Source organism: Ochrobactrum sp. XJ1, from assembly GCF_024701725.1.
Taxonomy (GTDB): Bacteria; Pseudomonadota; Alphaproteobacteria; order Rhizobiales; family Rhizobiaceae; genus Brucella; species Brucella anthropi.
Map to the genome: position 1 here is coordinate 182,920 of NZ_VDGD01000002.1, position 230,000 is coordinate 412,919.

The window sequence follows — 230,000 nt, forward strand, 5'->3', positions numbered from 1 at the left end:
CAGCCGGCAGCGCTTTCGGTGTAATTTCAATCGTGGGCGCGGCAGCAATGACCAGCGTATAGGTCATATGGCCCTCGTAGCCTTCCTTGTCGGTCGCGGTGACCTTCACGTCAAAACTGCGCGCCTCGGTGGGCGTGCCTGCGATCTTGTCTCCGGTGAGGCTCAAGCCTTCCGGCAGACCTTCAACCTTATAGGTGTAAGGTGCGGTGCCGCCGCTGACGGTCAAGGTGGTCTCGGCATAGACCTGATTGATCTTGCCAGCCGGCAGCGCTTTCGGTGTAATTTCAATCGTGGGCGCGGCAGCAATGACCAGCGTATAGGTCATATGGCCCTCGTGGCCTTCCTTGTCGGTCGCGGTGACCTTCACGTCAAAACTGCCCGCCTCGGTGGGCGTGCCTGTGATGATACCGCTCGTTGCGTCAAGCGTCAGATCGGCCGGCAGCTTGTTCGCAGACCACGTGTAAGCTCCGCTGCCACCTGTGGCTGCAAGCGTGGTTGCAGGATAGGTGACACCGATCCGGCCCGGCGAAAGGCTCGCTGTCGTGATGACCACATCGGCTGGGTCAACATGAACGCCAACATATGCATATTCATTACCAAATACTTTATTTTGGAAGAAGGAAAAAAGGTAATCTCCAGCTTTTGTTGGAGTTCCTTCAATATAACCTAATTTGGAATTATCTGTGCGGTATTTCAAACCCGGAATTTCATCGCAATCATTTTTATAATTACAAGGATACCAAGTAGCACTTCCGTGCTCGCCGGGAAGTATTACTTTAGTATCAACTGGTTTCCCAACCTGGAACTTGTAATCATAGTGCTCACTTTGAGCAAAAGAATTTCCAGTTGGAAACTGCAATGCCATGAAAGTTAATGAAATACCAAAAACTGAATGTATTATTTTCCGAAAATATAATTTTTATTATAAAAAATATGTGTTTTTTTAATTCTCTCATAAAAATAATATAAAATTCAAAATTAAAATATCTTTAAAGACCATTTATTCCTCAGTAATAGTAAATTATAATAGAGAAATTTTCTATCTGATCGAATCAGATCGACACTCTAGCTATTTTTTTAACGCACATCTTTCCAGAAAACCGTTTCACAATTTTTGTTATGCTCTCTAATTATAAAAAAATAGAAATACTATATGTTAGTATATGAATACGGTATTTATTCGATAAAACTACATTACTAAAATTCATTATATATACCAAAAGGTATTTCTCAAACTCCAATAAATTGGATAAGCCACACACATATTTGATCGGACAGCTGGCATAAACAGAAGGACCTAAGCACGGGCCTTTGTCTATCGATGTACTAGGAGCCTGAATCAAAAACGACATGTGTGAAAATGGAGATATTCGGGTACTGGAGCGGAGTGTACTTAAAGGTGCGCGAGCACCAGAAAGCAGACAAATCGCCCTTGCAACATAGCCTGGGTGAGCCTTAAGGCTCACCCAGTGCAGAGTGAATTCTTGCAACGGTGCTCCCCCGGAATGGTATTTTTGGGTGCATTTGCAGTGATAATGCTTGCGCACTGCGGCTTTTTGCGTTGTATCCCGAAAACGATATGACAAGAACAACCGTAGTCATTGCGGCAAATGAAATTGAGGGTGCATTTGCGGTCGGCAGGAGCAAGTTCACTCTGTGGGCATAAACCGGGGAAATGTTTCAGGTGACAGTTTCACCGGAAGCGAACTCAGAACAAAACCGGTCGTGACTGAAGCTGGCCGCGCTGAAGCGGCGATCTTTCGTTTTGGTCACGGCGAGAAACAAGGAATGACATTGTGAGTCAGATCGCCTTCTGGGGTGCGGTCGAATTGGGCCTCGTCTTCGCATTTGTAGCCATCGGCGTCTATCTGGCGTTCCGCGTCCTCGATTTCCCCGATCTGACGGTTGACGGTTCGTTTCCGCTGGGCGCTGCCGTAACCGGTGTACTGATTCTGGCGGGAATGAATGCCTGGCTGGCGGCAGCCATCGCCATGGTTGCGGGTGCTGCTGCCGGGCTTGTGACCGCGACGCTGAACGTGCGTTTCAAGATTCTCAATCTTCTCGCCTCCATTCTGACCATGATCGCGCTGTTCTCCGTCAATCTGCGCGTCATGGGGCGTCCGAACATCGCGCTCATCAATCAGGACACCATGCTGACGCCGTTCTTCGGACACGGCATTCCCGAATATTATGTACGTCCGCTGTTCCTTTTCGTGCTGGTCGCCATTGCGGTATTTGTCGTCTGGCGCTTTCTGGAAAGCGATATGGGTCTTGCCATGCGCGCAACCGGCGCCAATCCGAGAATGGCGCGTGCACAGGGCGTTCGCACCGACAGGCAGATCTATCTCGGCATGGCGCTGTCGAACGCACTGGTGGCGCTCGGTGGCTCGCTCTTCGCACAGACCAACGGCTTTGCCGATGTGACCTCCGGCGTCGGCACCATCGTGGTCGGCCTTGCAGCGGTCATCATCGGTGAAACGCTGTTGCGCAGCCGTTTCATTCTGGTGATCCTGATTGGCTGTGTGCTCGGCTCGATCATCTATCGTATCGCCATCCAGTTTGCGCTTTCGAATGGTGACGTTCTTGGCCTGCAGGCATCCGATCTCAACATTGCGACCGCCCTTCTCGTTACCTTCGCCCTGATATTGCCGCGCCTGCGTCGCGGAGGAGCATCGGCATGATCGAACTTTCCAATCTCGATGTCGTGTTCGGTCGCGGCACTCCGCTCGAAAAGCAGGTCTTGAACAAGATCAACCTGACCATGGATCAGGGTTCCTTCGTCACGGTCATCGGATCGAACGGCGCAGGCAAATCCACGATGCTGGGTGTTCTTGCAGGCGATGTGATCCCCACCGCTGGCAAAGTGGTCATCAGTGGCAAGGATGTGACCCGCAAGCCCACTGCCGAGCGGGCCGGTCTTGTCGCCCGCGTGTTCCAGGACCCGCTGGCAGGCAGCTGCGGTACGCTGTCAATCGAGGAAAACCTCGCGCTGGCTGCTTCGCGCGGCAAGACGCGCGGCCTCACCCACGCGCTCAATTCCAAGCGTCGCGCATGGTTTCGCGAGCGTGTGGCGAGCCTCAATCTGGGGCTGGAAAACCGTATGCAGGACCGCATGGAACTTCTCTCCGGCGGCCAGCGTCAGGCCCTGTCACTGATCATGGCGACGCTTTCCGGTTCGGAAGTACTGCTGCTCGATGAGCATACAGCAGCGCTTGATCCCGGCATGGCCGAATTCGTCATGGAACTGACCCGGACGCTGATTGCCGAGAATAAGCTGACCGCGCTGATGGTCACCCATTCCATGCGGCAGGCGCTCGATTATGGCGACCGCACGATCATGCTGCATGGCGGCAAGATCCTGCTCGACGTGACCGGCGACAAGCGCAAGACGCTGGGTGTGGAAGACCTCATCGAAATGTTCCGCAAGGTGCGCGGCCAGACGCTCGATGACGATGCGCTGCTGATCGAATAGGAACCTCGTGTTGACGGCGCGCAGCGCAGTATTGCAACCGCTGTTCCGCTGTGCGTCGCCGACTTTTCATTCTACATAGGCATCTGGTGCAAAGATGCCTTGCTGCCAGCCATTATATGAATGGACTCGACGCCGGAAAGCATAAGGCTGGCGGCGGCTTCGGACTTGAAGCCGGACATGGAGCAGATGCCCCATTTGATACGGCTGAGCTCTTATTTTCTATCTTATCTTGGTGATAGTCATGACGCCGGTCGTAAAACCGTTTCTCTGTACACCATTTTGAAAACTGTGATTAAATTGACTGCTATTGCCGACGTAAACGGGCTTTCCGTTAACGGAAAACGTCTTTCTGCTATCCAAGAGAGTTAACATGAATGCGTTAGCGTCAGGCATATCAATAGCAATAGTCCCTCTGGAGCTTGCACCAAAATCCAGAATTGCTTCTGGATACGGTGCCGCTTCATTCTGGGTCTGAAGAGGATCTCCTCCACTTGTCTGAGCCAGAACATTTAACTGCGGCGAACCATCGGCAAGAGAAATTCGCCATTCCCTCTCGGGTGAGTTGCTTGCATAAATCCTATTCGTAGAGAGATTGAATTCCGATGTGTCATACAGTTTCGTTAGGCCAGTGTAAGGCGTTACGTGTTCTTCGAAGAAATTTAGTCTGGCATTGTCATAGACAGAAAACTCTCCCCCCCAGAAAATATTGAGCCCTGAGAAAGTCAGCTGTGAAGCATCATACATTTCAACCCGCACACTACCATACTCGCCGCGCGATCTCGTCTCCATTTGAACACCAGGGTGTTCCAAAACCATCGAACCTTCACGCTGTAGAGTTAAGCTGAAAGAACGCTCATTTCCCAGGCATAATGCGCCACTCGTGCGCTGGGTTAACGCAAAGTGGCCAGACAAAATGCCAAACTCTGTGACTGTGTCGATGAAAGTATCAGGATCGCTTTCGGAGTCAGGCCAGTAAACGTCAGAATTGGTACTCAGAGTTAATGATTTTCCTTCAGCATCCATGATAAATCCAGCGCCGACATTTTTACTGAAATCAGTATCTATTTCTTGATCATCTCCACACGATTGGTCATAAACTTGGGTTTCGAATGGGCTCCACTTGGTATATATTTTCATTATTTCTCTTTCTTTGAAGAAGAATTCATAATTCTTGCTTTTTTACATTAGCCATCAGATAAAAATGTTCGGCTTGGAATAGGTCACCCGACCGGAATATGATATTGTTCTTAATCTGTCCTAGGCTTCGATAACCATGCAGCACCAAGTCATCCGGCTTATGAGGCGGATGAAAACTATTGCTCAATTTGATCATGGTTTCGAGCTGCTAAGCGTAGCAGCTCGAAATTGGGATGTGGCAAACCCGCAATCGAGGCCGATCTCGGCCTACATTAATCGCAACAGAACTTCGAACAGACTTTAACGCCGAGCGTTTCGAAGTGACTCGACGCTGATTGCCAGCAGACATTGGCGGATGATGGGGATAGCGAGCGCCGCATTTTGGCGGCTTTCGAGAACGGCACGCTGCAGGCGCTCCATAACGCGCGCGAGGCTTTCGCCGGTCCAGCGGCTTACTGAATTCTCGACCAGTTTCTTACGGTTGAAGAAGATTGGCGGACGAGCCGCAGCCACAACGACGGACGCGCTTTTACGCTCGGTATCGGCAATGTGGCGCAAGGTCTGTACCTGCTGAAACTGGCGCATCGCCGTGTTGAGCAGGAGAAACGGCGCGGTGCCGGATTTCACGACACGGTCGAAGGAGACTTCGAAACGCGGAAGATCGCCAGCCAAAACCGCATCGATCACCTCGTCGGTGGAAAGACCGGCAACATCGCCCACCGCTTCACGCACATCGTCTATATCGATCCGCTCCTTGCCGCGCGCATAGAGGCAGAGCTTTTCGAGTTCACCCCGCGTGGCGAGACGATCACCGCCCAGACTTGCCCGCAGCAGCTGCCGCCCGTCGAGTGTGATCTGCATCTTCCATTCCGCCAGAACGTCATCAATGACACCATCAATACCCCGGCTGTCGTCGGAATAGCAGGGCAAGGCCATACCTGCGGAAGCATTCTCGACAGCGCTGCGCAGACCCGCGCCTTTCTTGAGATCTCCGGCTTCGACCAGAACGAATGTCTCAAGTGGCGGTTCGGTCGCAAGCAGCTTGATCGCTTCCGCCAGCTTCTTCTGGCCTGCGGCATTCTTGATCCAGATCAGGCGCTGGCCACCGAACATAGAGATGGTGCGAGCTTCATCGGCGAGTTTCGCCGGGTCGGCTTCGATCTCATCCGCTTCCATGCGAATGACGGCGAACGGGTCGTCCAGCGGAAGTTTGCTTGCTTCGGCAAAACGGCGCGCACGCTCGCTCACCAGCCCCTTGTCGGGGCCGTAAAGCAGCACGACCGGAAACGAACTCGTCGGCCTTGCCAGAAAACTATCGACTTCGTTTGCTTTCTTCTGCGCCATTGCCACTCACTAGCGCAATTCGCTTCCAAACGAAACAGCCACCGGTCGAACTGACGAGCGGCTGCGAAACAAAATGGTTCATAAAGTTACGAGTTATGCTGTGGGAGCGCTGTTTGACTGCGGCCTCTAACTTGAAGCGATGACAGATCATAATTGCCTTTTGACGCGGCGGTGATCATATCTATTCATGTACTTGTTGGAACAAATAGCGGTGGGCTTTGCAGCCTGACTAAGCCAGTTCTCCGCATCGCGTTACAATATAGGTGTTGTGTTGGTTTGGCTGCTGTAAATGAAAAAGCTCGCCGCAATGAAATGCAACGAGCTTTTATGTTCAACTATTCAGATAAAAGATCAGCTCTGAAGCCGGCGGCAAATCTCGTCGAGTTGCTCAAGAGAACTATATCGAATCTTGACCTCACCGCCGCGATCACGATGATTGATCTCAACCTTCATGCCAGTAACATCAGAAAGCAGCTTTTCGAGTGCTTTGGTGTCGGCATCTTTCTCAACAGGTCCTGCTTTACCGGGCTTGGCTTCCGCACCACCGCGTGCTTCCGCCTGCGCAAGCGCTTCCACCTGGCGTACCGACAGACCATCTTTGACAATCCGCTCAGCCAGTGCGGTCGGGTTTTCCATCGTGATCAGACTTCGAGCATGACCTGCCGAAAGCGCACCATCGACAATGAAATCCTGCACGGGTTGCGGCAATTTCAGCAGGCGCAACGTATTGGCGACATGGCTGCGGCTCTTGCCGATCACCTGTGCCAGATCATTCTGCGTATAGTCGTGATTATCGATAAGCTGTTGATATCCCAACGCTTCTTCGACCGCATTCAGGTCGGCGCGCTGCACGTTTTCGATGATCGCGATCTCAAGTGCGACACGATCGTCGACGTCACGAACAATAACCGGGATCGTATCGACACCGGCCCGCTGCGAAGCGCGCCAGCGACGCTCACCAGCAATCAATTCGAACCGGTCCGGCTGCCCTGGTGCCGGTCGCACGACGATCGGCTGTACGACGCCATGTTCCTTGATCGACTGCGCCAGATCCTCCAAGTCACCTTCTGAGAACATGCGACGCGGATTGCGCGGATTGCGCGTAACGAATTCAATCGGAACATTCCGTTCGATGGGAACAGGTGCCTTACGCTCTTCGGCAGGGCGGTCGATTTCACCGATCAGCGCCGCTAATCCGCGGCCAAGGCGCTTTTTTGAAGGATCATCATTCATCGTTCGGCTTATTCCTGAATTGTTTCGTCGTCGAATCGATTGGTTTAAGCGGCCTGCAATTGTCGCTCGCGCTGGATAACTTCCGATGCGAGTTGCAAATAGGCCTGACTGCCGGCGCATTTCAAATCGTAGAGAATTGCCGGTTTACCGTGTGATGGTGCTTCCGAGACGCGCACATTACGCGGAATGACAGTACGATAGACCTTCTCACCCATGAAAGCGCGAACATCATCCACCACTTGCGCAGCGAGATTGTTGCGGCTGTCGAACATGGTCAGCACAATACCCTGGATCGAAAGCTCGGCATTGATCGACGACCGCACCTGATCGACCGTCTGCAAAAGCTGGCTCAAGCCTTCCAGAGCAAAGAACTCGCATTGCAGCGGCACCAGAACGGAATCGGCTGCAGCCATGGCGTTCAACGTCAGAAGATTGAGCGACGGTGGGCAATCGACAAGCACATAGGAGAATCGCTCCGACACGGAGGAATCGAACCGCAAAGCATCACGCAAGCGCCGTGTACGATCGGCCGACTGCGCAATTTCCATTTCAATGCCAAGAAGATCCAGCGTCGATGGTACGATATGCAGATTGGGAACATCGGTTGGCATTGCAGCATCAGGAACCGACGATTCCTGCGTCAGCACGTCATAGGAAGACAAAGGCCGGTTGCGGCGATCAATACCCAAACCGGTGCTGGCGTTGCCCTGCGGATCGAGATCGACAATCAGTACCGTCTCGCCGATAGCCGCCAATGCCGTAGCCAGATTGATGGCGGTGGTAGTTTTACCCACGCCGCCTTTCTGGTTTGCAATGGTTATGATTCTGGACATTTTGTTCATCACCGTCGCCTTGCTGCTGCCCGCCCCTTCGAAATTTCCAGCCATCAAGCGATTTTGCGCCGAAGATTGGTGATTTCGAGTATGACCGAAGCCTGATCGATAGCACTTTGATGTTGTACCAGATCGAAACTCCAACCGACACGGCTTTCGTCTATCTCGCGCTGATAATCCCGACCTTTTTGGAAGAGAGCTTTGGCGCCATTGGTCAGCCACAGCTCCGTCAGACCGAAAAGATCGTTCAGCGACGCCAATGCGCGTGCCGTAACCACTTGTGGTGTTTCAATTTTCTCCCACATCGCTTCAATGCGGGCGGAATGGACCCGCGCCGGTACGTGCAAATGTCCCGCTGCAGTGCGCAGGAACGCCGCCTTTTTCCCTGCGCTCTCAATAAGATCGATAGCGCCGCCTGGTTGCTCGGCGAGGAAACAGGCCGTCACAATGCCCGGAAATCCGCCGCCAGAACCAATATCCAGCCAGTGTTTGGCGTCACTCGCCAAGGGAAATAGCTGTGCACTATCCAGAATATGACGGGTCCACAACTCGTTCAGAGTAGAGGGGGACGCAAGATTGATCGCCTTCGACCATTTGCGGAACAAGTCTTCAAAGGCGGTCAGGCGGTTCGCTGTTTCACGTGAAACAGCGGGAACGATTGCTTTCAGACTTTCAAAGCGAGTATCGGCGCTCATGCAGCGCCCTGCCCTTCAGACAATTCCGATGCAGCCCGTTGGCGATATCCGAATTTCTTGATCTGTGCGATAAGGAGCGCCAGTGCTGCCGGTGTCATCCCGTCAACGCGCTGCGCCTCGGCAATTGTTTCCGGCTTGCGCTGCTTGAGCTTATGCTTCAACTCATTGGAAAGACCGGATATTCCATCAATGTCCAACCCTGCTGGAATGAGCAGTTGCTCCTCGCGCTCCATCACTGCAATGTCGCTCTTCTGCCGATCCATATAGACGGCATATTGAGCCTCGATCTCCAGCGCTTCCCGCGTTGCCGGATCGACAGCTCCGAGTTCAGGCCAGATCGACTTCAACCGATCCAGATCAATCTCCGGGTAGGACAGAAGATCATAGGCCGAACGGCGCACGCCATCCTGATTGAGACGCAGATCGTAACGGCTGGCCAGATTGGGCGTAATGGTCAGTGACTGTGTCAATGACCGCGCCTCATCCAACGCCGTTTCCCGCGCTTCAAATCGTTCCTTACGTGCGTGCCCCAATATACCGAGCTTGTCCGCCAGTGGCGTCAGGCGCTGATCGGCATTATCCGCGCGAAGCGACAGACGAAATTCTGCACGTGATGTAAACATGCGATAAGGTTCGCTGACCCCGCGTGACGTCAGATCATCAACCATGACGCCGATATAGGCTTCCGTGCGCTGGATAATGACAGGATCGCCACCAGAAGCTCGACGCGCGGCATTGATGCCCGCGAGCAAGCCTTGTGCGCCCGCTTCTTCATAGCCAGTCGTGCCGTTGATCTGCCCCGCCAGAAACAGACCGGTAACTTTCCGGGTTTCAAGGCTGCGCTTCAACTCACGCGGATCAATGAAATCATATTCAATCGCATATCCGGGCTGCAGCATAGCGGCTTTCTCAAGCCCCGGTATGGTCTTCAATATGTCGAGCTGCACATCCTCCGGAAGCGATGTCGAAATACCGTTTGGATAAACGGTATCGTCGTCCAGCCCTTCCGGCTCGAGGAATATCTGGTGGCCGTCACGGTCGCCGAACTTGACGATCTTATCTTCAACTGAGGGGCAGTAACGGGGACCAATGCCCTCGATCGAACCAGAATACATAGCCGAACGATGCAGATTGGCCCGAATGACAGCGTGGGTTTCCGGCGTTGTGCGGGTAATGCCACAATCAATCTGCGGTGTGGTGATCCGATCCGTCATGAGAGAGAACGGCACAGGCTCCTCATCGGCGGACTGCATGTCAAGGCTTTGCCAATCAATAGTACGCCCATCCAGTCGTGGCGGCGTGCCTGTCTTGAGACGCCCAAGCGCAAAGCCGAACGAGGTCAGGCGTTCGGAAAGACCAAGCGCTGGCTTTTCGCCCATGCGGCCAGCTGGAATCTTCTTTTCCCCAATATGGATCAACCCATTCAGGAACGTGCCGGTTGTCAGAACGACAGCGCCACATGACAGGGTCCGCCCATCGGACAAAACAACCCCGGTGATGCGTCCGTGTTCTTCCCGAAGGTCGTGCGCGCCGCCTTCGACAACAAATAGATTGTCCTGGGCCGCGATCATCTTCTGCATGGCAAGCCGATAAAGCTTGCGGTCAGCCTGGGTTCGAGGTCCGCGAACAGCAGGCCCTTTTCGGCGATTCAGTAGACGAAACTGGATACCAGCTTCATCCGCGACACGCCCCATCAAGCCATCGAGTGCATCGATCTCACGCACAAGATGCCCTTTTCCCAGCCCGCCAATGGCAGGATTGCAAGACATAACGCCAATAGTATCAAAGCGATGTGTTACAAGCGCAGTTCTGGCGCCGGCGCGCGCAGCCGCTGAAGCGGCCTCGCATCCTGCGTGGCCGCCGCCGATCACAATGACATCAAAGACTGTGGCTTCGGTCGAACTCATTTGGTTCATCCTGACGCAACTCGAATCCGTTTCTGAAAGATGTCTCTTTGACACGAATAGGCTTGAAACGGAAGATCAAATTGGTCGTCGACTTGATCAAATCTCGGCGACGAGCCGACTCACGGATGAAGGAGTGAGTCAATCACCTTGGCGAGATTCCACAGATGTTTCACGTGAAACAATTTTCAGGATCAATCGGCCCGTGTTTCACGTGAATCATTTTCCGATGCAGAACTGAGAGAAAATAACGTCCAAAATCTCCTCCACATCGACGTCACCAGTAATACGTCCGAGATATTGGGATGCAAGGCGCATGTTCTCTGCGCGGAGTTCAAGCGGAAGGTTTGTACCGTTTATTGCTCTATCGATCTCGGTGACGGTAGATCGCAGAAGGTTGATATGTCTCTGCCGCGTGGGCACGGCATCCTCAATCTGGCCTATCTGTTCTTCCGCGAAATTCTGCAGATTCGTGAGTAATTGGTCCAGTCCTTCGCCAGTTTTTGTTGAAATGCGGTAGGTCCAGCGATCGGCAGATTCAGCATTCAGATCAGCTTTTGTACCGATTTTCCATAAAGCTTCCGGTATTTCGTCGGAAGCGACGGCTATAGGATCGTTCATATCTTCAAGCAGCAGAACCAGATCGGCATCAACCATACGCGCGCGGGCCCGTTCAATCCCGATCTTCTCGACGGAACTATCAGTCTCCCGCAAACCTGCCGTGTCTGTCACGTATACCGGGATGCCGCCCAGATCGAGTTTGACTTCCAGAAGATCGCGGGTCGTTCCCGCCTCTTCCGAGATGATCGCTACTTCCCGCCCGGCCAGAAAGTTCAGCAGGCTGGATTTACCGGCATTCGGCGCACCAACAATCACGACATGCAGTCCGTCGCGCAACATCGAAGCACGCTTCCCGCTCGCTATATGGTTCTCGATCTCACTCTTTAACAGTGTCAGTGACTGCCAGACCTGCTCCGATACGGAACCTGGAACATCGCTTTCATCTGCAAAGTCGAGTTCCGCTTCAATAAAGGCGCGCGCGCGCAACAAACGTTGACGCCATTCCGTGTAAAGCTCACGCTGCGTGCCCGATGCAACCTGCAAAGCAAGCCGCCTCTGTCCCTCGGTTTCTGCGGCGATCAGATCCGCGAGACCTTCGGCGATCGTCAAGTCCATCTTGCCATTGGAAAAAGCACGTCGCGTAAACTCTCCAGCTTCCGCTATACGGCAACCATGCAGCTCTCCCATTTCCGACAAGAGCTTCTCAACGACTGCTTTGCCGCCATGCAAATGAAATTCGGCGCAATCTTCGCCGGTAAAACTGTTCGGTCCAGGGAAGAAAAGCGCCAGTCCACGGTCGATTGGGTCACCATTTCGGCTACGGAATAGCTTGTAGGCTGCATATCGTGGTGTCGGTATCGAGCCGACTATAGTTTCGAGTACGAATCGAACTTTTGGGCCGGAAATGCGTACCACAGCAACGCCGGATGGCAGACGCCCGCTCGATAAAGCAAAAATCGTATCTTGAAGGGAAGCGATCTCGCTCATTTCATTTCCTGACCTATAATCAATAAGGACGAAAGCAACCAAACGGATGCTGATGGAATGGCATATTCATTCGTGCAGTGAAAGAAAAGCCTTATGACAGAGTTAGACCGCAATCGCCTTGCTGGCAGTAACCGCCTTGCCGAAGAACCGAGTGCCTATCTGCGCCAGCACGCCAATAATCCTGTTCACTGGCAGCCGTGGGGTAAAGAGGCGTTGGATGCTGCGAAGGAGCTCGACCGGCCCATTCTGCTTTCGGTTGGCTATGCGGCCTGCCACTGGTGTCACGTCATGGCGCATGAGTCCTTTGAAAATCCCGATGTGGCGGAAGTAATGAATGCCTTGTTCGTCAATGTGAAAGTGGACCGCGAGGAACGGCCCGACATAGACCAGATATATATGGCTGCGCTAGGAGCGATGGGGCAACAGGGCGGCTGGCCGCTCACCATGTTTTTGAGGCCAGATGGCAAGCCCTTCTGGGGAGGAACCTACTTTCCCCCGCACAAGCGCCACAACATGCCCGGCTTTGTCGATGTGCTGCATGCGGTTAATAACCTTTGGAATAAGGATAAAGAAAAAATTAACCATAATGCGCAGGCTGTGTTCGATCATCTCGAAGGCAGGCTGGCAGCGCAGATCGCGCCGGTGGTGAACGAAGCCGAACGATTTGACGAGATTGCGACACGCATCAACAGCCTGATTGATCCGGTCCGGGGCGGAATAGAAGGAGCACCGAAATTCCCCAACGCGCCTTTCATGGACAATCTGTGGCTCTCTTGGCTCTACGAGCGTAATGAGACGCATCGGGACAATTTCCTCCTGTCTCTCAAGGTGATGCTGCAGGGCGGGATTTACGACCATCTGGGTGGTGGGCTTTGCCGCTATTCCACCGATGCCAATTGGCTGGTCCCGCATTTTGAAAAAATGCTCTACGACAATGCTCAATTCATTCGACATGCGAATTACGCTTTCGCCGAAACCGGAAATGATTTGTTTCGTTTACGAATCGAAGAAACTATCGATTGGTTGATCCGTGAAATGCGTTTGTCCGACGGAAGTTTTGCATCCAGCCTCGATGCCGACAGCGAAGGCGAAGAAGGACGGTTTTACGTCTGGAGCGAGCAGGAAATCGATCAGGCGCTTGGCAACGATAGCGAAGCCTTCAAGGACTATTACGGCGTCACAGCGGGTGGAAACTGGGAAGGCCAGAACATTCTGAACCGCCTTGATGCCGTCGATGGTGATGCAATCCTGCCGCCATTGATCGAAACATCGCGGCAAAAACTGCTGGCACGTCGTGAATTGCGGGTACGGCCCGGATGCGATGAAAAAGCACTGACCGACTGGAACGGACTTGCTATCCGGGCATTGGCCGAAGCAGGTCGGAGTTTTGGAAGACAGGACTGGATCGACCTCGCGGTTGATGCCTATCGCTCCATAGCGAGCAGTTTTCGTGATGGCCGCATCGCACATTGCCGCATGGAAAACTCTCTTCTCTACCCTGCCCTTTCGACCGATTATGCATCGATGATCAACGCAGCTATAGCCCTCTATGAGGCAACGGGCGAATGGGTTTATATCGATGACGCATTGAAACTCAAAAAGGCGCTCGATGACAGCCATCGCGATGGTGCCGGTAATTATCGCCTGTCGGCGCTGGACGCTGATGACGTCATCCTGCACACTTATGGCGATTATGATGAAGCAATACCGAGCGCGACCAGCCAGATCATCGAAGCACTGACAAGACTGTTTCTGGCGACGGGCAATATCGATCTCTATCAAAGCAATGAGAAGCTGATCGAACAGGCGCTTGGCCGAGCCTTCGCACAGCAGTATGGGCAAATTGGAATATTGAATGCGGCCCGTTTTGCAGCTGAACCACTTTCTCTTGTTGTGGCCACAGACGATAACGCCGGAGAACTTGTTTCGACAGCGAATCGAAATCCAGACCCAAGACGCGTAGACAAGTTCGTGCGGTTCGAGATTGGCAAGACAGTAGAGCTACCGACCGGGGGAACTGCAGAGCCTGAGCATCCATCAGCCTGGTTCTGCAAGGGACATGTCTGTCTGCCGCCTGTCCAGAATGCTGATGCTTTGCGACTGCTCCTCGGCAAGGCATCCTGAAATAAGAAGCGCCGCAACGGTTTCCCGTGCGGCGCTTCTCAAACGGTTTGAACCGAGTAATTTTTACGTATTCATCGAATCGAAGAATTCGGAATTGCTCTTGGTCTGCTTGAGCTTGTCGATAAGGAATTCGATCGCATCGGTCGTGCCCATCGGCGCGAGAATACGGCGCAGAACAAAGATCTTCTGGAGATCGGCGCGCGGTACGAGCAGGTCTTCCTTGCGGGTGCCGGACTTGAGAATGTCCATGGCCGGGAAGATGCGCTTGTCGGCAACCTTGCGGTCAAGCACGATTTCCGAGTTACCGGTGCCCTTGAATTCTTCAAAGATCACTTCGTCCATACGGCTGCCCGTATCGATCAGCGCGGTTGCGATGATGGTCAGCGAACCGCCTTCTTCGATATTGCGCGCAGCACCGAAGAAACGCTTCGGGCGCTGCAATGCATTGGCGTCCACACCGCCGGTCAGAACCTTGCCGGAAGACGGCACAACCGTGTTGTAAGCGCGGCCCAGACGGGTGATCGAGTCGAGCAGGATCACAACATCACGACCATGTTCGACAAGGCGCTTGGCCTTTTCGATGACCATTTCAGCCACCTGAACGTGACGCGCTGCCGGTTCGTCGAAGGTCGAGGAAATCACTTCGCCCTTCACCGAGCGCTGCATGTCGGTCACTTCTTCCGGACGTTCGTCGATCAGAAGAACGATCAGATAGCATTCCGGATGATTTGCGGTGATCGAATGGGCGATGTTCTGGAGAAGAACAGTCTTACCGGTACGTGGCGGAGCGACGATCAGGCCGCGCTGGCCCTTGCCGAGTGGTGCCACCAGATCGATGACACGCGGCGAAAGATCCTTGGAAGTTGGAACTTCCAGTTCCATCTTGAAGCGCTCATTCGGGTAGAGCGGCGTCAGATTGTCGAAGTGAACCTTGTGCCGGATTTTTTCCGGATCCTCGAAATTGATCGAATTGACCTTGAGCAGCGCGAAATAACGTTCGCCTTCCTTGGGACCGCGGATCGGACCTTCGACCGTGTCACCGGTCTTGAGAGAAAAACGACGCAGCTGCGAGGGTGAAATATAAATATCGTCTGGGCCCGGCAGGTAGTTGGCATCAGCAGAGCGCAGGAAGCCAAACCCATCCTGCAGCACCTCGACGACGCCCTCGCCGATAATTTCGACGTCCTGGGCCGCCAGCTTCTTGAGGATCGCGAACATCAGTTCCTGCTTGCGCATGGCGCTCGCGTTTTCGACCTCAAGTGTTTCGGCAAAAGCCAGCAGCTCCACCGGTGTCTTGTTCTTTAGTTCTTGTAGTTTCATTTCCTGCATGGATGAGGAACTCTTTTTAAAATGTAAGGAGAAAATGCAGTTGTTCGGAAAGGTGGCCACCTGAACGTCGTGACCGGCATCGAAGGCCTGCTGTCTTGAAGGGAAGAGGCTTCCTACATACTGACTTGCAGCATGCAGAGCAAGCCTCATGTAGGGATAGCGCGAAATTTCTGCAACAGAAAAATGGCAGAAACCCGACGAGCGGGTTTCTTTCTCGACACTGTATTCCGATTAAAACGGCTTAACGATCACCAGTATGACGATCAGAATCATCAGAATCGTCGGCACTTCATTGATGATTCGCCAGTGTTTGGCCGAGCGCATATTGCGGTCTTCAGCAAAAAGTCGTGTCGACTTGGCGAGGTAGCCGTGCAGGCCGGACATCAGCACGACCAGCAGCAGTTTTGCATGCAGCCAGCCACCCTGGAAACCGAAGATTTCCCAAGCCATCCAGAGACCGGCGATCCAGGTCACGATCATGGCCGGATTGATGATGAAGCGCAGCAACCGTTTCTCCATCACCTTGAAGGTCTCCGATGTTTCGGAACCAGGCTTTGCGGCACAGTGATAGACGAAGAGGCGCGGCAGATAGAGCATCCCCGCCATCCATGCGATGACGGCAATCACATGCAGCGACTTGATCCAGAGATAGGCGTCGGCTGGATTCACGTGAAACAATGCCCAGACGCCAAGCGCGACCACAACCAGCGAAACAACAGTGCGAATGGCGACTGCCGAGCCGCGATTTTCCGGAGCTGTCTGGCTCATGATTTTCCTCCGCGAATACGGTCGATCATGCGCTGAACATTTTCAATCGGCGCCTGCGGTGTGATTCCGTGACCGAGATTGAAGATCAGCGGACCCTGGCCGAGGCGTTCGAGAATGGTGTCCACGCCTTCATCCAGCGCATTGCCGCCTGCTACAACGCGCAGCGGATCGAGATTGCCCTGTATCGCGCCTTCTTCCTGAAGGGCGGCAGCAAAGGAAAAGGGAACAGACCAGTCAAGACCGAGCGCATCCACACCGGTCTTTTCACGATAGCCTGCATAAAGCATTCCTGCCCCTTTCGGGAAGCCGATGATGCGCGCCTCCGGATAAACCGCCCTCACCTTCTGGACGATCCGGGCAACGGGCCGGATGCAGAAACGCTCAAAGCAGTCCTCATCCAAAACGCCCGACCATGAATCGAAAATCTGAACCGCATCAGCACCGGCATCCAGCTGCTCGATAAGATATTCGGCAGAAACATCGGCAAGATCGTTCAGGAGCTTTTCAAAAGCTTCGGGGAAGCGATAGGCGAAAAGACGGGCGGGTGCCTGATCCGGCGTGCCGTGACCGGCAATCATATAGGTCGCAACGGTCCAGGGAGCGCCACAGAAGCCCAGCAGCGTGGTTTCGTCGGGCAACTGCTCGCGCAGCAGCCGAACCGTCTCGTAGACCGGCTCCAGCCTTTTGGCGACACCTTCCGTCTCGAGCCAGAAAATCTCGTCCGCATCAATCGGTGTCATCAAAGGTCCCTTGCCTTCTTCAAAGCGAAGGTCACGTCCAAGGGCGTGGGGAATGACAAGAATATCTGAAAAGAGAATGGCTGCATCAAAGCCAAACCGGCGGATCGGCTGAAGGGTCACTTCGACAGCAAGATCGGGCGAATAGCAGAGATCGAGAAAGCTCCCCGCCTTTTTCCGCGTCTCGCGATATTCGGGAAGATAGCGTCCGGCCTGGCGCATCATCCAGATGGGAGGTGGAAAGACCGTTTCACCGTCAATCACTCTCAAGACTTTGCGCTTCATCTGATTTTTATCCGCCCTGTTGGTTACCCGATCCGGTTTGGTCTGAAGTTATCCAGTCCGGCTCTCATAAAGAAAGGATGATTCAGGAATCTTTTGATTCTTAGAGTCTGTTGGAATCGGGGATTAAGGTCTGTCCCTGTTTTCCCCACAGTTTCGAATTTGCCATGTCATCCTGTGCAATCATTCACCGATAGTCTGACCAAATACAATGAAAACTCAATTCCCTCTTTTAATATAAAGGGTTACCAATTGACGCAGTTCATGAGGATTTGTGGAAAAGCTGGGAATTACGATGGGATTTCGCGTTTTCATGAGTCTTGTCCACACATGTTGATGACCACTCGCCACATGTTCGCCCGCTGTGGATGACTTGCCAAGTTTCCCACGGCCTGCCATGGCTTGTGGAAGACGTTCGGCCTTTACGCACAGCCGTCAACAGGAGGGCAACAAAACTGTGACCAGACCGCTTTCCTACTTTCATCTTCATCTTATTTCTGATGCGACGGGAGAGACTCTCCTCGCGGCGGGCCGTGCGGCAGCGGCGCAATATGCCAATGCGCGTGCCATCGAGCACATCTATCCGCTGATCCGTACCGAAAAGCAGCTGCGCAAGGTTCTTGAGGGCATCGATGCGGAACCCGGCATCGTTCTCTATACGATTGTCGACCAGAAGCTGGCGGCGATCATCGATGAATCCTGCGCGGAAATGGGTGTGCCGAGCGTTTCCGTGCTGGAGCCGGTGCTGAACACGTTTCAATCCTATCTCGGTGCGCCCGCGCATCGCCGCGCCAGCGCACAGCATGTTCTCAATGCCGATTATTTCCGGCGCATCGACGCGCTCAATTTCACAATGGAACATGATGACGGGCAATTGCCTTATGACATTGAGGAAGCCGACGTCATTCTTGTTGGCATTTCACGCACATCCAAGACACCGACAAGCATCTATCTCGCCAATCGTGGCATCAAGGCCACCAATGTTCCGATTGTGCTGGGGATTCCTTTGCCCGAAGTCCTTTTCACGGCGAAGCGTCCATTGATCGTGGGACTGGTCGCGACGGCTGAACGGATTTCGCAAATCCGCCAGAACCGGCCGCTCGGCAATGTGCCGTCGCTGGATACGGGTCTTTATACGGATCGCGTATCGATCTCGGAAGAACTGGCCTATGCGCGTAATATATGCAACCGAAACGGCTGGCCAATCATTGATGTATCGCGCCGGTCGATCGAGGAAACCGCAGCTGCCATACTGGCGCTGCTCCGCGCGCATAACGAAAAGGGATAAACAAGGATTCCTGTCATGACGGACAAACTCGTTCTTGCCTCTAAAAGCCCCTTCCGTTCGGCGTTGCTGAAGAATGCCGGCATAGAGTTTTCAACAGCAAGCGCGGATATCGACGAGCGCGCGGTCGAAGCCCCACTTTATGAAACGGGCGCTACGCCGGAAGAAGTCGCACAGGTTCTGGCCGAGGCGAAGGCGCTCGACGTAAGCGAGAAGAACCCCGGCGCGGTGGTGATCGGCTGCGATCAGACTCTGTCACTCGGTGACGAGATTTTCCACAAGCCCGCCGATATGGAAGCGGCGCGCCGCCAGCTTCTGAAATTTTCCGGAAAGACCCATCAGCTCAACAGTGCGGTTGTGCTTGTGAAGGACGGCAAAACCCTGTGGCGCCACGTTTCGATTGCCCGCATGACCATGCGCGATCTGGATCCCGGTTTTGTCGGGCGTTATCTCGGTCGTGTGGGGGACGTCGCGCTTTCGAGCGTCGGCGCCTATCAGGTCGAAGGACCGGGCATCCAGCTTTTCGACAAGATCGAAGGCGATTATTTCACGATTGTCGGTCTGCCGCTGCTGCCGCTGCTGGCTGAACTGCGGAAGGAAAAACTGATCGATGGCTAAGAAGGCGTTTGTCACCGGCTTTCCGATAAAACATTCGCGGTCGCCGCTGATCCATGGTTTCTGGCTTGATGAACTTGGGATCGACGGTTCTTATGAGGCGATAGAAGTGAAGCCGGAGGATTTCGGCTTCTTTGCTTCGTCGCTTGCCGAAAACGGTTTTGCCGGTGGCAATGTCACCATTCCCCACAAGGAAGCAGCCTATGCTGCGGTGCAAAGTCTGGATGAGGCCGCGAAGGCCATCGGCGCGGTCAACACGCTTTGGCTTGAAAATGGCAGGCTCAATGGCGGCAATACCGATGCCTATGGTTTTGCCGCCAATCTCGATGCATCGGCTTCCGGCTGGGATAATGCCGACAGTGCCCTCGTTCTGGGCGCTGGTGGCGCAAGCCGGGCAATCGTCCACGCGCTGTTGTCGCGCGGCTTTAAGAAAGTCGCCATCGTCAATCGCACGGTGAGTCGGGCGCAAGATCTCGCAACCCATTTCGGACCACGTGTCTCGGCGTATGGCTGGGATGCGGCGCAAAAACTGGTCTCCGACGCCGGATTGATCGTCAACACGACATCGCTTGGCATGAGCGGTCATGACGAGCAAGAGGTATTCCCGCTCGATCTTGGCAAGGCGTCGCGAAAGGCAGTCGCCACCGATATTGTTTATGTACCGCTCAAGACGCCCTTTCTGAAAAAGGCCGAAGAAGCAGGTCTGGTGACAGTGGATGGTCTTGGCATGTTGCTGCATCAGGCCGTTCCAGGTTTTGAGCGCTGGTTCGGCAAAAGGCCGCTAGTGACGAAAGCGCTGCGTGAGCATATTCTGGCAGATATGGCAAAGGCTGGCGCTCTGGTATCTGGATCAAAAAGCGTCAAGCCGCAGTGAAAATGGTGATTTTCGAGAACCGGAGCAGAGTGTACTTAAGTGAATGAGCACCGGAAGCGCAGAAAAACGCCATTTGCAGCAAGGCATGGCGACTTTTGGAACAGATACTATGATCGTGCTCGGATTAACTGGCTCCATCGGAATGGGGAAAACAACGGCGGCGAACATGTTCGCCGAAGCCGGTGTGCCGATCTATAGCGCCGACGACACCGTGCACCAGCTCTATTCCGGTCGCGCGGCCCCGCTGATCGAGGCTGCGTTTCCGGGCACTGTGGAAAACGGTGCGGTCAATCGGGAAAAACTTTCCGCTGCCGTCATCGGAAAGCCCGAAGCCCTGAAGAAACTGGAAGCCATCGTTCATCCGCTTGTGCGTGAGGAAGAAGAAGCCTTTCGCCGCAATGCGGAGCAAGCTGGCGCCGCTCTGGCACTGATCGATATTCCGCTGCTTTTTGAAACCGGCGGCGACAAGCGTGTGGACAAGATAGTGGTTGTCTCAGCCCCTGCCGAGATACAGCACATTCGCGTGCTTGCGCGACCGGGCATGACGGAAGAAAAACTCGATGCCATTCTCGCCCGTCAGACGCCGGATGCGGAAAAGCGTGCGAGAGCCGATTTCATTATCGATACGAGCGGTAGTTTCGACAATCTGCGCCGTCAGATTACCGAAATTGTTGCGGAATTGAGTGGAAAGCCGGCGGTCGCGACAGAATAATCGCGGGCGCTGTGTTACAGCTGTTCGAGATATTTTCCGAGAGGTTCTTCAATGCGTGAAATCGTTTTCGATACGGAAACCACCGGTCTGGAAAGGCTCGAGGACCGTGTGATCGAAATCGGCGGCGTGGAACTGATCAACAAGTTTCCCACAGGCCGCACTTTCCATAAATACATCAACCCGCAGGGGCGTCAGGTTCATCCCGAAGCGCTCGCGGTCCACGGCATCAGCAATGAACAATTGCTGGACAAGCCGACATTCGCGGAAGTTCTGGACGAGTTTCTCGAATTTTTCGACGGGGCCAAGCTCGTGGCACACAATGCCATGTTCGACCTTGGCTTCATCAATGCTGAACTGGCAAGGCTCGGACAGGCTGAAATCCAGTCGGAGCGCATCATCGATACATTGGCGCTTGCCCGCCGCAAGCATCCGATGGGTCCGAATTCACTCGACGCCTTGTGCAAGCGCTACGGCATCGAGAATGGACACCGTACCCTGCACGGGGCATTGCTCGATTCCGAGATTTTGGCCGAAGTCTATATAGAACTGATCGGCGGCAAGCAGACAGCGCTTGGGCTCAGCATGGGCGGTGCTGTCAGCGGCAACAATGCCGGAGAGAGCGGCGCTGCCATCGTTCTTGCCGCGCGCCCGAGGCCGCTTGCCCCACGCATTTCCGATGCGGAGCGCGCTGCTCACGCCGCACTTGTGGACAAGCTGGGCGAAAAAGCCATCTGGAAGAAATACTGAACACGTCTTGGACGTGGATATGAAAAAGCCCCGGATCATCCGGGGCTTTTTTGCGATCATTGTTTGAAATGATCAGCTCTTTACAGCGGACTTGGCCTGTTCTTCGGCCATCCGCTGCTGGAACATCTGCGCGAAATCGATCGGGTCGATCATCAGCGGCGGGTAGCCACCGTTGCGCGTTGCGTCGGCAATGATCTGGCGAGCGAACGGGAACAGAAGACGCGGGCATTCGATGAACAGAAGCGGAAGCATGTGCTCCTGCGGGATGCCCTGAATGCGGAACACGCCGCCATAGACGAGCTCGGTGTTGAAAAGGACGTCCTTGCCGTCAACAGCCTTGGCTTCCAGCGTCAGCACAACGTCGAAATCCGTTTCGGAAAGCGGATTGGCGTTTACGTTCACGTTGATGTTGATGGACGGTGCCTTCTCGCGCGGACGCAGCGACAGCGGCGCGCCCGGGCTTTCGAAGGACAGGTCCTTCACATACTGCGCCAGAATGTTGAGGGACGGCTCGGCCGTCGCGCCATTGCCGTTCTTTACTTCGCCCGCGGCCTTATCGCTCATTATCGGTATGCCTTCTATCGGTGATTAAAACTTTTGCGCTTCCAGCGCAGTCTACGCAGACTGCCCCGAAAGGTCGGAATGTTTGGCTAGCATGTGCGCGGGCATGAGGCAAGAAAGGCTTTTTAGGTTAGTATTTGCGTATTCATTGATCTTTACGGTCGTCTTTCCACGGCGAGTTTTCATTCGGCCTGGTGGTATAATCCTCTGGATCGAGATCGATGACATGGTCCTGACGTGGATTTGAACCGGGGCGCTGTTGCCCGTAGCCGTCCGAATAGCGCGCGGATGTCGCAACGACCATGCGGCCGCGCATGAATTTTTCCCACATGAAATCACGGATGAACGGAATGAACAGCAGAATGCCGATGGTGCTGCTGACAAAGCCGGGCACGATCAGCAGGATCGCTGCCAGAACCAGCATGGCGCCATGCACCATTTCGCGATCCGGCACGCGTCCGGCAGCCGTTTCGGTACGGATACGCTGCAAAAGCCCGATGCCCTGCACGCGCAGCAGAAAGAAACCCAGCATTGCGCTCAGAATAACGAGGCCCAAAGTCGCGAAAACGCCGATCTTGCTGCCGATAATGACGAAACCGGCAATTTCGATGAAAGGCATCGCCAGCATGACGAGAGGGGCGAGAGAGGAGGACACGTAAGTTACGACCTTTGTTGTTTGGTTTCAGCGTTTCAATTTAACCTGAATTGTAACTTTTTCAGGTTCGGAACGAAATTGAAACTGTCTGTCATGCAATATCAAATAGGTATGCATGATCGGGATTTGAATGATGACGTAAGCCGATCTATATGTATGAGATACAAACTAGGGATAAGGAAAGGCGAAATGCCTGATCCTTCAATCAGCGGCAGGCGGCATGGAATTTTTTGATTTTGGCACGATATTCTTCTTCATCGCAGCGGTGATCATCTTTCTCCAGCTGAGGAATGTTCTTGGCCGTCGTACCGGAAGTGAAAAACCGCCCTTCGATCCTTACACATCAGCCCGCAGTGCCGATGCTGCACCGGCAAGCGGTGAGACGGATAATGTCGTCTCTCTGCCACGTCGTCCGGGCGAAAAAGATTTCACCGCCATCGACAAGGCCGCTCCGGTCGGCACGCCGGTCAATGATGGCATGCGCGCGATTTACGCTGCCGATCCTTCGTTCGATCCGGCCGGTTTCGTGGAAGGCGTGAAGATCGCCTATGAAATGATTGTGATGTCCTTTGCCGATGGCGATCGCAAGGTTCTGAAAAATCTGCTTTCCAAGGATGTCTTCGAGGGCTTTGTTTCAGCTATCGACGACCGCGAAACCCGTGGCGAAAGCGTGCGTTCGTCCTTTGTGGGGATCGACAAGGCGGAAATCGCCGGTGCTGAGATGAAGGGGTCGGAAGCGCACGTAACGGTCAATATCGTTAGCCAGATGATTTCATCCACCTTTGACAAGGACGGCAAGCTGATCGACGGCGATCCGGAAAACGTGCTCGAGATCAAGGATCTCTGGACCTTTGCCCGCGACACACGATCGCGCGATCCAAATTGGAAGCTTGTCGCAACCGAAGCGGAAGATTAAGAGAAAACATGTGAATCCGGCCGCGATAGCGCATCCCGAAAAGTGTGAAACGCCTACGCAGGGAAATCAGTCCACTGGACTGATTTCTGATCCTGCTTCGATCGGAAAAGATGCGCGTTTCAAAAAATCAGCGGCCTTTTTGTTTGTGCATAGTTAGACGGATGCGGCGATGAACGACTTGGCGAGGATTTTGCGCCCGGTGGCTTTTTCCGATTGTCCGGGCTGGAACCGGGACGATCAGTCCGCGGCATTCGCTGCGTTTCGCCGTTCTGCCGACTATGCGGCCCACCAGACTTACAAAAGCGGCAGTCTCGGCATCTGTTTCGAAGCGTTGGGGCCGATCTTTGCGGCTGCACGCAGCCTCGACAATCCGGGTGTGGAAGAAGCGCGCGCTTTCTTCGAACAGAATTTTATCCCCTGCCGGATCGTTCCCGATCAGAGCAAAGGCTTTGTGACCGCTTTCTATGAACCGGAGATCGAAGCCTCCCTTGAGGCCGACACCCGGTTCAAGGTGCCCTTCCTGCGCCAGCCCGATGACCTCGTGAAAGTGACAGATGAAAGCCGTCCAATCGGACTTGATCCGTCCTTTGCCTTTGCGCGCCGGACGGAAAACGGCCTTGCCGAATATGACGACCGCCAGACAATCGAGCAGGGAAGTCTTTCCGGGCGTGGGTTGGAAATCGCTTTTGTCGCCGACCGGGTCGATGCCTTTTTCGCGCATGTGCAAGGTGCAGCACGCCTGAAACTGCGCGATGGCGGGTTGCTGCGCATTACATATGCAGCCAAATCCGGCCATCCGTTTACAGGCATCGGCCGCATTCTGGTTGCCAATGGCGAAATCCCGGCTTCAGAAATTTCCATGCAGTCGATCCGACGCTGGCTGGCCGAGCATCCGGATAAGGCCGACGATCTCATCTGGCAGAACCGGTCCTACATTTTCTTCCGGGAAGCTTCTGTGGACGACCCGGATGCCGGACCTATTGCGGCTGCAAAAGTCCCGCTGACTGCCGGGCGTTCGCTTGCTGTCGATAAATTGCTTCACACATTCGGGACGCCGATCCATGTCAGTGCTCCCAATGTCACGGTCTTTGACGGTGAACCTTTTGCACGCCTGATGATCGCGCAGGATACGGGAACGGCCATTGTCGGCCCTGCCCGCGGCGATCTGTTCGCGGGCTCTGGCGACACGGCAGGCGAGATCGCCGGTGGTGTGAAGGACGATGCTGACTTTTATGCGCTGGTGCCGCGCAGGCTTCTGGAGGCGTGAACGGGATGGCGCGTAACACCGACAAGCCGGAAAAGGATTATCTGCGGCCCGAAGACCGCATCCTGTGGGAAACGGTCGCGAAGACCGCAAAGCCGCTGATAAAGCCAAAGGCGAGTGAGGACGAACTTCCCGATTTCAAATCCCTGATGGCGGAAGAAGAAAAGCGCCCTGCCAAGGCGAAGGTTCAGCCTGCGGTGGAAGCGAGCAAACCGAAGAAGGGCTTGTCGGCGCTCAGCGAAATGCAGATTCAATCACTCGACAAGCCGACGCATCGAAAGATCGCCAAAGGTCGTGTCGATATTGAAGCCCGCATCGATCTGCACGGTCTCACGCAGGGAGAGGCGCACGGCCTGCTCTACGGATTTCTGGTCAGCGCACATGCACGTGGCCTGCGTCACGTCATGGTTATTACCGGCAAAGGCCGTTCATTCGGCAGCGAAGGGATTTTGCGACAGGCGGTGCCGCACTGGTTTTCCACACCGCTGTTCCGGCTTCTGGTGAGTGCCTATGAGGATGCGGCGCGTCATCATGGCGGGCATGGCGCCCTCTATGTAAGGCTTCGCCGCCAGACGCAAACCATGGCACAGCAAACCGTATTGCCCGGGGGGAGCAGACCGCGATGACGCCATTTGGAATACGCTTGCGCGAGTTGCGGGAAGAACGCAGCGTAACGCAGAAGGATATGGCGGCAGCGCTTCGCGTTTCACCGGCCTATCTGTCAGCGCTGGAACATGGCCGGCGCGGCCAGCCGACCTGGGACCTGCTTCAGCGCATCATCACCTATTTCAATATCATCTGGGACGAAGCGGAAGAGTTGCAGAACCTCGCCGCCGTGTCGCATCCGCGCGTGGTGATCGATACGTCGGGCCTGTCGCCGCAGGCAACAGAACTCGCCAATCTTCTGGCGCGCAATATCCGCATCATCGACCGCGAGACGATCAGGCATCTGAGTGAGGAAATAGAGGCGGCGCGAAAGCGCCGCCGCGGTATCAAGCCTGTTCAAGTTGATTAAAGCGCATCCCGAAAAGTGTGAAACGCCTACGCAGGGAAATCAGTCCACTGGACTGATTTCTGATCCTGCTTCGATCGGAAAAGATGCGCGTAGAAACAAATGATCAGAGCGCCGATCTGATCCAATCAGATCGAAACGCGCTCTAGTGGATTGAATTTGACGTTTGATACCCATCCGATATTAATCCCGTTTCAAACGTCAAATTCGAAAAATCCACTAGAAAAGCGCTTTCAGCTCATCAAGCTTCGAATTGACCAGCCATCCATAGTAGTTTTCCTGCGGTAGCAAAGGTTCCTGACCGTCCGCCTTTCGCTTGGCGTTTTCGTTGGCAAGCGCTCGTGCGCGTGCTTCGGCACCGCCCGTATTATAGAGCGTGGCGGTCAGGCCGGGATTCTTCGAAATGTCGAAATCGGCGATCTGGCGGTAGGAGTTGATCGACTGTTTCAGCGTCGCCGCAATGTAGGGCAGCGTCAGATCGGGGTCCATGATCGTCTTGTAGACGACATTGCCGTCTTCTGCGTTGAGCTTGGGCAGACCGGAAACGCGGTTCACCATGTCGGACATCTGCAATGCTGTCAGCGGATTGATCTGGCCAAGACCGAATGTCTGCCCGGCATAGAAGGGCTGGAAGAAGACCGCGCTGAAACGATTGTTGGGATAAGCGTTGCCACCGACAGATTTGCCGCGGAAGTTCTTATTCCAGACATTCTCGCGGCAGGACCATAGCGAATAGCTGTCCTTGTGTTTCAGGCAGTCGGCAAATTCCGGCCTCTTGATGAACTGGCCGATGCTTTCACCATTGTAGCCGAAGCTCACGCCCTGGTTCACATAGGACATGGCCTTGACGTAATAGGTCTGCAGCCGGTCATAGACGTCGACATTATAGGTGTGCTCGCCCACAATCGCGCCGACAATGTGAATTGGATCAATGCCATAGGCGGCTGCCGTTGAGCGGATCTTGGAACGCAGCGAGGCATCCTTTTTCAGGAGATTGTAGATCTTCTGATACTTCTTCTCGTACGTGGTGCTCAGCTCACGCGTGCGCTTGGCGGATGCGCCGGGAATTGGCGGCTGTTCCGCACTGCGATTACCCGGAGGCACGACCGTCGCTGCATAGGCGCTCTGGCTGGCAAGGCTGAGGGCCAGGACAAATCCAACAAAAATGCGTCGCGGCTTTGCGCCCATTATTCTGATCATTGTGTGGAAACGGTCCTGATATGGTGAATATTCGGTAAAAGTTGCGGGGAAAATAAAAAACCCCCCGATGCAAGTCGAGGGGTTTTTGCAGTATTTGCGAAAGTGAACTCGCGCCGTGGCTTTATGGCCACTTTTACAAGATGAAGCGCGACAGATCGGTGTTCTTGGCAAGGCTGCCGATCTTGTCCTTTACATAGGCCGCGTCGATGACGAAAGTTGCACCTGTCTTGTCGGGCGCGGTGTATGAAATCTCATCGAGAACACGTTCCATCACCGTCTGCAACCGTCGCGCACCGATGTTTTCAACCGTCGCATTGAGATCGACAGCGATATCGGCCAGAGCGTCGATGGCGTCATCGGTGATCTCCAGCTTCACCTCTTCCGTTTCCATCAGTGCGATATACTGCTTGATCAGGCTTGCCTCGGTCTCCGTCAGGATGCGGCGGAAATCTTCGCGTGTCAGCGCATTAAGCTCGACACGGATCGGCAGACGGCCCTGTAGTTCCGGCAGAAGATCGGACGGCTTGGATACGTGAAACGCACCGGATGCGATGAACAGCACGTGGTCGGTCTTCACCGGCCCGTATTTGGTCGCAACGGTCGTGCCTTCGACCAGCGGCAGCAGATCGCGTTGCACGCCTTCGCGCGACACACCGGCACCCATACCGCCTTCCCGCGATGCGATCTTGTCGATCTCGTCGATGAACACGATGCCTTCGTCTTCGGTGACGCGAAGCGCTTCTTGAACGATCTGGTCCTGATCCAGAAGCTTGTCGGATTCATCGTTGATCAGGATCGGATAGGAATCCTTCACCGTGGTCTTGCGCGTCTTGGTGCGCCCGCCCATGGCCTTGCCCAGCATGTCGGACAGGTTCATGACACCAATATTGGCGCCCGGCATGCCCGGAATTTCAAAGCTTGGGCCGGAACCGGTGTCGGCGACCTCGATTTCGATTTCCTTGTCGTCCATTTCGCCATTGCGCAGTTTCTTGCGGAAGCTGTCACGCGTGGCGGGGCTGGCGGTCTTGCCGACCAGTGCATCCAGCACGCGTTCTTCCGCATTGAGATGCGCCTTGGCCTTCACATCGTCGCGACGCTTTTCACGGACGAGCGTGATGGCAACTTCGACGAGATCGCGGACGATCTGCTCGACGTCACGGCCGACATAGCCGACTTCGGTGAACTTGGTCGCTTCCACCTTGACGAAAGGCGCACCGGCCAGCTTTGCGAGGCGGCGGGAAATTTCCGTCTTGCCGACGCCGGTCGGTCCGATCATCAGGATGTTTTTCGGCATGACCTCTTCGCGCATCTGGCCTTCGAGCTGCTGGCGGCGCCAGCGATTGCGAAGGGCGATAGCGACCGCGCGCTTGGCGTCGTTCTGGCCGATGATGAAGCGGTCGAGTTCGGAGACGATTTCACGGGGAGAGAAATTACTCATAATTATAACCCACTTTGCCACTGCTTGATGAACTCGAACGGATGCAGCAGCATGATCACGTTGAGCGTAAGATTGTCGCGAATGACGATCAGCGCCAGAACTTCAAAGAACAGCGCGATGGCGACGGTTATTTTCGTTGGCAGTTTGGCTGCGATCAGAAAGCCGATCAGGGCGGCAACCGTGTCGGCAACCGAATTCACGATGCTGTCGCCGAAATAGTCCACCGAGGACGTATTGGCGCGATAGCGTTCGATGATGAAGTTCGAATTCTCGACCAGTTCCCATACGGCTTCGATGCCGACCGCAGCCGCAAGTCTCAAGCCGAGCGGGGCTTTGGGTGCGATGACCGTGAACAGCCAGTAGAACAGAAAGCCATGGATGATATGCGACAGCGTATACCAGTCGGATATATGCTGCGAATTTTCGGTCATCAGCGAACCCGACCATAATTTTATGGTCCCGCATTCGCACATGGCGATCCGCCCGTCGAAGTAAAGCCAGGAGGCTTGCACTGCGAGTATGGCGAGAACGATTAGGGCGCCCAGGCCCCAGCGTTGCGCACTCGGTTTTGAGGCCTGCGCGAGCGAACTCATTCTGCGTCCAGGCTTTCCACGATGATATTGTGGTTGGTGTAGATGCAGATATCGGCGGCGATATCCATCGCCTTGCGGGCGATTTCTTCGGCTGACTTGTCCGTATCGACCAGCGCGCGGGCAGCGGCCAGCGCATAATTGCCGCCCGAACCGATGGCCATGACGCCGTGTTCGGGTTCAAGCACGTCGCCGGTGCCCGTCAGCGCCAGCGTTACCTTGCTGTCGGCAACCAGCATCATGGCTTCCAGCTTGCGCAGATAGCGGTCGGTGCGCCAGTCCTTGGCGAGTTCGACCGAAGCGCGCATGAGCTGGTCGGGATATTGTTCCAGCTTCGCTTCGAGGCGTTCCAGAAGGGTGAAGGCGTCTGCGGTGGCTCCGGCAAAACCGGCAATCACATTGCCCTTGCCGATGCGGCGAACCTTTCGCGCATTGCCCTTCATGACGGTATTGCCGAGCGAAACCTGTCCGTCGCCGGCGATAACGACCTTGTTACCCTTGCGCACGGTGACGATGGTCGTGCCGTAAATTGTCGTGGGATGATGTTCGATCATGGATGCTCCTTTGGCGGCACATGCAATCCCGGAAGGCAATTGCAGGTGCCCCTTCATCTATTGAAGAAACAGGTTCCGTCAGCCATTGGCGGATGAATCGTGCTTCGCTGAGAATATTTAAGAACGTACGGACGAATTGCAAATGCCGAATTGCAGCTTGCCAAACCGGCAAAAGGAATTGGCAAACTGGGCAAGCTGTTCTAGAACGCCTCCAAGCTATTGAATGAGGAAAGCTTATGACTGCAGAAAGCACCCGCAAGGCAAGCATCGAGCGCTCGACCAAGGAAACGAGCATTGCCGTTTCCGTCGATCTGGACGGCGTTGGCAAGTTCGACATCACCACCGGTGTCGGCTTCTTCGATCACATGCTGGAGCAGCTTTCCCGACATTCGCTCATCGATATGCGTGTCATGGCCAAGGGCGACCTGCATATCGATGATCACCACACGGTCGAGGACACCGGCATTGCGCTCGGTCAGGCCATTGCTAAAGCATTGGGCGAGCGCCGCGGTATCGTGCGCTATGCCTCGATGGACCTGGCGATGGACGATACGCTGACCGGCGCTGCCGTCGATGTATCCGGGCGCGCCTTTCTGGTCTGGAACGTCAATTTCACGACATCCAAGATCGGCACGTTCGATACCGAGCTGGTGCGCGAATTCTTCCAGGCTTTCGCGATGAATGCAGGCATCACACTCCACATCAACAATCATTATGGTGCCAACAACCACCATATTGCGGAATCGATCTTCAAGGCGGTGGCCAGGGTTCTGCGCACGGCGCTCGAAACCGATCCGCGCCAGAAGGATGCAATTCCCTCCACCAAGGGTTCGTTAAAGGGATAGGTCCCGAACGGAAGGACAGGTCATGGCGCAATATGTCGTGCTGGAACCGAGGGATAGTAAAGCAATTTCAGGAAAAGTGGACACCGGTTTTCCGTCCGAAATTGCGACTGAAAAAAGCGCTGAAAAGGCCGTCTTCGTGCGCGACGGATTCCATGTACTGGCGCTGGTCTTGCCCTTCGTCTGGCTTCTGACCCAGCGCCTGTGGTTCGAAGCTTTTGCTGTTCTGGGCATCAAAATCCTGCTCGGACTTGCCGGAGCTTACTTCGGCATCGCCGATGCGGTTCCGCTTCTGACCCTGCTGGTATCGCTGTTTGTGGCGCTGGAAGGCGTCAACTGGAAGATCGCCAAGCTCAGGCGTCAGGGTTTTGTCGAAAAAGCGGTCATTGATGCCTCCGATCTGGAAGAAGCAGAGATCCGCTATTTCTACAGCCTCGAAGATGCGGCCCGGCCAGCAATCTCTCTTGCGGACAAGCCTGCTCCGGAATGGGCGCAGCAGCCCCCTCGTCCCACCTATTCCTCATTTGGCTCGACGATCGGGTTTGTCGGCCATCGCGGAGAAAACTGAAAATGCGTGTTGCAATCATCGATTACGGCTCCGGCAATCTGCGCTCGGCCACCAAGGCTTTTGAGCGCGCGGCGCATGAGAGCGGTATCGCGGCAGAAATAGAACTGACGGCGGATGCCGATCGCGTGGCGACGGCTGACCGTATCGTGCTTCCGGGCGTTGGCGCCTACGCCGATTGCCGTCGCGGCCTCCATGCCGTTCCGGGCATGGTGGAAGCACTGGAAGATGTGGTTCTGAAGAAGGCGCACCCCTTCCTTGGCATTTGCGTCGGCATGCAGCTCATGTCGGAGCGCGGCCTTGAAAAGGAAGTGACCAAGGGTCTTGGCTGGATTGCGGGCGATGTGCGTGAAATGACGCCGTCCGATCCTTCGCTGAAAATTCCGCAGATCGGCTGGAACAGGATTCACGTGAAACATTCTCACCCGGTCTTCGAAGGTATCGAGACCGGCGAGAACGGGTTGCACGCCTATTTCGTGCATTCCTATATGTTCGATGCGAAGAACAAGGCTGACGTGCTGGCCGTTACTGAATATGGCGGCGATGTCACTGCAACGGTTGGCCGCGACAATATGGTGGGAACCCAGTTCCATCCTGAAAAGAGCCAGCTGCTCGGCCTTTCGCTCATTGCCAATTTCCTGAAATGGAAGCCCTGACATTATGATCCTTTTTCCCGCCATCGATTTGAAAGACGGTCAATGCGTGCGCCTGAAGCTCGGCGACATGGATCAGGCCACCGTCTATAATGAAGACCCGGCTGCACAGGCCAAAGCCTTTGAGGATCAGGGCTTTGAATGGCTGCATGTGGTTGATCTCAACGGTGCCTTTGCTGGCGAAAGCGTCAACGGCAAGGCTGTGGAAGCGATCCTGAAAGCCACGAAAAATCCGGTGCAGCTCGGGGGCGGTATCCGCACGCTCCAGCATATCGAGAACTGGCTTTCCAAGGGATTGCGCCGCGTCATTCTTGGTACGGTCGCCGTGCGCGATCCAGCATTGGTGATAGAGGCCTGCAAGGCATTTCCGGGTCAGGTTGCTGTCGGCATCGATGCCAAGGGCGGCTATGTCGCCGTTGAAGGCTGGGCAGAAGCGTCTGAACTGGGCGTGATCGAACTCGCGAAAAAGTTTGAAGGCGCAGGCGTTGCCGCCATCATCTATACCGACATCGACCGCGACGGCGTTCTGGCTGGCATCAACTGGGATTCGACGCTCGGCCTCGCAGATAGCGTTTCCATCCCGGTGATCGCATCGGGCGGCCTCGCCTCGATGGATGACATTAAACGTCTTGCCGCTCCTGATGCCCGCAAGCTGGAAGGCGCGATTTCCGGTCGCGCGCTTTACGATGGTCGCATCGATCCGGCAGAAGCTTTATCCCTATTGAGGGCCGCAGCATGACACTCAAAGCACGCGTAATTCCTTGTCTGGACGTTAAAGACGGCCGCTCCCGCCTGCCCGCAGCGAACAGTCCGGCAAAGGCCGGACCGCGAGGACAGGCAAAACTGAAAAGAGACGCAGCAGATCGAGGACAACCATGCTGAAAGCAAGAGTGATACCGTGCCTCGATGTGAAGGACGGACGCGTCGTCAAGGGCGTAAACTTTGTCGATTTGATTGATGCCGGTGATCCGGTGGAAGCGGCTCGCGCCTATGATGCGGCAGGCGCAGACGAACTGTGCTTCCTCGACATCACGGCGTCTTCGGACAATCGCGAGACAATTTTCGATGTCATCGCCCGTACAGCGGAACAGTGCTTCATGCCGCTCACTGTTGGCGGTGGCGTGCGTCAGGTTGCCGATATTCGCAAGCTGCTTCTGGCCGGTGCAGACAAGGTTTCGATCAACACGGCTGCGGTGAAGAACCCGGAATTTGTTGCAGAAGCTGCTGACAAATTCGGTGACCAGTGCATCGTGGTCGCCATCGACGCCAAGAAGGTTTCGGGCGAAGGTGAAGCCGACCGTTGGGAAATCTTCACCCATGGCGGACGCCAGACAACCGGCATCGACGCGGTGGAGTTTGCGCAGAAGGTGGTGAGCCTCGGCGCTGGTGAAATCCTGCTAACCTCGATGGATCGCGACGGAACCAAGGCCGGTTACGACGTGGCACTGACGCGAGCCGTGGCTGACAGCGTGCGCGTTCCGGTAATCGCTTCGGGTGGTGTCGGCAATCTCGATCACATGGTTGCGGGCATTCGTGACGGTCATGCGACGGCAGTTCTCGCAGCATCCATCTTCCACTTCGGCACCTATACGATTGGCGAGGCCAAACGCTATATGGCCGAAGCTGGCATCCCGATGCGGCTCGATCCGATCCGTTGAGAATACAGCATGTCGCGGAAAAGTGGGAACCGTCTTCGCGGGGAAATCAGTCCACTGGACTGTTTTCTGATCCCGCTACGATCCGATAACGACATGCACAGAAATCTGAAGGAAATCCGATGACTGAGTTCACACTTTCCGACCTTGAACGCATCGTCGCGGAGCGTGCCGGCATGACGGACGGCTCGTCTTATACTGCAAGCCTTGTTGCCAAGGGACAGACACGGGCCGCGAAAAAGCTCGGTGAAGAAGCCGTGGAAACGGTCATTGCCGCTGTTGAGGGCAACCGCGCGGAAGTGGTCACCGAAAGCGCTGACCTGCTTTATCATCTGCTGGTGGTTCTCAAGATTGCGGACGTACCGCTCAATGAGGTTCTTGCAGAATTGCAACGCCGCACGGCGCAGACTGGTCTTGAGGAAAAGGCCGGTCGTCCGAAAGCATAAATGCAAAGCGAATTGAAAGCTGCTAGTGCAGAATTGGCGTTGAGGGAGAGCAGCGACAATATGTGGGAAAAAGTGGACCAGCTAACGCCGTCGCGTTACTCGCCTTACCGTTTCTTTTCGGCTGAGGAATGGGCGGGCTTTCGCGCCGACACGCCGCTCACCCTGACCTATGACGAGGTCAAACGGCTGCGCTCGCTGGGCGATCCTATCGATCTTGACGAGGTACGGCGCATCTATCTGTCGCTGTCGCGATTGCTGTCGGCGCATGTGGAGGCAAGCCAGCTTCTGTTTGAGCAGCGCAAGCAGTTCCTCAATATGGAAGAGTCGTTCAAGACACCGTTCATCATCGGCATTGCAGGCTCTGTTGCGGTTGGGAAATCCACGACCGCGCGTATCCTGAAAGAGCTTCTGGCACGCTGGCCGTCGAGCCCGAAGGTCGATCTGGTGACGACCGACGGTTTTCTCTACCCCAATGCGGTCCTGCGCGAGCAGAACATGATGGAGCGCAAGGGTTTTCCCGAAAGTTACGATGTGGGTGCGGTCTTGCGCTTTCTGTCAGCGATCAAGGCAGGCATGAGCCAGGTGCGTGCGCCGCTCTATTCGCATCTGAGCTACGACGTATTGCCGGGCGAATATCAGATCGTCGACAAGCCGGATATTCTGATCTTTGAAGGCATCAATGTGCTGCAGGTGCGCGATCTGCCGGAAGACGGCAAGATGGTGCCCTTCGTCTCCGATTTCTTCGACTTCTCGATCTATATCGATGCGGAATCGCAGCTGATTCACAAATGGTATATCGACCGCTTCATGCGGCTGCGGGAGACTGCTTTCGTCAATCCGGAATCCTTCTTCCATCGCTATTCGCAGCTTTCGGAAGATGCGGCGCGTTCGATTGGCGAAGGACTGTGGAACAATATCAACCTGAAGAACCTCAAGGATAATATCCTGCCGACGCGCCCGCGCGCCGATCTGATCCTGCGCAAGGGCAGCGATCACCTGATCGAGGAAGTGGCGCTGAGAAAAATATAAAAGCGGAAGATATAGTAACGACAATGCCGCAAACGTTGCGCATGTATCAAGTGGATGCCTTCACCGACTGCCTGTTTGGTGGCAATCCGGCAGCCGTTCTCATTCTCGACGCGTGGCTGTCCGACCATCTGATGCAGGCAATCGCCAGCGAGAACAATCTGGCGGAAACGGCTTTTGCCTGCCGCGACGGGGATAGCTGGCGTTTGCGCTGGTTCACCCCAACGACGGAAGTCGATTTCTGCGGCCATGCCACGCTGGCGACGGCGCATGTCCTTGCTGCACATTATGATGTTGAAGGGGATATGGATTTTGAAACCCGCGTCGGCCCGATCCGGGTTTCTCGTTCGGGCAGCGGTTATGTCCTCGACATTCCGTGTTTTCCGCCGCAACCATTGGCGGAACTGCCGACCTCCATCGCTCCGCTTTTTGACAGATCGGACGGGAGCCGGTTCTTCCGCAATTTTGAAAACATCTTCGTTGAGCTTGCAGACGAGGCGTCCGTACGCGTTTTCGTCCCTGACTTGCCGCAGATTGCGAAACTGGGACCCGTCGGTCTAGTTGTCACGGCAAAGGGCGTGTCGCATGATTTTGTCTCGCGCTATTTTGTACCTGGCGCGGGCATTCCTGAAGATCCCGTCACCGGGTCGATTCACGCTACGCTTGTACCCTATTGGAGCCGGAAATTGGGAAAGAACCGACTGCATGCACAGCAGGTGTCGGCACGTGGCGGACATCTTCTTTGCGAACTGAAAGACGACCGCGTCCTGCTTGCGGGCAAGGCCGTCACCTTCATGGCGGCGGAAATCTATCTGCCGGATGTTGATGGCGGAGAGTTTCCGCCCCGTGGTTCCTTTTAATCGTAAGAAACCTTGCCGCGGCCCTTCTTGATGTCGGATCGTCCGGACTTGGCCTTGAGGCGGCGTTCGACGGAGCCTTTTGTGGGCCTGGTCTTCTTGCGTGGCGGCGGCGGTGGTTCGGCAGCTTTGGCAATAAGCGCGATCAGCCGTTCGCGCGCGTCCTCGCGGTTGCGCTCCTGGGTGCGGAAACGATTGGCCTCGATCAGAATATCGCCGTCCTTGGTACCTTTCTGTCCGGCAAGCTTGAAGAGCCGTGACAGGATATCTTCCGGCAGGCCTGCTCTCACGGCATGAAAGCGCAGCTGCACGGCAGTCGAAACCTTGTTGACGTTCTGACCGCCCGGCCCGGAGGCACGAATGAAGCTCTCCTCCAGATCGTCTTCACGGATCGTCAGGCGATTGGTGATGCGGATGATGTTCCGGTTCTCTTCCATGACGGGGAGATATACCGCTTTGTATCCCTTATACAAAAGAAAAACCCGGCCTTTCAGCCGGGCTCTCCCTCCTCCTCAGGATGCTAAAAGCATGTCTCCAAAAAGTGGGAACCGGTTTTTGGATAAAGACATGCGTAGAAAAAGCTATTCCGCAGCGATACGGATCGCTGGCGCCGCGTCCTTTACCTCGTGATCGACATGGCTTTCGAATTTCTCGAAATTCGTGACGAACATGTCGACAAGCTTCTTGGCCTGCGCGTCATAGGCAGCCTTGTCGGCCCAGGTCGAGCGCGGATCGAGAATGGACGTGTCCACACCCGGTACGTCGACCGGAACCGCGAAGCCGAAATTCGGATCGATGCGGAATTCGGCGTCGTTCAGCGAACCGTCAAGCGCGGCGGCGAGCAGAGCGCGGGTTGCCTTGATTGGCATGCGCTTGCCGACGCCGTAAGCACCACCGGTCCAGCCGGTATTGACCAGCCAGCAATCGACCTTGTGCTCGGCGATCAGCTTGCGCAGAAGATTGCCATATTCCGACGGATGGCGCGGCATGAACGGTGCGCCGAAGCAGGTCGAGAAGGTCGCTTCCGGTTCGGTCACGCCCTTTTCGGTACCGGCGACCTTGGCCGTGTAACCGGACAGGAAGTGGTACATGGCCTGTGCTGGCGTCAGCTTGGCAATCGGAGGCATTACGCCGAAGGCATCGGCGGTGAGCATGATGATGTTCTTCGGCTGGCCGCCCTTGCCCGACTTCGATGCATTCGGGATGAAATCGAGCGGATAGGCGCAGCGGGTGTTTTCCGTCAGCGAGCCGTCATCGAAATCCGGCTGGCGGTTCTCATCGAGAACGACATTTTCCAGCACCGTGCCGAAACGCTGCGTCGTCGCGTAGATTTCCGGCTCCGCTTCGGCGGACAGACGGATGGTTTTGGCGTAGCAGCCGCCTTCGAAGTTGAAGATGCCATGTTCGCCCCAGCCATGCTCGTCATCGCCGATCAGCGTACGGGTCGGATCTGCCGAAAGCGTGGTCTTGCCGGTGCCGGACAGGCCGAAGAAGACGGCGGTGTCGCCGTTCGGGCCTTCATTGGCCGAGCAGTGCATCGGCATCACACCCTTCGCAGGCAGGATGTAGTTGAGTGCGGTGAAAACCGACTTCTTCATCTCGCCGGCATAGGACGTGCCGCCGATCAGTACGATCTTGCGGGTCAGGTCGACCGCGATGACGGTTTCAGTGCGCACGCCATAGCGTTCCGGATCCGCCTTGAAGGATGGCAGGTCGATAATCGTCATTTCCGGCACGTAGGAAGCAAGCGCTTCCTGTTCCGGACGGATCAGAAGATTGCGAATGAACAGCGAATGCCAGGCATATTCGGTGATGACGCGGGCATTGATCTTGTTGTCGGCATCGGCGCCGCCGATGAGATCCTGAACGAAAAGCTCCTTACCCTTCGCATGGTCGATGAAATCGGCATAAAGAAGCTCGAAGGCCTCGCGGCTCATCGGCTTGTTGTTGTCCCACCAGACATGATCTTCCGTGTCGGCATCGCGCACGACGAACTTGTCTTTCGGCGAACGGCCCGTGTGCTGTCCGGTGCGTGCGACAAGTGCACCCTGCGCCGACAGTTCGGCTTCGCCCCGGCGAACGGTTTCCTCATAAAGCCGGGCGGCCCCAAGGTTGTAAAAGACTGCGGAGATTTCCTTCAGTCCTGAAGTGGCAATGGAAGCGGCCGTGTTGTGAATGCCGGTCTCTCTCATGATGTCTCCGCCATATGGTTTGACAATTGATCGGTCTCGTTTCGCGCCTACCAGATTGATCGCGAAACTGAGGATGGCAGTCAGAAACAGATTAATCGTGGCAATTCAAATATTTAATCGATTTAAAATTTTTGAAATTTTTTTAAATCGTTTAATCTATGCGTTATGAGCTGTGAGTTTCGGGGAATGAAGGTCGGGCTGGCATTAACCAAAGCGCGATTCGGAGAGCGTCGTTTCGCGGCTTCTTCCGGTGCCGCCACATTTTGTACCTAATTTGTACTGCACAAGCAGGCACATTATACTAGTATCGATGTGTAATAAGGCGCTCGATCTATAACCCGCCAGTCTCTGGCGGCTGAAAGACGTCACCAGCCGGATATTCCGGTTGGCTTAGTTGAAGGAGAAAGGTTCGCATGAAGGAAGCTTCGGCAACGCAGACAATTGCGCTGGTCGACGACGACCGCAACATCCTGACCTCCGTGTCCATAGCGCTGGAATCGGAAGGCTATCGGGTCGAAACCTACACCGATGGCGCGTCCGCGCTGGACGGTCTGATGGCGCGTCCGCCCAATCTTGCGATCTTCGATATCAAGATGCCGCGCATGGACGGTATGGAGCTTCTGCGTCGTCTGCGCCAGAAATCCGACCTCCCCGTCATCTTCCTCACGTCCAAGGACGACGAGATCGACGAGCTTTTCGGCCTCAAGATGGGCGCGGATGATTTCATCACCAAGCCGTTCTCGCAGCGCCTTCTGGTCGAGCGCGTCAAGGCGGTACTTCGCCGGGTTGCCGCACGCGATGGCACGGCCAAGCCGACCGGGCAGCAGGCCAAATCGCTTGAGCGCGGCCAGCTGGTCATGGATCAGGAGCGTCACACCTGCACCTGGAAGGGCGAGCCGGTAACGCTGACGGTCACTGAGTTCCTGATTCTTCATTCGTTGGCACAGCGTCCGGGCGTCGTGAAAAGCCGTGACGCCCTCATGGATGCGGCTTATGATGAGCAGGTCTATGTGGATGACCGTACCATCGACAGCCATATCAAGCGCCTGCGCAAGAAGTTCAAGGCGGTTGACGACGATTTCGAAATGATCGAAACGCTCTATGGCGTCGGCTATCGCTTCCGCGAGGCTTGATAGATAATTACATATCGCCAGTCCGTAAGGTCTGGCGGTAGTTTAATGAGAGCAGACAGAGCGACATGGTCGCAGAAACCGGGAACGACGGCCTTATCGGCCAGAAATCGGATTTGCGCGAACGCAGGGCCCGGCGGCAGCGCTCGGTGTTCTGGCGTCGCTTCTTTGCGCCCCTGCGCAAGTTTCTTGGCCAATATCTGTTCTCGAGTCTGACGCGCCGTATCCTGTTTCTCAATCTGGCGGCGCTGGCGGTTCTTGTTTCCGGCATTCTCTACATGAATCAGTTCCGTGAGGGGCTGATTGATGCAAAGATCGAAAGCCTGCTGACGCAAGGCAAGATCATTGCAGGCGCAATCTCGGCTTCGGCGACCATCGATACCAATTCTTTGATGATCGACCCGGAAAAGCTTCTGGAGCTTCAGGCCGGGCAAAGCCTGACGCCATCACCGGATTCGCCCGACAATTGGGAATTTCCGATCAATCCGGAAAAAGTTTCTCCCTTGCTGCGCCGGTTGATTTCGCCGACGAGCACGCGGGCGCGCATCTATGATCGCTACGCCAATATGTTGCTCGATTCGCGCGCACTCTATTCACCAAGCTTCCCTTCGGCGGGGCCTGTACTTCGCTACGACCTGCCGCCGATCGAGGAAGAGACGCCGACCATCTGGGAACGGGCCGGGACGTGGATTTCGCATCTGTTCTATGGTGGAGGCCTGCCGGTCTATCAGGAGCAGCCGGGCGGTAACGGCCTTGCCTATCCGGAAATCGTCAAGGCGCTGGCCGGTTCGCCGCAAACAGCGCAGCGACGCAATGAAAAGGGCGAGCTGGTCGTCTCGGTTGCCGTCCCGATCCAGCGCTCGCGTGCAATATTGGGTGTACTCCTGCTCTCCACCGAAGGCGACGACATCGACAAGATCGTGCAGGGTGAACGCATGGCGGTTTTCCGCGTGTTCGGCGTCGTTTCTCTGGTCATGGTCATTCTGTCGCTTTTCCTCGCATCGACGATTGCAAGCCCGCTGCGCAAGCTTTCTGCTGCGGCAGACCGCGTTCGCCATGGTGTGAAGAGCCGTGTGGAAATTCCCGATTTCTCCGAACGTCAGGATGAGGTCGGCCATCTTTCCACGTCGATCCGCGAAATGACCGATTCGCTCTACACCCGTATCGAGGCCATCGAAAGCTTTGCCGCCGATGTCAGCCATGAGTTGAAGAACCCCCTCACCTCGCTGCGCAGCGCTGTCGAAACCCTGCCGCTCGCCAAGACCGAAGAATCGCGCAAGCGGCTTCTCGATATCATCCAGCATGACGTTCGCCGCCTCGACCGCCTGATTACCGATATTTCCGACGCTTCGCGTCTCGATGCGGAACTTGCGCGCGAACATATCGACCGCGTCGACATGAAGACGCTTCTGACCAATCTCGTAACGGCAGCGCGCGAAGTGCGCCGCAACAAGGTCGGAACGGAAATCGTCTTCGATACCGGCAAACTGCCTGCCGGAAAGAAGGGTTTCTATGTTGCCGGTCATGATCTGCGTCTTGGTCAGGTGGTGAGCAATCTGATTGAAAATGCCCGTTCTTTCGTGCCGGACGATACAGGCCGCATCGTCGTGTCGCTGAGTGGCGAAGGCAGTCGCTTGCGCGTGCTTGTCGAGGATAATGGTCCAGGCATTCCGATCGAGAATATCGAGCGCATTTTCGAGCGATTCTATACGGACCGTCCGGCCTCGGAGGCTTTCGGCCAGAATTCCGGTCTCGGCCTTTCGATCAGCCGCCAGATCATAGAAGCGCATGGCGGCACGCTGACTGCAGAGAATACTGTCGATCCGGCAAAGCCCGACCAGTTCAAGGGTGCGCGCTTCATCGTCGACCTGCCTGCAAGCCCATGACACCTGAAGAGGAAAAAAGCGGGCTTCATGCAACCACGCTTCAGGTTCAAGGCCGTGGTGTCATGATCATGGGGCGTTCCGGCGCGGGCAAGACCGAACTTGCGCTGACACTTGTGGAAAGAGCCCTCCTTCGTGGAGAGGTCGCTTCACTGGTCGCTGACGACCGCACATTGCTTCACGTGGAGAGCGGCAGGCTGATCGCCAGCGTTCCAGCCGCCCTTGCTGGTGGCGTGGAGATTCGCGGCGCGGGGCTTTTCAAGGTCGCTTTTGCGGAGGCCGCTCCGCTTTATCTCGTCGTCCGGCTTGTGGATCGTGACGAGGCCGAACGCTATCCAAGTGGTGAAATGTGGGAATTCGAGGGCATCTCACTGTCCCGACTTCTTTTGCCGGCTTTGTCGTCGAATGGCGATTCCAACGCGCTTTCGCGGGCCATCGAAGCCACCTTGTTCTATGAAAAATGGCCCTCCTCCGAGGGCTGAAACAGGCTTCGTTACGAATCGGCTAATATTTCACAGCGCTGCGGCATTTTGCTTTTTTAGTGGCAGCGTGGAAATTTTTCACTTGCTATCAAGATTTGCGCTGCCAAGATGCACAACTCGCCGGCGCTTTTCCGGCGTGGTTTCAGTGCCATCTGACACTCTGGCGGGGTGATGCGGCGGGCACGCGACGGGAGCTTTTATAGTATGATCGGACTCGTGCTTGTCACGCACGGAAGGTTGGCCGAAGAGTTTTTGCATGCTGTTGAGCATGTAGTCGGGCCGCAAGACAATTTCGAGACCGTTTGCATCGGTGCCGAAGACGATATGGAACAGCGTCGGCGGGATATCGTTGATGCGGTGGAACGCGCCGATAATGGCAGCGGGGTCATCATCCTGACCGATATGTTCGGTGGTACACCGTCCAATCTCGCCATTTCCGTCATGAAGGAAGGCAAGGTCGAAGTCATCGCAGGTGTCAATCTGCCGATGCTTATCAAGCTGTCGAGCGTCCGCATCGGGGGCGACATCAAGACAGCCCTGCGTGAGGCGCAGGATGCGGGGCGCAAATATATTAATGTTGCGAGCCAGGTCCTGACAGGAAAGTAATTCATGCACTCCAGCGTGCCCGTTACCGGTGAATACGAACCCGAAACTGCAGTTTCCCGATCCTTCGAGATCGTCAACAAGCGCGGACTTCATGCCCGCGCTTCGGCCAAGTTCGTGCAACTGGTCGATGGTTACAATGCGCATGTCCGCGTGAGCAAGGACGGCATGACCGTTGGCGGCACGTCGATCATGGGGCTGATGATGCTCGCCGCGTCACCCGGCTGCTGCATCGACGTTAGTGCCTCCGGTGAACAGGCCGATGCCGTGTTGGAAGCCTTGCAGACACTCATCGCCGACAAGTTCGGCGAAGAATGCTGAAGAACAAGACTGTGGCCGCCGTGGGTGATCTCAACGATCCGGTGGCCGTTTTTGATGCAGGGATCGGCAGTTATGCTCTGGTTGAACTGATCAGGCGCAGCCAGCCGCAGCGCGACATCATCTATTTTGCTGATCGGGCCAGTTTCCCCTATGGCGCCAAAAGCCGCGATCAGCTGCTTTCCATCATGCGCAGCACGATCCAATACCTCACAAGCCTTGGCGCTCAAACAATTGTCCTTGCTTCCAACGCGCCCTCGGTCATGGTCCTCGACACATTGAAAAGCGAGTTCGCCGTACCGGTTTACGGTGTGGCGCCGCCGGTACGCACTGCCCTTGCGATGAGCCACAGCGGCAAGGTTGCCGTTTTGGGGGTGCGTTCGATGATCGAGAGCGAAGAACTTGCATGTTTTGTCCGAACACAGGCCGATAACCCAGGCGATGTCGCTCTGATCAATGCGTCTGCGATGGTGGAGCTGGTGGAAAACGGCGCTTTTCTTCGGCAACCGGACGAGACCGCGCAAAAGGTCGCCGCATTCTGCGATGACATTGCTGCGAGCCACCCTCATATCGACACGCTGACACTTTCCAGCACCCATCTGCCATGGCTCAGACCGTTTTTCGAAACGGCCCGTCCCGGCTGGCAGTTTCTTGATCCGGCGGATGACGTGATCGCTGCACTCCCGCTACCCGAAGGCGGCTCCGGTCGCACAGTTGCCCTTGTCACGGAAAGCGAAACCTATCCCGTTGCCGAGTTTCGCCACATGCTCGAAATATTGCAGGCCGATCTTCCTTTGACGGTCATCGACCCCGTATTCGACAAACTTGTCTGATATGCACGTATAAAGATTTCTTTATATTGCGTTGTGCTTCTGGCGGCGATCTGCTAGTCAAGGCGGCAGCCGGAGCGCTTTCCCGTGTGGAAAGCCGCCCCATATTGGAATGCAATCCCGGCCGCTGATTACATCTTTATCGAGCTGGAACTGCCTTTTATTGGAGCAAGCGATGACCGCAAGCCAAGATTTTGTCGTCAAGGATCTTAGCCTGGCCGATTGGGGCCGCAAGGAACTCGATATCGCAGAAACCGAAATGCCGGGCCTGATGGCTGCCCGCGAGGAATTCGGCAAGTCGCAGCCGCTGAAGGGCGCACGCATTTCCGGATCGCTGCATATGACGATCCAGACCGCCGTCCTGATCGAAACCCTGCAGGCGCTGGGCGCTGAGGTCCGCTGGGCCTCCTGCAACATTTTCTCGACGCAGGATCATGCGGCTGCCGCGATTGCCGCAACCGGCACGCCGGTTTTCGCCATCAAGGGCGAAACGCTTGAAGAATACTGGACCTATACCGACCAGATCTTCCAGTGGCCGGACGGCGAACCGTCCAACATGATCCTCGACGATGGTGGTGACGCCACCATGTATATCCTCATCGGCGCGCGCGCCGAAGCAGGCGAGGACGTTCTGTCGAACCCCGGTTCGGAAGAAGAGGAAGTGCTTTTCGCGCAGATCAAGAAGCGTATGGCTGCAACGCCGGGCTTCTTCACGCGCCAGCGCGACGCCATCAAGGGCGTGACGGAAGAAACCACCACCGGCGTCAACCGTCTTTACCAGCTGCAGAAGAAGGGCCTCCTGCCCTTCCCGGCCATCAACGTCAATGACAGCGTCACCAAGTCGAAATTCGACAACAAGTACGGCTGCAAGGAATCGCTCGTTGACGGCATTCGTCGCGGCACCGATGTCATGATGGCTGGCAAGGTTGCCGTCGTGTGCGGTTATGGCGATGTCGGCAAAGGCTCTGCCCAGTCGCTCGCCGGCGCAGGCGCACGCGTGAAGGTTACCGAAGTCGATCCGATCTGCGCACTTCAGGCTGCAATGGATGGTTTCGAAGTCGTAACCCTCGACGATGCCGCTTCTACAGCCGATATCATCGTGACCACGACCGGCAACAAGGACGTGATCACCATCGACCATATGCGCAAGTTCAAGGACATGGCGATCGTCGGTAATATCGGTCACTTCGACAACGAAATTCAGGTGGCGGCACTCCGCAACCTGAAATGGACCAATGTGAAGCCGCAGGTCGATCTGATCGAATTCCCGGACGGCAAGCGCATCATCCTGCTTTCCGAAGGCCGCCTGCTCAATCTGGGCAATGCAACTGGCCATCCGAGCTTCGTCATGTCGGCTTCGTTCACCAATCAGGTTCTGGGCCAGATCGAGCTCTTTACCCGCACCGACGCCTACAAGAATGAAGTCTATGTGCTGCCGAAACATCTCGACGAGAAGGTCGCGCGCCTGCATCTCGACAAGCTCGGCGCCAAGCTGACTGTGCTTTCCGAGGAACAGGCTGCCTATATCGGCGTCACTCCACAGGGCCCGTTCAAGTCGGAACACTACAGGTATTAACCATACGTTAAGCATTGCACTACATGTTGAGGCCGGGCGGTTGACAAACTGCCCGGTCTTTCTTTTTGCGTGCAAGATGCTTCACGTGGATTCGCCGGAAGGGTATTGTGTAGGCGAATCAAGGTGTTTGAGCGGGTGTTTGCGTTGTGCGTTTTTTGCCGGTTGTGGCGGGAAGCGACAGGACGATTCATCCCCAGAATACCTCAAAACGCGATGACCATCGTGCACTGTGGCGGCGTGCGTATGGTCAGGCTTTGATGTGTATTGAAGTGTTTTAATACGGCCGGTCTGCCTTCGTGGCGGTTTTCATGGCCGGGTGGCGGAGAAAAGGACAACATGCCAGATTTCGGCGCAACGGGGATTTTGCGGAATGTTTCCGCAATCGTTACTGGCAGGCAATGGCTTCCTGCCGCCCATGTTGCAAAGCCGTTCGCATGGCTTGCTCCGAAAAAAGCCCTGATGAAGGCTTCTGTTTCTCTTTCGACGCTTTTCGCCGCCATGCCTGCCTTCGCACAGGGCGCGGAATCGGCGCGTATCGCCCTGCCCTTCGGCGGTGGCAGTATCGGCGCTTTCGAAGTCATCCAGTTTTCCATGTTCCTAGGTGTGATGGGCGCAGCGCTTCTTTCTGCGGGCTGGCTGATCCGCGAACGATCGCGCGTTGCCGCAGAAAACAAGGAACTGCGTTCCAAATTCGCCGACCTCAATCTGGTCGCCCAGCGCAATGAAGCGCTGCTTAACCTCAAGGATCAGCGCATCGTGGTCTGGGATGGCCATAGCACACGCGCTGAAGTCGTCGGACTGTTGCCAGACGATAGTGCGGCCCCGCAGGATCGCTCCACCTTTCTGGCATTTGGCCGCTGGTTGCGCCCGCAATCGGTCGTGGCGCTTGAGCGCGCCATTGGAATGCTGCGTGAACAGGCACGGTCTTTCGATCTCACGGTTGAAACTGTCAACGGCACTCTGCTCGACGTGCGCGGACGCACATCGGGCGGCTTTGCTGTTGCCCGGTTCCTCAGCCTGCAGGGCGTGCAGGCGGAACGCGCGGCACTGCAGGCGCAGAACCGTGAATTTTCCGAGCGTATCGAGCTTTTCCGGCGTCTTCTCGACCGGATCGACCAGCCGGTATGGACCCGCGACGCCGGTGGTCGCGTCGAATGGGTCAACGCCGCCTATGCGCAGGCAGTCGATATGGCGGATGCGAGCCAGGTCATTTCAGAAGGGCGCGAGCTTTTCGGCGCACAGGCGCGTCAGCGACTGGAGCGTGATCGCTTTGCCGAGCCTGTCCTGCAGGAACAGCTGACGGCTGTGGTGCATGGTGATCGCCGTTTGTTCAACGTGACGGATGTGAGTGCTGAAACGGGTTCTGTCGGCCTCGGTTTCGACCAGACCGAAGTACAGGCGGTGCGGGAAGAACTGAACCGCACCATGAAGAGCCATGCCGAAACGCTCGACCAGCTTTCGACCGCTGTGGCGATTTTCGATCCCGAGATGAAGCTGCAATTCTTCAATCAGGCTTTTGCCAAGCTTTGGTCACTTGATACGGCTTGGCTGGAATCGCAGCCGAGCAATACGCTGATCCTCGACCGCCTGCGTTCGGAAGGTAAACTTCCAGAGCAGCCGGAATGGCGCAAATGGAAGGATTCGGTGCTTTCTGCCTATCGCGCAGTCGAGCCGCAGGAACATATGTGGCATCTGCCGGATACGCGGACGATGCGCGTCGTCGCCAATCCGCATCCGCAAGGCGGTGTGACCTGGTTCTTCGAGAACATGACCGAAAAGTTCGAACTCGAAGGCCGTTACAACACGCTCATCAAGGTGCAGGGTGAAACGCTCGACCATCTGGCGGAAGCCGTGGCGGTGTTCGGCTCTGATGGCCGCATCCGGCTTTCCAACCCGTCCTTCGCCGATCTTTGGGCGCTGCCGATGCCGCTCATTGTCGAAGGCACGCATATTTCGTCGATTGCCAGGATTTGCGGCGAGCGCGGCGGCAACGGATTGTGGGATGATTTCGTCTCCACCGTCACTGGCTTTCTCGATACGCGTGACGGGCGCATGGGACAGGTGGAACTGGACGACGGCACCATTCTTTCCTTCGCCGTGGTGCCGCTGCCGAAGGGCCAGACCATGCTGACCTTCATCGACGTCACCGACACCGTGCGCGTCGAACGAGCGCTCAAGGAAAAGAACGAGGCGCTGGAACTGGCCGACCAGATCAAGAACGATTTCGTCCAGCACGTTTCCTACGAACTGCGTTCGCCACTCACAAACATCATCGGCTTTACCGAGCTGTTGCAGACACCGGCTTTCGGGTCGCTCAACGAGCGCCAGATCGAATATCTCGACCATATCAGCACGTCGTCATCGGTATTGCTGACCATCGTCAATGATATTCTTGATCTCGCAACGGTCGATGCAGGCATCATGGAATTGGAGGTCGGTGAGGTTTCCGTCGTGGAAGCGATTTCCGCTGCCGCCTCCCGTGTCGGCGAGCGTATGCGCGACCACGATATCGGGCTCGACATCGACATTGCCGACGACGTGGATGTATTCAAGGCCGATGCAAACCGCGTCCGTCAGGTGCTTTTCAACCTCCTGTCCAACGCCACCAACTATGCGCCGGAAGGCTCCAGCATCCATCTGCAGGTGGCGCGCGAGGGGTCGGAAGTGGTCTTTGCCGTCCACGATGACGGTCCCGGCATGCCCGGAGAAGTGCTCGACACGGTTTTCAAACGCTTCCAGTCCTATCCGAATGGAGGTCGCCGTCGTGGTGCCGGCCTCGGACTTGCCATCGTCAAGAGCTTTGTCGAGCTGCATGGCGGGTCGGTCGATATCGATACGGGTTCCGGTCGTGGAACAACGGTCATTTGCCGTTTTCCGTCGGAAACACGTAGCTTCCGCGTCGCTGCCGAATAAGGTAAAGGGTGCCCATGAGCGCCTCACAATCCAGTATCAGCTATTTCTTGCCCGACGAAGCTGCAACACAGCGTTTCGGCGAGGATTTCGCCCTCGCCCTGCAGAAGGGCGATCTTGTCACGCTTTCCGGCGATCTGGGGGCGGGAAAATCCTCGCTTGCCCGCGCTATCATCCGGGCAATTGCTGATGATGAGGGGCTGGATGTCCCAAGCCCGACTTTCACGCTGGTACAAAGTTACGAGACTTTGCGCATTCCTGTTGCCCATGCCGATCTTTACCGTATTTCACACGGCGAAGAACTGGATGAGTTGGGGTTGCCGGAGTTCCTGGAAGATGGCGTGGTGCTGGCCGAATGGCCGGAGCAGGGCGACAGTTTCCTGCCCGAACCGTCGTTTGCCGTCACGCTGAGCCATGAAGGAGCAGGGCGGCGTATTACCGTGTCGGGACCAGCGGCTGCGATCCAGCGGCTGGAACGCTGTCGGATGATCCGCGCATTTCTTGAAAAAAACGACCGGGGAGAGTCCACGCGTCGTTATTTCCAGGGAGATGCTGGTCCACGTAGATATGAACTCATCACAAGTGCCTCTGATGGTGTGGAAGTTCTCATGAACGCGCCAGCGATGCCCTATGATCCGCCACTACGTAATGGCAAGTCCTATCGCCAGCTTGCCCATATTGCAGAGAATATTCAGGCTTTTGTGGCAATTGATGGCTTGCTTGCAAAACATGGTTTTCGCGTGCCGCAAATGCGTGCGGTAGATATTGATGCAGGGCTTTTGATCCTTGAGAACCTCGGGACCGAGGGTGTGCGGGCATCGTCCGGTGAACCTGTCGCCGAACGCTATGAGGCCGCCGGACGCTTTCTGGCGCATCTGCATGGCGTTGCCTGGCCTGACCATGCACCTGTGGCGAGGCATCCCGACCACATCATCGCCGGTTTCGACCGTGATGCGATGATGATCGAGGTTAGCCTCATCGGCCAGTGGTACGCGCCGCGCATGATGGGAAGGCAACTTACAGACGCAGAAAAGCAAGCTTACGAAGCCGCATGGGATCACGTGATCGCCGACATTGCCGATGTTGAGAAGAGCCTGCTCTTGCGCGACTATCATTCGCCGAACCTGTTCTGGTTTCCAGAAGCGGAAGGCAAGGACAAGATCGGTGTCATCGATTTTCAGGATGCGATGATTGGACCGGCGGCCTATGACGTGGCTTCGCTGGCCCTTGATGCGCGCGTGACGATTTCGCCGGAGCTGGAACAGGCTGTGGTCGCTGCCTATTGCGATGAGCGTTGTGCGCTCGGACATGCGTTCGACGAGGCTTTGTTCCGCAAGGCCTATGCGGCCATGGGCGCACAGCGTAACGCCAAGCTTCTCGGTCTTTTCGTGCGGCTCGATGAGCGTGATGGTAAGCCGGATTATCTAAAACATCTGCCACGCATTCATGACTATCTCGGGCGTGTGCTGAAGCATTCGGTCATGGCGCCAGTGGCGGCGTGGTTTGAGGAATTGGGATTGATGCAGCAGGAAGAGGCCGCGCAATGAGAATGCCTGAAATGGTCCCGACGACGGCTATGGTTCTTGCCGCCGGACTTGGCAAGCGCATGCGTCCCATCACCGAAACCATTCCTAAACCGCTGGTCAAGGTGGCGGGCAAGCCCTTGATCGACTGGGGGCTTGATGCGGCGGCGCAGGCGGGCATTGGCACCGCAATCGTCAATGTGCACTATTTAGCCGGCCAACTGGAAGCGCATCTTCGTGACCGCAACGATCTTGAGATCGTGATTTCGGACGAACGCGAAATGCTGCTCGATTCCGCTGGCGGCATCGTGAAGGCGCTGCCGATACTCGGAACAGAACCGTTTGTCATATTGAATGCCGACACATTCTGGGTCGGCGACGAGAAAGCTCCTAATCTGTTGGCGCTCGCTGACGCTTGGGATGCCGACCGAATGGATATTCTCCTGATGACGGCACGTCTCGATCAGGAAACGGGTTATGAAGGCAAGGGTGATTTCGTTGCCGACGAAAACGGGCATCTGCGCCGCGCACGGGACATCTCCGGCGAGCCGGTGATCTATGCGGGAGCAGGGATCATCCATCCTCGTATCTTCGCTGGCGCGGAGCCCGGTGTGTCCTCACTCAACCGCTATTTCGACGAAGCGATTGCAGCCGGTCGCCTTTATGGTATGCCAATGACCGGGCACTGGCTGACCGTTGGAACGCCGGATGCAATCGGCGAGGCGGAGGCAGCGCTTACCGCATTTGCATAAGGAGGTAAAACGCATGAGCGCAAGACGGCCCAGAGATGGGAAACAGCGCCTGTTTTCAATTCCTCCCGGCACGCCGTTTTTGCCCGTCTTTGCCAAGGTGCTTCTGGAGGGACGGTTAGTAGAAGGTTTTCCCGGCAAACCGTCCGATCCACTGGCGTTGGCCAACGCGACCATCTATGTGCCGACACGCCGTGCGGCGCGCGCGTTGAGATCGATACTCGTCGATAGGAATTCGACAAAAAGCGCTATTTTGCCGACGATAAAGCCGCTTGGCGATGTGGATGAAGATGCCGCTTTCTTCAATGCCGGTTCATCGGGTGTCTTCGATATAAATCCACCGATTGGTACAGCAGAGCGGCTTCTGCTTCTGGCACGATTGATCCGCCCGTGGCGGGAATCGCTGCCTTCGCATGTGCGCGCCCTTTTCGGTGTTGACGATGTTTCGGTTCCGGCAACGACTGCCGATGCAATCTGGCTTGCCCGCGATCTTGCGGGGCTGATGGATCAGGTCGAAACCGATGGGGCTAAATGGAGCGAGCTTGCGGGAATTGCTCCGGAAGACCTCGCCGACTGGTGGCAGGTCACGCTCGGCTTTCTTAACATCGTCACCAATCTGTGGCCGGATATTCTGGCAGAACGCCGGCTTTCGAATCCCGCCGCGCATCGCAATGATCTCATCTGGAGCGAAGTGAAGCGCCTGCGGGATCATCCGCCCGCCGGACCGGTTATCGTTGCCGGTTCCACCGGTTCCATACCGGCGACGGCGGAATTGATTTCCGCCATTGCGGATTTGCCGAATGGCGCGGTGGTGCTGCCCGGGCTGGATCGCGATCTGGACGATGCAGCCTGGCAGATGCTGGCATCGGCAACCGATAATCCTTCGACCTTCGGTCATCCCCAGTTCGGTTTGCGCAAGCTTCTCGATGCAATGCAGACATTGCGTGCGGATGTGGAACATCTGGACGATATGCCTGCCTCGAAACGCCTGCGCGAACGGGTGGTCAGTGAAGCGCTTCGTCCGGCGGAAACGACCGATGCGTGGGGACAGCTTGCACGCGATCCCGATATGCAGCCGAAAGCCTTGCAGGAAGCAGCGCAGACGATCGATCTGATTGAAACCGCGAATGAGCGGGAAGAAGCGCTTACTGTGGCTCTCGTCCTGCGCGACGCGATCAATGATGAAGGCAGAACAGCCGCGCTTGTTACGGCAGACCGCAATCTGGCGCGGCGCGTGGTGGGTGAACTTGCCCGTTTCGGCATCGACGCCGATGATTCCGGCGGGCGGCATCTGCGTGATGTCGAGACCACGACATTGCTACGGCTGCTGGTCGAGACCGTCTTCAACCCGGGCGACCCGGTTGCGTTGCTGGCGCTGGTCAAGCATCCGCTGCTACGGCTGGAAGCTCCCCGCATCGAGCGACGCCTTGCTGCCGAAACCCTGGAACTCATCGCCTTTCGCGGTGGCACGGGCCGCGCATCCGTGCTCGATCTTCCTGCATTTTTCGACCGGCGGTTGGAGGAAAGTGCCGGCCAGCCATGGCAACCGGCATGGCACGACACGGTCACACCGGACATGATCGCCGCTGCCCGAAATCTTTGCGAAAGCCTATCGAACGCGGTGGCACCATTGGCGCCTTTCGTTATCGCTGGACGCAGGACCGAGATCGGTGAAATCGCGCGGGCCACGGTGGAGGCGCTGGAAAATCTTGCTCGGAATGAAAAGGCCAGCATCGCGCCTTTCTATTCCGGTGAACGTGGCGAGCAGCTTGCCATCTTTTTGCGTGGTCTGGTTTCGAGCGAAGCCGGGCTCGATTTTGAAGCGTCGGAATGGCCAGCCGTACTGGATGCCCTGATGGCGGGTGAGACGGTGAAGCCGCATCCGGGCGGTCATCCGCGCCTCTTCATCTGGGGTGCGCTGGAAGCGCGCCTGCAAACCATGGACACGGTGGTTATCGGTGGCCTCAACGAGGGGAGCTGGCCCGCACGCACCCGCAACGACCCATTCATGTCACGCCCCATGAAGTCGATGATCGCGCTCGATCCGCCCGAACGCCGCACCGGCCTTGCCGCCCACGATTTCCAGATGGCGCTCGGCATGGACCATGTCGTGCTGACGCGCTCGCAGCGTTCCGACAATGCCCCGACCGTGCCATCGCGCTGGCTTCAACGACTTGAAACAGTGCTGGGTGCGGATGTGACCGCCGAAATGCGCAAGCGCGGGGCTCGATTCATCCAGTGGTCGCGCGAAATCGATCGTGACGAAGATGTGCCTTTCGTGAAGAGACCGCAGCCTGCGCCGCCGGTCCTTGCGCGCCCGAAGCATTTTTCGGTAACGGAAATCGAAACGTTGCGCCGCGATCCCTATGCGATCTTCGCCAAGAAGATATTGAAGCTGCGGCCGCTGGAACCCTTGATCCGCGACCCGGCTGCCGCCGAACGCGGCACTTTGTTCCACGATATTCTGGGCCATTTTACGCAGGAGGCAATCGATCCGCTGGCGCCCGACGCTGCAGAGCGGTTGATGGAGTTGGGGCGCATCCTCTTTGCCGATATGGATCTGCCGACGGAAATAGAGGCCGTTTGGTGGCCACGCTTCACCGCGCTCATTCCGCAGTTTCTGGCTTGGGAACGCGAGCGCGCCTACAATGTCCAGACCCGCTTTGCGGAGATTTCATCCGATAAACGTGAAGTCGAAGGGCTTGGCATTACGCTTTCCGGTCGTGCTGACCGCATCGATCTGATGCGTGACGGGACAGCGGAAATCATCGATTACAAGACCGGATCGACACCATCGCCCAAACAGGCGCATGTGCTGCTGTCGCCGCAGCTGGCGCTGGAAGCCGCACTTCTGGTGCGCGGCGCGTTTCGGGAACTTGGTTCGGTCCGTGCATCCGATCTTACCTATGTGCGTCTCAAGGCGGGCGGCGAGGTGAAGCCGGAATCGATCCTCAAGATCGGACGACCGCCATCGGAAAAAACTGCACCGGCTCTTGGCGAGGAATCCTGGCAGCGGCTGGCGCAATTGCTCGTCGAATATCAAAAACCGGAAAAAGGCTATCTGTCGCGCGCATTGCCATTTCGCGAGACGGACCTGACAGGCGATTACGATCATCTGGCGCGGGTGCTGGAATGGTCTGCCGGGGGCGATGCTGGCGGGGAGGGCGGTGAATGAAAAAGGCACCCATTATCCCCGAAGAAACGCTACGGGCACAGAGCAACGCGGCAAATCCGGCGGCTTCTGTCTGGGTGTCCGCCAATGCGGGTTCCGGCAAGACCCATGTTCTGACTGAACGCGTTATTCGCCTGTTGCTGGAGGGTACTGATCCTTCCAAGATTCTCTGCCTTACCTACACCAAGGCGGCTGCGGCGGTGATGCAGAACCGCGTGTTCATGCGGCTTTCAGAATGGGCTGTCCTGCCTGACGAAGAACTCGTCGAACGTCTGAAGTCGCTGGAAGGCCGCAGACCGAACGATGCTCGTCTTGCAGCAGCGCGACGGCTGTTCGCGCGTGCGCTCGAAACACCGGGCGGACTTAAAATCCAGACCATCCATGCTTTCTGCGAAGCGATCCTGCACCAGTTCCCGCTTGAGGCGAACATTGCCGGTCATTTCGAGATGATGGATGATTTGATGCAGGCAGCCCTTGTCGGCGAAGCACGGCGCCAACTGCTCGAAACCGCGCATGGCGGCGGCGATATTGATCTCGCAGCGGCCTTTGCTGATGTTCTGCAGGCATCGGGCGAGATGGGGCTTCAATCGCTTCTGGATGAGGCCGTAAGCAGGCGCAATGGCCTGCAGACCTATATCGCCGAACTGGGCGTAACGGCGCATCGCAGCGAAGCTCTGCACCGGGCTTTCCGCTTCGACCCGCGAACCAGCGAAGATGACCTCGTCGCAGATCTCTGGCCGATACCGGAGTTTTCCGACGATGCGCTCGACCTCATCATGTCGATCCAGAAAGGCGCGTCGCGCGCGCAGGATTTTGCGCTGCAGCTTCGGCGTTTCGAAAAGGTGACGAGCCAGCGTGACCGCGAGGCCGTGTTGCGCGCAGCTTTCCTGAAAAGTACGGGCGAGCCGAAATCCGGTTCCTATGTTGGCTCGGCGGCGGTCAAGAAACTTCTGCCGGATTTCGAAGAGGATTTTGACGCGGCAGCCGCGCGTGTCGAACAGGGTCTCGACCGGCTGAAGGAATTGCGTCTGGTGCGGCTCAATCTGGCCGCGCTGACGCTGATCGACAATCTGCTGCAACGCTATCACGACCTGAAGCGTCAGCGCGGCCTGCTCGATTTCGAGGATCTCATTACCCGGACCGTGGCGCTGCTCGCCCGCAACGGGGCAGGGCAGTGGGTTCAGTACAAGCTCGATCGCGGCATCGACCATATTCTGGTCGACGAGGCGCAAGACACCAGCCCCGACCAGTGGCAGGTGATCCGCATGCTGTCGGAAGAGTTTTTCTCCGGCGTCGGCCAACGCAATATCAGCCGCACGCTTTTTGCTGTCGGCGATGAAAAACAGTCGATCTATTCGTTCCAGGGCGCGGTGCCGGCGGATTTCGCGGCGCAGGGGCGGTCCGTCAGTCTTCGCGCCGGAGATGCGGAGCTGAAATTCGAGCGCGTCAGCCTCAATTTCTCGTTCCGATCCGCGCCCGACGTCCTGCAGGCTGTAGACGAGGTTTTTGCGAGAGCCGAGGCCAATCGAGGCCTTGCAGGCGCAACGGTACATGAAGCCATTCGCTCCGATGCGCCGGGCGAGGTGGAAATCTGGGATATGCTGACGCCGGAAGTGGTGGAAGAGCCGGACGACTGGCGCGAGCCGGTCGATCATCTGGCAGCACCTGCTGTCCGGCTGGCGGATCAGATCGCAGCCACTATTCGCCACTGGCTGGATCGCGGCGAACCTATTCCGGGCCAGAACCGGCGGATCATGCCGCGTGACATCATGGTTCTGGTGCGAAAGCGCGACCAGTTCATGCCTGCTTTGTCGCGGGCGCTGAAAAACCTGTCCGTTCCGGTAGCAGGTGCAGACCGCTTGCGGCTCACCAGCCATATCGCCATTCAAGACCTGATGGCACTCGGTCGTTTCGTGCTTCAGCCTTCGGACGATCTTTCGCTGGCATCGGTATTGAAAAGCCCGTTATTCGGCTGGGATGACGACCGGCTGTTCGAGCTTGCCTATCCGCGCGGTTCAAGCCTCACGCTGTTCGAGCGGCTTTATCAGGTCTCGCGCGGCGATGCTGCACTGGCCGAGGTGCACAAGACCTTGAGCCGCTGGCGCAATATGGCCGACACGATGCCGGTGTTCGAATTCTATGCACGGATATTGAGTGCGGACGGTGCGCGGCGAAAACTACTGGCGAGGTTGGGGCCGGAGGCGGGCGATATCATCGACGAATTCCAGAATTATGCGCTTTCCGCCGAGCGTGCCGGTCTGCCCGGCCTGCAAGCCTTCCTTGAAACGCTGGAAGCGGCATCGCCGGAAATCAAGCGTGAACTCGATCAGGGGCGCAATGAAGTGCGCATCATGACTGTCCATGCCGCCAAGGGGCTGGAAGGGGCGGTGGTGTTTCTTGTTGATCCGGGAAGCGCGGTCTGGACTGGCAGTCGTGCGCCAAAGCTCATTCCTTTTGACTTTTCGAATGATAGTCCGTCGGTGAAAGGCTATCTCTGGCAACCGAATGCCGGATACCAGACCGGCTTCACGACCGCTCAGATCGAGGAGCTGAAAACGCGGGCGGAGGAAGAATATCGCCGCCTGCTCTATGTCGGCATGACGCGTGCCGAAGACCGGCTCATCATCTGCGGCTATCGCGGCACGCGTGAAAGCGGCGAAACATGGCATCGCCTTGTCGAGGATGCGTTGGCCACCAAGGCCGAGACATTCGTGCACCCCGTGCTGAATGTTGCCGCAAGACGTTATCGCAACACACCGCGCGGCATGGTCGAGATTGCCGAGCAGGATAGAACCGAAGATCATGCACTGCCATCATTTCCAGATGAATATAGAGAGCCGATAAAGCCGGAAATCGGACTGCCGCGACCGCTGGCGCCGTCCGGCGCTTCTGCGCTGATCGAAGCGGATGAAGAACCGCCGCTCGATACGTTTTCGCCCGTTCTGGGACCGGGCAATGGGACGCCAGCCTTTGCGTTGCGACGCGGCACGGCGATCCATATGCTGCTGCAATATCTGCCGGATGTCCCACAGGATGGGCGTGAAACGCTGGCACGCGACTATCTTGGGCGGATTGCTGCCGACTGGCCGGAAACGGAGCGCCAGATTGCCTGGCAAAGCGTCAGGACCATTCTGGACGATGCCACCTATGCACCGGTCTTTGCGGAAGGCTCGCGCGGGGAAGTTGCCATCATGGGCACGATTGAGCTTGGCGGGCGCGATCATGCCGTGTCCGGTCAGATCGACCGCATCAGTGTTGGCGAGGATCGTGTCCTGATCGTCGACTACAAGACCAATCGACCGCCACCGAAAACCATCGAGGCGGTTCCTTTCGCCTATCGGGCGCAGCTTGCGCTTTATCGCGAGTTGCTGGCCCCGCTCTATCCGGGGCGGATTGTCGAAACGGCGCTTCTGTTCACCGAAGGTCCGTTTTTGATGCCGCTGCCGGATGTGGTTCTGGACGAAGCGCTGCAGTCTCTGAAAGACTCTCAAGGAAAGGTGACGAACCAGAACTTGACGGATGGCAGCAGACGCGCCACATGATATAGCGAATGAAGAGCGGATCGTGTTGTGAGTCTGAAAAGATGTCTGCCGTTCTTGGTGAGAAAAGAGGATAGCCCTATGGCAACCGTTAAGGTCGATAACAGCAATTTTCAGTCGGACGTTCTTCAGTCGAGCGAGCCTGTCGTGGTAGATTTCTGGGCGGAATGGTGCGGTCCCTGCAAGATGATCGCGCCGGCTCTGGACGAAATCGCGACCGAAATGGCCGGTCAGGTCAAGATCGCCAAGGTTAATATCGACGAAAACCCGGAACTGGCTGCCCAGTTCGGCGTGCGTTCGATTCCGACGCTTCTGATGTTCAAGGACGGCGAACTCGCCGCCAATATGGTCGGTGCTGCTCCGAAGAGCCGCCTTGCCGACTGGATCAAGGCTTCAGCTGCATAATAACAGCATCATAAAAATGCAAAACCCGGCCTTCGAGCCGGGTTTTTGTTTGGAGCATTTCCAGCAAAAGTGTGAAGCGGTTTTTGCGCAGGATAATGCGACGAAATAAATACTTGGAGCGGTTCCGGCGACTCTGTTTTACTGGAACCGCTCTAGAATTTGCCGTTAGGCGGGTGGTGTGCCGTTCTCTCTCAAAACTTCACCCGCAAGGTAAAGCGAACCGCCAATCAGGATACGCGGTGGCGCTTCATCCGGGGGCCACGTGCCACGCAGAAGTTTCAACGCGTTGGCAACCGAATGCACAGGCTCTGCCGACAGGTTGGCTTTCTGGGCCGCGACCGCCAGCTCATCATTGGGGATACCCGCATCGCTGGACGGAACAGGCACGGTGAAAACATGCCGCGCCATACCGGCAAAAGCCTCGAAATAGCCGACCGGGTCCTTGGTGTTGATCATGCCGGTGATGAGGAACAGCGGGCGTTCATTGCGTTCTTCCAGATCGCCAAGCGCCTCGGCGATGACTGCGCCCGCACCGGGATTATGACCGCCATCAAGCCAGATTTCGGAGGCCGCCGGGGCCATATCCACGAGCGCACCATGGGTCAGGCGCTGCATACGTGCTGGCCAGTCCACCACCATCAAGGCCTTTTCGACGGCTTTGTCGGTCAGGCTGAAACCAGCCATCTGCACCGCCTCGATTGCCGCTGCGGCATTGGAAATCTGATGGCGTCCGGGCAAGCGCGGCAATGGCAGGTCGATCAGACCGTCCTCGTTCTGGAACACCATGCGACCATGCTCCTCGAAGGCGAGGAAATCCTGCCCGTAAACCGAAACCGGACAGCCAAGCCGGTCGGCAGTCGAGACGAGAACTTCCCGCGCTGCATCGAAAGGCTGGAAACCGACAACGACCGGACAATCCTTCTTGATGATACCGGCTTTCTCGGCGGCAATCAGCTCCACGCGGTCGCCAAGATAGGCCTGATGGTCGATGGAAACCGGCATGATGAGCGAGACGGCAGGCTCGGCAATGACATTGGTGGCGTCGAAACGTCCACCAAGGCCGACTTCCATAACGACGACATCTGCCGGGTGCTCGGAAAAGAGCACGAAAGCCACAGCGGTCAGGATTTCGAAAACGGTGATGTGCTGGCCGCCATTGGCTGCCGCAACGCGCTCTATGGCGTCGGCCAGAACTTCGTCACTGACCAGCCTGCCGCCGCCGGGCGCCGCCAGACGGTAGCGCTCATGCCAATTGACGAGGTGCGGCGAAGTGTGGACGTGAACATCAAAGCCGCCCGCTTCCAGAAGCGCGCGGCAGAAAGCTGTCGCGGATCCCTTGCCGTTGGTTCCGGCAATGTGGATGACCGGCGGCAATTTCAGATGCGGATTGCCGAGCTTTTCCAGAAGACCGCGGATGCGGTCTAATGAAAGATCGAAGCCCTTTGGATGCAACTGCATAAGCCGCTCGATTGCGGCGGCGGCTTTTTCTGTCACGATCAGGCTGCCTTGTCGGTTGCTTCCGTTTTTTCGTGTTCCGGCGCGTCGCTATTGCCCGGCTGCCTGGTCATGATCTTGAGAAGGCGCGCAATCGTGTCCTTCAGCTCGAGACGCGAGACGACCATGTCGACCATGCCGTGTTCCATGAGATAATCTGCGCTTTGGAAGCCTTCCGGCAGCTTTTCACGGATCGTCTGTTCGATGACGCGCGGTCCGGCGAAGCCGATCAGTGCGCCGGGTTCGGCAATGTGGATATCGCCCAGCATGGCGTAGGAAGCCGTCACGCCGCCCGTAGTCGGATTGGTCAGAACGACGATATAGGGCAGGCCAGCTTCTTTCAGCATTTCCACAGCAACCGTGGTGCGCGGGAGCTGCATGAGCGACAGGATGCCCTCCTGCATGCGTGCACCGCCCGAGGCGGCGAACAGAACCAGCGGACGCTTCAGCTCGATGGCCTTTTCAAAGCCCTGGATGATCGCTTCGCCGGCACCCATGCCGAGCGAACCGCCCATGAAGCCGAAATCCTGAACGGTGGCGACAATCGGCAGGCCGTCAATGGTGCCGAGGCCGTTGACGATAGCGTCATCCATGCCCGTGCGCGTGCGATAATCCTTGAGACGATCGATATATTTCTTCTCGTCGCGGAATTTCAGCGGATCGACCGGCACTTTCGGAGCTTCAAGCGTGGTGTATTCGCCATTGTCGAAGAAGAAACGCAGACGATCCTTCGCCTTGATGCGCATGTGATGACCCGAGGACGGGATCACAAACTGGTTGCTCTCAAGGTCCTTGTGAAACACCATTTCACCGGTCGACGGATCCTTGATCCAGAGGTTTTCCGGCATTTCACGACGGCCGAGCATCGAATTGATCTTCGGACGGACGTAGTTGGTGATCCAGTTCATGACGTTTGCTTCCGTTTCTTGTTCTTCGGCAAAGAGCTTCAGCCGCTTAGCACTTTTAAGATGTGCACTAAATGGACGATTTATTGGGCGGCTTCAAGGCGTGTGGCACGCACACTCTCCGCAAGGGCGTGGACAAGTCTGGTTGCAGCGGCGACAGGATCGCCCTTCGCCTTGCCGTTTTCGTCCAGTTCACCGGCAATCGCGTTGACAATCGCCGTGCCGACGACGACGCCATCGGCATGGGTGGCGATGGCTGCTGCCTGCTCCGGCGTCTTGACGCCGAAACCGACACAGATCGGCAGATCGGTGCTCTTCTTGATGTGACGCACAGCTTCACCGACCTTTGCCGTATCGGCAATGGCCGAACCGGTGATGCCGTTCATCGAGACGTAATAGACGAAGCCCGATGAATTATGCAGCACCTTCGGCAAGCGCTTGTCGTCCGTGGTCGGCGTGGTGAGGCGGATAAAATTGATACCCGCCTTCATGGCCGGAATGCAGAGTTCGGCATCCATTTCGGAGGGAAGATCGACGATGATCAGCCCGTCCACGCCGGAAGCCTTGGCATCGGCCAGAAAGCGTTCCACGCCGTAAATATAGATCGGGTTGTAATAGCCCATCATGACGATCGGGGTCGTGTTGTCTTCCTTGCGGAATTCTGCTGCCATGTGCAACGTCTTGGCAAGCGTCTGACCGGCGTTGAGGGCGCGCAGACCAGCGGCCTGAATGGCGGGTCCGTCTGCCATCGGATCGGAGAAGGGCATACCGAGTTCGATCACGTCGGCACCGGCCTTTGGCAAGGCCTTCATCACCTTGAGCGAGGTTTCCAGATCGGGATCGCCACCCATGAAATAGGTAACGAGCGCCGGACGGCTCTCGGCCTTCAGTTCAGCGAATTTGGTGTCGATGCGAGTAGTCATACCGTGCCCCGTGGCAAAGTGCGTGCCAGATAGTCGGCAACGGGCTTGCCCGCCATTGCCGTTTCCATCCATGCACGCCGTTCAAAGTCTATAATTCCGAGTTCCCACACGCAGGCCATCAGCAGCGGCTGTGCGGGCATGAAGTCCACCTCGTCGCCGAGTTCCGACTGCCAGAGGATTTCCGTAGCGATGCCGCCCTCCAGCCACCAGTGCAGCAGCAGCCAGAGGCCCTCCTCGCCCTGATGAAGAACGGCGAAACCGACGCCCAGATGCGGCAATGCGGTGAGCTTTTCAGCGGCAGTTTCGATCTGTCTGCGGGCGAGGCCGACAGCAGCCTCCGCGACAGGATTGGCCGGATCGGCTTCGATGATGTTGAGCTTGATCGTCGCCGGACCGCACGTCGTCAGGCCGTCGAACCATGCGGCACGCGGCTTGTAGGCGGAGATTTCGGCGACGTCATTACCCATGTCAGATGTCCATGCCGAGAAGCTTGCCGACCGTGTGGACATCCTTGTCGCCACGACCGGACAGATTGACGATCATGACCTGATCCTTGCCCATGGTCGGTGCCATTTTCACGGCCTGCGCGATGGCATGGGCGGATTCGAGGGCAGGGATGATGCCTTCGGTGCGGGTGCAAAGCTGAAAAGCATCCAGCGCCTCATCATCGAGGATCGGCACATAATCGACGCGCCCGCTGTCTTTCAGCCATGAATGTTCAGGACCGACGCCCGGATAGTCGAGACCGGCAGAAACGGAATGACCTTCGAGAATCTGACCGTCATCGTTCTGGAGGAGATAGGTGCGGTTGCCATGCAGAACGCCGGGACGACCTGCGCTCATCGAAGCGCAATGTTCTTCACCGTCGAGACCGCGTCCGCCCGCTTCGACACCGACGATCTTCACCGAGGCGTCGTCAAGGAACGGATGGAACAGACCGATGGCATTGGAACCGCCGCCGACCGCTGCCACGATCACATCCGGCAGGCGCCCTTCCTGCTCCAGAATCTGCTGGCGCGCTTCGTTGCCAATCACCGACTGGAAGTCGCGCACCAGTTCCGGATAGGGATGCGGACCGGCAGCAGTGCCGATCAGGTAATAGGTGTCTTCGACATTCGTCACCCAGTCACGCAGGGCTTCGTTCATCGCATCCTTGAGCGTGCCGTTGCCTGCAGAAACCGGGATCACTTCGGCACCAAGCAGCTTCATGCGGAACACATTCGGCTTCTGACGTTCGACGTCGGTTGCGCCCATATAGACCACGCAGGGCAGGCCGAAACGCGCGGCAACGGTGGCCGAAGCGACGCCATGCTGTCCGGCGCCGGTCTCAGCGATGATACGGGTCTTGCCCATGCGCTTGGCAAGCAGAATCTGGCCGAGGCAATTGTTGATCTTGTGACTGCCGGTGTGATTGAGGTCTTCGCGCTTGAAGTAGATTTTCGCGCCGCCCAAATGCTTGGTCAGGCCTTCGGCATAATAGAGCTTGGAAGGACGACCTGCATAATAGGTGGAAAGCGCGTTCAGCTCCGCCTTGAACTCAGGGTCGTTCTTCGCCGTTTCATAGGCTTCCTGCAATTCAAGGATCAGCGGCATCAGCGTTTCGGCGACGAAGCGTCCGCCGAAAATACCGAACATGCCCTCTTCATCGGGGCCTGTCTTATAGGAATTGGGTGCAACCGGCTTGTTCAACGCTTCCGCTCCGTCAGTTCAGGCTGTCTACAGGGCAACGGCGCGCATCGGCGACAGCCCGGAAAAAATTCTCGATGAGACGCACATCCTTTTGGCCAGGCGCGCGCTCGACGCCGGACGATATATCGATGCCCGGCGCCTGGGTCTTGTGCAGCGCCTCGGCGATATTGTCCGCATTCAATCCACCGGAAAGCATGTAATCGATATCCGCGTCAAGCGCCGCCAGAAGTTCCCAGTCGAATGACACGCCATTGCCGCCTGGCAGCTCAGAGCCCCTTGGCGGTTTGGCATCGAACAGGAAACGGTCGGCTATGCCTTTATAGGCTGCAATCGCGGTAAGATCGCTGGCTTCGCGCACCGAAAAAGCCTTCATGACCGGCAGGCCATAACGCGCCTTGATGAAGGCCACGCGTTCCGGCGTCTCATGGCCGTGAAGCTGCAGAATATCTGGCTTCACGGTTTTCACGATATCATCCAGCGTTTCATCGTCCGCATCGACTGTAACGGCAACGACAAGCGCACGTTCCTTGACCGCATCGCGCAGGCCTGCCGCTGCCTGCGGGGTTATATGGCGCGGGCTTTTTGGAAAGAAGATGAAACCGATATGCGTCGCACCGCCGTCGAGAGCGGCGGCAACAGCATCGGGGGTTTTAAGCCCGCATATCTTGATATCGAGAACCATGGTTTTCCGTCGCATAAATCCGGGGTCTACTCAAGTTATTCCGTCCATTGTCGACCTATTCGGAGACCGGATGGCCGTCAAAACCCTGTGCGATCAGAAAATCATACGCCTCCATGACCTCAAGGGGAACAGCCTGCGCGATCTGATAGCCCCTGGCGGGATATTCCAGAATGCGTTGAAGATCGCCGGTCATCTCGCTGATAAGCATTTCGACCGGATGATCTGCCGTTGGCTGGTCCTCGAAGGATACGAGCGGCGCGGTGATGCTTGCGCGTGCTTCCGGCCATTGCCGGGCCACGGTCGCCAGAACGCGGCGCTGGGTCTGCGGCTTGGTCACAAGGATGGTGCTGATTGCACCGGGTGCAAGCCGTTCGCGACTGAACCTTATATTTTCGCCGATATTGGTGGCATTGGGTTCGATGGTGATCGCTTCTTCGGGCACGCCGCGCCTGATTGCGATTTCAGCAAAAGCTTCTGCTTCACTTGCCTTGTAGAGCTTGTCCGTCCAGTGACCGCTTTTGCCGGTGAACACCAGCCACGTTGCCATGCCGGCCAGAAACAGATCGGCTGCTCTCTCGGCAACGCGTGGATCGTAGCTGCCAAGCCCGATAATGACATCGGCAGTTTCCAGCGGATCATAGATGCAGTGATAATCCCACAGCACCTTGGCGGCGGTCAGTATGGATGCGGTCATGTGAAGTCGATAGCCTGTAATGCGCTGCCATTGCGCTTCAGCCAAGCCTTGCAGCGCTCCGTATCGGGGCAAAGCTCATGGCAGAGTTTCCAGAATTTCGGCCCATGGTTCATCTCGATGAGATGGGCCACCTCATGGGCAACGAGATAATTGATCACCGGGGCAGGGGCCATGCCGATGCGCCAGGAGAAAGAAAGGATGCCGTCCGAGGTACACGACCCCCAGCGGCTCTTCGTATCCTTGAAACGCACTGCCTTGGCCTTGCGGCCGACAGCTGCGGTGTGACGGACGACAAGCGCCTCGATCTCGCGCTTCACTTCGCGCTTGATGTGATCGGCAACGCGGCGTGGCAGATGTGCCGGGTCGCCATGGACGAGCAGAATATTGCCTTCGAGAAGCTGTGTGGTGCCGCGCCCGGGCTGATGCACGATCTTGTGTGGCACGCCACGCAAGGGGATTTTGATACCGGCGCGCACGCCTGGCTGGTCGGGTAGTTTTGCAATGCGGCTTTCGATCCAGCCTTCATGGCGGTTGAGGAAGCTCAGCACCTCGCGCTCGGGAAGGCCGGGCGGAACCGTAATGCGCAGTCCCCTGCCGCCTGCTTCGATACGCAGGGTCAGTCGTTTGGCACGCGGATTCTCGAAAACACGTAAAGGAAGTTCGCGTCCGGCGACCGCATGGATACGTTCGCTGCGAACGGTTGTCGTTCCAGCGGATGCCCCTTTACCGCTGATTTGCCGAAGAAAGGATAAGCCCATCGCTTAAGAATAAGCGATTCGCTTAAAAAGCCAGAAAAAATTGCTGTTTTGACCGAAACGGCGCAGCCAAACCGCGCCGTTTCGAGAGATTTCAGGGTGTTATACCTTATCAAAGATCGGTGATGTCGTCCTTGCCGCCTTTCGCGCGCGGGGCAGGCGTCTTCTTCGAGGCCGCACGGCGTTCAGCCATGAAGCGGTCGAATTCTTCCTTGTCGCGAGCGCGGCGAAGTTCTGCAGCATAGGCCTCGAATTCGGCGCGTGCTTCTTCAAGCTTGCGGCGTTCTTCGGCCAGTCGTTCCAGCTCGGCGCGGCGCCAGTCGTCAAAAGCCTCGTTGCCGGTGGTGCTACCGAAGTTGAAGCTTTCGCCCTTGCGGCAGTTGCGAAACGATCCGAACATGGAATCGGTCTTCTCGTTCACGCCGCGCTTGAATCCTTCGAGGCGGTCGCCCCAGAGGATATAGGCCAGCATGGCAAGGCCAAGCGGCCAGAACAGGATAAAGCCGAGCACCATCAGCGCAATCGTGGCTGGCGTCCATGCCGGGCGGATCAATGCAGTATTGGTCATGGTCTGCTCCGTCGAAAAGCGCATGCCATTCAACCGTTCGACATCGTCCGGCAACATGCGCAAAACCAAGGCCTGCCAGCCCGCCCTGTGCGGGCATTTTGTTCTGGCGGCTTGACTTCGACGTGGTGAAAAGATTGCGGCTTTTCAAGAATGCAACTTGCGGATTCAGGCCACGCTTCTGCTAACCAATGTGATTAATTCGAAATTTTTTTGCGAAAATGTTCGAGAAAAGTGACGGCAAGCCCGGCGATCAGTGCCCAGAAGGCAGAGCCGACGCCGAAAAATGCCATGCCGGAGGCCGTCACGGCAAAGGTTATGGTCGCCGCAAGACGCTCATGTTCATCCTTCAGCGCCAATGACATGGCGTTGATGAACGGGCCTGTCAGGGCAAGCCCGGCAACAAGGGCGATGAGCGTTACCGGCAATACGGCAAAGATCGCGACCAATGACGCCCCGAAGAGGGCAAACACCACATAGATTGCTGCATAGACCGGACCGGTAAGCCAGCGTTTGGTGTGATCGGGATGTGCATCGGGATTGGTGCAGAGCGCCGCCGAAATCGCCGCCAGATTGGTGGTCGATGCGCCGAAAGGAGCCGTCAGCAGTGAAAACAGGCCGGTTACGCGCAGGCAGGCGCTGGTTGGCGGCTCATAGCCTGAAGCACGCAGCACGGCGAAACCCGGCAGGTTCTGCGAGGCCATGGTCACCAGATAAAGCGGGATCGCGATGCCGATCATCGCACCCATGTGGAACTCTGGCCAGATGAGGGTGAGTGTGGAGATTTCAGGCGCGGGCAGTGCGGGTGAGCGCCCAGTGGCGAGCGCGAAGATCATCCCGATCACCAGAACGGCAATGACGGCGAGCGACGGGTTGAACAGGCGGATAATAAAGAACAGCGCTACCAGCGGCAGGACGAAAACCGGATCGCCAGGCACTGTTTTGGCGGCGGCAATGACGAAACTCAGCAGCACGCCTGCAAGCATACCTGATGCGACGGAGGCTGGAATGCGGGAAACAAGCACCGACAATCGGCGGATCAGTCCGGTGGCGACCAGTGCGAGCGCCGTCACGATGAATGCGCCAACCGCTTCCGGCATGGTGAAACCGGCACTGGCGCCGATCAGCGCCAGCCCCGGTGTAGACCAGGCCGCGATGATCGGCATCTTGTAGCGAATGCTGAGCCAGGCGGATGAAGCGGCAATCGCAAGGCAAATCGCCGTCACCCAGCTTGCAGTTTCGGCCTGTGTGGCGCCCAGCACCTGCGCTGCGGCAATGATGAGTGCCAGCGTGCCGCCGAAACCGACAATGGCCGCAACCGCCGAGGAAGCGAAAACCGAAAACCGCATGATTTCGCTCCGTTATGATTTTTCGCCGATGCGTTCCGCCAGACCGGATACGGTGCGGATCAGAAGATCGAGATCCTGCGGTCGCGACAGGCGATGATCCCCGTCGCGCACCAGTGTCAGGGTCACGTCATCGACGGGCAGGTGTTCCACCAGCGTCAGCGCATGCTTGTAGGGAACATCGGGGTCCTGCATGCCTTGCAGGATATGAACTGGACAGCCGGTCTCGATGATACCCTTGAGAACCAGGTTCTTCCGTCCGTCCTCGATCAGCGCACGGGTATAGACATAAGGATTGGGCGAATATTCGGAAGGTTCTTCGAAATAACCCTTTTCCTGAAGGTCGTTTTTCTGCGCGTCGGAAAGTGTGGGCTCCACAAGCACAGCCGTAAAATCCGGAGCAGGTGCGATCAGGACGATCCCGGCAGGCGGGTTCCCTTCCTTCTTGAGCTCCTGCGCCATGCGCAGCGCGATCCAGCCACCCATGGAGGAGCCGACCAGAATCTGCGGACCTTTGGCATATTTGCGACAGACGGCGAGGCTTTCGTTCAGCCAGCGCGAGATGGTGCCTTGATTGAAGTCGCCGCCGGATTCGCCGTGGCCGGAATAATCGAGCCTGAGTGCGCTGTGCCCCGTCTCAGCCGCCCATTCATCGAGGACGACCGCCTTGGTGCCCAGCATGTCGGACCGATAGCCGCCGAGCCAGACCACACCGGGAGATTTGCTTCCGGCTCTGTAACGCAGGGCGATTTTCGCTCCGTCCACGTCGATGAATTCCGGCCCCGCAACGCTCATGACAAATCTCCTCATTTTCCGGGAGTGTTTTTGCATGTTCGCAAAAGAGAGAAAACCCGCATGTGGGGCGAGGCCCTTGAAATGACGGCAAATGTGACCGATATGCCGCTTGTCCGCCGCGAAATGACAACAAAAAGAACGTTTATCACGCGGGGGTGATTTTTCCTGTCAAAGATGCTATTGACTTCGCCGCCCGCTTGACGACATTTCCGCGATCAACTGCGGTTTGATTGGGGATATGCCGTCTGGCAGCGAGTATCCGACCGCATGAGACGTAACAATTCAGGAGATAACGACCATTCGCCGACCCTTCAGAGCGACGCCGGTTCAGAAAGACGGACCGCGCTCCAACCGTGATATCCGGGTTCCCCGGGTTCAGCTTATCGATGCCGAAGGCCAGAACCACGGTGATGTTTCCATTCAGGAAGCTATCGCCATGGCTGAAGAAGCAGGTCTCGATCTCGTCGAGATCGTGCCGAACGCAGAGCCTCCGGTTTGCAAGATCGTCGACCTCGGCAAGCTGAAGTATCAGAATCAGAAAAAGGCCGCCGAAGCGCGCAAGAAGCAGAAAACGGTTGAAATCAAGGAAATCAAGATGCGACCGAACATCGACACCCATGACTATGAGGTGAAGATGAAGGCTGCTCTGCGTTTCTTTGAGGAAGGCGACAAGGTCAAGGTTACCTTGCGTTTCCGTGGACGTGAAATGGCGCACCAGGAACTTGGCATGAAGCTTTTGCAGCGCGTCAAGGAAGACACTGTCGAAATCGCCAAGGTTGAGTCCGAGCCGAAGCTTGAAGGCCGTCAGATGATGATGGTTCTCGCTCCGCGCTGAGCATTTCGAAATGCCTTGGAAAAGCCGCCTTCGGGCGGCTTTTCTTTTGGCCAGGCAAATTGGATCATGGAATCGCAATGAAGACTTTGGGCGAATTGGGTAAATATCAGCAGCGTCGGCGTCTTGCGATCGGCGCCGTCGTGGTGCTTCTGGTCGTGGCGCTGCTTTTTGTCAGCTCGCAATCGACCGGCCATTTTCATGAATATATCGAGGCGTTCGGTCTCAGTCTGATCGTCGCGGCCATCATCGGACGCATGTGGTGTACGCTCTATATCGGCGGGCGCAAGAGCGCGGAAATCGTGCAGAGCGGACCGTATTCGGTCACGCGCAATCCACTTTACGTCTTCAGCAGCATAGGCGCGATGGGTATCGGCGCGCAGACCGGCAGCATCATCATTGCGATCGCCTTCGGCGTGCTTTGCTATCTCGCTTTCTCGGTTGTCATCCGGACGGAAGAGAAATTTCTCAAGCAGAATTTCGGCAAGCCTTATGAAGCCTATTGTGCGAGCGTTCCGCGTTTCTTTCCGAAGTTTTCGCTGTTTCGCGACGACAAGGAACTGATCGTCCGGCCTGACCGGATTTATCGCACTTTTCAGGACGGCCTGGTGTTCTTCGTGGCCTATCCGTTTTTCGAGTTCGTGGAATATCTGCAGGACATTCACGTCCTGCCGGTACTTCTGCGGCTTTATTGACGTTCCGGTTGCGATTCAGTCCAATTCGGGCATTGCGTTTTGCAGTCTTTGAGCCTATAAGGCCGCGTTCGAACCGCCCGGCAGGGCATGCCGTGGCGGTTTCGTATGCTTTTCGGGCTTGGTCAGTCCGGAAGTAAAACTAGGTTCCCATCCGCATCAGGCATGACCGGACGCCACGCAAGAGGCGTCGAGTGCCGGAGGCACGAGGGGGATCGCAAAGAAGGAGTAGCAAAATGCCCAAGATGAAGACCAAATCGGCCGCCAAGAAGCGGTTCAAGATCACCGGCACCGGCAAAATCAAGGCCGCAGCTGCTGGTAAGCGTCATGGCATGATCAAGCGTTCGAACAAGTTCATTCGCGATGCACGCGGCACCATGGTTCTCGCCGATGCCGATGCAAAGATCGTGAAGCAGTTCCTGCCGAACGGCCTCTAAGATTAGTCTGAGAAGGAGATCATAACATGGCACGCGTAAAACGCGGCGTTACCGCCCACGCAAAGCACAAGAAGGTTCTGGATCAGGCTGCTGGTTTCCGTGGCCGTCGCAAGAACACCATCCGCACCGCCAAGGCTGCAGTTGACCGTTCGAAGCAGTATGCTTACCGCGACCGCAAGAACCGCAAGCGCTCGTTCCGCGCTCTCTGGATCCAGCGCATCAACGCTGCCGTCCGCGAGCAGGGCCTGACCTATGGCCGTTTCATCGACGGTCTTGCCAAGGCTGGCATCGAGATCGACCGCAAGGTTCTGTCCGATATCGCAATCCACGAACCGGATGCATTCGGTGCGCTGGTTGCATCGGCAAAGAAGGCTCTCGAGTACCTCAAGAACACCGAGACGCCGAACGCTTTTGAAGGCGCTGTCCGCTAAGCCAGCCGCCTTTCCCAAGCAGTATTGATAATTTGGGGACCCGCGCTGGCTCGGCTGGCGCGGGTTTTCTCGTTTTAAGGATTCAAAGCGGGCATGAAGGATGAACCGGGCAAGTTGAGACTGGATCTGGATGCGGATGATCTCCGCAGCCTGCTGGTTCTGCTTGTCCAGAGCCGGGGCAAGCGCATTTCCAGCGCCGTCATCGGTGGTCATCGTGTCTGGATCAAGCGCTACGATGCAGAAAGGCGCCCATTTCCGAAGCGTCTGCACAGCCTCATCTCGCCGCTTCTTCCCTATCCGTTCCTGCGCAGCCCGAAGGATGTTGGAGAAGCAGACATGGCCGACCGCGAAGAGCGCAAGATGAGTGCTTTTCTGCAGGCAGGCTTTCAGGTTCCCAGGATCGTGTACCACCAAGGGGCGGTGATGGTTCTGAGCGATGTCGCGCCGATTATCCAGGACCAGCTTGACCATTTGCGTCGCAATGATCCGCAGGGCCATGATGCACTTCTCGTGCATTGCGCCCGCGCGTTGGGTGAAGCCCATGCTGCCGGGCTCTGCCATGGGCGTCCGCACCCGCGCGATTTCTTCGAGAAAAACGGCGTTGCCGGTTTTCTGGATTTCGAGGAGGAACCGGAAACGGTCATGCCGCTTGCTGCTGCACAGGCGCGAGACGTGTGGCTCCTGTTTTTCCAGATCACGGCGCAGGCGCGTCTTGCCGGGACACCGCAGCAGACATTCGCAGCCTATCGTGCGGTCGCGCCCGCTGACGTGATTCCGGAATTGAAGAAAATTGTCGGCTTCTTCCGATTTACCATCGCGCCGCTGAGGCTGTTCCGCCGCATTTTTCTCGGCGGCGATGGAAGACGGCTTTTGCAGGCGATGGAATTTTTTGACGCCAATCTTGATGCGTCTCACCAATCAGGCCAAAGAGAGTAACGACAACGCTTCTTTGGCTGCAAAGCGAAATATGTGGAGCGCTGCAGGCGCAACAGGTAACTCAAAACAAGAGGCGTGGAGTGCCGCAGGCACGACAGGGATTTAAACAATGAGTGATCTAGAACAACTTGAACGGCAGATTCTCGAAGACATCGCGGCGGCGGCTGACGAGCCTGCCATTGAAGCCGTGCGTGTCGCCGCTCTTGGCAAGAAGGGCTCAGTTTCGGAAAAGCTGAAGACACTGGGCAGCATGACGCCGGAAGAGCGCCAGGCGCAGGGACCGGCGATCAACGGCTTGAAGAACCGGGTTACCGAAGCGCTGACCGAGCGCAAGACGGAACTGCGCAAGCAAGCGATTGCCGCTCGCCTTGAGCGCGAAAAGGTCGATGTGACGCTGCCGGTGCGTGAAAGCGCTGCATCGCGCGGCCGCATTCATCCGATTTCACAGGTCATCGATGAGATCACCGCAATCTTCGCCGATATGGGTTTCTCGATTGCCGAAGGTCCGGATATCGAAACCGATTATTACAATTTCACGGCTCTGAACTTTCCTGAAGGCCATCCGGCGCGCGAAATGCACGACACCTTCTTCTTCAATGCAGACGAGAAGGGCGAGCGCAAGTTGCTGCGCACGCATACCTCGCCGGTGCAGGTGCACACGATGGAGAAGTTCGCGGCCATCCGTGACAAGGAAGGCCGCGACGAGCCGATCCGCATTGTCATTCCGGGCAAGACCTATCGCATGGACTCTGACGCCACCCATTCGCCGATGTTCCATCAGGTCGAAGGTCTGGTTGTCGATAAGTCGGCCAATGTCGCCAATATGAAGTGGGTGCTGGAAGAGTTCTGCAAATCCTTCTTTGAAGTTCCTTCGGTCAAGATGCGCATGCGTCCGAGCTTCTTCCCGTTCACCGAGCCATCGGTCGAGGTTGATATTCAGTGCGACCGTTCCGGTCCGCATGTGAAGTTCGGCGAGGGCAATGACTGGCTCGAAATTCTGGGCTGCGGCATGGTGCATCCGAATGTGCTGCGCGCTTCCGGCTACGACCCAGACGTCTATCAGGGCTTTGCATGGGGCATGGGCATCGACCGCATCGCCATGCTGAAATATGGCATGCCTGATCTGCGCGCTTTCTTCGACGCCGATGTGCGCTGGATCGAACATTACGGTTTCCGTCCGCTCGACATTCCGACGCTTTTCGGCGGACTGAGCGCGTAAGGACAGGAAGGGACAAGACAAATGAAATTCACGCTTTCCTGGCTCAAGGATCACCTTGAAACCGATGCGACGCTGGAACAGATCGTCGAGAAGCTGACCGATATTGGTCTGGAAGTGGAATCGGTCGACGACCGCGCTGCTTTCAAAGCCTTCAAGATTGCCAAGGTCCTGACAGCTGTTCAACATCCGGATGCCGACAAGCTGCGCGTGCTTTCCGTCGATACGGGCGATGGCAAACCGGTTCAGGTCGTTTGCGGCGCACCGAACGCCCGCGCTGGTCTGGTCGGTGTTCTGGGCCGTCCGGGCGATTATGTGCCGGGCCTCGATGTCACGCTTTCCGTTGGCAAGATTCGCGGTGTCGAAAGCTTCGGCATGATGTGCTCCGAGCGCGAGCTGGAGCTTTCTGACGAACATAATGGCATTATTGATCTGCCCGACGATGTTCCGGTCGGCACAAGTTTTGCGGCCTATATGGGCCTCGATGATCCGATTATCGAAATCGGTCTGACGCCAAACCGCGCAGATTGCACCGGTATTCGTGGCATCGCACGCGATCTCGCTGCAGCTGGTCTTGGCACGCTCAAGAACACTTTGCCGGAAGCGGTGAAGGGTGAAGGCGAAACGCCGGTTAAGGTCATTCTCGATCAGGATACCGAAAACCCGTTCTGCAACGGTTTTGCGCTTCGCTTGGTCAAGGGTGTGAAGAACGGTCCAAGCCCGAAATGGATGCAGCAACGCCTCAAGGCCATTGGTCTGCGTCCGATCAATACGCTGGTCGACATCACCAATTACGTGACGTTTGATCAGGGCCGTCCGCTGCACGTCTTCGATGCAGCCAAGGTCAAGGGTAATCTCACGGTGCGATTGGCAAAGGATGGCGAAACCATTCTCGGCCTCGACCAGCGCGAATATAAGTTCAAGCCGGGCATGTATGTGATCGCCGATGAAAACGGCCCCGAATCGATTGCCGGTATCATGGGCGGCGAGCATTCGGGCTGCGACGAAAACACGGTCGATGTGCTGATCGAATCGGCTCTCTGGGACCCGCGCATGATTGCACGCACGGGCCGTGAACTCGGTATCGTCACCGATGCACGCTATCGCTTTGAGCGCGGCGTCGATCCGGAAATGATGATCCCGGGTGCGGAAATTGCGACCAAGCTGGTACTGGAATTTTGCGGCGGTCAGCCGACAGTTCTCGACGTGGTCGGATATAGCAAGCTTGAGCCGCGCGTGATCGATTTCCCGGTATCGGAAGTTAAGCGCCTGACGGGCATCGAGGTGGCCTATGATGCTTCGCTTGATATTCTGAAGCGACTTGGCTTCGGCGTTGAAGGCGACGGCAAGGTTATAAAGGCCACCGTTCCGACGTGGCGTGGCGACGTGGAAGGCAAGGCCGACCTCGTTGAAGAAGTCATGCGCATTCATGGCATCAACCAGATCGACCCGCAGCCGCTGCCGGGGCTTGGCACGGTCAATGGTCGTATTCTGACAACCTTGCAAATCAGAACCCGCCATGCCCGCCGCATGCTCGCTTCGCGCGGCATGATGGAAGCCGTGACCTATTCCTTCATTTCCGACGCGCAAGCCAAAGCTTTTGGCGGTGGCAAGCCGGAACTCAAGCTGGCGAACCCGATTGCAGCAGACATGTCGGACATGCGTCCGTCGCTTTTGCCGGGACTTCTTGCCGCCGCACAGCGCAACGCGGATCGTGGTTTTGGCGATACGGCTTTGTTCGAGGTTTCCGGCATCTATGAAGGCGACAAGCCTGAGCAGCAGCGTCGTGTGGCTGGCGGTATTCGTCGCGGCACCGCTGGCGTTGAAGGTTCGGGCCGTTTCTGGTCTGGCAATGCAGCAACCGTCGGCGTCTTCGATGCCAAGGCTGATGCATTGGCAGCACTTGAAGCTGCTGGCGCTCCGGTTGACCGCATTCAGATCGAAGCCGGTGGCCCGGAATGGTTCCATCCGGGTCGTTCGGGCACGTTGAAGCTCGGACCGAAGGTGGTTTTGGGCACTTTCGGCGAATTCCATCCGGATACGCTGGAAGCACTTGATGTTTCGGGCGCGCTTTGCGGCTTTGAAGTCTATATTGATGCGGTCCCTGAGCCGAAGGCAAAGTCCACGCGCACCAAGCCGGCTTTGAACCTCTCGCAGTTCCAGAGCCTCAAGCGCGATTTTGCGTTTGTGGTGGATGCAGATGTGGAAGCTGGAAATGTCGTGAAGGCAGTTTCGTCGGCTGACAAGAAGCTAATTGTTGGCGTTCAGGTCTTCGATATCTTCACCGGCGCATCGCTGGGTGAAGGCAAGAAGTCGATCGCGGTTGAAGTGCTGCTGCAGCCGCAGGACCGCACATTGACAGATGAAGATCTGGAAGCACTATCGAAGCAGGTAGTGGCCAGTGTGGCCAAGCAGACCGGCGGCATGCTGCGCGGATAAGCATGAAATGAAAAGCCCGCCATCTGGCGGGCTTTTTTAGAGCATAATCCGACCGGAGTAAAACGAGGATCGATAAGATTATGCTTGAAATAGAAGAAGTTAGAGCGTCGATCTGATCCAGTCAGATCGACGCTCTAATGCAGCTATTCAGCGGCCTGTCTCGTCCTTGCTGGCAGAGCCATCATCGCCATATCGATGATCTTTTGTACCGCGGCGCGCGAATTGCCATCGCGGGCTTCAAAAGAAATGCTCTGCTGGATCATGTGATAGAATTCGGTCATCTGTGCAGTATCGGCATTGGAGGGTAGATCACCTGCCCCTACCGCCTGCTGCAAGCGCTTGGAAAGCCGCTCATGATTTGCGTGTCGGATAGCCTGGAGAAACTCCTTCACAGGCACATTTTCCGGTTTGCACTGGATTGAGCTGACACTGATCATACAGCCGCCCGCCGGGCAGGCGAAAGCGCTGTCTGCGCTCAGTTCCAGCCATTGGCGTAAGCCATCCTGTATGGTGGTCGCATTTTCCAATACATCGAAAGGAGCGGCGCCGATGGTGCGGCGATAATAGTCGACGGCTTCACGAAACGCCTGCTCCTTGTTGCCGAAGGCGGCATAGAAGCTTGGCGGCGTAATGCCGATGGCGGTCGTGAAGTCGTTGATCTGGGCGCACTCATAGCCTTTGGCCCAGAAAACCTTCATCACCTTGTCCAGCGCTGTATCGCGGTCGAAGCTGCGCGGGCGTCCGCGTGGAACCATTTTTCTCCCTTTCTGTAATCATCCTTATATAATTCTCTTGACCCTTTCGGGCAAGGCGATATTAATTATGTAATCTACACTATATAAATAGGATTCGTCCCATGAACGATACGTGCGAATCCGCCCTTGCGGCGGAAGAGGTTTCTGCGTCTTCGCAAAAGGCGCGAGCGATCCCGCTGGTTGTCTATTGCCTCAGCTTAGGCGTGTTCGCGCTCACGACTTCCGAACTCATGATCTCGGGCATGCTGCCTTCACTTCAGGTGGCGTTCGACCGTTCCATCGCCGATATCGGCAATCTCATTTCGCTTTATGCGCTTGGCATGATGATCGGCGGACCGCTGGTCACGATCCTGTATCTGGCGTTGAAGATCGAGAACAAGCGGGGACTTCTGATTCTGCTTGTATTTTATGCAGCGGCGCAAAGCGTGGCCGCGTCCACAAGCAGTTTTCAAATTCTGCTGATCGCCCGTGTTTTGACCGGTATGGCGGCGGCAACGAGCTTCGGGCTGATGCTTGCCATCACGGCACAGCTCGTCGGACCGGAACTGCGCGGGCGAGCTTCATCGCTGGTCTTTGCCGGTCTTATGCTCTGCACCGTCTTCGGCGTGCCGATAGCGACGGCGATCACCAATGCGTTCGGCTGGCGGGCGAGCTTCTGGGCCATTGTGGTTCTGGTCCTGATCTGCGCCCTTGTCATCGCCTTCAAGATCGAATCGTCGCCCGATACGCCGCAGGCCGATCTGCGCTCTGAACTGAAGGAAATGCGCAAGCCGAAACTCTGGGCCGCCTATGCCACGAGCGCGCTCGTCATCGGTTCGTCTTTCGCGGTCTATAGCTATCTGTCGCCGATCACGGTGGAGCTTGCCGGCTTCTCCGCGATGCAGGTGCCACTGCTGCTTGCCGTCTATGGTGGCGCCAATATCGTCGGCAACTATGTCACCGGTCGCTTTGCCGACCGTCACACGATCCCGACTATCGCCATCGGTCTTGTGTTGATGCTGTCGGCCATGCTGATTTTCGCGCTTTTCGCCGAGCTGAAACTGGCTACGATCCTTGCCATCGTGATGATCGGTCTGACAGGCATAGCACTTAATCCTGCCTTTATCGCGAGGGTGATGCGGATCGCGCATCCGGGCGCGCTGGTGAACGCCATGCATGCATCGGTCATCAATATCGGTCTCGGACTTGGGCCGTGGGTTGGTGGACAGGCAATGGAGGCGGGCTATGGCCTGCATGCACCTCTATGGGTCGGCTTTGCCATGACACTGGCCGGGCTTCTGACGCTTGCACCGCCAGCTCTGCGCAGGATGTAAAAAAGGGAGCCCGACGGGCTCCCCTTTTATTTGGAGCATTTATCAAAGACCGGTCAAAGCAAGCTGCTGTTCGTTGTAACGCTTGCCTGCGATCAGGGCGGGTGCGGATACCTCATCCAGACGCTTGAGATCTTGCTCCGTCAGCACGATGTCCACGGCTTTCACATTGTCTTCCAGATGATGGATCTTGCGGACACCGGGGATCGGCACGATGAAATCGCCCCGGCTCAGCACCCATGCCAGCGCCAATTGCGCGGGCGTGACCTGCTTTTCCTGTGCGATCTCGACGATACGATCCACCTGCCGGTTGTTGGCTTCCAGATTGCCCGGCTGGAAACGTGGCAGCGTCTTGCGGAAATCGTCTTCGGCAAGGTCTGACTGTGAGCGCAATGTGCCGGTCAGCATACCGCGCCCAAGCGGGCTATAGGGTACGAAACCGATACCAAGTTCACGGCAGACTGGCAGCACATTGTCTTCCGGATCGCGTGCCCATAGCGAATACTCGCTTTGCAACGCGGCGATCGGATGGACCGCATGCGCGCGGCGCAAGGTGGTGCTACCTGCTTCCGAAAGACCGATGGCGCGTATCTTTCCCTCATCGATCAGGTCCTTCAAAGTGCCAACCACATCTTCGATCGGCACGGATGGATCGACGCGGTGCTGGTAGAACAGATCGATCACATCGATGCCAAGCCGCTTCAGGGAGGCCTCGGCTACGTCGCGAATATGTTCAGGGCGGCTATCGACACCCTTCATCTGGCCGTCTTCGATCTTGAAGCCGAACTTCGTTGCAATCGTCACCCGTTCACGGAATGGCTTGAGCGCCTTGCCGACGAGTTTCTCATTCTCGAACGGGCCATAGACCTCCGCGGTATCGAAAAATGTCACGCCAAGGTCGACGGCGCGGTGCAGCGTGCGGATTGCATCCTGTTCGTCCTGCCCCCCATAGGCGTGTGTCATTCCCATGCAGCCGAAACCAAGGGCGGAAACGCTCAATTGCTGGCCGAGTTTGCGCTGTTGCATTGTAGTTCCTTTCGAATGGCTGATTGAAAGTACTGAAAATTGTGCGGGAGGATCGGGAGGAGATTCTGGGTGGACGCGCCTTCAAGCTGCCTGCGCCCAAGCCCGGGATCATGTTGCGAACCATAAAACAGGGTGATCAGTTCGAGAATACCGATTTATTTTCACGGCTTGTTCTGTAATTTGTAACAATGAATCGAAGTCAACTGTCACAGCTTGCCGTTCTAGCCGCCGTTGCCGCGCATGGAAGTTTCCGTGGCGCAGCACGGGAACTGGCGATCGCACCTTCAGCCGTCAGCCACGCAGTGGCAACACTGGAGGACAGTCTGGGTGTGCGTCTTCTTGCACGCACAACGCGCAGCGTTGCCCCGACGGAGGCCGGGAGGCAATTGCTGGAGAGGCTGGCACCGGCGCTTGAGGAGATCAATGCGGCTTTGGGCGCCGCCGTCGATTCGCGGGATCGTCCGTCGGGGGTGCTGCGTATCACGGCGCCTTATGTGGCGGCGCAGCTTGTCATTGCACCGCGTCTGGGCGAGTTCGCCAGAGCTTATCCCGATATTACACTCGACCTGCGGGTGGAAAATGGCTTCACCGATATCGTGGCGGCGGGCTTCGACGCAGGTGTGCGTCTTGGTGAAAGCCTCGAAGCGGACATGATTGCAACGCGGCTGACCGGGCATGTTCGTGCGGCAATCGTCGCGGCACCGGCTTATTTCAATAACCGTCCAGCTCCCGTCGAACCGCGCGATCTTTTGCAGCACGCATGTATTCGCCATCGCTTTCCGAGCGGGCGAACCTATCGCTGGGAGTTCGAAAAAGCGGGCGAAGTGCAGGAAATCGCCATTGAGGGACCTCTGATTGTCAATGACGACAGGGTTATTCTGGAAGCGGCCCTGAACGGTACGGGGCTTGCTTATCTGTTCGAAGCCTATGTTCACGATGCATTGGCGAATGGACGTCTTGTCCGGGTCCTGGAAGACTGGTGCCAGCCTTTCGCCGGGCTTTATCTCTATTATCCAAGCCGCCGCCAGATGCGCCCGGCCTTGCGCGCATTCATCGACTTTTATCGCCATGGGTCGGGGAGCGGTCAATGAAGGCAACGTCGAACCATTTGCGTCATGCCGGTCTGCCACTCGCACGGCAGCGGGATATCTTTTCACAGATGATTCTGGAAAGTCCGCTGCTGACGGATGCGCTGCATCGGCTGCATGAACTCGGCGGGGAATCATCCAAATTCTGGCTCGTCTCCGGTGCCCTCTACAACACCATCTGGAATCGGCTGACTAGGCGACAGGCTCTGCATGGGATCAAGGATCTCGATATTATCTATTTCGACAGCAGCGATCTCTCCTGGGAGGCAGAGGATGCGGTTATCACCCGCGGGGCTGACGTCTTCCGCGACTTTCCGCTTCCGGTGCAAGTTCGCAATCAGGCGCGGGTGCATCTGTGGTTCGAAAAGCGCTTTGGACAGCCCTATGCACCGCTTCGCTCTGCGACCGAATCGATAGAACGCTATTCGACGATTGCCCATTGTGTGGGTGCGCGGCTGGCAAAAGACGGCGAGGTGACGGAAGATGGGCTGCTCATCCACGCTCCATTCGGCTTTGACGATATTTTTTCATTTCGCATTCGGCCCAATCGTGCCATCGATAACCGCGAAACGCATGAGATCAAGGCAACCCGCGCGCTGAAATTCTGGCCGGAACTGAGAGTTCAGGACTGGGACACGCCGGAATGAGTCCGGTTCTTGCTTTGAATGAAAGAGGGAACAGCATGTTTCGTTGGGGTATCCTTTCAACTGCCAAGATTGGCGTCACGCAGGTAATTCCAGCGCTTTGCGCGTCCGAAAATGGCATTGTTCATGCCATTGCAAGCCGCGACCTGTCGCGGGCACGCGCCGTCGCCGACCGTTTCGGTGCACCGCTGGCATTCGGTTCCTATGAAGAACTTTTGGCCAGCGACGCTATCGACGGCGTCTATATACCGCTGCCGACCTCGCAGCATATCGAATGGAGCCTCAAGGCGGCTGAAGCAGGCAAGCATGTCCTGTGCGAAAAGCCGATTGCACTCAAGGCCGACGATATCGACCAGCTTATTGCCGCGCGTGACAGGCATAAGGTTACGATGGCTGAAGCCTTCATGGTCTATTACCATCCGCAGTGGATCAAGCTGCAGGAACTTCTGGCCGAAGGCGCTATCGGCAGGCTCCGCCATGTGCAGGGCGCTTTTTCCTATTTCAATGTCGATCCGGGCAATATGCGCAACCAGCCGGAACTGGGTGGCGGCGCCCTGCCGGATATTGGCGTCTATCCGACCGTGGTAACCCGTATGGTTACCGGTCAGGAACCGGTGTCGGTTCAGGCGTCGGTCGAATATGATCCGGCCTTCGGCACCGACCGTTATGCCAATGTTTCGGCGCGCTTCGACGGTTTTGACCTGACTTTCTATGTCGCCACGCAACTTGGCGCTCGACAAACGATGGTTTTCCATGGCGACAAGGGCTTCATCGAAGTCTATGCGCCGTTCAATACCGGCAAATATGGTCATGGCAGCATCGCGCTTTTCGATGCCGGTCACACGAAGGCGACGGAATGGTCGTTCGGTGACGCCAATCATTATCAGCTTCAGGCCGAGAGTTTTGTGCGTGCTGCGCGTGGCGATAAGGATGCGCGGCTTTTCTCGCTTGAAAACTCGAAGGCGAACCAGAAATTCATCGATGCGATCTACCGAGCGGCAAAAGACGGCAAATCGGCTATGGTATGATGGTCGGCGCGCACTATGTAGTGCAGCGGCGACCCCTATTTCGTACGTCGATAGGTCCCTGTCAGTATTTCCGGGTGCGGAATCTGCCTCAGCTTGGCTGTTGTGACTTGCAGTAAAAAACCGCGTTTCTTATATACGCCTCGCACAGGGCATTGATGTGCGTCTGGAAACCGGTCCGGTATCTGGACAAGCATCGTGAAAAGCGCATTGTGAAACCGATAGGAACCGCCCATGGAACGCTCGGTAGAGGTCTTGGCGGTTTGCTGAATGGAGAGAAATATGGCTAAAGTAATTGGTATCGATCTAGGAACGACCAACTCCTGCGTATCCGTCATGGACGGCAAAAACGCGAAGGTCATCGAAAATGCCGAAGGTGCGCGTACAACCCCTTCGATCGTTGCATTCACGGATAGTGACGAACGTCTTATCGGCCAGCCTGCAAAGCGTCAGGCCGTCACCAATCCGGAAGGTACCATTTTTGCGGTCAAGCGCCTGATCGGCCGCCGCTTTGACGACCCGATGGTTACCAAGGACAAGGACCTTGTCCCATACCAGATCGTCAAGGGCGACAATGGCGATGCCTGGGTTGAAGTCCACGGCAAGAAATATTCCCCGTCGCAGGTTTCTGCGATGATCCTTCAGAAGATGAAGGAAACCGCTGAGTCTTATCTCGGCGAAACGGTTACGCAGGCGGTTATCACCGTCCCGGCCTACTTCAACGACGCTCAGCGCCAGGCAACCAAGGATGCCGGCAAGATCGCCGGTCTTGAAGTGCTGCGTATCATCAACGAGCCGACGGCTGCTGCGCTCGCTTACGGTCTGGACAAGAACGAAGGCAAGACCATTGCTGTTTATGACCTTGGCGGCGGTACCTTCGACGTGTCGATCCTCGAAATCGGTGACGGCGTCTTTGAAGTGAAGTCGACCAATGGCGACACCTTCCTCGGCGGTGAAGACTTTGACATGCGTCTGGTCGAATACCTCGTGGCCGAGTTCAAGAAGGAAAGCGGCATCGACCTCAAGAACGACAAGCTCGCTCTGCAGCGCCTCAAGGAAGCTGCCGAAAAAGCCAAGATCGAACTGTCGTCCGCGCAGCAGACCGAAGTCAATCTGCCGTTCATCACGGCCGACCAGACCGGTCCGAAGCATCTTGCCATCAAGCTGTCGCGCGCCAAGTTCGAAAGCCTGGTCGACGATCTCGTCCAGCGCACCATCGAGCCTTGCAAGGCAGCGCTGAAGGATGCCGGTCTCAAGGCTGGCGAAATCGACGAAGTGATTCTGGTCGGCGGCATGACTCGCATGCCGAAGATTCAGGAAGTCGTGAAGGCCTTCTTCGGCAAGGAGCCGCACAAGGGCGTTAATCCTGATGAAGTCGTCGCCATGGGCGCGGCAATTCAGGCAGGCGTTCTGCAGGGCGACGTCAAGGACGTTCTGCTGCTCGACGTGACCCCGCTTTCGCTGGGTATCGAAACGCTGGGCGGCGTGTTCACCCGTCTGATCGAACGCAACACCACGATCCCGACCAAGAAGTCGCAGACCTTCTCCACCGCCGAAGACAACCAGTCGGCCGTGACGATCCGCGTCTTCCAGGGCGAGCGTGAAATGGCTGCCGACAACAAGATGCTCGGCCAGTTCGACCTCGTCGGCATTCCGCCCGCACCGCGTGGCGTGCCGCAGATCGAAGTGACCTTCGACATCGACGCCAACGGTATTGTCAACGTGACGGCCAAGGACAAGGGCACGGGCAAGGAACACCAGATCCGCATCCAGGCATCCGGCGGTCTGAGCGATGCCGACATCGAAAAGATGGTCAAGGACGCCGAGGCGAATGCCGAAGCGGACAAGAAGCGCCGCGATGCCGTGGAAGCCAAGAACCAGGGCGAAAGCCTCGTTCATTCGACCGAAAAGTCGCTGAGCGAATATGGTGACAAGGTTTCGGCTGATGACAAGAAGGCCATTGAGGATGCTCTCGCAAGCCTCAAGACTTCGCTTGAAGGCGACGATGCCGAGGACATCAAAGCCAAGACGCAGACGCTCGCCGAAGCTTCCATGAAGCTTGGTCAGGCCATGTATGAGGCCGCTCAGGCTGCTGAAACCGGTTCTGCCGGCGGTAGCGAAGAAGCTGCTTCGAACGACGATGTTGTCGACGCCGATTACGAAGAAATCGACGACGACAAGAAGAAGTCGTAATTTCAGGCTCTATACGCTCAAGCCCGGGGCTCTGCCCCGGGCTTTTGCCAATTTTCGAGATGTTCATATTCGCAGGTTTTGTATAAGCCTGCATATTGGCCGGTATCGGTAGAAAGTACCGATGGAAATATCAGGCAGATCAGCCTCTATTTGAAAAATCGCGCTGGCCTGCATACATCTTGAAAAGCATGAGACGGTTTCGGGCAAAGTGGTGTTGACGCTGAAACCCGGAGTGCTGCTCTGACACATTGAGTCGGAAGGCGCTTCGATAGATGAACAATTGGAAACGCTGGCCCCTGACAAGTGTTGAACGCTTTTGGGGCGTGTCGCACGAATCTGGGGACCGGTTTCGGGATACGATGTCCGTGAAAGCAAAAGGCGCGTTCCTGCCGCCGGGATAACGAACTGATGAAGATCGACTACTACGAAGCTCTGGGTGTTGAAAGAACGGCAGACGATAAGGTGCTGAAAACCGCCTTTCGCAAGCTCGCGATGGAGTACCATCCGGATCGCAATCCGAACAATCCGGAAGCTGAACGCAAGTTCAAGGAAATCGGCGAAGCTTACGAAACGCTGAAGGATCCGCAGAAGCGTGCCGCTTATGACCGGTTCGGTCACGCAGCCTTTGAAAATGGTGGCATGGGCGGCGGCTTCGGTAACGGTTTTGGCGGTTCTGGTGGTTTTGCCGATATCTTCGAAGACATTTTTGGCGAGATGATGGGTGGCGGTCGTCGTCGCTCCAATGGCGGACGCGAACGCGGCGCCGATCTTCGCTACAATATGGAAGTGACGCTGGAAGAAGCCTATGCGGGCAAGACCGCGCAGATTCGCGTTCCGACTTCCATCACCTGCGACGAATGTTCCGGTTCCGGGGCAAAGGCCGGTTCCCAGCCGACCACCTGTACCATGTGTTCGGGTTCGGGCCGCGTTCGCGCTGCCCAGGGCTTTTTCTCGGTGGAACGCACCTGCCCGACCTGTAACGGTCGCGGACAGATGATCAAGGACCCTTGCGGCAAGTGCCATGGTCAAGGCCGCGTCACCCAGGAACGTTCATTGTCGGTCAATATTCCTGCTGGCATTGAGGATGGCACCCGTATCCGTCTTTCCGGTGAAGGCGAGGCCGGTATGCGCGGTGGCCCATCGGGCGATCTCTACATTTTCCTTTCGGTCAAGCCGCATGAGTTCTTCCAGCGCGACGGTTCCGACCTTTATTGCAAGGTGCCGATCTCGATGACGACTGCGGCGCTTGGCGGCCAGTTCGAAGTTTCGACACTCGATGGCACGCAGACAAGGGTCAAGGTTCCGGACGGCACACAGAACGGCAAGCAGTTCCGCCTCAAGGGCAAGGGCATGCCGGTTCTGCGTCAGGCCGCCGTTGGCGATCTTTATATACAGATCGACATTGAGACGCCGCAGAACCTGTCCAAACGCCAGCGTGAACTGCTGGAAGAGTTCGAAAAGCTTTCCTCGCAAGAGAACAGCCCGAAATCAGCGGGGTTCTTCTCAAGGATGAAAGAATTCTTTGAAGGTATCGGTGAATAATAAAGGGAGCCTTTTGGCTCCCTTTTTTGTTCTTTTCCTTATTCACGCCTTGCTTAGGGAATTCAAAGCGGCATAAACTTGTCCAATAACGACAATGGGAGCAGCAAGAATGGCAGGACAGCTCGGCAGGAAACTGGCCGCTAAGTTCGATGAGGAGATCCGTTTTTTCAAGGGATGGATAGACGGGCCGAAAGCGGTCGGCGCTATTTTGCCGACGAGTTCCATTACCGCGCGCCGTATGGCGAGCGTCATCGATACCGGTTCCGGTCTTCCGGTTCTGGAACTCGGACCGGGCACGGGCGTGATTACCAAGGCGATCTTGAAACAGGGCGTGAAACCTGCTGACCTCTATTCCATCGAATATTCGCAGGATTTCGTGGATCACTTGAATACGATCTTTCCGGAGGTCAACATCATTCAGGGCGATGCCTTCGATCTCGATAGCGCGTTGGGTGAGAAGAAAGACCAGAAATTCGACTGCATCATCTCTGCGGTGCCGATGCTCAATTTCCCGATGGACAAGCGCATCCAGCTCGTGGAAAGCCTGCTTTCACGCATTCCACACGGACGGCCTCTGATGCAGATCACCTATGGTCCCTTGCCACCGGTTCCAGCCGGTCGCGGCAATTATACGGTCCAGCACTATGATTTCGTGGTGCGCAATGTGCCACCGGCGCAGCTTTGGGTTTATCGCAGCCCTTTGGTCTAGTGGTCTGATTCCGACATTTGCGTCCCTCTGATACAAGCGTCGAGCAAATGTCGGAATCGTAATGACCACTAGTAACTTTATGTATCTAGTGGATTTTTCGAATTTGACGTTTGAAACAGCATCTCATTCAGTCGGGATTCAAACGTCAAATTCAATCCACTAGTTTTGCACGAGGCTTTTCATGACTGCACGTATTCTCGTCTTCGCGGGTTCAGTTCGCATTGGCGCGTTTTCCGGCCATATGGCAGATGCCGCCGAGAAGGAACTACGGGCGCAGGGTGCTGAAGTCACGCGCATCACGCTTGCCGACTATCCGCTGCCGATCATGGATCAGAATCTGGAAAACGAGCATGGCGTTCCCGAGAACGCCATGCGACTCGGTCGCCTGTTTGCCGAACAGGACGGTCTGATGATCTGCTCGCCGGAATATAATGCATCGATCCCGCCGCTTCTGAAAAACACCATCGATTGGGTCAGTCGCATTTCAAGAGACGGAGACAGGCCGTTCAGGCCTTATGCCGGTCTGACTGTCGGCCTCTGTTCCAGCTCCGACGGTATGTTTGCCGGTATGCGTGGACTCTACCACCTGCGCGCCGTTCTGATGAATGTCGGCGTACAGATCGTCACCGAGCAATGCTCGGTCGGTCATGCATCGGTGGCGTTCAATGACGATGGTACGCTGAAAGAAGAACGCAGCGCGAGAATGCTCTCCGCTGTCTGCCGCAGCCTCATCGCACGGGTGGAAGAAGCAAAAAGCTGATTCCGTCTCTTTCGTAACGAGTCTTGTTGTGCGAAGAGAATAAAAATCACCACGGAGACTCTCATGACGACGACAGATTTGCGCGATCAAGCATCCGGGCGCTTGATCGTGGGCCTCGACGTGCCGACCATCGCCGATGCTGAGAAGGCGGTCGAAGAGCTGGGCGACACTGTTTCCTTCTACAAGATCGGCTATCAGCTGGTTTTTGCGGGTGGTCTCGATTTCGCAAAAAGCCTTGTGGCGGCGAAGAAGAAAGTCTTCCTCGACATGAAGCTGCTTGATATCGACAACACCATCGCGAAGGGTGTTGAGAATGTCGCGAAGATGGGTGTTTCCATGCTCACGCTTCATGCCTATCCGAAAGCGATGCGGGCAGCGGTGGAAGCCGCCAAGGGATCAGACCTCTGCCTGCTCGGCGTGACAGTTCTAACCTCAATGGACAATGCCGATCTGCGGGAAGCAGGTTATTCTGACGATGCCGAAACGCTGGTGCTGAAACGCGCCGTTCAGGCGCGTGAGGCTGGTATGGGCGGCATTGTTGCTTCCGCGGTCGAAGCGGCAGCCATCCGTCAGGCGGTCGGCCCGGATATGGCCATCGTTACGCCGGGCATTCGTCCCGCCGGTTCGGAAAAGGGCGACCAGAAACGGGTCATGACCCCCGCGGATGCCTTGAAGGCCGGAGCCAGCCATCTGGTCGTTGCCCGTCCGATTGTTGGTGCCGTTGATCGCAAAGCCGCAGCCCTTGCCATTCTCGACGAAATGCGTTCCGTTGCCTAGAGCATTTCCAGCGAAAGTGCGAAGCGGTTTTGCGCGGGATAATGCGGTGGAAAAGATTGCGAGCTAGTGGAGGAAACAGCATGACTAAAGCCTACTGGATTGCCCGTGTGGATGTCCGTGATCCCGAGCGATACAAGGATTATGTTTCAACGGCGAAACCGGCATTTGAACGTTATGGTGCAAATTTCATCGCTCGTGGCGGCACGGCTGATGCAGTTGAGGGACAAGGTCGCGCCCGCAACGTGATCATCGAATTCGAAACCATGCAGCACGCGCTCGATTGCTATAATTCGCCGGAATATCAGGCGGCGAAGGCGATCCGCCAGACGGTTGCGGATGGTGAAATCGTCATCGTCGAAGGCGTTTAGAGTTCCGATCAGATAGGATCTGATCGGAACTCTAACCTATTATATTTTAAGCATAATCTTATCGATCCTCGTTTCACTTCGGTCGGATTATGCTCTAAATCAAAGGGCCCGCAGGGGCTCTTTTTTTATTTGCTGTTTAGAGCCGGACCGGCGGATCGTGCCGTCCGGCAAGCGTCAGATCGAGCAGCAGAACCTTTCCGGCATGGGGATCGGAACGGCGAGCCTCTTCGTCGAGTCCTTCATTGGCACTGGTCACGATCATCACCGTTGCATCCGGTCCGACAAAAGCAGGGCATGATGGCTGGCGGACCGGCAGTGAAATCGAGCGGATCAGGCGGCCTTGCGATGAATAGGCATTGAGCGAACTGCCGCCCCAGCAGGCATTCCACAGCGTGCCGTCCGCATCAACGACCGAGCCATCGACACCGCCTTCTTCGGCCCGGTGGTGGAAGACGCTTTTGTCGGATATCGGTAGGCCGGTCTCAGGATCCGTATCGACCCGCCAGATGATGTTGCGATCCGTGTCGGCGAAATAGGCGATCTTTCCATCGGAAGAAAAGCAGATTGAATTGGTGATCGTGATACCGGAGAAAAGCTTTTTCACCTGGCCTTCGCGATACCACCAGATCGAGCCTGCATCGGTCTCGGCCTTTTTGCCCATCGTGCCAATCCAGAACGATCCTGATGGATGCACGCGCGCATCATTGGAACGGGTAATTTCATTGTCGGCTTCAAGCGGGTGATGAAGGGTCAGTCGCCCATTGGCGCGTTCGCGGATGAACAGCCCATGCTCACTGACGATCAACTGCCGGTCACGGTCGATAACGGCGAGGGCGCTGGCCTTCATGCCAAGCGCATGGACGTGGATTTCACCGCTGTCCCAGTTCTTCTCGATCAGTTTCTGACCGAGAATATCGAACCACCAGACATTTCCGCTCAGTGGATCGTAGCCGGGGCCTTCGCCCAGTTCTGCTACATGGTCGGCAAACAGGGTAGTTTTAACGACGGTCACTTTTTCCTCCCGAGACGCCCGAAGCGATTGCATCCAACATAATCAACGGATGAAAGCTGATCCAGTTCAACTTCAAGCATTGTGAGTGCACAGCCAACGCCCGAGAACGGATTGAGAGAAAGGACTATGTTGCCCAGTCATTCCGTTTTAGATTTCCCGCAACTTCGAATCGCGAGGAAATCATGGCTCTCAAAGTCGCGGTCCAGATGGACCATATCAGCACGGTGAACATTGCGGGCGATACCACATTCGCCCTTTCGCTCGAGGCGCAGAAGCGCGGTCATGAGCTTTACCATTATACGCCAGACCGGCTTTCGATGCGCGATGGTGTCGTTTCCGCCCGCTTGGAAAAGATGGAAGTGCGCGACGTCAAGGGCGATCACTATACGCTGGGTGAGCCGATCCGCCGCGACCTGTCGGAAATGGATGTGGTGCTTCTGCGTCAGGACCCGCCCTTCGACATGAACTATATCACCACCACCCATCTTCTGGAGCGGATTCACCCGAAAACACTGGTTGTCAACGATCCGGCATGGGTGCGCAACAGCCCCGAAAAAATCTTTGTGACAGAGTTTCCCGACCTGATGCCGGAAACGCTCATCACCAAGGACCCGCAGGAAGTCATGGATTTCCGTCGCGAGTTCGGCGACATCATTTTGAAGCCGCTTTACGGTAATGGCGGTGCGGGCGTCTTCCATCTGGCCGATGGTGACCGCAACCTGACCTCGCTTCTGGAAATGTTCGGTCAGCTCTTCAAGGAGCCGTTCATTGCACAACGTTATCTGAAGGACGTACGCGCCGGCGACAAGCGCATCATCCTGATTGATGGGGAACCTGTCGGCGCAATCAATCGCGTGCCGTCGGAAACCGATGCCCGTTCCAACATGCATGTCGGCGGGCGTGCGGAACAAAGCAAGCTTACGCCACGTGAACGCGAGATTTGCGAGCGCATTGGCCCATCACTGAAAGAACGTGGTTTCATTCTGGTCGGCATTGATGTGATCGGCGACTACATGACCGAAATCAACGTTACCTCTCCAACTGGTATCCGCGAAATCCAGCGTTTCGACGGGACTAATATAGCAGCCCTGTTCTGGGATGCGGTCGAAGCCAAGCGTTAATTTGTTCTCTTAACGTTCTTGAGTTTACCGCTCGCTCGTGCTTAACTCTCTAAGTTGTATTTGAGTCTTTACTCACTTAAGAGATGTGGTGCGTGGCGAGCGGGGGCACATGGTCGCGCGGGTTGGAACAGTTGCTTTTCAAGGCATAGAAGCTGTGCCTGTCGACGTGCAGGTGATGGTCGCGCCGGGCAAGATGGGCATGTCCATTGTCGGCTTGCCGGACAAAGCCGTGGCAGAAAGCCGGGAGCGGGTGCAAGCGGCGTTGCACGCCTCGGGCCTTTCCATGCCGACCAAACGGGTGACGGTTAATCTGGCACCTGCCGACCTGCCGAAAGAAGGGTCGCATTATGACTTGCCCATTGCTGTCGGGCTTATGGCGGCGATCGGCGCTATCCCGGCGGATGCAATCCAGTCCTATCTCGTTCTGGGTGAATTGTCGCTCGATGGTTCGATAACGCCGGTGGCAGGCGTGCTGCCTGCTGCAATCGGTGCGAACCGGGATGAGAAAGGGCTTATCTGCCCGTATTCCTGCGGGCCAGAAGCAGCCTGGGCAGGTGCCGATATCGATATCCTGGCTCCGCGCAGTCTCATCGCCCTTGCCAACCATTTTCGCGGCACGCAGGTTCTGACCCGACCGGAACCATCCATGCGGCTTTCCGGTGAAACGGAACTCGATCTTGCCGATATCAAAGGGCAGGAGACCGCCAAGCGAGCGCTTGAGATCGCTGCTGCGGGCAATCACAATCTGTTGCTTGTCGGGCCACCGGGATCCGGCAAATCCATGCTTGCTCAGCGATTGCCATCCATTCTGCCTCGCCTTTCTCCGCGCGAATTGCTGGACGTATCGATGATCGCCTCGATTGCGGGTGAGCTTTCGGGTGGAAAACTGTCAGATCGCCGTCCGTTCCGCGCGCCGCATCATTCGGCGTCGATGGCGGCAATGGTCGGCGGTGGACTGCGTGCGCGTCCGGGCGAGGTATCGCTTGCGCATAACGGCGTGCTGTTTCTGGACGAGTTTCCGGAATTCTCGCCACAGGTGCTGGATTCCTTGCGTCAGCCACTCGAAACCGGCGAATGTCTCATTGCACGCGTCAATCATCGCACCAGCTATCCGGCGCGCTTTCAACTGATCGCCGCCATGAATCCCTGCCGTTGTGGTATGGCGGGCGAACCCGGTCATGTCTGCGCGCGGGGGCCCCGTTGTCAGGCCGATTATCAGGCGCGTATTTCAGGCCCGCTTCTCGACCGTATAGACTTGCGGGTGGATATGCCTGCCGTCTCTGCCTTCGATCTCATCAAGCCATCCCGGTCGGAAACGAGCGAGACGGTCGCGCAACGCGTCTCCCGCGCTCGTGCGATTCAGACCCAGCGTTATTCAGCGCTCGGTCTGGAACCGTCCCTGACCAATGCCTATTGCTCGGCCAAACTGATCGAACAGGTTGCTGAGCCGGATGCGGCAGGCTTCAAGCTTTTGCGTGACGCAAGCGAGCAGATGCGTTTTTCTGCCCGCGCTTATCATCGCATTCTGAAGGTCGCCCGGACGCTGGCCGATCTGGACGGGAGCGACAAAGTCGGTCGCATTCATTTGGCCAGCGCCATATCCTATCGCATGGGTGCGGAAAGGCTGGTTTCCGTAGCCTGAACATCTTCTACGACGTCATGTTTTCAAGCGTCTTCATCCGATCACGCGATTGCACGCGAATCTCGCCATTGTTGAGAAAGAGGCATGTATCGAACAATGTGAGATCAAGCGGGTTGGGAAGCCGAACATCCTCGATCCCTGGGCACGGCTTTGCCGCTGGATCAAAGGAACGGTCGATTTGCGATATACACAGAATGGTGAGCCTTCGCTTTGAAGCAAATGACCTGAGCGCCGCAATCTGGGTCGACAGGTCGGGTTTTTCCCGCTTCTGATCGAGAATCTGCAGATAATCGACGATCACGACGGTTCCAGTCGAAGCAGCGTCGAGTTTGGCGATCATATAATCCGCGCAGATGGCATCCGAGCAATCGAAACGGAATAGATGCCGGAAGTTATCGCGATCGACGCCGAGTGCCTTGAAGCGTCCGGCGATATCCGTCTCAGTGTATTCAAGCGAAAAGAAAAGGCCGTAATTGCCATCTCGCATGGCCTCAATCATTATATCAAGACTCAACAGGGTTTTCCCATGGCCCGGTCTGGCGCCAATCAGCACCATGCTGCCGGACTTGAGATAGCCATAGATTTCGCGAGCAGAAACGGGAGCGGATGTGTTGTTAACGAGCAGGCTCCAGCTTCTGTAACCCTCCTGCGCGGCAACGCGATCAAGCGCTTCGTGAAGTGGAATATCAGCATCATTTGCCAAACGCTTGGCAAGCCGCTTCAGGTGATAGATAGGTGACGATAACCGCATCGATAAACCTCCTGTGACGAGCTGTCATTGCAGTCCCTCCTTGTGCATGTGCCCGAACAGTTGGTTCGATGATTTCATCTTCCTGCATGAAAAATGCTTTCCCGGACGGAGGGGGGAGGCTTGGAAGCAACCAGAATCGGAGAATAACGCAAATGGTCAGTCTGCGGAACTGCTATGTAGCTTAGACAGTATGACGAGGAAATTTCAGCGTGGCGCTATCGGCTTCCAGTGATGGAGGACGGACCTGTCTTCGCAAGAATAACACCAGTAATGGCCCTGAAAGGGCTGATCATACTGGCGGCTGATTGGACGTCCGGCCAGAAAACAGAGCAGCAGCGTACCGGCACCACCGTGGCCGACAATCGCGATGTCTCCGGAGGCCGGAAATGATTTCACCGCTTCAAAACCTTCCACGATGCGTTGTTGCACATCGATGGCCCGCTCCCAGCCGTGAATATTTGCTTCGGGTGCGGAAAAGAACTGGTCGGCTACAGTCTCGTGTTGTTCGGCGGGCAGGAAGCCAGTGGCGCTTCGGTCGATCTCGTTAAAGCGGCTGTCGGGCAACGGACTGGCTCTTAAAATATCCGCCAGAATTTCAGCAGCTTCAATTGCCTTTGCTTCCGTGCTGGACCAGATCGATGTGATCGATTGCAGTTCAGGCTGGTTGGCAAAGGAGCGCATCCGTTCAATTCCGCGCTCCGACAGGTTCCACGACGGAACAGGCTTTGCGGGATCGATCACGACTTCCGGATGCGAGATAAAGTAGATTTTCTTCATACGCCCCCCAATAGCCGTATCATTGTAAACAACAGGGCGCATTTCGCGCCCTGTTGCCAACCCATCGAGTTCATATTCCGAACGTTACAAGGCCATTCTCATCGATGGCCCAGGTCGGGTTCCATGCAATTTCCCAGGCGTGATCGTCAGGATCGGCGACATAGCCGCGAAAACCACCATGGCTCGGCGCGTCAGCCGAACGCACCAGTTTGCCACCAGCCCCAACCAACCGGTCCATCAGTGGCACGACATCCGTTTCCAGTTCCACATTATGTGCAAGAGAAAATGCGCCGGGCTGCTGGAGGCCTTTGCGGTTCATATCGGTTTCGAGCGAAGCTTTCAGGAAGGTTCCGAGAACGAAACCGTTCATCTGATAGAAGATGATTTCTTCATTCTCGAAAACAGGTGCCCAGCCGAAACCCTGCGTGTAAAAACGACGTGAGCACTCGAGGTCGGCGATACCAATTGTAATGACGGAGATTTGCTGTTTCATGACCAAGACCTTTTGTTCTCCAATACACCATTGCATCGGAGTGTAAGGTCAAGGGACTCAACGCATCTGCCGAAATGAAAACAATTGCGAAGGCCAGGACCCGCTTTGCAACGGGGATCGGGCTAACCGCACCGACCTCTCCTTTTTAGACCCGGAATGAATAGCACATTCCGGGACGCTTTCAAAAACATATGGGAAAGGTTTTGTGTCAGCGTACCGAGCCGACGAGGAGATTGTCCGGGCCTTCGATGGTAACCCAGCGACCGGTATCGTTGGCTGCCTGACGCTTCAGATAAGTATAATCGGTCTCGTTCCAACGCATGACTTCATCGGTCAGATTGTCGAGAACGAAATCACCGCGATCCGTGCGAACGGTGAGGACTGCATGACCTTCGCCGTCCGGCTTGCGAACGACAGTGATCAGAAGATCGGTGATCGGAATGCCGGCCTTCTGCAATTCACGCTGCTTCAGCAGGACGTAATCTTCGCAGTCACCGACGGTTGTCGGGTAAGCCCAGTATTCCTCGACGCCATAGATTTCCATGTCGGTCATCGGCTTGATACGTTCATTGACCGAAAGATTGATCTCGACGATGCGCTGCCAGTTTGAATGGTCGAGCTGCAGTGCGCGGGTGTCGCGGCTGGTGATGCCGCATTCCTTGGCTTCGCGCTTGCAGAATTCATAATGTCCAATCGGCTGCGAGGTCAGCTTGCCGGTCTGCATGAAGTCGCCGGAGGCGGCTTCCGCACCAAAGCTTGCCATCAGCAGCGAAACTGCAAAACCGGCGACTGCCATAATCTTTGTGGTCGAGCGAACAACGCAAAACATACTCAACGCCCTTTGGCTTTCGCCAGTTACTCATTTGTTAACGAAACGTTAATGTCTGAAATACTCCAGAGTCAATTCAGTTCGCCTTGGGCACGCCGGACTTCTTAATTAATGGTTAACGCGGGTGGTGCCAAAAATTGCAATTATTGATTGAGTTTTTGCGGCTGTGCGGAACCGATCTGGCGGTAAAAATCACTCATAATTTTGCCACGGTCCGGGCGCTTGTCTTTTGCCTCGAATAAGCCAATGTTGGTGTCGACCGGATCGTAACGATCCCTTTGCAAAGGCCAAAAGATGACAGGCGCAACGACGCGCAAGGCCACGGCAGACGACATAGATGCGCTCCTGCGCATCGAGGAGCGCTGTTTCGAGACAGACCGGATTTCTCGCCGTTCATTTCGCGCCCTCATCGCACGACCAACCGCAGAAACCATTGTTGCAACAATGGACGGCACGGTCATCGGCTATGCGATGATTCTTTTCCGTCATGGCACCGCGCTTGCGCGACTTTACTCGATAGCCGTCGACCCGGAGGCCAAGGTCAAGGGCGTCGGCTCTCTTCTGTTGCAGGCGGCGGAAACGGCAGCTTACGACCACGACCGTCCGTTGCTGCGGCTGGAAGTGCGCGAGGATAATGAACGCGCCATCGCGCTTTACAAGCGGCATGGCTACCGCCCCATTGGACGCTATCTCGATTACTACGCTGACCATTCGGATGCGCTGCGTTTCGAAAAGACGGTTCGCGGTGACATTTCACCCGTCACGGCCTTTCCCTATTACGAGCAGACGACTGATTTTACCTGCGGTGCAGCCTGCCTGATGATGGTGCTTGCCCGGCACAATCGGGAGACGCAGCTCGACCCCGTGCTGGAAGTCCGCCTTTGGCGCGATGCGACGACGATCTACATGATGTCGGGGCCGGGCGGTTGTGAGCCGTTTGGGCTTGCGGTCGCTGCGCATGAGCGCGGTCTGAAAGCTTCGATCATCGTTTCCATCGAAGACATGCTTTTCCTGCAATCGGTGCGTTCGGAAGAAAAGCGCAAGGTGATGCAACTGGCGCAGACCGATTTCCGCCAGCGTACAGAAGCCTATGCAATTCCGGTGGACTATCGCGGTTTCACGCTGCACGACATTCTGGCTGCCTTGCGCCGTGGGGCGGCAGTGATCGTGCTGATCAGCGGTTATCATATGTTCGGCAAGAAAGTGCCGCACTGGGTGCTCGCCCATGGCGAAGATGGGCGGCATATTCTTATTCATGACCCCTGGGTGGAGGAAGAGCTCGGCGAAACCATTGCCGATGCTGCAAATGTCCCTGTTCCCTTCCACATTTTCGACCGCATCGCACGGTTCGGCAGTGATGGGCTCAGGGCGGCCGTTATTCTGGAAAAAAGGACGGACTGATGACGATCTGCGTCATTCTGGTAGGGCGCCTCTCGGATATCGACAATGGGGCGACGCCGCACAAGGTCATGACCACGCGTGACTATCTCGCGCATCCTGCTCTCTTCAACGGGCAGCTGCGCCCGCGCATCATCAACCTGTCGCGCTCCTACGCTTATCAAAGCCGTGGCTATTACGCTTCGCTTCTGGCTGAAGCGCGGGGGCATCGCATCATCCCCTCTGTGGAAACGATGATCGATCTGTCGGAACGGCGACTTTATGAAAACGCTATTCCCGAACTCGAAGACATGCTGAACAAGGCGCTCGGCAAGCATCCGGAAAGGGCGCCCGAAACAATCCACGTGCATTTCGGTCTTGCCGATAATCCCGAATTTGAGCGCTTCGGACGGCTGCTCTTCGACTGGTTTCGCGCGCCGTCGCTGGAAGTCACGGTCAAGCCCGGTGAATGGGCGCGAATCCAGAAGATTGGCTTTGCGAATATCACCAAGTTTACCAAAGCACAGAAGGAACGCTTCGAGGACGCGCTTGATCGCTATACCCAGCGTGAATGGCGCGCCGCGCGCCCAAAGGTGCCAGCGCGCTATTCCTTCGCAACGCTGTGCGATCCGAAGGAAGCTATGCCGCCCTCGACCGTTTCAACGCTGAAGCATTGGGCAAGAATCGCAGCCCGGCTCGGGGTGGAAGTAGAGCCGATCGGCAAGCGCGATCTGCCGCGGCTTGCCAACTATGACGCACTGTTCATCCGTGAGACGACATCGATCTCCAATCACACCTACCGTTTCGCCCGGCGGGCGCAGCAGGAAAACATGCCAGTCATCGACGATCCGATTTCCATGATCCGCTGCACCAACAAGGTTTATCTACACGAATTGATGCAGGCGAACGACGTGGCGGTTCCGCCGACGGTGATGATTGCAGGTGAGGAGGATCTGGAACGCGCTGCCGACATGCTCGGCTTTCCGATGGTCATCAAGATACCGGATTCGTCATTTTCGCGCGGCGTGAAGAAGGTGAAGGATTTTGCCGAACTGAAAGCGCTCGCCACTTTATGGCTGGAGGATAGTGATCTTCTGCTGGCGCAGAAATACATGCCGACGAAGTTCGACTGGCGTGTTGGCGTTCTCGACGGAAAGCCGCTTTTCATCTGCCAGTACATGATGGCCAAGAACCATTGGCAGATCGTCAAGCACGATACGGGCGGCAAGCCTCTGGAAGGCGGGTTTCGTTCCTATGCGCTGGGTGATGCGCCGCCATCGGTTCTGGAAACCGGGCTACGCGCGGCACGCTGCATCGGCGACGGACTCTATGGCGTCGATCTGAAGGAAACGGACGATGGCGTGGTGGTGATCGAGGTCAACGACAATCCCAATCTTGAACACGGGATCGAGGATGCCGCCGAAAAGGACGAGGTCTGGATCAAGTTGACCCGCTGGTTCACCGACCGGCTGGACCGGAAATAGGCATGTCACCCAAAAGTGGGAACCGGTTTTGGGGCAAGGAAATGCCGAAAACAATTCGATGGAGCATTTCTAACGATCGAACTTAGATCGGAAATGCTCCATATCCAGCAGTCGGACGAAATGTCGCCGAAATCAAAGCGGCGTAAAGCAGACCTTGGTGTGTCCAGCGCCGATGAAGCCAAGGCGGCCTGCGGCACCCTTCGACAGGTCGAGGACGCGTCCCTTGATGAACGGGCCGCGATCGTTGATGCGCACGACGAGTGACTTGCCGTTTCTCTGATTGGTAACCTTGACCTTGCTGCCAAGCGGCAGGGTGCGGTGTGCTGCGGTCAGGCCGGCCGGGTTCATACGTTCACCCGAAGCCGTACGGGAAGTGAGGGCGTACCAGGAGGCACCGCCGCATTGCTGTGCTGAAGCCTCGATTGCGGTGGTCGCGAGAAGACCGGTTGCCGCAACGGCGAGCATAGCCATACGGGTCTTGAAAGTCATGCCAGATCCACTAGTTGTTAACGGGGTGTCCCACAGTTGTCGCTGAGAAAGACAATCGCGAACTGGAATCTAAATGTGGCGCTGACGTGGTTCGAATGAGAACATTATGCGATAATTGAATCTATATCGCATCGGGAAAATCATCCTATACTACACGTTGTTTATTTAATCAGATAAACATAACCAAGGAATATTAGGAAAGATTCTGTTTGGTTGCTGTAATACCGTTTACGATTCGTTAGGAATCTGCGGCAGCCTATGCTGCGCCTTGTTTTCGCGCATTGATTGCAAGAAGAACTGCTTACCCGGACGGAGGTTCGGTGCGATTGCGTTGCAATTTTTATTTGTAGAACAAGTTTTCATCCTGAGTGGCGAAGTTAAGGAAATAAGGCATTTCGGGGGCAAAGCTGCAATTTATGACTGTGTTTTACAATTCCTTACCGGTCTCAAAAAAGTTATCCACAGGGGCTGAAAGGCAGTGGGATGACATTTCTTTGACCGCTGTGAACCTGCACGAAAGCGCCAGAATCCTGTTATAAGCGTCCAGATCAGACGATGGAACGCCATGCAGGACCACCCGGAAAAAGACAGGATCGAGACCGCTTCGCCAGCAATTTCGGCGGGTAAGCGGATACTCTATCTTTGCCTCGGCTTCCTTATGCTGGCGCTTGGCATCATCGGTGCTTTCCTGCCGGTCATGCCAACAACGATCTTCATCATTTTTGCCGCGTGGTTCTTTGCACGATCATCGCCGAAGCTTGAGGCTCGCCTGCTTGCCGATCAGCGTTTTGGTCCTCTGGTCATAAAATGGCGCGAGCGTGGAGCCATTCCGCCACGTGCAAAGCTTTATGCCTGTCTTGGTATGACGGTCGGTTATGGCCTGTTCTGGTGGGGCGCGAAACCCGGCTGGGTGCTGGCAACAGCAGTAACGATCTTCATGCTCGGTTCCGCTGCTTACGTGCTTTCGCGTCCGAGCGAATAATGGCTTCAACCACACCAGCGATCGCGATAAGAGTGGCCGAAACCACCATGGGAGCCGCCAATGTCCTTGCCTGCCGTCAATCCGCTGATTAATCGCCTTTCCGCGCCGCCCATTCCAGCGGTGCAGGCCTGGGCGCGGGACTATGACGGGTCGCGTGGTGCTCTGATTGATTTGTCGCAAGCTGTTCCCGGCTATCCTCCGCATCCCGATATGTTGCGCTTTCTGGGCGAGGCAGCGGGATCGGTGGCTTCCGCCGGTTACGGTCCGATCGAGGGTGAAAAGATTTTGCGCGGGGCTTATGCGGCGTATGTCGGTCAGCTTTATCGCGCACAGATAGATGTTGCCAACGTCCATATCACATCCGGCTGTAATCAGGCCTTCATCGCTGCCATCATGTGCGTAGCGCAAAGCGGCGATACGGTACTGACCACTGATCCCTTCTATTTCAACCATCGTTCATCGCTTGAAATGCTCGGCATCGCATCCGGTTCGGTGCCCTGCCATGCCCGGAATGGCTTCATCCCCAGCGTGGAAGATGTCCGGGCTGCGCTTCGTCCGGGTATTGCGGCGCTGGCGCTTGTCACTCCGAACAATCCAACGGGGGCAATTTATCCGGATGGGCTCCTTGCAGAAATTTATGCGCTCTGTCGCGACAATGGAACATGGCTCATTCTGGACGAGACCTATCGCGATTTTATGGCCGATGCCAATGAACCGCCGCATCGGCTTTTTGACGAGGCGGACTGGCCGTCGCATCTGATCCAGCTTTACAGCTTCTCAAAATCGTTCTGCATTCCGGGGCACCGGCTTGGTGCGATTGTCGCGGGCAAGGCGATGGTCGAGAACGTTGCAAAAGTCATGGACAATCTGCAGATATGCGCAAGCCGCGCGCCACAGGTCGCAGTCGCACGCGCCATCGAGCCCTTGACCGGCTGGCGTGACGATAATCGCGGCGAGATTGCAAGGCGTGCCTCTGCATTGCGGTCGGTCATGGCCAATATCGAAGGCTGGCATGTGGAGGCGGTTGGGGCCTACTTCGCCTTCGTCCGTCACCCTTATCCTGATGCCTCATCGGTCGAGGTTGCCGAGCGCCTTGCGAAGTCACTTGGCATCCTCACCTTGCCAGGCCGGTTCTTCGGTGATGGGCAGGAAGCATTTCTGCGCTTTGCCTTCGCCAATGTCGATGTTTCGGGGATTGAAGATCTCGGTGCGCGTTTGCCGCATTTCTAAGAGCATTTCCAGCAAAAGTGCGAAGTGGTTTTGCGTCGGATAATGCATACAAACAAAGAGATAGGTCGGTTCCACGATTCTGTGTTAACCGGAACCGCTCAAGCGCTGAAATCTTTGCCGGTTCAGGGACCGGCAGAACCCCACAAAATCACTGGCAAGCGGCTCTGATACAAACCTGTAACAATAGTGTCATATGAATGTAATATAGAGCGCGTAGAGGGCTAACGACGCCACATCGTCATATGTCTTTTACAACAGGAGCCGCAGCTCATGAACAAGATGATTTCCTCGACCGCAGCGATTGCTATTGCTGCTGTTATGTCGGTTTCCGCCGCTCAGGCGCGCGATCAGATTCAGGTTGCCGGTTCCTCGACCGTTCTGCCTTATGCAAAAATCGTCGCCGAAACGTTCGGCGAAACCTTTCCGAACTTCAAGACACCGGTTGTTGAATCGGGCGGTTCGGGTGCAGGCATCAAGGAATTTTGCAAGGGCGTCGGTGAAAACACCATCGATATCGCCAATGCATCGCGCGCCATGAAGGACTCGGAACTGAAGTCGTGCATCGACGCTGGCGTCAAGGATGTTCAGGAAGTGCGCTTCGGCTATGACGGCATCGTCTTCGCGACCGACGCCAAGGGTCCGGATTGGAAGCTGAAGCCGGAAGATGTCTACAAGGCTCTCGCAGCCAAGCTCGTCGTCGACGGCAAGCTGGTCGACAATCCAAACACCAAGTGGAACCAGGTCAACCCGAACCTTCCGGACTGGGACATTGCTGCCTATATCCCAGGCGAAAAGCATGGCACCCGCGAAGTGTTTGAAGAAAAGGTTCTTGCCGACGGCTGCAAGCACTCCGGCGCTCTGGACGAAATCAAGAAGACCGGTCTTGACGACAAGGCTGCCGCTTCCGCCTGTATCGCAGTGCGCAAGGACGGCAAAGCTGTCGACATCGACGGCGATTATGCCGAAACGCTCGCCCGCATCGACTCTAACAAGACCGGCGTTGGCGTTTTCGGCCTCTACTTCTTCGAAAACAACGCTGACAAGCTGAAGGTTGCGACTGTCAACGACATCACCCCTTCGGCTGAAACCGTCGCTTCGGGCGAATATCCGGTGTCGCGCCCGCTGTTCTTCTACGTGAAGAAGGCTCACCTCGGCGTTATCCCGGGTCTGAAGGAATATGTTGAGTTCTTCCTGAATGACCAGATGATCGGTCCTGACGGCCCGCTCGCCGAATATGGTCTGGTTCCGGCTCCGGACGCAGAACGTGAAGCACAGCGCGCCGCCTTCACCGAAGGCAAGACGCTGGCTGCGAAGTAAGTTTTAATCTGTGGAACGCGGGGATGACGAATCTCCGCGTTCTTCTCCTTTCGCGCCTTTGCACTATGACAGGCGCATCCGCGTGGAACGGCATGGGTGGAAGCTGCACCTCAAAACCGTCCGCATTCATCAGGGCAACCGGGGAAATTGAATGTCCTTCTTTCTGGTTCTCGTCAGTATCGTTGCAATCGGGCTGATCGGATTCTTCATAGGCCGCCAGCGTGCCGTTGCACTGGACAAGGCGCAGTCTGCTTCCGCAAAAGCCTCGCCGACCGAGAAAATGCATTCCCGCCCGCATTATCATGGCTGGTGGGTTTTCCTCGTTTCTGCATTGCCTGCGATTCTGTTTCTCGCTGTATGGGCCGTTGGAACGTCGGTCTATCTCGATCACAGCGCGACCGCCCGTCTGCCGGATGCTATCGAGGACGGCTCCTTCACCAATCGCAGCCTGCAGCTTGGCATGGTGCGTGGTCTGGCCAACGGGCTTGACCGGCTGACGCCTGCCGAACTGGAAAGCTTCCCGGCAAACTATCAGGATGCTCGCGCCGTTCTTGCATCCAAGGGCGTGGCGCTCGCGACTGAAGGCCAGGATTACATGGTGCCTATCGCGCTTTACCTGAAAAAGGCAACGGCGCTGACGCACACCATCGGTTCGGCTGTTTCCTTGGTGATAGCCATCGCAGGCCTGATCTTCGGCCTTTCCACGATCAGTCGTCGCATGCGTGCACGCAATAATGTCGAGCGTATCGTTCTCTGGGGACTGATCGCCGCATCCGGTATCGCCATTCTGACGACCGTCGGCATCATCTGCTCGATGTTGTTCCAGACGATCAGTTTCTTCCAGTCCGTCTCGCCGTGGGAGTTCTTCTTCGGAACCGTATGGGATCCGCGCTTTGCCGCCGCCGGCTCGGGTGGTGAGACAGGCCAGTTCGGTCTCATTCCGCTGCTGGCTGGTACACTTTACATTGCCCTTGTGGCCATGCTGTTCGCCGTTCCGGTGGGGCTGTTCTCGGCAATCTATATGGCTGAATATGCTTCGCCCCGAGTACGCACGATCGTCAAGCCGGTCCTTGAGCTTCTGGCCGGTATTCCCAGCATCGTCTACGGTTTCTTCGCCCTTGTGACAGTCGGACCTTTCCTGCGCGATCTCTCGATTGCCATTGCAGGCGGTCAGGGCTTCATCATGGCGCAGAGCGTTCTGACCGCTGGTCTCGTCATGGGCGTGATGCTGATCCCCTTCGTGTCCTCGCTCTCCGATGACATCATCACAGCCGTGCCGCGGACATTGCGCGACGGTTCGCTTGGTCTTGGCGCAACCCGCTCCGAAACCGTCAAACGTGTTGTCCTTCCTGCCGCTTTGCCGGGAATTGTCGGCGCGCTTCTGATGACCGCATCCCGCGCCATCGGCGAAACCATGATCGTGGTTCTTGCTGCCGGTGTTGCGGCACGCATCAACATCAATCCTTTCGAGGCGATGACCACCATCACGGTGAAAATCGTCAACCAGCTCACCGGCGACCTTGAGTTCAACTCGCCGCAAACGCTGGTGGCCTTTGCACTCGGCATCACGCTTTTCGTCCTGACGCTGATCATGAACATCTTTGCGCTGCATATCGTGCGCAAGTACCGGGAGCAGTACGAATAATGACCGATACGACCTTCAACGCCAGTGGCGCCACGGCACAGCCGACGCGCCGCGATATCGGACTGAAACGCCGCTACGCTGCCGAACGTCGCTTCCGCTATTACGGTATTGCTGCGATCGCCATCGGCGTGTTCTTTCTGTGCGCGCTCCTCTTCTCGGTCTTTTCCAAGGGCTATACAGCCTTCTGGCAGACGACGCTTTATCTGCCGGTCAAGCTTGAAGAAAAGGTGATTGACCCGGGCAACAAGCGCGCGACCGATCCGAATGTGCTGATCACGGCCAATTATCCGCTGCTGGTGCGCAATGCATTGGCCGAAAAACTGGGTGTTGCTGCGACAGACCGTCCGGCAATGCGTGATCTGGGCCGCTTCTATTCCGACGGCGTGCGCATTCAGCTACGCAAGATGGTGATGGACAATCCATCGCTCATCGGCACGACGCAGACCGTTCCTGTTCTGGCCGGCGCCGACATCGATTCTGCCTTCAAAGGTCAGATTGACCTTTCCGTGCCGGAGACGAGCCGTAAGGTTTCTGACCGTCAGGTGGGCTGGATGAAGATGCTTTCGGAAGAAGGCGTCATGAAGGAGGCCTTCAATACAGGTCTCTTCACCTTCGGTGCCTCCAGCCGTCCGGAAACCTCCGGTCTTGGTGTTGCGCTTGTCGGTTCGCTCTACATGATGCTGATCGTTCTCGGTCTGTCGCTGCCTATCGGCGTCGCCGCTTCGATCTATCTGGAAGAGTTCGCCAAGAAGAACCGTTTCACCGACATGATCGAGGTGAACATCAACAACCTGGCAGCGGTTCCGTCCATCGTGTTCGGTCTGCTCGGGCTTGCGGTTTTCATCAACTTCTTCGGCCTGCCGCGTTCGGCGTCACTGGTCGGTGGTCTGGTGCTGACGCTGATGACGCTTCCCACCATCATCATCGCGACCCGCGCCGCCCTTCGCGCGGTGCCGCCGTCGATCCGCGCTGCGGCCCTCGGTCTTGGTGCATCGAAAACACAGATGGTGTTCCACCACGTCCTGCCGCTTGCCGCACCCGGCATCCTGACGGGAACGATCATCGGCCTTGCCCATGCGCTTGGTGAAACCGCACCGCTTCTTCTTATCGGCATGGTGGCTTTCGTCGCCGACGTGCCGTCCACGCCAATGGATCCAGCGACGGCATTGCCTGTACAAATCTACATGTGGGCGAATGAAGCAGAACGCGCCTTTGTGGAACGCACGTCAGGCGCTATCATCGTCCTGCTTCTGTTCCTTGCCGTGATGAATATTGCAGCAATCATTCTGCGCCGCCGCTTCGAGCGCCGCTGGTAAACGGGAGTCGAAAGCTATGAACCTGATGACTGAACGATCTCTCGAGAAAGCCGTAGGAGAAAAGATGAACGCCAACGCCAATTCCATAAAGATGCGCGGCGACAAGGTTTGCGTATTTTATGGCGAGAAGCAGGCGCTGTTTGACGTCGATCTGGAAATCCAGGAAAAGATGGTCACGGCGCTGATCGGCCCTTCGGGTTGCGGCAAGTCTACCTTCCTGCGTTCGCTTAACCGCATGAACGATACGATCGAAGGCTGTAAGGTCGGTGGCAAGATCACGCTCGACAATGAAGACATCTACGATCCGAAGATCGATGTCGTCGAACTGCGCGCCCGCGTCGGCATGGTGTTCCAGAAGCCGAATCCGTTTCCGAAGTCGATTTATGAAAATGTCGCCTACGGCCCACGCATTCACGGTCTCGCCCGCACCAAGGCCGATCTTGAAGAAATCGTCGTGACGAGCTTGCAGAAGGCGAGCTTGTTCGAGGAAGTGAAGGATCGTCTGCACGATGCGGGCACCGGTCTTTCGGGCGGCCAGCAGCAACGTCTTTGCATCGCACGCGCGATTGCGGTGAGCCCGGAAGTCATTCTCATGGACGAACCGTGCTCGGCGCTCGACCCGATTGCGACCGCGAAGGTGGAAGAGCTGATCGACGAACTGCGCCAGAACTATACGATTGTCATCGTCACGCACTCCATGCAGCAGGCCGCGCGTGTTTCGCAGCGCACCGCCATGTTCCACCTCGGCAATCTGGTCGAAGTGGGTGACACGGAAACCATGTTCACCGCGCCGACCGAAAAGCGCACGCAGGACTACATTACCGGACGCTTCGGCTGATCCGGAACTGCGCTTCAACAGATAGACAGTGCGGCTTCCCCGCAATTTATATTACGAGGTCTACTATGCCGTCTCAGCATACCGTTCGCTCCTACGACGAGGAATTGAAGTTTCTCTCCCATAAGATCGCCGAAATGGGCGGACATGCGGAACGTATGGTCGAGCAGTCGGTCGCCGCTATCGTCAATGCGGACAATGCGCTCGCACAGCGCGTCATATCCGACGATCTCATTCTCGATGCCAGCGAGCGCGAGATTGACGACAAGGCTGTGATGATTATCGCCAAGCGTCAGCCCATGGCTGTGGACCTGCGCGAGATCATCGGCTCGATCCGCATCTCTGCCGATCTGGAACGCGTGGGCGATCTGGGCAAGAACATCGCCAAGCGCGTTGCCGCCGTTTCGGAATCGCGTCAACCGGTAAAGCTTTATCGTGGGCTCGAAACACTCGCTGAGCTGGCGCTGACCCAGCTCAAGGATGTTCTCGACGCCTATGCGTCGCGCTCGGTGCAGCAGATCAATGTCGTTCGCGACCGCGACGACGAGATTGATGCCATGTACACGTCACTGTTCCGCGAGCTGCTGACCTACATGATGGAAGACCCGCGCAATATTTCCGCCTGCACGCATCTTCTATTCTGCGCAAAGAATATCGAGCGTATCGGCGATCACGCGACCAATATTGCGGAGACCGTCTACTACATCGTGACCGGCCTGCAAATGCCGGCCGAACGACCGAAGGAAGACCTGAGCCACGGTATTGTCGTGGATGAGGCGCGTAAACCCTGAACTACAGCCGACCGGACCACGGTCCGGCGGTTGAGAATGAGTGAATAGCGCGGCGGCACGCGGTCGATTGGGGGGATTGTATCCACCGCCCGCCGAATTTGGATAGGGAAATACTGGATGTCACAGGCACCCAAAATCGCTGTGGTAGAAGACGAAGAGGCGCTGAGCGTTCTTCTTCGCTATAATCTTGAGGCAGAGGGCTACCAGGTCGATACAATGCTGCGCGGCGACGAAGCCGAGATCGCCTTGCGCGAGAACGTACCGGATCTGCTCATTCTGGACTGGATGTTGCCGGGCGTATCGGGCATCGAGCTTTGCCGTCGCTTGCGCCAATGGCCGGAAACCGAACGCCTGCCCATCATCATGCTGACGGCACGTGGCGAGGAAAGCGAACGTGTTCGCGGCCTGAGCGTCGGTGCGGACGACTATGTCGTGAAGCCATTTTCGACGCCGGAACTGCTTGCGCGCGTCAAGGCGATGTTGCGCCGGTCGAATCCGAGCATTCTTTCGCACGTGCTGAAAGTGGGCGATCTGGTTCTCGACCGCCAACAGCATCGTGTCTATCGCAAGGAAAAGGAAGTTCGTCTCGGACCAACGGAATTCCGCCTGCTCGAATATTTCATGATGTCGCCCGGTCGTGTCTTCTCGCGTAGCCAGCTTCTGGATGGCGTTTGGGGACCGGATATCTATGTCGACGACCGCACGGTGGACGTCCATGTCGGACGGCTGCGCAAGGCGATCAATGTCGGTCGTGCGCTCGATCCGATCCGCACCGTTCGGGGTGCGGGTTATTCTTTCGGGTGACCGCTGCGGTCATCTCGGCGTCAGGAATTGAACTTGTCCGACCCGCCACGGTATCCGTGGCGGGTCGTTTTTGTTCAAGACCCAGCTTTGCAAGGTGCGGATCGTGCTCGCCCGATTCGCATTGCAACAACCCGAAACGGGTCTCAAAAGCATAATCTCACGCGATGTTACAAATCTGTTGTCAAAGTTGACAAAGAGCAATGGAACCGGCCTGGAAGCAGAAATTCTGCAGAAGATTTGAAACACCACGAATGTGTATGCAAAAAATGTACAAGCAAAAGCGAATTAAGGCAGCGATATGGCGTGTATTGCGAGACTTTGAATCTCGTTAAATCAATATCTTACCTGAATCGCTAATTCTCGTTAAGGAATTGTTAATATATTTAAAGGGCTTGTAGGCACATTCGCAATCTCGATTCGGAATTGTTTTAGGACTTTTCAGCGGTCTCCAGCATTGTTGGGATTTGACCCGTCGCCTTTTTTTGGCCTAAAAATTCCAAAACCTTGAATTCGATTGAGCGACTGTAGGACGTGTGATTTTGATCTTCGTCCTCTTTGACTTGCACCGCAGTCAGACGTTCGCGCGCATCGTTCCAGATGTGTTCGCCTGAATGGATGACTGGATCAGTTAAGGGTCCTAACATGAGACTGAGCCATTGACGCGCGCCGCGAAGTGGAAATTGCCCGCTCTTATCGGGCTGGTGATTGCGCCTTTCGTGGTGACCGGTTGCACGACAACCGGAACCTCGGGAAAAGCCAATTCGGAAAAGACGGCGGCAAGCCACGTCAAATCCGTCAATGGCGTGAAGACCTACACCTACACCGCACGGGACAAGAATTGCCTTGAACGTGCGATGTTCTTCGAATCCAATCGTTCGAGTTCCGACGGTCTTCTGGCTGTTGGTACGGTCGTCATGAACCGTCTCGCGTCGGGACGTTATCCGGATACGATTTGCGGTGTCGTCGGTCAGAAGAACCAGTTTGCGCCCGGTGTGCTTACCCGCCAGATGAATTCCAAGGCGCTGCCTGATGTTCAGGCCGCTGCTGACGCAGTTCTGAAGGGTGAGCGTCATCCGAAGCTCAAGAATGCCATGTTTTTCCACACGGCGGGTCTGAAGTTCCCTTACAACAATATGCATTACGTGCTCGTAGCCGGTGGAAATTCCTTCTACGAGAAGCGCAATCGCGACGGTTCGCTGCAAAATCCGGTCCCGCAGGAGCCATACAATCTGGCTATGGCCTATTCGCCGCAATCGCCTTCCGTTCCGCAGGATCCGTCTTATGATGTGACCTTGCCACAGACCGGTCCAGTTCCGGGAACGGAACCGACCGTTCAGGTGGCACTCGCGGAAGCGGCAAAGGCTCAAAGTGTGGAACAGAGCACTGGTGCTGGTCCGCAGGCCCGTGGCGAACGACTGGCACGCCATCGCGGTGTGGCTGCACCTCAGCAGGAACAGCATATGCAGGTGGCCTCCTACCAGCCGCAATTCTATACGACAGCCCCGCAGCCGACATCGCTTGGCTATGCTCCGGCAAGCCAGAAGCAGGCTGACGCCATTGGCGCGCTTCTTCTGTCCCAGGACCGTCCAGAAGCACCGCTATAAGAGGCGATTTTACAATCAGATAATCTGCAACGCCGGTCTGGTTCTACCTGACCGGCGTTTTGATTTTCTGGCTGATTGTCGTCGCTTTTCGGCGAAAGTTTCAGCGATAGATCGGGCGATAGATCACCATCGGAGTGTCGTAGAAATCGACCTGATTCTGCCAGGCACGCCGGTCAGCTCTGCGATCGAGGTCCAGTCGCATGAGACAGTTGGCGAAAGCGTCAGTTTTGGCCTTAAAGCCATAGCTGCGGCAGGTCTGTTCGTCGGCCGCACGACGTTGTTCAGGGGTCATGGTCACGCAGCCCGCCAGAAGGCCGATAACGCCCAGCAAAATAAGCACTTTCTTATTCATTACTGTCTGCTTTCTCCTGCAACTGACTGCAGAATTACTATACTGCAAAGGCAGGAAAAAAGGTGGTGAAATTATGCCGTCTGATAAACTGTCGGTGATTCCATATCCAAAAAGGTCTTCCACCCATGGCTCATGAACAGCTGAACCCAGTCATCGATCCGGTGAAACTCGAACGTCTCGCGGAAGTCGCCGTTCGCGTTGGTCTGCAATTGCGCGAGGGGCAGGATCTCGTCATTACCGCACCGGTCGTGGCCTTGCCGCTGGTTCGCCTTATCGCCAAGCATGCTTACAAGGCTGGAGCCGGACTGGTAACGCCATTCTTCGCGGATGACGAATTGGCGCTTGCGCGTTACGAGAACGCATCCGACGCGAGTTTCGACCGTGCGGCAAGCTGGCTCTATGAGGGAATGGCGAAGGCCTATTCGGATGGCGCTGCCCGTTTGGCCATTGCAGCTGATAATCCGATGCTCCTCTCCAGCCAGGACCCGGCCAAGGTTTCACGCGCCAACCGGGCCAACTCGAAAGCTTATCAGCCGGCTCTCGAAAAGATTGCCGGTTTTGACATCAACTGGAACATTGTCTCCTACCCCAATCCGGCATGGGCGAAGCTTATGTTTCCGAACGAGCCGGCGGACATCGCGACCCGCAAGCTGGCCGATGCGATCTTCGCGGCTTCACGCGTCGATGTCGACGATCCGGTCGGCGCATGGGCGGCACACAATGCAGCGCTTCGCACCCGCACCCGCTTCCTGAACGGCAAGGCTTATAGCGCCCTGCATTTCAAAGGTCCGAACACCGATCTGACGGTCGGACTTGCCGATGGTCATGAATGGCACGGCGGCGCGTCTACGGCGAAGAATGGAATTACCTGCAATCCGAACATTCCGACGGAAGAAGTGTTCACCACACCTCATGCACTACGGGTCGAGGGCTATGTGACGAGCACCAAGCCTCTGTCGCATCAGGGCACATTGATCGAGGATATCGCGGTTCGCTTTGAAGGCGGACGAATTGTCGAGGCGAAGGCAAGCCGCGGTGAAGAAGTGCTCAACAAGGTGCTGGATACGGATGAAGGTGCCCGTCATCTGGGTGAGGTGGCACTGGTGCCGCATTCCTCGCCGATCTCGCAGAGCGGGCTTTTGTTCTACAACACGTTGTTCGATGAAAATGCCGCAAGCCACATCGCGCTTGGCCAGTGCTATTCCAAGTGCTTTATCGACGGCGCAAAACTGACACCGGAACAGATCAAGGCGCAGGGTGGTAATTCGAGTCTCATTCATATCGACTGGATGATTGGCTCCGGCCAGATCGACGTTGATGGCATCAATGCGGATGGAACCCGAGAACCAGTGATGCGCAGCGGCGAATGGGCCAACTGATTATCGCGAATAGAAAAGGCCGGGAATTCCCGGCCTTTTCATTGCATCTGTGAGGTCAGTTCTTTTCCTGAACGTGGGCCTCAAGGAACCACAATGCCTTGTCGAGACCACGGGAAGCGGCGGTAAAAATATCCGCCGTATCGTCGTCACCTGCATCATCTGCATCCTTGATCGACTTGCGCACAAGATTGGCAACGTCGCCATAACGCTCGATCAGTGCAAGCAGATGGTCGTGAACGGCATAGATGTCGGTCGGATAAGGCTTGAGCTTGCTTTCCTTGGCCACGACCTGCGTGGTGCCATAGGCCGTTCCGCCGATCTGCACGGCACGCTCCGCAATCGTGTCGACATGTTCATCGAGATCGGCGCGGAAACCATCGAGCATTTCATGAACGGCGATGAACTGCGGTCCCTTGAGGTTCCAGTGTGCCTGCTTGGTGATGAGGGCAAGATCGATTGTCGCGGCTAGATTTTCGTTGAGCAGCGCGATCATTGTCGTCTTCGTATTGGAAGGAAGATCGTTGCGGGTTGCATGCATCGACTTCTTGGACATTTTATCCTCATATCCTGTTGTTCGATCCGGCTTGGAGCGGCTGGGAGATGTCGCTTATGGTCACGGGTGGGTGTTCCAAACGCAAATGAACCCGCCAGATCATTGTAAGGCTCGATTGCTGAATGGGCCTTGTCGCCGTCAGGACAAAGCAAAAACGTTGCCGCACCCGGTTTTCAAACGCATATCGCCAAGTTTTGTTCCGCGAGAAGGGCTAAAAAACGAAACTGATCCAGCCTTTGGACAAGACTTGGCTTGTCGCGAGGTAAAATCTGATTTACCCGGTTGCGCATGAAGATACTTGCGCTTGATACTGCCGCTTCTTGGTGTTCCGTTGCCGTCTACAATGCCGACGGCGATGTCGTGCTTGCCGATGTGAGCGAAAACATCGGCAAGGGACATGCGGAAGTATTGATGGATTATATCGAACGTGCTGTGACTGAGGCGAAACTGTCGCTCCGCGATATGGATCGGGTAGCGGTCAATATCGGACCGGGATCGTTTACCGGCGTTCGTATCGGTGTCTCGGCAGCACGTGGCTTTGCATTGGCGCTCGACGTTCCTGCCATCGGCATAACGGCGTTCGAAGCGTTGGCTGCGGAAACACAGATACTGTCCCCGGAAAAGCCAATTCTGGTTCTCCTCGACGCGCATCGTGGCGAGATTTATGCGCAATCATTCGATGCAAAAGGGTTGCCGGGCGCGAAGCCGCTGGTTCTGTCGCGAGAGGGAGCGGAGGCTCTTGCTGTTTCTCAAGCGGAAAATACTGTTCTTGCGGGTTCTGCAGCCGCTGCGATCAATGACGTGCTTGGTTGCCGTTTCGAGTTGGGCCCGATAGAGCCAACCGCGAAAATCGGCATCTATGCGCATCTGGCAAGCTTGCGCCAGCCGGGCGATGCGCCGAAGCCGCTTTACATGCGTGGGCCTGATGCGAAGCCGCAGGTCGGGTTTGCGCTGCCGCGCAAGGCTACCGGAGAATAGCCGATGATGGGCTTGCCGTTTGGGCGTTTCGGTCGCAGACAAATCTCGGTGGAGCCGCTTGGTGCACAGGACAGTCATGCGATTCAGCGTATTCATGCAGTCGCTTTCCATCACGGCTGGAGTTCCGACGATTTCAGATCGCTGATCGCACAGGATACGGTTTTCGGTTTTGTTGCCCGTGCGGAAGGCAAACCGAACGATGCCTGTGGTTTCGTGCTGGCTCGTCTGGTGGCAGGTGAGGCGGAAATCCTGACGATCGCCGTCGCGCGTGATGTGCAACGCCAGGGCGTCGGGCGCGCGCTGATGGATGCCGTGTTGCGCCATCTCTATCAGGAGCGCGCTGAAACGCTTTTTCTGGAAGTGGATGAGGCCAATGTTGCCGCTCAGGCGCTTTATCGCCGTCTCGGCTTCCAAAAGGTTGGCGACAGACCCGCTTATTATGAAACCGCCAATGGGCGTTCGGCTGCGCTGATATTGCGCCGCGACCTGAGCCGTACTCCGGCAGGGCCACGATGATCGGAGCAATCCGCATCTTTCTCGTCGTCGCGGCAATGGTCGCATTGAGCCTGTCGCTTATTCCAGTTCAGTATCTGTTGCTTAAGCTGAAGAACAACTGGAAGCGGCGTCTGCCGACCTTTTTCCATCGTATTGCTGCACGCCTGTTCGGTTTTCGCATCAAGACCGTCGGCCAGATGCACGAGGGCCGACCTTTGTTACTCGTCGCCAACCATATTTCGTGGAGCGATATTATTGTTCTGTCGACGGTCGGTCAGGTCTCCTTCATCGCCAAGTCGGAAGTCAGGAAGTGGCCTGTTTTCGGTATGTTCGCCGTTTTGCAGCGCACCGTTTTCGTGGAGCGGGAACGGCGGGGCAAAACGGGTGAACAGACATCCGAAATCGCAAGGCGTCTGGTAACCGACGACGCTATGGTGCTGTTTGCGGAAGGCACGACCTCGGATGGTAATCGCGTCCTGCCGTTCAAGACCGCGCTTTTTGGTGCCGCGCATGCCGCGATCAAGGAAGCCAATGTACCCGAAGTCGTGGTTCAGCCGGTTGCCATTGCCTACACGGGCGTGCATGGCATGGCCATGGGCCGTTATTTCCGCCCGATCGCATCATGGCCGGGCGACGTCGAGCTGTTGCCGCACCTGAAAGGTATCTTGCGTGAAGGTGCTATCGACGTTGAAGTGCGTTTTGGCGAGCCGGTCGTCGTAACGGCCAAGACAGACCGCAAGGCGCTGGCTCGCACAATGGAAAACCGTGTGCGCTCGCTCTTGCAAAGTGCGTTGCTGGGGCGCGAGATTCCCGAAGAGTGACAACTGCTCCATCGGGTGTTCAGCCAAGTGTTCAGATTGTCACCTTTCAAAATGGTCACAAAAGCTGTAGATAGCCGCGCATGAGCGACAATATTACCGATCTCGAGCCCACGGCAGAGCGCCCCAATGTGCGCAAGGTTTTCGTAAAAACCTATGGCTGCCAGATGAACGTCTACGATAGCCAGCGCATGGCCGACAGCCTTGCAGCGGAAGGCTATGTTGCGACCGATACGCCGGACGATGCCGATCTGGTTCTGCTCAATACGTGCCACATTCGCGAAAAAGCGTCGGAAAAGCTCTACTCCGCGCTTGGCCGTCTGCGCAAGATGAAGGATGCGCGTGAAGCGAATGGCAAGGAACTGACCATCGGTGTTGCGGGCTGCGTGGCGCAGGCCGAAGGGCAGGAAATCCTGCGCCGGGCGCCGAATGTCGATCTCGTCATCGGTCCGCAGACCTATCATCGCCTGCCCAATGCGCTTGCGCGGGTCCGCAGCGGCGAAAAGGTGGTTGAGACCGAATACGCTCTCGAAGATAAATTCGAACACCTGCCGTCGCCCAAGCGCGAGGAAACCCGCAAGCGCGGTGTTTCTGCCTTCCTCACTGTGCAGGAAGGCTGCGACAAGTTCTGTACCTTCTGCGTGGTTCCCTATACACGCGGCTCGGAAGTTTCGCGCAGCGTGAAGCAGATCGTGGCAGAGGCCGAGCGCCTTGCCGACAGCGGCGTGCGTGAACTCACCCTGCTTGGCCAGAACGTCAATGCCTGGCACGGCGCTGGTGATGATGGTCGCGAATGGGGCTTGGGCGAACTCCTGTTTCGCCTGGCGCGCATTCCGGGCATTGCCCGGCTTCGTTATACGACCAGCCATCCGCGCGACATGGACGACAGCCTGATTGCCGCCCACCGTGATCTGCGCCAGCTGATGCCCTATCTGCATCTGCCGGTACAATCCGGTTCTGACCGCATTCTCAAGGCGATGAACCGTCGTCACAAGGCGGATGAATATGTGCGTCTGATCGAACGCATCCGCGAAGTGAGGCCGGATCTGGCGCTGTCGGGCGATTTTATCGTCGGCTTCCCCGGTGAAACCGATCAGGACTTCGAAGACACGATGCGGCTAGTGCGCGCGGTCAATTACGCGCAGGCCTATTCGTTCAAATATTCGCCTCGCCCCGGCACGCCGGGTGCCGATCTCGACGATCACGTAGAGGAAGCGGTCAAGGATGAGCGCCTTCAGCGCCTTCAGGCTCTCCTGTCCGAACAGCAATATGTATTTCAGGATTCCATGATCGGTCGCGAGATGGATGTGCTGCTTGAAAAGCCGGGTCGTGTCGCAGGCCAGATGGTGGGCCGTTCGCCATGGCTCCTGCCTGTCATCATCGATGACAGCAATGACCGGGTCGGCGACATCATTCATGTGAAAATCACATCCACAGGGACCAATAGCCTTATTGCGCAAAAACTGGCCTGAAGGCATGATGATGTCGAGGCAGAAAATTTCGGCGTATTGAGTCGCTTGCCGGTAATCCTGTCGAGACTTCGATTGCAATGCGTGAACGGTTTGCGTTCACGCATAATCTGGTCTGAAAAGTCGCAACTTTTCAGGATTGTGCTTTAAGGAGATACGGTTGAGCGCTACGGAAAAGCTGAAGTCTGCCAAGCCAACCAATCAAACGCAAAAAAGCCCGACGACCGGGGCCTCGGATATGGCCCACATCGTGCTCACTTTCGACAATAACCGTCTTGCCATCGCGCTTTACGGTCAGTTCGATGAAAATCTGGCCCGTATCGAACAGAAGCTTGGCGTGGATGTCCGCTCCAAGGGAAACCAGCTTTCGATCCGGGGGGAGCCGACCGCAACCGAGCAGGCGCGGCGTGCACTCGATCATCTTTATGAATCGCTGCAGAAAGGCCATGAGCTGACGACGTCGGATGTCGACGGCGCCTTGCGCATGGCAATCGCTGCGGACGACCAGCTGACGCTGCCGACCATGGAAAACAAGGGCAAGCTCTCTGCTGCCCAGATTTCCACGCGCAAAAAGACCATCTTTGCCCGCACGCCGACGCAGGATGCCTATATGCGTGCGCTCGACCGGTCGGAGCTGGTGTTCGGCGTCGGCCCCGCAGGTACCGGCAAGACCTATCTTGCCGTCGCCCATGCGGCGATGCTGCTGGAACGCGGTCTGGTGGAGCGCATCATCCTGTCACGTCCGGCTGTCGAGGCCGGCGAACGACTGGGCTTCCTGCCGGGCGATATGAAGGAAAAGGTCGATCCCTATTTGCGCCCGCTTTACGATGCGCTTTACGACATGATGCCTGCCGAAAAGGTTGAGCGTGCCATTACGGCAGGTGTGATCGAAATCGCGCCGCTTGCCTTCATGCGCGGGCGTACCCTGGCGCATTCCGCGGTCATCCTTGATGAGGCGCAGAACACGACGTCCATGCAGATGAAGATGTTCCTGACCCGCTTGGGCGAGGGGTCGCGCATGATGGTCAATGGCGACCCGAGCCAGATCGATCTTCCGCCGGGCCAGAAATCAGGTCTCGTTGAAGCGCTTCGCGTGCTGGACGATGTCGAAGGCGTCATCAAGGTGCGCTTTACGGAGAAAGACGTTGTTCGTCATCCGCTGGTGGCGGCAATCGTCGGAGCTTACGACCGCGACGGCAAACAGCACGCGCGTTCGGAGTGATCTTGCAATTGCCTATTGGAATCACGATTTAAGAAAAGCTGTCTGCCTTTTCGAGCGTGTCCCCAAAAGTGGGAACCGCTCTTGGCAGGCAGCTTTCTTGTAACTGAAAGGATGATGCGGCTAGCCAGCACGGAGAGCCGCCGCAGAACGTGTCAAATAACGCGATCCATATCGATATCATGGTTGAAGCTGGCAATTGGCCGGATGAGACCGCCCTTGAAGGGCTCGTCAGAAAGTCGGTCGAGGCCGCCTGGGCCAATCTTGGCCTGAAAAGCGCGGCAAGCGAGCTCAGTGTTGTCTTCACCGACGATGCCTCGATCCAGACCCTGAATGCAGAATGGCGCGGCAAGGACAAGCCGACCAATGTGTTGTCGTTTCCGGCGTTTCCGATCAAGGCCGGGGCGCAGCCGGGCCCGATGCTGGGCGACATCATCATCGCGCGCGAAACTGTCGAGCGTGAGGCTCGTGAAGAGGGCAAACCGCTCGAAAACCATCTCGCTCACCTCGTCGTGCATGGCTTTTTGCACCTTTTGGGTTACGATCACGAAACCGATGCGGAAGCGGAGGTTATGGAGGGGCGCGAGCGTGAAATCCTTCATGCTCTTGCCATCCCCGACCCTTATGCTGTATCCGAATAAGACCCTAACAACGATTGACCATGGCTGATCAAACATCGCACCCCCCGTCCGCTGGCGAAAATCGCAGCGAGACTCAAGACGCCGAAGGGCAAAGTACGCAGCGGCCTGTAGTGGCCGAGAAGCGTTCCCTCTTGTCTAATATTTTCCCGTTCATGCGCTCGCGCCAATCATCTTCCCTGCGCGAAGATCTGGCCGATGCCCTTTCCAGCACGGCAAGCGAACAGGATTCAGCATTCTCGCCTGAAGAAAAGGCGATGCTGCATAACATCCTTCGCCTGCGCGAGATTCGCGTCGAAGACGTGATGATCCCGCGCGCCGATGTCGAGGCAGTGGAAATTTCCACACCGCTCTGGGAAGTGCTGGAGCTTTTCGAAAAATCCGGCCATTCGCGTATGCCGGTCTATGCCGAGACGCTGGACGATCCGCGCGGTATGATCCACATCCGTGATGTTCTCAATTACATCACCAAGCAGGCCCGCCAGAAGACCACGCGCCGTAGCAGCGCGCGCAGCAAGGCGACGGCCGAAGACAAGGCCGCCAAATTCGACATGAGCCGGATCGATCTCACCAAGACGATCGGTGAACTCAATCTCATGCGCAAGGTTCTGTTTGTGCCGCCATCCATGATGGCAAGCGGATTGATGGCGCGCATGCAGGCGACCCATATCCAGATGGCGCTGGTCATTGATGAATATGGCGGTACCGACGGTCTGGTTTCACTGGAAGACATTGTCGAAATGGTTGTCGGTGATATCGAAGACGAGCATGACGACGAAGAAATCATGATCGCCGAAGAAGCCGATGGCGTGTTCGTTGTCGATGCGCGCGCCGATCTGGAAGAGCTCGCCGCGAAAATCGGCCCATCCTTCGAAGTCGGCGAACATGGCGAGGATGTCGACACGGTCGGCGGCCTCATCTTTTCGGTCCTGGGGCGTATTCCGGTTCGCGGTGAAGTGGTGCAGGCTATTCCGGGCTATGAATTCCATGTGCTGGAAGTCGATCCGCGCCGGGTGAAGAAAGTGCGTATTGTGCCGCTTTCCGCGGCTGATCGCCGTCGCCAGCAGCGTGCTGTCGTGTCCGCCAAGCCGGGTGACCAGCCTATAGAGGCTGAAACCATAACCGACGCTCCCAAAGAGGCCTGATGATCGAAAGGCTGGCGGGGAAAATCATTCTTTCGAGCGGCTGGCGTCGAGCGTTGGCCGCTTTCCTGAGCGGTGCCTTCGCCACGCTGACCCAGCCGCCCTTCGATGGTTTTGTGGCGGGTTTCGTTTCTTTCCCCATTTTGGTCTGGTTGATTGACGGGGCCATTGCGAAAGCGAATGCCGGCCTGATTCGCCGTCTGTTGCCAGCGGCCATGGTTGGCTGGTGGTTCGGGTTTGGCTATTTCGTTTCCGGACTGTGGTGGATTGGAACGGCGCTGCTGGTTGATGCGGACCAGTTCGCCTGGGCCTTGCCGCTGGCTGTTCTGGGCCTCCCTGCATTTCTGGCTCTATTCTATGCGTTTGCAGCCATGGTTGCGCGCATCTTCTGGTCGGACGGCTTGGGGCGTATCTTCGCGCTAGCGTTTGGCTTTGCGCTGGCGGAATGGCTGCGTCTTTTCCTGTTCACCGGTTTTCCGTGGAATGCGATCGGCTATGCCATCATGCCGACGCCGCTGCTGATGCAATCGGTTGCCGTGCTCGGTCTGATCGGGATGAGCGCATTGGCCGTCTTTGTCTTTGCCGCACCGGCTCTGCTGATTGGTGGGCGGTTTGCCAAGACAGGCATTGTTCTCGCCTTGTTGCTGGTGGCAGCGCATGTCGGATTCGGTGCCTGGACGCTTTCAAAAGCGCCGGCAATCGGTGAAGAAAAAGGAGCGCTCGCGGTTCGCATCGTACAGCCGTCTATCGCCCAGACCATGAAGTGGGATAATGCGGAGCGCCGGTCTATCTTCGACAAGCTGGTGTCGCTGACGGGCGAAGTGCCAGCGGAAGGCAAGCCGAAACCCGATGTGGTCATTTGGCCGGAAACGGCTGTTCCCTATATTCTCACCTCGACGCCCGAGGCTCTGTCCCGCATCGGCGAGGTTCTACAGGACGGGCAGATGCTGCTCACCGGTGCCGTTCGTGAAGAGAAGGCATCAGGGGGCGGTGAACCGCGCTATTATAATTCAATTTATACGATTGATGATCGTGGTGTGATTGTCGATGCCGCCGACAAGGTGCACCTCGTCCCCTTTGGCGAGTATCTTCCCTATGAGAGTTTTTTGCGCAGGCTTGGACTTCAGGAAGTGGTGGAGATGCCGGGCGGATTTACCGCCGGTGCGTCGCGTCGGGCGCTGAACGTCAAAGACGGCCAGACCTTTCTGCCACTGATCTGTTACGAAGCCATTTTTCCGGATGAGCTTGGATATACGGGCCAAAAAGCCAGCGCCATCATCAATGTGACAAACGACGCATGGTATGGCGATACGCCGGGTCCGTACCAGCATTTTCGCCAGGCACAGGTTCGCGCGGTGGAGCAAGGGCTCCCCCTCATTCGTGCAGCTAACAATGGTCTTTCAGCTGTCGTTGATGCTTATGGTCGAATCACCGACGGACTTGCACATGACGCTGTCGGGGTCGTTGACGCTTACCTACCGTCATCTCGTGCACCATTTTGGGGCACGCCACATGGCTCACGACAATCTCTGGTAGCGCTGTTAACCTTACTCGTGTTGAGCATGGCTTTCCGACTGCCAATCGGCAGGCGTTTTCATTGACAGACTAATATTGTTACGATGTTATGGCGCGGCGGCGACGGTTTTTGCGGAAAATCGTCAGACTACCTCCCAAAACTTATTGTTATCGCTGTTCAGATGAACAGAGCATGAATGGAAGCTCGCAGCTGCGAGGAGTGACAGTTGTATGATTGAGAATAAAAAGAAGCCCAACCCAATTGACGTGCATGTCGGCAGCCGCATCCGTCTTCGCCGTAACATGCTGGGCCTCAGTCAGGAAAAACTTGGCGAAAGCCTTGGAATTACGTTTCAGCAGATCCAGAAATACGAGAAAGGCACCAACCGCGTCGGTGCAAGCCGCCTTCAGGCGATCTCGGCAATTCTCAATGTCCCGGTTTCCTTCTTTTTTGAAGACGCACCAGGTTCCTCGAACCAGGCCGGTTTTGCGGAAGACAATGAAGCAACCTATGTGGTCGATTTCCTGAATTCCAACGAAGGTGTTCAGCTGACCCGCGCCTTCACGAAAATTTCAGATCCGAAAGTGCGCCGCAAGATCATCGATCTCGTGAAGTCGCTCGCTGCAGACGCTGACTGATTTCATATCTCGAAAAGTGCAGTAAGCGCGGGACATGGACATGTCCCGCCGGTTTTTGCGATTTACAGTGCCTGAACAGGCAGAAAATGCCATCCGGAATGAATTTTCCCGCTGATGCGCTGTCGCAACAAGAATATGCATTGACGGTTTAATCCCAACTTCGCTAACACATTACCGTGCCCGGAACGCTGAAAGCCTGTTCCGGGCGCTACTGTGTTTCCATGGCGGAGATATTCTCCGTTGGATTTTCAAGAGGGGTTACCCGTGTCGCGCAGTTCTTATCTCTTCACCAGCGAATCTGTGTCCGAAGGACATCCGGACAAGGTTTGCGACCGCATCTCCGATGAAATCGTGGACATGATCTATAAGGAAGCGCGCCGCACCGGCGTGGATCCCTGGTCTGTCCGTGTTGCCTGCGAAACGCTTGCCACCACCAATCGGGTGGTCATTGCCGGCGAAGTGCGCGTGCCGGATACGTTCCTGAAGAAGAATAAGGACGGCACTGTCGCCCATGATGCTGCAGGGCATCCGCTGATTAATCCTTCGCGTTTCCGCTCGGCAGCCCGCAAGGCGATCCGGGAAATCGGTTACGAGCAGAACGGTTTCAACTGGAAGACGGTGAAGATCGACGTGCTTCTGCATCCGCAGTCCGCCGATATCGCGCAAGGCGTGGACAACGCCGCCGATCGTCAGGGCGAAGAAGGTGCAGGCGATCAGGGCATCATGTTCGGTTATGCCTGCCGCGAAACCCCCGACCTCATGCCGGCCCCGATCTATTATTCGCACAAGATTCTCGAAAAGCTCTCCGAAGCCCGTCACAAGGGCGAAGGCGACGCAGGCAAACTCGGCCCCGACGCCAAGAGCCAGGTCACAGTGCGCTACGAGAATGGCAAGGCCGCTGAGGTCACGCAGATCGTTCTGTCCACGCAGCATCTGGATGCAAGCTGGGATTCGAAAAAGGTTCGTTCGGTTGTCGAACCCTATATCCGTGATGCGCTCGGCGAGCTTCCGATCGCAGCCACTTGCAACTGGTACATCAATCCGACCGGCAAGTTCGTCATCGGCGGACCGGACGGCGATGCTGGTCTGACTGGCCGCAAGATCATCGTGGATACCTATGGCGGCGCCGCTCCGCATGGCGGCGGTGCATTTTCGGGCAAGGACACGACCAAGGTGGATCGCTCTGCCGCCTATGCCGCGCGCTATCTCGCCAAGAACGTCGTTGCTGCCGGTCTTGCCGACCGCTGCACGATCCAGCTTTCCTATGCCATCGGTGTGGCACAGCCGCTTTCGGTTTATGTCGATCTGCATGGCACGGGCAAGGTAGCCGAATCTGCGGTTGAGGAAGCGCTTCGCGAGGTCATGGACCTGTCGCCGACCGGTATCCGCAAGCATCTCGACCTCAACAAGCCGATCTATGCCAAGACCTCGTCTTACGGTCATTTCGGCCGCAAGCCGGGCCGTGACGGTTCTTTCTCCTGGGAGAAGACGGACCTGACCAAGGCTCTGAAAGCCGCGGTAGCGTAACTTTCCTGGCGGAAAGTTGCATCGCAAGCCGCTTGGCGTTATGTGTCCCGACGATTTTCGAGGAGCGCGGTCTTGGATCGCGCTCTTCTGTTATTGGAGCGCATCCCGAAAAGTGTGAAACGGTTTTCGGGCTAGATGCGCGTCAAAACGAATAAATAGAACACCGATATGATGCCGACGGATAAAATATGACCGAAGAATCTCATCCTCTGCGCGGTGCCGGAAATTTCTTCGGCCGTCGCCACGGCAAGCCATTGCGAAGCCACCAGAAGAACCTGTTCGAGGATCTTCTGCCGCGCCTCAAGGTCAACGTCGAAAGCCCGGCGCCACAGGATCTGCGCACGCTCTTTGAAGCGAAGGTCGATGCAGTTCGTCTGGAAATCGGTTTTGGCGGCGGTGAGCACCTGCACCATGAGACAGGCCGTTATCCGCAAACGGGTTTCATTGGCGTCGAGCCTTTCATCAACGGCATGGCCAAGATGCTGGCGGCATTGGATGGCGAACCTCGATCGAACCTGCGTCTCTACGACGAGGATGCGACGGCGGTTCTGGACTGGCTGCCCGACGCCTCCTTGTCGGGTATCGATCTCTTCTATCCCGACCCATGGCACAAGCGTCGCCACTGGAAGCGCCGTTTTGTCAGCGATGCCAATCTCGACCGCTTCGCCCGTGTCCTGAAACCCGGCGCGAAATTCCGGTTTGCTTCCGACATTGAACATTATGTCAACTGGACGCTCCAGCATTGTCGCCGTCATCCTGCATTCGACTGGCAGGCAGAAGGCCCGTCCGACTGGAACGACGCCTATGAAGGCTGGCCTGGCACGCGCTATGAGGCAAAGGCTTTTCGCGAAGGACGCCGTGCAGCCTATCTGACCTTCACCCGTCGTTGAAGCTACCAGCAGTGAACGGAATGAATCGAACAGCAGAAGCGGTCTTGAAAAAATCCGCTTCCGCTGGTATATAAGTCTCAAATTCTTGGTCGTTTGAACAAGAGTGGGTCCACCCGGTCCCGCTCTTTTTTGTTACTTACGGCTAACTTGAAGGGGCTTTCCGGCCTTTTGAAAGGTTTTTAGGTTGACGGAACAGGTTCAGGAAAACGAAGCAGAAACGCTCGCAGCAGGCGCGGATGAACGCATCATTCGCGAGACGGGTATTGATGCGAAAGTGGCTTCCATCATCGAGCCCGTCATCAATACGCTGGGCTTTCGGTTGGTACGCGTGCGCCTTTCGGGGCTCAATGGCCAGACCTTGCAGATCATGGCCGAACGTCCCGATGGCACGATGACGGTCGATGATTGCGAACTGGTCAGCCGTACGGTTGCCCCGGTTCTCGACGTGGAAGATCCCATCAGTGGAAAATACCATCTGGAGATTTCGTCTCCCGGTATCGACCGCCCGCTGGTTCGCAAGTCGGACTTTGCCGATTGGGCCGGTCACATCGCAAAGGTGGAAACCTCCGTCGTGCACGAAGGCCGCAAGAAATTCCGCGGCCGCATCGTCCTGGGGGATGCGGAATCGGTCGTGATCGAAAGCGACCAGATTTCCTACGGCAGCGAACCTGTCGTGCGCATTCCATTCGATCTGATTTCTGATGCACGCCTCGTGCTGACCGATGACCTGATCCGCGATGCGCTCCGCAAGGACAAGGCCCTGCGCGAAGGCCGCATTCCCGGTGACGACCTCGGTAGCGAAGAAGCGGGCGAGCAGTCCGATGAAACCGCATCGGGCGAAGCTGAAGATAAAGAATAAGTTTCTGGCGTCCGGCATCTAGAGGAGCCGGGTGCGACACCAAGGAGAGTCCAATGGCAGTCAGTGCTAACAGGCTGGAGCTTCTGCAGATCGCCGATGCGGTCGCACGCGAGAAGTCGATCGACCGCGAGATCGTTCTTGCGGCCATGGCCGATGCGATCCAGAAGGCGGCGCGTTCGCGTTACGGCCAGGAAAGCAACATCCGCGCGGACATCAATGCGAAGTCCGGCGAGATCAAGCTGCAGCGTCTGCTCGAAGTCGTCGAGCATGTCGAGGATTACGCGACGCAGATTTCGCTCTTCACCGCGCGCGATCGCAACCCGGACGCACAGGTCGGCGACTTCATCGCCGATCAGCTGCCGCCGATGGATTTCGGCCGTATTGCTGCCCAGTCGGCAAAGCAGGTCATCGTGCAGAAAGTGCGCGAAGCCGAGCGTGACCGCCAGTATGACGAATACAAGGATCGCGTTGGTGAGATCGTCAACGGCACCGTCAAGCGCGTCGAATATGGCAATGTGATTGTCGATCTCGGTCGTGGCGAAGCCATCGTGCGCCGCGATGAGCTGATCCCGCGTGAAGCTTTCCGTTATGGTGACCGCATCCGCGCCTATGTCTACGACGTGCGCCGCGAACAGCGCGGCCCGCAGATTTTCCTGTCGCGTACCCATCCGTCCTTCATGGCGAAGCTCTTCACCATGGAAGTGCCGGAAATCTATGACGGCATCATCGAAATCAAGTCGGTTGCCCGCGATCCGGGTTCCCGCGCCAAGATTGCGGTCGTGTCGCGTGATGCGTCCATCGATCCGGTCGGCGCCTGCGTCGGTATGCGTGGCTCCCGCGTTCAGGCCGTTGTGGGCGAACTGCAGGGTGAAAAGATCGACATCATTCCGTGGTCGCCGGACGCTGCTTCCTTCATCGTCAACGCGCTTCAGCCAGCTGAAGTTGCCAAGGTTGTTCTCGATGAAGATGCTGAACGTATTGAAGTTGTCGTTCCGAATGACCAACTATCACTTGCAATCGGTCGTCGCGGTCAGAACGTGCGCCTTGCTTCCCAGCTCACCGGCTGGGACATTGACATCCTGACGGAAGACGAAGAATCCGAACGTCGCCAGAAGGAATTCACCGAGCGTTCGACGCTCTTCATGGATGCCCTCAACGTTGACGAGATGGTTGGTCAGGTTCTGGCCTCCGAAGGTTTCGCATCTGTTGAAGAACTGGCCTATGTCGAGCCGGGCGAAATCGCTTCCATCGATGGTTTCGATGAGGATACGGCTGGCGAAATCCAGGAACGTGCTCGCGAATATCTGGATCGTATCGAGAGCGAACAGGATGATCGCCGCAAGGAACTGGGCGTCGAAGACGAACTGCGCGAACTGCCGGGTATCACCACGGCAATGCTCGTGGCTGTCGGTGAAGACGGCGTCAAGACGATGGAAGACTTTGCCGGCTATGCCGTCGATGATCTGGTCGGCTGGCGTGAACGCAAGGACGGTGAAACCGTCGCTCATAGCGGTATCTTCTCTTCCTTCGATGTTTCGCGCGTCGATGCGGAACAGATGGTCCTGACTGCGCGTTTGAAGGCAGGATGGATCACGGAAGAAGAACTGGTATCGGCTCAGGAAGAAGAAGCCGAAGTCGGTGAAGAGGAAGCTGCTTCCTAAGAAGCGGCCGGAATAAAAAGAGCCGCATGGCTTCTTACGTCTGGTGTAATTCAGGCGTAAGCTATGCGGCTCTTGCAATTCATCCCTGAAAAATGGTCGTCATTCATTCGAATTGATTGGCCAGTTCAGGTTTCGGACATGTTCCGGGTTGTGGTGGGGCTTATGCTCTGGTACAGCGCCCGCGTTACGTCCGACGTGCGGGCAGACCGCAATATGGCAAGACTGGAGTTCGCGTGGAGCAGGATATGAATGACAGAACCTGTATCGTCACGCGCGAAAGCGGTTCTGCCGATGATCTGATCCGTTTTGTGGCCGGTCCCGACGGTTCCGTGGTGCCGGACTTGAAAAGAACTCTGCCGGGCAGGGGGTGCTGGGTCAAGGCCGAGCGCCGTCTGGTGGATGAAGCAGTCAAGCGCAAGCTTTTTGCGCGGGCGCTGAAGGAAGGTGTAACGCCGCAGGCGGATCTTGGCGCGCTGGTGGACCAGTTGCTGACGAAATCTGCCCTTGGCAGCCTCGCGTTGGCTCGCAAGGCCGGAGCTGTGGTATCTGGCTCGACCAAGGTGGATCAGGCGATCCGCACCGGGACAGCCGCCATGGTGTTGCACGCAAAGGAAGCCGCCGCCGACGGCGTACGCAAGCTCGATCAGGCTCGCCGTGCCGTGGTGCATCTGGATGGTCCGGAAATCCCTTCTTTCACTCTTTTTACGGGGGAAGAAATGGATTTGGCATTTGGGGGCGGAAATGTGATACATGCAGCCGTACTTGAAGGAAAGGCGGCGGCCGGGTTCGTAAAGCGGGCGCTTATGTTGCATCGCTATCGCGGTGAAAGCGCATCGGACCCGGATTAGAGCGCAATTTTGGAGGGGCCTGGCAGACCCCGGATCGGATTGCGCGTTGAGGCGGATGACTGGAGTTTTATCCAACATGACCCGGTCACGTTGGATAAAGCTCGAGTAGAGCGGCCGGAGCCGCGAAGGAAACGGAAACGTAATGAGCGATAAAACGAACGACGACAAGACGCTGAGCGTTAATACGAAGAAGACGCTGACCATGAAGCGGCCGGGCGTCGAGCAGAGCACCGTGCGCCAGAATTTCAGCCACGGCCGCACGAAGGCTGTCGTCGTTGAAACGAAAAAGCGCAAATTCTCGCGGCCTGACGAGAAGCCGGAAGTCGAGGCAGCGGCGCCGAAGCCAGCAGCTCCGGCACCTGCTGCTCCCGCGCCTGCGGCATCTACTCCTGCACCGGCACAAGCCGCGCAGCCTGCACAAGCCGCGCCGGTAGTGCGTGCGCCAGCACCAGCCGCCCCGGCACCGAAGCCAGCAGCCCCTGCTGCTCCGGTAACGAAGCCGCATGTCGCACAGCAGCGCCCGGCACAGCAGCGTCCCGGCGGCCAGCAGGCACAGCGTCCGCGCCCGTCCGACCGCTCCGGCATGGTGTTGAACACGCTGTCGCGCTCCGAAATGGATGCACGTCGCCGTGCGCTCGAAGAAGCGCAGGTCCGTGAAGTTGAGGAACGCGCACGCGCTGTCGAGGAAGCCAAGCGTCGCGCCGAGGAAGATGCCCGCCGCGCCAAGGAGCGTGAAGAATCTGCCCGTCGTCAGGCGGAAGAGGAAGCTCGCCTCAAGGCCGAGGCCGATGCCCGCCGCAAGGCCGAGGAAGAGGCTGCCAAGCGTATGCCGCAGCCGGAAGCCCGTACCGAGCGTCGCGACGATGCGCGCCCGGCACCGCAGGGCAATCGCCCGCAGCAGGCCGGTCGTCCTCAGGGCAATCGTCCGCCGCAAGGTGGCCGTCCGCAGCAGGGTGGTCCGCGCCCGGCTGCGCCAAGCCTTGCCGACGCTGCCCCAATCCCGGGCAAGCCGCTTCCGCAGAGCCAGCTTCGCAAGACTGTCGCATCTGACGATGACGACCGTCGTGGCGGTGGCCTGACTGCTGCCCGTCGCGGTGCTCCGGCCAAGCCGGAAGTTCGCGCGCCAAAAGTGGTCAAGACCGAAGATGATCGCCGTCGTGGCAAGCTGACCATCTCCAGCAATCTTGAGGATGAAGGTCGTTCGCGTTCGCTTTCGGCGATGCGTCGTCGTCAGGAAAAGTTCAAGCGTTCGCAGATGCAGGAAACACGCGAAAAGATTTCGCGTGAAGTGACCATTCCTGAAACCATTACGCTTCAGGAACTTGCGCAGCGCATGACCGAACGTTCGGTCGATATCATCAAGTACCTGATGAAGCAGGGCCAGATGATGAAGCCGGGCGACGTGATCGATGCCGATATGGCGCAGCTCATTGCTGAAGAATTCGGCCATACCGTCAAGCGCGTTGCGGAATCGGACGTTGAAGAAGGCATCTTCGGTGTTGCCGACAACGAGGCTGCGCTGGTTTCCCGTCCTCCGGTCGTGACCATTATGGGTCACGTCGATCACGGCAAGACCTCGCTGCTTGATGCGATCCGTCACGCCAATGTTGTTTCGGGCGAAGCCGGTGGCATCACCCAGCATATCGGTGCTTATCAGGTCGAGCAGAACGGCCAGAAGATCACCTTCATCGATACGCCGGGCCACGCTGCCTTTACTGCAATGCGTGCCCGTGGTGCGCAGGCGACCGACATTGCCATCCTCGTGGTGGCTGCCGATGACAGCGTGATGCCTCAGACGATTGAATCGATCAACCATGCCAAGGCGGCAGGTGTTCCGATCATCGTGGCGATCAACAAGATCGACAAGCCGGCTGCCGATCCGCAGAAGGTTCGTACTGCTCTGTTGCAGCATGACGTCTTTGTGGAATCGATGGGCGGTGAAGTTCTCGACGTCGAAGTGTCGGCCAAGAACAAGCTCAACCTCGACAAACTGCTTGAAGCAATTCTGTTGCAGGCTGAAATTCTTGATCTCAAGGCTGATCCGTCGCGTACGGCTGAAGGCGTTGTCGTCGAAGCCCAGCTCGATCGTGGCCGTGGTTCGGTTGCAACCGTTCTGGTTCAGACGGGTACGCTGCATCCGGGTGACATCCTCGTCGCCGGTAGCGAATGGGGCCGCGTGCGCGCACTGGTCAACGACCGTGGCGAGCATGTGAAGGAAGCCGGTCCTGCGATGCCGGTGGAAGTCCTCGGCCTTCAGGGCACGCCGCAGGCCGGTGACCGCTTTGCCGTGGTTGCCAACGAAGCCAAGGCGCGCGAAATTGCCGAGTACCGTCAGCGTCTGGCACGCGACAAGGCCGTTGCTCGCCAGTCCGGTGCGCGTGGTTCGCTCGAGCAGATGATGAACCAGCTCCAGGTGTCGGGCACGAAGGAATTCCCACTCGTCATCAAGGGCGACGTGCAGGGTTCTATCGAAGCCATCACCAATGCGCTGGACAAGCTCGGCACCGACGAAGTGCGTGCACGTATCGTGCATTCGGGCGCCGGTGGTATCACGGAAAGCGACGTGTCGCTGGCCGAAGCCTCCAACGCTGCGATCATCGGCTTCAACGTCCGCGCCAACAAGCAGGCACGTGACGCAGCTGATCAGCAGGGCATCGAAATCCGCTACTACAACATCATCTATGATTTGATCGATGACGTTAAGGCAGCGATGTCGGGTCTCCTGTCGCCGGAACGCCGCGAAACCTTCCTCGGCAATGCCGAGATTCTCGAAGTCTTCAACATCACCAAGGTCGGCAAGGTTGCCGGTTGCCGTGTCACCGAAGGCAAGGTCGAGCGTGGTGCAGGCGTCCGCCTCATCCGCGACAACGTGGTTATTCACGAAGGTAAGCTCAAGACGCTCAAGCGTTTCAAGGACGAAGTGTCGGAAGTTCCGGCCGGTCAGGAATGCGGTATGGCGTTCGAGAACTACGACGACATTCGCGCAGGCGACGTTATCGAAGCCTTCCGAGTCGAACACGTTTCGCGCACACTTTAAGTACTATCCCGCCGGGCTGCCGAGAGGTGGCCCGGCTTTTCATTATCCGGTCCAGAGGGTCTGACTCCCAGCTGGATTGTGGTAAGTTGCGTATTATTACGCCTGCCAATTTGTAGTCATGTTGTCGGACAGTCCTTCGCGGCTGGATGCCGATTGGCGGCTGTTTATCGAGGATATAGCCATGGCACGTTCTCCAGATCCAAAAGGCTCAGGCGGCCTTTCCCAGCGCCAGCTTCGCGTGGGCGAGCAGGTGCGCCACGCATTGGCGCAGGTGCTTCAACGCGGTGAAATTCGCGACGATCTTATCGCCCACACCGTGATTTCCGTCTCGGAAGTGCGGATGTCGCCCGATCTCAAGATTGCGACCTGTTTCATCACCCCGCTTGGTAACGCCGACACGCAAGCGGTTATCAAGGCGCTGGCTGCAAACGCAAAGTTCATTCGTGGTCGCATGGCGCCAAGCCTCAGCCAGATGAAATACATGCCGGAATTCCGCTTCCGGGCCGATACGAGCTTTGACAATTTTTCCAAGATCGATGCGCTGCTCCGCTCGCCGGAAGTCGCCCGCGATCTTGGGCATGACGATGAAGAAGACCGGGAGGCAGACAAGGCTTCCCGCAATGGAGACGAATAAAGCATGGCAAGACGGGGCAAGAAAAAAGGTCGTCCGATATCCGGCTGGGTTATTTTCGATAAGCCGAAAGGGATGGGATCGACCGAGGCGGTCTCGAAGATCAAGTGGCTGTTCAACGCCGAAAAAGCCGGTCATGCCGGTACGCTTGATCCGCTTGCTTCCGGCATGTTGCCCATAGCGCTGGGTGAGGCCACCAAAACCGTGCCTTATGTCATGGATGGAACCAAGATCTACCGTTTCACGGTAAGCTGGGGCGAGGAACGCTCAACGGACGATCTGGAAGGTGTTGCCACCAAGACCTCGGATAATCGCCCGTCGCGCGCCGATGTCGAGGCATTGCTGCCGAACTACACCGGTGTCATTTCGCAGGTTCCACCGCAGTTTTCCGCCATCAAGATCGATGGCGAGCGCGCTTACGATCTTGCCCGCGAAGGCGAGACGGTCGAGATACCTTCCCGTGAAGTCGAGATTGACCGTCTGGAGATCGTTGGTATTCCGGATGCTGATCGCACCGAGTTCGAGGTCGAATGCTCCAAGGGCACCTATGTGCGCTCTCTCGCACGCGATATGGGCCGGGATCTCGGTTGCTACGGACACATTTCAGAGCTGCGCCGCATCGAAGTTGCGCCGTTCACGGAAGAAGACGCTGTAACACTGGCAGAACTTGAACAGGCTTGGCCGCCGCTTCCGCCCAAGGATGAGGATGGCAATGTCGTCGAACCCGCTCCGCGTCGCGACTTTTCGGCGATTGATGCATTGGTCATCGATACGGGAGCTGCTCTCGATTGTCTGCCGCAGGTGCCGCTTACCGACGATCAGGCGCAACGCGTGCGTCTTGGCAATCCGGTGATCCTGCGCGGACGCGATGCGCCTCTGGAAGCAGACGAAGCCTGTGTCACGACACGCGGAAAACTGCTCGCCATCGGTTACATCGAGCATGGACAGTTCAAACCGAAGCGCGTTTTCACAACGGGCTGACGTTTCGTCAGAAGATCGCGATAAGGCGGCAAATTGAATTGAGACTGGCGTTCCCGCCAATTTTGCACTATATGCCCCTTCATCGATCATGCGTAAAAGCATGTCAGATCGTGTAAATGGCCCGCGCTGGACGACATCCCGGCCCGGGCGTCTGGTTTTCCTCTCATCTAGAAAGGGTGTTACGATGTCGATTACTGCTGAGCGCAAGCAAGCACTTATCAAGGAATACGCCACCAAGGAAGGCGACACCGGTTCTCCTGAAGTACAGGTTGCCGTTCTTTCCGAGCGTATCGCCAACCTCACCGAACACTTCAAGGGCCACAAGAATGACAATCATTCGCGTCGCGGCCTCCTGAAGCTGGTTTCGCAGCGTCGTCGCCTTCTTGACTACGTCAAGGGCATCGACCAGGCACGTTACCAGGCGCTGATCGGCCGTCTCGGCCTGCGCCGCTAACGGTAAAATCGGGCGACGTCTCAAAACGTCGCCCATTTGATTTATTCGGCATTTTGTCGTGCGGATAGCCGCTTACAGATAAAATGCGACACTTGAGCATGTCTCCCAAAAGTGGGAACCGGTTTTGGGACAAAGACATGCGTAAAACCAAACAGATAGAGCGGAAGCGCGAACATATGTGAGTGCATCCGCTCTATCGGGCGAATGCCCGCTGGCATGAAACGACGCACCGGGTGCATTCCGTCATGCCGATGAAGAGCCAAAAGGCTCATGACCTGGACCAGTCATGGGGCAGGATTGCAGGCAGTTCGTGTCAGAGGATATTCGGGAGCGAATGTTCTGACACATAACGAACTTCCCGTTGTCTTGCCCGTGGCCCGTCCGCCAACCGAGGCGATGCCTTCAGGCGCTTTTGCGCGGCATCACCACATGAGGACAAGATATGTTCAATACCCATAAAGTAGAAATCGAATGGGGCGGTCGTCCGCTTACGCTCGAAACCGGCAAGATCGCACGTCAGGCTGACGGTGCAGTTCTCGCAACCTATGGCGAAACCGTTGTCTTGGCGACTGTCGTTTCTGCCAAGGAGCCGAAGCCGGGCCAGGATTTCTTCCCGCTCACTGTCAACTATCAGGAAAAGACCTATGCCGCTGGCAAGATCCCTGGTGGTTACTTCAAGCGTGAAGGCCGTCCGAGCGAAAACGAAACCCTCGTTTCGCGTCTGATCGACCGTCCGATCCGCCCGCTCTTCGTTGATGGCTACAAGAATGACACGCAGGTTGTTCTAACTGTTGTTCAGCACGACCTCGAAAACAACCCCGACGTTCTGTCGATGGTTGCAGCTTCCGCAGCACTGACCATTTCCGGCGTTCCTTTCATGGGTCCGATCGGCGGCGCGCGCGTTGGCTACATCAACGGCGAATACGTCCTGAACCCGAATATCGACGAAATGCCGGAATCGAAGCTCGATCTGGTTGTTGCCGGTACTGCCGACGCAGTGCTGATGGTCGAATCGGAAGCGCAGGAACTTTCCGAAGAGGTCATGCTCGGCGCCGTTGTTTTCGGCCAGAAGGGCTTCCAGCCGGTAATCGACGCGATCATCAAGCTCGCTGAAGTTGCTGCCAAGGAACCACGTGATTTCCAGCCGGAAGATCTGTCGGATCTCGAAGCCAAGGTGCTCGCCGTTATCGAAAACGACCTGCGCGACGCTTACAAGATCACCGAAAAGCAGGCCCGTTACGTTGCTGTTGACGCTGCAAAAGCCAAGGCGAAGGCTCACTTCTTCCCGGAAGGCGTTGAAGAGCCGGAAATGTCGCCTGAGCAGTTCGCGACCATTTTCAAGCATCTGCAGGCCAAGATTGTTCGCTGGAACATTCTGGACACCGGCAGCCGCATTGACGGCCGCGATCTGAAGACCGTTCGTGCAATCGTTTCGGAAGTTGGCCTTCTGCCGCGCACCCACGGTTCGGCGCTGTTCACCCGTGGCGAAACGCAGGCCATCGTTGTTGCCACGCTCGGCACCGGCGAAGACGAGCAGATGATCGATGCCCTGACCGGCACCTACAAAGAATCCTTCATGCTGCATTACAACTTCCCGCCATACTCGGTCGGTGAAACCGGTCGTATGGGTTCGCCAGGCCGTCGTGAAGTTGGTCATGGCAAGCTCGCATGGCGCGCCATCCACCCGATGCTGCCTGCTGCCGACCAGTTCCCTTACACGATCCGTTCGGTTTCCGAGATCACCGAATCCAACGGTTCGTCCTCGATGGCGACTGTTTGCGGCACCTCGCTGGCTCTGATGGACGCAGGCGTTCCGCTCGCACGTCCGGTTGCCGGTATCGCCATGGGCCTGATCAAGGAAGGCGACCGTTATGCTGTCCTGTCCGACATCCTCGGCGACGAAGATCACCTCGGCGACATGGACTTCAAGGTAGCCGGTACTGACAACGGCATCACCGCACTTCAGATGGACATCAAGATCGACGGTATCACCGAAGAGATCATGAAGGTCGCTCTGGAGCAGGCCAAGGGCGGTCGCGTCCACATTCTCGGCGAAATGGCGAAGGCTCTGTCCACGTCGCGTGACGAACTCGGCGAATTCGCTCCGCGCATCGAAGTGATGAACATTCCGACCGACAAGATCCGTGACGTTATCGGTTCGGGCGGCAAGGTTATCCGCGAAATCGTGGAAAAGACCGGCGCCAAGATCAACATCGAAGACGACGGTACGGTGAAGATCGCTTCGTCGAACGGCAAGGAAATCGCAGCCGCCAAGAAGTGGATCCACTCGATTGTTGCCGAACCGGAAGTTGGCGAAATCTACGAAGGTACGGTCGTCAAGACCGCTGACTTTGGCGCTTTCGTAAACTTCTTTGGTCCACGCGATGGTCTGGTTCACATTTCGCAGCTGGCTTCCGACCGCGTTGCCAAGACCACTGACGTGGTCAAGGAAGGCCAGAAGGTCTGGGTCAAGCTCATGGGCTTTGACGAACGTGGCAAGGTTCGCCTGTCGATGAAGGTTGTCGATCAGGAAACCGGCAAGGAAGTTGTTGCTGAAAAGAAGGCAGAAGCCGACGCTGAATAAGCGTTTCTGCTACTGTAAATCAATCGAAAGCGCGCTCTTGTGGCGCGCTTTTTTGTTGCATGGGAATCAATTCAAGACCATGGATGAGTCATGATTACACCGGCACAACAGACACTCTTTCTCCCCTTCGATCAGGACATTCTGGATATGCCCGAAGAGGGGCAATCCTTTCTTGCGTGTGGTCTTTCTGCGGATCGGCGTCTTGAGGACGAATGGAAACAGGCGCTGACCTTCCTGCAGCCTTGGCGCCCCGATTGGCTGGTGCTGGAAAAGGAGGGCTTCAAGACAGTTCCCAGATTGGGCGAGGAGAAGCGTTTTTCCGGCGGGCTACTGCTGCTCGGAAAACATCGCGGGCGCAATGAGGCGTGGTTTGCGGAGCTCCTGGCGCGTGTTGAGCCCGGTGGGTGGATTGCCGTGTCAGGCGACAAGAAGCTCGGCATTGACAGTTTTCGAAAATGGGCCAGCAATATCGCCGAGATCAGCGACCGCATGTCGAAGAACCATGCCGTGGCGTTCTGGTTCAGACGACCAGCCGACCTCACCGATGAATTCATCGCGGCTCTGAAGCCGCTTGCGACCGATATTGACGATGTGTTCCGCACAGAACCCGGCATGTTCTCGCACGGTGTTATCGATAAGGGTTCGGCGCTGCTCGTGCCGCATATGGAAAAGATTGTTTTTGGTAACGTCGCCGATCTTGGCGCCGGTTGGGGCTATCTTGCGGCGCAATGCTTGAAGTTTGCGGATCGCATCAAGTCTATCGATCTCTATGAAGCCGATTATGAGGCGCTGGAAGCGGCGCGCGGCAATCTGGAGCGGCTTGGTGCATCAGTGCCGATCAGCTTCAACTGGTTCGATGTGACGAGTGAAAAGATGGCAGGCATCTACGACACCGTGATTATGAACCCACCGTTCCATGAGGGGCGGGTGACGGATGTTTCGCTTGGTCAGGCGTTCATTGCCGCTGCCGCGTCACGCCTGAAGCCGGGCGGGCGTCTGCTTATGGTCGCAAACCGGCAATTGCCTTATGAGACGACGCTCAAAGGACTGTTCAAGAATGTGACTCTTCTCGAAGAGGCGAACGGTTTCAAAATCTTCGATGCGAAGAAATAAATAAAAAGGCCGCCCAGAAGGCGGCCTTTTTATAAGATGGCTTGGCTTATTCACCGCGCTCCGCGTCAGAGCTTTTCAGCTCTTCAAGCGTCGGCATGGAGACGATGTTGTAGCCGGAATCCACATAATGGACTTCACCGGTGACACCGCTCGAGAGATCAGACAGCAGATAGACCGCCGATTTGCCGACATCATCGATGTCGACGGTACGGCGCAGCGGCGAGTTACGGCGCTGATAGCTGAAGATTGCGCGGGCGTCGCCAATACCGGCACCGGCAAGCGTACGCACCGGACCGGCCGAAATGGCGTTGACGCGGATGCCCTGCGGGCCGTAATCGGCAGCAAGATAACGCACCATGGCTTCAAGCGCGGCCTTGGCAACGCCCATGACGTTATAGTTCGGGATGGTGCGCGTGGAACCGCCATAGGTCAGCGTCAGGATCGAGCCGCCGTCCTTCATGAGTTTTTCAGCGCGCTGTGCCATTTCCGTGAAGGAGTAGGCGGAAATCACCATTGTGCGGCTGAAATTTTCGCGCGTGGTGACGTCTGCGTAGCGACCCTTCAGTTCGGTCTTGTCGGAGAAGCCGATGGCGTGAACGATGAAATCGAGCTTGCCCCACTTCTTTTCGACTTCGGCAAAGACCGCATCGACCGACTCGATATCTTCAACATCGCAAGGCAGTACGAAATCGGAGCCGACCTGTTCGGCCAGCGGCTTTACGCGCTTGCCGAGTGCATCACCTTGATAGGTGAAGGCTAGTTCGGCGCCCTGTGCTGCGAGTTGCTTTGAAATTCCCCAAGCGAGTGAGTGATTATTCGCGACCCCCATGATGAGGCCGCGTTTGCCTTTCATCAAACCTTCCATATTTTCCCTCTCCCTCAGCCCTGATAGCGCTGGAAAACCAGCGTCGCATTGGTGCCGCCAAATCCGAAGGAGTTGGAGAGCACGGTATTGAGCTGAGCGTTGTCAATGCGCTTGCGAACGATAGGCATGTCCGCGAAGGCAGGGTCCAGTTCTTCGATATGTGCGCTTTCGCAAATGAAATTGTTGTGCATCATCAGAAGCGAGTAGATCGCTTCCTGCACACCGGTTGCACCGAGCGAGTGGCCGGTCAGCGACTTGGTCGCAGCAATCGGCGGGCAGGCGTCGCCTGAGCCGAAGACCTGACGGATCGCATCGATTTCCGGGGCGTCGCCTGCTGGCGTCGAGGTGGCGTGTGGATTGATATAGTCGATTTTGCCCTCGACGGTCGAAAGGGCCATCTTCATGCAGCGGATCGCGCCTTCGCCGGACGGGGCGACCATGTCGTAACCGTCGGACGTCGCGCCATAGCCGACGATTTCGCCGTAAATCTTGGCGCCGCGGGCCAGTGCGGTTTCGAGGTCTTCCAGCACCAGCACGCCAGCACCGCCAGCAATGACGAAGCCGTCGCGATTCTTGTCATAGGCACGCGATGCAGTGGATGGCGTGTCGTTATACTTGCTCGACATGGCGCCCATGGCGTCGAACAGGACCGAAAGCGTCCAGTCGAGGTCTTCGCAGCCGCCTGCGAACATGCGGTCCTGCTTGCCATACTGGATCATTTCGAACGCATTGCCGATGCAATGGTTGGAAGTCGCGCAGGCCGAAGAAATCGAATAGTTGATGCCCTTGATCTTGAAGAAGGTCGCAAGCGTCGCGGAAGCCGTCGAGCTCATGGCTTTTGGCACGGCAAACGGGCCGACGCGCTTTGGGCCTTTTTCGCGGGTGATGTCGGCAGAATCGACGATGGTGCGGGTCGATGGACCGCCGGAACCCATGATGATGCCGGTGCGGTCGTTGGAGACCTCCTCTTCGGAAAGCCCCGCATCCGCAATGGCCTGATCCATCGCAATATGGTTCCAGGCCGTGCCACGGCCATGGAAGCGCATCGCGCGACGATCGACCAGTGCTTCGACGTCGATATTCGGAGCGCCGTGCACCTGACAACGGAAGCCAAGCTCGGCATATTCCTCAGCGCGGGAGATGCCGGACTTTGCTTCACGCAGCGAAGCCGTGACCTCTTCGGTGTTGTTACCAATCGAGGATACGATCCCCATACCCGTTACGACCACACGCCGCATCGCGTTCTCCTTTACACCTGATCCGTGAGCGACGTGTCCGTCATGCGGACTGCCGCCTGTTCGCGGTTACATAGGTGCGATCTTCGCATGTTTTGAGCGCGGCCGCATGAAAACTGTTCACTTTTTTGCAGTCGCGCTCGTGGATGATGGTGATTGAGGTGCCTTACTGGCCCTCGCTGTCCTTCGACAGGCCGACGCGCAGGTCAGACGCCCGGTAGATGGTTTCGCCATCGGCTTTCAGCCAGCCGTCAGCCGTGCCGAGCACAAGGCGGCCACGCATGACGCGCTTGAAATCGATGCCATATTCGAGAAGCTTGGTATGCGGACGCACCATGCCCTTGAACTTCACTTCACCGGTGGAGAGAGCCATGCCGCGACCCGGCTCGCCGAGCCAGCCGAGGAAGAAACCGGTCAGCTGCCACATGCCATCAAGACCGAGGCAGCCCGGCATGATCGGATTGCCCATGAAATGACACGGGAAATACCAGTCATCGGGGCGCACATCATACTCGGCGCGGATATAGCCCTTGTCGAACTCACCACCGGTTTCGGAAATATCGGTGATGCGATGGACCATCAGCATCGGAGGCAGGGGAAGCTGAGCATTGCCGGGGCCGAACATCTCGCCGCGTGCGCAGGCCAGGAGTTCTTCATACCCATAGCTTGATTTCTGTTCTGCCATTACGCCTCCCTTGAGGTTCATTCTGTATCGACCGGCAATCCGGCCCGGTTGTAGGTTTCACCGGAACATCCCTACCACAGACTGTTTCCGGCAGTAAAATCATGCATTGAGTTATTTGGGGGGTTTATCCGAAAAACCGGCCAATTCCCAAGCCTATTGATACTTATTTCGCAACGGCATATATCAATGTCAGTATGCAATGGGCAACAGCCCGTTTGACGATTGATGATTTTGCAACAAGCTTGTGACGGAACCAACGGTGAATATGCAGTCTTCACATACCCACTCGACGGTCTCGATGGAAGAGCAGCTCCGCCGCGCGGGCCTGCGTCCGACGCGGCAGCGCGTTGCGCTTGCGAGCCTGATCTTCGCCCAGGGCGATCGCCATCTGTCTGCAGAAGACCTGCACGAAGAGGCCGTGATGGCCGACGTGCCGGTGTCTCTGGCGACGGTCTACAACACGCTGCACCAGTTCACGGAAGCCGGTATGCTGCGTATCATCGCGGTTGAAGGCTCGAAGACCTATTTCGATACGAATATCTCGGATCACCAGCATTTCTTCCTCGAAGGGGAAAATGTCGTGTTCGATATTCCACACGGCGAAAGAGGTCAGCCTACGGTTGCCAACATGCCGGATGCGCCGCATGGCATGGAAATCGTGAACGTGGATATTATCGTTCGCCTGCGCCGCAAGAGCCAGTAACGAGCGCTCCTTTTAGTTGGACATGAAAAGAAAGCGGCCATGGCCGCTTTTTTGTTGCCTATTGGACCGTATGGGGCTGAAAAGGGATAAAGTTCTGCACCCCCGGCTGAATCGCCTCCCAAGCCTGGCCGGAGCACATTCGAAGGAGATATCATGCGTAAGCTACTTGTCGCCGCGACCATTCTCGCCGTGTTCACCGCTGGCAGCGCCTTTGCAAAGACCATCCGGATCGGAGTGACGCCGGGGCCGCACGCCCAGATCATGGAAAAGGTGAAGGAAGTCGCCGAGAAGAACGGTCTTGAAATCGATATTCAGGAATTCTCGGATTATGTCATCCCGAACATGGCGCTTGCGGATGGCGCACTGGAAGCCAACTCCTTCCAGCATAAGCCCTATCTCGACAATCAGGTTGCCGATCGTGGCTTCGACATTGTGAGCGTTGCCGAGACGGTCAACTTTCCGATGGGGCTGTATTCAAAGAAGCTGAAGAATATTTCGGAGTTGGCCGACGGCGCGACAATTGCGATCCCCAATGATCCGACCAATGGTGGTCGCGCTTTGCTGGTTCTTGCTGAAAACGGCATCATCAAAATCGACCCGGCCAAGGGGCTGAAGGTCAGTGCCCTCGATATCGTTGAAAACCCGAAGAACCTCAAATTCGTTGAACTCGATGCGGCACAGCTTCCGCGTTCGATGGAAGACGTCGATGCGGCCGTCATCAACACCAACTATGCCATGGAAGCTGGCTTGAACCCGGCAACCGATCCGCTGGTGCGGGAAGGCGAGAAAGCGCCTTACGTCAATATTCTCGTCGTTCGCACCACCGATAAGGATGCCGACTGGGTGAAAACCCTGATCTCATCCTACCACAGCGATGAAGTGAAGGAATTCATCGCCACGACGTTCAAGGGATCGGTGGCGCCTGCCTGGTGATATTCCGAGGTGGAGGCGGGGCGATTTTTCGCCCCGCTCGCTTATCAGCCTTTCAGTTCCATCTGGATGTTGCGAAAGGGAAGGCCTTCATCGTCTTCCGATCGCTGACTGGTTATCTTGAAGCCGAGACGGCTGTAGAAACGACATGCCCGCTCATTGTCGGCATAAACTTCAAGCGATAGCTCGCCTTTCAATGCCAATGCATGGCGGATCAGAATTCGCCCTGTTCCGCAGCCTTGAACGTCAGGATCGACAAACAGCCCGCCGATAAAACTATCGAGCAGGCCGATAAAGCCAATCGGCCTGTCATTGATCGTGGCAACCCATGTTTCTGCCTTCTCGAGATAGACGTCTTCGATGAGTTTGCGCTGGTCTTGAAGCCGATCTCCTCCGAGAAAGGAATGGGCCTCCAAGGAGGCGCGATACCAGATGGACGACAGGGATGGCTTGTCCGATGCCTGATAGGCGCGGATTATCACGTCATGATTTTTCATGGTCTTCCAGAGTTTTGAGTATGCACAAGAGTTCCGCCGTACGGGCGGGTTCAAATCCGTTAAAACGGTCGCGATGAACGTCTGCGCATAAAACTCCTTTGAAACTCAATTCAGAGCGCACTTCGATCTGATTGAATGAGATCGACGCTCTGATCGCAGTATCGGTTCGTGTCTGGCGAAGTCAAGCTTGCCCGGTTCTCTTATCCCACTCCGTGAGACCGAAGTCAGTCGAAGACTTCGCCCGGATAAACACCCCACAGGTCAGATTGCTTGATCCAGCCGCGTACGCCGCCCATGTCCACCCGACACCATTGACCGGTGCACTCACGCACGGTGCCGACTACACCCGGTTCGATTTCGGCAGCAAGTCCCGATGTGTCGGCGGCATCGCGGCGCATATTGATCATCGAACCCAGATTGTTCTTGAGCCAGGGGGCTGTGATGGCAGTTCGCTTTCCGGAAAGCAGCGACTGGTAGACCCAGCCTTCCGTGCCGTCCGCATCGCGGATACGACGCCAGTTGTCATATTCCTGGATGATCTCGACGGGCAGTCCCGCCTTCATGAAAAGCCATGAAACCGCATAGTCGCGCCCCGGACCGATGCGCAGATTGACGCGTGCGGGTTTAAGGCTGACGAAACGTGGCACGGGAAGTCCGCTTGCGCCGACAGTCGTGCCCGCGGGCTCTGCGGCCCGTGCGGCATGCCTGTGTGAAGCGCCAAGCGGCGCCAGAATGAGAAAAAATGCCAGAAAGCCAAGCATGGCTATCCAAAAGCGTTGCGAAAGTACTCTGTACAAACTGCGACCTCTCGCCGTCCTGTCACGACAGCACGGTAGTAGCTTCAGCAGTTAAAGGGGGCTGCGAGGCGACGTTGCCGTCCTGTTTTCAGATCGCACATCCGTCTGTATGGAACAGATCGAAAGCGACCTAATTGTTTGATTTTAAATGTATCTTTTCAGAAAATCGATGTGGACTTTCCAAGAGACACCTGAAGTTTCCGGTTTTTCTTTGTCTTTGCCGCTTCGCCTTGATAGAGATGTTCAGCCGAAGCAATATCCCATATTGCACCGCCTTGGTTAAGGAGGTCTCAACATGAAGCTTCGGTTAACGCATTTTCGGGAAAAGTGGGAGTCGGTTTTCCGCTGGAAATGTGCAGGAAATTTCTTGGAGCGTGCCCTGCCAGTTGGTTACAATACGGGCTGTTCCGGGGGCTTTGCTCAACGATGGGGTGGAGATGTCGAACAAGAAGAAACCGCTGGTCGTTCTTACGCGAAAATTGCCGGACCCAGTGGAAACCCGAATGCGGGAACTGTTTGATGCGCGTCTGAATATAGACGACCACCGCATGAATCAGCCGGAAATCATCGCTGCGATGAAGGAAGCGGACGTTCTGGTGCCTTGCATCACAGATGTCATCGATGCAGCTGCGATCGAACAGGCGGGTCCCAATCTCAAGCTCATCGCAAATTTCGGTAATGGCGTGGATAATATCGACGTCGCGGCCGCCGCAAAGCGTGGAATCACCGTCACCAATACGCCGAATGTCCTGACCGAAGACACGGCGGATATGACCCTGGCACTTTTGCTTTCCGTGCCTAGACGTTTGGTGGAAGGTGCCAATGTGCTGGGCGAGCGCCACGGACAATGGCCAGGCTGGTCTCCGACCTGGATGCTCGGACGGCGCATCTGGGGCAAGCGCCTCGGGATCGTCGGCATGGGACGCATCGGCACGGCTGTCGCCCGCCGCGCCAAGGCTTTCGGGCTTTCCATTCACTATCACAACCGCAAGCGCGTCAACCCTGAAGTCGAGGAAGAACTGGAAGCGACCTATTGGGATAGCCTCGACCAGATGCTGGCCCGGATGGATATCATCTCGGTCAACTGCCCTTCGACGCCTGCCACATTCCATCTGCTGTCCGCACGCCGCATCGCGCTGATGCAACCGACTGCCTATATGGTCAACACAGCACGCGGCCAGATCATTGACGAGAATGCCCTGATCGAGCTGATCGAACAAGGCAAGCTTGCCGGGGCGGGGCTGGATGTTTTCGAGAACGAGCCGGCGGTCAATCCGCGGCTGCTGGCGCTTGCCGAAAAGGGCAAGGTCGTCCTGCTGCCGCATATGGGATCGGCCACCATGGAAGGTCGCATCGATATGGGCGACAAGGTCATCATCAATATCAAGGCTTTTGTCGACGGGCACCGCCCGCCCGATCGCGTATTGCCGAACCGGGTTTAATTTTTCCGGCTCGCGGTCTTCGTTTCTTCGGCGTTTTTGCCGTCAATGAAACGAAGCACCGTATGCGCATAGAGACGCGGATTTTCGACCGGGACGCCGTGCCCGGCATCAGGCAGAATGATCAATTCAGCACCCGGTATCTGACTGGCGATGAACTCCGTATGTTCGCGTGTGATGGCCGTGTCGCGGTCTCCGATCACAATCGCCGTGCGCACGCTGATGCCGGACAAGTCCTCGTCCGTAAAGTTCGGCTCGTTCGCCCACAGCGCGTGGATTTCCTTGTCGATGCTCTCATAGTGGCGCAGTTCCGGTATCGGTTTTCCTTCGGCGCGGGCCTCGGCATAACCGGTATTGCCGTCAGGCGTGACGTTTGCCGCCTGCGCAAACAGGCTTGTCAGCCGTTCAGGATAGCGCATGGCGATGTCGAGGCCGATAATGCCGCCATCGCTCCAGCCGACTAGATCGACCTTGTCGATGTGGAGAAAGTCGAGCAGCGCCACATAGTCGTCGGCCATCAGTCCATAGGTGATCGGATCATCGGTGCGGGTGGAGCATCCCTGTCCGCGACTGTCGGCAACGATTACGGTGTGGTCGCGCGCAAGGATCGGAAGTTGTGCATCCCATACATGCTGGTCGGACAGGCCGCCGGGAATAAGCAGGATTGGCGAGCCTTCGCCGACGATCCGGTAATACATTTCGATGCCGTTGACTTCTGCAAAGGCGGCAGGCGACGCGGGAATGGTCATGCGTGCAATTCTCTCAGGTGAAACGGGGGATGGAAAAGACAAAACAAAGCCGATCAGCAAAGCGGCTATCGTCGATGTGGTCTTTCCCTTCATGGATCCCCGGTCTCATTTTCAGGGTCTGCGGATAAGCGTCGGCAGATCGTAGAGATAGGCAATGCGCTTGATGGCGTTCTGCAGCGGTTCCAGCGTGACGGTCATCGTATGACCGCTCGCATGAATCAGCATGTCAGGCGAGGCACAGATGGCGACATGGCCCTTCCAGAAGACCAGATCGCCGCGCTTCAAATTCGAATAGGTCGCATCGGGTTCGATGATTTCGCCGAGCGTATCCTGCTGCATGTCGGAATCACGCAGAACCTTGCGGCCCGCCACCCACATGCACAATTGCACAAGGCCGGAGCAGTCGATGCCGAAGCCCGATGTGCCGCCCCACAGATAAGGCGTATGAAGAAGGGTTTCGGCGACCGCCACATAGTCGGCTGCATGTTCACCGACTGGCGCAAGGTGGCTTGCGATCAGCGCCTCGCCGCTTTCCAGCAGTGCATATTTCGTACCGCGCGTTTCGGCTGCGCCGACGATGCGCACGCGAGAGCCGAGCGACAGTGCCTTGGTGTGCGGGAAACGCAGATCAGAGCCGGGATAGACGAAAGTACGCGGCACAATGACCAGATGTGTTTCGGCGCCAGCAGTCTGCTCCAGCGCGGCAGAGGAGACATAACCCGTATAGCCGTCGCGTTCTGCCTGGACCCACGACCAGCCGTCCATTTCCTCGAAGACACGAACGGGATCGCCGAAAATCATCTGTGTCTGCGGACCGCTATCCATACGCGGTTCGGCGCGCAGATCGACAACGGATGCGGAAACCTGCATTGGTGCTCCGGCGGTAAAACGCGCCGCTTCCACCTGACCGGTCAGCCGTTCGTCGGCGAGGTCGGGGCGATAAGCGTTGAGGCGGCGGTCGAGCATGGTCAAAGTGGTAACTCCCTAGCTTTGGCGATCACCAGATCGCCCAGTCTTTCAACATAAAGTGCACCGGCGACCGTCCTCTTTACTAGCACATTTCGCCGGTCTTTTTCATCACGATGCCGGGAGACGAGTTCAAGCGCTCCCATCGTGTCGAGCGCGCGGGTAATCACCGGCTTGGTGACATTCAGTTTTGCTGCAAGTCCCCGCACGGTATGCGGCGGGGGCTCCAGATAGATGGTCAGGAGAATGGCTGCCTGTCGCGTGGTGAGATCGGGCATCTCATCACGTACCTGTTCCAGCGACAGGGTTCTCAGCAATGTCAGCGCCTGCAACGGCTTTAGCTCAATTGGCATCCGGTTCCACCCAAATGGGGATTGTTTCGGAACCGTTTTATTCAAGCTGTTTTCGGCGTTGCAGGCAAGTGGATTCAGCGCGCCGGGTAACGCTCCTTCAAAAGTTGGTAAAGAGCGCGAATGGCTTGCGCTTCGCCGCCGACCGGGGAAGCGGGTTTTTCGACCGGCACCCAACCGAAAATGTCGAAATGCGCCCATGCTTGAGCTTTTTCGACAAATTTGCTGAGGAAGAGCGCAGCCGTGACCGATCCGGCAAAGCCGTCGGTGGTGACATTGTTGATGTCGGCGATCCGTGAGGACAGTTTCTGCGCATAGGGCTTCCAGAGCGGCATGCGCCATAGCGGGTCTGCTGTGGAATCCGCGCTTTGCGCGATGGAAGCAGCAAGTCCGTCATCATGCGTGTAGAATGGCGGCAGGTCGGGACCGAGCGCGACACGTGCCGCGCCCGTCAGCGTTGCCATGTCGATCAGGAGTGCAGGTTCTTCCTCGTCGGCAAGCGCAAGCGCGTCGGCAAGAACCAGTCGGCCTTCGGCATCGGTATTGCCGATTTCGACGGTTAAGCCCTTGCGGCTTTGCAACACGTCACCCGGACGGAAGGCATTACCGGCAATCGAATTCTCTACCGCCGGGATCAATACACGCAGCCGCACCGGCAGTTGCGCGTCCATGATCATGGAGGCGAGGCCCAGCACATTGGCGGCTCCGCCCATGTCCTTCTTCATCAGCAACATGCCGCTTGCCGGTTTGATGTCGAGGCCGCCGGTATCGAAACAGACGCCCTTGCCAACCAGCGTGATTTTCGGGTCGCTTGCCTTGCCCCAGCTAAGATCGATCAGGCGTGGCGCAATAGCGCCAGCACGACCGACCGCATGGATCATCGGAAAATTCTTCTCCAGAAGCGCATCGCCTTCGGTAATGGCAATATCGGCTTTGTACTTGGACGCCAGTTCACGGGCCGCATTTTCGAGAGCATCTGGTCCCATATCGTTGGTCGGCGTGTTGATGAGATCGCGCACCAACATAACCGCAGCGGCGATGCGGCGGATTTCCGCTTCGTCCACGCCATCGGGCAGAGCGAGGCGGATCGCCTTGCCATTGGCCCTGCGATAACGCGTGAAACTATAAGCGCCCATCAGGAAGCCGAGAACGGCAAGGGCCGCCTCATCGACCGCGCCTTCGATATGCCAGTCTCCTTCCGGAAGGTTGCGCGCCAGCTTTCCGGCCAGAAGCTGCGACTGGCTGCCCTTTTCCTCGCTGCCTGTTCCGAAAAGTGCACCCGACACCGATCCGCCTGCGCCGGGGAGGACGAGCACACGTCCGGCTTCGCCGTCAAACCCGTTGGCCCCGGCCCATGCAATTGCATCGGCGGGAAGACCGGCGGTTTCCAGTCCGCCTTTCGGCGTAAACCAGATCGGACGGCTTTGTTCGGATTTTTGGGAAAGAAGTTCGACAGACATGATGCTCTTTCTGACCAGTAAGCGATGTCCGGCAAAAGCGCTGGGATTTTGTCGGAAGTTCATAAAACAAACAGATACCGCGCCTCCCGAAAAGTGTGAAACGGTTTTCGGATAAGATGCGCGCTAAAACAAACAGATAGCGTGATTATTGCCGCGCGGAAACAGAAACCGCAATCGCTATATTAACCAATCGTTAGGGTTAACAGATTATTGATCTAGCAGGAATTGGGCTTGAGGGTGAAAACCAGAGACTAAAGCATGTTGGATGCGCGACACGCTTTAGCAGGAGAGGCGGGATGCTGAATATCGTTCGAAAAGACGTTATCGCAACACGTCTTGGTTTCGCCTGCATTCTTTCAGCATTGGTTCTTTCCGGCTGCACATCCGTCGACCGAACCACGACCGGTTCGGTCCGCCGTGCGGCGACGGTCGCCACTTTCGATCACATGAACGACGCGCAGCTTGCTGCGATGGCCGGGCGGCTCGGGGCGCAATACGAGCGCAATCCGAAGGACCGTCAGACGGCGCTCAACTACGCCAATGTGCTGGCGCGCCTTGGCCGCAACGATCAGGCGCTTGCCGTCATGCGGGCGCTTGCCATTGTCTATCCGAAAGATCAGGCTGTTCTTTCGGCTTATGGCAAGGCGCTTGCGGGTGCAGGCCAGTTTGAAGGCGCACTTGATGCCGTTCGCCGCGCACAGAACCCGGCCTATCCCGACTGGAAACTGGTTTCCGCAGAAGGCGCCATTCTCGACCAGATGGGCAGGAAGGAAGAAGCGCGCGCGACTTATCAGAAGGCGCTGCAGCTTCAGCCGAATGAACCGTCGATCATCTCCAATATGGGGATGTCCTATCTTCTGGCAGGCGATGCACGAACTGCCGAAACCTATTTCAAGCAGGCCGCTGCCGCTCCGGGCGCCGACAGCCGCGTGCGTCAGAACCTCGCGCTGTCAGTCGGTTTGCAAGGCCGCTTTCAGGAGGCGGAAGCGATTGCCGCGCGCGAGATTTCTCCGCAACAGGCCAAGGCCAATACGGATTATCTCCGTTCCATGCTGGCCCAGCAGAACTCCTGGAACATGCTCAAGGACAAGCCGAAGGGCTGAGGCCTCTCTTAGTTTTCGTCATGTCTGAATGAACGGTTGTCAGTTGCCGCCAAACAATCCGCCCTGCGCCGAAATCTGGATGAAGGCCGGGCCGAGGATGACGATAAAGAGTACCGGCAGGAAGAAAACGATCATCGGCACGGTCAGCTTTGGCGGCAGGGCCGCAGCCTTCTTTTCAGCGTCCAGCAGACGTAAATCGCGGCTTTCCTGAGAAAGCGTGCGAAGCGCCTGCGCCACCGGGGTGCCGTAACGCTCGGCTTGAATCAGTGCCTGCGTTACGGACTTCACCGGATCCAGCCCCGTGCGATTGGCGAGGTTTTCATAGGCCTGACGGCGCTCCGGCAGGAAGGAAAGCTCGGCATTGGTCAGCATCAGTTCTTCGGCAAGCTCGACGGATTGAATACCGATTTCATCGGCCACCCGGCGAAAGGCAGCTTCCGTGGACATGCCCGATTCGACGCAGATGAGCATCAGGTCGAGCGCGTCCGGCCATGCGCGACGGATGGATTGCTTGCGCTTGGTTGCCCTGTTGGAGACGTAGAGGTTCGGCGCATAGAAACCGGCATAGCCCGCGAAAATGCAGACGAGCAAACGAACGAAGAAGGTTTGATCGGCAAGCACACCGAGCATGAAAATGTAGATGGCGGCAATCAACATGGCGCCGAAAGGCAGCACAAAGCGCAGAAACAGAAAGATGTTGAGAGGGTTTTGTCCCCGGAAGCCTGCTTGTCTGAGCGAAGCGATCGTCTTTTCGTCGGCAAGCGCGCGCTTGAGATCAAGCCTTTCGACGAATTCGCGGATGCCCTGTTTCTGCTGATGCCGCAGGCTGTTGCGGCGGTCGCTTTCTGCTGCAAGACGGGCACGCTCCCGTGAGCGAATGGCTTCGCGCTCGGTGGCGACCGATTTCATGCGTGATTTGAGTGCGCTGCCGCTCAGAACCGGCATGAGGATCGTTACTACAGTTGCAAAAACCGCAACCGTGATCAAAGCGCCGATGAGAAACTGCGGGTCGGTCAATTTTTGTGTGAGGAGAGAAAACATGTCCGGTGCCTCACATATCGAAATTGATCATATTCTTCATGATGAAGATGCCGGTCAGCATCAAAACGGCTGCAATGCCCAGGAGCATATGGCCGGTGGACGACGTGAAAAGCAGCGTCATATATTGCGGGCTCGTCAGATAGACGAGAACCATAACGATGAAAGGCAGCGCGCCGATGATCGCAGCCGAAGCCTTGGCTTCCATGGAAAGCGCATCGACTTTGGCCTTCATCTTCTTCCGGTCGCGCAGAACCTTTGAAAGATTATTGAGCGCTTCCGAGAGATTGCCGCCTGCCTGTGCCTGTATCTGGATGACGATGGCGAAGAAGTTGGTTTCCGGGCAGGGCATGGAATCGGGCATCTTGCCGACCGCTTCAGGGATTGAAAGGCCGATCTGCTGTGCCTCGACCACCTTCTTGAACTCGCTCTTGACCGGTTCAACTGCCTCACTCGCAATAAGTCTCAGACCGTCATTAAGCGGCAGTCCTGCCCGGGTTGCGCGCACAATGACATCAAGCGCGTTGGGAAATTCTTCAAGGAATTTCTTCAGCCGACGTTTGCGCTTCTGCAGCACGAACCAGCGCGGCAAACCGAAAAAACCGGCAATTGCGATACCTGGCAGGAAAAGCAGCGGCGCGCCGAAAATCAGTGCGATGAATGTTGCGAGAAACGCCGCCACGCCGGAATAGATGTAGAATTTCTGCAAAGTGAGGCTCAGCCCCGCCTGCGCCAGAAGAATGCGCAGGGGCGGATATTTCTGGTTCTTCTCGCGCTGCTTCTGCCGCGCTTCCAGATCCTTGATATTATCCTGCAACTGCTTGCGGCGCTTTTGGATGTCGGCGTTTCTGTCGCGTTCGCTACGCGTTATCGCCCGTTCTGAACCGCTGTTGCGCACGGTTTCAAAGCGCCGTGCTGCGTGGTCCTTCTTGCCGAGCTTTTCATAAAAGAGCGCATAGAACAGAGCCGCGCAGGCGACAACGGCGAGCACGATGAACATCACAATGCTGGCACCGGATCCTGTCATGTGTTTGCCCTTTCCATGCTGTCGAGCACAGAAGCAAGGCGGTTATCCTCATTATAATAGCGGGCGCGTTCCCAGAAGGCAGGTCGCCCGATGCCGGTCGAACTATGGTTGCCAAGAATACGGCCAGAGGCATCTTCTCCCTTGATATCGTAGAGAACGAGATCCTGAGTGGTGATGACGTCGCCTTCCAGCCCCACCACTTCGGTGATGTGGGTAATGCGGCGTGTGCCGTCGCGCAGACGTGCGGCCTGAATGATGATATCGACAGAACCGACGATGATCTCGCGCACGGTCTTTTGTGGCAGCACATAGCCGCCCATGGCGATCATGGCTTCCATACGGTTGAGGCATTCACGCGGACTGTTGGCATGGATCGTGCCCATCGAACCGTCGTGGCCGGTGTTCATGGCCTGCAAAAGATCGAACACTTCGGATCCGCGCACTTCACCGACAATAATGCGTTCGGGACGCATACGCAGACAGTTCTTAACCAGATCGCGCATGGTGACTTCGCCTTCGCCTTCCAGATTGGGCGGGCGGGTTTCCAGACGCACTACGTGCGGCTGCTGCAATTGCAGTTCAGCCGAATCCTCGCAGGTGATGATGCGTTCATGCGTGTCGATATAGCGTGTCAGACAGTTCAGAAGCGTGGTTTTGCCCGAACCGGTGCCGCCGGAAATAATGACATTGCAGCGCACCCGGCTGATGATCTGCAGCAGTTCCGCCCCGGCATTCGATATGGCGCCGAATCGCACCAGCTGGTCGAGTGTCAGCTTGTCCTTGCGGAACTTGCGGATGGTCAGGGTGGGGCCGTCGAGCGACAGCGGTGGCGCGATGACGTTGACGCGCGAGCCGTCGGGCAGGCGCGCATCGCAGATCGGGCTCGATTCGTCGACCCGGCGTCCGACCTGGCTCACGATACGCTGGCAGATGTTCAGAAGCTGCTGGTTATCGCGGAAACGAATGCCGGTTTCCTGCAGCAGACCGTCCACTTCGATATAGGTGCGGCGCGAACCGTTGACCATGATATCGGCGATGTCGTCGCGAGAAAGAAGCGGCTCAAGCGGGCCGTAGCCCAGAACATCGTTGCAGATATCATCGAGCAGTTCTTCCTGCTCGGCAATCGACATGACGAAGTTCTTGATGGCGATGATGTCGTTGACGATGTCGCGGATTTCCTCACGCGCGGCATCCGGCGCCATGCGGGAAAGCTGCGACAGGTCGATCGTGTCGATGAGTGCCGAGAAGACCTGCGATTTGGTGTCGTAATAGCTTTCGGTCTTCTCGCGCCCTTGCGTACCCGTCTGGGTGTGGGATTTCGCCGGAGTACTTGGTACGGCTGCCTGCATGCGGGACGGTTGCACGACGGGCTGGGTCGGAGCAGGCGCCGCAGCGGAGCTGGCAGGTTTCGGCATAGCCGGTCGCGTTCCGCTTTCCGGCTTGTTTCCCGTATCGTTGCCTCTTCTGCCGAACATGATTTCCTGCCGTTACTTGGTCTTGCGTGCAAATTTGCCGAGAAGGCTCGAAATGCTGCTCTTTTTGCGCGGCTGCACATCGGCCCTGCCAGTCACGACATGCGCAATATGGCTGATGGCTTCGGCAATAGGACTTTCTGGATTGGTTTCTGCGATCATCCGGCCGTTGTTGGCTGCATTGCCGAAAAGCTGCGGATCGAAGTCTATAGTCGCGACAGGGTCGATGCCGAGCGGCTCGGCAAAATCTGCGAGCGCAATTTCTGGCCGTTTGGGAATGCCCATCTGGTTGAGGACGAGATGCGGTTTCACATCGTTCGGTCGCAGTTGCGCCAGCGTGTCGAGAAGGTTCTTTGTGTTGCGCAGATTGGCGAGATCGGGTGTTGCAACGATCACGACCTCATCGGCGCGCATCAATGTGGTCCGCGTCCATCCGCTCCAGCCATGTGCCACATCCAGCACAATCAGCGGAGAATTGCGTTGGGCAACATCGATCATTTCGGCAAAGGCGTCTTCGCCGAAATCGAATGTCCGCTCCAGGCTCGAAGGTGCAGCGAGGATTGAAAGGTGATCGTCATATTGAACCAGCAACCGGTCGAGATAGACCTCATCGATCCGCTCCGGCGAGAAAACGGCATCGGCGATGCCGAGCGTCGGGTCCTGATCGAAATTGATGTTTGCTGTGCCAAAGGGCAGGTCCATGTCTGCCAGCACGACATCGTGCCGAAACAGGTCGGAGATCGACCACGCGACATTGTGGGCGATTGTCGAAGCACCAACGCCACCTTTCGCACCGATAAAGGCGATGGAACGACCCAGCGGTTCTGCACCGGGATCGAGAAAAATCGAGGAAACGATGGCCAGAATGTCTGCGAGCGAGACAGGCGCCACGATATATTCTGAAACGCCGCGCCGCAGCAATTCGCGATAAAGCCAGACCTCGTTGGAATGACCAATCACCATAACTTTTGAACCGGGATCGCATACCTCCGACAATTGCTGCAGTTCTTCTAGCAGCACATTGGGTTCGGACGCCGATTCGACAATGATCAGATTCGGCGTGGAGGCGGTCTGATAAAACTCGGTAGCCGCTGCAATGCCGCCCATCATGACTTTCAGATGGGTTTTGGCCATGCGCCGGTCGCCGCCGGCGCGCTCGATTGGAATGGCGACGCTTTCGTTCACGCAGAAGGCCTGGATCGAAATGCGTGGAATGGGGCGCACATTTTCGAGCATGATCGGCGCGCGGCCCGTCTCGGGGCCTTGTTCTTCTTCCGCTGGTTCGAAAGCGAAGTTGCTCATGGCGCCCTCTTAATACTCGGCTTGCTTGCTGCGGGGTTCTTGCCAGTTGTCCGTCTGTGCCGGCGACATTTTCACGTAGCCCTGATCGCCGTTGAGACGTTCGGTCGTGCGGTCCGAATCGATTGGCGACATGACGCGTGGTCCCAGAAGATCGGCCGGATTGGCGATCTGAGCGGCAAGATTGTTCTGCGAGGCACAGCCAAAATTGGCGTAATGCTTGTTTTCAGGCGTGCTGGCGAGATCGTCCGGCCAGCGACCGCACGGCGTCGTGCCCGCCGTCATCGCGTAATAGCTGATCCTGATGGGCGCTGCCGCTTCCGGGTTTTCAACGGGATAGTTTTCGATGGCGATGTTGTTTGCCTTGATGCCACCGCGCCGGAGCATAGCCGACACCTCAGTGCTTAACCGATAGGCTGCCGCCTGATTAGAGGTGCCCGAAGGCACCAGCACATAGAGCATGCCTGAGCCACCACGCCGGTAATTGGCAATAGCGCCCTGAACGATGCCACGCTGCATCGGGCTCAGCTTCTGGTCGGCCTGTGCAACCGGAATATCGGTGACCTGCTCCCGTTCCGCAATCGTGATCGGATGATTGGTACGATAATCGTCCGGCAAGGCGCCAACGGTGACATGCTGGCGGTTCGCACAACCCGCGAGAAGAGCCAGCGACAGGGCGACAAGCGCTGGTCGGGCGGAAATCCTGCAAAAGCCTCTGACTGAATATGTCATGATCTGTCCCCGCTCACTTGTAGATATAACCGACGACGCCGTTGTAGCGACCGGGCGGCAGTTTGGTTTCCATCGTGCCGTAAACGCGATTGACCTTGCCAAGGATGTATCCCGCGCCATCGCTGGCCGGATTGAGATTGTCGTCGGGTCGCGCAAGCTGCTGGCGGGCAACGGGGCGTGCCAGATAAGGTGTGACGATCACCACCAGTTCGGATTCGTTGCGGATGAAATCCTTGCTGCGGAACAGCGCGCCAAGGACCGGAATCTTGGTAAGGCCTGGAAAGCCGGAAACCGACTGGCGCACTTCATCGCGGATCAACCCACCGATCATCATGGAACCGCCGGACGGAAGTTCGACCGTGGTATCGGCGACACGCTTGCGCAGCGATAGAACACTTGCGCCAACGCCATCCATCTTGTTGGTGGTGCCTGCGCCTTCTGTCGTCGGCTCAGAGACGGAGGTTCTGATTTTCAGGCTGATGCGTCCCGGCCCCAGCACGGTCGGCATGAATTCGAGACCAATGCCATAGTTGATCTTAGCCAGTTCATTGGTGCGCTTTCCGTCATCGTCATATTTGACGCTGTTGATGACATTATATTCGCCGCCGACATTGAAGGCCGCTTTTTCCCCGGAGATTGCGGTCAGGGTCGGCTCGGCGAGCGTCTTCATCACGCCTGCCGATTCCATTGCCCGCAGATAGGCGGAAAAATTGCTTGTCGCGAGGCCGAATCCGGTATCGGAAAGGTTGTTGCCAATGGCTCCGGCAATACTCTCGGAAATTCCCCCATAGGAAATGCCGTTCGAAACACCGCTGCCTGCCATATTGACGCCAAGCTGCTTCATGACGGAGCGGCTGACTTCCGCGACGGTGACCTTCAATGTCACCTGATCCTCGCCGACGATAGTCAGCATATTGACGATGGCGCTCGCGCGGCGGTTCCGGTCGGGATTGTTGATAGCAACACCGCCGCCATCCGTTGGCGCGGACGCAGTCGTGGTGAACTGACCGGTTGTTGCTTCGCCACCGGAAACGAAAAGGCCTGCAAGCTTTGCGGCCTGTGCCGAATCCTGTGGGGTCTGCACCGTTCCGGTCAGCACCACATTGTCGTTGATCAGTTCGACGCGAATATCGGAACCGGGAATGAGGCGCTTCAGCTGGGATGAAATCCCGCTCACATCGCGCTCGATTTCGACATCGATCGATGCGACCTGTTCGCCATTGGGACCGAAAACGAAAATATTGGTCTGTCCGACCTGCTTGCCGAAAAGATAGATGCGTCGCGACGTACGCGTCACCGCATCGGCGATTGTGGGGTTGGAGACGAGAACGTCATAAGCATCCTGCGGAAGATCGAGCACGACCGACTTGTTGAGGCCAAGCTTGATCGTCTGCGAACGCTGCTGGCTGCCGACCTTGACGATGCCGGCCGCCGCCATGGCGGACATATCGGTGAGCGGCAGTGAGAAGGCGGCAAGCGCGCTGGTAAAAATTGCGACTTTTGCGGAATATGGGCGCACGCGTTTTGTCTTTCTCATGAGCGCGGTCCTATTTCTGTAACGCTGCCGGACTTGATGACCTTGACCGTTCCGCTGCGGGTCGGCGAGGAAACCAGATAGTCGGCCTGCTTGATATCCTTGTCCTCGACATCCTGTGTCGAGCGAAGTGCCAGCGTCAGGCGGTCTGCCATCTGCTGGGCGACGGTGATGATTTCGGCCTGTTCCGGCGTGACTTCGAGCGTCGCGGTCTGGCCGACCATGACCTTGCGGCCCTGTTCGTCTTCCTGAATGGCCTGATCGATGGCCAGAACACGCACATTCTGCAACACGGTTTCTGTGGTGAATGGCGTCAGCGATTTATCGCCATTGTCCGGCTTGCGGCGGGTCATGATGACATCGACGAAGTCATTGGGAAGAATGAAGCCGCCTGCCGAGCTTTCGGCATTGATCTGTGTCGCGACGGCGCGCATGCCGGGTGGCAGGATCGACGACATGAAACTTTGTCCCGGACCGATGAGCTTGGTCTTGCGGATCGGTTCGCCCGTGAAGAACTGCAGGCGCACGGTTGCGCCACTCAACTGATTGATGGCGTCGGGTTCGCTTGCGCGGGTGATATAGCCGTCGCTGACAGCTTCGGCAGGCCAGGGCTGCCAGCGCATCTGCGATGTCAGCTCTGCGCCGACACCGAGATTTTCGGTGGCAACCAGCACGTCTTCCAGCTTCATCTGCGGCGTTTCAGGCGCAACGACAACTGGAGCAGGCGGCGGTGCGGCGAGGTTCATGGCGATATAGCCAGCGCCACCTGCCGCAAGAACGGCCACTCCTAAAATGAGCAGTCGAGCTGATTTCATGATGTGCCCCGCGCAAATCCCCACGTCTTGATGACGTGTTCCAAAATTGCACTGGGAATCGTGTAATTATGGTTAATATAATCTTATTCGAATAAAGAAAGATTGGGAGTACACGCGAACGTTGCGCATAAATGCGCTTAAAATGCCCCTGCCATATAGGTTTTCATCGTTTCCCCGACTGGCGACAGTGGAAATGTCCAGAGACCGGCAGCGCCAAGTGCAATGCCGTAGGGAATGCCCACATCCTTGCGGGCGAGCGTTCCCAAGAAGGCATAGCGATCCGCCAGAAGCGGACGGGGGATCATCCTGTAGAGGATGATCGTGAGTGTCAGCACGCCGCCCAGGATCGAAACCATCACAATATAATCCATGAGGCTGGCATTGGGACCGAACCACAAGGCCGTCGCCGCAATGAGCTTGGCGTCACCACCACCCATGGCGCGCAGGCAAAAGAGCGAAAAGGTGATGATGAGTACGATACCGCCGACAGCCAGATGCCAGCCATAGTCTGCGAGGGAAATTCCGCAGAACGGTGCGAGCAGGACAAAGCCCAGGGTCAGTCCGATGGAAACGCGGTTGCGGATGGTCATCGAGGTCAAGTCGGTGATCATGGCCGTCACCATTGCCAAAGCAAAGATTGCCGTCATGGCTGCTGCTGTCATTGCCGATGCCCCCGCGTCGCCTGTCATCCCATCATTTGGTCACCGTTTGCACGGAGTTGCGCTTTGATGATTAGCGGTTCGTCGCCTGTTCGAACTGTATGGCCGTGTCATTGAATTTTTCGCCGACATTGCCAGCCACGAGCGCGACGCCGCTGATGATCATTATGGAAACGAGTGTGCCGATCAGCGCATATTCGATTGCTGTCGAACCGGCCCTGTTCTTCATGAAACGCGTCATCAATGTCGGCATCACATGCTCCTCGCTGTTCCGATTGCGCTGGTTTTTGGGAACGCGCTCTAATTTCGGATAAGCTGAAGCATAAGAGAGAGGAATTGTGGCCCTCTTAACAATCAGGGTTAATGAAGTGTTTCGACGCTTTCCGGATCACTGCAATCGCACGATTGGTTAATCTTTGGCGAATTGTGAACGCGGTCTGCACGGAAGGGTAGCGACTTAATTCTTCCTTCACCAATCCCCTTCATTCTTTGCTCATTATATTGATGGGGTTCCATTCGCTGAGCCCACTATATCTGCGGGGGAATGTCGCGTGACGCGTCGATTGTTTGCTTTGGGTGGCTTCGGCATGGTGTCTGCCATGGGCATTGCCTTCATGACGGTCTTTGCGGCCATACCGGCGTCTGCAGAAGACTACATTGCCCTTGAGACAAGCCAGGCGCGCATCTTGCGGCTCGCGCGGCCAGCCGACAGTGTCGTGATCGGAAATCCGTCGATTGCCGATGCCGTCGTTCAGGATGCACAGACTATTGTTCTGACTGGCAAGGATTTTGGCGTCACCAATATTGTCGTCATGGACAAGCAGGGCGAACCGATCCTCGACCGTGAGCTGGTGGTTTCCCGCAATGCACGCGGCACGACGCGAATTTACCGGCAGGCCGAAGTACAAACGCTTTCCTGTACGCCTTACTGCGAAAAAGCCTCAACGAAGAACGGCTTCGACGACAAGTAACGCTATTCAATCGTGAGTCCCTGTTCCGTTAATACTCTTTCAGGTTGTCCTGTTGTAACGATACTCCCAATCGAATTCATATGAAGTTGGGTGGGGTTATGACTTTCCGGATTTTGGCGCGTGGCCTTGCAGGGGCGAGCGCGAACTTACGCCGTTTTGCCCGTGCACAACATGGTGTGGCGGCGGTGGAGTTCGCGTTGCTTATCGGTCCGTTCCTGATCATCATCTTTGCGACGATCGAAATCGGTATGAGTTTTGTGGCGCGTCAGGTCATATCCAATGCGACAGAGACTGTTGCACGCCGATTGCAGACGGGGCAGATCAGAGGGGCTCAAATCAGCGAAGGAACCCTGCGCACCGAACTCTGTCAGCAGATGCAGTTTATGGTCGCGCAAGGCTGCCCCAATCTTTCGCTGAATCTGGGAACCTACGAAGGCTTCGACAAGGTTCCGATTGACCAGATTCTCGATGGTGAGGGCAAGCTCACGCGGACAGGTATTATCGGGACCAGTGGAACCTCGACGATCAATCAGCTCAACGTGGTTTATGCTTGGCCCGTGCTGACAAACATCCTTTATCTGATCGAAAATCCACATGCAGCAGGGGGCACCATGCCGCTCTTTGCGACCCTCACCTGGCAGAACGAACCCTTCCCGAACTAAAACAACTGATGTGCGTTCCGAAAATCGCCGCGCACTTTTCGGAATGCATTCTGGAGCGATCGATTGCCATGCGTAATTGTCTTCGAAAATTCCTGAATGATAAACGCGGATTGGGTGCGGTTGAATTCGCACTGATCGCGCCCGCCCTGCTTCTGATTTATCTTGGCTCGGTTGATCTGGCTGACGGGGTCGACACGAACAAGAAAGTGTCGCGCTCGGCGAGCAGCCTCGCTGATCTGGTTGCCCGCCAATTGTCGGTCACGAAGAATGATCTGAACGATATGTTCAACATCAGTCGCGCGTCACTGCTGCCCTATGGTCGGAGCGCACCGAAGATAAGGATCACCGCAATCAGGATTGACGGAACGGCGAGGGCCAGCAACCTGACGCCGGAGGTCGATTGGTCCTATGCCAACATTGCGGATTTTGCCGCCAAGAAGGGGGATGTCGGCGATATTCCGTCAAGCCTTCTGGATGAAGGATCGTATTTCATTAAAGTCGACGTCGAACTCGACTACAGGCCGCTCAATGCATGGATTTCCACGAGCATTCCGATGAGCGAAACCTATTATCTGGCGCCCCGCTATACGAACACGCTTCCCTGTACCAATTGCTGAACATCTTGGCATTGCGGACAAAACTGAACATATAAGGGCAAAGCCAATGCATGGCTCTTGTTCAGGATCAGTTTTCTATGCCCGAATTGCCAGAAATCGAAACGGTTCGCCGTGGTCTGCAGCCTGTCATGGAGGGCGCGACCGTCAGCCAAGTCGAACAACGACGCCCGGACCTGCGCTTTCCTTTTCCCGACCGCTTTGTCGAACGGCTTTCCGGTCGGCGCATTTCGGCGCTTGGACGTCGCGCGAAATATCTGACGATCCATCTCGATGACGGCCTATCCGTCATCAGCCATCTTGGCATGTCGGGTTCGTTTCGCATCGAGACCGATGATGACGGCGGCACGCCTGGCGAATTCCATCATGAGCGCTCCAAGCTGAGTGCGCATGACCATGTTGTGTTTCATCTTCTGCGAGCCGATGGCGCTCCGGCCCGTATCGTCTACAACGATCCGCGTCGCTTCGGCTTCATGCTTTTTGCGGAAGAAGGCACGCTCGATAGTCACCCGCTGCTGGCAAGCCTCGGCATAGAGCCGACAGGCAATCTGCTCTCGGGCACCATTCTGGCCGAACTCTTCAAGGGGCGTCGGACGCCGCTCAAGGCGGCGCTGCTCGATCAGCGGCTGATAGCTGGTCTTGGTAATATCTATGTTTGCGAGGCGCTCTGGCGCAGCCAACTGTCGCCCATGCAGACAGCCGGGTCTGTTGCGCAGAATCCCGCAATCATGGAGCAATTGGCCGCCGATATCCGCACAGTGATCGCGGAAGCCATTGCCGCAGGCGGTTCAACCCTCAAGGACTATATTCAGGCAGATGGCGCGCTTGGCTATTTCCAACACTCCTTCTCCGTCTATGGGCGCGAGGGCGAGCCGTGCAAAAACCCTGCCTGCAACGGCATTGTGGAACGGGCGGTACAGTCGGGACGTTCGACTTTTTTCTGTGCCTCCTGCCAGCAATGAGGCCTTGAAAAAGAAATGACGCCGGTCCACTTTGCCCGCCAACCAGCGAGAGCGTATCCCGAAAGGTGTGAAACGGTTTTCGGACAAGATGCGCGGTTCAAACCGAAAAGATAGAGCATTTCCCGTGATTCAGGAAAAACAGGAAACGCTTGATCTGTCCGAAGGAGGAGTTCAATCCATGGCCTATGAAACGATCATTGTCGAGACACGTGGCGGCGTCGGCCTCATCCGCCTCAACCGCCCGCAGGCGCTCAATGCCCTGAACCGCAAGGTTCTCGACGAATTGACCGAAGCTCTCGGCGCTTTCGATACGGACGGCAAGATCGGCGCGATCGTTCTCACCGGTTCCGAAAAGGCCTTCGCTGCCGGTGCCGACATCAAGGAAATGCAGCCAATCGATTTCGTGGATGCCTATCTTCAGGACATGTTCGCTGACTGGCAGAAAGTGGATCGGGTCCGCAAGCCGATTATCGCGGCGGTTTCGGGCTATGCGCTGGGCGGCGGCTGCGAACTCGCCATGATGTGCGATTTCATCATCGCGGGCAGCAATGCAAAATTCGGCCAGCCGGAAATCACGCTCGGCGTCATGCCCGGCATGGGCGGCTCGCAGCGTCTCACGCGCTATGTCGGCAAGTCCAAGGCGATGGATATGTGCCTCACCGGGCGCATGATGGACGCGGCGGAAGCAGAACGCAGCGGTCTTGTCTCGCGCGTCGTTGCGCCGGAAGAGCTTCTTGACGAAGCGCTGAAGGCAGCAGAACGCATTGCATCCTTCTCACGTCCGTCTGTGCTGATGGTCAAGGAAGCGGTCAATCGTACCTACGAAATGACGCTGAGCGAAGGACTCCGCTTCGAGCGGCGCCAGTTCCATTCGCTGTTTGCGACGGAAGACCAGAAGGAAGGCATGGCAGCCTTCATCGACAAGCGTACGCCGTCGTTCAAGAATCGCTAAAGCTTGTCTCCCTAAAGTGGGAACCGGTTTCGGGATAAAGACATGCTTGAAAAGACAAATAGATAGAGCAGTTTCAATGACTCGGTTTTAGCTGGAACCGCTCTAATTGATCGGCTGGTGGTCGAGTGACGGCCCTGACAAGAGCATCATGGGAGCCTTCCGGTCGCTTTCGGCGGGCTTTCAGGCCGGGTTTGCGGCTTTTTGATCGAGCTTTGGGGCAGAATCCACGTTGACGCCGCGCCAAAGCTGATCTATAAGCCCACCACGGATCGGCGGCCCCCAGGGATCTTCAAGGGATTTTCTCGGCTGCCCTAGAGGTTTTGTGCCCGGCGGTTTTTGCCCCTGGCTAGCTGACAGAAAAAAGAGAGGCATTTATGGCCAATACTCCTTCGGCCAAGAAGGCAGTGCGCAAGATCGCTGCCCGCACCGAAATCAACAAGTCCCGCCGTTCGCGCGTTCGTACCTTCGTGCGCAAGCTGGAAGACGCTCTGCTGAGCGGCGACAAGCAGGCTGCAGAAGTCGCATTCAAGGCTGCTGAGCCTGAACTGATGCGCGCTGCTTCCAAGGGCGTGATGCACAAGAATACCGCTTCGCGTAAGGTGTCTCGCCTTGCTCAGCGCGTTAAGGCTCTGAACGCCTAAGCATTCATCCATTTTTATGGATTGTTTTCGAAACCCGGCTCATTGTTAGCCGGGTTTTCTTTTTTGAGCGTTTCTCAGAACACTGGCATTCTTTCATACCACCCTGAATTGTAGAGATTTTTCAATGCCTAGCTGGAATATTTCAGAGGGCGGTTAATCTCGCGTGAGGCGATTTAATTAGTATTTTCAAATGGTTGCGGAATATTATCCACTGTTATCCACAGGCGGGTTTAGGGACTCGGAAGGGGGTTTGAGTCAAGGAATATTTTTAAATTTATTTTTAGGAAGAACATATCAAGATCACCTAAAAATTGCCCCACGAAAACACATTGAATCCAAAGGTGTTATTTCGCTGGCGTCCGATTCCCTACTTTTGTCGAGTCCCCCTGCAAGGGCTTTCAGCAAAAAAATGTGGCTTTCTGAGGCTTGCCCTTTGCTGCGAGGCTTCGCTAAAGTCAGGGCATAAGAGGGGTGGGCCACCGGCCCGGAGTTAGCATCAAATAGCGAGTTTGTCGGCGTGGGCATCACAGCCCGCGGGTGTTATATTCTGGTCGTAAGGTCCTGTTCCTCATGGTTGTTTGCTTACCGTTCGTTAACCGGAATGCCGTTTTAGGCATGTCCCCGACAATTGAATGGTTGTGGCGGATTTCTTTCCGGGCAATCAGCCTCCGGTAAAAGTGTTGTGAGTCGTAAAAAGGTCGCCGGGAAGGAGTATCCGGGTGTTGGTCCTGATGGGACCGTTTGAGTTTGTGTTTGGCCCAGAGCTGTAGAGCCGGGCTTTATGAGTGAGTACCTGCCAGGCCAGACGGATAAAAAATCCGCGGTTCGGACAGGAAAAAATGACAAGCGCCAAAAAACGGCGCGTACGAATGTGAAGGCAGGCGAGACGATGGCAATGATGACCGGCAAATCGACGGCAACGATGGGTGATGATGCACATGCGAACCGTATCCATGGATCTTCTGCTACCGGAAATGAAAAGAGCCTGGTCGAGTTGAGCGGCAATGCAGGCGACGAGGTTTTCGAGCGCCTCACGGCAAAGCTGAAAGCCCGCGTTGGCACCGAGATTTATTCCAGCTGGTTCGGTCGTCTGAAACTCGACGATATCTCCAAGAGCATTGTCCGCCTGTCGGTTCCGACAGCATTTTTGCGCTCCTGGATCAACAATCACTATTCCGAACTGCTGACCGAACTGTGGCAGGAAGAAAACCCGCAAATCCTGAAAGTTGAAGTCGTGGTTCGCGGTGTAAGCCGCGTGGTGCGCAGCGCAGCTCCAGTGGAAGCCTGCGAAGCAGTTGAAACCAAGCCTGCTGTGGCTCCGCGCGAAAAGATGGTGTTTCCAGTTGGACAGTCGCTCGGTGAGAAGCGCGGTTCCGCAGTCGTTGCAGAATCGGCTTCGGGTTCCGTTCTGGGTTCACCGCTCGACCCGCGCTATACGTTCGACAGCTTTGTCGATGGCGCATCGAATCGCGTGGCCCTTGCCGCTGCTCGCACCATTGCTGAAGCCGGTTCCAGCGCGGTGCGTTTCAATCCGCTTTTCATCCATGCTTCCGTCGGTCTCGGCAAGACGCACCTTCTGCAGGCAATCGCCGCCGCCGCGCTCCAGCGGCAGGAAAAGGCCCGCGTTGTCTATCTGACGGCTGAGTATTTCATGTGGCGCTTCGCCACCGCGATCCGTGACAACAATGCGCTGTCCTTCAAGGAACAGCTGCGCGATATCGACCTCCTCGTCATCGACGACATGCAGTTCCTGCAGGGCAAGTCGATCCAGCACGAGTTCTGCCATCTCCTGAATACACTGCTCGACAGCGCCAAGCAGGTCGTTGTCGCTGCCGACCGTGCGCCGTCCGAACTGGAATCGCTCGATGTGCGTGTTCGTTCGCGTCTTCAGGGTGGCGTTGCGCTCGAAGTGGCGGCCCCTGATTACGACATGCGCGTCGAGATGCTGCGCCGTCGTCTCGCCGTCGCGCAGGCAGAAGATTCGAGCCTGAACATTGGTGAAGAGATTCTCTCCCACGTTGCCCGCACGGTCACCGGATCGGGCCGCGAACTGGAAGGTGCTTTCAACCAGCTTCTGTTCCGTCAGTCCTTCGAGCCGAACATCTCCATCGACCGCGTCGATGAGCTGCTCGGTCATCTGACCCGCGTTGGCGAACCGAAGCGTATCCGCATCGAGGAAATCCAGCGCATCGTGGCGCGTCATTACAATGTCTCGAAGCAGGACCTGCTGTCGAACCGCCGCACGCGCACCATCGTCAAGCCGCGTCAGGTGGCAATGTATCTCGCCAAGATGATGACGCCGCGTTCTCTGCCGGAAATCGGTCGCCGCTTCGGCGGTCGCGATCACACCACGGTTCTTCATGCCGTGCGCAAGATCGAGGATCTGGTTGGCGCCGACACCAAGCTGGCCCAGGAACTGGAGCTTCTGAAGCGCCTCATCAACGATCAGGCGGCCTGATTACAGTAGCTGCCCCGCTATCAATCGCGGTTATCAACAAAAAGCCCGGGCCCTGTCGCTTTCCGACATGGCGCGGGCTTGCTTTTCTCCTTAAAAATCTGCCACTTTAACGGACCTTCTGGCGCCCCCGGCGCCTTATCGACAGGGGCCGCCTGCCTGCCCGTCAGATGCAGTTGTCCTGTCCCAGCGAGCGAGTGCGTTTGAACATGCGTGTTACCCTAGAGCGATCGAACCTTCTCAAATCTCTCAACCACGTCCATCGCGTCGTGGAGCGTCGCAACACGATACCTATCCTGTCGAATGTGCTTTTGCAGGCCGAGGGCGCAAGCCTCGCACTCAAGGCGACCGACCTTGATCTTGAGGTCAACGAAGCGACAGCCGCCATGGTGGAACAGGCAGGCGCTACGACGGTTCCGGCACATCTTCTTTATGACATCGTCCGCAAGCTGCCGGATGGCGCTGAAGTCATGCTGTCGACCAATCCGGATGGTGGTTCCATTTCGGTCATTTCCGGCAAGTCGTCTTTCCGCCTCCAGTGCCTGCCGCAGTCCGATTTCCCGGAACTGACCGCTGGTGCATTTACCCATTCCTTCCGGATCGAGGCGCAGGCTCTGAAGCGTCTCATTGACCGCACGCAGTTTGCGATTTCGACGGAAGAAACCCGCTATTACCTTAATGGCATTTTCTTTCACGCCATCGAAAGCGACGGCGCCCTGAAGCTGCGCGCTGTCGCGACCGACGGTCACCGTCTGGCGCGCGCCGAACTGGAAGCACCGTCCGGCACGGAAGGCATGCCGGGCATTATCATCCCGCGCAAAACGGTTGCCGAACTGCAGAAGCTGGTCGATGTGCCGGATGTGGTCGTTACTGTTGAACTGTCAGACGCCAAGATTCGCTTCACGGTTGGATCGGTGGTCCTCACCTCGAAGCTGATCGACGGAACCTTCCCGGATTACCAGCGCGTGATTCCGTCTGGCAACGACAAGAAGCTCACCATCGGACGCCAGGAGTTTGCGGCCTCCGTGGATCGCGTTTCGACCATTTCGAGCGAACGTGGCCGCGCGGTCAAGCTTTCGATCGCCGATGGCCAGCTGACGCTCACTGTCAACAATCCCGATTCCGGCAGCGCAACTGACGAGCTTGCGGCGGACTATGACGCCGATCCGCTCGATATCGGGTTCAACTCGAAATACCTGCTCGACATTACGAGCCAGCTTTCGGGTTCGGACGCGGTCTTCATGCTGGCCGATGCAGGTTCGCCGACGCTGGTGCGCGACACCGGCGATGAAGACGTGTTGTACGTGCTGATGCCTATGCGTGTTTAAAGAACAGAAAAGTGAATACGCCTGAGCCTAATCAAAGCCGCCCGGCCCGTGTATCGATCCGGCGGCTCAAGCTTGTGAATTTCCGCAATTATGCGGAACTGTCACTGCCGCTTGGGCCCGGCCATGTCGTGCTGACTGGTGAAAATGGTTCCGGCAAGACCAATCTGATCGAAGCAATTTCCTTTCTGTCGCCGGGACGCGGCCTGCGCCGCGCTGCTTATGACGATGTTGCCCGCACCAACTCGCTTGATGGCTTTGCTATTCATGCGGCGCTCGACTGTATGATTTACGGCGAAGCGGAAGTCGGCACCGGCACAGCAGGCGGCGGCGAGGGGGGGCGCAAGGTTCGTATCAACGGTATTGCGGGTTCCGGTGACGACATGCTCGACTATGCGCGCATCCTTTGGGTGGTGCCGTCGATGGATGGGCTTTTCACCGGAGGCGCTTCTGATCGCCGGCGTTTCCTCGACCGCATGGTGCTTGCTATCGATACCGCCCACGGCAAGCGTGTGCTCGATTACGAAAAAGCGATGCGCAGCCGCAACCGCTTGCTGAACGATGGCAGTAATGACGACCAATGGCTGGATGCGATCGAAAGCCAGATGGCGGAACTGGGCACAGCCATTGCCGCTGCCCGCGCCGAAGCCATGCGCCTGATTGCGGCGATGATTGAACGCCTGCCCGCCGAAGGGCCGTTTCCAAAGGCAGATTGCTTTCTGGAAGGGGCGCTGGAGCAGAGAATCAATGTCGAGGCGGCGCTCGATCTTGAAGAAGATTTCCGCCGTACCCTGCGCGATGGCCGTGCGCGAGACCGAGTGGCAGGCCGCACGCTTGAAGGCCCGCATCGCACCGATCTGATCGTCCAGCACAGACCCAAGTCCATGCCAGCCGCGCTCTGTTCCACGGGCGAACAAAAGGCGCTTTTGATTGGTCTCGTGCTTGCCCATGCCCGACTGACGGCCGAGCTTTCGGGCATGGCTCCGATTCTCCTGCTCGACGAAATCGCCGCACATCTCGATACGGGGCGCCGCGCGGCGCTCTTCGGCATCCTTGATGAGCTTGGCGGACAGGCCTTCATGACCGGCACGGATCGTGCGCTTTTCGAAGCGCTCGAAGGGGAAGCGCAATTCTTTAACGTCTCTGCCGGTCATCTCACCAGACTGTCTGATGCCTGATCCGAGAACCGGTTCCATTTTATGGATCGCGCCGTGAGGCAAAATATCCGCTGACAGCGCCTTGGGAGAGGCATATGTTCGGGGGTATGAATGCACCATCCAGACCATTTTCGTCCGAAGAACTTGAACGCTATGCGCGCCATATCGTGCTGCCAGAAATCGGTGGTCCGGGCCAGCAGAAGCTGAAGGCCGCCCGCGTGCTGATCGTCGGCGCAGGCGGTCTTGGCGCGCCTGTGCTGCAATATCTGGCAGCTGCCGGTGTCGGTACGCTCGGCATTGTCGATGACGACACTGTTTCGCTATCGAACCTGCAACGGCAGGTCATTCACGATACGGAAAGTGTGGGCCAGCCAAAGGTGGAAAGCGCGCTTGCCACCATTGCCCGTATCAATCCGCATGTGACGGTCGAAGGACACCAGTTTCGCCTCGATGCCGGTAACGTAGAAGCGTTGATCGGCAATTATGACGTTCTGGTGGATGGTTCGGACAATTTCACCACGCGCTATATTCTGGCCGATGCTGCTGCAAGGGTGGGACGCCCGCTCGTGACCGGTGCTATGGGCCGTTTCGATGGCACGGTCACCGTGCTGATGCCCTATACGACTGGACCGGATGGCACGCAGAACCCATCTTATCGCGATCTCTTTCCAGAAGCGCCGCCACCTGGAACAGTGCCGACCTGCGCCGAAGCCGGTGTGCTGGGCGTCCTGCCGGGCGTGATCGGCAGCCTGCAGGCGATGGAAGTTATTAAGCTCATCACCGGTATCGGCGAACCCTTGGTGGGCCGTCTGCTGCTTTACAACGCCTTGAATGTTCGCTTCGAAACCATTCGTTATAAGGCACGCAAGAAGGGCTGAGCATGGTATCGACACTAACCCATGAAGAGCGGTCGATAGCCGCCGGGGAACAGGGAGAAGGCGCTGCGATGGCCATGCGCATTGTCGCCGAAACAGCAAGGCTGATGGGCGCGCCGCGCCTTATTCCGGTTGCATCGGCACATATTGACGGTGCGCTTTATCACGGCGATAGCGGAACGCTTTTCGCAGAAAAGCTGGTTGAGGGTGGTGCAAAGGTCAAAGTCCGCTCGACGCTCAATGTCGGCTCTATCGATCTGACGGGCTGCTCGCGTAATCTTTTGCCGGCTCACGAAGCTGATATGGCCAAGCGCATGATGCGCGCCTATATCAAGCTTGGCTGCGAGCCGACCTGGACCTGCGCTCCGTATCAGGCGGGACACAGGCCAGCAAAGGGCACAGATGTCGCCTGGGGTGAATCCAATGCAGTCGTGTTCTGCAATTCGGTTCTGGGTGCGCGTACCAATCGTTATGGCGATTTCCTCGATATTGCCTGTGCGATTGCTGGCCGCGCGCCCGATTATGGTCTGCATCGCAGCGAAAACCGTCGCGCTACGGTGGTGATCGATATTTCGACGCTGGACCCGGCGTTTCTGTCTTCGGAAGTCGCCTGGCCTATTCTCGGCAATCTGTTTGGTCGCAGCGTTGGCACGAATATCGGTGTCGTTGCAGGCAGTCCGGTCCATCCCGATGAAGACGATCTCAAGGCTTTCGGCGCGGCATCGGCATCGGTTGGAGCAGTCGGTCTATTCCATGTTGCTGGTGTCACGCCCGAAGCGCCCGATCTTGAAACGGCTTTGCAGCACCAGAAGCCGGAAGGCGTCATCCGCGTCACACGAGAAATGATCGAGGCGACGCGCAAGCGTCTTTCGACAGTCGAGCAGGTCGATCATATCGATGCGGTTGCCATTGGCAGTCCGCATCTTTCGATAACCGAATTCGACCGTCTGGAGTGCGCCATAGCGGAACGCAAGCTCGCGGTGCCGCTTTATGCCTGCACGGGTCGTCATGCACTGGTTGAGCTGGAGAAAGACGGACGCAGGCAGGCGCTTGAAAAAGCAGGCGTCGTGATTGTCGCCGACACATGCGTGGTTGTTACACCAATTTTGCCAGCTAAGGATGATGCCATCCTTATGACGAATTCCGGCAAGTTCGCGCATTATGCACCTGGCAACACCGGCTATGGCGTGCTTTACGGTTCGTTGGAAGAATGCGTGGAAAGCGCGGTTGCGGGCAGGCCGGTTTTCGGGAGGCAGGCGGCATGAGCATCGGGGAAAGCACCGTACTCGTTGCAGGAAAAGGGGCAGATGCTGAGGCGCTGGTTCTCTCCGCGCCGATTAGCTTCTGGGGCGGTGTCGATCCGAAGAGCGGGCGGATTGCCGATGTGCGCCATCCAGAACATGGGCAGAGCATCGCCGGGTGTGTGTTGTGCCTGCCCGGAACCATCGGGTCGTCATCGGCAGCAGCCGTTCTTCTGGAACTGGTCCATAGTGGTCATGCGCCTGCGGCCATTGTCCTGCATGAACCGGATGCGATCCTGCTCCTTGGCCTCATCGTGGCTCGTGAAATGGGGCATGACGTGCCTATCGCCGTTGAATTCGACCGCGAGGCGCAAAAGCAACTCGCCGGCCATCGGGTGACGGTCGGCGAGGATGGAGCAATTGGGATTGCTGCCTAATATTGCGTGCTGCGATCTACAATATGTTCCAGCGTTCCGTCCCGCTCGAAGGCTTCGATCTGCCGGATGATCTGCGGCACAAGAGCGGTTGCAGATGAGCTTGCCGCCGCGTGTGGAGTGATCGTCACGCGCGGATGATCCCAGAGCGGGCTGCTGGTCGGCAACGGTTCCTGCGTGAACACGTCAAGCGAAGCTGCCGAAAGAAGCCCGCGGTCGAGTGCGGCCAGAATATCGGCCTCGTTCTGCAGACCGCCTCGTCCGGCATTGATCAGCACCGGCGCGCCGAGAGGCCCGTCGCTCTTCAATTGCGCGAACATCGACATGGAGAGGATGCCCTTTGTGTCGGGCGTCAGCGGCAGCAGACAGACGAAGATGTCAGCCGTCTTGAGGAATTTCCCAAAGCCGTCCTTGCCGTGATAGGTCTGCACGCCATCGATCTCTTGCGGGCGACGGCTCCAACCGGTGACATTGAAGCCGAGCAACTTCAGCTTTTCCGCCGCATCGCGACCCAGCACGCCGAGGCCCATGATGCCGACAGTGACTTCATGAGCAGCAGGCTGACGGCGATCCTCATGCCAGACATGATTCTGCTGTTGCTTGCGATAGCGCTGTCCGAGGCGGTGATGATCCAGCACCTGCCAGACGACATATTCCGTCATGCGCATAGTGAGATCGTCGGAGATGATGCGCACCAGTGGTACATCGGGAATCCGGTCATCGCGGAAGACATGATCGACGCCTGCGCCCAGCGAGAAGATCACCTTCAGATTGGGCAGGTTCTCAAGCGAGCCCGGCTTCTGCTTCCAGACAAGCGCATATTTGACGGACGGATCTTTTTCCGTGCGATCCGTCACCACCGGACGATCCGGCGCGTGATCCCGAAACGTCTTCAGCCAGATTTCCGGGTCCCAGTCGGTGATCGCCAGAAGGATATTGCCCTTATCATTGTTTGTCATTGCTTCGTTCCTCCCTCTGTTGCTTCCATCCGGAAGGCTGCCGCCATCAACGCCTTGGTATAATCGGTCTGCGGGTTGGCGAAGACATCCTTCGCCGCGCCATATTCGACTGCCTTGCCGTTGCGCATCACCAGCACGTCATTTGCCAGCGCTCGCACCACTTTCAGATCGTGGCTGATGAAAAGATAGGCGAGATCATGCTTCTTCTGCAATGCGCGTAACAGATCGACCACCTGCGCCTGCACGCTCATATCGAGCGCGGAGGTCGGTTCGTCCAGCATAACAAATTTCGGGTTCAGCACCATGGCACGTGCAATGGCGACGCGCTGGCGCTGGCCACCTGAAAATTCGTGCGGATAGCGGAAGCGGGTTTCCGGATCGAGATTGACCTCGTTGAGCGCGGCAACGACACGCGCATCGCGTTCGTCTGCCGACAGTTTAGGCTCATGCACCAGAAGCCCTTCGGCGATGATGTCCGCGATGGTCATGCGCGGTGAGAGCGAGCCGAATGGGTCCTGAAACACGATTTGCATCTCGCGGCGCAGCGGGCGCATATCTTTGAAGCTGAACTTGGCGATATCGCGCCCGTCGAACCTGATCTCGCCCTTGGACGAAATCATGCGCGACAGTGCGAGGCCAAGCGTCGTTTTGCCGGAACCCGATTCGCCGACGACGCCGAGCGTCTGTCCGGCGCGTAAGTTTACGTCGATGCCGTCCACCGCCTTCACATGGTCGACGGTCTTGCGCATGAACCCCTTCTTGATCGGGAACCAGACACGGATATCCTTGCCTTCCATCACCGTTTTTGCTGCTGGATCGGCGGCAGGCGGCTCGCCCTTCGGTTCAGCCGCAAGCAGGTGCTTGGTGTAGGGATGCTGCGGGTTTTCGAAAATCTCTTTGGTCGGCCCGGCCTCGACGATCTTGCCCTTGCTCATCACGCAGACCTTGTCGGCGATCTTGCGCACAATGCCGAGGTCGTGGGTGATGAAGAGCATCGACATGCCCTGTGCAGCTTTAAGCTCGGCCAGCAGCTTCAAGATTTGGGCCTGCACGGTGACATCGAGCGCTGTGGTCGGCTCGTCGGCAATCAGCAGCTTCGGCTTGTTGGCAAGCGCCATGGCGATCATGACGCGCTGGCGCTGGCCGCCGGAAAGCTGGTGCGGGAAGGCCGACAGGCGCTTTTCCGGTTCGCGAATGCCGACTTCGTTCAGAAGTTCCAGCGTCCGCGCCCGTGCGGCCTGCTCCCCCATGCCTTGATGCATTTTCAGGATTTCACCGATCTGCCTCTCCACACTGTGCAGCGGATTGAGCGATGTCATCGGCTCCTGAAAGATCATCGTGATGTCGTTGCCGCGCACACGGCGCAGTTCCGGCTCCGAAGCCTTCATCAAATCCTTGCCATTGAAAAGAATTTCTCCGGAAGGATGGCTGGCAGACGGATAAGGCAGCAGCTTCAGGATGGACAGGGCCGAGACGGATTTGCCTGATCCCGATTCGCCGACAAGGGCGACCGTTTCGCCTTCGGCAATGTCGAAGGATACGCGGTCGACGGAAATGCGTTCCTCGCCATTCTGGCGGAATGCGACGGACAGATCGCGAACGGACAGCAGGATATTGTTCCCTGATTCGATCATTGACCCGCTCATTGGCCCACTCATTGAAATGCCTTTCGCGGATCGAAGGCGTCGCGTGTTGCCTCACCGATGAAGATCAGAAGCGACAGCATCAGCGAGATGACCACAAAGCCGGTAATGCCGAGCCAGGGTGCCTGCAGGTTATTCTTGCCTTGTGCGAGCAGTTCGCCCAGCGAAGCTGAACCGGGCGGCAGGCCGAAACCGAGGAAGTCGAGCGAGGTGAGGGTGGTGATGGAGCCGTTCAGGATGAAAGGCAGGAAAGTCAGTGTCGCGACCATGGCGTTGGGCAGGAGATGCCGCCACATGATGGTGCCGTTCTTCACGCCGAGCGCACGCGCCGCGTTCACATATTCGAAGTTTCGCGCTCGCAGAAATTCCGCGCGCACGACGCCGACGAAAGCCACCCATGAAAACAACAACATGATGCCCAGAAGCACCCAGAAGCCGGGCGGCAATATCGCCGCGATAATCAGCAACAGGTAGAGAACCGGGATCGAGGACCAGATTTCGATGAAGCGCTGGAACAGAAGATCGACCCAGCCGCCGAAATAACCCTGAACCGCACCCGCTGTCACACCGATTATTGCCGAGAAGAAGGTGAGAATCAGGCCGAACAGCACCGAAATACGGAAGCCGTAGAGTGCGCGTGCGAATACATCGCGCGCCTGATCGTCGGTGCCGAGCAGATTGAAATTGCCGAAGCGACAATTGGGATCGCTCACGCCTTGCGGATAGCGCTGGCAGCGCTCTTCCGCCGAATAGAGCCAGAACGGTTTGGAAGGCGCGGCTTCCGGTATCTCGTTGTTCACGGTGTTGTAGGAATAGCGGATCGGCGGCCAGATGGCCCAGCCATTGTTGTTGATTTCATCCTGTATCACCGGGTCGCGATAGTCGGTGACGGCATAAAAGCCGCCGAATTTCTCTTCCGGATAATCCACGAAAACCGGCATCAGCAACTCGCCTTTGTAGGAAACGAGAATGGGCCGGTCATTTGCGATGAACTCGGAACAAAGCGCTGCGATGAGCAGGAACAGGAAGATCCACAGCGACCAGTAACCGCGCTTGTTGGCCTTGAAGTTCTGCCAGCGGCGCTTGTTGAGTGGTGAAAGCCACGGGCGCTTTACCGGTTGCACGACAGGGGTGAGGGTGGTGTCGGTCATCACACGTCCCTCCGGTCAAAGTCGATGCGCGGATCGATCCACGTATAGGTGAGGTCGGACAAAAGGCCGACCAGAAGGCCGATCAGCGAGAAGATGAAGAGATTGGCGAAGACTACCGGATAATCGCGGTTGATGACCGACTGGTAGCCCAGCAGTCCAAGCCCGTCGAGCGAGAAGATGGTTTCGATCAAAAGCGAACCGGTGAAGAAGGCCGAGATGAAGGCGCCCGGAAAACCGGCGATCACGATCAGCATCGCATTGCGGAAGACGTGCCGATAGAGAACCTGATTCTCGGTCAGCCCTTTGGCGCGCGCCGTGGTTACATATTGCTTGCGGATTTCTTCCAGAAACGAATTCTTGGTCAGCAACGTCGTTGTGGCGAAGGCGGAAAGCACGAGTGCAGTCACCGGCAGCACCATATGCCACAGATAGTCGCCGATCTTGCCCCAGAACGACATTTGCGCGAAATCGGGAGAGGTGAGGCCACGCAGCGGGAACCAGTCGAAGAACGAGCCGCCCGCAAACAGCACGATCAGCAGGATCGCAAACAGGAAGCTTGGGATGGCGTAACCGACGATGATGACGGCGCTGGTCCAGGTGTCGAAGCGCGAACCATCCTTGATCGCCTTGCGAATGCCGAGCGGAATCGAGATCATGTAGGACAGAAAAGTCAGCCACAGGCCGAGCGAGATTGAAACCGGCATCTTTTCCTTGATGAGGTCGATCACGCTGATATCGCGAAAATAGCTGCGGCCGAAATCGAAGCGCAGATAGTTCCACAGCATTTGGCCGAACCGTTCCAGCGGCGGCTTGTCGAAACCGAACTGCTTTTCCAGATCGGCAATGAATTGCGGGTCGAGCCCCTGCGCGCCGCGATATTTGGAATTGACCGAGCCGCTGTCGACGGCACTTTGCCCGAAATCGCCACCACCGCCGGAAAGGCGGTCGAGAGCGTCGCCGCCCTGGCCTGAAAGCTGCGCAATCACGCGCTCGACCGGACCGCCCGGGGCGAACTGAACCACAGCGAAGGAAATAGCCATGATGCCGAGTATCGTCGGAATCATCAGAAGCAGACGGCGGAGAATATATGCGCCCATCAGCCCGGTTTTCTCCGCAGGTTCAGGTTTATCTTATGGCTTGCCAACAGCTTCTGCCTTTTCATTATAGAGCGTGATGTCGAAAACCGGTTTCGGTTTCGCGAAATCACGCCTTAATCCACCACAGCGTCTCGACGGGAAAGCCATAATCGGGCTTCGGCTCCTTGAAACCGAACCGGTCCCAATAGGCCGCGAGATGATTCGCTGTCGTCCAATTTGGAATCCAGTCGCGCCGGATACGCAAGTACCGATCGAGCACCTGCATCGTGGCGACGAGTTCTTCGCGCGTCGAAACCTTGCCGATATCTGCAATCAGCGCATCGATCAACGGGTCTTCCGTACCGGGAAGATTATAGCTGCCCGGCACCTTGGCCGATTCGGAACCAAACATCCCGGCAAGCGATTCCTGCGTCGGCGTGGGGCTGAACTGCAACGCCATACCCACCATGTCGAACTGGAAGTCCTGCATCCGTACCTGATACTGGCTTGCATCGACAAGCCGCAGGCTGGCGTCAATGCCGATGGCGCGCAGCTTCTGCACATAAGGATTGTAGACCCGGGTGAAGGCTTCCGAATTGGAAAGAATCTCCAGCGCGAATTTCGACCCGTCCTTGTCGTGGAACTGGCCGTTCTTGCGCTCGAAACCCGCTTCCTCCAACAGCTTGATGGCCCGCGCGAACTGCGCGCGGTCGCGGCCTGTTCCGTCCGATACCGGCATTAGCACGGCTTCACTGAAAACCGCATCCGGCAGTTTTCCGCGATAACGTTCAAGAACTTTCAGTTCATCGAGCGTCGGCATGCCGCTCGCCTGAAAATCCGATCCGTTGAAGCACGACTGCGAGCGGGCATAGACCTTGTAGAAAAGGTTCTCATTCGTCCATTCGAAGTCGAAGCAGAGCGCAATTGCTTCGCGCACGCGCGGATCGCGGAACCGTTCGCGGCGCTGGTTCAGCGCCCATGCCTGCATCAGCGGGCGCTTCTCTTTCGGAAAAGTGCGCTTGATGACCTTTCCCTGCTGAATGGCCGGGAAGTCATAGGCCGTCGCCCAGTTCTTGGAGACGGTCTCCTCGCGGTAGTCGATACTGCCTTTCTTGAAGGCTTCGAACTGAGGCTGGCGGTCGCGGAAAAACTCGATACGGATGCGGTCGAAATGATTGAAGCCCTTCTGCACCGGCAGATCTTTCGCCCAATAATCCTCGACGCGCTCATACTCGATGAACTGACCGGCGGCGAAATTGCCGACCTTGTAAGCGCCTGAGCCCAGCACCGGCTCCATGGTCGTGGCTTCGAAATCGCGATCTTTGAACCAGCTTTCCGACAGGATCGGCACGGCCACGGCATCAAGGATGGCGTTCGGTCCGCGCCCTTCGACGAAGCGCATGCGCACTTCTCGGCTGCCGGTTGCCTCCACCTTTTCGACGCCTGCCAGATACTGGCGCAGCGTTGGATGGCCTTTCTGCTTGATGGTCGCATAGGTGAACAGCACGTCTTTCGCCTCAATAGGCGAGCCGTCGTGAAAACGCGCCTCCTTGCGAAGCTTGAAAGTGCAACTGCGGCGATCTTTCGAAAGCGTCGCACTTTCCGCGATGAGACCATAGACAGAATCCGGCTCATCCAGCGCCGAAGCCATCAGCGTATCGAAGGTCAGCTCCATGCGCGGCGGCGCATCACCCTTGAACGTGAAGGTATTGAGCGTATTGAACGTGTCGGTATTCTGGTTCCAGACCCAGCTCGACGGCGCGAAATTGAACGTGCCGCCCTTCGGTGCTTCGGGACTGGCATAGTCGAAATGGGAGAAATCGGGACCGTATTTCAGATCACCGAAAGTCGAAAGCCCATGCAGCGCTTTGCCTGTCGGGATGTCGGCAAAAGCCCTTGGCGGCAGGAAGGCTGCAACGGCGGCACTTCCCGAAAGCCCCAGAAAATGGCGGCGGTTCATGCGAAGGATTGTCATTCTCGCTCCGCCCTCATTCACTGCCGGTTTTGAGCTTGGCTTCCTTCGCAGGGTCTATCCACCAGGAGAACGGGTCAATCCCAAGATAGTCCGGCTGCTTTTCAGGCATTCCGAATTTATTCCAATAGGCCACATTGATGTGATCTGAGTACCATTGCGGAATGACGTAATAGTTCCACAAGAGCGCCCGGTCGAGCGCATGGGTCGAGGCGACCAGCTCCTCACGATCCTTGGCATAGATGACATGGTCGATCAGCTTGTCGATGGCCGGGTTCTTGATACCGGCATAGTTGCGGCTGCCTTTGAAGTCAGCGGCCTTGGAACCCCACATGTCGCGCTGCTCATTGCCGGGTGAACTGCTCTGCGGGATGACGGAGGTGACCACATCATAGTCGAAATCATTGACGCGGGCCTGATATTGCGCCGTGTCGACGATACGCACGGTCGCGTTGATGCCGATCTTGCGCAGGCTTGCGGCGAACGGATTGTAAATACGCTCGTCCGTCGGATCCTTGCCGAGAAATTCGATGGTGAACGGATTGCCCTTGGCATCGACGAGCTTGTTGCCCTGCACTGTCCAGCCGGCTTCCGAAAAGAGTTTCAGCGCGGTGCGCAGATTTTCGCGGGTGGCCTGCGGTGTGTCATAGACCGGCAGCTTGAATTCCTTCGTCAGTGCATCAGCAGGAAGCGAATCCTTCACCGTTTCCAGAATGGCCTGTTCCTCGGGCGTCGGCGGGCCGCTCAGTTCCAGTTCGTTGCCTGCGAAATAGCTGTTGATGCGCTGATACTGGTTGAAGAACAGCAAGCGGTTCATCGATTCGAAGTCGAAGGCGTAGGTCAGCGCCTGACGCACTTTCGGGTCCTTGAATTTGTCGCGGCGCGTGTTCAGGAAATAGCCCTGCATACGTCCGGCGGCATGGAAGGGAAACGAAGCCTTCACGACATCGCCGCGCTGCACTGCTGGGAAATTATACTGTTCAGCCCAGCGCTGGGCACGATTCTCGTTGCGATAATCGTATTGTCCGCCCTTCTTGAAGGCTTCCCAGGTTGCATCCTCGTTGAAATAGTACTCGTAGCGCAGGCGGTCGAAATTATTGCGCCCGACATTGACGCCCAAATCCTTGCCCCAATAGTCATCGACGCGCGCCCAGATGATGGAGCGTCCGGGCGTCATGCTGTCGATCTTGTAGGCGGAAGAGCCGAGCGGGATTTCAAGCGTCGGACGGGTAATGTCGCGCTGCTTGCCCTGTGCATCCTTGCCTTCCCACCAGTGCTTGGGCAGAACGGCAAGCTGTCCCAGAATCTGCGGCAATTCGCGATTGCCCTTTTGGCTGAAGGTGAATTTCACCTCATGTTCGCCAGTCTTTTCCGCCTTCTCCACGTCGCCATAATATTTGTTGTACATCGGCGACTGCTTCTTCAGCACATCGAACGACCAGATCACGTCATCGACGGTGATCGGCTGGCCATCGTGCCATTTCGCTTTTGGATTGAGCTTGAACTTAACCCAGGAGAAATCATCGGGATATTGCAGGGCTTCAGCAATGAGCGGGTATTGCGTCGATCCCTGATCGAGCGAATCCGTCATCAGCGTGTCGTAGAGAAGACCGCCGCCGAAATCGGACAGGCCGGCGGCTGCGACCCCCTGCACCACAAATGGATTGAGACTGTCGAAGGTGCCAACGGCGACCATGTTCAGCGTGCCGCCTTTCGGCGCATCGGGTTTCACATAGTCGTAGTGCTTGAAATCAGCAGGATATTTGGGCTCGCCAAGCAGGCTGGAGGAATATCGCCATTGGGGTTCCGCGTCATTTGCGCGACCAATTGAAACCGTGCTCGCAAGCATGGCCACCGCAAACGCACCCGCCCAAAAAGCTCTCATCCAGCCTCTCCGTTCCTGTTTCGGATATATTCGAACGAGTTTTATGGGTTTTTGCGGAGGAAGAAAGGCATGCGGGCAAGAAATTTAATGCGGGCACGAAAAAAGCCCGGCGAACCGGGCTTTGATCATGTTTCTATCCTGCAGGTTTAATTGGCGGGTGCCGGTTCTGCAGGCTTCTGTTCGCCGCCTTCTGCAGGCTTTTCGCCTTCGGCTGGCTTGGCTTCGCCGCCCTCAGCCGGCTTTGCATCGCCACCAGCGGCAGGTGCCGCATCAGCGGTCGGCAGCGGAGCCGGATTGTCGGACAGTGTGCGCAGATAAGCGATCAGATCAGCGCGTTCATTGTCCTTCTTGTCGCCAGCAAAGCCCATGGCCGTGCCCTTGATGTAGCCCTTCGGCGAGGTCAGGAACTTGTTGAGATGTTCAAAATCCCACTTGTTGCCCGCAGCACCGAACTCCTTCATGGGAGCCGAATAGCCGAAACCTTCAACAGAGGCAGCCGGACGGTTCACGACATCCCACAGATGCGGACCGACCTTGTTGGCGCCACCCTTTTCACCGGTATGGCATGCAGCGCAACGCTTGAAGACGGTTTCACCGCGCGCCGGATCGGCAGACTGCAGCAACGTCGCAATGGAAACTTCTTCCTTGGCCGGTGCAGCGCCCCCTTCACCGGTCGAGGCTTCCGCCGCTTCGATGATAAAGCCCGGCTTTTCGGGCGCAGGCGAGTGAAACAGCGAATCGGACAGGATGCCTGTCGTCATGACAACGAAAACCGTTGCCAGAAAAGCCATGATAAACTTGTTAGTCCGGGTTGAATTCATCGCCGGTCAGCGCTCCCTCTACCAAAACGCTCTCCCCGAGAACGCTCTCCTAGCCGGCATGCAAACCTTCAATAAAGGTCGCAATTCTCTCCCCGGCATCGGGCGGAAACTAGGTCTTTTACCAGGGCGATGCAACACCTATAACGGTAACTAGACCCGTGACTTTTTGACACTTTTGATGCATTTCCAGCGCCTCGAAAGCGGTTTAAAAGACGTCCGCGACCTTATCGATCTCAAGAGGCGATGATGCTTCAGACATTAAAGACACTCACTCTTATCCCGGCACGCATGGCGTCCACGCGGCTGCCGAACAAGCCGCTCGCCGATATTTGCGGCAAGCCGATGATCGTGCATGTGGCCGATCGTGCAGCGGCTGCAAAGCTGGGCCGGACGGTGGTTGCAACCGACAGCGAAGAGATTTTTTCAATCGTTACCGCGCATGGCCATGAAGCCATCATGACGCGCGAGGATCACGAATCCGGCTCCGACCGCATCTATGAAGCATTGATGAAAGTCGATCCGGCGGGCGAGTTCGATGCCGTGGTGAACGTTCAGGGCGACCTGCCGACCATCGATCCCGATATCATCCGCCGTGCGCTTCTGCCGTTGGAAGACGGACCTGCCGACATTGCAACGCTCGGCGTCGAAATCGAGGAAGAGTCGGAGAAGACCAATCCGAGTGTGGTGAAGATCGTCGGCTCCCCGCTTGCCGGCAACAGCCGCCTGCGCGCACTTTATTTCACCCGCGCAACCGCGCCCTACGGTGAAGGCCCGCTCTATCACCATATCGGCCTTTACGCCTATCGCCGCTCAGCGCTTGAACGCTTTGTGAAGCTTGGGCCGTCTCCCTTGGAGAAGCGCGAAAAACTCGAGCAATTGCGGGCTCTTGAAGCCGGAATGCGTATTGATGTGGAACTTGTGAGGACGGTGCCGCTCGGCGTTGATACGCAGGCCGATCTTGACCGCGCGCGCATTCTTGTAGCACAGGGTATCTAACGGGCCACCGATGAGTGGCATTTAAGAAAGCACGGTACGATGAAAACCAACAGGATTTCCTTTCAGGGTGAAGCGGGCGCAAATTCCGATACGGCGTGCCGCAACATGTTTCCCGATATGGAGCCTTTGCCGTGCCCGACTTTCGAGGATGCCTTCAACGCGGTTGAAACCGGCGCTGCCGACCTCGCCATGATCCCGATCGAGAACACTCTGGCCGGTCGCGTCGCCGATATTCATTATCTGCTGCCGCTCGCCGACATGCATATCATTGGCGAATATTTCCTGCCGATCCATTTCCAGCTGATGGTGCTTCCGGGCGTCAAGCGCGAGGAAATCAAGACGGTACACAGCCATGTCCATGCGCTTGGCCAGTGCCGCAACGTCATCCGCCAGAATGGCTGGAAGGGCGTCATCGCAGGCGATACGGCGGGAGCCGCTCGCCTCGTCGCCGATATGAAAGATCGTTCCATGGCGGCCTTGGCACCAAGCCTTGCCGCCGAGCTCTATGGTCTCGATATTCTGGAAGAAAATGTCGAGGATTCGGAAGATAATGTGACCCGCTTCGTTGTTCTGTCCAAGAACAAGCAATGGGCACAGCGTCCCGAAAATGGCGAACGCATCGTGACGACTTTTGTCTTCCGCGTGCGCAACGTCCCGGCTGCGCTCTACAAGGCGCTGGGCGGCTTTGCCACCAATGGCATCAACATGACGAAGCTCGAAAGCTATCAGATCGGCGGGCGTTTCATCGCCACGCAGTTCTATGCCGATGTCGAAGGACACCCGGAAGACGCAAATCTGCAGCTTGCGCTGGAAGAATTGCGGTTCTTCACCAAGGAAGTGCGGATTCTCGGCGTCTACAAAGGCAGCGATATCCGCGATACGCATCTGCTGGCAGCAGAATAATCAGCCTGCGTCGTAGACCCAGGCCTTTATCAGATGGGTTGCGATGGCGCCGGACGGTGGCACCCGCAACCCATTTTCATGTGTGCCTTCCAGCATTGTCCGCACTTCGGCCTTCGAGAACCAGCGACCGTCTTCCAGCTCCGAACGGTCGATAGTGAAGTCGTCGCTCAAAACCTCGGAATGACAGCCGATCATCAGCGAATAGGGAAACGGCCAGGGCTGGCTCGCATGATAGGCAACGCGACCGATGGAGAGCCCCATTTCCTCGACACTTTCGCGGCGCACGGCGGCCTCGATTGTTTCGCCGTGCTCGATAAAACCTGCGAGGCAGGAATAGGAACCGGGCGCGAAATGCGGGCTGCGTGCCAGAATGCATTTTTCGCCGCGCACCGGCAGCATAATCGCCACCGGGTCGGTACGCGGGAAATGTTCCGCACCACAGTTCGGGCATTGCCGCTTGGCACCGCCAGCGCGCATGTCGGTTTTTGTACCGCAGCGTCCGCAGAAACGGTGATTGGCATGCCATGCGGTCAGCGCTGCGGCTTGCGCCAGCGCGCCGAGCAGGTCGGCGGATACCAGCCCTTCGGTATAAATGCTGCGATAATCCTGCAGACGGAAAGGCGTTTCCATCGTCTCGGGGTCGAGCGGTGTCGTCAAAGCGACAAGCGGCGCGCCGTCCTGAAGACCGAGAAAAATCGGCTCGTGAAGATCGGGCGCAAAGTCCTTCGCCTCACCGAGGCGGAACAATGCGCGTGGCGCTTTTTCATCGGCGTAGTCGAGAAGCAGCCGGTTACCGCCAAGCAACATGATTCGCGTTTCGGGAAGTTCCAGCGCCGTGAAGGCAGAGTCATCCTGCCGCTTTTCGGATTGGCGGTCGATGCGGTTGCCGGAAAATCCGACAGATCGGCTCGGTTCGATTTCCGGCAGATCGTAGAGACGGAAAGTCATATCTATCTCGGAATTGTTGGGGGATTTAAAGCGCATCCCGAAAAGTGTGAAACGATTTTCGGAAAAGATACGCGTGAAAGCAAATTAAAGCGCCGTGCGAATGTCGGCGATCAGCTGGCGGGCGTCTTTTTCGTCATAGGTCTCGCGGGTGCCAAAGCCCCAGACAGGGCCGGGCCAGCCCGCATCGCCTTCATTGCGGGCGATCACATGCAGATGCAGCTGCCGAACGATATTGCCGAGCGCGCCCGTATTGATCTTCTGGCAACCCGTCACAGTCTTGAGTGCCTGCGCAACGATGCCCAACTCGAAGGTCAGCATGGTCTGGTCGAGTGGCGTCATGTCATGGATTTCAGCTAGGCCAGGACGGCGCGGCACCAGGATCAACCATGGCCAGCGCCGGTCGTTCATCAACCGAAGCTCGCACAGGCCGAGCTTGGCCACGGAAAAAGTGTCGGCATTGAGCCGTTTATCGAGTTCGAATTGTTCCATAGGCCGACATTTACCAGTTTTTTTCGTCCAGCGCTTGCTTTTTGCGTGGCGCCCTCCTTGCTTTTTGCTTCACAATTGACGATATGCAGCGTGGGAGGTTGGTGGTGGACGAGCCACTCGCCAACCGGGTCAGGTCCGGAAGGAAGCAGCCCTAACGAGCCACGGCACGGGTCATCGTGCCAGCCTCCCACCCTTTCTCGCTACGCCGACGACTGTTGATGGGTTGCCTCTTTGGTTGACGCCGCTCATGCGTCCGGTCCAAACTGGCGACTGAGAAAAAGCGGAACAGGAAGAACGGAAGGGTCGCTATGGACACAAAATCCGCCGATGGCGCCTATCGCGTTCTCGCCCGCAAGTATCGCCCCCAGAATTTCAACGACCTTATCGGCCAGGAGCCGATGGTTCGCACGCTCAAGAACGCGTTCGAGACGGGCCGCATTGCGCAGGCCTGGATGCTTACCGGCGTTCGCGGGGTCGGCAAGACCACGACGGCGCGCATTCTGGCGCGTGCGCTCAATTACAAGACCGATACGATCGACCAGCCGACCATCGACCTTTCCGTGCAGGGCGAAAACTGCCAGGCGATCATGGAAGGCCGTCATGTCGATGTGATCGAGATGGATGCCGCCTCGCATACCGGTATCGACGATATCCGCGAGATCATCGAGCAGGTGCGTTACCGCCCGGTTTCGGCGCGCTACAAGGTCTACATCATCGACGAAGTGCACATGCTCTCCAATCAGGCTTTCAACGGCCTGTTGAAGACACTGGAAGAGCCACCGCCGCACGTCAAATTCATCTTTGCCACCACCGAAATCCGAAAAGTTCCGATCACGGTTCTGTCGCGCTGCCAGCGCTTCGACCTGCGCCGTATCGAATCGGGCACGCTGGCGCAGCATCTGCGCCGCATCGCGGAAGCGGAACAGATCGCGGTGGATGATACGTCGCTCGCCATGATCGCACGCGCAGGCGAGGGCTCGGCACGCGATTCGCTGTCGATCTTCGATCAGGCCATCGCGCATGGTGCGGGTACTGTCACGGCGGAAGCCGTGCGCTCCATGCTGGGCCTTGCCGACCGTGCCCGTATCATCGACCTCTTCGAGATGCTGATGCGTGGCGATGTGGCTGGCGCACTGACGGAATTTCGCGCGCAGTATGATGTCGGTGCCGACCCGTCGGTCGTGCTGACCGATCTTGCCGATTTCAACCATCTCGTGACACGACTGCGTTTCACGCCGGATGTGGCCGAAGACGTGTCCCTGTCGGAAGATGAGCGCGTGCGCGGTCGTGAATTCGCGCAGAAACTTTCTGTCCGTGTGCTGTCGCGCACCTGGCAGATGCTGCTCAAGGGCATTGCGGAAGTCGATACGGCGACGAGACCGGTTCAGGCTGCAGAAATGCTTTTGATCCGGCTTGCCCATGCCGCAGATCTGCCGACGCTGGACGAGGCGATTCGCGGTCTCGACAATGGCTCCGTTTCGGCGCCGGCTCCGCAGCCGGGCAATCCGCGGCCGAATGGCGGCGGTGGTGCGCCGGAAGCGCGTTTTGCCGCCGATGCGGTTGGATCGTCTTCGATGGCTCCAGCTTCCGGTGGATCGGCAACGGCCATGCGTATCGTGGAAACACCACCACAGCCGGTTCAGCCGTCAGCCGCACCGCAGCAGTTTGTCGAGAACACGCCGCAGCCTTCGGCGCCGGTCAACAGCTTGCATGATGTCGTCGCACTTGCCGACAAGCACCGCGACATGCAGTTCAAGATTCTGGTCAAGGGTTGCGTGCGCCTTGCATCCATTGCACCCGGGCGGCTCGAAATCGGCCTGACCGACGATGCGCCGAAATCTCTGCCGAGCGATATTTCGCAACGCCTCCTGAACTGGACCGGCATTCGCTGGGTGGTGACGGTCGCGCGTGACGTGGCCGGGCAGACCATTTCGGAGGCGGAAACCGAGCGACGCGACAATCTGGTGACCGATGCCCGCGCCGATCCCGATGTCGCCGCTATTCTCGCGGCCTTTCCGGGGGCAAAAATCACCGACGTGCGCATTGCCGTACCGGAACAGAATGACGACGAGGACATTGACCTCGATGCCGTGGTGGAAACACCGGGCGCACCGTCTGAAGACGACTGATTTACGGAATGATGGAGTGAACCCATGCGTGACATGATGGGCATGATGAAGCAGGCGAAGGAATTGCAGGCCAAGATGAAGGCCATGCAGGACGAGATCGCCACCATGGAAGCCTCGGCCTCATCGGGCGGCGGGCTGGTGACGATCACGCTTTCCGGCAAGGGCACCCTGTCGGCGCTGAAAATCGATCCGTCGCTGATGAAGGAAGAAGAGGTGGAAATCCTCGAAGACCTGATCATCGCGGCGCATAACGACGCCAAGGCCAAGCTTGAAGCGGCCATGGCCGAGAAGACGCAGTCGCTCACCGCTGGTCTGCCGATTCCTCCGGGGTTCAAGCTGCCGTTTTAAGTGAGTAGGGCAGTAAGGCATTAGGGCAGTATGTTTTATCTGCCCGAAACGTTGCTGCCTCTGCTTTCCTTATTGTCTTACCGCCCTATTGCCGTATTGCCTTAAAAGATGTCCAAACGAATAGCCGGTCCCGAAATCGAACGTCTTATCCAGCTCCTGGCCCGCGTGCCGGGGCTTGGGCCGCGTTCGGCCCGTCGTGCGGCGCTGCATCTCATCAAGAAGAAAGAAGCGCTTCTGGTGCCGCTTGGTGGCGCCATGCAGGAAGCTGCCGAAAAGGTACGCATCTGTTCTTGTTGCGGCAATGTCGATACGTCCGATCCGTGCACGATCTGCACCGATGAACGTCGCGATCCCACCACTCTTATTGTCGTGGAAGACGTTTCCGATCTCTGGGCGTTGGAGCGGGCAGGCACGATGAATGTGCGCTATCATGTTCTCGGCGGTCGCCTGTCACCGCTCGATGGCATCGGCCCGGACGATCTCAACATTAAAGGACTGGTGGAACGGGTTTCCACGGGTGAGATCAAGGAAGTGATTCTCGCGGTCAACGCTACCGTCGAAGGTCAGACCACGGCGCATTACATCACCGACCAGCTGTCGAGCTTCGACGTTCGTGTCACGCGGCTTGCCCATGGCGTCCCGGTCGGCGGCGAGCTTGATTATCTGGATGAAGGCACGCTGGCTGCCGCCTTGCGGGCAAGAACCACCCTTTAGAACTAATGGAGAAGGCATGGCAGCGGGAAATTGGAAGCATAGCCTGAAGATTGGTCTCGCACTGGTTGCCAGCCTTGCCATTTCTCCCGCCATTGCCGCGCCGTCCAAGGCGCAGGTTGAAAGCCAGTATCGCAACTGGCTCGAAAAGGACCTTTGGCCGGAAGCGAAGGCAGCAGGCGTATCGCGCGCCGTGTTCGATCAGGCTTTTGCCGGTGTCTCGATCAACTGGAAGCTGCCAGACCTTGTCATCCCCGGCGAAAAGCCCTCGACACCGAAAGAGCAGAAACAGGCGGAATTCGGTGCACCCGGCAAATATTTCAATGCAAAGACGATGGGCGCGGTCACAAGCGGCGGCAAGGGGCGCTATGGCCAATATGCCAATCTCCTGAAGCGCATCGAACAGAAATACGGTGTTCCGGGGCCGATCCTGCTTGCCGTATGGGGCCGCGAATCCGGCTTCGGCACGGTGAAGATTCCCTACAATGCTTATGAAGTTCTTGGCACCAAGGCTTTTATGGCCACCCGCAAGGACATGTTCCGGAAGGAACTGATTGCTGCGCTCGAAATCGCTTCCAAGGGCTATATCGACGAAGCCGCTATGAAAAGCTCATGGGCGGGTGCACTCGGCCAGCCGCAATTCATGCCGACTTCCTATCTGAAACATGCTGTCGATTTCGACGGTGACGGCAAGCGCGACATCTGGAACTCCGTGCCGGATACGCTTGCCTCCATCGCCAATTATCTGAAGCTGCATGGCTGGCAGAAGGGGCGTGACTGGGGCTTTGAAGTGAGCGTTCCGCAGAACGTATCCTGCTCGCTGGAAGGTCCGGATCAGGGCAAGACGATTGCCGAATGGGCAAAGCTCGGCATTACGCGGGTGAATGGCAAACCGTTTCCGGCCAATGAAATGAAGGGCGAGGGCTTTCTGCTCATGCCCGCCGGTCGCTACGGTCCGGCCTTTGTCGTGAGCCCGAATTTCTACGTGCTCAAAGACTATAATATGAGCGATCTCTATGCGCTCTTCATCGGCCACGTCGGTGATCGTATCGCCTATGGCGCGGGCGATTTCAGCCGTGGATGGGGCGACGTCGGCTCCATGTATCGCTCTGATATCGGCGCAATGCAGAAACGCATGCAGGCGCTGGGCTATGATGTCGGCAAGCCGGACGGTCTGCCCGGCTTCAAGACCCGCCGCTCGATCGGCCTGTGGCAGGCGAAAAACGGCATGGCGTCAACCTGCTTCCCGCAGCCGGAGCTATTACGTCAGATCCGCTGATCCCCGCCACTCAGCAAGTTGGCGAAAGACTGCAGCGCTTTCGTCCTGTAGCGGTCGTTGTGCTGCAGCATGAGAAACTGGCGCTGCGGGAGAGCAAAATCCGCCTTTACCAGAGTTCCGGCAGCAAGATGCGGGGCGGCGACAAGTTCCGATATGGCCGTCACGTAATCACCGGAGCGCACCGCCGAACAGATGGCTTCGTTCGATGGCAGTTCCAGCGCCACATGCAGTCGCGCCGGATTATAACCGGAAGCGCGCATCGCATCCTCGAAAACGCTGCGCGTTCCCGATCCCTGTTCACGCAAGATCCATTTTCCCTCGAAAAGCCGATCCCAGGTGAGTTTGCCGCCCGTACCCCAGTCATGATGGGGGCGCGCCACCAGAATAAGCTGGTCGCTTGCAACCTTGCTGATTGATAGCGACGGCGCCTGCACAGCACCTTCGACGAGGCCAATATCTGCGACGCCTTCCTGTGTCGCCTCGGTAACGCTTTCCGTATTGCCAAGCGTCAGTCGCACGTCGATCAAGGGGTAGGCGGCGTGAAACTGTGCCAGAAAGGACGGCAGCCAATAGCTGGCGATGGTCTGGCTGGCATGAATGGCGAGAATGCCCCGTTTGCCGCCACCAAGTTCCGATAGCATCCGCTCGGCAGAACGGGCGCGCGCAAACGTTGCGCGTGCCTCGTCCAGAAACATGCGCCCGTCACCGGTCAGCTCGATCCGCCGCCCGATGCGGTTGAAGAGCGTCGCTCCGTAGCGATCTTCCATGGTGCGGATGGCCGAACTGACCGCCGAAGGGGTCAGATGCAGGGCTTCCGAGGCTCGCGTGAGGTGCTCACGCTCGGCGACTTCAATGAAAATTCGTAGCTGTTCCAGTGTCATAGCGATGATCGTTCGATTTTATCAAATGAAATATGCCATATAATGAAATGGATTGAACAGGGAAAAACAGGCATCTAATCAGAAAATAATTCTCATACGAGCATTTCCAGCAAAAGTGCGAAGTGGTTTTGCGTAGGACAATGCGAATGAAAACAGCATTTCCAGCAAAAGTGCGAAGCGGTTTTGCGCGGGATAATGCGAAAAATGCAGACAGTCAGATTTGAAATGCTGAAAATGACCTACTCCAAAATCCAGAACATCCTCCCGGGACTTGGCTTGAGCGTCGCCGTTGCTATCGCCGCGATCGGACTCGAAAAAGTCGAGGAACATTATGCAGGGCGCGCCTGGCTCGAAGCGCTGGTGATCGCCATCCTTCTCGGCACGGTCGTGCGGACGTTCCTGCGTCCGGGCAAGCAGTTCAACAAGGGCATCGGCTTTTCCGCCAAGCTTCTTCTGGAAATTGCAGTGGTATTGCTTGGCGCGTCGATCAGCGCCAGCGCGGTGGTGGCTGCGGGTTCGGGGCTTATTTTCGGTATCGCAGGCGTTGTGGTGCTGGCTATTACGCTCAGCTACGGGATCGGGCGTTTACTGAAGCTTCCGCATCGGATGGCCGTGCTGGTCGCCTGCGGGAATTCCATTTGCGGCAATTCCGCTATTGCCGCAACCGCACCGGTTATCGGCGCGGGAAGCGAGGACGTAGCGGCTTCGATCGCCTTCACCGCTATTCTCGGCGTGGTCGTCGTGCTGCTTCTGCCACTGCTGGTGCCACTTCTGGGGCTGTCGCACACGCAATATGGCGTGCTGGCGGGCCTGACCGTTTATGCAGTGCCACAGGTTTTAGCGGCCACTGCGCCGGTCGCGACGATCAGTGTCCAGCTTGGCACGCTGGTGAAACTCGTGCGCGTTCTGATGCTGGGACCGGTTATTCTTGCGCTGGCGCTTCTCGCCGGTAACAAGGATGCGAATGCCAAGCCGGGCTTCTTCCAGCTGGTGCCATGGTTCATCCTCGGCTTCCTTGGCATGATGGCGCTGCATTCGCTGCATCTGATACCGGAAACGATTCTGCCTGGCATTCAATATGCCTCGACCATACTCACCATCATTTCGATGGCAGCCCTTGGCCTCGGCGTCGATATCCGTTCGGTGGCGTCGGCAGGTGGCCGGGTGACACTGACCGCAGTGCTTTCGCTCGTTGCGCTCTGCGCAATCAGCCTTGGCCTGATCCATATGCTCAGCGTTGCATAAAAAGGCCGGGATGGTTCACATCCCGGCCTTTATTCTCACAAGCGATGGTCAGCTCTTCTTAGCCGCATCAGTCGGCTTTGCGTCGGCTGGTGCATTGGCTGTCTTGCCGGTGTCCTTCTTGTCATCAACGGACATATTGGAGCGGATCGTCACCATATGTTCCGCCTTGATGAGGGTCAGGTTGGCATCGTAATAGTGCCGTTGCCGAGCTGTTCCAGTGCCAGATCGACATCCTTGTCGATGGCAGGCAGATTGGCTGTCGTTTCGGTTATCACCAGATCGACATCCGCGAGTTTCAGCTCATCCTGAGCCTCTTTCTTGCGGCCATGCTGGATATGTTCGTTGGCCTTTTTCAGGTGGGCAGCCTTTTCAGGCGTCAGCTTGTAGTCATCGACCACACCGACTTCCATATCGACCGGCAATGTGCCCGACTGAACTTCGGCGACTTCGTCGGCTGGAGCGCCAGCCGCTTTCATCTTGTCGAGCAGGGATGGAGTGTCTTTCTGCGCCTTGTCCAGATCATCCATGACCGTCGACAGAATGACCTTGGCCTGGTCGGGTGTTCCCTGAAAAATGGCCAGTCGCGCCAGTGTAACGCCGCGCACCGCTGCGAGGCCATCGCCGGAAATGGCATCCAGCTTCTTGATGGCGTCCTGTTGTGCAGCTTTCGTGCTCTCGGTCGCCGGGGCATTCGGCTTTGCTGCACTTTCGGCGAAGCTTGGCACGGCAAAGGAAGCGCTCAGCAGCGCAGTTGAAAGCAGCATTGCGGTCAGGGTGGTGGTTCTGGAAATCATCTTATGCAATCCGTTCAAAAGTAATTCTGTATAGATATTTTGCTATGAATAGGCGGCTTGAAAGCTTTTATCCTCCATGATTAATGCAGAGAAAGCTTTATTAGTTGCCCATCTGCCGAATTGGAGAAGAAGATAATGAATCAATATTGGTCGAGCATGTAAAATTGTGCCGGTTCGTGACCATTTCGTGGCGGAGGAATCACCATAAATTTATTTGATAAAGAAAAAGCCCGCCAGGAGGCGGGCTTTCTCATGTTCGATCGAAGAAGAAAAGATTAGTTCTTTTCCTGCTTCTTCAGAGCGGCACCGAGGATGTCGCCGAGCGAAGCGCCGGAGTCGGACGAACCGTACTGAGCGACAGCTTCTTTTTCTTCAGCGATTTCGAGCGCCTTGATCGAGACCTGCAGCTTGCGGGTCTTCTTGTCGAAAGCGATGACGCGAGCGTCAAGCTTCTGACCGACCGTGAAGCGTTCCGGACGCTGCTCGTCGCGGTCACGCGACAGATCCGAACGCTTGATGAAGCTTTCGAGATCGTGGTCGACGAGACGGACTTCGAGGCCACCGTCGGTAACGGCGGTCACTTCGCAGGTCACAACGGCGTTCTTGCGCAGTTCGCCGGAAGCTGCTGCTTCGCCGACCTTGTCGCCGGAAAGCTGCTTGATGCCGAGCGAGATGCGTTCCTTGTCGATATCGACGTCGAGAACGACAGCCTTGACGACTTCACCCTTGTTGTACTCTTCGATGACCTGTTCGCCCGGACGGTTCCAGTCGAGGTCGGAGAGGTGAACCATGCCGTCAACGTCGCCGTCGAGGCCAATGAACAGGCCGAATTCGGTCTTGTTCTTGACTTCACCTTCAACAACGGTACCGACAGGGTACTTCTGGGCAAAGGTCGTCCACGGATTGTCGAGGGTCTGCTTGAGGCCGAGCGAGATACGGCGCTTGACCGGATCAACTTCGAGCACAACGACTTCGACTTCCTGCGTGGTGGAAAGAATCTTGCCCGGATGGACATTCTTCTTGGTCCACGACATTTCGGAAACGTGGATGAGGCCTTCGATGCCCGGCTCGATTTCAACGAACGCACCGTAGTCGGTGATGTTCGTGACGGTGCCGGTGATCTTTTTGCCGATCGGGTACTTCGCGCCGATGCCATCCCAAGGATCGCTCTCGAGCTGCTTCATGCCGAGCGAGATACGATGGGTTTCCTGGTTGATGCGGATGATCTGCACCTTGACCGTCTGGCCGATGGTGAGGATTTCCGACGGATGGTTGACGCGGCGCCATGCCATGTCGGTCACGTGCAGGAGACCGTCGATGCCGCCGAGGTCAACGAACGCACCGTAATCGGTGATGTTCTTGACGACGCCTTCAACGACCTGACCTTCTTCAAGGTTCTGAACGATTTCCGAACGCTGTTCCGCACGGCTCTCTTCAAGAACGGTACGACGCGAGACAACGATGTTGCCGCGACGCTTGTCCATCTTGAGGATTTCGAACGGTTGCGGGACGTGCATGAGCGGGGTGACATCGCGGATCGGACGAATGTCGACCTGCGAACGCGGCAGGAAGGCAACAGCGCCGTCGAGGTCGACGGTGAAACCACCCTTGACCTGATTGAAGATGACGCCATCGACGCGCTCGCCATTGGCGAACTTCTGCTCGAGCTTGACCCAGCTTTCTTCACGGCGTGCTTTTTCGCGCGACAGGACAGCTTCGCCCAGAGCGTTTTCAATGCGCTCGACGTAAACTTCCACTTCGTCGCCCGGCTTCAGCGTACCGTCTTTGCCCTTTGCGCCGAATTCCTTCAGCGGCACGCGGCCTTCGACCTTCAGACCGGCGTCGATGATCGCCATGTCCTTTTCAATGGCTACGATGCGGCCCTTGACGACATAACCTTCAGCAAGGTCGTTCGTTGCAAAGGATTCCGCCAGCAGCGACTCGAAGTCTGCGAGGGATGGATTGAATTCTGACATGAATACTCCTGGTGCATCCGGAAAATTCATCGGATGCGGCGCCGGGGGTTAGCGTTGCGTTATGCCCGACCTCGGCCCCGTCTTTGCAGACAACCGGCGCGTGGAACGCGAAGTCAGGCTTTCAGTATGAGTGCAGCCTATATAGGTCCGAACTCAAGATAATCCAGCTTTTCGGGGCATAATGAGATCCAAAAAGTCTAAAAACTTGTCGGTTTCATCCCCGATGCTGCGCCAAAGCATGATCGATCAGCTTTTTTGCGGCTAGAAATGCCGCTTCTATACTCATTTCGCTCGTATCTAGCAAGTGCGCGTCTTCAGCGGGTCTGAGGGGAGAATCGATGCGGTTCGTGTCACGCTCGTCGCGTTTCCTGAGGTCGGCCAGTATTTCCGCGAAATCTGCCTTCTCGCCGCGTGCCACGATTTCTTCAAAGCGACGCTCGGCGCGCACTTCCGGCGTCGCCGTGACGAAGAGCTTTATGGCTGCATCGGGACAGACGACAGTGCCGATATCGCGCCCGTCAAGCACGCTTGAGGGCAGGGCATTGGCGAAATTGCGCTGCGCTTCGACAAGCGCACGTCTGACCTTCGGCATGACCGCGACCTTCGATGCCGCTTCGCCGATCGCGTGAGCGGAAAGGACCGCCTTGTCCATCTCGCGCAGATCGAGATTGAGCGCGGCGTCAGCCGCCACCGCTTCATCATCGAGCGGCAGCCCCTTGTCGATCAGCGCCTTGGCCACAGCGCGATAGGTCAGTCCCGTATCCAGATGCGGCATGCCGTAGTGAATGGCGATGCGCCGGGCAAGGGTTCCCTTGCCCGAGGCGGCCGGTCCGTCGATAGCGACGATGAACGGCGTCATCGCGCGTCGCTCAGTTCGATCTTGGCGCCCAGTCCCGGCATCATGTCCATGAATTCGGGGAAAGACGTGGCGATCATGGTGCTGTCGTCAACCGTCACCGGCTTTTCCGATGCAAGGCCCATGACGAGGAAGCTCATCGCGATACGGTGATCGAGATGGGTTGCGACCGTACCGCCACCCAGCCCCTTGCCGTCGGGGCGACCACGGACCGTCAGCGACATCTCGCCTTCGGTGCAATCGACGCCATTGGCTTCAAGGCCGCGTGCAACCGCTGCCAGACGATCCGATTCCTTGACGCGCAGTTCGTCGAGACCGTCCATCACAGTTTCGCCTTCCGCGAAGGACGCGGCGATGGCCAGAACCGGATATTCATCGATCATCGACGGAGCGCGTTCCGGCGGAACGACAACGCCCTTCAGCTTCGAGGCCTTCACGCGCAGATCGGCGACATCCTCGCCGCCGGCAAGACGGGCATTGAGCACTTCGATATCGGCGCCCATTTCCTGCAACGTCAGGATCAGGCCGGTACGGGTCGGGTTCATCAGCACGTTGCGGATGGTAACATCCGAACCTTCGACCAGAAGGGCGGCAACGAGCGGGAAAGCCGTTGACGACGGATCACCCGGTACGTCGATGGTCTGGCCGATAAGCTTGCCCTGTCCGGTGATGCGGATATGGCGCACGCCCTCCTTGTCGGTTTCAACCGAAAGATCGGCGCCAAAGCCCTGCAGCATCTTTTCGGTGTGGTCGCGGGTCATGACCGGCTCGATGACGGTGGTGACGCCCGGCGTGTTGAGACCGGCGAGCAGCACGGCGGATTTTACCTGCGCGGACGCCATCGGCACGCGATAGGTGATCGGATTGGCCGTCTTTGGGCCGATCAGCATCAGCGGCATGCGGTCGCCTTCGGCTGCTTCCACCTGAACGCCCATTTCACGCAACGGATTCAGCACGCGACCCATCGGGCGCTTGGAAAGCGAGGCATCGCCGATAAAGGAGGTTCTCATGTCATAGGTGCCGACAAGGCCCATGGTGAGGCGCGCACCGGTTCCGGCATTGCCGAAGTCGAGCGCTGCTTCGGGCTGCAACAGGCAACCGTTGCCGACGCCATTGATGATCCAGACATCGCCATCCTTGCGGATTTTCGCGCCCATGGCCTGCATGGCGCGACCGGTATTGATGACGTCTTCGCCTTCCAGAAGGCCGGTGATGCGGGTTTCACCCGATGCAAGGCCGCCGAACATGAAGGAACGATGCGAGATGGATTTGTCACCCGGAATGCGAATTTCGCCCGTAAGTGCCTCCGAGTGGCGGGCGGTTGCTGGTTTCGGGGATGCAGAATGGGACATGGATTTTTCACAGTCACATTTTTGGCGCGGACACGCGCCGGGATTGAGAGATAAGCCGGGCTTCCCTAGCATAGTAATATTGTGCGGTCATCCGCGAATACGCGGTGCGGGCGACACCCATAATCAGGAGGGAGAGCCAAGAGTCTGCACATCCCTTTGCGTTTGGCTTTGACAAACGCGCCAAATTGCGTTTATGCACCGGACAACAATATAAACGCGCTTAAGACTTGCCCCTTGCCATATGGCTCCGTGAACAGCATGGTGAAGGGCTATATGCTTCGAGGCAGGCATTCCGGCGCGATTTTATGAATTTGTGTCCCCGTGCGAATTAACGAGGCTAGACGTGGCAAAAGCTGAACTTGGTACCAAGCGTATCGACCCGGAAACGGGCAAGAAATTTTACGATCTCAATCGCGACCCGATCGTTTCGCCTTACACCGGCATTTCCTATCCGCGTTCCTATTTCGACTCCACGCTTGAAAGCCGCGTTGTCGAAGAGGAAACCGAAGAGGAAGAACTGGATACGGCACTCGAAAAGCCGGAATTCGTCTCTCTCGAGGATGCCGACGACGAAACCAAGGGCAGCGGCGACGACCTGCCGGATATGGACGACGACGATGTCGATCTCGGCGACGACGATGAAGACACCTTCCTCGAAGAAGAGGAAGACGAGGACGACGACATGTCGGGCATTCTCGGCGGCGGCGTCGGCGGTGAAGACGAGGAAGGCTGATCTGTTACACAGATCAAGACCGGATGCTTTTGCGAGGCGACCTTCGGGTCGCCTCGCTGCGTTTGGAGCATATCCCGGATGAGGCTTCGGCGTGATCTGTGAATTATTTTCGACAGATGTGAAAAGAGTTGCGATTTAGCTCTTGATCTTCTGACAAACGCCATTTAATAAGCCGCCACACCGGGCAGCAAGTCCTGCCTGATGCGCCTCGAAAGAGGTTTGATGGGGCCATAGCTCAGCTGGGAGAGCGCCTGCATGGCATGCAGGAGGTCAGCGGTTCGATCCCGCTTGGCTCCACCAAATGTTTCTTCTCAAGTAACCAGAACGGACACCGCCATCGGTCGGCACAATGGCTGTCGGTGGACAAAGCCTGTCCGAGCGCTATGTCATTTCCCATGACAGAGATGATATTGGCGACATTCGACTGGGTTCCCAAAATGCCACGCGGTTTCGTCCGCGATCTTCGCGTGCGCTGGGCGCTGGAAGAAGCCGGATTGCCCTATCGTGTCGAAGGCGTTCCATTCAAGAATCGCGGGCCGGAACACTTCACCCATCAGCCTTTCGGGCAAGTGCCATGGCTGATCGACGGTGATATGTCGGTCTTCGAAAGCGGCGCCATCCTGCTTCATATAGCCGAGAAGAGCGATGCGCTGTTGCCGCCTGATCCGAGGGCACGCAACGAGGTCATACAATGGCTGTTCGCGGCGTTGAATTCGGTCGAAATGGCCGCCTTGCCGCTCGCCCTTTATAAATTCACCGGTGATGAGGAGCAGACGCCGGGGCGTCAGCTCATGGACAGCTTCCTTGCCGGTCGGCTGGCGCACATGGAGCAGGCGCTGTCAGGCCGCGAATGGCTGACGGATCAGTTTTCGGTTGCCGATATTCTGATGGCAGACGTGTTGCGTCTGGTCGACCATTTCGACGGTCTGGCGCAGCATCCGGTCTGCCGGGCCTATGTCGGGCGCGCGGCGGCACGGCCCGCATTCCAGAAAGCCTTTACCGACCAGATGGAACATTTTGCTGCAGCGGACTGACGCTCTTATTGAAATTAGCATGATCGCGCTATTTCACGCTCAAGTTGCACTCGACAATTCCTAAAAAATTGCTAAACAGAAATTGTGTGAAGTAGTTCCAGTGTTTTTAAATGAAAAGACTCCAAGATTTTGATGGTTTGCGTTTTTTATTATGTATAGGAATCGCAATTTTCCATTTTTCTTTCCGTGTTCCGGTAAATGATGAGATTTTGAATTCTGTTATATTAACATTTGCTTATTTTACCGATGTCTTTTTTATTGTGTCTGGATTATTTCTGGCGAGGCGACGAAATTATCTCTGGAGCTGGCCGCGTTATGTAGCTTTCGTTGGGAAGCGGCTCGCGCGGATTTATCCGCTGCACGTGGTGACCTTCTCCTGTTTCGCGCTTCTTTCTGTCCTGACAGCAGCGGGAATTCTGCATCCTCTGGTCGAACCCAGCATGAGCTGGCGAGACGGGCTGACCCAGTTACTGCTGATTCATAATTGGGGTTTGGGGCTCACCTTGTCCTACAATTATGTCAGCTGGTCGCTGAGTGCCCTTTTAGCCATGTATCTCGCTTTTCCGCTGTTCGATATGTTGTGCCGTCGTTTCGGGAGCTGGGTTCTCGTCGGTGTGATGGCCGCAGCCGTGGGCGGTGATTATCTGGCGCAACAGCTTGGCGTATTGTCACTCACACGCATTCAATTGTCCGATGCCGGGGTCTTGCGAGCCTTGCCTTCCTTTGTCTTTGGAATGTGGCTTGCTCGCCGGGAACATCCACCGATGCCGGCACCGGCAATCAAGGCATTGCTTGCCACTTGCCTGATTGTCTTTCTGTTCTATCACCCGGCAAACGGGCCGGACGAACCGCACACGCTTGAAGGCCCCTGGCGGCTGGCCTTCCTCTATGCGGGTGTCTATGTGCTTTATGCCGCATCCACTCGGGGCATTTATACACCGCTGCAATGGCGCGGATTCACAAGGCTTTCCCGTTACAGCTTCGGCATCTTCATTCTCCATCCTGCGGTCGGAATGGTTTTCTTCAAAGCTGCTCCGGAACGATGGGGCGAGGCGATGGCAGGCGCGGTCCTGCTCATCGCTGCAGGTGTTCTTGCAAGCGTGTTGACTGCCATTGCCTCTTACCACCTGTTCGAAAATCCCGTTCACCGCTGGCTGGTGAAAAGAATTGACGCATGGGTCAGCAGATCGGAAGGCTCAAGCGGGTTTTCTGGTTCTACGCAAAACGGCCTGCCCGTCTCCCGATAGGCAGGCATCCTCACCGGATCGATCAGGCGGTGCGCGACGTACCGCTGTCCTGCCGCATCAGATAGAGCGATGCGCCGATGATCAGGGCCGCTCCCGGCCAGAAGTTGATGCTTGGCGCTGCTGCAAACACGACCCAGCCGAAGATCACGTTGATCGGCAGTCTCAGGTCATCGAACGGTTGCAGATAGACCGCATCCGCTATCGAATAGGCTGCCGTCTGGAAATATTGGGCGAGAGCTGTGAATGCGCCGATGACGATCAATATGGACCAGATTTCGACGCCCGGCGCGGTGATTGCGGACATGCTTAAGCCGGATGCCAGCCAGAGTGCCGCGTTGATGGGCGTGAGCAGTACCAGCATATAGGCCGAAATGCTGGCGGGCTTTTCGAAACGGGTCAGATATTTGGTCATCACCGAATAGCCGGCCCACAACGCTGCGGCCAGAATCGGCAGGAGCGAATAGACCGTATAGGAATCCGACCAGGGTGCGATGATGATCAGCGCGCCAATAAATCCGGTGAATGTGGTCAGCAGCCGTGCCGGCGTGACCTTTTCCTGCAGAAAGAGCCGTGCGCACAGGATGACGAAGAATGGCGATGTCATGGACAGCGCGACCACCTGCCAGATCGGCACATGGGTCAGCGCATAAATCCAGACCTGTACGCCAGCGGCAGCCAGCGCGACGCGAATGACGTGAAGACCGAAATGCCTGGTACGCAAGGCTCTCGTGCCGTCGCGAATGAGCAGGGGCAAGGTCAGTACCAGCGCGATCACATATTGCCAGAAGGCGATGATGACGGAGGGAATACCGGTACGCGTTCCCGCCCATTGGGTGGCGACATTGACGGCGGCATAGGCCGAACAGGCTGCGACCATCAGCGCTGCTCCGCGTATGGTCGGTTTCAAAGTTGGCGAAGAGGCAAGTTGGCTCAACGGTTTCTTCCTTCGGAGCATTTTGCAGCCAAATGGAAACATTTGACGTCGCATAAATGCGGCAAAACAAATGGACAGAGCGTTCCGCTTCAGGCGGAACTTGCTCTGGCAAGCCTGTTACCTCAGGGTACGGGAAGAAAGACTGCAGGACGAAGACGGCAAGCCGTCCAGCCGAGCATGATTCCAACCTCGTTCTCTCTCATCCGGACTATGACCGTCGGCTTCGGAATTGCACCGAATCTGCTGACCCTGACACGGCAGACGTGTCAGGCGCTCGCGGGCTTCGGACACTTGGTCCGTTACCGCCGGTGGGGAGTTTCGCCCCGCCCTGAGAACTGGATATTTCGTTTGCACCGAAGGACATCAGGATGAACTCCGACGCGGGCTGTAGTTATGTTACGCTTTCCCATAAAGCAAGGTGCAGGCTAGGTTCTGCCTGCCTGTCCGGCAATCACAATTGAGTGCAGGGCAACACAAGGGATGAGCCTTTGATAGCCAAGTCACGGGAAAAGCATGGACGTATCGGAAACTCTCTTTTAGAAACTCGTGTCGGAGTTGATCGGGAGAGGGTCTAATTCCACATGGTTCTGGGAGGAATGATGAGCACCAACGCAGTCCCCACGCAGTTTTCGCATGACCATCCGCTATGGCAACCGGATGCGGGGCGCATCGCCGCCAGCAATCTGGAGCAATTCCGTATTCGCGCAGAACAGCGCACGGGCTTGAGCCTGCCGGATTATGCCGCGCTGCATCGCTGGTCGGTCGAGGATCGCGCCGGATTCTGGCAGCTTGTGTGGGATTTCTGCGAGGTTATCGGCGAGCGTGGCAAACCAGCCCTTGTCGATAAAGGCCATATGCGTGACGCAAAATTCTTCCCCGAGGCACGGCTCAACTTTGCCGAAAACCTGTTGCGCCATGAGGGTGGCGAGGAAGCCATCGTCTTTCGCGGTGAGGACAAGATCGAGCGCCGCCAGACATGGGACGATCTTCACGCGCGGGTCTCGAAACTCCAGCAATTCATGCTGGCGGAAGGGGTTCAGCCGGGCGACCGCGTGGCGGGCATGATGCCCAACATGCCGGAGGCGGTGGCCTTGATGCTGGCCGCTTCGTCCATCGGTGCGGTGTGGTCTTCATGCTCACCGGATTTTGGCGTGCAGGGCGTACTCGACCGTTTCGGCCAGATCGAACCAAAGCTTTTCTTCGCCTGCGATGGCTACTGGTATAATGGCAAGCGCATTGACGTTGCCGACAAGGTGGCAGAAGTGACGGCAAAGCTGCCGGGGCTGAAACGTGCGGTCATTGTCACCTATCTCGGCGAAGCGGAAGCCGTTGCTGACCGCGCTGAAAAGGGCATTGCGCTTGATGCGGCTCTGGAGCCGTTCAAGGCCAAAGACGTCGAGTTCACGCGGCTCCCCTTTGATCATCCACTTTGTATCCTGTTTTCGTCCGGCACGACGGGCATTCCGAAATGCATTGTGCATCGCGCAGGCGGCGTATTGTTGCAGCACCTGAAAGAACACCGCCTGCATGCTGATATTCGCGATGGCGACCGTTTCTTCTATTTCACCACTTGTGGCTGGATGATGTGGAACTGGCTGGCTTCAGGCATAGCATCGGGCGCTACGCTTCTGCTCTATGACGGTTCGCCCTTCTATCCCGATGGCAATGTGCTGTTCGATTATGCCGCCGCCGAGGGCATGACCTATTTCGGCACTTCGGCGAAATTCATCGACGCGGTATTGAAAGCCGGTCTGAAGCCCGGCGAGACACATAATCTTTCGGCGCTGCGCACTGTCTCCTCGACCGGCTCGCCGCTGTCGCCGGAAGGCTTTGCCTTCGTCTATGAAGCGATCAAGTCGGACGTGCATCTCGCCTCCATTTCCGGCGGTACGGATATCGTGTCCTGCTTCGTGCTGGGCGTTCCGACGGAGCCGGTCTGGCTGGGCGAAATTCAGGGCGCGGGCCTTGGCATGGCCGTCGACGTCTGGAACGATGATGGCAAGCCGGTGCGCCGCGAAAAAGGTGAACTGGTCTGCACGAAGGCATTCCCCTGCATGCCGCTGCAATTCTGGAACGATCCCGAAGGCGCGAAATATCAGGCCGCCTATTTCGAGCGCTTCGACAATATCTGGTGCCATGGCGATTTTGCCGAATGGACCGAGCATGACGGCATTGTTATCCATGGTCGTTCGGACGCGACACTCAACCCTGGCGGCGTGCGTATCGGTACGGCAGAAATCTACAATCAGGTCGAGCAGATGCCGGAGATCGCCGAGGCGCTCTGCATCGGGCAGGATTGGGATAATGACGTGCGGGTGGTGCTGTTCGTGCGCCTCGCCGAAGGTATCGCGCTGGACGACGACCTCAAGGCACGCATCAAGACCAAGATTCGTACTGGTGCCACGCCGCGCCACGTTCCGGCGAAGATTGTGGCGGTCCGGGATATTCCGCGCACCAAGTCGGGAAAAATCGTGGAGCTCGCCGTGCGCGATATCGTGCATGGGCGCGATGTGAAGAATCGCGAGGCGCTGGCAAACCCGGAAGCGTTGGAGCTTTATCGCGATATTGCCGAGCTTCATGAGGATTGATTTGATTACCCTCCAATTGCTTGGAGTTGCCGGATAACGGGCGCAACAAAATTTCGTTATCCGGTAATAAATAGCCACAGAACGCCACGCAAAGCCATTGCCTAATTGGCCGCCACGGGACACTCTGGCCGGAACATAGCCGTCTTGCAAAAGATGGACACCGAGCAGAACTTGTGGAGGACGAGTATGTTTGCATCGGGCATGAATTTCGGTCTTGGCGAGGAGATCGAAGCCCTTCGCGATACGGTGCACCGTTTTGCGGAAAGCCGCATTGCGCCGCTGGCCGCTGAAACCGACCGCAACAATGCATTTCCCATGCGTCTGTGGCGTGAACTGGGTGAGCTTGGCGTACTCGGCATTACGGCGCCCGAAGAATATGGCGGCGCTGGCATGGGCTATCTGGCCCATTGTATCGCGATGGAAGAAATCAGCCGCGCTTCCGCTTCCATCGGTCTCAGCTATGGCGCGCATTCCAATCTCTGCGTCAACCAGATCAAGCGAAACGGTTCTCCCGAACAGCGTACGAAATATCTGCCCAAGCTCATTTCCGGCGAGCATGTCGGCGCGCTCGCCATGTCCGAGCCGGGCGCGGGTTCCGATGTCGTTTCGATGAAACTTGCCGCCGAGAAACGCGGCGACCGTTACGTTCTCAACGGAAACAAGATGTGGATTACCAACGGCCCGGATGCCGATGTGCTGGTGGTTTATGCCAAGACCGATCCGGCAGCAGGGCCGCGTGGCATCAGCGCCTTCATCGTCGAAAAAGGCTTCAAGGGGTTCTCGACCGCGCAGAAACTCGACAAGCTCGGTATGCGCGGTTCCAACACCTGCGAACTGGTGTTCGAGGATTGTGAGGTGCCGGTCGAAAACCTGCTGGGCGAAGTCGGCAAGGGCGTCAATGTGCTGATGTCCGGTCTTGACTATGAACGCGTGGTGCTGGCGGGTGGTCCGCTCGGCATCATGGCGGCCTGCCTCGATGTCGTGGTGCCCTATGTGCATGAGCGCAAGCAGTTCGACCAGCCGATTGGCGAGTTCCAGCTGATGCAGGGCAAGCTTGCCGACATGTATGTGATCTTCAATGCCTCGCGCGCCTACACTTATGCGGTGGCGGCGGCCTGCGACCGGGGTGAGACGTCGCGCAAGGATGCGGCGGGCTGCATTCTCTATACGGCTGAAAATGCCACGCAGATGGCACTGCAGGCGATCCAGTCTCTCGGCGGCAATGGCTACATCAATGATTATCCGACGGGCCGCCTTTTGCGCGATGCGAAGCTCTATGAGATCGGTGCGGGCACATCGGAAATCCGGCGCATGCTGATCGGACGGGAACTCTTTCAGGAGACCCGTTGATGGCGGTCCTGAAATCGGAAATCTCGACGCGCAGCGCCAGCTTCGTGGCTAACCGCAAGGCCATGCTGGCGGCAATCGACGTGGTGGGCGAAGCCTCGCGGATTGCGATTGATGGCGGTGGTGAGAAAGCGCGCGAACGCCATGTTTCGCGTGGAAAACTGCTTCCTCGCGAGCGCGTGGCGCAATTGCTCGATCCGGGGTCGCCCTTTCTGGAAGTGGGGCTGACGGCAGCGCATGGCATGTATGGCGGGGCGGCCCCTTCGGGTGGCATCATCACCGGCATCGGGCGCGTGTCTGGCCGCGACTGCATGATCGTCTGCAACGATGCGACGGTGAAGGGCGGCACCTATTATCCGGTCACAGTGAAGAAGCATCTGCGCGCGCAGGAAATCGCGGGCGAAAATCGCCTACCCTGCATTTATCTGGTCGATTCCGGTGGGGCCAATCTGCCCAATCAGGATGAGGTGTTCCCGGACCGCGACCATTTCGGACGCATTTTCTACAATCAAGCGCAGATGTCGGCTGCGGGCATTCCGCAGGTCGCCGTGGTCATGGGGTCGTGCACGGCGGGCGGTGCCTATGTGCCCGCCATGAGCGACGAGACGGTGATCGTGCGCAATCAGGGCACGATTTTTCTGGCTGGTCCACCATTGGTCAAAGCTGCAACCGGCGAAGTGGTGAGCGCGGAAGACCTCGGCGGCGGCGATGTGCACACAAGGCTTTCCGGCGTGGCCGATCATCTGGCCAATGACGACGCCCATGCATTGCAGATTGCGCGCGCCATTGCAGCCAATCTCAACAGCAAGAAGCGTGAGTTTATCCCAAGAGGCGATGGCGCTGCCCCGCTTTATGATCCGGAAGAAATTCTGGGTGTCGTTTCCGCCGATACGCGCATTCCCTATGATGTGCGCGAAGTGATTGCACGACTGGTCGATGGTTCGGATTTCGATGAGTTCAAGGCGCGCTATGGCACCACTTTGGTCTGTGGTTTTGCCAGCGTCTATGGCATGCCGGTCGGGATTATCGCCAATAATGGCGTACTGTTCTCCGAAGCGGCGCTCAAGGGCGCGCATTTCATCGAGCTTTGCTGCCAGCGCAACATTCCGCTGGTGTTTTTGCAGAACATCACTGGCTTCATGGTCGGGCGCAAATATGAAGCCGAGGGCATTGCGAAACACGGTGCCAAGCTGGTGACGGCGGTGGCGACGGCCAATGTACCCAAGATCACCATGCTGATCGGGGCTTCCTATGGTGCGGGTAATTACGGCATGGCGGGGCGGGCCTATTCGCCGCGCTTCCTGTGGACCTGGCCGAACAGCCGCATTGCGGTGATGGGCGGCGAACAGGCGGCAGGCGTGCTGGCAACCGTCAAGCGCGACGGGATCGAGCGCACCGGCGGCACGTGGTCGGCGGATGAGGAAGCGGAGTTCAAGCGCCCGACGCTCGAAATGTTCGAACGCCAGAGCCATCCGCTTTATGCCTCTGCCCGACTTTGGGATGACGGTATCGTCGATCCGCGCAAGAGCCGCGAAGTGCTTGGCCTGTCGCTTTCCGCCACGCTAAACGCACCGGTCGAGCCGACGCGCTTTGGTTTGTTCCGGATGTAAGGAAGCAATCAGATGTTCAAAAAGATACTGATTGCCAATCGCGGAGAAATTGCCTGCCGGGTCATTCGCACGGCGCGGGAATTGGGTATTGCCACCGTCGCAATTTATTCCGATGCCGACGCCCAAGCGCTGCATGTGGAAATGGCCGACGAGGCGGTGCGCGTCGGCCCTGCCATTTCTGCGCAAAGCTATCTGAATGTTGAGGCGATCATCAAGGCTGCGAAGGAAACTGGCGCAGAGGCGATCCATCCGGGCTACGGTTTTCTCTCCGAAAATGCCGGTTTCGTGGATGCTGTCGGGGCGGCGGGGCTTGTCTTCATCGGCCCTTCTGCCAAAGCCATTCGCGCCATGGGGTTGAAGGATGCCGCCAAGGCGCTGATGGAGAAGGCAGGCGTGCCAGTTGTTCCGGGCTATCACGGCAATAATCAGGATGGAGCCTTCCTCAAAAGCGAAGCGGACCGGATCGGCTATCCAGTGCTCATCAAGGCACGGGCAGGCGGTGGCGGCAAGGGCATGCGCCGCGTCGATCAGTCGGCGGATTTTGCAGCGGCGCTGGACAGCGCGCGCCGTGAGGCGGAAGCCTCTTTCGGCGATAGCGCCGTGCTGGTCGAAAAATACATGGCGAAACCGCGCCATATCGAGGTGCAGGTCTTCGGCGATAATCATGGCAATGCGGTGCATCTTTTCGAGCGCGATTGCTCGCTGCAACGCCGCCATCAGAAGGTCATCGAGGAAGCACCTGCGCCCGGCATGACCCCGGAAATGCGCGCCGCCATGGGTGAAGCGGCGGTCAAGGCCGCATTGGCAATCGGCTATTCCGGCGCAGGCACGGTGGAGTTCATCGCGGATGTTTCGGAAGGGCTACGGCCGGACCGCTTCTTCTTCATGGAAATGAACACCCGCCTGCAGGTTGAGCATCCGGTTACGGAAGCGATCACCGGCCTCGACCTTGTCGAATGGCAATTGCGCGTTGCTTCCGGCGAAGTCTTGCCGAAACAACAGGGCGAACTTTCCATAAACGGCTGGGCTTTCGAGGCGAGGCTTTATGCGGAAGACCCCGCGCGAGATTTTCTGCCGGCAACCGGCAAGCTTGCTCTGTTCGCACCGCCTGAAAATGCACGTGTCGATTCCGGTGTGCGAACCGGTGACACGATCACGCCGTTCTATGATCCGATGATCGCCAAGATCATCGCCCATGGCGCAACGCGCGATGAGGCACTGAACCGGCTTGATGCGAGCCTGAACAAGACCCGGATTGCGGGCCTCGTCACCAACCGCCAGTTTTTGTCGGCGCTTTGCAACCTCGAAGCTTTCCGCACCGGTGATGTCGATACCGGCCTGATCGCACGCGAGACGGCAGTTCTGTTCACGGATGAGCGGCCTTCGGACATTGCTTTTGCGCTTGCCGCCCTTGGTGCACTCGACCTGCTGGATACCCCAGTGACAGGCGATCCGTGGACGAGCTTGCGCGGCTTTCGTTTGTGGGGTGACGCATCGCGCTCCGTCCTGCTCGACCATCATGGAGAACGCCACACGGTCAGCTTCACGACCATAGGTGACAGGCATTTCGGCTTTGCTTTCGGCACCATCGAAATCCGTTTCCATGAAAACGGGCTGGTTCGCTTTGCTGTGAATGGCCGTGTTTCAGAGGCGTCCGTCGTGCGCATCGGACATGATGTGACGGTGCAACTCGAAGGTCGCGACACCATATTTCATCATGTGCAGTCTGTTGGCGCGGAAGAGGATGCTTCGAGCGAAAGCCGCATCCTGTCACCGATGCCGGGACTGGTACGACTGGTTTCCGTCGTGGAGGGTGCAAGCGTCGCCAAGGGCGATCCGCTGGTAACGATGGAAGCGATGAAGATGGAACTGTCACTGACCGCGCCGCGCGACGGCAAGGTTTCGTCCGTAACTGTTGCAGCGGGCGATCAGGTCAATGAAGGCGTCCTTCTTGTGGAGCTGGAGTATGATCCCGAAAAGTGGGAACCGGTTTTCGGAGAAGATCATACTCAAACAAAAAACAGAGCGGGATATTGAGCGGCTTGCGACATCCCGCTCGGGAGGAAGAATATGGCTGAACACGTAGAAATCGTTGAAATGGCTGCGCGTGATGGCCTGCAGAATGAAAAGCGGTTTGTGCCGACAGCGGACAAGGTCGCACTGATCGACCGCCTGTCGGATTGCGGCTATGCCCGCATTGAGGCGACGAGTTTCGTTAGCCCGAAATGGGTGCCGCAACTGGCGGATGCCGCAGAAGTCATGGCCGGGATTCGCCGTGCTGATGGCGTGCGCTATTCGGTACTGGTGCCCAACATGAAGGGCTATGAAGCTGCTGCCGCTGCAAATGTTGACGAGATTGCGGTTTTCATTTCCGCCTCGGAAGGCTTTTCGAAAGCCAATATCAATTGCACGATTGCTGAGAGCATCGAGCGGCTGTCGCCGGTCATCGGTGCTGCGATCAATGATGGTCTGGCCATTCGCGGCTATGTGAGCTGCGTCGTGGAGTGCCCCTATGACGGGCCGGTGGCCCCGCAAGCGGTTGCCGATGTGACCGAACAGCTCTTCTCGCTCGGCTGTCACGAAGTAAGCCTCGGCGATACGATCGGGCGTGGCACGCCGGACAAGGTGGCAGCCATGCTGGATGCCGTGCTGGCCATTGCGCCTGCGCACAGCCTTGCCGGCCATTATCACGACACGGGCGGGCGGGCCCTCGACAATATCCGCGTCAGTCTGGAGAAGGGCTTGCGCGTGTTCGATGCCTCGGTCGGCGGTCTCGGCGGCTGTCCTTTCGCGCCGGGCGCCAAGGGCAATGTCGATACGGTCTCCGTCGTCGAAATGTTGCATGGATTGGGTTTTGAAACCGGCCTCAATCTGGACAAGCTCAGATCAGCGGCCTTGTTCGCGCAGGCGCTGCGTCAGGACAAAGCCGCATGAAGGCGTTTGAGACGATCCAGATTGCGATAGATCAACGCGGCGTCGCGACACTGACGCTCAACCGTCCGGAGCAGCATAATGCGCTGTCCGGTCGGATGATCGATGAGCTTCTGACGGCGACGCTGCATCTGGCGGATGATGACGCCGTGCGCCTCGTGGTCCTGACCGGCAATGGCACCAGTTTTTGTGCAGGCGGTGATCTGGGATGGATGCAGGAACAGGTCAAAGCCACACGCGCGCAGCGCATTGAGGAAGCGCGCAAGCTCGCCCTCATGCTGAAAGCGCTGCGCGATTTGCCAAAACCGCTGATCGGGCGCATCAACGGGCAGGCCTATGGCGGCGGCGTCGGCCTCATCAGCGTCTGCGATACGGCCATCGCTGCATCCGGCGCGCGCTTCGGGCTGACGGAGACCAAGCTCGGTCTGATACCGGCCACCATCAGCCCCTATGTGGTAGCGCGCATCGGTCAGGCGAATGCGCTGCGCACATTCACTTCGGCGCGACTGTTCGATGCCGAGGAAGCACGGCGGATCGGGCTGGTGCATGACGTGGTCGAGGCGGAACGTCTCGATGCGGCGGTGGAGGTGGAGATCAAACCCTATTTTGCCACCGCGCCTGCAGCGGTTGCCTCCTCCAAGAGGCTGGTTCATGCGCTGGGCGCGCCGATAGACGAGGCCGTCATCGAAATGACGCTGACCCGTCTTGCCGATACATGGGAAACGCCAGAGGCCGCGGAGGGAATCGCGGCCTTTTTTGCGAAGAAATCACCATCATGGAAGGGAGGGAACTGAACATTTGGGAGGAGCCGATTTTCGTTGTAGTTGCGGGCACTTGGCCCCTTGCAATCGGAAGCCGGAAATGCATTCTTATTACATCATGAAAGCTCGCTCCCGTTCCGGAGCATGATTCCGAAAGGGCAGATGCAATTTCGGATAATATTATGGCTCTGACCTCTTCGAGGCGGCGGTGCGGCGTGCTTTTGGATTGACCCTTTGAGATCATGTGATGAACAAAAGGGAGGGCCCGGCAATTCGGCAGCGCAGACGCGTTGAGATTTGACCGGCAAGGGTTGTCTCGGGGCCGTCGGAGGACGCTGCCCTACAAAGGAGAAAAAGAATGAACCTGAAACTTCTGTCCAGCGGGGCTTTCGCAGCTACACTCGGCTTTGCCAGCGCCGCCTATGCTGACATCACCATCGGCGTCGTTGCACCGCTGACGGGCCCTGTCGCTGCTTTCGGTGACCAGGTGAAGAAGGGCGCGGAAACCGCCGTTGAAGTCATCAACAAGGCTGGCGGCATCAAGGGCGAGAAAGTCGTTCTGAAGTTTGCCGACGATGCCGGTGAACCGAAGCAGGGCGTTTCCGCCGCCAACCAGATCGTTGGCGACGGCATCAAGTTCGTCGTCGGCCCGGTCACGACCGGCGTCGCCATCCCTGTTTCCGATGTCTTCTCGGAAAACGGTGTGCTGATGGTCACCCCGACCGCCACCGGCCCGGATCTGACCGCGCGCAATCTGGAAAACGTGTTCCGCACCTGCGGCCGCGATGACCAGCAGGCTGAAGTCATGGCCGATTATGTCCTGAAGAACTTCAAGGACAAGAAGGTCGCCGTGATCCATGACAAGGGTGCCTATGGCAAGGGTCTGGCCGACGCTTTCAAGGCGGCGATCAACAAGGGCGGCATCACGGAAGTCCATTACGATTCGGTCACGCCGGGCGACAAGGATTTCAGCGCGCTCGTCACCAAGCTCAAATCTGCTGGCACTGACGTCGTCTATTTCGGCGGCTACCATGCCGAAGGCGGCCTCCTGTCGCGTCAGCTGCATGACGCTGGTATGCAGGCACTGGTGCTCGGCGGCGAAGGTCTGTCCAACACCGAATATTGGGCAATCGGCGGCACCAACGCACAGGGCACGCTCTTCACCAACGCCAAGGACGCCACCAAGAACCCGGCTTCCAAGGATGCTATCGAAGCGCTCAAGGCCAAGGGTATCCCGGCTGAAGCCTTCACCATGAACGCCTATGCCGCTGTGGAAGTCATCAAGGCCGGCATCGAACGCGCCGATTCGACCGATGATTCTGCTGCCGTCGCCAAGGCTCTGCATGATGGCAAGCCTATCGAAACCGCTATTGGCACGCTGACCTATGGCGCAAACGGCGACCTTAGCTCGCCAAGCTTCGACATCTTCAAGTGGGATGACGGCAAGATCGTCGGCCTCGAATAAAATTGTCGTGGTTAGAATAAAGAACGCCGGGGTTATCCCCGGCGTTTTGCATTTGTGGGGCTGAAAGCCGTCAGGAACCGGTATAGCCGAGTTCCGCCTCGATGGCTTCGAAGGTCTTTTCCATCGCGTAGGTCGGGCTGAGCGGAAAACCGAAATGTCCGTAGGCGATGGACATCTGCCGTTCGGCCTTGCCTTCGCTACCCTTCGCGACTGCTGCCACATAGAGCGCTGCAGCGAGACCGGTGCGGTCGGCGCCGGATTTGCAATGGATGAGCACCGGCTTTTCCGCATTCTGCATCAGGGCGATTAGCTGTCTCGTCTGTGCAGGGGTCAACTCCCGCCTTGACGACATTTCGAAATCGGCATGCTTGATGCCGAGCGTTTTCGCTGTTGCGATCTCTTCATCATACCATTTCGAGCCCGGTTCGGGGCCGCGCAGATTGATGATGGTTTTGATGCCATAAAGCTTCTGCAGGGATGCGATGCGTGCAGGATCAGGCTGGTTCGAGCGATAGGCCTGTCCGTCGATGATGGTGTGGACGTTGCCTTTATATTGCAGCGTGTACAGATAACCACCCATGACGCTTGAGCCGACGAGCAGTCCCAGCCCGGCCATCCGGGCATAAGTAAAGGACCAATCGACATATTTCCGAAAGAACGACATAGGGGCCTCATCTGAACGAAAGCAAATAATAAAATATAGCGAGTTGAAAATTTCTTCTTGGTTTTCGCAGGAAATATACTAGGATTTGGACTTAATCTTGTCCGAAAAACAAGGTTTTCAATTTTCTGTTTAAGTTATTTTTGAAATGCATTCCGCAGGTTCTTGCGGAAAATTTTTGGAGCAAGCGTCTGCGTCAGTTTGTGGTGTCAGTAAATCGCGTTGGTTTTTAGTGGCTTAAGCTTCGGTTAACCATGACTGTTTAATCTATGACCATGTGCTGGGGCAGATAGCGGAGCAGGTTTATGCAGCGCTACAGATTTGACGACAAGAGAATTCTGATCGAGGCGATTGTTGAGTTGCTCAACAGGGGCGTAGAGCCCGACGAACTCGATCTTGTACTGAGCCGGATCGGTCCGGTCGATCTCGACTTGATGCGGCAATGCCTGATCGAGGTGTGGAATTACAACCACCCCGATGTGGCAGAAACGCCGATGGCGGCCTGACGACAGGTTCTGCAGCCCTTGGGAGCAAAGCTTCAGACGTCGGAAACGGATATTACAAGCGTCGATCTGCGGAAGCGGGATGAACGCGGACTACATGGGGCGTGATCAGGCGCCCACGCAAGAATACGGCAGTTTCAGGCAACGGTTTGTGGGTCGAAACTGTCGGGGCAGGGCCGGGTTGAACCGGTTTTGGAGCAATCTGGCCGCTGCCCGCAATGTCATATTCCTGAAACGCAGACGGGTTATATCCATATGCGTATCGGGAATTCACTTGGGATCGTGACCACGGATGTACTGGCGCAACTCAGGTGAAAGCGGAAGGTCGGGTTCAACCCGGCCTTTTTCGTTTTTGGTGCATTTTCCGAAAAGAAAGAATGACGTGTCCGTGCCGGGAACCGGTCCACGGGATTGGCTTCTCATCTCGCTTCGATGTGTTGAATAATGCGACGAAACAAATACTTGCAGCGGTTCAGCGACTCCGTTTTTTAACTGGAACCGTTGAGTACTGCCGTCAGGCGAGTTCCAGTGCGAGGCCGCACGGAATTGCGAAATGGCTTTCGGTGCGGTTCCGTTTCAGCGACGCCTGACAGGAGGCATTTTCCCCGCTCGATAAATACCGTATGAAAGAGGTTGCCTGCTGCCATTTCTGGAGGCCGAGCGATCTCATTTTCAATCACGGAAACCGTTCATGATACGCCATATCGTTCTCATCAAATTCAGGTCCGAACTCAAAGCTACTCAGATTGAAGAGAAGCTGCAGGCCGTTGTGGCCCTCAAGGACAAGATCGACGGCATCCTGTCCATTACGGCTGGCGAAAACAACAGTCCGGAAAATCTCGAAAAGGGTTTCCGGCACGGTTTTGTCGTCGATTTCACGGATAGCGCGGCGCGGGATGCCTATCTTCCGCATCCCGAACACGCAAAGGTTGGCAAAAGCCTCGTCGAAGCCGCTGAAGGTGGCATCGAGGGCATATTGGTTTTCGACTACGCGTTCTAGAGAACCAGTCCACCAACCCCCATGCGGGAAAGATCGTCGGCGGAAAGTGTGATCCCCGCCATCAGACGATCCAGCACCCAGTCGAGGCTGTTTTCGCGGGCGCTGCGGGCCGATCCGGGGGCGGCGACAATATACTTGCCGTCATGCCGGCCCAGGACCAGCAGATTGCCCGGATCGACCGGCATGCCGATGCGCAGGATTTCACCGCCTGACATGCGGATCGACTGCGGCACGATATCTGCCTCGTCGGCAACCGCCGATGCGCTGAAGATCACGATAATCTCGCAGGCCCGGCTCACTTCCGCGATTGCCGCCGCCAGCGCAACTTGATCGTGCGCGACGCGCTTTTCGCAAACAAGCGTTCCGCCATTTCGAGCAGTCCGCTTTCCCATCAGTTCGCGGGTCTTCTCAAGAACCGTTTCGCGTATCGAGGGAAGGCGCGACTGGATCAGCCCGATCCGCGCGCCGTTGAAGGGATGGACGCGCAGCGCAGGCCGTGCATCGAGGCCGATGTCTCGCAAAAGGGTCCCCGGTACAGCAAAAGGAATGATCTTGACTGTGGCGACCATCTGTCCGGCTTCCACCCGCACATGATTGCGCAGCGTCGCGATGGAAATGCGCGCATCATGCGCATTGACCGCATCAATACGGTCGGCATCTACCAAAAATACGCCATTCTTCTGGGCGTGCAGGTTGACCCGTCCGGTTGTGGGGCTGCCGATCTCCACTTCGCCGGAAATAAGCATACGCCCGATGGCAAATGCGGCCTCATCCTCGCCGATATCGCCCTTTTCCAGGCGCGCAGCCAGAACCGAGCTGATACCCGCTTCCTGCAACAGGGCAAGATTGAGGGCATCGAGAACTGTGCCTTTGCGTAAAGTGAGCGCACCTGCCGTCATAGCATAGCCGAGAATTGCACCTTCGGCTTCATCAAGCGGCATTTCGGCAAATATCATTTCTATCCCCAATTCCCTCGCGCATTTTCAATAAGCATACACAGCGCGGAAGATAAACCGTCTCTGCGCCCCGGGGTTATTTTGCCGAAGATCGTGCCGCCACAAAACGTCGGACATGGATCGGAGCGGCTGTCCGAAAACTGTTTAACACTTTCCGGGATGCGCGCAATTCGCGTCAAATTCGGTAAATTCCCATCACGATCCCGTTTATTCATGGGGTAGATGGCGGTTTTCATCTTGCAAACCCTTTCCTTTGGGCCTATTCGCTCCGCCGCACCTGACAACTGGCGACCCATTAAGACCGCCGGTCAGGACATCGATCCCTTGAGAGGGCCGATGGATTTATTGCATTTATGCATTGCCCAAAACATGGCCCGCATCAGCGGTCTGGCCGGATTGTTCAGACAAAATGCCCGCTTTTGGGCGCGACATTACGATCCAGCACAATTTTCGTCAGGCACGTGACAAACGGGATTATTCGTTATAACGGTACTTTTGGAAATTTCAGAATTTACCGAAAACTAAGAAATGACGCATGCGCCGGAGATGACACTCCGCGCGCAGGATGGAAAGACAAATGAAACACGGCACCCCCCGGACGATCGTTTCGTTCGCCGTCTTGGCCCTCACGGCGTTTCTCGCAGGCTGCGAGAACCAGGTCCTGCTTTCCCCGAAAGGGGAAATCGGCATGGCAGAACGCGATCTCATGCTTTTTGCGACTGGCATCATGCTGCTCGTCGTGCTTCCCGTCATCTTCATGACGCTTTACTTCGCATGGAAGTACCGCGCCTCGAATGAGAAGGCGGATTACCAGCCCGACTGGCACCACTCGACCAAGATCGAGCTTGCCGTCTGGCTCATCCCGTTGGCGATCATCGTCGTTCTGGGCTCCGTGACCTGGGTCGCCACCCACAAGCTCGATCCGTACCGCCCGCTGGAATCGAATGCAAAGCCGATCAATGTCGAAGTCGTTGCGCTCGACTGGAAATGGCTTTTCATCTATCCGGACCAGGGCATCGCCACCGTCAATGAAATGGCAATGCCGGTCGATGTGCCGGTCAACTTCAAGCTGACCTCCAGCAACATCATGAATTCCTTCTTCATCCCGCAGCTCGGCAGTCAGGTCTACACCATGCCGAGCATGCAGACGAAGCTGCATCTGATTGCCAATCATGCTGGCGAGTTCGACGGTATCTCCGCCAACTATAGCGGTCAGGGTTTTGCCCAGATGCGCTTCAAGGCGCATGCCTACAATCAGGCCGACTTCGACAAGTGGGTTGCCGATGTGAAGGCCAAGGCGAATGGCGAAGAGCTGAGCCGCGACCGTTATGCCTCGCTGGTTCAGCCGAGCGAGAAGGTTCCGCCGCAGTTCTTCACCTATAATGACCAGGCGCTGTTCCACAACATCGTGAACCGCTGCTGGGACGGCAAGTCCGTCTGCCTCGACGATGAAATGCATCGTCAACAGATGATCCGCGAAGCGCGCGCCAATCTGCGCAAGTCTTCGCCTGTCGATTTCAGCCAGTGGGCGAGCGACATCATCTGCGCAGTCCAGCCGCAGCGCCTCTCGCAGCTCGAAAACTGATGTGCCGATCGGTCCGTGATCTCGCAGGAGGTCACGGCCATCCGCATTCAATCCTTTGTTTCACGCGGTTCCGGAAAGATGGCCGTCTTGCGCCGTCCCGGAATTGCTAAAATCGAAGCGTGATAAAAATGTTCGGAAAACTTACGCTCGAAGCGATACCCTATCACGAGCCAATCATCATGGTCACTTTGGCCGCGGTGGCTGGCGGGGCGCTCGCTATTCTTGCAGCCATTACCTACTACCGCAAATGGGCTCCGCTCTGGAACGACTGGCTGACGTCCGTCGACCACAAGCGCATTGGCGTGATGTATATCATTCTGGCACTCGTGATGCTGTTCCGCGGCTTCTCGGATGCGGTCATGATGCGCGCCCAGCAGGCAATCGCCTCCGGCGCCAATGAAGGCTTCCTGCCGCCGCACCACTACGACCAGATCTTCACCGCCCATGGCGTGATCATGATCTTCTTCGTGGCGATGCCCTTCATCGTCGGCCTGATGAACTTCGCCGTGCCGCTTCAGATCGGCGCGCGCGACGTGGCTTTCCCGTACCTCAACTCGCTCAGCTTCTGGCTGACGGTTGCCGGTGCGATCCTCATCAACATCTCGCTCGGTGTCGGCGAATTCGCCAAGACTGGCTGGCTGGCCTATCCGCCGCTTTCCGGCAAGGAATTCAGCCCGGATGTCGGGGTGGATTATTATATCTGGGCCTTGCAGATTTCCGGTATGGGTACGCTGCTTTCGGGCGTGAACCTGATCACCACCATCATCAAGATGCGCGCGCCCGGCATGGGCATGATGCAGGTTCCGGTCTTCACCTGGACCGCGCTCTGCTCGAACGTGCTGATCGTCGCAGCCTTCCCGATCCTCACCGTCACGCTCGCCCTGCTTTCGCTGGACCGCTATCTGGATTTCCACTTCTTCACCAATGATGCCGGTGGCAATCCGATGATGTATGTGAACCTCATCTGGATCTGGGGTCACCCGGAAGTCTACATTCTGGTTCTGCCGTGCTTCGGCATCTTCTCGGAAATCGTGGCAACCTTCTCCGGCAAGCGCCTGTTCGGCTACAAGTCGATGGTTTACGCCACTGTGGCCATCACGGTTCTGTCGTTCCTGGTCTGGGTCCACCACTTCTTCACCATGGGTGGCGGTGCCAACGTCAACGCCTTCTTCGGCGTGGCAACCATGATCATTTCGATCCCGACAGGGGCGAAGGTCTTCAACTGGCTCTTCACCATGTATAAGGGCCGCGTTCGCATGGAAACGCCGGTCATGTGGACCATTGGCTTCATGTGCACCTTCGTTGTCGGCGGCATGACGGGCGTTCTGCTCGCAGTTCCGCCAGCAGACTTCGTGCTGCACAACTCGGTGTTCCTGATCGCCCACTTCCACAATGTGATCATCTCGGGCGTGCTGTTCGGCTGCTTTGCCGGTCTCGTTTACTGGTGGCCGAAGGCTTTCGGCTTCAAGCTGAATGAGCGTCTGGGCAAGAACGCATTCTGGTGCTGGCTCGTCGGCTTCATCCTGGCCTTCATGCCGCTCTACGTGCTCGGCCTGATGGGCATGACCCGTCGTCTGAACCACACCGAAAACCCGGCATGGCACATCTACCTCATCATTGCCGCCATCGGCGTTGCGATCATCCTTTGCGGTATCGTGTTCCAGGTTCTGCAGATCGCAGTTTCGATCCGCGACCGCGAAAAGCTGCGCGACAACAATGGCGACAGCTGGGGGACGGGCCGTACGCTGGAATGGTCGCTGGCTTCGCCGCCTGCCTTCTACAACTTCGCCGAAGTTCCGCATGTGCGCGATCATGACGGCTGGTGGGACATGAAGCAGAACGGCTATGTGCGCCGCACCGAAAAGTTCGCGCGCATCCACATGCCGAAGAACACCGGCACCGGCTTCATCATCGGCATTCTGAACATTCCGCTCGGCTTTGCCCTGGTGTGGCACATCTGGTGGCTGGCAATCGCCTCCGCCGTCGCTGTGCTGGCCGTTGCCATCGCTCACTCCTTCAATAATGACAGAGACTTTTACGTCTCGGCCGAAGAGGTGCAGGAAGTCGAAGACCTCCGTACCCGGCAACTGACTGCTCAGGAGGCCTGATTCCGATGAGCGCAAGCATTTCAACCACCGCTCCGTTCACGGGCGGGAATGAGCACCCCGCTCATGAGGACCATCACGATGCAGGGTCGACCACGCTGGTCGGCTTCTGGATCTACCTGATGAGCGACTGCGTCCTCTTTTCGGGCCTGTTTGCAACCTATGCCGTTCTGGCGCATCAGTTTGCGGGCGGTCCGACCGGCCGTGAACTGTTCGATCTGAACTTTGTTCTGATCGAAACCATGCTCCTGCTGGTGTCGTCGCTGACCTATGGTCTGGCCACGCTTTCGATGTTCAAGAAGAACCGTGCCGGCCTTCTGTTCTGGCTGGGTGTGACCTTCCTGCTGGGCGCTGCCTTCCTCGCGATGGAAGTCTATGAGTTCAATCACCTGATCCATGAAGGTGCAGGTCCGGGTCGCAGCGCGTTCCTCTCGGCCTTCTTTGCGCTGGTGGGAACCCACGGTCTTCACATCACGTCGGGCCTGATCTGGATTCTGGTGCTTTCAGCCCAGCTTCTGCGTGACGGTCTGACGGAAAAGAACCAGACGCGCGTGATGTGCCTCAGCCTCTTCTGGCACTTCCTGGATATTATCTGGATCGGCGTCTTTACCCTTGTCTATCTGTTGGGTGTACTGTGATGAGCTCTGCACACGAAACACATGACCACGGCGCGAGCCACGGCAGCCTGAAGACCTATCTGATCGGCTTCGTGCTGGCAGTTGTTCTCACCGTCGTTCCATTCATGCTGGCCATGAACGGCTACTTCACGCCGGGAACCACCGCAGCCATTGTGCTCGGTATCGCCGTCGTCCAGATTTTGGTGCATCTGGTTTACTTCCTGCACCTCGATCCGAAGTCGGAAGGCGGCTGGAATATTCTGGCACTCATCTTCACGGTCATCATTCTGGCTATCGTTCTTGCCGGCTCCATCTGGGTCATGCATCACCTCGATACCAATATGATGCCGATGTACATGTCGCCGGAAGACGTGCGTAATCTGCCGTAATACCAGGTCTCGTTGAGGTTGACTCATCGAGACTTGTTAAGCCCGTGCGGCGATAGAGCATTTTCAGGGCGCGGATAGCGCAAGCATCTTAGCGCCCTGCTATAAAAGGCTCGTCAAACACATTCCCTGCACCACAACGCTGCAGGGAATGCATCTGTGAGCCTCGCAAAACAACTGGCCTGACGGCCCGTGATCGCGGCTTTATCCTCCCTCTCTCCCCCCAAAGCCGCGCGGCGTCCCGGTTCCCTCCGGGACGCCTTTCTTTTTGACTGTCCGTCAAAGAGGTGAGAGTAACATTTCCTGTAAAATTTTAATCAACTTGCTGTAAGTGCGACGTTGTATTTTGTAAAATAAAGATGATTGCAATCAATATTGAAGTGTAGAAAATAATAATATACGCCCTAAATTTACCATTGTTGCGCATGTTGTTTGCATAGTGTACTATATCAACATAGATTAGCTCATGTTTGATACTTATTGCGTCTCTGTTCGATCGCTAATCTGGAGAAGATGCGATGTCTTTATTTAAGGGAATGCTTACTAATAATCGTATTCTTGGTGCGGCTGTTATTGCTGCAACCCTGTTCACGCCCGCTATTGCTTCCGCTGCAACAGCCTATGTCTCGGCTTCGGTCAATGTCCGTTCGGGCCCCGATTCCAATTACGGACGGCTTGCCGCGCTCCCCGCCGCTGCGACGGTCAATGCCGGTTCCTGCCGCAATGGCTGGTGCCAGATCTATAACGGGAGCCGTGTCGGCTGGGTCTCGGCGCGTTATGTGCGTTTCGGCGCCTATAGCGGCCCCGCCTATGCCGCACCGTCCAGCACCACGGTGATCGTTAATAATGACGGTTACGATGACGGCTTCGGCCTCGGACTTGGTATCGGCTGGGCGACCGGCGGCTATTGGGGTCCCGGCTGGGGCGGTGGTTGGGGCCCAGGCTGGCGCGGCGGGCCGAACTACGTCAATGGCTGCATTGGCCGCAATTGCCAGTCCAATCGCGGCGGCTGGAATCCGCGCTGGGGCCATGGGCCGCGCTGGAACGGCGGCGGCAACTGGGGTCCCGGTCCGGTGATGTCTCCGACCCGCTTTGGTGGTTTCAACCGCGGCTTTGGCGGCGGTGGTATGGGCGGCGGCGGTTTCCATTTCGGAAATATGCGCCCGATGCACGCTGGCCGCTGACGGCATCCGGTGTGTTTATGCCAGAACTTATTTTGATCAGGTCGTTCTCCCTCCTCCCAATGGCCTGATGGACAGCTCGCCGGCAGCACCCCGCCGGCGAGCTGTTACAATTTTCTGATCGCGTCCTGCAATCAATGCGGAATGCGCTCACAAAGCGCTTCAATCTGCGCGGGAAGTTGCAATGGTGTGGTAACGTTAATACTCCATTGACTGAAATGGTCCATATCTAGCGTTGTTGCTTGGACTTCCGTTCTCCCTATGGTAATCCCTGAATCGTCCTGGGCTTGGGGGTAATGAACGGGACGCCGCCAGGCGACCGCATAGACAGGAACCGGACAGTAGCGCGTATGACTTGGAGTAACAGGACGATACAGGGAAGGGGCATCGCCGTGCTTTTGCTGGCGGCTCAATTTTCCTCTTTCATCGTGTCGCCTGCTTTGGCGTTCGAGATCTTTGGTGTTCGTCTGTGGGGCGAGGACAAGAAGGAAGATCCTGACATCATCGACCCGAAGACCTACTCCGTCGAGGTCACGACCACGGGCGACCGCAAGAATGCGGACGGCACGGAAGCCGATCTGAAATCCACCATTGAAGGCGCTTCCGGTCTCGTTTCGGATGCCGAGAGACCAGCTTCGGGCTCCGCCGGACTGCTGGCCAAGGCGCGCGGCGATTATCGCCGCATTCTGGCCGCACTCTATGGCGAAGGCCGCTATGGCGGTACGATTTCTATTCAAGTTGATGGCCGCGAGGCGAACGACATTCCGCCCGACGCGGAAATCCCCAATGATGCGAAGGTCGCGATTTCGGTTGACCCCGGCCCGCAATTTCTGTTCTCGCGCACGGCCATTTCCAATATTGCGCCACCGCCGGTCGACAAGCGCGATCACGTGCAGTCGCCCGAAGATGCGGGCTTCGCGCCGGGACAGGTGGCGCGTTCGGGCACGGTCATCAAGGCGGAGCGCCTTGCCGTTGAGGCGTGGCGCCAGCAAGGCTATGCCAAGGCGCGGGTTACCGATGAGGATATCGTCGCGGACCATGCCGATAACCGGGTTTCTGCCGATGTTTCGCTCGATCCCGGCCAGAAGGCGCATTATGGTCCGGTCAGCGTCGTCGGAACCGCGCGCATGGACCCGCAATTCGTGGCCTGGATGACCGGGCTGAAAGAAGGCCAGGAATACGATCCCGACGATATCGAGAAAGCCAAGAAGCGTCTCGGTCGTATGGAAGTGTTCCGCGCCATGAGCTTCGAGGAAGCCGAAAAGATCGAGCCGGACGGCAGCCTGCCGATGACGCTCAACGTGCAGGAGCGCAAGCCGCGCCGTTTCGGCTTCGGTGCCGAATATTCGACCATCGATGGTTTCGGCCTGACCGGCTACTGGATGCACCGCAACCTGTTCGGACGCGGCGAGCGCCTGCGTTTCGACGCCAAGGTCAGCGCTATCGGCGGCACGCAGGACAATTCCTTCGATCCGAAGAACTTTACCTATCTTCTGGGTACGAGCTTCACGAAGCCGGGCGTCTATACACCGGATACGGATTTTGTCGCATCACTTGATGCCAAGCGCGAAGTGCTGGATGCTTATACCGAAACATCGGTCAATGCGAAGACCGGCTTCACGCAGATATTCAGCGACGAGCTGTCAGGCGCGCTCTATGCCAAGGCGAGCCAGGGTCATTTCGACGATGACGTCTTCGGCTCGCGCAGCTTCACGACGGCGGGTCTTGAGGGCAATCTTCTTTATGACAGCCGCAACAACAAGCCGGATCCGAGTTCGGGCTTCTATCTGGAAGGCAATATCCAGCCCTTCTACGAATTCCAGTACGGCAATTTCGCCACCCGTTTCACCGCCGAAGGCCGCACCTATTACGGCTTTGGCGAAAAGGATCGCGTGATCCTCGCAGGCCGTCTCAAGTTCGGTTCGATCGTCGGCGCGTCCATCGAGGACCTGCCGCCGAGCCAGCTCTTTCTGGCAGGTGGCGGCGGCTCGGTTCGCGGCTATGGCTATCGCAATATCGGCGTCAGCGCGGGCAATGGCGAGATCATCGGCGGGCGCTCGCTTGTCGAGGCCAATGGCGAAGTACGCACCCGCATCACCGATTCCATCGGCGCGGTGGCATTCGTCGATGCCGGTTATGTGGGCGAAAAATCGTTCCCCGATTTCTCGGAACAGATGCGTGTCGGCGTCGGTGGCGGTCTGCGCTATCTGACCGGTCTCGGACCGATCCGCCTTGATGTCGCCGTTCCGCTCAACCGCCGCTCGGGTGATCCGAGCTATGGCTTGTACGTAGGTATAGGACAGGCGTTTTGACCAGATTTCTCGCAATCATCGCCTTCGTCGCTTTCGCCGTCACGGCAGTCATCTTCGGCTGGCCGGAACAGCAGAAGCAGTTGCAGGCTCAAGCTCAAGTTCCCGCTCAGGCTCAAGATCAGGCCTCTGGACAGGAACAGGCAGAAGCACCAGCAGAAGAAGAGAAATCCTATTTCCTGTCCTTCGTGGAAAGCCAGCTTTCCGCGCCGAACCGCCGCATTTCCATTTCCGGCATCAGCGGCGTTCTGTCTTCGGAAGCAACCGTCGGCTCAATCACCATTGCGGACCGCGAAGGCGTCTGGCTGCGCATCGAGAATGCCAAGCTGAACTGGAGTCGTACCGCACTTCTTGTTGGCCGTCTCAGCATCCAGTCGCTTGCTGCCGAGCGTATCGACATCATTCGCAAGCCGTTGCCTGACGACAGCCTGCCGTCGCCGGAATCGTCCACGTTCAGCCTGCCGGAACTGCCGATTTCAATCAGTCTCGACCAGCTCGCCATTGCGCGCCTGCATTTCGGGCAAGATATTTTCGGTCTCGAATCGGAAGTTTCTGCCAATGGCAGCCTGTCGCTTGCCGATGGTTCGCTCGATTCAAATTTCGACATCAAGCGTCTCGACGGTCCCGGCGGAAATTTTGCCCTTCGCGCGGCTTATGCCAATTCTGACCAGAAGTTCGATCTCGATCTTAAAGTCTCGGAACCGGCTAACGGCATCGTCGCCAACCTGTTGAACATCGATGGTCGTCCTCCGGTCGATCTTACTTTGAAAGGCGCCGGTCCGCTTGACGAGTTGAAGGTCGATCTTGCGCTCGACACCAACGGTAGCCGCACGTTGACAGGCGAATTCGCGCTCAACCGGCAAGGTCAGGCGCCCGATGGCGGACGTGTTTTCTCTGCCCGTTTCAACGGTCCGATCGCGGTTCTTGTGCCGCCTGTATTCCGCGATTTCTTCGGTGCCGAAACCGTACTGTCGGCGGATGGCTTCCTGAAGGATGCAGGCGGCTTCCGCCTTGATGATCTGGCGCTGAACAGCGCTGCCTTGAAACTGAAGGCTTCTGCCGAAACCGGCAATGACCGCTTTCTGAACAAGCTGCGCATCGATGCCTCCATTGCCGATGAGAGCAAGGGCCGCGTCCTCCTGCCGGTCAAGGGCGCTGAAACCTATATCGACAATGCAAAGTTCCAGGTCGCTTACGGTGATCGCCCGACCAATGACTGGACGGGAACGCTTGCCATTGCCGGTCTCAAGAACGCAACGATTTCCGCCGACAGCATCGCGCTCGATATGGGCGGCGTTGCCGAGAACCTGAGCGATGCCGCCAATCGCCATATCACCTTCAAGGTCAATGGCGGGATGGATGGCATTTCGGCAGAACGGGCGGAAATTGCCGAGGCGCTTGGCAGCAAGATTGCGCTCGCCATCGATGGCGCATGGCGCGCCGGCTCGCCGGTCGAGCTGGCGCAAGCCAATATTGCCGGTAACGGTCTCAGCCTCGATCTCAAGGGTAATATCGACGACTTTGCCTTCAATGGCGATATCGCCGCCAAGATTGCAAGCCTTGCGCCGTTCGGCGCTCTGGCTGACCGTGACCTTGCAGGCAGCATCGATGTCAACGCCAAGGGCATTGTTCGCCCGGTCAGCGGTGCATTCCAGCTCGACCTTAACGGCACAGCACAGAACATGCGCACCGGCACGGAAGCAGTCGACCGCATTCTCGATGGTGCCGTCAATCTCAGCGGCGCGCTTGGCCGCAGCAGCGAAGGGTTTTCGGCGCGTGATTTCCGTATCGGCAATGAGCTGAGCGAGATCACCGCCAATGGTTCCTTTGCATCCGACAAGGCAAGTTTTGATTTCGGTGTCATGCTGTCCGATCTGAAGCTTCTTTCCGATCAGGCATCGGGGCGGATGACCGTCAAGGGTAGTGCGCGCGGCGACGACAAGCTGATCGCGCTGGCGCTGCGCGCCGATGCGCCGGAGGGCACTCTGGCCGGTCGCAAGCTTTCCGAAGGCGGTCTCGATTTCAATGCCATGCTCGACGGAAATGCAAAGACAGGTGCTGCCCTTTCCGGCAAGCTTGCTGGCAGTGCATTCCTTAATGGCCAGCGTGTTGATCTTGGAACGCTCATCGACATCGTAAATGACGAAAAGCGTCTGACCGACCTCGTCTTCAATGCAGGCGGTGCGCATCTTTCGGGCAATGTCACCCAGACCGCGAAAGGTCTCCTGACCGGCGCGCTGAAGCTCGATGCGCCGGATATCTCCACGGCAGCAGCCCTGGCGCTGGCAGAGGCGACCGGTGCGGCCAATGCGGATATCACGCTCGACGCCAATGACGGTCGCCAGAATGCATCAGTCACTGCCAATGCCAAGGACATCAAGGTAAATGGCAATCGTATCACCTCGGCTGATATTGCCCTGACGGCAAAGGACGTGTTCGGCGTGCCGGTGGTGGACGGCAATGCTGCGGCGCGCGACATAATGGTCGGCACTTTCGGCATCGACAGCTTCGATGCCAAGGCCAATGCGACCGGGTCGAAAACCGATTTCACTGCCAATACCAAGTTGAAAATCGGCACAGTCGCCAGCGCTGCCGGTTCGCTTGAGCCGAAAAATGGCGGTTTTGAACTGGGACTGGCTTCGGCCCATGTGAAGCAGGGCACACTCAGCGCCAATTTGGCCGCGCCCGCCACCATTTCCATGAAGGGCGAGGAAATCTCCTTCGGGGATATCATCATCAATACGGGCGCAGATGCCAGCGCGGGGCAGGTCAAGGTGAATGGCGTGGTCGATGGTCGTCTCGATCTTTCGGTCGCCCTTTCCAATCTGCCACTGGCTCTGGCCAATACGTTCAAGCCGGAACTGGGGCTTGGCGGCACGGTCAACGGCACGGCGCGCATCACTGGTACGAAAGAAGCGCCCAATGTCGCTTTCGACATGGCGGCGCGAGGTGTGACGGCAGCGGAGCTCAAGAAGCAGGGCATTGCGGCTCTCAATGCCGACGCCAAGGGCACCTCGGCCAATAATCGTCTCAATGTCGATGCGCATGTAACCGGAGGGGGCGGCATCGATGTCCGCGCCAATGGCGGCGTGCCGCTCAGTAAGGGCGATCTGGCCATCGACGTCAATCTCGCCAATCTTCCGCTGACGGCACTGAACGGTGCGGTCAAGGGACAGGATTTGGCTGGTAATGTGACCGGAACGGCGCGTGTCACGGGCCCCCTCACCAATCCCGCGGCAACCTTCAATCTGCGCGGTACAGGCCTTGCGGCCAAGCCTCTGCGCGATAACGGACTTGCGCCGCTCACCCTGCAAGCTGCAGGTAGCTATGCGGCCATGGCTATCGACTTCTCGTCGCTAACCGTCGACGGTCCGCGCGGCCTCAATGTCACCGCCAATGGCAAGGTTCCGTTCTCGGGGCAGGGGCTTGGAGTCAATGTCAATGGCAGCATTCCGCTGGCGCTCGCCAACCGCTTCCTGGCCGATCGCGGTGCGCAGGTAAACGGTACGCTGACGCTGACGGCCAGCGTTTCGGGCGGCTTCAACCGTCCGCAGTTGCGCGGCATGTTCTCCACCAATGGCGCAACCTTTGTCGATCCGGACACCAATGTTCGCCTGAACAATATCAATGTCATGGGCAGCCTGGATGGCGAAACCGTCACGCTGCGTCAGGTCAATGCCGCGCTTGGCAGCGGCGGATCGGTTTCCGCCAGCGGTACGATCTCGACCAATGCCGAAGCGAGTTTCCCGGCCAATATCGAGATCAAGCTCAATCGTGCCCGCTATGCCGACGGCAAGCTGGTCGTGGCGACGGTCGACGGCGGGATCACGATCAGCGGGCCGCTGAAGCGAGATCCTTTGATTTCAGGCCGCATCGATGTCGACAGGGCTGAAATCTCGGTGCCGGAAAATCTGGGCGGCGGCGCAGCCTATGTTCCGGTTCGCCACAAGAATACGCCGAAGAACGTTCAGGTGACGCTTGATCGCGCCAAGGTCGAAACGCGTCGCAGCAAAGTGCCGACGCCGACAGCGCGTCCGACCGTGCCGCGCCTCGACGTTGTCATCAATGCGCCCAACCAGATTTTTGTGCGCGGTCGCGGTCTCGATACGGAGCTGGGTGGACGTCTTCGCCTGACCGGGCCTGTGACCGATATCAAGCCGGTCGGCGCATTCGACATGATCCGCGGCCGCATCGGCATTCTCGGGCAGCGCATTACCTTCGATGAAGGCAATGTCACGCTGGTGGGCGACCTCAATCCGCAGCTCAACTTCGTCGCCCGTTCGGAAGGCAATGAAATCACCGCAATCGTGACGGTGACGGGTACGGTCGATAATCTTGACATCAAGTTCTCGTCGACACCGGAATTGCCGCAGGATGAAGTGCTGGCGCAGCTGATCTTCAAGCGCTCCATCGGCGAGTTGTCGGCCTTCCAGATCGCACAGCTTGCCGCTGCCGCCGCCGAACTTGCGGGCGGCTCCAACAACTCGCTCATGAACAAGCTGCGCGCCGGGACAGGTCTCGACGATCTTGATGTCGTGACGGATGACAAGGGCCAGACAGCAGTTCGTGCCGGTCGCTATATCCGCGACAATATCTATCTGGGCGTGGAAGCGGGTTCAGGCGGCTCAACCAAGGGCACCGTCAATCTCGACATCACCCGTAACCTGAAAGCCAAGGGTTCACTGGGAGCGGAAGGCGATTCCAGCGGCGGTATCTTCTACGAAAAAGATTATTGATCGCCGCAAATTATTGAAGGCAATCAAGGCCGGGTTTCATGACCCGGCCTTTTGCTATCCGGCTACAATTCAGAATAGCGGTTTTGAGACAAAGCCACATTTTCGCCATTAAATAGCCATGACATACATATGTTCGCCGCATTTGCCATGAAAATTAAATTGATTGAATTTTCACATTCACTGCAATTTATGCTTTCAAACGGAATTTTCAGACACGTTTGCGCGAGTTGTTTAACCGTTCTTCAACCATAAGAACGCAAATTGCTGTTGAGTATGGCGGTCGCTTGACGGCTGTGTTTCAACCCTTCTGTCCGGGTAATTTGCATGACCAAGTTCATTGACGATCTGAGCCGCCGCCGCTTCCTTTTCGGCACCGGTGCCGTCCTCCTCACCGGTGCTGCCGGTTGTAACCAAACGATGGATATGTCGGCCTTCCAGATGAATGTCGATCCGATGTCGACGGGCGGGATTACGCCGATGCGTCCGCAGATCAGCGTCGACCGCGATATCACGACGCCGGATGTCATGTACGCCGCCGTGCAGGAAGGGCCGTATTCACTGCCCGCAATTCCATACGAGAAGGTGCCGAAGCAATTCCGCCGTCAGATCGTGCCGGACCCGACAGGGCAGGCGCCAGGAACGATTGTTGTCAGCCTCAAGGACCATCTTCTCTATTACGTTCTGCCGGGCGGAGAAGCGCTGCGCTACGGCATCGGGATCGGCAAGGCGGGCTTTGAGTGGTCGGGCACTGCCAATGTCCAGTACAAGAAACAATGGCCGGTCTGGACGCCTCCACCGGAAATGATCCAGCGCAAGCCGGAACTGGCAAAATATCGTAACGGTCAGGAACCCGGCCCGCAAAATCCGCTGGGTGCGCGCGCGCTCTACATTTTCCAGAATGGGCAGGACACCGGTTATCGCATCCACGGCTCGCCGGAATGGTGGTCGATCGGCCAGTCCATGTCATCCGGCTGTATCCGCCTGATGAACCAGGACATCATCGATCTCTATAACCGCGTACAGGGGAAGGCCCCGATCATCGTCGGTTAAGCAATTGATTTCTCACAAAAAAGGCCGCGCCAGATCTGGCGCGGCCTTTTCTATTTCAGTCTCAGCACGATTATTCGTAGCGCGCTGACTTCGGCATAGCTTCGCCGAGATTGACGAAATAGCGCAGCTCGGCGCGCAGATTTTCTGCCGAAGCCATATGAATCTGGCTCTGCGGCACCACATCGTTCTGCACGATCTGGGTGGATACGCCCGGCATGACAAACGCTCCTGCGGTCAGGACGAGGGCGGCGGCAATGCCGAGGCGTCGTTCGGTTCTGGCCTGCATTTCTATCTCCTTGCGCCGGGTGACGGCGACTTGAAATCTGGAATCACATTCATTCGCAAAACGCTGGGACTTTTCCGGCCAAGGATCGATCTGGGGCCAATCAGTGAAAAGTCGCGCGCGGCGTAAAATTCAAAGCGCTGTCGATGGCATGGATCGGTATTGGCAACAAAGTCTGGCCGAAATCAGCCAGCGTGTCGGCAAAGTTGCGGGCAGCCCCTGCCACATCGTCGCAGCGGCGATGACAGGCAATGGCTTCAAGGCAGGTATCAAGCAGCAGCGCGTCCTGATTCTGGATGCCGGAAATCAGCCCCAGCGTCAGGCATTCCTCGCGGCAGACATGGTGCGAGTCGAAAGGGAAAGCACGCAACTGGCAGCTGGCGCAATGACGCAGCACGCGGATGAAATGCGACAGCTCGCCCACCGCGCGTTTTGCTTCCGAAGGCCCAAGCACTTCCGAATAGAGGCCCCAGGTCATTTCCCACGGGATGATCGAGCCTGTCTCGAAACCCGCAGTCCAGCGGCGATAACCTTCCAGCACCAGCTTTTCCGGCAGGCGATCGAAATAGCCCGCAGTGTTGGCGCCGTTCAGTTGGGATATGCGCATATTCATGTCCGCCTCCCGTAGAAGCTACGGAATGAAGACATGCATGCGGGGCGTGAACCCTGCATTTTTACAGAGGGACGTTCGGTTTCCCCCCGCACATTGCAATATCCGGTCGGCAAGAGACTGAGCTGCCAAAGCAGGCCGTCGACATTTGCGGACCGGCATTCGCCGAGACCAATCATAGGGTCCTCCAATCGAAAGGGTTCAAGGCCCAGACATCAAAGGTTGTGAATTTGCACCATGCATAAAAGCCAGAAAATCCATCTGGAGTCAATTACTCAAGTTTAAAATCTTATTAGATTTCAATTGTTTGGAATTATTCTAGACTTTAATACTCATGTTTAAAGCATTCGAGAAGGAACGCAACCGCTGTGGGGGAGCAGCGGTTGCGGCAAACGGGCGCATAATGCGCGAAGGAGAGAGGACGCGGATCATTCGCCCCTTTGCTAACACCACAGTCGCATTCTTCGTGATGCCGGGTTGCAAAGAGCAATCTTCCCCGTTCCGGTGCTCACGTAGCTTTCTCTGGCGCATAGCCTTATCCGAAAAGTCTGCAACTTTTCGGGACTATGCCTGGAAGCACGCTCCGCTCTGATACTCGAAAATCACTCTTCTCGCCACGGTCTGACGAATTTGCAACTGTAGTGTTGGAGCGCATCCTGCAAAGTATGAAACGGTTCTCAGGATGCGCTTTGGAACAAAAAGCCGAGACGCGCTGATCTGATGCAGTCAGATCGAAACGCGCTCTAGTGACCCGAATGCTCTCCATCTTTCTGGTCGCCCTTTTGACCGCTTTGGGCGGTGACGGGGAAGTCGACTGTGACCTTGCCGGCCTTTTCGAATTCCAACGTGACAGGAACGGTCTCGCCTTCCTTGTATGGCTTTTCCGGTTGGATGAACATGAGGTGATAACCACCGGACTTCAGCTCGACCTTCTCGCCTGCCGGAATATCCAGACCGCCTTCAAGCTGGCGCATCTTCATCACGTCGTTCTGCATCGACATCTCATGGATTTCGACGCGCTTGACACCGCCGGTGGTGACGGAAACCAGCTTGTCGGCATCCTTGCCGTCATTGGCGATGGTCAGGAACCCGCCTGCAACCTTGGCACCGGGAACCATGGCGCGCACCGAAGGTGCCGTGATTTCCAGTTCGCCAAGCTTCGTCGGCATTGCTGCCTGCATGGAGGCCCCATCCATCTGGCCCATCTTGTCGTGCCCACCATGGCCGCCGTGCCCATCGTCAGCGCCCGCGGCCTTCACGAGCAGCTGCGGTGCCGGATGCGCCAGATCGTGCGGGTTCTGGCCATCCTTGGGCACTTCCGTCCACGCAACCGACGCGTCGTTTCCGCAGACCTGCGTCACGGGAAAGGAGAGGGTGGTATCCTTGTCGAACTTGGTGAGCTGGCCGACAACGGTGAACTCGTCGTAGAAATCACCGGGCAGGTTGCCATCGGTGAAGCGGACTTCGCGGACGCCGGAAGTCACATCCTTGCCGTGCACCTTGTAGCTCTGGGCATAGTCACCCTTGACGGTCTCGATCTTCCATCCCGCCTTGACCTGCGGTTGGGCTGAAATGAAGCCTTCAGGCAACTCGACCTTTACTTCGGTCGTGGCCTTGCCATCGCAGCCATGCGGTACGCGGAAGGTTGCCTTGTAGAAGCCGCCTGCCTTGGCTTCGCTCTGGTCGAGGGAGGAGTGGGCTTGGGCCAGGCCAGCAGAGGCGCACAGTGCGGCAATCGAGATGGCGGAGGCGAAAAGACGATAGTTCTTCATTGTGTCAAACCTGAATAATCATTGGAAGGCACACCGGTACCAAGTTCGGGGGAACAGGGTTCGGGCGCGTTTCATTTCCGAATGCGATCCGGGGAGCGCATTCGCTCAAACGATATTATTCAGGCGAGAGGCGGCGCTTGCGGCGGTGCCGATGGCGGATAGGTGTTGTGCTGCAGGATCGGTTGCGGCGGCACGATGCCATCCGCCATGGCGATATGCGGGGCAGCACCGGTTGAACCCGCAGGCGCAGGGCACAGGAAGGCCGATGAAATCCGGCAGGCTTCGCAACTATTGTTGCTCAGATGCTTGTCGTGACCCTGATGGTTGGGATCGGAACCATGATCGCCGATGCAGAGCACCGGGTAGGTTCCGTCAGGCAACTGGTATTGGGCAAGCAGGTAGCTGTCGGGCGCATTGAGGTCGATGGGCTTGTGCGCAAAGGCGACGAACATCAGGGCGAATACGCTAAGGACGCGTATAGCCAAGGATATCCGATTTTGGCCGATGCTTGTCTTCAACTCAAAGCTTCTCCATTCAAGCCGAATTTACCTAGCCTAAAGGAGCTGTCTTTGCCAAGCATCAAACAGAAACGGCGCGAATTGGTCGCGCCGTTTCTGTTTTCCATCGGTCGGGAGAATAGATATGGAGGTCAGATCGCCCGCTTCTTCATCTGTTCCGCGATGTAATCAGCCTGACGGATAGCGAGAGCCACGATGGTCAGGGTCGGGTTTTCCGCGCCGCCGGTTGTGAACTGGCTGCCATCGGAAACGAACAGATTCTTGATGTCATGCGTCTGTCCGTGCTTGTTCACGACGCCATCCTGCGGCTTTTCGCTCATCCGGTTGGTGCCCAGATTATGCGTCGACGGATAGGGTGGGGTCGGGAAGGTGCGGACGGCACCAACGGCCTCATAAAGCGCCTTGCCCTGCGCATAGGCATGATCGCGCATGGCGATATCGTTCGGGTGATCGTCGTAATAGACGTCGGGAACCGGCAAGCCGTGTTCGTCCTTCACGTCCTTGCTCAGCGTGATGCGGTTTTTCTCCTGCGGCATGTCTTCGCCGACGATCCAGAGACCGGCCATGTTGACATAATCGTCGAGTGCCGAGGTGAAGCTGCGCCCCCAACCGCCCGGATTGAGGAAGGCAGCCATGAAGGGCAGGCCAAGCGAAACGGTTTCCATCTCATAGCCGCCGACGAAGCCTCGTTTCGGATTATGCGCAGCCTCATCGCGGATGATGCCTGCCATGGTGGTGCCGCGATACATATGAACCGGCTTTTCAAACGAGGCATAGACCGAACCGGTGGTGTGGCGCATATAGTTGCGCCCGACCTGTCCTGACGAATTGGCGAGGCCGTCCGGGAATTTCGACGAAGCCGAATTGAGCAGAAGGCGCGGGCTTTCAATCGAATTGCCTGCCACGCAGACGACGCGCGCCTTCTGCAAGTGCTGCTTGCCCTCCTTGTCGGCATAGAGCACGCCCGTCACCTTGCCAGCCGCATTGTGCTCGATCTTGAGCGCCGTGCATTCCGGGCGAACTTCCAGCCTGCCGGTTTCCTCGCCCTTGGGAATTTCCGTATAGAGCGTCGACCATTTCGCGCCCCATTTGCAGCCCTGAAAGCAGAAGCCGGTCTGCTGGCAGGCCATGCGGTCGTCGCGCGGCGCGGAATTGATAGCCATGCGACCCGTATGGCATTCCTTGTAGCCGAGCTTGTCGGCGCCGGCTTTCATAACCTTGAAATTATTGTTGCCGGGCAGCCCCTCAATGCCGTTGGTGCGGGTGACCCCCATCTTGTCCTCGGCCTTGGCGTAGTAAGGCTCCAGATCGGCCAGCGTGATCGGCCAGTCGAGCAGATTTGCCCCTTCGATCTTGCCGTAATGGGTCAGGGTCTCGAACTCGTAATCCTGAAAACGCAAGGATGCACCAGCCCAGTGGGTGGTGGTGCCGCCGACAGCCTTCACGATCCATGCGGGCAGGTTCGGGAAATCGTGCGCCACGCGCCAGCTGCCGGATGTCGTGCGCTTGTCGAGCCAGGCGAGTTGGGCAAAACTATCCCATTCATCATTGATAAAATCTTCGAACTCGTGGCGTTTTCCGGCTTCGAGAATGACGACGTCGATGCCTTTCTGGGCCAGTTCGTTGCCGAGCGTGCCGCCGCCAGCGCCCGAGCCGATGATAACGACGACCTTGTCGTCCTTGAGATTGTATGGAGCAGCCATTGTTTCCTCCCAATGCTTTCCCGTTTCCGCAAAACGCAAGGCGCTTGCAGGACGGTGGTGCCGCTTTGAAATTGGTATGTCCTGCGCCGGGGGCGCCTAGAGCCATTCGATATCGTCGAAGCCGCGCTGGATGTAACCGCCCTTGGAATAGGCTTCGCCCTCGTAGCCGAAGAGCGGCCAGATATCCTTCTGGTTATAAAGGCCGGTCACAAGCCCGCTGCGCACCTTCTGGAAGAAGGGGCTTTTCTCGATCTCGCGCAGGATCGCGACGCGCTCTTCCTCCCAGCCAAGCCCCAGATAGCCTCCGGCTCCAGCCCGCTTGTTCAAATCTGCAACACCGTCCTCGATCAGCTTTTTGAGCGTCTCGTCCTTGGCGGAATCCGCGTCATAAGGTTTGACGGCAATGGCATAGAAACGGTCGGGAAGCTTGTCATGCGGATAGATGTCGCGCGCAAGCTGGATCAGGGTCGCCATGGTTTCGGGCTTGAGCGTGGTGGTTTCAAGCGCCCATGCGAATTGCGGGCAGATAACGGCATTGCCGCTGACAACGAGCATGGCGCCGAGGCTGAGGCCTGCGCCGCGCTTGAGAATATCGCGGCGGGACAGTGTCTTTTTCTCTCGGGTGGAAAGACCGTCAAAAACGGTAGTCATCCGGTTCTCCTCCTTTACTTGCCCGTCCGGAATGGGCGGGCTGGCTATGCGTTCCCGGAGATTCTCACCACCGGGAATGCTGGCTTTCCCGTCTTCCATGGCCGCTCCTCCCGGCCAGAAAAGACGATAGGGAGCGGCTCACTGGTAGCGGCCACCCCGTTGCAGAACTTCGATCTTGTAGCCGTCCGGATCTTCCGCGAAGAAGAAGCGGGCAAGCTGCACGCCGTTATTCTTGAAATCGACAAGCTTGCCGACCTTGAAGCCAAGTTCCGTGAAACGGGCATGTTCGGCATCGACGTCATCGACCGCCACGGCGAGATGACCATAGCCGTCGCCCAGATTGTAAGGCTCGGTACGGCCCTTGTTGACCGTCAGCTCGACTTCGAAATCGGCTTCGGCATTGCGCAGATAGATCAGCGTGAAGGTTTCGAAATCAATGCGCTCGGCAATATCGAGGCCAAAAGCTCGGATATAGAAGGAAACGGATTTTTCCTCGTCGAGAACACGGATCATCGAATGAATGGCTTTAGCCACAAGCTACTCCTGTTTCTTTTGCCGCTTCCTCAAAAGCGGCTTGCGATTGTCTTGCTGGTTGTCGATTATGAAAGAAAAAGCGACGGCGTGGTGGCAATCGGCTACCACAGCCAAGTTCGTGCTCTTAATGAAGGGAGGAACCCATGTGCAAGGTTTTCGCCGAGCAGGACCCGGAAGGCTACCGGCAGATCAATCGCTCCGTGCGCATAGGCGGCCATTCCACCAGCATTCAGCTGGAGGCCACCTTCTGGCGCCTGCTGGATGAGATCGCGGCCAGCCAGAACCTGACCACGCCCCGCTTCATATCGACGCTTTACGACGAAGCGCTGGAGGCCAATGGCGCGATCCCGAATTTTGCCTCCATGCTGCGCACCACCTGCGCGCTCTATCTCATGGGTCATCGTCCCGAGGCTGCCGTCTGCGAGGAGGCAGCCTGACAGAGGCCTGAAACGGGCATTGGCCTTTTGATGAAAAGGGAATAGGGGAGTAGGGCAATATGTTCTTACATCGGACATACTTCCTTACTCCGGTATTCCCTTGCTGCCTTCATTAAAGGAATCGAAATGACAAGCGTAACACGCGAACAGGTTCAGGAACGGCTGAAGACCGTGACGGGACCGGATTTCGAAAGCGATGTTGTGTCGCTCGGACTGGTGTCGGATATCTTTATTGCCGACGGCAAGGTTTTCTTCTCCATCACGGTTCCGGCAGCGCGCGCCGATGCGCTGGAGCCGATGCGGCTTGCCGCTGAAAAGGCCGTGAAGGAAATTCCGGGCGTCACTGGCGCGCTGGTCACGCTCACTGCCGAAAAGAAAGGCGGACGTACCAGCGACGATGCGCCCCCACCACCAAAGCCGCAAGCCAGACCTGCAGCCGCACCGGCGCAGCATCGCCACCCGCCACAGCCGCAGCGCGCAGCGACGAAGCCCGGCATTCCAGGTGTTGGCGCGATCATCGCTGTTGCATCGGGCAAGGGTGGCGTCGGCAAGTCCACCACCGCGGTCAATCTTGCGCTCGGTCTTGCCGCCAACGGGCTGAAGGTCGGCATTCTCGATGCCGATATTTACGGACCATCCATGCCGCGCCTGCTCGGCCTTTCCGGTCGTCCGGAAACGGTTGAAGGCCGCATCCTGAAGCCGATGGAAAATTACGGCATCAAGGTCATGTCGATGGGCTTCATGGTCGATGAGGAAACGCCAATGATCTGGCGCGGGCCGATGGTCATGTCGGCGCTGACGCAGATGCTGCGCGAAGTGGCCTGGGGCGAACTGGACGTCCTGGTGGTCGACATGCCGCCGGGCACCGGTGACGCACAGCTCACCATGGCGCAGCAGGTGCCGCTGGCGGGTGCCGTGGTCGTTTCGACACCACAGGACCTGGCGCTGATCGACGCGCGCAAGGGCTTGAACATGTTCCGCAAGGTGGATGTCCCGCTTCTGGGCATCGTCGAGAACATGAGCTACTTCATCGCGCCCGATACTGGGGCGCGCTACGATATTTTCGGCAATGGCGGCGCGCGCAGGGAAGCGGAGCGTCTCGAGGTGCCGTTCCTGGGCGAAGTGCCGCTGCATATGGATGTGCGCGCCTATTCGGATGCGGGCACGCCGATCACCGTCCATGAACCGGACAGCGAACACGCGAAAATCTATCGCGAGATCGCCCGCAAGGTCTGGGACAACATGAAAGGCGGCAAGGGGGCTGGAAAGCCCGCGCCGGCGATTGTCTTCGAATGAAAAAAGGGCCGGAAATGGCCCTTTTTCTTTTGTCAGGTGATAACGCTCGGCTCTGTCCGCCCGCTGCGCTTTTTCACCTCGGCGATCTGTTCTGCCGCGTCGATGAATGGGGCCAGCGTTTCCTGCGTGTCGAGATTGTGCTTGGCGGTATCCGCTTCATAGCGCTCGACATAGATGCGGATGGTAGCACCTGATGTGCCGGTGCCGGACAGGCGCAGCACCACACGACCGCCATTCGGGAAATAGATGCGGATGCCCTGATGTTCGCTGATCGAGCCGTCGACCGGATCGTGATAGGCGAAGTCGTCGGCCTTCTCGATTGTGAGGCCATTGACAGTCGTGCCGGGCAGGCTTGCAAGCTTGCCGCGAAGATCGGCCACCAGTTGTTTGGCGATATCGGAATCGACAGCTTCATAGTCGTGGCGGGTGTAATAATTGCGCCCGAAGCGCGCCCAATGTTCCTCGACGATGTCTTTCACGCTTTCCTTGCGCACCGCCAGAATATTGAGCCAGAGCAGTACGGCCCACAGGCCATCCTTCTCGCGCACATGGTCGGACCCGGTGCCGGAGCTTTCTTCGCCGCAAATCGTGACCTTGCCATTGTCGAGCAGATTGCCGAAGAACTTCCAGCCCGTCGGCGTTTCAAACATGCCGATGCCGAGCTTGTCAGCCACGCGGTCGGCGGCAGCACTTGTGGGCATGGAACGGGCAATGCCCTTGATGCCGTCCTTGTAGCCCGGCGCCAGATGCGCATTGGCGGCCAGCATGGCAAGCGAATCGGATGGCGTGACGAAGATGCCGCGCCCGATGATGAGATTGCGATCACCGTCGCCATCGGAGGCGGCGCCGAAATCCGGCGCATGGTCGGACATGAGCAGATCATAGAGATCTTTTGCGTAGACGAG

Annotated in this window: 213 protein-coding genes, 1 tRNA gene, 1 other RNA gene and 1 riboswitch (1 of these 216 running past the window's edge); of the genes, 131 read left to right on the plus strand and 84 right to left on the minus strand. The window is 57.1% G+C overall.

Annotated elements, in window-relative coordinates:
- On the minus strand, positions 1-553 hold a 553-nt coding region (locus FG152_RS03700; RefSeq protein ID WP_498985300.1), incomplete at its 3' end, for a putative Ig domain-containing protein.
- 1,243 nt (positions 554-1,796) lie between these two features.
- Between FG152_RS03700 and FG152_RS03705 the strand changes: the two genes are divergently transcribed.
- Positions 1,797-2,681 (plus strand): ABC transporter permease, encoded by an 885-nt coding sequence (locus FG152_RS03705; protein WP_010657640.1) that lies wholly within the window; start codon positions 1,797-1,799, stop codon positions 2,679-2,681.
- Positions 2,678-3,472 carry an ABC transporter ATP-binding protein gene (locus FG152_RS03710; protein ID WP_012091078.1) on the plus strand — a complete coding sequence of 265 codons (795 nt, stop codon included), beginning with the start codon at positions 2,678-2,680 and terminating at the stop codon, positions 3,470-3,472. The genes FG152_RS03705 and FG152_RS03710 overlap by 4 nt, the downstream gene beginning before the upstream one ends.
- A gap of 219 nt (positions 3,473-3,691) precedes the next feature.
- On the opposite strand, the gene FG152_RS03715 is transcribed toward FG152_RS03710, so the two are convergent.
- The 7 genes from FG152_RS03715 to mnmE form a co-directional block, all read right to left on the minus strand.
- Positions 3,692-4,609 (minus strand): hypothetical protein, encoded by a 918-nt coding sequence (locus FG152_RS03715; protein ID WP_029926321.1) that lies wholly within the window; start codon positions 4,607-4,609, stop codon positions 3,692-3,694.
- A gap of 300 nt (positions 4,610-4,909) precedes the next feature.
- Positions 4,910-5,953 carry a DNA polymerase III subunit delta gene (gene holA, locus FG152_RS03720; protein ID WP_029926319.1) on the minus strand — a complete coding sequence of 348 codons (1,044 nt, stop codon included), beginning with the start codon at positions 5,951-5,953 and terminating at the stop codon, positions 4,910-4,912.
- A gap of 351 nt (positions 5,954-6,304) precedes the next feature.
- Complete coding sequence (locus tag FG152_RS03725; protein ID WP_010657644.1) at positions 6,305-7,186, minus strand: ParB/RepB/Spo0J family partition protein; 882 nt, start codon at positions 7,184-7,186, stop codon at positions 6,305-6,307.
- Positions 7,187-7,230: 44 nt separating this feature from the next.
- Positions 7,231-8,028 carry a ParA family protein gene (locus FG152_RS03730; RefSeq protein ID WP_010657645.1) on the minus strand — a complete coding sequence of 266 codons (798 nt, stop codon included), beginning with the start codon at positions 8,026-8,028 and terminating at the stop codon, positions 7,231-7,233.
- A 44-nt stretch (positions 8,029-8,072) separates the two neighbouring features.
- Positions 8,073-8,714: a 16S rRNA (guanine(527)-N(7))-methyltransferase RsmG gene (gene rsmG / locus FG152_RS03735; protein ID WP_029926317.1), complete on the minus strand. Its 642-nt coding sequence runs from the start codon at positions 8,712-8,714 to the stop codon at positions 8,073-8,075.
- On the minus strand, positions 8,711-10,621 hold the full coding sequence (mnmG, locus tag FG152_RS03740; protein ID WP_278526267.1) for a tRNA uridine-5-carboxymethylaminomethyl(34) synthesis enzyme MnmG: 1,911 nt from the start codon (positions 10,619-10,621) through the stop codon (positions 8,711-8,713). Before mnmG ends, rsmG begins: the two co-directional genes overlap by 4 nt.
- Positions 10,622-10,837: 216 nt before the next feature.
- On the minus strand, positions 10,838-12,166 hold the full coding sequence (gene mnmE / locus FG152_RS03745; RefSeq protein WP_029926313.1) for a tRNA uridine-5-carboxymethylaminomethyl(34) synthesis GTPase MnmE: 1,329 nt from the start codon (positions 12,164-12,166) through the stop codon (positions 10,838-10,840).
- A gap of 93 nt (positions 12,167-12,259) precedes the next feature.
- Between mnmE and FG152_RS03750 the strand changes: the two genes are divergently transcribed.
- Positions 12,260-14,290 (plus strand): thioredoxin domain-containing protein, encoded by a 2,031-nt coding sequence (locus FG152_RS03750; protein WP_498985304.1) that lies wholly within the window; start codon positions 12,260-12,262, stop codon positions 14,288-14,290.
- Positions 14,291-14,353: 63 nt separating this feature from the next.
- On the opposite strand, the gene rho is transcribed toward FG152_RS03750, so the two are convergent.
- From rho to hemE, 3 genes are all read right to left on the minus strand, one after another.
- Positions 14,354-15,619, minus strand: coding sequence for a transcription termination factor Rho (gene rho / locus FG152_RS03755; protein ID WP_012091070.1), 1,266 nt, complete (start codon positions 15,617-15,619; stop codon positions 14,354-14,356).
- Positions 15,620-15,850: 231 nt separating this feature from the next.
- Complete coding sequence (hemJ, locus tag FG152_RS03760) at positions 15,851-16,387, minus strand: protoporphyrinogen oxidase HemJ (RefSeq protein ID WP_010657651.1); 537 nt, start codon at positions 16,385-16,387, stop codon at positions 15,851-15,853.
- Positions 16,384-17,409 carry a uroporphyrinogen decarboxylase gene (hemE, locus tag FG152_RS03765; protein WP_010657652.1) on the minus strand — a complete coding sequence of 342 codons (1,026 nt, stop codon included), beginning with the start codon at positions 17,407-17,409 and terminating at the stop codon, positions 16,384-16,386. Before hemE ends, hemJ begins: the two co-directional genes overlap by 4 nt.
- A gap of 454 nt (positions 17,410-17,863) precedes the next feature.
- Between hemE and FG152_RS03770 the strand changes: the two genes are divergently transcribed.
- The 5 genes from FG152_RS03770 (at position 17,864) to dnaQ (ending at position 21,639) form a co-directional block, all read left to right on the plus strand.
- Complete coding sequence (locus tag FG152_RS03770) at positions 17,864-18,694, plus strand: pyruvate, water dikinase regulatory protein (RefSeq protein ID WP_029926309.1); 831 nt, start codon at positions 17,864-17,866, stop codon at positions 18,692-18,694.
- A gap of 15 nt (positions 18,695-18,709) precedes the next feature.
- Positions 18,710-19,309 (plus strand): Maf-like protein, encoded by a 600-nt coding sequence (locus FG152_RS03775; protein ID WP_029926308.1) that lies wholly within the window; start codon positions 18,710-18,712, stop codon positions 19,307-19,309.
- The gene (locus tag FG152_RS03780; protein WP_029926307.1) at positions 19,302-20,180 is read left to right on the plus strand and encodes a shikimate dehydrogenase; all 879 of its coding nucleotides are present in this window, start codon (positions 19,302-19,304) and stop codon (positions 20,178-20,180) included. Before FG152_RS03775 ends, FG152_RS03780 begins: the two co-directional genes overlap by 8 nt.
- A 109-nt stretch (positions 20,181-20,289) precedes the next feature.
- The gene (coaE, locus tag FG152_RS03785; protein ID WP_010657656.1) at positions 20,290-20,892 is read left to right on the plus strand and encodes a dephospho-CoA kinase; all 603 of its coding nucleotides are present in this window, start codon (positions 20,290-20,292) and stop codon (positions 20,890-20,892) included.
- Between the two features lie 51 nt (positions 20,893-20,943).
- A complete protein-coding gene (gene dnaQ, locus FG152_RS03790) occupies positions 20,944-21,639 on the plus strand; it encodes a DNA polymerase III subunit epsilon (protein ID WP_010657657.1) in 696 nt (231 codons plus the stop codon).
- A 72-nt stretch (positions 21,640-21,711) separates the two neighbouring features.
- Here the strand turns inward: dnaQ and secB are convergent, their stop codons facing one another.
- Both secB and FG152_RS03800 read right to left on the minus strand, forming a co-directional pair.
- Entirely contained in the window at positions 21,712-22,203 is a 492-nt protein-coding gene (gene secB, locus FG152_RS03795; RefSeq protein WP_010657658.1) for a protein-export chaperone SecB, read from the minus strand.
- Positions 22,204-22,345: 142 nt separating this feature from the next.
- Complete coding sequence (locus tag FG152_RS03800) at positions 22,346-22,855, minus strand: FxsA family protein (protein WP_010657659.1); 510 nt, start codon at positions 22,853-22,855, stop codon at positions 22,346-22,348.
- A 220-nt stretch (positions 22,856-23,075) separates the two neighbouring features.
- Between FG152_RS03800 and FG152_RS03805 the strand changes: the two genes are divergently transcribed.
- The 4 genes from FG152_RS03805 to FG152_RS03820 all read left to right on the plus strand — a co-directional run bounded on the left by FG152_RS03805 (position 23,076) and on the right by FG152_RS03820 (position 26,050).
- On the plus strand, positions 23,076-23,771 hold the full coding sequence (locus tag FG152_RS03805) for a Tim44/TimA family putative adaptor protein (RefSeq protein ID WP_010657660.1): 696 nt from the start codon (positions 23,076-23,078) through the stop codon (positions 23,769-23,771).
- 169 nt (positions 23,772-23,940) lie between these two features.
- Entirely contained in the window at positions 23,941-25,038 is a 1,098-nt protein-coding gene (gene mltA / locus FG152_RS03810; RefSeq protein ID WP_029926306.1) for a murein transglycosylase A, read from the plus strand.
- Between the two features lie 5 nt (positions 25,039-25,043).
- Complete coding sequence (locus FG152_RS03815; RefSeq protein WP_010657662.1) at positions 25,044-25,661, plus strand: Smr/MutS family protein; 618 nt, start codon at positions 25,044-25,046, stop codon at positions 25,659-25,661.
- Positions 25,658-26,050 (plus strand): helix-turn-helix transcriptional regulator, encoded by a 393-nt coding sequence (locus tag FG152_RS03820; protein WP_029926305.1) that lies wholly within the window; start codon positions 25,658-25,660, stop codon positions 26,048-26,050. Before FG152_RS03815 ends, FG152_RS03820 begins: the two co-directional genes overlap by 4 nt.
- Before the next feature lie 216 nt (positions 26,051-26,266).
- Here FG152_RS03820 and FG152_RS03825 read toward each other — a convergent pair whose 3' ends face one another.
- The 4 genes from FG152_RS03825 to hslV all read right to left on the minus strand — a co-directional run bounded on the left by FG152_RS03825 (position 26,267) and on the right by hslV (position 29,829).
- Complete coding sequence (locus tag FG152_RS03825) at positions 26,267-27,247, minus strand: DUF1402 family protein (RefSeq protein WP_012091062.1); 981 nt, start codon at positions 27,245-27,247, stop codon at positions 26,267-26,269.
- A gap of 133 nt (positions 27,248-27,380) precedes the next feature.
- A complete protein-coding gene (hslU, locus tag FG152_RS03830; protein ID WP_010657665.1) occupies positions 27,381-28,685 on the minus strand; it encodes an ATP-dependent protease ATPase subunit HslU in 1,305 nt (434 codons plus the stop codon).
- Between the two features lie 2 nt (positions 28,686-28,687).
- On the minus strand, positions 28,688-29,278 hold the full coding sequence (locus FG152_RS03835; RefSeq protein WP_010657666.1) for a DUF2585 domain-containing protein: 591 nt from the start codon (positions 29,276-29,278) through the stop codon (positions 28,688-28,690).
- Positions 29,275-29,829, minus strand: a complete 555-nt coding sequence (hslV, locus tag FG152_RS03840; protein ID WP_010657667.1) for an ATP-dependent protease subunit HslV — start codon at positions 29,827-29,829, stop codon at positions 29,275-29,277. The genes FG152_RS03835 and hslV overlap by 4 nt, the downstream gene beginning before the upstream one ends.
- 236 nt (positions 29,830-30,065) lie before the next feature.
- Here hslV and hisB point away from each other — a divergent pair, with 236 nt between their 5' ends.
- The 8 genes from hisB to FG152_RS03880 all read left to right on the plus strand — a co-directional run bounded on the left by hisB (position 30,066) and on the right by FG152_RS03880 (position 35,876).
- On the plus strand, positions 30,066-30,674 hold the full coding sequence (hisB, locus tag FG152_RS03845; protein WP_012091061.1) for an imidazoleglycerol-phosphate dehydratase HisB: 609 nt from the start codon (positions 30,066-30,068) through the stop codon (positions 30,672-30,674).
- A 22-nt stretch (positions 30,675-30,696) separates the two neighbouring features.
- Complete coding sequence (locus FG152_RS03850; RefSeq protein ID WP_498985309.1) at positions 30,697-31,239, plus strand: DUF2628 domain-containing protein; 543 nt, start codon at positions 30,697-30,699, stop codon at positions 31,237-31,239.
- Positions 31,240-31,241: 2 nt separating this feature from the next.
- The gene (hisH, locus tag FG152_RS03855) at positions 31,242-31,892 is read left to right on the plus strand and encodes an imidazole glycerol phosphate synthase subunit HisH (protein WP_012091059.1); all 651 of its coding nucleotides are present in this window, start codon (positions 31,242-31,244) and stop codon (positions 31,890-31,892) included.
- 4 nt (positions 31,893-31,896) lie between these two features.
- Positions 31,897-32,628: a 1-(5-phosphoribosyl)-5-[(5-phosphoribosylamino)methylideneamino]imidazole-4-carboxamide isomerase gene (gene hisA / locus FG152_RS03860; RefSeq protein WP_012091058.1), complete on the plus strand. Its 732-nt coding sequence runs from the start codon at positions 31,897-31,899 to the stop codon at positions 32,626-32,628.
- A 136-nt stretch (positions 32,629-32,764) separates the two neighbouring features.
- Positions 32,765-33,547, plus strand: coding sequence for an imidazole glycerol phosphate synthase subunit HisF (gene hisF, locus FG152_RS03865; RefSeq protein WP_029926300.1), 783 nt, complete (start codon positions 32,765-32,767; stop codon positions 33,545-33,547).
- Positions 33,548-33,666: 119 nt separating this feature from the next.
- Positions 33,667-33,990, plus strand: coding sequence for a phosphoribosyl-ATP diphosphatase (locus FG152_RS03870; RefSeq protein WP_029926298.1), 324 nt, complete (start codon positions 33,667-33,669; stop codon positions 33,988-33,990).
- A gap of 60 nt (positions 33,991-34,050) precedes the next feature.
- Positions 34,051-35,019 (plus strand): type I pantothenate kinase, encoded by a 969-nt coding sequence (gene coaA / locus FG152_RS03875; RefSeq protein WP_010657674.1) that lies wholly within the window; start codon positions 34,051-34,053, stop codon positions 35,017-35,019.
- 23 nt (positions 35,020-35,042) lie between these two features.
- A complete protein-coding gene (locus tag FG152_RS03880; RefSeq protein ID WP_029926295.1) occupies positions 35,043-35,876 on the plus strand; it encodes a PhzF family phenazine biosynthesis protein in 834 nt (277 codons plus the stop codon).
- Here FG152_RS03880 and arfB read toward each other — a convergent pair.
- The gene (gene arfB / locus FG152_RS03885) at positions 35,873-36,310 is read right to left on the minus strand and encodes an alternative ribosome rescue aminoacyl-tRNA hydrolase ArfB (RefSeq protein ID WP_010657676.1); all 438 of its coding nucleotides are present in this window, start codon (positions 36,308-36,310) and stop codon (positions 35,873-35,875) included. The two genes, FG152_RS03880 and arfB, sit on opposite strands and share 4 nt — an antisense overlap.
- 144 nt (positions 36,311-36,454) lie before the next feature.
- Positions 36,455-38,065, minus strand: a complete 1,611-nt coding sequence (locus FG152_RS03890; protein WP_029926292.1) for a phosphoenolpyruvate carboxykinase — start codon at positions 38,063-38,065, stop codon at positions 36,455-36,457.
- 413 nt (positions 38,066-38,478) lie between these two features.
- Between FG152_RS03890 and FG152_RS03895 the strand changes: the two genes are divergently transcribed.
- From FG152_RS03895 to trxA, 13 genes are all read left to right on the plus strand, one after another.
- Positions 38,479-39,198, plus strand: coding sequence for a response regulator transcription factor (locus FG152_RS03895; RefSeq protein WP_006468074.1), 720 nt, complete (start codon positions 38,479-38,481; stop codon positions 39,196-39,198).
- Positions 39,199-39,263: 65 nt separating this feature from the next.
- Positions 39,264-41,081: a sensor histidine kinase gene (locus tag FG152_RS03900; RefSeq protein ID WP_454623004.1), complete on the plus strand. Its 1,818-nt coding sequence runs from the start codon at positions 39,264-39,266 to the stop codon at positions 41,079-41,081.
- Positions 41,078-41,560 (plus strand): HPr kinase/phosphorylase, encoded by a 483-nt coding sequence (locus FG152_RS03905; RefSeq protein ID WP_029926288.1) that lies wholly within the window; start codon positions 41,078-41,080, stop codon positions 41,558-41,560. Before FG152_RS03900 ends, FG152_RS03905 begins: the two co-directional genes overlap by 4 nt.
- 204 nt (positions 41,561-41,764) lie before the next feature.
- Complete coding sequence (locus FG152_RS03910) at positions 41,765-42,166, plus strand: PTS sugar transporter subunit IIA (protein WP_006472522.1); 402 nt, start codon at positions 41,765-41,767, stop codon at positions 42,164-42,166.
- A gap of 3 nt (positions 42,167-42,169) precedes the next feature.
- Positions 42,170-42,484, plus strand: coding sequence for an HPr family phosphocarrier protein (locus tag FG152_RS03915; protein ID WP_010657680.1), 315 nt, complete (start codon positions 42,170-42,172; stop codon positions 42,482-42,484).
- Positions 42,478-43,314 carry a glutamate racemase gene (locus FG152_RS03920; RefSeq protein WP_454623005.1) on the plus strand — a complete coding sequence of 279 codons (837 nt, stop codon included), beginning with the start codon at positions 42,478-42,480 and terminating at the stop codon, positions 43,312-43,314. Before FG152_RS03915 ends, FG152_RS03920 begins: the two co-directional genes overlap by 7 nt.
- Positions 43,315-43,486: 172 nt before the next feature.
- Positions 43,487-44,887 (plus strand): adenosylhomocysteinase, encoded by a 1,401-nt coding sequence (ahcY, locus tag FG152_RS03925; protein WP_012091050.1) that lies wholly within the window; start codon positions 43,487-43,489, stop codon positions 44,885-44,887.
- A gap of 459 nt (positions 44,888-45,346) precedes the next feature.
- On the plus strand, positions 45,347-47,800 hold the full coding sequence (locus FG152_RS03930; RefSeq protein WP_235784330.1) for a sensor histidine kinase: 2,454 nt from the start codon (positions 45,347-45,349) through the stop codon (positions 47,798-47,800).
- Positions 47,801-47,814: 14 nt separating this feature from the next.
- Positions 47,815-49,344, plus strand: coding sequence for a tRNA (adenosine(37)-N6)-threonylcarbamoyltransferase complex ATPase subunit type 1 TsaE (gene tsaE / locus FG152_RS03935; protein ID WP_029926281.1), 1,530 nt, complete (start codon positions 47,815-47,817; stop codon positions 49,342-49,344).
- On the plus strand, positions 49,341-50,072 hold the full coding sequence (locus FG152_RS03940) for a nucleotidyltransferase family protein (RefSeq protein ID WP_029926279.1): 732 nt from the start codon (positions 49,341-49,343) through the stop codon (positions 50,070-50,072). Before tsaE ends, FG152_RS03940 begins: the two co-directional genes overlap by 4 nt.
- 13 nt (positions 50,073-50,085) lie before the next feature.
- Positions 50,086-53,244 (plus strand): double-strand break repair protein AddB, encoded by a 3,159-nt coding sequence (gene addB, locus FG152_RS03945; RefSeq protein ID WP_498985315.1) that lies wholly within the window; start codon positions 50,086-50,088, stop codon positions 53,242-53,244.
- Positions 53,241-56,783, plus strand: a complete 3,543-nt coding sequence (addA, locus tag FG152_RS03950) for a double-strand break repair helicase AddA (RefSeq protein WP_454623007.1) — start codon at positions 53,241-53,243, stop codon at positions 56,781-56,783. Before addB ends, addA begins: the two co-directional genes overlap by 4 nt.
- A 78-nt stretch (positions 56,784-56,861) precedes the next feature.
- Complete coding sequence (trxA, locus tag FG152_RS03955) at positions 56,862-57,185, plus strand: thioredoxin (RefSeq protein WP_006473274.1); 324 nt, start codon at positions 56,862-56,864, stop codon at positions 57,183-57,185.
- A 165-nt stretch (positions 57,186-57,350) separates the two neighbouring features.
- On the opposite strand, the gene FG152_RS03960 is transcribed toward trxA, so the two are convergent.
- The 11 genes from FG152_RS03960 to FG152_RS04010 form a co-directional block, all read right to left on the minus strand.
- Positions 57,351-58,643: a bifunctional folylpolyglutamate synthase/dihydrofolate synthase gene (locus FG152_RS03960; protein ID WP_029926273.1), complete on the minus strand. Its 1,293-nt coding sequence runs from the start codon at positions 58,641-58,643 to the stop codon at positions 57,351-57,353.
- A gap of 38 nt (positions 58,644-58,681) precedes the next feature.
- On the minus strand, positions 58,682-59,587 hold the full coding sequence (gene accD / locus FG152_RS03965) for an acetyl-CoA carboxylase, carboxyltransferase subunit beta (RefSeq protein ID WP_012091042.1): 906 nt from the start codon (positions 59,585-59,587) through the stop codon (positions 58,682-58,684).
- Positions 59,588-59,667: 80 nt separating this feature from the next.
- Positions 59,668-60,507, minus strand: coding sequence for a tryptophan synthase subunit alpha (trpA, locus tag FG152_RS03970; protein ID WP_043062757.1), 840 nt, complete (start codon positions 60,505-60,507; stop codon positions 59,668-59,670).
- Entirely contained in the window at positions 60,504-60,974 is a 471-nt protein-coding gene (locus tag FG152_RS03975) for a hypothetical protein (protein ID WP_010657691.1), read from the minus strand. Before FG152_RS03975 ends, trpA begins: the two co-directional genes overlap by 4 nt.
- 1 nt (position 60,975) lies before the next feature.
- Positions 60,976-62,196, minus strand: coding sequence for a tryptophan synthase subunit beta (trpB, locus tag FG152_RS03980; protein ID WP_010657692.1), 1,221 nt, complete (start codon positions 62,194-62,196; stop codon positions 60,976-60,978).
- A 13-nt stretch (positions 62,197-62,209) separates the two neighbouring features.
- Positions 62,210-62,878, minus strand: coding sequence for a phosphoribosylanthranilate isomerase (locus FG152_RS03985; RefSeq protein ID WP_029926268.1), 669 nt, complete (start codon positions 62,876-62,878; stop codon positions 62,210-62,212).
- A gap of 55 nt (positions 62,879-62,933) precedes the next feature.
- Complete coding sequence (locus FG152_RS03990; protein ID WP_029926266.1) at positions 62,934-63,572, minus strand: YdcF family protein; 639 nt, start codon at positions 63,570-63,572, stop codon at positions 62,934-62,936.
- Positions 63,569-64,330 carry a M48 family metallopeptidase gene (locus FG152_RS03995; protein ID WP_010657695.1) on the minus strand — a complete coding sequence of 254 codons (762 nt, stop codon included), beginning with the start codon at positions 64,328-64,330 and terminating at the stop codon, positions 63,569-63,571. The genes FG152_RS03990 and FG152_RS03995 overlap by 4 nt, the downstream gene beginning before the upstream one ends.
- A gap of 109 nt (positions 64,331-64,439) precedes the next feature.
- Positions 64,440-64,895 (minus strand): DUF2852 domain-containing protein, encoded by a 456-nt coding sequence (locus FG152_RS04000; RefSeq protein ID WP_010657696.1) that lies wholly within the window; start codon positions 64,893-64,895, stop codon positions 64,440-64,442.
- 194 nt (positions 64,896-65,089) lie between these two features.
- Positions 65,090-66,241 (minus strand): benzoate/H(+) symporter BenE family transporter, encoded by a 1,152-nt coding sequence (locus FG152_RS04005; RefSeq protein ID WP_010657697.1) that lies wholly within the window; start codon positions 66,239-66,241, stop codon positions 65,090-65,092.
- A gap of 12 nt (positions 66,242-66,253) precedes the next feature.
- Positions 66,254-67,033: an alpha/beta hydrolase gene (locus FG152_RS04010; RefSeq protein WP_029926264.1), complete on the minus strand. Its 780-nt coding sequence runs from the start codon at positions 67,031-67,033 to the stop codon at positions 66,254-66,256.
- A gap of 298 nt (positions 67,034-67,331) precedes the next feature.
- On the opposite strand from FG152_RS04010, the gene infC reads away from it, so the two are divergent.
- The 7 genes from infC to pheT all read left to right on the plus strand — a co-directional run bounded on the left by infC (position 67,332) and on the right by pheT (position 74,016).
- Positions 67,332-67,868, plus strand: a complete 537-nt coding sequence (gene infC / locus FG152_RS04015; RefSeq protein ID WP_012091035.1) for a translation initiation factor IF-3 — start codon at positions 67,332-67,334, stop codon at positions 67,866-67,868.
- 77 nt (positions 67,869-67,945) lie between these two features.
- Positions 67,946-68,560 (plus strand): methyltransferase family protein, encoded by a 615-nt coding sequence (locus tag FG152_RS04020; protein WP_010657701.1) that lies wholly within the window; start codon positions 67,946-67,948, stop codon positions 68,558-68,560.
- A gap of 233 nt (positions 68,561-68,793) precedes the next feature.
- Positions 68,794-68,994, plus strand: coding sequence for a 50S ribosomal protein L35 (gene rpmI, locus FG152_RS04025; protein ID WP_006473268.1), 201 nt, complete (start codon positions 68,794-68,796; stop codon positions 68,992-68,994).
- A gap of 26 nt (positions 68,995-69,020) precedes the next feature.
- The gene (rplT, locus tag FG152_RS04030) at positions 69,021-69,425 is read left to right on the plus strand and encodes a 50S ribosomal protein L20 (RefSeq protein ID WP_006468099.1); all 405 of its coding nucleotides are present in this window, start codon (positions 69,021-69,023) and stop codon (positions 69,423-69,425) included.
- 93 nt (positions 69,426-69,518) lie between these two features.
- Positions 69,519-70,361 (plus strand): BUD32 family EKC/KEOPS complex subunit, encoded by an 843-nt coding sequence (locus FG152_RS04035; RefSeq protein ID WP_010657702.1) that lies wholly within the window; start codon positions 69,519-69,521, stop codon positions 70,359-70,361.
- A 109-nt stretch (positions 70,362-70,470) separates the two neighbouring features.
- Positions 70,471-71,580, plus strand: a complete 1,110-nt coding sequence (gene pheS / locus FG152_RS04040; protein WP_010657703.1) for a phenylalanine--tRNA ligase subunit alpha — start codon at positions 70,471-70,473, stop codon at positions 71,578-71,580.
- 21 nt (positions 71,581-71,601) lie between these two features.
- Positions 71,602-74,016, plus strand: coding sequence for a phenylalanine--tRNA ligase subunit beta (gene pheT, locus FG152_RS04045; RefSeq protein ID WP_498985320.1), 2,415 nt, complete (start codon positions 71,602-71,604; stop codon positions 74,014-74,016).
- Between the two features lie 143 nt (positions 74,017-74,159).
- Here pheT and FG152_RS04050 read toward each other — a convergent pair whose 3' ends face one another.
- Positions 74,160-74,771 (minus strand): TetR/AcrR family transcriptional regulator, encoded by a 612-nt coding sequence (locus FG152_RS04050; protein ID WP_029926259.1) that lies wholly within the window; start codon positions 74,769-74,771, stop codon positions 74,160-74,162.
- Between the two features lie 101 nt (positions 74,772-74,872).
- Between FG152_RS04050 and FG152_RS04055 the strand changes: the two genes are divergently transcribed.
- Complete coding sequence (locus tag FG152_RS04055; RefSeq protein ID WP_498985321.1) at positions 74,873-76,084, plus strand: MFS transporter; 1,212 nt, start codon at positions 74,873-74,875, stop codon at positions 76,082-76,084.
- A 42-nt stretch (positions 76,085-76,126) separates the two neighbouring features.
- Here FG152_RS04055 and FG152_RS04060 read toward each other — a convergent pair whose 3' ends face one another.
- The gene (locus FG152_RS04060) at positions 76,127-77,107 is read right to left on the minus strand and encodes an aldo/keto reductase (protein WP_043062756.1); all 981 of its coding nucleotides are present in this window, start codon (positions 77,105-77,107) and stop codon (positions 76,127-76,129) included.
- Between the two features lie 188 nt (positions 77,108-77,295).
- Between FG152_RS04060 and FG152_RS04065 the strand changes: the two genes are divergently transcribed.
- The 9 genes from FG152_RS04065 (at position 77,296) to FG152_RS04105 (ending at position 86,213) form a co-directional block, all read left to right on the plus strand.
- Complete coding sequence (locus FG152_RS04065; protein ID WP_029926255.1) at positions 77,296-78,198, plus strand: LysR family transcriptional regulator; 903 nt, start codon at positions 77,296-77,298, stop codon at positions 78,196-78,198.
- Positions 78,195-78,842 (plus strand): nucleotidyltransferase family protein, encoded by a 648-nt coding sequence (locus FG152_RS04070; protein ID WP_029926252.1) that lies wholly within the window; start codon positions 78,195-78,197, stop codon positions 78,840-78,842. Before FG152_RS04065 ends, FG152_RS04070 begins: the two co-directional genes overlap by 4 nt.
- A 35-nt stretch (positions 78,843-78,877) precedes the next feature.
- The gene (locus tag FG152_RS04075; protein ID WP_029926250.1) at positions 78,878-79,867 is read left to right on the plus strand and encodes a Gfo/Idh/MocA family protein; all 990 of its coding nucleotides are present in this window, start codon (positions 78,878-78,880) and stop codon (positions 79,865-79,867) included.
- A gap of 279 nt (positions 79,868-80,146) precedes the next feature.
- A complete protein-coding gene (dnaK, locus tag FG152_RS04080; protein WP_010657711.1) occupies positions 80,147-82,057 on the plus strand; it encodes a molecular chaperone DnaK in 1,911 nt (636 codons plus the stop codon).
- A 408-nt stretch (positions 82,058-82,465) separates the two neighbouring features.
- Positions 82,466-83,599 carry a molecular chaperone DnaJ gene (gene dnaJ, locus FG152_RS04085; protein WP_010657712.1) on the plus strand — a complete coding sequence of 378 codons (1,134 nt, stop codon included), beginning with the start codon at positions 82,466-82,468 and terminating at the stop codon, positions 83,597-83,599.
- Positions 83,600-83,708: 109 nt separating this feature from the next.
- Positions 83,709-84,308, plus strand: coding sequence for a phospholipid N-methyltransferase PmtA (pmtA, locus tag FG152_RS04090; RefSeq protein ID WP_010657713.1), 600 nt, complete (start codon positions 83,709-83,711; stop codon positions 84,306-84,308).
- Positions 84,309-84,489: 181 nt separating this feature from the next.
- Positions 84,490-85,068, plus strand: a complete 579-nt coding sequence (locus FG152_RS04095; RefSeq protein ID WP_029926247.1) for an NADPH-dependent FMN reductase — start codon at positions 84,490-84,492, stop codon at positions 85,066-85,068.
- 63 nt (positions 85,069-85,131) lie between these two features.
- Positions 85,132-85,845 carry an orotidine-5'-phosphate decarboxylase gene (gene pyrF / locus FG152_RS04100; protein ID WP_029926245.1) on the plus strand — a complete coding sequence of 238 codons (714 nt, stop codon included), beginning with the start codon at positions 85,132-85,134 and terminating at the stop codon, positions 85,843-85,845.
- A gap of 80 nt (positions 85,846-85,925) precedes the next feature.
- Entirely contained in the window at positions 85,926-86,213 is a 288-nt protein-coding gene (locus tag FG152_RS04105) for a DUF1330 domain-containing protein (RefSeq protein ID WP_010657716.1), read from the plus strand.
- Positions 86,214-86,349: 136 nt separating this feature from the next.
- On the opposite strand, the gene FG152_RS04110 is transcribed toward FG152_RS04105, so the two are convergent.
- The gene (locus tag FG152_RS04110; protein WP_029926242.1) at positions 86,350-87,225 is read right to left on the minus strand and encodes an SMP-30/gluconolactonase/LRE family protein; all 876 of its coding nucleotides are present in this window, start codon (positions 87,223-87,225) and stop codon (positions 86,350-86,352) included.
- A gap of 182 nt (positions 87,226-87,407) precedes the next feature.
- On the opposite strand from FG152_RS04110, the gene gshB reads away from it, so the two are divergent.
- On the plus strand, positions 87,408-88,346 hold the full coding sequence (gene gshB, locus FG152_RS04115; protein ID WP_012091021.1) for a glutathione synthase: 939 nt from the start codon (positions 87,408-87,410) through the stop codon (positions 88,344-88,346).
- Positions 88,347-88,455: 109 nt separating this feature from the next.
- Positions 88,456-89,988 (plus strand): YifB family Mg chelatase-like AAA ATPase, encoded by a 1,533-nt coding sequence (locus tag FG152_RS04120; protein ID WP_191192279.1) that lies wholly within the window; start codon positions 88,456-88,458, stop codon positions 89,986-89,988.
- A gap of 7 nt (positions 89,989-89,995) precedes the next feature.
- Here FG152_RS04120 and FG152_RS04125 read toward each other — a convergent pair whose 3' ends face one another.
- The 4 genes from FG152_RS04125 to FG152_RS04140 form a co-directional block, all read right to left on the minus strand.
- Entirely contained in the window at positions 89,996-90,739 is a 744-nt protein-coding gene (locus FG152_RS04125) for a DNA helicase (protein ID WP_029926200.1), read from the minus strand.
- A gap of 204 nt (positions 90,740-90,943) precedes the next feature.
- On the minus strand, positions 90,944-91,516 hold the full coding sequence (locus FG152_RS04130; RefSeq protein ID WP_498985326.1) for a histidine phosphatase family protein: 573 nt from the start codon (positions 91,514-91,516) through the stop codon (positions 90,944-90,946).
- A gap of 70 nt (positions 91,517-91,586) precedes the next feature.
- Positions 91,587-92,009 carry a VOC family protein gene (locus tag FG152_RS04135; protein WP_029926196.1) on the minus strand — a complete coding sequence of 141 codons (423 nt, stop codon included), beginning with the start codon at positions 92,007-92,009 and terminating at the stop codon, positions 91,587-91,589.
- 208 nt (positions 92,010-92,217) lie between these two features.
- Positions 92,218-92,838 carry a transglutaminase-like cysteine peptidase gene (locus FG152_RS04140; protein ID WP_010657744.1) on the minus strand — a complete coding sequence of 207 codons (621 nt, stop codon included), beginning with the start codon at positions 92,836-92,838 and terminating at the stop codon, positions 92,218-92,220.
- Between the two features lie 294 nt (positions 92,839-93,132).
- On the opposite strand from FG152_RS04140, the gene FG152_RS04145 reads away from it, so the two are divergent.
- Entirely contained in the window at positions 93,133-94,239 is a 1,107-nt protein-coding gene (locus FG152_RS04145) for a peptidase C39 family protein (protein WP_010657745.1), read from the plus strand.
- The gene (locus FG152_RS04150) at positions 94,239-95,699 is read left to right on the plus strand and encodes a RimK family alpha-L-glutamate ligase (protein ID WP_012091014.1); all 1,461 of its coding nucleotides are present in this window, start codon (positions 94,239-94,241) and stop codon (positions 95,697-95,699) included. Before FG152_RS04145 ends, FG152_RS04150 begins: the two co-directional genes overlap by 1 nt.
- 132 nt (positions 95,700-95,831) lie before the next feature.
- On the opposite strand, the gene FG152_RS04155 is transcribed toward FG152_RS04150, so the two are convergent.
- On the minus strand, positions 95,832-96,188 hold the full coding sequence (locus FG152_RS04155) for a septal ring lytic transglycosylase RlpA family protein (protein ID WP_010657747.1): 357 nt from the start codon (positions 96,186-96,188) through the stop codon (positions 95,832-95,834).
- Between the two features lie 565 nt (positions 96,189-96,753).
- Between FG152_RS04155 and FG152_RS04160 the strand changes: the two genes are divergently transcribed.
- The 9 genes from FG152_RS04160 (at position 96,754) to FG152_RS04200 (ending at position 106,712) form a co-directional block, all read left to right on the plus strand.
- Entirely contained in the window at positions 96,754-97,170 is a 417-nt protein-coding gene (locus FG152_RS04160; protein ID WP_029926192.1) for a YbaN family protein, read from the plus strand.
- Between the two features lie 66 nt (positions 97,171-97,236).
- Positions 97,237-98,400, plus strand: a complete 1,164-nt coding sequence (locus tag FG152_RS04165) for an aminotransferase (RefSeq protein ID WP_029926190.1) — start codon at positions 97,237-97,239, stop codon at positions 98,398-98,400.
- 270 nt (positions 98,401-98,670) lie between these two features.
- Positions 98,671-99,717 carry a PstS family phosphate ABC transporter substrate-binding protein gene (locus FG152_RS04170; protein WP_010657751.1) on the plus strand — a complete coding sequence of 349 codons (1,047 nt, stop codon included), beginning with the start codon at positions 98,671-98,673 and terminating at the stop codon, positions 99,715-99,717.
- A 151-nt stretch (positions 99,718-99,868) separates the two neighbouring features.
- Positions 99,869-101,362 carry a phosphate ABC transporter permease subunit PstC gene (gene pstC / locus FG152_RS04175; protein WP_010657752.1) on the plus strand — a complete coding sequence of 498 codons (1,494 nt, stop codon included), beginning with the start codon at positions 99,869-99,871 and terminating at the stop codon, positions 101,360-101,362.
- Entirely contained in the window at positions 101,362-102,678 is a 1,317-nt protein-coding gene (gene pstA, locus FG152_RS04180; protein ID WP_029926188.1) for a phosphate ABC transporter permease PstA, read from the plus strand. Before pstC ends, pstA begins: the two co-directional genes overlap by 1 nt.
- Before the next feature lie 64 nt (positions 102,679-102,742).
- Positions 102,743-103,516 carry a phosphate ABC transporter ATP-binding protein PstB gene (gene pstB, locus FG152_RS04185; protein ID WP_010657754.1) on the plus strand — a complete coding sequence of 258 codons (774 nt, stop codon included), beginning with the start codon at positions 102,743-102,745 and terminating at the stop codon, positions 103,514-103,516.
- Between the two features lie 65 nt (positions 103,517-103,581).
- Positions 103,582-104,304: a phosphate signaling complex protein PhoU gene (phoU, locus tag FG152_RS04190; RefSeq protein ID WP_010657755.1), complete on the plus strand. Its 723-nt coding sequence runs from the start codon at positions 103,582-103,584 to the stop codon at positions 104,302-104,304.
- 117 nt (positions 104,305-104,421) lie between these two features.
- Positions 104,422-105,108 (plus strand): phosphate regulon transcriptional regulator PhoB, encoded by a 687-nt coding sequence (gene phoB / locus FG152_RS04195; protein WP_006468130.1) that lies wholly within the window; start codon positions 104,422-104,424, stop codon positions 105,106-105,108.
- A gap of 656 nt (positions 105,109-105,764) precedes the next feature.
- Positions 105,765-106,712 (plus strand): cell wall hydrolase, encoded by a 948-nt coding sequence (locus FG152_RS04200; protein ID WP_498985331.1) that lies wholly within the window; start codon positions 105,765-105,767, stop codon positions 106,710-106,712.
- A 100-nt stretch (positions 106,713-106,812) separates the two neighbouring features.
- Here the strand turns inward: FG152_RS04200 and FG152_RS04205 are convergent, their stop codons facing one another.
- A complete protein-coding gene (locus FG152_RS04205; protein ID WP_029926180.1) occupies positions 106,813-107,064 on the minus strand; it encodes a hypothetical protein in 252 nt (83 codons plus the stop codon).
- A gap of 125 nt (positions 107,065-107,189) precedes the next feature.
- Here FG152_RS04205 and FG152_RS04210 point away from each other — a divergent pair, with 125 nt between their 5' ends.
- Entirely contained in the window at positions 107,190-108,443 is a 1,254-nt protein-coding gene (locus FG152_RS04210; RefSeq protein ID WP_029926178.1) for an aminopeptidase, read from the plus strand.
- Positions 108,444-108,498: 55 nt separating this feature from the next.
- On the opposite strand, the gene dps is transcribed toward FG152_RS04210, so the two are convergent.
- On the minus strand, positions 108,499-108,996 hold the full coding sequence (gene dps, locus FG152_RS04215) for a DNA starvation/stationary phase protection protein Dps (RefSeq protein ID WP_012091005.1): 498 nt from the start codon (positions 108,994-108,996) through the stop codon (positions 108,499-108,501).
- Positions 108,997-109,284: 288 nt separating this feature from the next.
- Between dps and tsaB the strand changes: the two genes are divergently transcribed.
- The 20 genes from tsaB to FG152_RS04315 all read left to right on the plus strand — a co-directional run bounded on the left by tsaB (position 109,285) and on the right by FG152_RS04315 (position 132,494).
- Positions 109,285-109,974 carry a tRNA (adenosine(37)-N6)-threonylcarbamoyltransferase complex dimerization subunit type 1 TsaB gene (tsaB, locus tag FG152_RS04220; protein WP_029926176.1) on the plus strand — a complete coding sequence of 230 codons (690 nt, stop codon included), beginning with the start codon at positions 109,285-109,287 and terminating at the stop codon, positions 109,972-109,974.
- Positions 109,975-109,977: 3 nt separating this feature from the next.
- A complete protein-coding gene (rimI, locus tag FG152_RS04225; RefSeq protein ID WP_029926174.1) occupies positions 109,978-110,490 on the plus strand; it encodes a ribosomal protein S18-alanine N-acetyltransferase in 513 nt (170 codons plus the stop codon).
- Positions 110,487-111,290: a lyso-ornithine lipid O-acyltransferase gene (gene olsA, locus FG152_RS04230; protein ID WP_498985333.1), complete on the plus strand. Its 804-nt coding sequence runs from the start codon at positions 110,487-110,489 to the stop codon at positions 111,288-111,290. Before rimI ends, olsA begins: the two co-directional genes overlap by 4 nt.
- 80 nt (positions 111,291-111,370) lie before the next feature.
- Entirely contained in the window at positions 111,371-112,759 is a 1,389-nt protein-coding gene (miaB, locus tag FG152_RS04235; protein ID WP_029926170.1) for a tRNA (N6-isopentenyl adenosine(37)-C2)-methylthiotransferase MiaB, read from the plus strand.
- Positions 112,760-112,916: 157 nt separating this feature from the next.
- Positions 112,917-113,978 carry a PhoH family protein gene (locus tag FG152_RS04240; protein WP_029375821.1) on the plus strand — a complete coding sequence of 354 codons (1,062 nt, stop codon included), beginning with the start codon at positions 112,917-112,919 and terminating at the stop codon, positions 113,976-113,978.
- 149 nt (positions 113,979-114,127) lie between these two features.
- Positions 114,128-114,616 carry an rRNA maturation RNase YbeY gene (ybeY, locus tag FG152_RS04245; protein ID WP_036595870.1) on the plus strand — a complete coding sequence of 163 codons (489 nt, stop codon included), beginning with the start codon at positions 114,128-114,130 and terminating at the stop codon, positions 114,614-114,616.
- Positions 114,617-114,636: 20 nt separating this feature from the next.
- A complete protein-coding gene (locus FG152_RS04250; RefSeq protein WP_029375823.1) occupies positions 114,637-115,758 on the plus strand; it encodes a hemolysin family protein in 1,122 nt (373 codons plus the stop codon).
- Positions 115,758-117,356, plus strand: coding sequence for an apolipoprotein N-acyltransferase (gene lnt, locus FG152_RS04255; protein WP_010657768.1), 1,599 nt, complete (start codon positions 115,758-115,760; stop codon positions 117,354-117,356). The genes FG152_RS04250 and lnt overlap by 1 nt, the downstream gene beginning before the upstream one ends.
- Positions 117,357-117,501: 145 nt before the next feature.
- Complete coding sequence (locus FG152_RS04260; protein WP_010657769.1) at positions 117,502-117,909, plus strand: helix-turn-helix domain-containing protein; 408 nt, start codon at positions 117,502-117,504, stop codon at positions 117,907-117,909.
- A gap of 264 nt (positions 117,910-118,173) precedes the next feature.
- Positions 118,174-119,436, plus strand: a complete 1,263-nt coding sequence (metK, locus tag FG152_RS04265) for a methionine adenosyltransferase (protein ID WP_010657770.1) — start codon at positions 118,174-118,176, stop codon at positions 119,434-119,436.
- A gap of 188 nt (positions 119,437-119,624) precedes the next feature.
- Positions 119,625-120,326 carry a tRNA (guanine(46)-N(7))-methyltransferase TrmB gene (trmB, locus tag FG152_RS04270; RefSeq protein WP_010657771.1) on the plus strand — a complete coding sequence of 234 codons (702 nt, stop codon included), beginning with the start codon at positions 119,625-119,627 and terminating at the stop codon, positions 120,324-120,326.
- Positions 120,327-120,510: 184 nt separating this feature from the next.
- Positions 120,511-121,185 (plus strand): ribosome maturation factor RimP, encoded by a 675-nt coding sequence (rimP, locus tag FG152_RS04275; protein WP_010657772.1) that lies wholly within the window; start codon positions 120,511-120,513, stop codon positions 121,183-121,185.
- Between the two features lie 53 nt (positions 121,186-121,238).
- Complete coding sequence (nusA, locus tag FG152_RS04280) at positions 121,239-122,846, plus strand: transcription termination factor NusA (RefSeq protein WP_010657773.1); 1,608 nt, start codon at positions 121,239-121,241, stop codon at positions 122,844-122,846.
- Between the two features lie 233 nt (positions 122,847-123,079).
- Positions 123,080-123,694 (plus strand): RNA-binding protein, encoded by a 615-nt coding sequence (locus tag FG152_RS04285; RefSeq protein WP_226622371.1) that lies wholly within the window; start codon positions 123,080-123,082, stop codon positions 123,692-123,694.
- Between the two features lie 142 nt (positions 123,695-123,836).
- Positions 123,837-126,731, plus strand: coding sequence for a translation initiation factor IF-2 (gene infB, locus FG152_RS04290; RefSeq protein WP_010657776.1), 2,895 nt, complete (start codon positions 123,837-123,839; stop codon positions 126,729-126,731).
- Between the two features lie 181 nt (positions 126,732-126,912).
- A complete protein-coding gene (rbfA, locus tag FG152_RS04295) occupies positions 126,913-127,365 on the plus strand; it encodes a 30S ribosome-binding factor RbfA (protein ID WP_010657777.1) in 453 nt (150 codons plus the stop codon).
- Positions 127,366-127,368: 3 nt separating this feature from the next.
- The gene (truB, locus tag FG152_RS04300) at positions 127,369-128,343 is read left to right on the plus strand and encodes a tRNA pseudouridine(55) synthase TruB (RefSeq protein ID WP_010657778.1); all 975 of its coding nucleotides are present in this window, start codon (positions 127,369-127,371) and stop codon (positions 128,341-128,343) included.
- A 184-nt stretch (positions 128,344-128,527) separates the two neighbouring features.
- Positions 128,528-128,797 carry a 30S ribosomal protein S15 gene (rpsO, locus tag FG152_RS04305; RefSeq protein WP_010657779.1) on the plus strand — a complete coding sequence of 90 codons (270 nt, stop codon included), beginning with the start codon at positions 128,528-128,530 and terminating at the stop codon, positions 128,795-128,797.
- 442 nt (positions 128,798-129,239) lie between these two features.
- A complete protein-coding gene (pnp, locus tag FG152_RS04310) occupies positions 129,240-131,381 on the plus strand; it encodes a polyribonucleotide nucleotidyltransferase (RefSeq protein WP_010657780.1) in 2,142 nt (713 codons plus the stop codon).
- 90 nt (positions 131,382-131,471) lie between these two features.
- The gene (locus FG152_RS04315; RefSeq protein ID WP_010657781.1) at positions 131,472-132,494 is read left to right on the plus strand and encodes a class I SAM-dependent methyltransferase; all 1,023 of its coding nucleotides are present in this window, start codon (positions 131,472-131,474) and stop codon (positions 132,492-132,494) included.
- A 46-nt stretch (positions 132,495-132,540) separates the two neighbouring features.
- Here the strand turns inward: FG152_RS04315 and fabI are convergent, their stop codons facing one another.
- The 3 genes from fabI to fabA all read right to left on the minus strand — a co-directional run bounded on the left by fabI (position 132,541) and on the right by fabA (position 135,279).
- Complete coding sequence (gene fabI / locus FG152_RS04320; protein WP_010657782.1) at positions 132,541-133,359, minus strand: enoyl-ACP reductase FabI; 819 nt, start codon at positions 133,357-133,359, stop codon at positions 132,541-132,543.
- Positions 133,360-133,373: 14 nt separating this feature from the next.
- Positions 133,374-134,597: a beta-ketoacyl-ACP synthase I gene (gene fabB / locus FG152_RS04325; protein ID WP_010657783.1), complete on the minus strand. Its 1,224-nt coding sequence runs from the start codon at positions 134,595-134,597 to the stop codon at positions 133,374-133,376.
- 163 nt (positions 134,598-134,760) lie between these two features.
- Entirely contained in the window at positions 134,761-135,279 is a 519-nt protein-coding gene (gene fabA, locus FG152_RS04330; protein ID WP_010657784.1) for a 3-hydroxyacyl-[acyl-carrier-protein] dehydratase FabA, read from the minus strand.
- Positions 135,280-135,544: 265 nt separating this feature from the next.
- Between fabA and irrA the strand changes: the two genes are divergently transcribed.
- Complete coding sequence (gene irrA, locus FG152_RS04335) at positions 135,545-135,982, plus strand: iron response transcriptional regulator IrrA (protein WP_012090985.1); 438 nt, start codon at positions 135,545-135,547, stop codon at positions 135,980-135,982.
- Positions 135,983-136,135: 153 nt separating this feature from the next.
- Positions 136,136-136,915 (plus strand): MetQ/NlpA family ABC transporter substrate-binding protein, encoded by a 780-nt coding sequence (locus FG152_RS04340; protein ID WP_029926147.1) that lies wholly within the window; start codon positions 136,136-136,138, stop codon positions 136,913-136,915.
- A gap of 44 nt (positions 136,916-136,959) precedes the next feature.
- Here FG152_RS04340 and FG152_RS04345 read toward each other — a convergent pair whose 3' ends face one another.
- Both FG152_RS04345 and FG152_RS04350 read right to left on the minus strand, forming a co-directional pair.
- Complete coding sequence (locus FG152_RS04345) at positions 136,960-137,409, minus strand: GNAT family N-acetyltransferase (RefSeq protein ID WP_029926138.1); 450 nt, start codon at positions 137,407-137,409, stop codon at positions 136,960-136,962.
- Positions 137,410-137,633: 224 nt separating this feature from the next.
- Positions 137,634-138,206: an SH3 domain-containing protein gene (locus FG152_RS04350; RefSeq protein ID WP_454623035.1), complete on the minus strand. Its 573-nt coding sequence runs from the start codon at positions 138,204-138,206 to the stop codon at positions 137,634-137,636.
- A gap of 437 nt (positions 138,207-138,643) precedes the next feature.
- Here FG152_RS04350 and FG152_RS04355 point away from each other — a divergent pair, with 437 nt between their 5' ends.
- Entirely contained in the window at positions 138,644-139,648 is a 1,005-nt protein-coding gene (locus FG152_RS04355) for a 2-hydroxyacid dehydrogenase (RefSeq protein ID WP_010657789.1), read from the plus strand.
- Here FG152_RS04355 and FG152_RS04360 read toward each other — a convergent pair.
- The 4 genes from FG152_RS04360 to FG152_RS04375 all read right to left on the minus strand — a co-directional run bounded on the left by FG152_RS04360 (position 139,645) and on the right by FG152_RS04375 (position 143,170).
- Positions 139,645-140,487: an alpha/beta fold hydrolase gene (locus tag FG152_RS04360; RefSeq protein WP_029926137.1), complete on the minus strand. Its 843-nt coding sequence runs from the start codon at positions 140,485-140,487 to the stop codon at positions 139,645-139,647. The two genes, FG152_RS04355 and FG152_RS04360, sit on opposite strands and share 4 nt — an antisense overlap.
- Positions 140,488-140,505: 18 nt before the next feature.
- The gene (locus FG152_RS04365) at positions 140,506-141,360 is read right to left on the minus strand and encodes a C40 family peptidase (protein ID WP_498985426.1); all 855 of its coding nucleotides are present in this window, start codon (positions 141,358-141,360) and stop codon (positions 140,506-140,508) included.
- 2 nt (positions 141,361-141,362) lie between these two features.
- Positions 141,363-141,713 (minus strand): MarR family transcriptional regulator, encoded by a 351-nt coding sequence (locus FG152_RS04370; RefSeq protein ID WP_010657792.1) that lies wholly within the window; start codon positions 141,711-141,713, stop codon positions 141,363-141,365.
- A 74-nt stretch (positions 141,714-141,787) separates the two neighbouring features.
- Entirely contained in the window at positions 141,788-143,170 is a 1,383-nt protein-coding gene (locus FG152_RS04375) for a leucyl aminopeptidase family protein (RefSeq protein WP_029926135.1), read from the minus strand.
- A 296-nt stretch (positions 143,171-143,466) separates the two neighbouring features.
- On the opposite strand from FG152_RS04375, the gene FG152_RS04380 reads away from it, so the two are divergent.
- Positions 143,467-144,273: a tetratricopeptide repeat protein gene (locus tag FG152_RS04380; RefSeq protein WP_010657794.1), complete on the plus strand. Its 807-nt coding sequence runs from the start codon at positions 143,467-143,469 to the stop codon at positions 144,271-144,273.
- Between the two features lie 39 nt (positions 144,274-144,312).
- Here the strand turns inward: FG152_RS04380 and FG152_RS04385 are convergent, their stop codons facing one another.
- The 9 genes from FG152_RS04385 to FG152_RS04425 all read right to left on the minus strand — a co-directional run bounded on the left by FG152_RS04385 (position 144,313) and on the right by FG152_RS04425 (position 153,102).
- Positions 144,313-145,314: a type II secretion system F family protein gene (locus FG152_RS04385; protein WP_010657795.1), complete on the minus strand. Its 1,002-nt coding sequence runs from the start codon at positions 145,312-145,314 to the stop codon at positions 144,313-144,315.
- Positions 145,315-145,324: 10 nt separating this feature from the next.
- Positions 145,325-146,338, minus strand: a complete 1,014-nt coding sequence (locus FG152_RS04390) for a type II secretion system F family protein (protein WP_010657796.1) — start codon at positions 146,336-146,338, stop codon at positions 145,325-145,327.
- Positions 146,335-147,813 carry a TadA family conjugal transfer-associated ATPase gene (locus FG152_RS04395; RefSeq protein WP_029926134.1) on the minus strand — a complete coding sequence of 493 codons (1,479 nt, stop codon included), beginning with the start codon at positions 147,811-147,813 and terminating at the stop codon, positions 146,335-146,337. The genes FG152_RS04390 and FG152_RS04395 overlap by 4 nt, the downstream gene beginning before the upstream one ends.
- Positions 147,814-147,825: 12 nt before the next feature.
- Positions 147,826-149,112, minus strand: a complete 1,287-nt coding sequence (locus tag FG152_RS04400; protein ID WP_029926132.1) for a CpaE/TadZ family protein — start codon at positions 149,110-149,112, stop codon at positions 147,826-147,828.
- A 9-nt stretch (positions 149,113-149,121) separates the two neighbouring features.
- Positions 149,122-149,841, minus strand: a complete 720-nt coding sequence (locus FG152_RS04405) for a CpaD family pilus assembly protein (RefSeq protein WP_010657799.1) — start codon at positions 149,839-149,841, stop codon at positions 149,122-149,124.
- Positions 149,842-149,854: 13 nt separating this feature from the next.
- On the minus strand, positions 149,855-151,378 hold the full coding sequence (locus tag FG152_RS04410) for a type II and III secretion system protein family protein (protein ID WP_010657800.1): 1,524 nt from the start codon (positions 151,376-151,378) through the stop codon (positions 149,855-149,857).
- Entirely contained in the window at positions 151,375-152,190 is an 816-nt protein-coding gene (gene cpaB, locus FG152_RS04415; protein WP_010657801.1) for a Flp pilus assembly protein CpaB, read from the minus strand. Before cpaB ends, FG152_RS04410 begins: the two co-directional genes overlap by 4 nt.
- Positions 152,191-152,327: 137 nt before the next feature.
- Complete coding sequence (locus FG152_RS04420; protein ID WP_012090972.1) at positions 152,328-152,852, minus strand: A24 family peptidase; 525 nt, start codon at positions 152,850-152,852, stop codon at positions 152,328-152,330.
- 70 nt (positions 152,853-152,922) lie between these two features.
- A complete protein-coding gene (locus FG152_RS04425; protein WP_010657803.1) occupies positions 152,923-153,102 on the minus strand; it encodes a Flp family type IVb pilin in 180 nt (59 codons plus the stop codon).
- A 298-nt stretch (positions 153,103-153,400) separates the two neighbouring features.
- Here FG152_RS04425 and FG152_RS04430 point away from each other — a divergent pair, with 298 nt between their 5' ends.
- The 12 genes from FG152_RS04430 to FG152_RS04485 all read left to right on the plus strand — a co-directional run bounded on the left by FG152_RS04430 (position 153,401) and on the right by FG152_RS04485 (position 165,141).
- Positions 153,401-153,820 carry a pilus assembly protein N-terminal domain-containing protein gene (locus tag FG152_RS04430; RefSeq protein ID WP_029375825.1) on the plus strand — a complete coding sequence of 140 codons (420 nt, stop codon included), beginning with the start codon at positions 153,401-153,403 and terminating at the stop codon, positions 153,818-153,820.
- 98 nt (positions 153,821-153,918) lie between these two features.
- Positions 153,919-154,482: a TadE/TadG family type IV pilus assembly protein gene (locus FG152_RS04435; protein ID WP_010657805.1), complete on the plus strand. Its 564-nt coding sequence runs from the start codon at positions 153,919-153,921 to the stop codon at positions 154,480-154,482.
- Between the two features lie 68 nt (positions 154,483-154,550).
- Complete coding sequence (locus FG152_RS04440) at positions 154,551-155,099, plus strand: TadE/TadG family type IV pilus assembly protein (protein ID WP_029926131.1); 549 nt, start codon at positions 154,551-154,553, stop codon at positions 155,097-155,099.
- 77 nt (positions 155,100-155,176) lie between these two features.
- Positions 155,177-156,058 carry a bifunctional DNA-formamidopyrimidine glycosylase/DNA-(apurinic or apyrimidinic site) lyase gene (gene mutM / locus FG152_RS04445; protein WP_498985345.1) on the plus strand — a complete coding sequence of 294 codons (882 nt, stop codon included), beginning with the start codon at positions 155,177-155,179 and terminating at the stop codon, positions 156,056-156,058.
- 178 nt (positions 156,059-156,236) lie between these two features.
- Positions 156,237-157,010 (plus strand): enoyl-CoA hydratase, encoded by a 774-nt coding sequence (locus FG152_RS04450; RefSeq protein WP_010657808.1) that lies wholly within the window; start codon positions 156,237-156,239, stop codon positions 157,008-157,010.
- Positions 157,011-157,384: 374 nt separating this feature from the next.
- Positions 157,385-157,651: a 30S ribosomal protein S20 gene (gene rpsT / locus FG152_RS04455; RefSeq protein ID WP_010657809.1), complete on the plus strand. Its 267-nt coding sequence runs from the start codon at positions 157,385-157,387 to the stop codon at positions 157,649-157,651.
- Positions 157,652-158,546: 895 nt separating this feature from the next.
- Positions 158,547-160,109: a chromosomal replication initiator protein DnaA gene (gene dnaA / locus FG152_RS04460; protein ID WP_011982245.1), complete on the plus strand. Its 1,563-nt coding sequence runs from the start codon at positions 158,547-158,549 to the stop codon at positions 160,107-160,109.
- A gap of 206 nt (positions 160,110-160,315) precedes the next feature.
- A complete protein-coding gene (dnaN, locus tag FG152_RS04465; RefSeq protein WP_010657811.1) occupies positions 160,316-161,434 on the plus strand; it encodes a DNA polymerase III subunit beta in 1,119 nt (372 codons plus the stop codon).
- 11 nt (positions 161,435-161,445) lie between these two features.
- Entirely contained in the window at positions 161,446-162,609 is a 1,164-nt protein-coding gene (gene recF, locus FG152_RS04470) for a DNA replication/repair protein RecF (protein ID WP_010657812.1), read from the plus strand.
- A gap of 74 nt (positions 162,610-162,683) precedes the next feature.
- Positions 162,684-163,466: a molybdopterin-synthase adenylyltransferase MoeB gene (locus FG152_RS04475; protein ID WP_010657813.1), complete on the plus strand. Its 783-nt coding sequence runs from the start codon at positions 162,684-162,686 to the stop codon at positions 163,464-163,466.
- Positions 163,467-163,468: 2 nt separating this feature from the next.
- A complete protein-coding gene (locus tag FG152_RS04480) occupies positions 163,469-164,728 on the plus strand; it encodes an aconitase X (RefSeq protein ID WP_029926125.1) in 1,260 nt (419 codons plus the stop codon).
- Entirely contained in the window at positions 164,725-165,141 is a 417-nt protein-coding gene (locus FG152_RS04485; protein ID WP_010657815.1) for an aconitase X swivel domain-containing protein, read from the plus strand. The genes FG152_RS04480 and FG152_RS04485 overlap by 4 nt, the downstream gene beginning before the upstream one ends.
- Here FG152_RS04485 and FG152_RS04490 read toward each other — a convergent pair.
- From FG152_RS04490 to FG152_RS04520, 7 genes are all read right to left on the minus strand, one after another.
- Positions 165,138-166,097 (minus strand): 2-hydroxyacid dehydrogenase, encoded by a 960-nt coding sequence (locus tag FG152_RS04490; RefSeq protein WP_029926123.1) that lies wholly within the window; start codon positions 166,095-166,097, stop codon positions 165,138-165,140. The two genes, FG152_RS04485 and FG152_RS04490, sit on opposite strands and share 4 nt — an antisense overlap.
- Entirely contained in the window at positions 166,094-167,755 is a 1,662-nt protein-coding gene (locus FG152_RS04495) for an ABC transporter ATP-binding protein (protein ID WP_043062742.1), read from the minus strand. Before FG152_RS04495 ends, FG152_RS04490 begins: the two co-directional genes overlap by 4 nt.
- Positions 167,752-168,891 carry an ABC transporter permease gene (locus tag FG152_RS04500; RefSeq protein ID WP_029926121.1) on the minus strand — a complete coding sequence of 380 codons (1,140 nt, stop codon included), beginning with the start codon at positions 168,889-168,891 and terminating at the stop codon, positions 167,752-167,754. Before FG152_RS04500 ends, FG152_RS04495 begins: the two co-directional genes overlap by 4 nt.
- Positions 168,891-169,988, minus strand: a complete 1,098-nt coding sequence (locus tag FG152_RS04505; protein WP_010657819.1) for a microcin C ABC transporter permease YejB — start codon at positions 169,986-169,988, stop codon at positions 168,891-168,893. The genes FG152_RS04500 and FG152_RS04505 overlap by 1 nt, the downstream gene beginning before the upstream one ends.
- Before the next feature lie 106 nt (positions 169,989-170,094).
- Positions 170,095-171,942, minus strand: a complete 1,848-nt coding sequence (locus tag FG152_RS04510) for an extracellular solute-binding protein (RefSeq protein WP_029926120.1) — start codon at positions 171,940-171,942, stop codon at positions 170,095-170,097.
- Between the two features lie 13 nt (positions 171,943-171,955).
- Positions 171,956-173,824, minus strand: a complete 1,869-nt coding sequence (locus FG152_RS04515) for an extracellular solute-binding protein (protein ID WP_029926119.1) — start codon at positions 173,822-173,824, stop codon at positions 171,956-171,958.
- 146 nt (positions 173,825-173,970) lie between these two features.
- A complete protein-coding gene (locus FG152_RS04520; protein WP_029926112.1) occupies positions 173,971-174,645 on the minus strand; it encodes a c-type cytochrome in 675 nt (224 codons plus the stop codon).
- Between the two features lie 246 nt (positions 174,646-174,891).
- On the opposite strand from FG152_RS04520, the gene FG152_RS04525 reads away from it, so the two are divergent.
- Both FG152_RS04525 and FG152_RS04530 read left to right on the plus strand, forming a co-directional pair.
- Complete coding sequence (locus FG152_RS04525) at positions 174,892-175,641, plus strand: 3-deoxy-manno-octulosonate cytidylyltransferase (protein WP_010657824.1); 750 nt, start codon at positions 174,892-174,894, stop codon at positions 175,639-175,641.
- A gap of 39 nt (positions 175,642-175,680) precedes the next feature.
- Positions 175,681-176,544, plus strand: coding sequence for a prephenate dehydratase (locus FG152_RS04530; RefSeq protein WP_011982259.1), 864 nt, complete (start codon positions 175,681-175,683; stop codon positions 176,542-176,544).
- Here FG152_RS04530 and nudC read toward each other — a convergent pair whose 3' ends face one another.
- Positions 176,545-177,492 carry an NAD(+) diphosphatase gene (gene nudC, locus FG152_RS04535; RefSeq protein ID WP_498985350.1) on the minus strand — a complete coding sequence of 316 codons (948 nt, stop codon included), beginning with the start codon at positions 177,490-177,492 and terminating at the stop codon, positions 176,545-176,547.
- 84 nt (positions 177,493-177,576) lie between these two features.
- Positions 177,577-177,981 (minus strand): HIT domain-containing protein, encoded by a 405-nt coding sequence (locus FG152_RS04540; RefSeq protein WP_010657827.1) that lies wholly within the window; start codon positions 177,979-177,981, stop codon positions 177,577-177,579.
- A 93-nt stretch (positions 177,982-178,074) separates the two neighbouring features.
- On the opposite strand from FG152_RS04540, the gene ffs reads away from it, so the two are divergent.
- The 5 genes from ffs (at position 178,075) to FG152_RS04565 (ending at position 182,448) form a co-directional block, all read left to right on the plus strand.
- Positions 178,075-178,172, plus strand: an RNA gene (gene ffs / locus FG152_RS04545) — signal recognition particle sRNA small type.
- Positions 178,173-178,289: 117 nt separating this feature from the next.
- Positions 178,290-180,110, plus strand: a complete 1,821-nt coding sequence (locus FG152_RS04550) for a DNA polymerase III subunit gamma/tau (RefSeq protein ID WP_498985352.1) — start codon at positions 178,290-178,292, stop codon at positions 180,108-180,110.
- 24 nt (positions 180,111-180,134) lie between these two features.
- Positions 180,135-180,458, plus strand: coding sequence for a YbaB/EbfC family nucleoid-associated protein (locus FG152_RS04555; protein WP_010657829.1), 324 nt, complete (start codon positions 180,135-180,137; stop codon positions 180,456-180,458).
- 108 nt (positions 180,459-180,566) lie between these two features.
- Positions 180,567-181,172 carry a recombination mediator RecR gene (gene recR / locus FG152_RS04560; RefSeq protein ID WP_010657830.1) on the plus strand — a complete coding sequence of 202 codons (606 nt, stop codon included), beginning with the start codon at positions 180,567-180,569 and terminating at the stop codon, positions 181,170-181,172.
- A 16-nt stretch (positions 181,173-181,188) separates the two neighbouring features.
- On the plus strand, positions 181,189-182,448 hold the full coding sequence (locus tag FG152_RS04565) for a lytic murein transglycosylase (RefSeq protein ID WP_029926105.1): 1,260 nt from the start codon (positions 181,189-181,191) through the stop codon (positions 182,446-182,448).
- On the opposite strand, the gene FG152_RS04570 is transcribed toward FG152_RS04565, so the two are convergent.
- Positions 182,436-183,329, minus strand: a complete 894-nt coding sequence (locus FG152_RS04570; RefSeq protein WP_029926103.1) for a LysR family transcriptional regulator — start codon at positions 183,327-183,329, stop codon at positions 182,436-182,438. The genes FG152_RS04565 and FG152_RS04570 overlap by 13 nt on opposite strands.
- 225 nt (positions 183,330-183,554) lie before the next feature.
- On the opposite strand from FG152_RS04570, the gene FG152_RS04575 reads away from it, so the two are divergent.
- Positions 183,555-184,574, plus strand: a complete 1,020-nt coding sequence (locus FG152_RS04575) for a YeiH family protein (protein WP_029926101.1) — start codon at positions 183,555-183,557, stop codon at positions 184,572-184,574.
- Positions 184,575-184,750: 176 nt separating this feature from the next.
- On the opposite strand, the gene FG152_RS04580 is transcribed toward FG152_RS04575, so the two are convergent.
- From FG152_RS04580 to aroA, 4 genes are all read right to left on the minus strand, one after another.
- Complete coding sequence (locus FG152_RS04580) at positions 184,751-185,368, minus strand: YfdX family protein (RefSeq protein WP_498985354.1); 618 nt, start codon at positions 185,366-185,368, stop codon at positions 184,751-184,753.
- 275 nt (positions 185,369-185,643) lie between these two features.
- Complete coding sequence (rpsA, locus tag FG152_RS04585; RefSeq protein ID WP_010657835.1) at positions 185,644-187,344, minus strand: 30S ribosomal protein S1; 1,701 nt, start codon at positions 187,342-187,344, stop codon at positions 185,644-185,646.
- Between the two features lie 214 nt (positions 187,345-187,558).
- Positions 187,559-188,203 carry a (d)CMP kinase gene (gene cmk, locus FG152_RS04590; protein WP_498985356.1) on the minus strand — a complete coding sequence of 215 codons (645 nt, stop codon included), beginning with the start codon at positions 188,201-188,203 and terminating at the stop codon, positions 187,559-187,561.
- Positions 188,200-189,552, minus strand: coding sequence for a 3-phosphoshikimate 1-carboxyvinyltransferase (aroA, locus tag FG152_RS04595; RefSeq protein WP_043062739.1), 1,353 nt, complete (start codon positions 189,550-189,552; stop codon positions 188,200-188,202). The genes cmk and aroA overlap by 4 nt, the downstream gene beginning before the upstream one ends.
- Positions 189,553-189,895: 343 nt before the next feature.
- On the opposite strand from aroA, the gene FG152_RS04600 reads away from it, so the two are divergent.
- The 4 genes from FG152_RS04600 (at position 189,896) to FG152_RS04615 (ending at position 192,566) form a co-directional block, all read left to right on the plus strand.
- Positions 189,896-190,285: a TIGR02300 family protein gene (locus tag FG152_RS04600; RefSeq protein ID WP_010657838.1), complete on the plus strand. Its 390-nt coding sequence runs from the start codon at positions 189,896-189,898 to the stop codon at positions 190,283-190,285.
- 224 nt (positions 190,286-190,509) lie between these two features.
- A tRNA-Ala gene (locus FG152_RS04605) sits at positions 190,510-190,585 on the plus strand.
- A gap of 95 nt (positions 190,586-190,680) precedes the next feature.
- Positions 190,681-191,319 (plus strand): glutathione S-transferase family protein, encoded by a 639-nt coding sequence (locus FG152_RS04610; protein WP_498985358.1) that lies wholly within the window; start codon positions 190,681-190,683, stop codon positions 191,317-191,319.
- Between the two features lie 110 nt (positions 191,320-191,429).
- Complete coding sequence (locus FG152_RS04615; protein ID WP_498985360.1) at positions 191,430-192,566, plus strand: acyltransferase family protein; 1,137 nt, start codon at positions 191,430-191,432, stop codon at positions 192,564-192,566.
- Positions 192,567-192,588: 22 nt separating this feature from the next.
- Here the strand turns inward: FG152_RS04615 and FG152_RS04620 are convergent, their stop codons facing one another.
- Complete coding sequence (locus tag FG152_RS04620) at positions 192,589-193,500, minus strand: DMT family transporter (protein ID WP_255354121.1); 912 nt, start codon at positions 193,498-193,500, stop codon at positions 192,589-192,591.
- Positions 193,501-193,687: 187 nt separating this feature from the next.
- Positions 193,688-193,840, minus strand: a riboswitch (FMN riboswitch).
- Positions 193,841-194,099: 259 nt separating this feature from the next.
- Here FG152_RS04620 and FG152_RS04625 point away from each other — a divergent pair.
- From FG152_RS04625 to FG152_RS04655, 7 genes are all read left to right on the plus strand, one after another.
- Positions 194,100-196,088, plus strand: coding sequence for an acetoacetate--CoA ligase (locus FG152_RS04625; RefSeq protein WP_498985362.1), 1,989 nt, complete (start codon positions 194,100-194,102; stop codon positions 196,086-196,088).
- 201 nt (positions 196,089-196,289) lie between these two features.
- Positions 196,290-197,438 (plus strand): isovaleryl-CoA dehydrogenase, encoded by a 1,149-nt coding sequence (locus tag FG152_RS04630; RefSeq protein ID WP_029926087.1) that lies wholly within the window; start codon positions 196,290-196,292, stop codon positions 197,436-197,438.
- Entirely contained in the window at positions 197,438-199,045 is a 1,608-nt protein-coding gene (locus FG152_RS04635) for a carboxyl transferase domain-containing protein (protein ID WP_029926085.1), read from the plus strand. Before FG152_RS04630 ends, FG152_RS04635 begins: the two co-directional genes overlap by 1 nt.
- A gap of 12 nt (positions 199,046-199,057) precedes the next feature.
- Positions 199,058-201,082: an acetyl/propionyl/methylcrotonyl-CoA carboxylase subunit alpha gene (locus tag FG152_RS04640; protein ID WP_043062738.1), complete on the plus strand. Its 2,025-nt coding sequence runs from the start codon at positions 199,058-199,060 to the stop codon at positions 201,080-201,082.
- Between the two features lie 33 nt (positions 201,083-201,115).
- Positions 201,116-201,979 (plus strand): hydroxymethylglutaryl-CoA lyase, encoded by an 864-nt coding sequence (locus tag FG152_RS04645; protein ID WP_029926080.1) that lies wholly within the window; start codon positions 201,116-201,118, stop codon positions 201,977-201,979.
- Positions 201,976-202,770 (plus strand): crotonase/enoyl-CoA hydratase family protein, encoded by a 795-nt coding sequence (locus tag FG152_RS04650; protein ID WP_498985364.1) that lies wholly within the window; start codon positions 201,976-201,978, stop codon positions 202,768-202,770. Before FG152_RS04645 ends, FG152_RS04650 begins: the two co-directional genes overlap by 4 nt.
- Positions 202,771-203,095: 325 nt before the next feature.
- The gene (locus FG152_RS04655) at positions 203,096-204,202 is read left to right on the plus strand and encodes a branched-chain amino acid ABC transporter substrate-binding protein (protein ID WP_498985366.1); all 1,107 of its coding nucleotides are present in this window, start codon (positions 203,096-203,098) and stop codon (positions 204,200-204,202) included.
- A gap of 70 nt (positions 204,203-204,272) precedes the next feature.
- Here the strand turns inward: FG152_RS04655 and FG152_RS04660 are convergent, their stop codons facing one another.
- The gene (locus FG152_RS04660; protein WP_010657849.1) at positions 204,273-204,866 is read right to left on the minus strand and encodes a tyrosine-protein phosphatase; all 594 of its coding nucleotides are present in this window, start codon (positions 204,864-204,866) and stop codon (positions 204,273-204,275) included.
- Between the two features lie 302 nt (positions 204,867-205,168).
- Here FG152_RS04660 and FG152_RS04665 point away from each other — a divergent pair, with 302 nt between their 5' ends.
- Together FG152_RS04665 and FG152_RS04670 are read left to right on the plus strand one after the other, a co-directional pair.
- Positions 205,169-205,369, plus strand: coding sequence for a hypothetical protein (locus FG152_RS04665; RefSeq protein WP_010657850.1), 201 nt, complete (start codon positions 205,169-205,171; stop codon positions 205,367-205,369).
- A 688-nt stretch (positions 205,370-206,057) separates the two neighbouring features.
- Positions 206,058-206,366 (plus strand): Dabb family protein, encoded by a 309-nt coding sequence (locus FG152_RS04670; RefSeq protein WP_375849021.1) that lies wholly within the window; start codon positions 206,058-206,060, stop codon positions 206,364-206,366.
- On the opposite strand, the gene FG152_RS04675 is transcribed toward FG152_RS04670, so the two are convergent.
- Both FG152_RS04675 and FG152_RS04680 read right to left on the minus strand, forming a co-directional pair.
- Positions 206,363-207,322 (minus strand): molybdopterin-binding protein, encoded by a 960-nt coding sequence (locus FG152_RS04675; protein ID WP_498985369.1) that lies wholly within the window; start codon positions 207,320-207,322, stop codon positions 206,363-206,365. The genes FG152_RS04670 and FG152_RS04675 overlap by 4 nt on opposite strands.
- A 2-nt stretch (positions 207,323-207,324) precedes the next feature.
- The gene (locus tag FG152_RS04680) at positions 207,325-207,558 is read right to left on the minus strand and encodes a hypothetical protein (protein WP_498985371.1); all 234 of its coding nucleotides are present in this window, start codon (positions 207,556-207,558) and stop codon (positions 207,325-207,327) included.
- 341 nt (positions 207,559-207,899) lie between these two features.
- Between FG152_RS04680 and cyoA the strand changes: the two genes are divergently transcribed.
- The 8 genes from cyoA to FG152_RS04720 all read left to right on the plus strand — a co-directional run bounded on the left by cyoA (position 207,900) and on the right by FG152_RS04720 (position 221,291).
- Entirely contained in the window at positions 207,900-208,907 is a 1,008-nt protein-coding gene (gene cyoA, locus FG152_RS04685; protein ID WP_010657853.1) for a ubiquinol oxidase subunit II, read from the plus strand.
- Positions 208,908-209,035: 128 nt separating this feature from the next.
- On the plus strand, positions 209,036-211,015 hold the full coding sequence (cyoB, locus tag FG152_RS04690) for a cytochrome o ubiquinol oxidase subunit I (RefSeq protein WP_010657854.1): 1,980 nt from the start codon (positions 209,036-209,038) through the stop codon (positions 211,013-211,015).
- A 5-nt stretch (positions 211,016-211,020) separates the two neighbouring features.
- On the plus strand, positions 211,021-211,650 hold the full coding sequence (cyoC, locus tag FG152_RS04695) for a cytochrome o ubiquinol oxidase subunit III (RefSeq protein WP_010657855.1): 630 nt from the start codon (positions 211,021-211,023) through the stop codon (positions 211,648-211,650).
- Positions 211,650-212,018, plus strand: a complete 369-nt coding sequence (locus FG152_RS04700; protein WP_010657856.1) for a cytochrome o ubiquinol oxidase subunit IV — start codon at positions 211,650-211,652, stop codon at positions 212,016-212,018. Before cyoC ends, FG152_RS04700 begins: the two co-directional genes overlap by 1 nt.
- 515 nt (positions 212,019-212,533) lie before the next feature.
- A complete protein-coding gene (locus FG152_RS04705; RefSeq protein WP_498985374.1) occupies positions 212,534-213,199 on the plus strand; it encodes an SH3 domain-containing protein in 666 nt (221 codons plus the stop codon).
- A 347-nt stretch (positions 213,200-213,546) separates the two neighbouring features.
- Positions 213,547-215,508, plus strand: coding sequence for an autotransporter assembly complex protein TamA (locus FG152_RS04710; RefSeq protein WP_498985376.1), 1,962 nt, complete (start codon positions 213,547-213,549; stop codon positions 215,506-215,508).
- Entirely contained in the window at positions 215,505-220,241 is a 4,737-nt protein-coding gene (locus FG152_RS04715) for a translocation/assembly module TamB domain-containing protein (protein ID WP_498985378.1), read from the plus strand. The genes FG152_RS04710 and FG152_RS04715 overlap by 4 nt, the downstream gene beginning before the upstream one ends.
- Positions 220,242-220,565: 324 nt before the next feature.
- The gene (locus FG152_RS04720; protein ID WP_010657860.1) at positions 220,566-221,291 is read left to right on the plus strand and encodes a L,D-transpeptidase; all 726 of its coding nucleotides are present in this window, start codon (positions 220,566-220,568) and stop codon (positions 221,289-221,291) included.
- A gap of 70 nt (positions 221,292-221,361) precedes the next feature.
- Here the strand turns inward: FG152_RS04720 and FG152_RS04725 are convergent, their stop codons facing one another.
- The 7 genes from FG152_RS04725 to FG152_RS04755 form a co-directional block, all read right to left on the minus strand.
- The gene (locus tag FG152_RS04725) at positions 221,362-221,577 is read right to left on the minus strand and encodes a hypothetical protein (RefSeq protein WP_498985380.1); all 216 of its coding nucleotides are present in this window, start codon (positions 221,575-221,577) and stop codon (positions 221,362-221,364) included.
- 100 nt (positions 221,578-221,677) lie between these two features.
- Positions 221,678-222,187, minus strand: a complete 510-nt coding sequence (locus FG152_RS04730; RefSeq protein ID WP_011982289.1) for a hypothetical protein — start codon at positions 222,185-222,187, stop codon at positions 221,678-221,680.
- A 740-nt stretch (positions 222,188-222,927) separates the two neighbouring features.
- Entirely contained in the window at positions 222,928-223,956 is a 1,029-nt protein-coding gene (locus tag FG152_RS04735; protein WP_375849028.1) for a DUF1775 domain-containing protein, read from the minus strand.
- A 119-nt stretch (positions 223,957-224,075) separates the two neighbouring features.
- On the minus strand, positions 224,076-224,474 hold the full coding sequence (locus FG152_RS04740) for a hypothetical protein (protein ID WP_498985382.1): 399 nt from the start codon (positions 224,472-224,474) through the stop codon (positions 224,076-224,078).
- 131 nt (positions 224,475-224,605) lie between these two features.
- On the minus strand, positions 224,606-226,177 hold the full coding sequence (locus FG152_RS04745; protein ID WP_375849029.1) for a GMC family oxidoreductase: 1,572 nt from the start codon (positions 226,175-226,177) through the stop codon (positions 224,606-224,608).
- Between the two features lie 96 nt (positions 226,178-226,273).
- Positions 226,274-226,828: a hypothetical protein gene (locus tag FG152_RS04750; protein WP_029375836.1), complete on the minus strand. Its 555-nt coding sequence runs from the start codon at positions 226,826-226,828 to the stop codon at positions 226,274-226,276.
- A 138-nt stretch (positions 226,829-226,966) separates the two neighbouring features.
- A complete protein-coding gene (locus FG152_RS04755; RefSeq protein ID WP_259030220.1) occupies positions 226,967-227,362 on the minus strand; it encodes a VOC family protein in 396 nt (131 codons plus the stop codon).
- A 143-nt stretch (positions 227,363-227,505) separates the two neighbouring features.
- Between FG152_RS04755 and FG152_RS04760 the strand changes: the two genes are divergently transcribed.
- Both FG152_RS04760 and apbC read left to right on the plus strand, forming a co-directional pair.
- The gene (locus tag FG152_RS04760) at positions 227,506-227,799 is read left to right on the plus strand and encodes a ribbon-helix-helix domain-containing protein (protein WP_006471202.1); all 294 of its coding nucleotides are present in this window, start codon (positions 227,506-227,508) and stop codon (positions 227,797-227,799) included.
- 126 nt (positions 227,800-227,925) lie between these two features.
- The gene (apbC, locus tag FG152_RS04765; protein ID WP_151688849.1) at positions 227,926-229,095 is read left to right on the plus strand and encodes an iron-sulfur cluster carrier protein ApbC; all 1,170 of its coding nucleotides are present in this window, start codon (positions 227,926-227,928) and stop codon (positions 229,093-229,095) included.
- A 32-nt stretch (positions 229,096-229,127) separates the two neighbouring features.
- On the opposite strand, the gene FG152_RS04770 is transcribed toward apbC, so the two are convergent.
- Positions 229,128-230,000 carry the 3' portion of an alpha-D-glucose phosphate-specific phosphoglucomutase gene (locus FG152_RS04770; RefSeq protein ID WP_375849031.1) on the minus strand. It continues 759 nt past the right edge of the window, so only the last 873 of its 1,632 coding nucleotides appear in the window; the start codon falls outside the window, past its right edge; it ends in the stop codon at positions 229,128-229,130.

Excerpts from the sequence above, each read along its gene's own strand:
- phoU (WP_010657755.1), top strand. The coding sequence starts at position 103,582 with ATGCCGTCTCAGCATACCGTTCGCTCCTACGACGAGGAATTGAAGTTT.
- FG152_RS04170 (WP_010657751.1), top strand. The coding sequence starts at position 98,671 with ATGAACAAGATGATTTCCTCGACCGCAGCGATTGCTATTGCTGCTGTT.
- pnp (WP_010657780.1), top strand. The coding sequence starts at position 129,240 with ATGTTCAATACCCATAAAGTAGAAATCGAATGGGGCGGTCGTCCGCTT.
- arfB (WP_010657676.1), bottom strand. The coding sequence starts at position 36,310 with ATGGAAGAGAACCGGAACATCATCCGCATCACCAATCGCCTGACGATC.
- FG152_RS03775 (WP_029926308.1), top strand. The coding sequence starts at position 18,710 with ATGACGGACAAACTCGTTCTTGCCTCTAAAAGCCCCTTCCGTTCGGCG.
- miaB (WP_029926170.1), top strand. The coding sequence starts at position 111,371 with ATGAGCGACAATATTACCGATCTCGAGCCCACGGCAGAGCGCCCCAAT.
- FG152_RS03730 (WP_010657645.1), bottom strand. The coding sequence starts at position 8,028 with ATGAACAAAATGTCCAGAATCATAACCATTGCAAACCAGAAAGGCGGC.
- hisA (WP_012091058.1), top strand. The coding sequence starts at position 31,897 with ATGATCCTTTTTCCCGCCATCGATTTGAAAGACGGTCAATGCGTGCGC.
- FG152_RS03940 (WP_029926279.1), top strand. The coding sequence starts at position 49,341 with ATGAGAATGCCTGAAATGGTCCCGACGACGGCTATGGTTCTTGCCGCC.
- FG152_RS03805 (WP_010657660.1), top strand. The coding sequence starts at position 23,076 with ATGGAATTTTTTGATTTTGGCACGATATTCTTCTTCATCGCAGCGGTG.
- FG152_RS04370 (WP_010657792.1), bottom strand. The coding sequence starts at position 141,713 with ATGCCAATTGAGCTAAAGCCGTTGCAGGCGCTGACATTGCTGAGAACC.
- FG152_RS04355 (WP_010657789.1), top strand. The coding sequence starts at position 138,644 with ATGTCGAACAAGAAGAAACCGCTGGTCGTTCTTACGCGAAAATTGCCG.
- FG152_RS04515 (WP_029926119.1), bottom strand. The coding sequence starts at position 173,824 with ATGAGAGCTTTTTGGGCGGGTGCGTTTGCGGTGGCCATGCTTGCGAGC.
- FG152_RS03920 (WP_454623005.1), top strand. The coding sequence starts at position 42,478 with ATGCTGAAGAACAAGACTGTGGCCGCCGTGGGTGATCTCAACGATCCG.
- cyoA (WP_010657853.1), top strand. The coding sequence starts at position 207,900 with ATGAAACACGGCACCCCCCGGACGATCGTTTCGTTCGCCGTCTTGGCC.
- FG152_RS04640 (WP_043062738.1), top strand. The coding sequence starts at position 199,058 with ATGTTCAAAAAGATACTGATTGCCAATCGCGGAGAAATTGCCTGCCGG.
- FG152_RS04520 (WP_029926112.1), bottom strand. The coding sequence starts at position 174,645 with ATGAATTCAACCCGGACTAACAAGTTTATCATGGCTTTTCTGGCAACG.
- FG152_RS03870 (WP_029926298.1), top strand. The coding sequence starts at position 33,667 with ATGACTGAGTTCACACTTTCCGACCTTGAACGCATCGTCGCGGAGCGT.
- FG152_RS04410 (WP_010657800.1), bottom strand. The coding sequence starts at position 151,378 with ATGAGAAAGACAAAACGCGTGCGCCCATATTCCGCAAAAGTCGCAATT.
- FG152_RS04665 (WP_010657850.1), top strand. The coding sequence starts at position 205,169 with ATGCAGCGCTACAGATTTGACGACAAGAGAATTCTGATCGAGGCGATT.
- apbC (WP_151688849.1), top strand. The coding sequence starts at position 227,926 with ATGACAAGCGTAACACGCGAACAGGTTCAGGAACGGCTGAAGACCGTG.
- FG152_RS03820 (WP_029926305.1), top strand. The coding sequence starts at position 25,658 with ATGACGCCATTTGGAATACGCTTGCGCGAGTTGCGGGAAGAACGCAGC.
- FG152_RS04135 (WP_029926196.1), bottom strand. The coding sequence starts at position 92,009 with ATGAAACAGCAAATCTCCGTCATTACAATTGGTATCGCCGACCTCGAG.
- nudC (WP_498985350.1), bottom strand. The coding sequence starts at position 177,492 with ATGACTTTCCGTCTCTACGATCTGCCGGAAATCGAACCGAGCCGATCT.
- FG152_RS04160 (WP_029926192.1), top strand. The coding sequence starts at position 96,754 with ATGCAGGACCACCCGGAAAAAGACAGGATCGAGACCGCTTCGCCAGCA.
- FG152_RS03835 (WP_010657666.1), bottom strand. The coding sequence starts at position 29,278 with ATGAGTTCGCTCGCGCAGGCCTCAAAACCGAGTGCGCAACGCTGGGGC.
- FG152_RS03850 (WP_498985309.1), top strand. The coding sequence starts at position 30,697 with ATGGCGCAATATGTCGTGCTGGAACCGAGGGATAGTAAAGCAATTTCA.
- pyrF (WP_029926245.1), top strand. The coding sequence starts at position 85,132 with ATGACGACGACAGATTTGCGCGATCAAGCATCCGGGCGCTTGATCGTG.
- coaA (WP_010657674.1), top strand. The coding sequence starts at position 34,051 with ATGTGGGAAAAAGTGGACCAGCTAACGCCGTCGCGTTACTCGCCTTAC.
- FG152_RS03900 (WP_454623004.1), top strand. The coding sequence starts at position 39,264 with ATGGTCGCAGAAACCGGGAACGACGGCCTTATCGGCCAGAAATCGGAT.
- FG152_RS04010 (WP_029926264.1), bottom strand. The coding sequence starts at position 67,033 with ATGAGCGTTGCGGGGCCGGAATTCATCGACGTGGACGGAGCGAAAATC.
- FG152_RS04105 (WP_010657716.1), top strand. The coding sequence starts at position 85,926 with ATGACTAAAGCCTACTGGATTGCCCGTGTGGATGTCCGTGATCCCGAG.
- olsA (WP_498985333.1), top strand. The coding sequence starts at position 110,487 with ATGATCGGAGCAATCCGCATCTTTCTCGTCGTCGCGGCAATGGTCGCA.
- hisF (WP_029926300.1), top strand. The coding sequence starts at position 32,765 with ATGCTGAAAGCAAGAGTGATACCGTGCCTCGATGTGAAGGACGGACGC.
- FG152_RS04000 (WP_010657696.1), bottom strand. The coding sequence starts at position 64,895 with ATGACCAATACTGCATTGATCCGCCCGGCATGGACGCCAGCCACGATT.
- FG152_RS04760 (WP_006471202.1), top strand. The coding sequence starts at position 227,506 with ATGTGCAAGGTTTTCGCCGAGCAGGACCCGGAAGGCTACCGGCAGATC.
- hisB (WP_012091061.1), top strand. The coding sequence starts at position 30,066 with ATGACTGCAGAAAGCACCCGCAAGGCAAGCATCGAGCGCTCGACCAAG.
- ahcY (WP_012091050.1), top strand. The coding sequence starts at position 43,487 with ATGACCGCAAGCCAAGATTTTGTCGTCAAGGATCTTAGCCTGGCCGAT.
- rpsA (WP_010657835.1), bottom strand. The coding sequence starts at position 187,344 with ATGTCAGAATTCAATCCATCCCTCGCAGACTTCGAGTCGCTGCTGGCG.
- addA (WP_454623007.1), top strand. The coding sequence starts at position 53,241 with ATGAAAAAGGCACCCATTATCCCCGAAGAAACGCTACGGGCACAGAGC.
- FG152_RS04485 (WP_010657815.1), top strand. The coding sequence starts at position 164,725 with ATGAGCATCGGGGAAAGCACCGTACTCGTTGCAGGAAAAGGGGCAGAT.
- FG152_RS03895 (WP_006468074.1), top strand. The coding sequence starts at position 38,479 with ATGAAGGAAGCTTCGGCAACGCAGACAATTGCGCTGGTCGACGACGAC.
- rpsT (WP_010657809.1), top strand. The coding sequence starts at position 157,385 with ATGGCCAATACTCCTTCGGCCAAGAAGGCAGTGCGCAAGATCGCTGCC.
- FG152_RS04005 (WP_010657697.1), bottom strand. The coding sequence starts at position 66,241 with ATGCGGTTTTCGGTTTTCGCTTCCTCGGCGGTTGCGGCCATTGTCGGT.
- FG152_RS04435 (WP_010657805.1), top strand. The coding sequence starts at position 153,919 with ATGACTTTCCGGATTTTGGCGCGTGGCCTTGCAGGGGCGAGCGCGAAC.
- tsaB (WP_029926176.1), top strand. The coding sequence starts at position 109,285 with ATGAAGATACTTGCGCTTGATACTGCCGCTTCTTGGTGTTCCGTTGCC.
- FG152_RS04510 (WP_029926120.1), bottom strand. The coding sequence starts at position 171,942 with ATGACAATCCTTCGCATGAACCGCCGCCATTTTCTGGGGCTTTCGGGA.
- FG152_RS04125 (WP_029926200.1), bottom strand. The coding sequence starts at position 90,739 with ATGCGGTTATCGTCACCTATCTATCACCTGAAGCGGCTTGCCAAGCGT.
- FG152_RS04745 (WP_375849029.1), bottom strand. The coding sequence starts at position 226,177 with ATGGCTGCTCCATACAATCTCAAGGACGACAAGGTCGTCGTTATCATC.
- FG152_RS04070 (WP_029926252.1), top strand. The coding sequence starts at position 78,195 with ATGAAGGCAACGTCGAACCATTTGCGTCATGCCGGTCTGCCACTCGCA.
- FG152_RS04750 (WP_029375836.1), bottom strand. The coding sequence starts at position 226,828 with ATGACTACCGTTTTTGACGGTCTTTCCACCCGAGAGAAAAAGACACTG.
- hemE (WP_010657652.1), bottom strand. The coding sequence starts at position 17,409 with ATGAAGCGCAAAGTCTTGAGAGTGATTGACGGTGAAACGGTCTTTCCA.
- FG152_RS04500 (WP_029926121.1), bottom strand. The coding sequence starts at position 168,891 with ATGACCGACACCACCCTCACCCCTGTCGTGCAACCGGTAAAGCGCCCG.
- FG152_RS04055 (WP_498985321.1), top strand. The coding sequence starts at position 74,873 with ATGAACGATACGTGCGAATCCGCCCTTGCGGCGGAAGAGGTTTCTGCG.
- FG152_RS04625 (WP_498985362.1), top strand. The coding sequence starts at position 194,100 with ATGAGCACCAACGCAGTCCCCACGCAGTTTTCGCATGACCATCCGCTA.
- gshB (WP_012091021.1), top strand. The coding sequence starts at position 87,408 with ATGGCTCTCAAAGTCGCGGTCCAGATGGACCATATCAGCACGGTGAAC.
- FG152_RS04405 (WP_010657799.1), bottom strand. The coding sequence starts at position 149,841 with ATGACATATTCAGTCAGAGGCTTTTGCAGGATTTCCGCCCGACCAGCG.
- FG152_RS04575 (WP_029926101.1), top strand. The coding sequence starts at position 183,555 with ATGCTGAAAATGACCTACTCCAAAATCCAGAACATCCTCCCGGGACTT.
- phoB (WP_006468130.1), top strand. The coding sequence starts at position 104,422 with ATGTCACAGGCACCCAAAATCGCTGTGGTAGAAGACGAAGAGGCGCTG.
- secB (WP_010657658.1), bottom strand. The coding sequence starts at position 22,203 with ATGAGCGATAAGGCCGCGGGCGAAGTAAAGAACGGCAATGGCGCGACG.
- cyoC (WP_010657855.1), top strand. The coding sequence starts at position 211,021 with ATGAGCGCAAGCATTTCAACCACCGCTCCGTTCACGGGCGGGAATGAG.
- recR (WP_010657830.1), top strand. The coding sequence starts at position 180,567 with ATGTCCAAACGAATAGCCGGTCCCGAAATCGAACGTCTTATCCAGCTC.
- rplT (WP_006468099.1), top strand. The coding sequence starts at position 69,021 with ATGGCACGCGTAAAACGCGGCGTTACCGCCCACGCAAAGCACAAGAAG.
- FG152_RS04525 (WP_010657824.1), top strand. The coding sequence starts at position 174,892 with ATGCTTCAGACATTAAAGACACTCACTCTTATCCCGGCACGCATGGCG.
- FG152_RS04570 (WP_029926103.1), bottom strand. The coding sequence starts at position 183,329 with ATGACACTGGAACAGCTACGAATTTTCATTGAAGTCGCCGAGCGTGAG.
- fabB (WP_010657783.1), bottom strand. The coding sequence starts at position 134,597 with ATGCGGCGTGTGGTCGTAACGGGTATGGGGATCGTATCCTCGATTGGT.
- rpsO (WP_010657779.1), top strand. The coding sequence starts at position 128,528 with ATGTCGATTACTGCTGAGCGCAAGCAAGCACTTATCAAGGAATACGCC.
- rpmI (WP_006473268.1), top strand. The coding sequence starts at position 68,794 with ATGCCCAAGATGAAGACCAAATCGGCCGCCAAGAAGCGGTTCAAGATC.
- FG152_RS04145 (WP_010657745.1), top strand. The coding sequence starts at position 93,133 with ATGACAGGCGCAACGACGCGCAAGGCCACGGCAGACGACATAGATGCG.
- FG152_RS04140 (WP_010657744.1), bottom strand. The coding sequence starts at position 92,838 with ATGTTTTGCGTTGTTCGCTCGACCACAAAGATTATGGCAGTCGCCGGT.
- FG152_RS03725 (WP_010657644.1), bottom strand. The coding sequence starts at position 7,186 with ATGAATGATGATCCTTCAAAAAAGCGCCTTGGCCGCGGATTAGCGGCG.
- FG152_RS04340 (WP_029926147.1), top strand. The coding sequence starts at position 136,136 with ATGCGTAAGCTACTTGTCGCCGCGACCATTCTCGCCGTGTTCACCGCT.
- FG152_RS04440 (WP_029926131.1), top strand. The coding sequence starts at position 154,551 with ATGCGTAATTGTCTTCGAAAATTCCTGAATGATAAACGCGGATTGGGT.
- pheS (WP_010657703.1), top strand. The coding sequence starts at position 70,471 with ATGAGTGATCTAGAACAACTTGAACGGCAGATTCTCGAAGACATCGCG.
- FG152_RS04710 (WP_498985376.1), top strand. The coding sequence starts at position 213,547 with ATGACTTGGAGTAACAGGACGATACAGGGAAGGGGCATCGCCGTGCTT.
- FG152_RS03915 (WP_010657680.1), top strand. The coding sequence starts at position 42,170 with ATGCACTCCAGCGTGCCCGTTACCGGTGAATACGAACCCGAAACTGCA.
- FG152_RS04530 (WP_011982259.1), top strand. The coding sequence starts at position 175,681 with ATGAAAACCAACAGGATTTCCTTTCAGGGTGAAGCGGGCGCAAATTCC.
- hslV (WP_010657667.1), bottom strand. The coding sequence starts at position 29,829 with ATGATCGAACATCATCCCACGACAATTTACGGCACGACCATCGTCACC.
- FG152_RS04360 (WP_029926137.1), bottom strand. The coding sequence starts at position 140,487 with ATGAAGGGAAAGACCACATCGACGATAGCCGCTTTGCTGATCGGCTTT.
- rho (WP_012091070.1), bottom strand. The coding sequence starts at position 15,619 with ATGCAGGAAATGAAACTACAAGAACTAAAGAACAAGACACCGGTGGAG.
- FG152_RS03910 (WP_006472522.1), top strand. The coding sequence starts at position 41,765 with ATGATCGGACTCGTGCTTGTCACGCACGGAAGGTTGGCCGAAGAGTTT.
- FG152_RS04720 (WP_010657860.1), top strand. The coding sequence starts at position 220,566 with ATGACCAAGTTCATTGACGATCTGAGCCGCCGCCGCTTCCTTTTCGGC.
- FG152_RS03975 (WP_010657691.1), bottom strand. The coding sequence starts at position 60,974 with ATGGGTAATGACGTCGCCGAAATCTCCGCCTACAAGCCGCGTGCCGCA.
- FG152_RS04610 (WP_498985358.1), top strand. The coding sequence starts at position 190,681 with ATGACAGAGATGATATTGGCGACATTCGACTGGGTTCCCAAAATGCCA.
- FG152_RS03825 (WP_012091062.1), bottom strand. The coding sequence starts at position 27,247 with ATGATCAGAATAATGGGCGCAAAGCCGCGACGCATTTTTGTTGGATTT.
- FG152_RS04380 (WP_010657794.1), top strand. The coding sequence starts at position 143,467 with ATGCTGAATATCGTTCGAAAAGACGTTATCGCAACACGTCTTGGTTTC.
- FG152_RS04565 (WP_029926105.1), top strand. The coding sequence starts at position 181,189 with ATGGCAGCGGGAAATTGGAAGCATAGCCTGAAGATTGGTCTCGCACTG.
- FG152_RS04505 (WP_010657819.1), bottom strand. The coding sequence starts at position 169,988 with ATGGGCGCATATATTCTCCGCCGTCTGCTTCTGATGATTCCGACGATA.
- FG152_RS04150 (WP_012091014.1), top strand. The coding sequence starts at position 94,239 with ATGACGATCTGCGTCATTCTGGTAGGGCGCCTCTCGGATATCGACAAT.
- cpaB (WP_010657801.1), bottom strand. The coding sequence starts at position 152,190 with ATGAAATCAGCTCGACTGCTCATTTTAGGAGTGGCCGTTCTTGCGGCA.
- FG152_RS04660 (WP_010657849.1), bottom strand. The coding sequence starts at position 204,866 with ATGTCGTTCTTTCGGAAATATGTCGATTGGTCCTTTACTTATGCCCGG.
- holA (WP_029926319.1), bottom strand. The coding sequence starts at position 5,953 with ATGGCGCAGAAGAAAGCAAACGAAGTCGATAGTTTTCTGGCAAGGCCG.
- FG152_RS04075 (WP_029926250.1), top strand. The coding sequence starts at position 78,878 with ATGTTTCGTTGGGGTATCCTTTCAACTGCCAAGATTGGCGTCACGCAG.
- lnt (WP_010657768.1), top strand. The coding sequence starts at position 115,758 with ATGATCGAAAGGCTGGCGGGGAAAATCATTCTTTCGAGCGGCTGGCGT.
- truB (WP_010657778.1), top strand. The coding sequence starts at position 127,369 with ATGGCAAGACGGGGCAAGAAAAAAGGTCGTCCGATATCCGGCTGGGTT.
- FG152_RS04035 (WP_010657702.1), top strand. The coding sequence starts at position 69,519 with ATGAAGGATGAACCGGGCAAGTTGAGACTGGATCTGGATGCGGATGAT.
- FG152_RS04095 (WP_029926247.1), top strand. The coding sequence starts at position 84,490 with ATGACTGCACGTATTCTCGTCTTCGCGGGTTCAGTTCGCATTGGCGCG.
- rimI (WP_029926174.1), top strand. The coding sequence starts at position 109,978 with ATGATGGGCTTGCCGTTTGGGCGTTTCGGTCGCAGACAAATCTCGGTG.
- FG152_RS03750 (WP_498985304.1), top strand. The coding sequence starts at position 12,260 with ATGACAGAGTTAGACCGCAATCGCCTTGCTGGCAGTAACCGCCTTGCC.
- dnaJ (WP_010657712.1), top strand. The coding sequence starts at position 82,466 with ATGAAGATCGACTACTACGAAGCTCTGGGTGTTGAAAGAACGGCAGAC.
- dnaN (WP_010657811.1), top strand. The coding sequence starts at position 160,316 with ATGCGTGTTACCCTAGAGCGATCGAACCTTCTCAAATCTCTCAACCAC.
- FG152_RS03890 (WP_029926292.1), bottom strand. The coding sequence starts at position 38,065 with ATGAGAGAGACCGGCATTCACAACACGGCCGCTTCCATTGCCACTTCA.
- mltA (WP_029926306.1), top strand. The coding sequence starts at position 23,941 with ATGAACGACTTGGCGAGGATTTTGCGCCCGGTGGCTTTTTCCGATTGT.
- FG152_RS04210 (WP_029926178.1), top strand. The coding sequence starts at position 107,190 with ATGGCTCATGAACAGCTGAACCCAGTCATCGATCCGGTGAAACTCGAA.
- FG152_RS04670 (WP_375849021.1), top strand. The coding sequence starts at position 206,058 with ATGATACGCCATATCGTTCTCATCAAATTCAGGTCCGAACTCAAAGCT.
- FG152_RS04650 (WP_498985364.1), top strand. The coding sequence starts at position 201,976 with ATGAAGGCGTTTGAGACGATCCAGATTGCGATAGATCAACGCGGCGTC.
- FG152_RS04130 (WP_498985326.1), bottom strand. The coding sequence starts at position 91,516 with ATGAAGAAAATCTACTTTATCTCGCATCCGGAAGTCGTGATCGATCCC.
- FG152_RS04425 (WP_010657803.1), bottom strand. The coding sequence starts at position 153,102 with ATGCCGACATTGATGACGCGTTTCATGAAGAACAGGGCCGGTTCGACA.
- pstA (WP_029926188.1), top strand. The coding sequence starts at position 101,362 with ATGACCGATACGACCTTCAACGCCAGTGGCGCCACGGCACAGCCGACG.
- fabI (WP_010657782.1), bottom strand. The coding sequence starts at position 133,359 with ATGGAAGGTTTGATGAAAGGCAAACGCGGCCTCATCATGGGGGTCGCG.
- FG152_RS03880 (WP_029926295.1), top strand. The coding sequence starts at position 35,043 with ATGCCGCAAACGTTGCGCATGTATCAAGTGGATGCCTTCACCGACTGC.
- FG152_RS04635 (WP_029926085.1), top strand. The coding sequence starts at position 197,438 with ATGGCGGTCCTGAAATCGGAAATCTCGACGCGCAGCGCCAGCTTCGTG.
- FG152_RS04260 (WP_010657769.1), top strand. The coding sequence starts at position 117,502 with ATGATTGAGAATAAAAAGAAGCCCAACCCAATTGACGTGCATGTCGGC.
- FG152_RS03710 (WP_012091078.1), top strand. The coding sequence starts at position 2,678 with ATGATCGAACTTTCCAATCTCGATGTCGTGTTCGGTCGCGGCACTCCG.
- FG152_RS04675 (WP_498985369.1), bottom strand. The coding sequence starts at position 207,322 with ATGATATTTGCCGAAATGCCGCTTGATGAAGCCGAAGGTGCAATTCTC.
- FG152_RS04615 (WP_498985360.1), top strand. The coding sequence starts at position 191,430 with ATGAAAAGACTCCAAGATTTTGATGGTTTGCGTTTTTTATTATGTATA.
- FG152_RS04475 (WP_010657813.1), top strand. The coding sequence starts at position 162,684 with ATGTTCGGGGGTATGAATGCACCATCCAGACCATTTTCGTCCGAAGAA.
- FG152_RS04655 (WP_498985366.1), top strand. The coding sequence starts at position 203,096 with ATGAACCTGAAACTTCTGTCCAGCGGGGCTTTCGCAGCTACACTCGGC.
- FG152_RS04735 (WP_375849028.1), bottom strand. The coding sequence starts at position 223,956 with ATGAAGAACTATCGTCTTTTCGCCTCCGCCATCTCGATTGCCGCACTG.
- FG152_RS03815 (WP_010657662.1), top strand. The coding sequence starts at position 25,044 with ATGGCGCGTAACACCGACAAGCCGGAAAAGGATTATCTGCGGCCCGAA.
- pmtA (WP_010657713.1), top strand. The coding sequence starts at position 83,709 with ATGGCAGGACAGCTCGGCAGGAAACTGGCCGCTAAGTTCGATGAGGAG.
- FG152_RS04420 (WP_012090972.1), bottom strand. The coding sequence starts at position 152,852 with ATGACAGCAGCAGCCATGACGGCAATCTTTGCTTTGGCAATGGTGACG.
- FG152_RS03930 (WP_235784330.1), top strand. The coding sequence starts at position 45,347 with ATGAAGGCTTCTGTTTCTCTTTCGACGCTTTTCGCCGCCATGCCTGCC.
- hemJ (WP_010657651.1), bottom strand. The coding sequence starts at position 16,387 with ATGAGCCAGACAGCTCCGGAAAATCGCGGCTCGGCAGTCGCCATTCGC.
- FG152_RS04730 (WP_011982289.1), bottom strand. The coding sequence starts at position 222,187 with ATGAATATGCGCATATCCCAACTGAACGGCGCCAACACTGCGGGCTAT.
- FG152_RS04345 (WP_029926138.1), bottom strand. The coding sequence starts at position 137,409 with ATGAAAAATCATGACGTGATAATCCGCGCCTATCAGGCATCGGACAAG.
- dnaA (WP_011982245.1), top strand. The coding sequence starts at position 158,547 with ATGATGACCGGCAAATCGACGGCAACGATGGGTGATGATGCACATGCG.
- FG152_RS04020 (WP_010657701.1), top strand. The coding sequence starts at position 67,946 with ATGAAGACTTTGGGCGAATTGGGTAAATATCAGCAGCGTCGGCGTCTT.
- aroA (WP_043062739.1), bottom strand. The coding sequence starts at position 189,552 with ATGTCCCATTCTGCATCCCCGAAACCAGCAACCGCCCGCCACTCGGAG.
- FG152_RS04060 (WP_043062756.1), bottom strand. The coding sequence starts at position 77,107 with ATGCAACAGCGCAAACTCGGCCAGCAATTGAGCGTTTCCGCCCTTGGT.
- fabA (WP_010657784.1), bottom strand. The coding sequence starts at position 135,279 with ATGGCAGAACAGAAATCAAGCTATGGGTATGAAGAACTCCTGGCCTGC.
- FG152_RS03995 (WP_010657695.1), bottom strand. The coding sequence starts at position 64,330 with ATGGGCTTATCCTTTCTTCGGCAAATCAGCGGTAAAGGGGCATCCGCT.
- FG152_RS04580 (WP_498985354.1), bottom strand. The coding sequence starts at position 185,368 with ATGATTTCCAGAACCACCACCCTGACCGCAATGCTGCTTTCAACTGCG.
- FG152_RS04555 (WP_010657829.1), top strand. The coding sequence starts at position 180,135 with ATGCGTGACATGATGGGCATGATGAAGCAGGCGAAGGAATTGCAGGCC.
- FG152_RS04725 (WP_498985380.1), bottom strand. The coding sequence starts at position 221,577 with ATGCAGGCCAGAACCGAACGACGCCTCGGCATTGCCGCCGCCCTCGTC.
- FG152_RS03905 (WP_029926288.1), top strand. The coding sequence starts at position 41,078 with ATGACACCTGAAGAGGAAAAAAGCGGGCTTCATGCAACCACGCTTCAG.
- FG152_RS03985 (WP_029926268.1), bottom strand. The coding sequence starts at position 62,878 with ATGGTTCTCGATATCAAGATATGCGGGCTTAAAACCCCCGATGCTGTT.
- addB (WP_498985315.1), top strand. The coding sequence starts at position 50,086 with ATGAGCGCAAGACGGCCCAGAGATGGGAAACAGCGCCTGTTTTCAATT.
- FG152_RS04315 (WP_010657781.1), top strand. The coding sequence starts at position 131,472 with ATGATTACACCGGCACAACAGACACTCTTTCTCCCCTTCGATCAGGAC.
- rbfA (WP_010657777.1), top strand. The coding sequence starts at position 126,913 with ATGGCACGTTCTCCAGATCCAAAAGGCTCAGGCGGCCTTTCCCAGCGC.
- FG152_RS04390 (WP_010657796.1), bottom strand. The coding sequence starts at position 146,338 with ATGACAGGATCCGGTGCCAGCATTGTGATGTTCATCGTGCTCGCCGTT.
- FG152_RS04400 (WP_029926132.1), bottom strand. The coding sequence starts at position 149,112 with ATGAGCAACTTCGCTTTCGAACCAGCGGAAGAAGAACAAGGCCCCGAG.
- trpA (WP_043062757.1), bottom strand. The coding sequence starts at position 60,507 with ATGACTACTCGCATCGACACCAAATTCGCTGAACTGAAGGCCGAGAGC.
- FG152_RS04490 (WP_029926123.1), bottom strand. The coding sequence starts at position 166,097 with ATGACAAACAATGATAAGGGCAATATCCTTCTGGCGATCACCGACTGG.
- FG152_RS04065 (WP_029926255.1), top strand. The coding sequence starts at position 77,296 with ATGAATCGAAGTCAACTGTCACAGCTTGCCGTTCTAGCCGCCGTTGCC.
- trxA (WP_006473274.1), top strand. The coding sequence starts at position 56,862 with ATGGCAACCGTTAAGGTCGATAACAGCAATTTTCAGTCGGACGTTCTT.
- hisH (WP_012091059.1), top strand. The coding sequence starts at position 31,242 with ATGCGTGTTGCAATCATCGATTACGGCTCCGGCAATCTGCGCTCGGCC.
- mnmE (WP_029926313.1), bottom strand. The coding sequence starts at position 12,166 with ATGAGCGAGATCGCTTCCCTTCAAGATACGATTTTTGCTTTATCGAGC.
- FG152_RS04120 (WP_191192279.1), top strand. The coding sequence starts at position 88,456 with ATGGTCGCGCGGGTTGGAACAGTTGCTTTTCAAGGCATAGAAGCTGTG.
- cyoB (WP_010657854.1), top strand. The coding sequence starts at position 209,036 with ATGTTCGGAAAACTTACGCTCGAAGCGATACCCTATCACGAGCCAATC.
- FG152_RS04700 (WP_010657856.1), top strand. The coding sequence starts at position 211,650 with ATGAGCTCTGCACACGAAACACATGACCACGGCGCGAGCCACGGCAGC.
- tsaE (WP_029926281.1), top strand. The coding sequence starts at position 47,815 with ATGAGCGCCTCACAATCCAGTATCAGCTATTTCTTGCCCGACGAAGCT.
- FG152_RS04050 (WP_029926259.1), bottom strand. The coding sequence starts at position 74,771 with ATGGTTCCACGCGGACGCCCGCGCAGCTTCGACCGCGATACAGCGCTG.
- FG152_RS04250 (WP_029375823.1), top strand. The coding sequence starts at position 114,637 with ATGGCTGATCAAACATCGCACCCCCCGTCCGCTGGCGAAAATCGCAGC.
- FG152_RS04630 (WP_029926087.1), top strand. The coding sequence starts at position 196,290 with ATGAATTTCGGTCTTGGCGAGGAGATCGAAGCCCTTCGCGATACGGTG.
- FG152_RS04705 (WP_498985374.1), top strand. The coding sequence starts at position 212,534 with ATGTCTTTATTTAAGGGAATGCTTACTAATAATCGTATTCTTGGTGCG.
- FG152_RS03960 (WP_029926273.1), bottom strand. The coding sequence starts at position 58,643 with ATGCAGTTGCATCCAAAGGGCTTCGATCTTTCATTAGACCGCATCCGC.
- dnaQ (WP_010657657.1), top strand. The coding sequence starts at position 20,944 with ATGCGTGAAATCGTTTTCGATACGGAAACCACCGGTCTGGAAAGGCTC.
- FG152_RS03715 (WP_029926321.1), bottom strand. The coding sequence starts at position 4,609 with ATGAAAATATATACCAAGTGGAGCCCATTCGAAACCCAAGTTTATGAC.
- pheT (WP_498985320.1), top strand. The coding sequence starts at position 71,602 with ATGAAATTCACGCTTTCCTGGCTCAAGGATCACCTTGAAACCGATGCG.
- dps (WP_012091005.1), bottom strand. The coding sequence starts at position 108,996 with ATGTCCAAGAAGTCGATGCATGCAACCCGCAACGATCTTCCTTCCAAT.
- infB (WP_010657776.1), top strand. The coding sequence starts at position 123,837 with ATGAGCGATAAAACGAACGACGACAAGACGCTGAGCGTTAATACGAAG.
- trmB (WP_010657771.1), top strand. The coding sequence starts at position 119,625 with ATGACCGAAGAATCTCATCCTCTGCGCGGTGCCGGAAATTTCTTCGGC.
- FG152_RS03780 (WP_029926307.1), top strand. The coding sequence starts at position 19,302 with ATGGCTAAGAAGGCGTTTGTCACCGGCTTTCCGATAAAACATTCGCGG.
- FG152_RS04205 (WP_029926180.1), bottom strand. The coding sequence starts at position 107,064 with ATGAATAAGAAAGTGCTTATTTTGCTGGGCGTTATCGGCCTTCTGGCG.
- irrA (WP_012090985.1), top strand. The coding sequence starts at position 135,545 with ATGCAGTCTTCACATACCCACTCGACGGTCTCGATGGAAGAGCAGCTC.
- accD (WP_012091042.1), bottom strand. The coding sequence starts at position 59,587 with ATGAACTGGATCACCAACTACGTCCGTCCGAAGATCAATTCGATGCTC.
- FG152_RS04375 (WP_029926135.1), bottom strand. The coding sequence starts at position 143,170 with ATGTCTGTCGAACTTCTTTCCCAAAAATCCGAACAAAGCCGTCCGATC.
- FG152_RS04495 (WP_043062742.1), bottom strand. The coding sequence starts at position 167,755 with ATGAGTGGGCCAATGAGCGGGTCAATGATCGAATCAGGGAACAATATC.
- pstC (WP_010657752.1), top strand. The coding sequence starts at position 99,869 with ATGTCCTTCTTTCTGGTTCTCGTCAGTATCGTTGCAATCGGGCTGATC.
- FG152_RS04550 (WP_498985352.1), top strand. The coding sequence starts at position 178,290 with ATGGACACAAAATCCGCCGATGGCGCCTATCGCGTTCTCGCCCGCAAG.
- FG152_RS04540 (WP_010657827.1), bottom strand. The coding sequence starts at position 177,981 with ATGGAACAATTCGAACTCGATAAACGGCTCAATGCCGACACTTTTTCC.
- cmk (WP_498985356.1), bottom strand. The coding sequence starts at position 188,203 with ATGACGCCGTTCATCGTCGCTATCGACGGACCGGCCGCCTCGGGCAAG.
- FG152_RS03990 (WP_029926266.1), bottom strand. The coding sequence starts at position 63,572 with ATGACCGCATCCATACTGACCGCCGCCAAGGTGCTGTGGGATTATCAC.
- FG152_RS04450 (WP_010657808.1), top strand. The coding sequence starts at position 156,237 with ATGGCCTATGAAACGATCATTGTCGAGACACGTGGCGGCGTCGGCCTC.
- rsmG (WP_029926317.1), bottom strand. The coding sequence starts at position 8,714 with ATGAGCGCCGATACTCGCTTTGAAAGTCTGAAAGCAATCGTTCCCGCT.
- FG152_RS04385 (WP_010657795.1), bottom strand. The coding sequence starts at position 145,314 with ATGTTTTCTCTCCTCACACAAAAATTGACCGACCCGCAGTTTCTCATC.
- nusA (WP_010657773.1), top strand. The coding sequence starts at position 121,239 with ATGGCAGTCAGTGCTAACAGGCTGGAGCTTCTGCAGATCGCCGATGCG.
- FG152_RS04680 (WP_498985371.1), bottom strand. The coding sequence starts at position 207,558 with ATGAAAACCGCCATCTACCCCATGAATAAACGGGATCGTGATGGGAAT.
- FG152_RS04155 (WP_010657747.1), bottom strand. The coding sequence starts at position 96,188 with ATGACTTTCAAGACCCGTATGGCTATGCTCGCCGTTGCGGCAACCGGT.
- FG152_RS04645 (WP_029926080.1), top strand. The coding sequence starts at position 201,116 with ATGGCTGAACACGTAGAAATCGTTGAAATGGCTGCGCGTGATGGCCTG.
- hslU (WP_010657665.1), bottom strand. The coding sequence starts at position 28,685 with ATGAGTAATTTCTCTCCCCGTGAAATCGTCTCCGAACTCGACCGCTTC.
- FG152_RS04480 (WP_029926125.1), top strand. The coding sequence starts at position 163,469 with ATGGTATCGACACTAACCCATGAAGAGCGGTCGATAGCCGCCGGGGAA.
- mutM (WP_498985345.1), top strand. The coding sequence starts at position 155,177 with ATGCCCGAATTGCCAGAAATCGAAACGGTTCGCCGTGGTCTGCAGCCT.
- dnaK (WP_010657711.1), top strand. The coding sequence starts at position 80,147 with ATGGCTAAAGTAATTGGTATCGATCTAGGAACGACCAACTCCTGCGTA.
- mnmG (WP_278526267.1), bottom strand. The coding sequence starts at position 10,621 with ATGAGTTCGACCGAAGCCACAGTCTTTGATGTCATTGTGATCGGCGGC.
- coaE (WP_010657656.1), top strand. The coding sequence starts at position 20,290 with ATGATCGTGCTCGGATTAACTGGCTCCATCGGAATGGGGAAAACAACG.
- pstB (WP_010657754.1), top strand. The coding sequence starts at position 102,743 with ATGAACGCCAACGCCAATTCCATAAAGATGCGCGGCGACAAGGTTTGC.
- FG152_RS04395 (WP_029926134.1), bottom strand. The coding sequence starts at position 147,813 with ATGTTCGGCAGAAGAGGCAACGATACGGGAAACAAGCCGGAAAGCGGA.
- FG152_RS04365 (WP_498985426.1), bottom strand. The coding sequence starts at position 141,360 with ATGCTCGACCGCCGCCTCAACGCTTATCGCCCCGACCTCGCCGACGAA.